This is a genomic window from Streptomyces sp. NBC_00344 (assembly GCF_036088315.1).
Lineage (GTDB): Bacteria > Actinomycetota > Actinomycetes > Streptomycetales > Streptomycetaceae > Streptomyces.
In genome coordinates this window covers 1,369,655-1,600,340 of record NZ_CP107996.1, presented here as the reverse complement: position 1 = coordinate 1,600,340, position 230,686 = coordinate 1,369,655, and the positions used below count along the sequence as shown (strand labels likewise).

The window sequence follows — 230,686 nt, the reverse complement described above, 5'->3', positions numbered from 1 at the left end:
GCAACGAGCTCGTCCGGGCGGGGGCGGGCCAGCTCGGCCTGGTGAACCCCGACACGCCGCACACCGGTTACGCGGGGGTGCCCGAAGGGTGGACCTATCGCACGCTCTATCCGGCAGCCGATCTCATCGCCGGGATCGCGGCCGACATCAGCACCCTCAGCGGTCCCGTCGGATTCACCTCGCCGGTCGTGGACGACCCCGGCGCGGCTCAGTTGGTCGTCGGGGTGCACGAGGCGGCCGAGCAGGGAAACGCGCTCGCCGCGGACACCATGCTGAGGCTCGCCGTGGCCCGGTTGCTGCGCTCCCACGGCGGCACCATCCCCGAACGCCCCGCGCGCACGGCCGGAGCGCGGAACGCCGCACGCGCGCGGGCGGTCCTGGAGGAGGAGATGGCGCGGCCGCCTTCCCTCGAGAAACTCGCCGCCGACCTCGGCACCAGCCCGTTCGCCCTGCTGCGGGCCTTCAAGGACACCTACGGCATGCCACCGCACACCTGGCTCACCGACGCACGGGTGCGCCGGGCCCGCCGGCTGCTGGACGCGGGCGCGGCGCCGGCGGAAACAGCGGTCGCTGTCGGCTTCACCGACCAGCCTCATCTGAACCGGCACTTCGCCAGGATTGTGGGGGTTCCCCCCGGTGCGTACCGTCGTGGGCGCGCAAGAACGTACAAGACCTGACCAGCTCGCGATCCGTAACGTCCAGGTGTGGCAATAGAACGGACAATCATCGAGGAGACCGGCACAGCCCCGGATCCCAAGCCGGACGCGGCCGTCATCAGGGACGCACTGGGTGTCGGTATCGCCGTCGGGCTCTCCGGTTTCGCCTTCGGCGTGACCGCGGCGGGCTCCGGCCTCACCGTGCTGCAGACCTGTGTGATGAGCCTGCTGGTCTTCACCGGAGCTTCGCAGTTCGCGCTGGTCGGAGCGCTGGCCGCGGGCGGCAGCCCCTTCACTGCGGCCGCCGGAGCCTTCTTCGTCGGCATACGCAACACCTTCTACGGGCTGCGGCTCTCCCAGCTGCTCGCCCTGCCACGCGCCCTGCGCCCTTTCGCGGCGCACTGGGTGATCGACGAAACCACCGCCGTCACCCTGGCGCAGCCCACCCGAAGGGCCGCCCGCATCGGGTTCACCGTCACCGGCCTGACCCTCTATGTGCTGTGGAATCTCACCACGCTGCTGGGCGCACTGGGCGCACACCAGCTCGGTGACCCCGATGCCTGGGGTCTCGACGCGGCAGGTCCTGCGGTCTTTCTCGCGCTGCTCGCCCCCATGCTGCGCACGGTGACGGAGCGTGCGGCTGCCGGGCTCGCCGTCGTCCTGGGGCTCGGGCTGCTGCCGGTTCTGCCGGTGGGCGTGCCCGTGCTGATCGCCGCACTCGCGGCGCCCGCGGTGCTGTTCCTCAAGGGCCGCACCACCTTCCGCACCGCCCCCGCAGACAAGGAGCAGGACCGATGAACATCTGGATCGCCGTCGCGGTGACCGCGGCCGGCTGCTACCTCGTCAAACTGCTCGGTCTGCTGGTTCCGGCCGGCGTGCTGGAGCGCCCGGTGGTCGGACGGCTCTCCGCCCTGCTGCCGGTCGCCGTGCTGGCTGCTCTCACCGCCCAGCAGACCTTCGGCGACGGGCAGCAGCTCGTTCTGGACGCCCGTGGTGCGGGGCTGGCCGCTGCCGCGCTGGCGCTGCTGCTGCGCGCTCCCTTTCTCGTCGTCGTCGGAGCTGCCGTGCTCGTCACCGCCGGGGTGCGCGCCCTGGGCTGAGCCCGGCCGAGGGTGTCAGCCGCCGATGTCCCGGCCGTGGGCCCGTAGCGTCGTGAGTGCCTGGATCGTCACCATCGGCCGCGCCTCGAGCTGCGTCCCCGGCGCCCAGGGCCGCCAGTTGACCGGCCAGCCGCCGTCCTGTTGCTGCTCGGCCAGGAGGAAGTCCAGCGACCGGTTCATCTCGTCGTCCGTGAACCAGGAGCGGGCCAGCGAATCGGGTACCCGCGCGTAGTCGTGGGGGAAGTGCTGCTCACCCGGTGCGTAGCCGGGTGCGACCGGGTACGCACCGCGGTCCTGGGGGTCCAGGACGGCCAGCCGCTGGTCGCGCACCTGCCGGCCGAGCCGGGCGGCGGCGGCTTCGGCCCTCGAGCGGTCCGGGACACCGTCCAGAAAGGCCACCGCCGCCTGGATCTCGTACGGATGGGAGTTCTCCAGCGCGTCGATCGCCGCCCAGCAGAAGTCGGTCGCCCTGAAGAGCCAGGCGTGCCACACCTCGTTGCGGTGCAGCAGTCCCACCACCGGCCCGGTCGCCAGCAGCTCACTCGGCGGATCGTCGACGACCGGGATGAAGGGTGCCGACGGATAGCCGCGCTGCGAGGGGTGGACGGCGGGCAGTGCACCGTCGGCGGTGGACACATCCGTGAGATAGCGGCAGATCAGCTCCACCCGCGCACCACCGCAGCGGCCGATCGAATCGAGGACCCGCAGGGCGTGCGCCGTGTGCAGTGGCTGGCTGACGGGGCCGCGCAGATCGGGTTCCAGCGCGTGACCGTACCCTCCGTCCTCGTTGCGGTAGGCGGTCAGCGCCGCCTCGACGGGACCCGCCCCGCCGCCGAGGAAGCAGTGAGCGAACCGCCGCTGCTCGAGCACCCGGGCCGTCAGCCAGATGAAGTGCTCGGCACGTGCGAGAGGAGATGCTCCGGATCCGGCCATGTACCGACCGTAGAGCGGAAAGCGCTCTCGGGGAGGGAGCCGGACCCGGGTGCACTCCCAGGGGCGGGATACTGAGGGCATGCGGTTGACGATTTTCTGGGAGCGGATGGCGGAGCACTTCGGTGAGGGGTATGCCGATTCGTTCGCCCGTGACCATGTGATGGCGGAGCTCGGCGGACGCACGGTGCACGAAGCACTCGCCGCCGGATGGGAGACCAAGGACGTCTGGCGGGGAGTCTGCTCGGCGGTCGGGATTCCCGAGAGCAAGCGCTGAGCGCAGGGCGGCCGGAGAGGCTCCGGGCGGGTAGGCGACACTGGCCCGGTGGCACCGACTGATGAGACCGCCGAGAACCAGATCCCGGACGCGACCGCCGAGGACCGGACGACCGCGGGACGGACTCCTCCGCCGCCCACGCCGCCTCCCGCCGGAACGTCCACGGCGGCGCCGATGCGGATGCCCGGCTGGCTGCCGCGGGCGATGGTGCTCGCGCTGGCCCTCATCGCCTGTTTCCAGCTGGGCAGTTGGGCCTTCTACCAGCTCATAGGGCTGCTCACCAACATCCTCATCGCGTTCTTCCTGGCGCTCGCGGTCGAACCGGCCGTCGACCGGATGGCAGCGCGCGGCGTACGACGGGGTCTTGCCACCTTCCTGGTCTTTCTCGGGGTGATGGTCGCGGGAGCCGGATTCGTCTTCCTCCTGGGATCGATGCTGGCCGGACAGATCGTGGACATGGTCGAGGAGTTCCCCAAGTACCTCGACTCGGTGATCAACTGGACCAACCACACCTTCCACACCGAACTGTCGAGGGTGCAGGTCCAGGACAGCCTGCTGCACTCCGACTGGCTGCAGAAGTACGTCCAGAACAGTGCGAGCGGTGTGCTCGACGTGTCGACCACGGTCCTGGGCGGTCTCTTCCGGCTGCTGACGATATTCCTGTTCGCCTTCTACTTCGCGGCCGACGGACCCAGACTGCGGCGCGCGCTCTGCTCGGTGCTGCCGCCGGCGAAACAGGCCGAAGTGCTGCGCGCCTGGGAGATCGCGGTCGCCAAGACCGGCGGCTATCTGTACTCGCGTGGCCTGATGGCGCTCATCTCCGGCATCGCTCACTACATCCTGCTGGCCGCCCTGGACGTGCCGTACGCCCCTGCCCTCGCGGTGTGGGTCGGCCTGATCTCGCAATTCATCCCGACCATCGGCACCTACCTGGCGGGCGCCCTGCCGATGCTGCTGGCCTTCACGGTCAACCCCTGGTACGCGCTGTGGGTGCTGGTCTTCGTGGTGATCTACCAGCAGTTCGAGAACTACGTGCTGCAGCCCAAACTCACGTCGAAGGCCGTCGACATCCACCCCGCGGTCGCGTTCGGTTCGGTCATCGCGGGCACCGCGCTGCTCGGCGCGGTCGGTGCGCTGATCGCCATCCCGGCGGTCGCGACCCTGCAGGCGTTCCTGGGTGCCTATGTGAAGCGGTACGCGGTGACGGACGACCCCCGCGTGCACGGCGGACGCCGGCCCAGGGGCGGCGCCTCGGCCCTGGCGCGGTTCCGCAGTTCACTTCTCGAGAGGCGTCCGCCGCCGGGGAGCGACGGCTGAACCCTCCTCGTGGTGCGCTTGACACCAAAATCGAACATGCATTCTCATTGAAGGAAGGGCCCAGCGCAGGACGAGTTGCCCATGGGCCGGGGGACGCCGGGACCCATTGTCAGTGGCAGGGGATAGCGTCACTGACGTGAAGCGATCGACTCAAGCAAATCGGGTGGAACCCATGGCAGGTAACGACCGCGAGAAGGCGCTGGACGCCGCGCTCGCACAGATTGAACGGCAATTCGGCAAGGGCGCGGTGATGCGTCTCGGCGAGCGGCCGAACGAGCCCATCGAGGTCATCCCCACCGGGTCGACCGCACTCGACGTCGCACTCGGCGTCGGCGGGCTGCCGCGCGGCCGCGTCGTCGAGGTGTACGGACCGGAGTCCTCCGGAAAGACGACACTGACGCTGCACGCGGTGGCCAATGCGCAGCGGCTCGGAGGCCAGGTGGCCTTCATCGACGCCGAGCACGCTCTGGACCCCGAGTACGCCAAGAAGCTCGGTGTGGACATCGACAACCTCATCCTGTCCCAGCCGGACAACGGTGAGCAGGCGCTCGAAATCGTGGACATGCTGATCCGCTCGGGCGCCCTCGACCTCATCGTCATCGACTCCGTCGCGGCCCTGGTGCCCCGTGCGGAGATCGAGGGGGAGATGGGCGACTCGCACGTCGGTCTGCAGGCCCGGCTGATGAGCCAGGCGCTGCGAAAGATCACCAGCGCACTGAACCAGTCCAAGACCACCGCGATCTTCATCAACCAGCTCCGCGAGAAGATCGGCGTGATGTTCGGTTCCCCGGAGACCACGACGGGCGGCCGTGCACTGAAGTTCTACGCCTCGGTGCGGCTCGACATCCGCCGGATCGAAACCCTCAAGGACGGCACCGACGCGGTGGGCAACCGCACCCGGGTGAAGGTCGTCAAGAACAAGGTCGCGCCGCCCTTCAAGCAGGCCGAGTTCGACATCCTCTACGGCCAGGGCATCAGTCGTGAGGGTGGACTGATCGACATGGGCGTGGAGAACGGCTTCGTCCGCAAGGCGGGCGCCTGGTACACGTACGAGGGCGACCAGCTCGGCCAGGGCAAGGAGAACGCCCGCAACTTCCTGAAGGACAATCCCGATCTCGCCAACGAGATCGAGAAGAAGATCCTGGAGAAGCTGGGCGTCGGCGTCAGGCCCGAGGAACTCACGGCGGTGCCGGGTGCGGATGCCGGAGGCACTGCCGTGTCCGATGAGGCCGCGAAGACGGTTCCTGCGCCGGCCGGCGGCAAGGCCAAGACGGCCAAGACCGCTGCGGCCAAGAGCTGACCCATGGTCCGGAGAACCGAGTGGCCGGGGGCCACGGACTCCGAGGCCGGTGATGAGGGGGGGCCTGGACAGCCGGAACGGCGGCAGTCCAGGCCACGGCAGCAGAAGCCTCAGGATCCGGCGGAGCAGGCACGGGCGATCTGTCTGCGCCTGCTCACCGGGACCGCGCGCACCCGCAAGCAGCTCGCGGATGCGCTCAGCAAGCGCGAAATTCCCGACGAGGTCTCCGACGAGGTGCTCTCCCGCTTCGAGGAGGTCGGTCTCATCGACGATGCGGCCTTCGCTGACGCCTGGGTGGAATCCCGGCACCATGGGCGGGGGCTCGCCCGGCGGGCCCTGGCACGCGAGCTCCGTACCAAAGGGGTGGACTCCGAGCTGATCGAAGAGGCCGTCGGGAGGCTCGACTCCGAGCAGGAGGAGGAGACCGCCCGCGAGCTCGTGGCGCGCCGCCTGCGTTCCACCCGCGGAATGGACCGTGACAAACGGCTGCGCAGACTCGCGGGCATGCTGGCCCGCAAGGGATATCCGGAGGGTATGGCCCTGCGAGTGGTTCGGCGCGCTCTTGAGGAGGAGGGCGAGGACCTGGAGGACGACGGCCTGGGGGGCGGTCCGGAACACGGAGAGTTCTAGGGCGGGCCGGACCGTCCTGCCCGGGAACTGCTCGCGTACCTGGTCCGGCGATCATCGGCATGTTCCCGCCGTGCCCCTCGATGGGCTCGCCCGGCTGGCATGTCACCGGTCAGCGAGGCCTTTGCACGGTCGGTAAAGGCCGGAAGGCGATTCCACCCGGATGGCGGTGGCCGTCACCCGCCTGCCACGTCGGCCCGGTGCCAGCTCAGCGTTCCACCGGGAGCCCCGCGGCACGCCAGGCCTGGAATCCGCCGACAAGGTCCGTTGCCCGATGCAGACCCAACTGCTTCAGGGACGCTGCCGCGAGCGAGGAGGCGTACCCCTCGTTGCAGATCACCACCACCGGCAGATCGTGACCGGTGGCCTCCATCGCCCGGTGACTGCCCTGCGGATCGAGCCGCCACTCCAGTTCGTTGCGCTCCACGACCAGCGCTCCTGGAATCAGACCGTCCCGCTCCCGCAGTTCCGCATATCTGATGTCCACCAGCAGCGCCCCGTCCGAGGCGGCGGCGTGGGCCTCCTCCGGCCCGACCCGCTCGAGCCCGGCTCTGACCCGTTCCAGCAAGGCGTCGATCGACACCCGTTCGCGCTGTCGAGTCCGCTCGCTCATTCCCACTCCCCGGGAAGCTCGATCTGCTCGAGACGCAGCAGAGGGCCGCTGCGGCTGTACCGGCGCATCAGCGGCAGCGGCGGATAGTAGGTGTGCACCGAGACCGCGTGTTCATCGGCGGACTCGTTGAGGACCTGGTGCACATGATGAGCACCGAACGACCGGCTGTCGCCGGGTGCCATACGGCGGCTGCGGTCGATCCCGTCGGCCAGTTCCAGGGTCTTCCAGCCCTCGGTGGGCAGCCGCGCCGCGAGCGAGTCCTCCTTCAGAGTGCCGCTCGCCGTGGCGAAGGCACCCCGGGAGCCGCCGTGGTCGTGCCAGCCGGTGCCGGTCCCGGGCGGCCAGGCGATCAGCCAGGCCTCGCTGCCGCCGGGGCCTTCGAGCCGGAGCCAGGTGCGGCCCCCGGGGTCGAGGGGGAGCGAGGCGACGAGTTCGGAATCTGCTGCGATCCGGCGCACGAAGTCGAGCAGTTCGGTCGCGGTGGGCGCCGAAGGCCGTACGGGGGCAGCGGTGGGCAGGGATGCGGAGAGAGACACGGTGACCGTCCGGGATGGTTCGCGAAGGCGTGCGGCGAGGCGGGCGCGGCGCAGGCACGCAGGGAAGGGGCGAATCAGCAGGACGGGCGACACATGCAGCCCGCATAGCGGACGAGGTCCATATGGACCCTCCGCCACAGGCGCACATCGGTGTCGGTCACGCTTCGCAGTACACCATCTGAGCCCTTGAGGGTCAATTGATGTCCGCGGTGCGCTCCTCCCTTACCGCGGTGGCGGCGCCGCCCCGTGCGGCATCGGCCGCTTCGTACAGCTCGGCGGGGCGCACGCCGGCGAACGCCGACACCAGATGTCCGTCCGGACGCACCAGCAGCACGGTGTGTGCGGAGGCACCCGGATAGGCCTCGGCCACCAGGAGCTCGGCCCGGACGGGCAGAGCGGTCACCGCGGCCGCGAGCCGTGGCATGACCCCCGCGGTCAGCCAGTGCCTGCGGTCCCACACCCCCGTGCCGGGGGCGACCAGGAGCACCAGCAGCCGGCCCGCTCCCAGCCGGTCCCGCAACCGCACCGACGTGCCGTCCGGTGCGGTCGCCCTGACATCCGCGACCGGCTCGCCGACAGCTGTCCCCACCGGCGTCGGGGAGTGTGCGTGCCGGGGTGCGAGGGGCGAGTGCGCATATGTGGGGGGAGCGCCGAGTGCTCCGCGCCCCAGGTGACCGTCGGCGAGCAGGACATCGTGCCCGCGCGTGCCACCGGGCAGGTACGACCGCAGCCCACTACCGCCGCGCAGCACCGGCAGCGACTGGTCGGCGGCACGCAGCCGTGCGGCGACAGCCGTGCGGCGCTCCGCCTGATAACTGTCGAGCAGTAGTTCCGAGGCTCCGTGGTGCCACGCCTGCGCAAGCTTCCAGGCCAGATTCTCCGCGTCCCGCAGCCCCTCGTCGACCCCCTGAGTCCCCAGCGCACCCAGCAGGTGGGCGGCGTCCCCCGCGAGGAAGGCCCGGCCGACCCGCCAGCGCCGGGCAAGCCGGTGGTGCAGGGTGTACACCCCGGTGTCGATCAGTTCGTACGGAGGTGTGCGGCCGCACCATCCGGCCAGCGCGGCGCGTACCCGTGCCACCAGCGCCTCGGGCGTGACCAGCTCGGCGCGCGGCGGCAGCAGCCAGTCGATCCGCCAGATGTCGTCGGGCAGCGGACGGGCCGTCACCTCCTCGCCGCCGGAACGCCATGGCGGCATCCGGTGCAGAAGTGCCTCACCCGGCCAGGGCAGTTCGGCGCGCAGCGCGGCCACCGCATGCCGCTCCACCGCTGTGCGGCCGGGGAAGCGCACATCGAGCAGTTTGCGCACGGTGGACCTGGCCCCGTCGCAGCCGACCAGATGACTGCCGCGCCACCAGGTCGACTCCGGCCCGGCCGTGTGCACGGTGATTCCGGTGCTGTCCTGCTCAATCGTGTCGATACGGCTGTGGGCGGCCAGCGTCACCAGGTCATGCGCGGCCGCCGCGGCACGCAGTCCGCGGGTCAGCGCGTGCTGCGGCAGATGCAACGGGGACGGCTCAGCAGCCACGAGCGCATGATCGCCGTCCAGCCCACTGCGGGGGGCGACGTTGTCGAAATCGACATGCTGTACCCGCTGACCTCGCCGGATCACCCGCCAGGCCGCCCAGCGCGCGGCTTCGTTCGAGGACGGGACGCAGCCGAGCCGCTCGATGAAGGCGGTCGTGTCCGGGCGCAGGACGACCGTCCGGGCCGGACGCGGGTCGTCGTGGCCGGCGCCCTCGTCGAGCACCACGGACGGAACGTCCTGAGCGGCGAGCGCCAGCGCCAGTGCGAGCCCGACAGGGCCCGCACCGACGACGATCACCGGGTCCACGGTGCGACTCCTCGAACCCGTACGGAGAAGCTGCTGATGGCAGGTTGCGCCCGGTGCACGATCACAGAACGTATGCAACCGACTGGGGGTGCCCCCGTCAAGCGAGGGGGGTACGCCGCGCGGCGCGGGAAGCGGCTGTTCCTCCGGTGCCGTGGGACGGGAGGTGCTAGAGGGGATCGATCTGGAGTTCCTGCTGTCCCGGCGGGAGGACGGCGACACCCGTCTTGGCGCGCCTGCCGCGCTTCTCGATCCAGGTGGCGAGGGCGGACAGAGCCAGGCACATCGCGATGTAGATGGTGCCGATCACCGCAATCGTCGAGACATAGGGGTACAGCCCATTGACCGGGGTGTTGGAGGCGATGAGACGCGCGGAGTTGAGCAGCTCCGGATACAGGATGATGAAACCGAGCGAGGTGTCCTTGAGCGTCACCACCAGCTGACTGATGATGGTCGGCAGCATCGCGCGCACGGCCTGCGGCAACAGCACGCTTGCCATGACCTGCGTCTTGCTCATACCCAGGGCGTACGCCGCCTCCCGCTGCCCGGCGGGTACGGAGTTGATACCGGCCCGGAGCACCTCTGCCTGGACACAGCCGTTGTAGATGGACAGACCCAGAGCCAGTGCCCACATCGAGTAGTCGGTGAGGAAGCCGATCCAGAGCGCGTAGATCGTGATCAGTAGCGGGATGGACCGGAACAGTTCGATGAAGACGGTTGTCAGCCAGCGGACCGGACGGTGATCGGAAAGCCGCCCGACGACCAGGATCACACCGAGTACCAGTGAGCCCACCGCGGCGAGACCGAATGCCTTCAGCGTGGCGACGACCCCGTCGGCGATGTTCTGCCGAATACCGCTGTAGTTGAAGATGTCCCACATGCCGAAGGCGAGATCGCCCTTGTCCGACAGGCGTACAACGCTGACGACGAGCAGCGCGATGATGGCCGCGCTGCCCAGCACGGCATAGATCCGGTTGCGCACGACAGCCCTGGGGCCCGGTGCGTCAAAGAGCACGCTGGCACTCATCGGGCTACCTCCATGCGGCGCTCGATCAGACGGAAGATGCCGCTGATGGCGAAAGTGATGACCAGGTAGCCGATGGCGACCCAGAGGAAGATGGGAACGATCGCGTAGCCCAGATCGCTCATCGACTTCTGCCAGCCGAAGAGCTCGACGACGCTGAATGCGCCGGCGATTGCCGAGTTCTTGGTGAGCGCGATGAAGATGCTGCTCAGCGGCGGGATGACGATGCGGGTCGCCTGCGGCAGAACGATCGTCCGCAGTGTCTGCGAGAAGGTCATTCCCAGCGAGCGGGCCGCCTCGGCCTGACCGATCGGGACCGTGCTGATACCGGACCTGACGGCCTCGCAGACGAAGGACGAGGTGTAGAAACCGAGGGCGAGTGAGCCGAGAACGTAGGGACTCATCCCCGGGAAGAGGATCTCCGGGACGACAAAGGTGGCTATCAGGAACAGCAGCGTCAGCGGCGTGTTGCGGAGCAGGGTGACCCAGGCCGTTCCGAAGAACCGGAGCGGAGGAACGGGGGAGACCCGGAAGCCGGCCATCACCACGCCGAGGACGAGGGCGATGACCGCGCTGACGGCGGTGATCGACAGGGTTCCTATGAAGCCGTCGCGGAACGCCGAAAAGTGGTCGAGCAGTACGTTCATGAGGTCTCCGCGTCGGCGGGCAGCTGCTTAAAGACGGGGGCCGCAGCGCCCCGTACCTGAGATACGGGGCGCTCCAGCATCGGTGAAGCGGTGGATCAGTAGGGCTCGATGGCCGGCGGTGCGACGTACGAGGAGCCGGACAGACCCAGGGTCGCCTCGTAGATCTTCTTGTACGTGCCATCCTCGACGTGCTTCTCGATCGAGTTGTTGATGAAGTCGCGGAGCGTCTTGTCGTCCTTGTTCAGGCCGACGCCGTAGGGCTCCTCGGTGAACGGCTTGCCGATCACCTTCAGCTTCTTCGGGTTCTGCGCCGCGTAGCCCTTGAGGATCGCGTCATCGGTGGTGACCGCGTCCACCTGCTTGGTCAGCAACTCCTGCACGCAGTCGGAGTACTTGGCCAGCTCAGTGGTCTTCGCGCCGTACTCCGGCTTCTTGATCTCGGCGAGCGGGGTGGAACCCTTGATCGAGCAGACCTTCTTGCCCTTCAGGCTGTCAGGCCCAGTGATGCTCTTCTCGTCCTTGCGGACCAGCAGATCGGCGCCGGCCTTGTAGTAAGGACCAGCGAACCCGACAAGCTTCTTGCGCTCATCGTTGATGGTGTAGGTGCCGACGAGGTAATCGACCTGGCCCTTGGAGATGGCGGTCTCGCGGATGCCGGAGTCCACCGTCTTCCACTCGATCTGGTCCTTGGTGAAGCCCAGGTCGGCCGCGACCATCCGGGCGATCTCGATGTCGAAGCCCGAACGTTCCTTGGTCGACTGGTCCTCGAAACCGAGGTAGGGCTGGTCGGCCTTGGCGCCGATGACAAGCTTGCCGCGCTTCTTGGCCTTCTTGAACGTCGGGGAAGCGTTCAGGGTCACGTTCTTCGCGACGGTGTAGGTCGGCAGCTTGGGCGCGTTCGCACCACCGGGTGCCGGCGGTTTGTCGCCGGCCGAGCCCGACTTGCCGCCGCAGGCGGTTCCGGTCAGCGCGAGCACGGCAATCGCCGCTGCGGCGGCGGGCTTACGGAACTTCATCGTGAACATCCTCTGTGTCGGCAGACGTTGAACGTCGGTTTGGTCAGTGGTGCAGGATCTTCGACAGGAAGTCCTTGGCCCGGTCGCTGCGCGGGTTGCTGAAGAACTGGTCGGGCGTGGCCTGTTCCACGATCCTCCCGTCGGCCATGAAGACGACCCGGTTGGCCGCGGAGCGGGCGAAGCCCATCTCGTGAGTGACGACCACCATCGTCATTCCGTCACGTGCCAGCTGCTGCATGACCTCGAGGACCTCATTGATCATCTCGGGGTCGAGCGCCGAAGTGGGCTCGTCGAACAGCATGACCTTGGGGTCCATGGCCAGCGCCCTCGCGATGGCGACGCGTTGCTGCTGGCCACCTGAGAGCTGCGCGGGGTACTTGTCCGCCTGTGAACCGACGCCCACCCGGTCGAGCAGCGATCGCGCCTTGTTCTCGGCGGCCTTCTTGTCGGTCTTTCGCACCTTTATCTGGCCCAGCATGACGTTCTGCAGAACCGTCTTGTGCGCGAAGAGGTTGAACGACTGGAAGACCATGCCGACGTCCGCGCGCAGCCGGGCGAGGTCCTTGCCCTCCTGGGGCAGGGGCTTGCCGTCGATCGTGATCGCACCGGAGTCGACTGTCTCCAGGCGGTTGATGGTGCGGCACAGTGTGGACTTCCCGGACCCGGAAGGTCCGATGACGACCACGACCTCGCCTCGGGCGATGGTCAGATCGATGTCCTGGAGCACATGCAGTGCGCCGAAGTGCTTGTTGACGTGGTTCAGCACGACCAGATCGTGCGCTGCCTGCGCAGAGCCATCGGCGGGCTTGGTCATGGGCACTTTGCTCATCGGCTGTTCGCTCCGTCCTCCTCGGCTGCTAGGGCAGTCGTGGTTCGAAGGACAGTAGTGAGCTGTAACGACCAGCGTCATTACATCTGAGCGGAACTTGAGCATCACGAATCGGTTGCACGCCGGTAGTCTCCGGATACTCCGCGTGAACATGGTCATGATCGGAGTACCGGGTGCATAACGGAAACCCGGTGACAGCATGAAGGCCCTTGACTGGTGCGGCAGCCATCGGCGTGGATGCCCTGGTACCTGTGAATGCCGGTACAGCTGGAACGTGGACCGCACAACGGGAGGGGGCACATGCGACTGCTGCTCGTCGAGGACGACAACCATGTGGCCGCTGCGCTGTCCGCCGTACTGGCCAGACACGGCTTCAGGGTCGTGCACGCCCGTAGCGGCGAGGAGGCACTGCGCGCCCTGCTGCCCGACGACGAGGAGCCCTTCGGGGTCATCCTGCTGGATCTCGGGCTGCCCGACCAGGACGGTTACGAGGTCTGCGGCAAGATCCGCAAGCGCACCGTCACGCCGGTGATCATGGTGACTGCCCGGGCCGATGTGCGCTCACGGATCCACGGGCTGAACCTCGGCGCAGACGACTACGTAGTCAAGCCCTACGACACCGGGGAGCTGCTGGCCCGTATCCATGCCGTCAGCCGCCGCACGTCGACGGGTGAGGACACCGGGTCGGTACCTGCCGTCGCGCTGAGCCTCGGTCCGGTCGAGATACAGCTGCCCACCCGGAGGGTCAGCATCGAAGGCGAGGAGATCCAGCTCACTCGCAAGGAGTTCGACCTGCTCGCGCTGCTCGCCCAGCGCCCGGGTGTCGTCTTCCGCAGGGAGCAGATCATCAGCGAGGTCTGGCAGACCAGCTGGGAGGGGACCGGACGCACTCTCGAGGTGCATGTGGCTTCCCTGCGTTCCAAGCTGCACATGCCCGCGCTGATCGAGACCGTGCGGGGCGTGGGCTACCGGCTCGTCGCGCCTGCCGCGGCCTGAGGCGCGTCACCTTCCGATGCGTGCCAGGCTGCTACCGCTGCTCATTGTCCTCATGGCCGGAGTGCTGCTCGCGCTCGGATTCCCGCTCGCTCTGAGTGTGGCCGAGGCACAGCAGCAGAAGGTGATCGTCGACCGGCTGGACGACACCGCGCGGATTGCCGCCGAGGCGCAGTTCGTCACCGAGATCCCGGCCAGCGAGGGCGAGCGGCACGACACGCTGCAGCACGAACTCGCCCGCTACGAGACGGTTTACGGCATCCGGGCCGGTGTCTTCTACCGTGACGGCCAAGCCATGGCCGCCGCTCCGCGGTTCTGGTCGGTGCCGTCCGCGGGTGAGGGGCTGCAGGCATTCCAGGAGGCGCTCGCCGGACGGCGCAGCCGGGATCCCTCGCAGGTCTGGCCATGGGGAAGGGGCCGCCTGATCGTCGCGTCGCCGGTGGTCAGGAACGGCGACGTCATCGCGGTGGTGGTGACCGACTCGCCCACCGGAGAGATGCGTTCGCGGATCGTCCGGGGCTGGCTGCTGATCGCCGCCGGGGAGACGGCGGCCATGCTGCTGGCGCTGGGAGCAGCCATCCGGCTCACCGGATGGGTGCTGCTGCCGGTGCGGACGCTGGACGCGGCCACGCACGACATCGCGACCGGGCGGATGAAGTCACGGGTCGCGCCCGGCGGTGGTCCGCCCGAACTCCGCCGTCTGGCCCGCGCGTTCAACGAGATGGCGGACAACGTCGAGGACGTTCTGGAACAGCAGAGGGCCTTTGTCGCCGATGCCTCCCACCAGTTGCGCAACCCGTTGGCGGCGCTGCTGCTGAGGATCGAACTGCTCGCCTTCGAGCTCCCCGAGGGCAACGAGGAGATCGCTTCGGTGCGGACAGAGGGCAAGCGCCTCGCCGAGGTGCTCGACGATCTCCTGGACCTGGCACTGGCCGAACACACCGACGCCGAACTGCGTCTCATGGACATCGCCGAACTGGCTGCGGAGCGGGTCGCGGCCTGGCGCCCGCTCGCCGACGGCAAGGGGGTCCGGCTGACCGAGGAGGGCTCCGCCGCTGCCACCGCCTGGGTGGACCCCGTCGCGCTCTCCAGCGCACTCGACGCGGTGATCGACAACGCGCTGAAGTTCACCCCGGAAGGGGAGCGGGTCGTCGTCACGGTCTCCTCGCACGACGCCGCGTCCAAGATCAGCGTGGCCGACGGGGGCCCCGGCCTGAACCAGGACGAGCTTGCCCGGATCGGCGACCGCTTCTGGCGCAGCAGCAGGCATCAGAACGTCAAGGGCTCGGGCCTGGGCCTCTCCATCTCGAGGGCGCTGCTCACCACGGGTGGGGGCTCGATGACGTACGAACAGAACGAACCGCACGGGCTGCGGGTGACGGTCAGCGTGCCGCGTACGGCACCGCATGCCCGGGCAGCCCCGGACCGGGGCGCCAGCTAGGGTTTGGCCGACCGGTAGTAGCGCCGGGCGCCGTCGTGCAGCTTCAACGGGTCCGTGTAGATCGCTGTGCGTACGTCCACCAGTTGCGCCGCGTGCACCTGGCGGCCGATCCGGTCACGGCTGCCTATCACGCTGCGGGTGAAGGCCTCGGTCAGCTCCGGGTCCTCGCGGTCGGTGGTGACCAGCACGTTGGCCACCGCGACGGTCGGGACGGCGCCGCTGTTGCGTGCATCGAGGTAGGCGTCTCCCGGGATGACGGCGGAGCGGTAGTAGCGGGTGGTCCCGCCGCCCGAGTGCAGCCTGGACACCATGTCGTCCAGCGGAACGAGCCGGACCGGATGGCGTGAGGCCAGATTGCGCACCGCGTCCGTCGGGAGTCCGCCGGACCAGAAGAACGCGTCGATCTTCCCGGCGTCCAGCAGCGCGGGGCCGGTGTCGATCCCGGCCGGCACCGGGGTGATGTCCTTCTGCGGATCCAGCCCGGCGGCCCGCAGCACCCGCTCCGCGATCAGGCGCACCCCCGATCCCGGCTGGCCCACGGCCACCCGCTTGTGCCGCAGATCGCGCGCACGCCGCACGGCGGACCCGTCGTCCACGACGAGCTGTACGTAGTCGTCGTACAGCCGCGCGCAACCGCGCAGCCGGTCCGCTCCGGCCTTGCCGTCGGCGATGTACTTGGCGATGGCGTCGGCGGTGGCGATGGTGAAGTCGGCCTTGCCCGTCGCCACCCTCGCGAGGTTCTGCTGTGAACCCTCGCTCGGTTGCAGGGCGATCTTCACGCCGGGCAGATCACGCGCCAGCGTCGGCTGCAGCAGTTTTCCGTAGAGCTGGTAGACGCCGGTCCTGACCCCCGTGCTGAAGGTGACGGAGCCGCGGGGGGAGGACGGTCCGATGGGCAGCAGCCACCACATCAACAGTCCGAGGACCACCAGTGCTGCCGCCGAGCCCTGGAGGGCGCGGCGGCGGCTGATGCGGGACAAGGCCGGGAACATGCGCGTGATCCTGCCAGTTCATTCCCCCCGAGGGCCAGGGGGTCCCGGTGCCCGTACCCTGGGATGCGATATGAGCGCCAAGACTTACGAAGTGAAGACGTACGGCTGCCAGATGAATGTGCACGACAGCGAGCGGCTGTCGGGCCTTCTGGAGGGTGCCGGGTACGTCCGCGCACCCGAGGGTGCCGACGGGGATGCCGATGTGGTCGTCTTCAACACCTGCGCGGTGCGGGAGAACGCCGACAACAAGCTGTACGGCAACCTCGGCAGGCTCGCGCCGATGAAGACCAAACGGCCCGGGATGCAGATCGCGGTCGGTGGCTGCCTGGCTCAGAAGGACCGTGACACCATCGTCCAGCGGGCGCCCTGGGTGGATGTGGTCTTCGGGACCCACAACATCGGCAAGCTCCCGGTGCTTCTGGAGCGGGCCCGCGTCCAGGAAGAGGCGCAGGTCGAGATCGCGGAGTCCCTCGAGGCGTTCCCCTCGACCCTGCCGACGCGGCGCGAGAGCGCGTACGCCGCGTGGGTGTCGATCTCCGTCGGGTGCAACAACACCTGCACCTTCTGCATCGTCCCCGCGCTGCGTGGCAAGGAGAAGGACCGCCGTCCCGGCGACATTCTCGCCGAGATCGAGGCACTGGTCGCCGAGGGCGTTTCCGAGGTCACTCTGCTCGGCCAGAACGTCAACGCCTACGGCTCGGACATCGGCGACCGCGAAGCGTTCTCCAAGCTGCTGCGGGCCTGTGGGTCGATCGAGGGCCTGGAGCGGGTCCGCTTCACATCGCCGCATCCACGGGACTTCACCGACGACGTGATACTGGCGATGGCCGAGACCCCGAATGTGATGCCGCAACTGCACATGCCGATGCAGTCGGGCTCGGACACGATCCTCAAGGCCATGCGGCGTTCGTACCGGCAGGAGCGTTTCCTCGGGATCATCGAGAAGGTGCGTGCCGCGATTCCGCACGCCGCCATCTCCACCGACATCATCGTGGGCTTCCCCGGCGAGACCGAGGAGGATTTCCAGCAGACGATGCACGCGGTCCGCGAGGCGCGTTTCGCGCAGGCCTTCACCTTCCAGTACTCCAAGCGGCCGGGCACTCCTGCCGCGACCATGGAGGGCCAGGTCCCCAAGGAGGTCGTGCAGGAGCGCTACATGCGCCTCTCGGCCCTCCAGGAGGAGATTTCCTGGGCGGAGAACAAGACCCAGGTCGGCCGCACCGTGGAGGTCATGGTCGCGGAGGGCGAGGGCCGCAAGGACGGTGCCACGCACCGACTCTCCGGGCGGGCGCCCGACAGCCGCCTCGTCCACTTCACCAAACCGGAGGCCGCGGTGCGGCCCGGAGACGTGGTGACCGTCGACATCACCTACGCCGCCCCGCACCACCTGCTCGCGGAGGGCCCGACCACTGCCGTACGGCGCACCCGCGCCGGAGACGCCTGGGAGAAGCGCAACGCAGCCCCGGCGGCCGGTCCCGCCGGTGTGATGCTCGGGCTGCCGACGATCGGCGCCCCGGCGCCGCAGCCCGCCGCGGCCGGGGGGAGTGGCTGCGACCAGCGGTGACGGGGCGCGACGGGCGGGGCTAGGCTGCGGATCATGCTCGTAGCCGCCGCCGTCTGCCCCTGCCCGCCGCTGCTCGTGCCCGAGGTCGCCGCCGGCGCGGCACCCGAGCTCGATGCCGCCAGGGACGCCTGCCTCGATGCTCTGGGAGTGCTGGCCGCTGCCAGGCCCGACCGTCTGATCGTTGTCGGCCCGGCCGACGCCGCGGGCCGGGGCCCGCATCCGCACGGAGCCGTCGGCTCCTTCCGCGGATTCGGGGTCGATCTCCAGGTGCGTCTGGGTGCGGCGGCCGCCGGCTCCTCACCGGACCGGGAGCTGCCGGCCGCACTGGCCGTGGGCGCCTGGCTGCTCGACCGCGCGGACTGGGCGGACTCACCGGTCGAGGCGCTCGGCGTCGGCGAACCCCTGGAACCGGAGCGCTGCCTGCAGGTTGGCCGGGACCTCGCTGTCCGCGGCGAGCGGGTCGCCCTGCTGGTGATGGGCGACGGGAGCGCCTGCCGCACCCTCAAGGCACCCGGTTACCTGGACGAACGTGCTGCCGCGTTCGACGCCACCGCCGCCCGAGCGCTGGCATCGGCGGACTTCGCCGCGCTCCGGGCGCTGGACCCCCGGCTTGCCTCCGAGCTGAAGGCCGTGGGCCGTGCGCCCTGGCAGATCCTTGCCGGAGCGGCCGATGGCGCCGCGCTGAGCGGCCGGCTGTTGTACGAGGACGCTCCCTACGGCGTCGGTTACTTCGTCGCCGTCTGGTCCTGACGGCGCTCCCGAGGTCCTGGGAGTACCGGCCGAGAGGTCCTGGCAGGACGGGTCCGGTGGCCACACACCTCCTGGTCCGCACAGCACATCCCCGCGGCGGCGTCCACGGGCACACGGACGGGCACCCATGAGGCGTGCTGCTCCATGGGCGCCCGGTGTCCGCGGTCAGGCGGCAGGCGGTGTGGTGTCGCCGTCCCCGCCGCCGTCGTCCTTGTGCGAGAGCCGGTCCAGGGCGTCCTTGGCCTTGCCGGTGCCCGACTCGATCCTGTCGCTGTATTTGCCGTTGGTTCTGGAGTCGACCGTGCGAGCGGCCTTGTCCAGCCCCTGCCCGATCTTCTCCCCGTGCTGCAGCGCCAGGTCGGAGACCTTGTCCTTGGCAGGCGCGAGTCTGGCTTTCAGGTTGTCCATGAGTCCCATGACGGACCTGCTTCCCTGTGGAGGGCGGTCTACTGACGCGCGCCCTCACCGGCTTCGTTGTCGACGGCCGCTGCGGCCGACTGCTGTCGCGGGATGTCCATGCCGTCGGCGTCCCCGTCCTCGGCGGCCTGAGCCGTCTCCGGCCCGGCTGCGCCGTCCGCAGCCGAGTCCGCCGTCTCCACGGTGGCCTCTGTCTCCGCAGTGGCCTCCGTCTCCGCGGCCGCGGCCGCAGCCTTGGACTTGCGGCGAAATACTGCAAAAACACCCATATTCACTCCATAACATACTCGTGCGAGCGATGAAATTCCGTGACGTCCGACCGGAACCTCGGAACAGAAAACGAACGCGGGACGGCGCGCGTCACGTAACTCGTTCGGGGACGGGCCCTGGGGTTTGCGAGACTGGGGCTGTGAGAAGTGCAGCTCCCGCAGCGCGGGTCATCGCCGTCGTCGGGCCCACCGCGGCGGGAAAGTCGGATCTGGGTGTCGCCATCGCCCGGCATTTCGGTGGCGAGGTCGTCAACGCCGACTCCATGCAGCTCTACCGAGGGATGGATATCGGCACCGCCAAATTGACCATCGACGAGCGCGGTGGTGTCCCGCACCACCTCCTCGACATCTGGGACATCACCCAGGCGGCCAGCGTCGCCGAGTACCAGAGGCTCGCACGGGCCGAGATCGACCGGCTGCTCGCCCTGGGCCGTACACCGGTGCTGGTCGGAGGGTCGGGGCTGTACGTGCGCGGAGCCATTGACGCGCTCGAATTCCCCGGCACCGACCCGGAAGTGAGGGCTCGGCTCGAGGGCGAACTGGTGCGTCTCGGCCCCGCAGCACTGCACCAGAGGCTTGCCGGCGCGGACCCGGAAGCCGCTGTGGCCATCCTGCCCAGCAACGGCCGCCGCATCGTCCGGGCCCTCGAGGTGATCGAGATCACCGGCAAGCCCTTCACCGCCAATCTCCCCGGGCCCGATCCGGTCTACGACACGGTGCAGATCGGTGTCGACGTGGCCCGCCCCGAGCTGGACGACCGCATCGCCGGCCGAGTCGACCGGATGTGGCAGGCCGGACTGGTCGAGGAGGTGCGCACGCTGCAGGCCCAGGGGCTGCGTGAGGGGCGCACCGCTTCGCGCGCTCTCGGGTATCAGCAGGTCCTCGGCGCGCTGGCCGGCGAATGCACCGACGAGGAGGCGCGCGCCGAGACCGTACGTGCCACCAAGCGCTTCGCCCGCCGTCAGGACTCGTGGTTCCGGCGTGATCCACGGGTGCACTGGCTGAGCGGGGCCGCTGTCGACCGGGCGGAACTTCCGCAGCGGGCGCTGGCGTTGGTCGAACGAGCGGTCACAGCCTGATCACGTGATGGCATCGGGACGCTCCGCCCGTCATTTGCGGGCCTGCGAGCGTGCCATCATCGAGCTTCGATCGACAGTGGAGTCCGAGTTGGGAGGGCGCGTGGCGATGGAGGCCGGCCCTCGTGACACAGAACAGGGAACCCCGGGAGAAGCGGCTCGGCTGAGCCCCGACGGGCCCGATGCGCAGGACACTCCCGAGGTGGCTCCCGAGGTCGAGGTCGAGTTGCGGCCGCAGCGCCGGCTGCGGATCTGGCAGCTTGCCCCGATCGTGGTGCTGGCCGCTGTCGGATCCCTGATGTTCGCGTTCCCGCTCGCCTTCGAGTTCGGCGACGGCGGACCCGTGGTCGCCATGCTGGGGCTGCTGATCAGCTGTTGCGCCGCCGGCTGGGGGATGATGGCCGCCCGCCGGGTGGGGTACACCTGGCCGGGCCTGCCGGCCAGAGGATCCGGGGAACGCCCGGACTGGCGGGTGCTCGGGCTCTACGCGGTGGCCTGCTGTGTGATCGTGGCGCTCGCTGTCGGTCGCGTGGCCCGGCTGCGCTGATCGCCCCCACCGCCCGCTGCCGCCCTGCTCGCCGCCGCGACCTCGTACGATGGCGGTGTGAGTACTTCGCAGACCGCCTTCCTCAAGGGCCACGGGACCGAGAACGACTTCGTGATCATTCCCGACCTGGACAACCTCATCGGGCTGTCCGCATCGGCCGTTGCCGTCCTGTGCGACCGCAGGGCCGGTATCGGTGGCGACGGGCTGCTCCATGTCGTGCGCTCAGCGGCGCACCCGGAGGCGCGCGAGATGGCCGCGGAGGCCGAGTGGTTCATGGACTACCGCAACGGCGACGGCTCGGTGGCCGAGATGTGCGGCAACGGTGTGCGCGTCTTCGCCCACTACCTCCAGCAGGCCGGTCTGGTCGCCGGCGGAGATCTGGCGGTGGCCACCCGCGGAGGGGTGAAGAAGGTCCACCTGGCCAAGAACGGAGACATCACGGTCTCGATGGGCCGTGCCGCAGTCCCCGAAGAGGGAGTGACCGTCACGGTCGAGGGGCGCAGCTGGCCCGCGCGCAATGTGAACATGGGCAATCCGCACGCCGTCGCCTTTGTCGACGATCTGGCGCATGCCGGAACACTGCACTCCACACCGCCCTTCACCCCGGCATCCGTCTACCCGGACGGCGTCAATATCGAGTTCGTGGTGGAGCGCGGCGAGCGCCATGTGGCGATGCGCGTCCATGAGCGCGGCTCGGGCGAGACGCGCTCATGCGGAACGGGCGCCTGCGCCGTGGCGGTGGCAGCGGCTCGCAGGGACGGCGTGGATCCCGCGGTCACGGGTGTCCCTGCCACCTACACGGTGGACCTCCCCGGCGGCCGACTGGTGATCACTGAGAGGCCCGACGGCGAGATCGAGATGACCGGTCCCGCGGTCATCGTCGCCGAGGGCACGCTGAACTCCTCCTTTCAGGAAACGGTCCTCACTTAGACTTCGCTCGAATGGGTGATCCGTTTCACTCTGAGCGGGAGCGGGGCGGCACCGCATGGTGGGCTCGGTAGCATCAAGCACCGGCCCGGAGTGCTCACCCGCAGCCAGCCCATCGCCGGTCGACACTGCCGGAGGTGCCCATGAGTGCAGAGGCCGCCAGTCCCGAGGGTGTGTCTCCCGGGCCCCGCCCGGTGGACAACCCGGGCCGCCGGCGAGGCCGCGCGCGCATCGACCTCCGCAGAATCGGCCGGGCCGCGCTGTTCGGGCCGCCTTCGCGAAGTGGGCTCCCCGACGCCATCGGCCATGTCGCGGAGGCACACCGGGCCCATCATCCCGATGCCGACCTCACCGTGCTGCGCAGGGCGTATGTGCTCGCGGAGTCCTCGCACCGCGGTCAGATGCGCAAGAGCGGCGAGCCGTACATCACGCATCCACTGGCCGTGACCCTGATCCTCGCCGAACTCGGCGCCGAGACCACCACTTTGACCGCGTCGCTGCTGCACGACACGGTCGAGGACACCGAGGTGACGCTCGATCAGGTACGGCGGGAATTCGGTGACGAGGTCTGTTACCTCGTCGATGGCGTGACCAAGCTGGAGAAGGTCGACTACGGCGCTGCCGCCGAGCCCGAGACCTTCCGGAAGATGCTGGTCGCCACCGGGGACGACGTCCGGGTCATGTCGATCAAACTGGCCGACCGGCTGCACAACATGCGGACCCTCGGTGTGATGCGCCCCGAGAAGCAGGCGCGCATCGCCAAGGTCACCCGGGACGTTCTGATCCCGCTGGCGGAGCGGCTGGGTGTGCAGGCGCTCAAGACCGAGCTGGAAGATCTGGTCTTCGCGATCCTGCACCCCGACGAGTACGAACGCACCCGGGCCCTCATCGCCGCCGAGGCGTCGGGTGGTGACCCGCTCGCGGCCATCGGTGACGGCTTCAGAAAGGTGCTGCGAGAGGCAGGCATCCAGGCCGAAGTCCTCATCCGGCCAAGGCACTTCGTCTCCGTGCACCGGGTCGGCATCAAACGCGGAGAGCTGCGGCCCACCGATTTCGGACGGCTGCTGGTCCTCGTCGGCGAGGACGCCGACTGCTACGCGGTCCTCGGTGAGCTGCACACCTGTTTCACCCCGGTGATCTCCGAGTTCAAGGATTTCATCGCTGCCCCCAAGTTCAACCTCTACCAGTCGCTGCACACGGCCGTGGCCGGGCCCGACGGCGCGGTGTCCGAAGTTCTCATCCGTACGCACCGGATGCACAAGGTCGCCGAGGCGGGTGTCATCGCGCTCGGCAATCCCTACGCATCGGCAGAAGGGGCGCAGCCCGCCGAGGCCGCCGCCGACACCGCGGTCGGCGAACGTGTCGATCCCACCCGCCCCGGCTGGCTCTCCCGGCTCCTCGCCTGGCAGGAGTCCGCTCCCGACCCCGACACCTTCTGGAGCACCTTGCGCGCGGACCTGGCGCAGGACCGGGAGATCACCGTGTTCCGCGCGGACGGCGGCACCCTGGGACTTCCGGCCGGGGCCAGCTGCGTGGACGCGGCGTACGCACAGCACGGCGACGAGGCACACCGATGTATCGGCGCCCGGGTCAACGGCCGCCTGGTCACGCTCAGTACGGCCCTCAGCGACGGCGACATCGTGCAATTACTTCTCGCTCAGGATGCCGCGTCCGGGCCGTCACCCGACTGGCTCGACCATGCGCTGACGCCCACCGCGAGGATCGCTATCTCCGGCTGGCTTGCCGAGCACCCGGAGGATCCGGTGGCACAGGAGGCGGCCCCCCGGCCGAGCTCAGCCGCGACAGGCGCCGCCGCACGAAGGGCTGCCGCGGGTGTCGTGGCGGGCCTGCCGGACGCCACGGTGCGGCTGGCCGGTTGCTGCACACCGGTGCCGCCCGACGCCATCACCGGCTTCGCGGTACGCGGCGGCGCCGTCACCGTGCATCGCGAAGGATGTGCGGCCGTGGTCCGGATGCGGGGTTCGGGACGGGCGCCCGTCCAGGTGAACTGGGGCGAGACCGGTGACTGCAGGGTCACACTGGTCGCCGAGGCATTCGGCAGGCCCCAGCTCTTCGCCGACCTCACCGAGGTCATCGCCACCGCGGGTGCGGCGGTGGTGTCCGCCACGGTCGAACCCCCGAGCGAACAACGGGTCAGACACACGTACACCCTGCAGATCGCCGATGCCGCAGAACTTCCCGCGCTGATGCGGACCATGCGCGATGTGCCGGGCGTGTACGACGTGAGTCGCGCCCAGCAACCGGCCACCGCCTGACCACCCGTTCGGGTGGCATGGCGCGCCCATCCCCGGGGCGCAGGAGATGTACTGGTAGCCGTTGCGCATGCTGTTCATCTCCCGGTGCTTCCGGGCCGCCATGGCGGCGGCCGCGTCGGCGGCTCTGACCGCCGCTGCGCTGCCCGCGCCGGTACCGCTCGGTATCGGCGATCCGCTTTTCCCGCACCTCGGCAACCCCGGGTACGACGTTCTCGCGTACGACATCGCCCTCACCTATCGCGGCAGCAACAGCACACCGCTCCCCGCGGTCACCACCATCGACGCGGTGGCGACGGAGCCGCTTCAGCGCATCAATCTCGACTTCACCCGGGGCACCGTGCACTCCGTCGATGTGAACGGCGCGCGCGCACATTTCGCCACCACGGACGAGGACCTGGTGGTCAGACCGGCCCGCCCGGTGAACAGGGGCAGCCGTCTGCGGATCACCGTGCGGCACACCAGCGATCCCCGTGGCGCGGCGGACGGTGGCTGGGTGCGCACCACCGACGGTCTTGTCATGGCCAACCAGGCGGACGCCGCCCACCGGGTCTTCCCCTGCAACGATCACCCCGCGGACAAGGCCTGGTTCACCTTCAGAGTGACTGCCCCACGGCGGCTGACGGTGGTGGCCAACGGTCTGCCGGTCGTCCGTAGGGTGCACGCGGGCAGAACCACGTGGATCTACCGGACGCTCGCCCCCATGGCCACCGAACTGGCCCAGGTGTCGATCGGACGCTCCGCCGTGACCCACCGTGCGGGCCCGCACGGGCTGCGTGTGCGGGACGTCGTACCGGCGAACGACCGCCGCAGACTGGAACCCTGGCTGAAGAAGACACCGGAACAGCTCGCCTGGCTGGAGTCGCGGATCGGGCGCTATCCGTTCGAGCGGTACGGAGTCCTCATCGCGGACACGGGCACCGGTTTCGAACTGGAAACCCAGACGCTGTCGCTCTTCGAGCGCCGGCTGTTCACCGACCCTCGCTTCCCGGAGTGGTATGTCGACTCGGTCATGGTGCATGAACTCGCTCACCAGTGGTTCGGCGACAGTGTCTCGCCGCGGCGCTGGTCCGACCTCTGGCTCAACGAGGGACACGCCAGCTGGTACGAGGCGCTGTACTCCGACACGCACGACGGGAGGTCACTGGAGCGGCGGATGCGGGACGCCTACCGGCACTCCGACGGCTGGCGCGCCCACGACGGCCCCCCGGCCGCGCCCAGGCGGCCCGAGCCGGGCGACAAGATCAGCATCTTCCGGCCGATCGTCTATGACGGCAGCGCACTGGTGCTGTATGCGCTGCGCCGGGAGATCGGCGCCGCTGCCTTCCACAGACTGGAGCACAGCTGGGTGAGTGCATACCGGTACAGGTCAGCGACGAGCGCCGACTTCTCCGCCCTCGCCTCACGGATCGCCGGACGCGATCTGTCCGCCTTCTTCCGCGGCTGGCTGTACGGGAAGCGGACCCCTCCGATGCCGGGTCACCCGCGCTGGCGCAGCACCCCGCCGAAAGCCGGGTGACGTGGCGACCGCACCGTGCCACTATCAACGGGTCGCAGCCGCTGCCGGGCTCCGTGGATGACCGCTCGGGAATGATCGGGGGCCGTCACGCGTTGTGACACTCGAACGGAACTAACCATCGGCTCGACGTAAGGATCCAATGACCTCCTCTTCTTCCCCTTCCCAGGACGCGCTCGAGCAGGACGTCCGCGAGCCGGACGCCATCGAACCGGACACCCAGAGCTTCAACGAGAGCCTTCGGGCCGATGCCCTGATGGAAGAGGACGTCGCCTGGAGCCACAAGATCGACGGCGAGCGCGACGGCGATCAGTACGACCGCTCGGAGCGTGCCGCCCTGCGACGCGTGGCCGGCCTCTCCACCGAGCTCGAGGACGTCACCGAGGTCGAGTACCGGCAGCTGCGGCTGGAACGTGTGGTGCTCGTAGGTGTCTGGACATCGGGGACCGCTCAGGACGCGGAAAACTCGCTCGCCGAGCTGGCGGCCCTTGCCGAGACGGCGGGGGCACTCGTGCTCGACGGCGTGGTACAGCGCCGCGACAAGCCCGACCCGGCCACATATATCGGCTCGGGCAAGGCGCACGAGTTGCGGGACATCGTCCTCGAGTCCGGCGCGGACACCGTGGTGTGCGACGGTGAGCTCAGCCCCGGCCAGCTGATCCATCTGGAGGACGTCGTCAAGGTCAAGGTGGTGGACCGTACCGCCCTGATTCTCGACATCTTCGCCCAGCACGCCAAGTCCCGTGAGGGCAAGGCGCAGGTCGCACTCGCACAGATGCAGTACATGCTGCCGCGCCTGCGCGGCTGGGGTCAGTCGCTCTCCCGTCAGATGGGTGGCGGTGGCTCCGGATCCGCGGGCGGTGGAATGGCCACCCGTGGTCCCGGTGAGACCAAGATCGAGACGGACCGGCGCCGGATCCGCGAGAAGATGGCGAAGATGCGCCGGGAGATCGCGGAGATGAAGACCGGCCGCGACATCAAGCGGCAGGAGCGCAAGCGCCACAAGGTGCCCTCGGTAGCCATCGCCGGATACACCAATGCCGGCAAGTCCTCGCTGCTCAACCGGCTCACCGGTGCGGGTGTGCTGGTGGAGAACTCCCTGTTCGCCACCCTGGACCCGACCGTACGCAGGGCGGAAACCCCGAGCGGCAGGCTCTACACCCTCGCCGACACCGTGGGGTTCGTCCGGCATCTGCCGCACCACCTCGTGGAGGCGTTCCGGTCCACCATGGAGGAAGTCGGGGAGTCCGACCTCATCCTCCATGTGGTGGACGGCTCGCACCCGGCGCCGGAGGAGCAGCTCGCTGCGGTGCGTGAGGTGATCCGGGAGGTCGGCGCGACCGATGTGCCGGAGATCGTGGTGATCAACAAGGCCGATGCGGCCGATCCCCTGGTGCTGCAGCGGCTGTTGCGCATCGAGCGGAACGCTATCGCGGTCTCGGCCCGTTCGGGCCGTGGCATCCCGCAGCTGCTCGCCATGATCGATGCGGAACTGCCGCGGCCCCAGGTGGAGGTCGAGGTCCTGGTGCCGTACACGCACGGTCAGTTGGTGGCACGAGCGCATGCCGACGGCGAGGTGATCTCCGAGGAGCACACCCCGGAGGGCACCCTGCTCAAGGCCCGGGTGCACGAGGAGCTCGCGGCTGATCTTGAGCCGTATGTTCCGGTGACTCGCTGACAGACCCGCGGCATTCCGAAGGCCGGCCCCCTCGCCATGAGGGGACCGGCCTTCGGCGTGCGGCCGCTGCCGTCTGTCAGCGACCGGCGAACCTGTCGCTCATCGCCGTGTAAAGCTGCTGGGCGCCCTGACCGAGCCGGGGTCCCGCGAGCCAGCCCGAAGTGGCGGGACCGATCGAGGTGTTGGAGACCAGCTCCGACTTTCCGTCCTTGCCCGCGATGAACCAGCCGCCTCCGGAGGAGCCACCGGTCATCGTGCAGCCGATGCGCCACATCGGCGGCGTGCCGGGGCTCATCGACAGCCGGCCCGGGCGGTCGACACACTTGTTCATCAACTGACCGTTGAACGGGGGCGCTGCGGGGTAGCCCCAGGCGCCCATCGCGCTGATGTCCTTGGCGTCGGGAGCGTTGAAGTCGACCGTCAGCGCATTGCCGACCGTCTCCTCGAGGGACTTCCCCCCGCTCTGCGGCTTCACATGCAACAGGGCGTAGTCGTAGGGGGAGGCGTCACCTCCGGTGTGCCCGCCGCCCGCGATCCACGCGTTGGAGGTCATGGCCCAGTCGGCCCAGTACGAACCGTAGGGTGCGACCTCCTGCGGCTGGGCATTGCTCAGCTGTACGGGGGTCTTGCCCTGGTCGTTGTACGACGGGACGAAGGTGATGTTCCGGTACCAGCCGCCCTTGGCCCCCGCGTGGACGCAGTGGCCCGCGGTCCACACCAGATTGGACCTTCCCGGGGCCTTCGGGTCCTTGACGACCGTGCCCGAGCAGACCATGGAACCCTCGGGAGAGTCGAAGAAGACCTTGCCGACGGGTGCTGCGTACTCGTGGTAAGGGTGCTTCTCCTCCTGGGCCTGTACGGGCGCGGGCTCCGGGTCGGTGACGTTCTGGTCGCCCGTCGCGTCACCGTAGGCCATCGTCCGTTGCGGATCCTTGGCCTTCTGCATCCGGTCGGGCTTCCACAGCCCCTTGATCACCGGGTTGACGAAGTCCTTGGCCTCACGCAGCCACTTGTCCTTGTCCCAGTTCTTCCACTCGCCGTCCTTCCACTTGTCCGGGTCGACGCCGTGCTTCCTGAGTGTGTCGGCCAGGCCGCCGGCGTCACCGGCCGTGCCGGCCGGGGCGGAAGCCGCCGGCTTGTCCGCCGTCTGGCCGGCTGCCTGGTCCTTGTCGCCGTTACAAGCGGTCGCCGTCAGCGCGAGGGCTGCGGCAATACCGGTGGCGGTCAGTATCGGGCGAATGGATCGCATGGAGCTGTTCCCCCTGAGAACGCGTGATCGCTGCTGCGGACGGAGTTCGTGCCATCTGCCGGGCCGTCCCTACCGGCCCGCGTACTTCTTGCTGACGGAGTCGTAGACACCCTTGGCTTCCTTGCCGAGGCGCGGACCTGCCAGCCAGCCTGCCGTCACCGGGCCGATCGAAGTGTTGGACACCAGCGCGGGCTTTCCGTCCGCACCGTTGGAGATCCACCCGCCGCCGGACGAACCGCCCGTCATGGTGCAGCCGATGCGGTACATCGTCGGGTCGTTCGCGGTGACCGAAAGCCGGCCGGGACGGTCCGCACACTGGAAGAGCTTCTGACCGTCGAACGGGGGGGCCGCCGGGTAACCGGTTGCCGTGATGCCTGGGATCTTCGGCACGGCCGGGGCGTTGAAATTCACCGGCAGGGCGCCGCCGACCGTCTCTTCCAGGGACCTGGTGCTGCCCTTCTCCGGTGTCACGTGCAGCACGGCGAAGTCGTACGGAGCACCCTGGCCTCCGGTGGGCCCGCCGCCGGCGATCCACTGCTCGGAGGTCTGCGCCCAGTCCGCCCAGTAGACGCCGTACGGAGCGACCTCCTCCTTCTTGGCGTTCCGCAACTGAGCGACGGACTTGCCGCTGTTGTTGTACGAGGGGACGAAGGCGATGTTGCGGTACCAGCCGCCCTTCTTCCCCGCGTGTACGCAATGGCCCGCCGTCCACACCATGTTGGACTTGCCGGGATGCGCCGGGTCCTCGACGACGGTTGCCGAGCAGACCATCGAACCTTCCGGGCTGTCGAAGAAGAGCTTTCCCGCCTCGGGGAGAGTGTTGTGGTACGGAGCCTTCACGCCCTGGGCGGTCACCGGCGCCGGGGTCGGGTCGGTGACTCCCTTGTCGCCCGAGATGTCGTTGTCAACGGGCTTCTGCGGGGTCTTGTCCGCGTCCCGCATCCGGTCCGGGTCCCAGAACCCGGCGATGATCGGGTTGATGAAGTCCTTGGCCTCACGCAGCCATGTGTCCCTGTCCCAGTTCTTCCACTCGCCGTTCTTCCACTTGTCCAGATCGACGCCGTGCTGCTTCAACCTGTCCTTGACGTCGTCCGGGATGGTGATCTTCCCATCGGGTACCGAGGAAGTGCTGCTGCTCGGCTTGCCGTTGGCGTCGTCATCGCCGGGGCCACAGGCGGTCGCGGTGAGTGTGAGTACGGCCGTGAGGCCAACTGCGGCTATGGAAGGGCGCGTTCGCCGAGCACGCCTCCCGCGGTGTGCTGTGAAGGCTGGATGCAGCGGTCGCATGTAGTGATCCCCCTGGGACTTCGGAACAACGGACGTTCGGCACTGCGGAACCAGTGACCCGGTCGTGAAGTGCGGGCCCCACTATGCCGGTGCCGATGGGGACGGCATGCGGCAGGGCCGTGGTTCCGCCGCCGCAAAGGATCTTCCGGTGTGCCCGTGATCCCACGGCGTCGGCGTCGTTGTGACATACGGGGGGCTTCTGGGCTGTGTTCAGCCTCGGCGGCGAGGACGCACAACAGAAACGTGACGGCCGGGCCGTGACGAACAAAATGTGACTGCGGGAGGAACAAGAGCAGTGGCTGTGACCGAATCCGCACCGGCGGCGCCGACGACCGTGCACGAGGGCATCCTGCGTCGGCAGTCGATGCGTGAATCGGCTGCCCGTACCTACGCACGGTCACTGCCGATCGTCCCGGTCCGGGCCCGTGGCCTGACGATCGAGGGCGCGGACGGGCGGCGCTATCTCGACTGCCTCTCCGGCGCTGGAACGCTCGCCCTCGGACACAACCACCCCGTGGTGCTCGAAGCGATCAAGAAAGTCATCGACTCCGGCGCCCCGTTGCACGTCCTGGATCTTGCCACCCCGGTGAAGGACGCGTTCACCACCGAACTGTTCGCGACGCTGCCCCCTCGCTTCGCCGACCAGGCGCGGGTCCAGTTCTGCGGACCCGCTGGTACGGACGCGGTCGAGGCAGCCCTCAAACTCGTCAGGACCGCCACCGGACGCAGCGGGATCCTCGCCTTCACCGGTGCCTATCACGGCATGACTGCCGGTGCACTCGCCGTCTCCGGTGGCGCCCCCGACGTCAGGGTGACCCGGCTTCCGTATCCGCAGGAGTACCGCAGTCCGTTCGGCGTCGGAGGAGAGCGGGGGGTGGATCTTGCCGCCCGGTGGACCGAGAACCTGCTCGATGACCCCAAGGGCGGAGTGGTCCCGCCGGCCGGGATGATTCTTGAACCGGTACAGGGCGAGGGCGGGGTGATCCCGGGCCCCGACAGCTGGATGCGGAGAATGCGGGAGATCACCGCCGACCGCTCGATCCCGCTCATCGCCGACGAAGTGCAGACCGGCGTCGGCCGCACCGGGGCCTTCTGGGCGGTCGAGCACAGCGGGATCGTCCCCGATGTGATGGTGCTGTCCAAAGCGATCGGCGGCTCCCTCCCGCTGGCCGTCATCGTCTACCGGTCGGAACTGGACGCCTGGGAGCCGGGTGCTCACGCGGGCACCTTCCGCGGCAACCAGCTCGCCATGGCGGCGGGCGCCGCCACCCTCGCGTTCGTCCGCGAGAACCGGCTCGCCGAGCGTGCGGCCGTTCTGGGTGCCCGCATCATCGGAAGACTCCAGGGCCTGGCCGCAGAGCATCCCTCCATCGGCGACGTGCGCGGCAGGGGCTTGATGATCGGTGTGGAGCTCGTCGACCCCGAAGCGGCGGCTCCCGACGCTGCCGGCCCTTCGCCGGCCGACCCCGCCCTTGCGTCTGCCGTCCAGCGTGAGTGCCTGGCCCGCGGACTCATCGTCGAAATCGGCGGCCGCCACTCCAGTGTTGTCCGTCTGCTGCCCCCGCTCACTCTCACCGATGAACAGACGGAGGCCGTTCTCGACCGGCTGGCCGATGCCCTGGTCGCCGCGGAACGCTTCCGCAACCGCCGTCACGAGACCCCCTCCTCGCACTGACCCGGCCCCCCTTACAAGGAAGCACTCCGTGAACTCCACCCCCGCACCCGACGCGCCCGAGGCCGAAGGCCGTCCCACCGCTCACGGCCCGCTCACGGTCGACGTGGGGGCCGTGCCGCGCCAGAACAGGGGGGACCGTACTCCGGAGCAGCCCCTCCCGCCGGACCTGCTGGACGACCCCGATGCGACCGCCGCAGCCGAGACCGCTGCCGTGGAGAACCTGTTGCGGTGCTGGACAAGGGAGAACGACCTCGCCAGGCCGGCCGGCCAGGTGCTGCGTATCCCTCTGGACGCCAGCGGTACCGCTTTGCTGGCACCCGTCCACTACTGGTCACCCACCGGCTGGCACCGCTTCGGCAGGCCGACGCTCGAAGGAGGATCAGTGAGCGCGCCACCGGCGGACGCAGTCACCGTCGCGGCGCTGCTCGGCCGTGAGGCGGGTCAGCGGGAGAACGCCGACCTGGTCGGCAGAGTCGCCGACTCGGTGCGCCGCACCGCCGTCTTCATCAGAGAACGCCGCGTGGACCCGAAGCCGGCCGAGGAGGCTGACCTCTTCCTGACCGCTGAGCAGTCACTCCTTCTCGGTCATCCCCTGCACCCCACGCCGAAGAGCCGTGAAGGCCTCTCCGACGCCGAGAGCCGAATGTATTCGCCGGAATTGCGCGGCTCCTTCCCCCTGCGCTGGTGCGCCGTTGACCGGTCCGTGCTGGCACAGGATTCCGCCTGGACCGAGCGCGGTCGTGCGCTGCCCGCCGACCGGCTCATGGCACGCCTCGCCGGCAACCCCGCGCATCCCGAGGGCACTGCACTGCTGCCACTGCACCCCTGGCAGGCCAACGACCTGATGCATCGCTCCACGGTGGCCTCTCTTCTTGATGCGGGCCTTCTGCACGATCTCGGCCTTCACGGTGAGCCCTGGCATCCCACCTCCTCCGTCCGCACGGTGCACCGCCCGGGCACCGAAGCGATGCTCAAGCTCTCGCTGGGCGTGCGCATCACCAATTCCTGCCGGGAGAACCTGCGTAAGGAACTCCACCGGGGGGTGGAGGTCCACCGTCTGCTGAGGGCGGGGCTGAGCGAGCAATGGCAGGCGGCCCATCCCGGCTTCGACATCGTTCGTGATCCGGCGTGGCTGGCGGTGGACACCCCGGACGGCGAGCCGGTTCCCGGCTTCGATGTCGTCGTGCGTCACAACCCCTTCGGATGGGGGGAAGACGCTGTGTGTATCGCGGCTCTGACCTCAGCCCGTCCCCGGCCGGGCGGGGACGGCATGCGGTCGCGGCTTGCCGACATCGTGACCGCCCTCTCGGCTCGCACCGGACGGCCTCATGGCGCCGTTGCCGCCGAGTGGTTCCTGCGCTATCTCGATCACGTGGTGCGCCCCGTTCTCTGGCTCGACGGCACCGCAGGCATCGCGCTCGAAGCCCATCAACAGAACACCCTCGTGATCCTCGATCCCGATGGCTGGCCGGTCGGCGGTCGCTATCGCGACAATCAGGGCTACTACTTCCGGGAGTCCTACCGCGACCAGTTGGAAAGGCGCCTCCCGGGCATCGGTGCGACCAGCGACACCTTCGTCACGGACGCCGTGACCGATGAGCGCTTCGCCTACTACCTCGCCATCAACAACGTCCTCGGGCTTATTGGCGCCTTCGGCTCCCAGCACCTTGCCGACGAACAGCTTCTGATCGCTGCCTTCCGACAGTTCCTCATGAAGGCGACCGACCTCGGCTCACCGCTGCCCACTCAGCTTCTGGAAGCACCCTCGCTCCGCGCCAAAGCCAATCTGCTCACCAGACTGCACGGCCTGGATGAGCTTGTCGGTCCCGTCGACACCCAGTCTGTCTATGTCACCCTCACCAACCCCCTTTACCGCATGGGGACATGAGCCGATCCATACCCGAGAAGAGGAACGTCGTCGTGCCCTCTATAGATGCCAGCCGCGACACCGGGGCCACGCCTGCCGACCCGCCGGGCCCAGGAGGCGAAGACACACTCGATCTGCGGCTGCCCGAAGAACTGCTGTCCTTGTTGCGTCCGGATAGTCCGATCGCCGAGTTCGGAAGCAACCCCGGCAGCGGTGGGGACCTGCTCGGCGCCCCCGGCACCTGGGAGCCCGCCACCACTCCCGAGGGCGAATTCTGCCTCGTCACCGTGGAGATCGAGCGCGACCTCACTTTGATCAGCCGGTGGATGAACGACCCGGCGGTGGCCGCCTTCTGGGAACTACAGGGCCGGGAGTCGGTCACCGCCGAACATCTGCGCACCCAACTCGACGGCGACGGGCGCAGCGTCCCCTGTCTGGGGGTACTCAACGGTGTGCCGGTGAGTTACTGGGAGATCTATCGCGCGGACCTCGACCCGCTCGCCCGTCACTACCCGGCGCGGCCCCATGACACCGGGCTCCATCTACTCATCGGGGGCGTCGGCGATCGCGGGCGAGGTATCGGCACCATGCTTCTTCGTGCCGTTTCCGACCTCGTGCTGGAGAACCGGCCCCAGTGCGCGCGGGTCATCGCCGAACCGGACCTGCGCAACACCCCCTCCGTGTCTGCTTTCCTCAGCGCAGGCTTCCGCTTCTCCGCTGAAATCGACCTTCCGGAGAAGCGCTCCGCCCTCATGGTCCGCGACAGGGCACTTCGCCATCTGCTGTAAGTGATCACCCGTAGGTCTCCTTGCGACTGTCCGTGAACGACCATCTGCCTTTGATACACCGCTCGTCCCGCATCGGTTCCACCCCGAGGAGTCACTTTGCCGAAACCGCCCGTCACTCCCGACTCCGAATCCGGACCAGCGCTTCTTTCGCCTCCTGAGCTGAATCCTGAGGTCTGGGACCGAGCAGCACGGCGTCTCCTTGCCAAGATGGTCGGCGAGTTCGCGTACGAGGAAATCGTCGAACCCGTTGCCCAGGCCGGCGGCGGCTACCTGCTCACTCTCGACGACGATCTGCCGCTCACCTTCCGGGCCCGGCGCGGCGCGTACGACCACTGGCACGTGGACGAGGACACCATCGAGCTCGAAGGGCAGCCATTCAGCGACCCGCTCCGCTTCCTTGTCCGCGCCCGGCGACTGCTCGCACTCGACGGCGCCACCCTCGGCCACCTGGTCAGAGAACTCACCACCACCCTCGCGGCAGACGCCCGCATCGACCACACGGCGCTTTCCGCCGCCGACCTCGCCGACCTCGACTATGCGCGGCTCGAGGGCCACCAGACCGGGCATCCCTGGTTGGTACTCAACAAGGGACGCATCGGCTTCTCCGCAGGTGACGCCGCCCGCTGGACGCCCGAGTCCCGCAACCCCGCGCGCCTTCCGTGGATCGCGGTGAGCAACAGGCTGGCCAGCTACCGTGGAGTGACCGGACTCGGCACGCCCGACAGGCTCTACCGGCGTGAGCTCGAGGCCTCCACCCGAGAGTCGTTCGCCGCCATCCTGACCGCCCGCGGTCTGGATCCGAGCAGCTACCTGTATCTGCCCGTGCACCCGTGGCAGTGGGACGAAGTGATCCTGCCCCTCTTCGCCCCGGCCATCGCGCACAGCGAGATCGTGCCCTTGCACGCCGACGACGATCCGCGGCTGCCCCAGCAGTCGATCCGTACCTTCCTCAACCGGGACCGGCCCGACAGGCACACCGTCAAGCTGCCGCTGTCGATCCTCAACACACTCGTCTGGCGCGGTCTGCCGACCGAGCGCACCCTGGCCGCGCCCGCGGTCACCACCTGGGTCCAGGAGCTGCGTGACAACGACGAGTTCCTCCGCGACGAATGCGGGGTCATTCTCCTCGGTGAGGTCGCGTCGGTCTCGGTCGAGCATCCCCTCTACGACCACCTCCCCGAGGTCCCCTATCAGTACCGGGAACTTCTCGGCGCGATCTGGCGCGAGCCGCTGGACGGCAGGCTCGCCCCTGGTGAGGGGGCGCGCACTCTGGCCTCGCTCCTGCACACCGACCTGCGAGGGCGCTCTTTCACCGCGGAACTGGTCAGCCGTTCCGGGATGGACCCCACCGCATGGCTGCGCCGGCTGTTCGCGGCCCTGCTGCCCCCGCTGCTGCGCTTCCTCTATCGCTACGGCACGGTTTTCTCGCCGCACGGGGAGAACGCCATCGTCGTCTTCGACGACCACGACGTGCCCGTACGGCTCGCGATCAAGGACTTCGTCGACGACGTCAATGTCAGTGCGGGGTTCCTGCCTGAGCACGAATCCATGCCGGACGAGGTACGAGAGGTCCTGCTGACCGAGGAACCCGCCTTTCTCACCCAGTTCATCCATTCCGGTCTCTTCGTTGGCGTCTTCCGCTTCCTGGCGCCGCTCTGCGAAGATCAGCTGGGGGTTCCTGAGGCCGATTTCTGGTTACTTGTCCGTAATGAGATCCTGCGCCATCACGCCCGCTTCCCTGAGCTCAAGGAGCGCTACGAGATGTTCGACCTGCTCACACCCCGGATCGAACGGCTCTGTCTGAACCGTAACCGCCTCCACCTCGACGGCTACCGGGACCGCCCGAACCGTCCGCACGCCGCGGTGCACGGCTCTGTGGGCAACCCTCTGCACCAGGTGTGATCCCGGTTGAACGGACTCCGGCAGCCGGACGGAACAGCCGGCGGGCAGCTCAGCAGGGAGCCGGTCGGCCGGAGAGTCACGGCCACCGGAACCCAGCTACGCGAATCGATGTCAGTGGTCCGCCGTAGGGTGGTCTCGCTATGACGAAGCCCTCCCTCCCCGAGCTCCTGCACGCTGCTGTCACCGCCGTGGGCGGTACGGAGCGGTCCGGCCAGGTCACCATGGCCAACGCTGTCGCCGATGCGGTGGACGACAACGCGCATCTGCTGGTCCAGGCCGGCACCGGCACCGGCAAGTCCCTCGGCTATCTCGTGCCCGCCCTGGCGCATGGCGAGCGTGTTGTCGTCGCCACCGCGACCCTCGCGCTTCAGCGTCAGCTGGTGGAGCGCGACCTCCCGCGTACGGTCGAGGCCCTGAGGCCGCTGCTGCGCAGGCGGCCGCAGTTCGCGATGCTCAAGGGGCGGTCCAACTACCTCTGTCTCCACCGCCTCCACGAGGGCGTGCCGCAGGAGGAGGAAGACGGGCTTTTCGATCAGTTCGAAGCCGCTGCGCCCACCAGCAGACTCGGCCAGGACCTGCTGCGCATGCGGGACTGGGCCGATGAGACGGAGACGGGCGACCGCGACGACCTCACCCCCGGTGTCTCCGACCGGGCCTGGGGGCAGATCTCTGTCTCCTCCCGTGAATGCCTGGGGGCGAGCAAGTGCGCGTACGGCGCCGAGTGCTTCGCGGAAGCTGCTCGTGAGCGGGCCAAACTCGCGGATGTGGTTGTCACCAATCACGCCCTTCTCGCGATCGACGCGATCGAAGGCGCGCCGGTGTTGCCTCAGCACGAGGTGCTGATCGTGGACGAGGCGCATGAGCTGGTCTCCCGGGTCACCGGGGTGGCCACGGGCGAGCTCACCCCCGGTCAGGTGACCCGGGCCGTGCGCCGTGCCGCGAAGCTCGTCAACGAAAAGGCGGCGGACGCCCTGCAGACCGCTGCCGAGACGTTCGAGCGGGTGATGGAGCTTGCCCTGCCGGGCCGCCTCGAAAAGATCCCGGAGGATCTCGGGTATGCCCTGATGGCCCTGCGCGACGCGTCCCGCACGGTGATCTCGGCGCTTGGCTCCACTCGCGACAAATCCGTTCAGGATGAGGACGTCGTGCGCAAGCAGGCCCTGGCGTCCGTGGAGTCCATCCATGATGTCGCCGAGCGGATCACGCTGGATTCCGAGTACGACGTCATCTGGTACGAACGCCATGACCGCTTCGGTGCGTCGCTGCGAGTGGCCCCGCTTTCCGTGTCAGGGCTGCTCCGCGAGAAGCTCTTCGCAGACCGCTCGGTGGTTCTCACCTCGGCCACCTTGAAGATCGGCGGCGATTTCAACGGGGTGGGAGCCTCCCTCGGGCTCGCACCCGAAGGGACCGAAGGAGAGGACCTTCCGCCGTGGAAGGGGCTCGATGTCGGCTCGCCCTTCGACTACGCCAAGCAAGGCATTCTGTATGTCGCCAAGCATCTCGCCCCACCCGGTCGTGAGGGCTCCCGTGACGACATGCTGGATGAGCTCGCCGAGCTGGTCGAAGCGTCCGGCGGGCGCACCCTGGGGCTGTTCTCGTCCATGCGGGCGGCCCAGGCCGCTGCCGAGGAACTGCGTGGCAGGCTCGACAAGCCGGTCCTCCTCCAGGGCGAGGAGACCCTTGGTGAGCTGATCAAGAACTTCGCGGCGGACCCGGAGACCTGTCTCTTCGGCACGCTCTCGCTGTGGCAGGGGGTTGATGTCCCGGGGCCGAGCTGTCAGCTGGTGGTGATGGACCGTATCCCGTTCCCCCGCCCCGATGACCCGCTGATGAGCGCACGGCAGAAGGCGGTCGAGGAGCACGGAGGCAACGGGTTCATGGCCGTCGCTGCCACCCATGCTGCTCTGCTGATGGCTCAGGGGGCCGGTCGGCTGGTGCGTGCGATGGGTGACCGGGGAGTCGTCGCGGTGCTCGACCCCAGGCTTGCCACAGCTCGCTACGGCAGTTATCTGCGTTCGTCGATGCCGGACTTCTGGTTCACCACGGACCGCAATCAGGTACGGCGTTCACTCGCGGCTATCGACGGTGCGGCGAAGGCGGACGGGAAGTAGCGTTGTGCCGTTTTGGCGCAACAGGGCCCCGGAACCGGCGCAGTAGGTTCCGGGGCCCGGCTCATGGGCCGACGGAGTGGTCACACCCGTCGAAGCACGGCCACCACCTTGCCGAGGATGGTCGCTTCGTCGCCCGGAATCGGCTGGTACGCGGAGTTGTGGGGGAGCAGCCACACATGCCCGTCCTCGCGCTTGAAGCGCTTGACGGTGGCTTCGCCCTCCAGCATGGCTGCCACGATGTCGCCGTTCTCCGCGACGGGCTGACGGCGGACGGTGACCCAGTCGCCATCACAGATGGCGGCCTCGATCATCGAGTCGCCGACCACCTTGAGGACGAAGAGCTCACCGTCTCCCACCAACTGGCGGGGGAGGGGGAAGACATCCTCGACGGACTCCTCGGCCAGGATGGGGCCACCCGCAGCGATCCGGCCGACGAGCGGCACGTAGGAAGCGGCCGGCTTGCCCGTGGTGTCGGTGGTCTGCGTGCTCGGCTGGTCGGAGCCTCGGACCTCGTACGCCCGCGGACGGTGCGGGTCCCGGCGAAGGAACCCCTTGCGCTCCAGCGCCATCAGCTGATGGGCGACGGACGACGTGCTCGACAGCCCCACCGCCTGACCGATCTCCCGCATCGACGGCGGGTATCCGCGACGCTGCACGGAGTCCCTGATCACCTCGATGACCCGTCGCTGTCGATCCGTCAGTCCAGAACTGTCCGCCCGGATTCCAGGAGGTCGGCCGGGCAGCGAGCGAGCAGGTCGGGAGGGCACCGAGCCCTCGGGATCCGTGGTGTCGTTCATCGCATGCACCGGCTCGAGTCGGTTCTGGGAGCGGTCCTGGGCAGTGATGATGGCATCGTCTGCGGTCGTGGTCACGTCGGCCCCTCTCGAGAAGTTCTCTCCCTGGTTGGACAACGGTAGTGGCTTTCGAAAGGTTGCGCCAAACACACGTTCGAGTGAAAAACTGCAAAATGCTTCACCTGAGCGCATGGTCGGGTGTAGGAGCGGAGCTCGGACGTGTATGGCAATTCGGTCGATTACGGTACCGGGCTTCATTGCCGCGTCGCGTCCCGGGTGTGGCCGGTGCGGAGAGTCGCGGGTGTTTTTCACTCTGTCACTGCGGGGCCCGGAATTCCGGTGGCGACGCGCCTGCCGTACGCTCGGCCCGGTCCGCCGGGGGTGGCGACGGCGCGACACGCGCTCCGGTGAAAATGGAGCCAAACCCCAGATCTAGTGGTTGGATTGCATCAACCACCCAGAAGTAGTGGTCCCTGGTCCTTCAAGGCCTCGGCCATCGCCTATGCTTGGGACTGCTTCGAGGGGCCCTTTCCGGGCCTTGCCGAGGCTATTCAGTCGTGCTGCGAAGGAGGCTCGGAAACATGCACTGCCCCTTCTGCAGGCACCCTGACAGCCGTGTGGTCGACAGCCGCACCACCGACGACGGCACGTCGATCCGCCGGCGCCGTCAGTGCCCCGACTGCTCCCGTCGATTCACGACGGTGGAGACCGCCGCGCTGATGGTGATCAAGCGGAGTGGGGTCACCGAACCATTCAGCCGTACGAAGGTCATCTCCGGTGTGCGTAAGGCATGCCAGGGGCGGCCGGTCACCGAGGACGCCCTCGCCAAGCTCGGCCAACGGGTCGAGGAGGCGCTGCGTGCCACCGGGAGTGCCGAGCTGACCACCCACGACGTGGGGCTGGCCATGCTCGGCCCGCTGCAGGAGCTCGACCTCGTCGCGTACCTGCGTTTCGCGTCCGTCTACCGGGCTTTCGACTCGCTCGAGGATTTCGAGGCAGCCATCGCGGAGCTCCGCGAGGGGCAGCCGCCCGCGGCGGAATGTGAGTGCGGAGGGGCCCCTGCGGTCCCCGTGCCCACCGCTGCTACCGACTGATCCCTGCGGGGTCGGCGGTCATGGACCTGCCTGTGGCGCTCCCCGTGCCGCAGGCGTCAGACACACACCGTGCCACGGGAAGAACTGGGCACTTTTGGGCGTTCTAGCCCGCATATGGGAGGCGGCATGACAGAGACGGCAAGCGGTCCGGCACGAGGTTCCCGAGCCAAGGGATCCAAGGCGGCCGCCAATCGGCAGGGGCTGCGCGTCGAGCGCATCCACACCACTCCCGGCGTGCATCCGTACGACGAGGTCGCCTGGGAACGCCGTGATGTCGTCATGACCAACTGGCGCGACGGCTCGGTCAACTTCGAGCAGCGCGGCGTCGAGTTCCCCGACTTCTGGTCGGTGAACGCGGTCAACATCGTCACCAGTAAGTACTTCCGCGGCGCAGTCGGCGCGGACAACCGCGAGAACAGCCTCAAGCAGCTCATCGACCGTGTGGTGAGGACTTACCGCAAGGCGGGCGAGGAGAACGGGTACTTCGGGTCCCCGGCGGACGCCGAGCTCTTCGACCACGAGCTGACCTATGCCCTGCTGCACCAGGTGTTCAGCTTCAACTCGCCGGTCTGGTTCAACGTAGGCACGACGCAGCCGCAGCAGGTCAGCGCCTGTTTCATCCTCGCCGTCGATGACTCCATGGAGTCCATCCTCGACTGGTACAAGGAAGAGGGGATGATCTTCAAGGGCGGCTCCGGTGCCGGTCTGAACCTCTCCCGCATCCGCTCCTCCAAGGAGCTGCTCTCCTCCGGAGGAAACGCCTCCGGCCCGGTTTCCTTCATGCGCGGCGCCGACGCTTCCGCAGGCACCATCAAGTCCGGCGGTGCCACACGCCGTGCGGCCAAGATGGTCGTCCTGGACGTCGACCACCCTGACGTAGAGGCCTTCATCGAGACCAAGGTGAAGGAGGAGGAGAAGATCCGGGCACTGCGGGACGCTGGCTTCGACATGGATCTGGGCGGGGACGACATCACGTCCGTCCAGTACCAGAATGCCAACAACTCCGTACGGGTGAACGACGAGTTCATGAACGCCGTGGAGTCCGGATCCAGGTTCGGTCTGCGCTCACGCATGTCGGGCGAGGTCATCGAGGAGGTCGACGCCAAGGCGCTCTTCCGCAAGATGGCAGAGGCCGCGCATGTCTGTGCGGACCCCGGGATCCAGTACGACGACATCATCAACCGGTGGCACACATCGCCGGAGTCGGGCCGGATCACGGCGTCCAATCCCTGCAGCGAGTACATGCACCTGGACAACTCGTCGTGCAATCTCGCCTCGCTCAACCTGATGAAGTTCCTGCGTGACGACGACAAGGGCAACCAGTCCTTCGACGCCGAACGTTTCGCCAAGGTCGTCGAGCTGGTCATCACGGCGATGGACATCTCCATCTGCTTCGCGGACTTCCCCACCGAGAAGATCGGCGAGACCACCCGTGCCTTCCGCCAGCTCGGCATCGGCTACGCCAACCTCGGCGCTCTGCTCATGGCGACCGGCCACGCGTACGACAGCGCCGGGGGACGCGCGCTGGCGGGTTCCATCACCTCACTGATGACCGGCACCTCCTACAAGCGGTCTGCGGAGCTGGCGGCGATCGTCGGTCCCTACGACGGCTACGCACGAAACGCGGACGCACACAAGCGCGTCATGAAGCAGCACTCCGACGCGAACGCGGTCGCCACCCGCACCGACGATCTGGACAGCCCCGTCTGGGCCGCGGCCACTGAGGCATGGCAGGACGTTCTGCGCCTCGGCGAGAAGCACGGTTTCCGTAACGCGCAGGCCTCGGTGCTCGCACCGACTGGCACCATCGGCCTGATGATGGACTGCGACACCACGGGCGTCGAGCCGGACCTGGCCCTGGTCAAGTTCAAGAAGCTCGTCGGCGGTGGCTCGATGCAGATCGTGAACAACACGGTCCCCAAGGCCCTGAAGCGTCTGGGCTACCAGCCCGAGCAGGTGGAAGCGATCGTCGCCCACATCGCCGATCACGGCAATGTCGTCGACGCCCCCGGGCTCAAGCAGGAGCACTACGAGGTCTTCGACTGCGCCATGGGCGAGCGTTCCATCGCGCCGATGGGCCACGTCCGGATGATGGCGGCGGCGCAGCCGTTCCTCTCCGGCGCCATCTCCAAGACGGTCAACATGCCCGCGTCCAGCACGGTCGAGGACGTCGAGGAGATCTACCTGCAGGGCTGGAAGCTCGGCACCAAGGCGCTCGCCGTCTATGTCGAGAACTCCAAGGTAGGCCAGCCGCTCTCGGCCAAGACGAAGGATGTCGTCGAGGAGCCGAAGACCGAGAAGGTCATCGAGTACCGGCCGGTCCGCAAGCGTCTTCCGAAGGGCCGTCCCGGCATCACCACCTCCTTCACGGTGGGCGGCGCCGAGGGCTACATGACCGCCAACTCTTACCCGGACGACGGTCTCGGTGAGGTCTTCCTGAAGATGTCCAAGCAGGGTTCCACCCTGGCGGGCATGATGGACGCCTTCTCGATCGCCGTCTCGGTCGGCATGCAGTACGGCGTTCCGCTGGAGACATACGTTTCGAAGTTCACCAACATGCGCTTCGAGCCGGCCGGTATGACGGACGACCCCGATGTGCGAATGGCGCAGTCGATCGTCGACTACATCTTCCGCCGCCTGGCGCTGGACTTCCTGCCGTTCGAGACGCGCTCGGCGCTCGGTATCCATTCGGCCAAGGAGCGTCAGCGTCACCTGGACACCGGTTCGTACGAGCCGGGTGACGACGAGATGGACGTGGAGGGCCTGTCGCAGTCCGCTCCGCGGCAGGTGGAGCCCCCGAAGCCGGTCGCCTCGAAGTCCGAGCCCGTGACCGCGGCTCCGGCGCCCAAGGAGGCGCACAACTCCACCGAACTGATGGAGATCACGCTCGGTCTGAACGCCGACGCACCGCTCTGCTTCTCCTGCGGCACGAAGATGCGCCGTGCGGGCAGCTGCTACCTCTGTGAAGGGTGCGGTTCGACCAGCGGCTGCAGCTGATTTCGGTCGGTTGCTGGAGATGAACTAGCTGGTCGGGAGCGGTGGAGCCGTATTGCGGGCTCCACCGCTCCTGCGCTTGCCGGGCCGGAGTGAGGCGCTGCTCCGATTCGCGGCGTTGCCCCCGAGCCGCGGGGTGCCGACGATGAATCCGCCCGTCCGACAGATACCACTCCGGGCTGTAGCGAAGCGCTGCTGTCCGGCCGAAACGCCAATTCCAGAGACGTCTGTGACGTACGGGGCTTCCAGTGTTCCGGCTCACGTGATCATGGGCAGAGTGAGGGCGTCTCTCGACGGGGCATAGACCTGCTGCGCGACGTACTCGAGACACTGAACCCTTCCGCCTCCGAGGTGAGCAACCACGCCGACGCGAGTGCCTGGAGGCCTGGAAGTGCTCGCGCCCGCGCTCCGCACCCGTAAGAGGGCCGCAGTACACGGCGTTGACTGTGAGGGGCGCTCATAGCGGGGGGCCTTGGTCCGTTGACGCGCGGGACGGCTGCCGCCGCGCACTGAGCCGCTGGGAGCGGACCGTTCCCGGCCGGTGCCGGGCGTTCGGAAACCGGTTGGTTCGCGACGCCGGGGTGACGATCATTGGTTTCCATGACATGGAGCGGCGAACAGCTGGATATGGACGCGTACTTGACTCGGATCGGTCATCAGGGGGAGACCGACGCGGCAGTCGGCACACTGCGGGCACTGCACCGGGCACATGTCGCCGCTATCCCGTTCGAGAATCTGGATGTGGCGCTCGGCCGGCCGGTGTCTCTGGATACGAAGAGCATCCAGGACAAACTGGTCGCGCGGCGGCGTGGCGGTTACTGCTACGAGCAGAACTCCCTGCTGGCGGCAGCCCTGGAGCGCCTGGGGTTCGAGGTCACCGCGCGCGGGGCGCGAAACCGTACGCGGGGAGCGACGATCACTCCGGTGACACACGCCTTGCTCGTCGTCGCCATCGGCGGGGAGCAGTGGCTCGTGGACGCGGGGTTCGGCGCGCAGGGCGTACTGGAGCCCATACCGCTGCGCGACGGAGCGGTGGTGGTTCAGGACGGCTGGACCTTCGGGATCGCCCTCGAGGACGACGGGATCCATGTGCTGCGGGCGCTGCGCCCCGAGGGATGGTCGGATCTCTACGCGTTTGCGCCCCAGGTCCTGTATCCGGGCGACTTCGAGGTCATGAACCACTACAGCTCTACGCATCCGCAGTCGAAATTCGTAGGGCAGGTGGTGGCGCAGTGCCGAAGATCCGGAGTTCGCCTGATGCTTGTACGGGATGAGCTGACGTCGGTTTGTGCCGATGGGACGGTGGAGCGACGGAGGATTGCCTCCGACGACCTCGGGCGGGTGCTCGCCGGGGAGTTCGGGATCGATGTGGCTGCTGCCGACGCGAGACGGCTGGCCGCGCTGAGCCAGTAGACAGACCTGGGGCGGGGCCCTCGTCCTCGGGGAGCCGGCCGGGGCGCTGACAGTTTTTGCGGCGACCTTGACCGGATTCTTGGCCACATGACCGTAATTGAGCTGGCCGGAGGGCTTCTGCCGAACTGGCCGCGATGCACTTCGTCCGAGCATGACCGGCGTCACTCTCCTGGCCGTACGATGGCGCGGTGCTGGTCAAGTGGACTCGCTGCACGGTGACGGACCTTCGGGGGTTCGAGCAGGGGCAGCGGAGGTGGGCGGGGTTGCTGGGTGAACCGGGCTTCCGGGGACAGGGGGGTGGCTGGAGCCGCGGTCGGCAGGGTGTGGCCCACATCTTTACCTTCTGGGAAAGCCGTCCTTTCTATGACTCGTTCATGGCGCGTTCGTACGACCGTCTCGCTTCCGCGCAATCAGGGACCCGCAAGAATGTGCAGGTCAAGCTCTTCGACCACCGCTTCGACGTGAAAACCGGATTCGAGCCGCGCTTCGCGGACGCCGATGTGGTCCGCGTCGCGCACTGCCGAGTGCACGCGGACCGGGCAGAGCACTTCGCGCTGATGCAGGAGAAGGTCTGGAACCCAGCGATGGCGGGGTCCCCGGGGATGCTGCGCGGGCTGTTCGGCCAGGCCCCCGGTGACGAGTTCCTGGTGCTCTCGATGTGGCAGTCGGCGGCCGAGCGCGGAAAGTACCGGCCCGAGCGGGTGGAGCGGCTCTCGTTGCGTGCCCAGATCGACGCCGATGTCATGGCGCTGGCAGGGGACGTCGTCCAGCTGGAACCCTCCTGGACCGTGTGATGTACAGCCTGCTTGTGGTGTGCCTGGAGCAGTCGGCTCGAATTCGATCTAGGGTCTTGGCATGGCGCGACCACAACGCATCGTCCTCGTCCGGCACGGCGAGTCGGAGGGCAATGCCGATGACACGGTGTACGAACGCGAGCCCGATCACGCTCTGAAGCTCACGGAGACGGGTTGGGACCAGGCGAAGGAGACCGGGGCCCGGTTGCGCAAGCTGTTCGGGCAGGAGGCGGTGAGCACGTATGTCTCGCCCTACCGCCGCACCCACGAGACGTTCAGAGCCTTCGGTCTCGACTCTGATCAGGTGCGGATCAGGGAGGAGCCGCGGCTGCGGGAGCAGGACTGGGGAAACTGGCAGGATCGTGACGATGTGCGACTGCAGAAGTCGTATCGCGATGCGTACGGTCATTTCTTCTACCGCTTCGCGCAGGGGGAGTCCGGCGCGGATGTCTACGACCGGGTGGGAGCTTTCCTGGAAAGCCTGCACCGCAGCTTCGAGGATCCTGATCACCCGCCGAACGTCCTGCTCGTGACGCACGGGCTGACCATGCGGCTCTTCTGTATGCGCTGGTTCCACTGGTCGGTGGCGGAATTCGAGGCGCTCGCCAACCCGGGCAACGACGAGACCCGGACGCTTCTGCTGGCCGAGGACGGCAGATACACCCTCGACCGGCCCTTCGAGCACTGGCGGCTCCCGGAGTCGTACGGCGCCACCGGTTAGAGTTGGACCGCGATGACCGCCGACTCCGCATTCCACCCCGTTCCCGGGTCTGTCCCCGATTCATTCGGGCGCGCCCGGGCCAGCCTGCGCGGGCTCTCCGTGGGAGACGCCCTGGGTTCCCAGTTCTTCGTCCCCGACAACTACCCACTCCTCGCCCGGCGTGAACTGCCGGCCGGTATCTGGCAGTGGACGGATGACACCGAGATGGCCTGCTCCGTGTTGGCCGTGCTGGTTTCGCACGGCCGTGTCGACCAGGACGCCCTGGCTGCCTCATTCGCCGAGCGGCACGATTTCGACCGCGGTTACGGCCCTGCGGTCAACCGGATGCTGCGATTGATCAGGGAGGGCGGCGACTGGCGCGAGCTGGCCAGTGCGCTCTTCAACGGTCAGGGATCGTGGGGCAACGGAGCGGCCATGCGGATCGCACCGCTCGGCGCGTGGTACGCGCACGATCCGGAGCAGGCGACGCATCAGGCCGAGATCTCGGCGTACACCACACACCAGCACCGTGAAGCGGTGGTGGGGAGCATGGCCGTCGCTGCTGCGGCTGCCCTGGCGGCGGCCCCGACAGGGCCGCCGACTCCGACAGGGCTGCTGGACGGCGTGATCGCGCTCGTTCCGCGCAGTGCCGTCGGGGCGGGGCTGCGCCGGGCGAGGGACATGCTCGACTACGACGACGCCGCCACGGTCGCTGCGGTGCTGGGCTGCGGGCGCAGAACGAGCGCGCACGACACCGTGCCGTTCGCGCTGTGGTCGGCGGCCCGTGGCCTCGGTGACTTCGAGCAGGCTTTCTGGACGACGGCCCAGGTGGGCGGTGACGTCGACACGACCTGCGCGATCGTCGGAGGCGTGGTGGCAGCAGGCGGCCGCGCCGCAGTGCCCGCCGGATGGCTGGAGCGGACCGAAGAGCTTCCGGAGTGGGCCCCGTCGCGTCCGTCGTAGGACGGTGGACGCGACGGGGCTCTGACTCAGGCGCCGGGGACTGCGGCCCCGGCTTTGCCGCTGAGTGCCTCGAGGTCACTCCTGCGGACCTGGATGACAAAAACGGCGGTGACTACTGCGAGCGCGACCAGGGCGACCGCGGCGATGAAAGAAACGCCGATGCCATGTGCGAGCACCGCGTCGCTCCAGGGAGCGGGCAGTGTGTGTGTTCTGGCGAAGGCAGCCTTCTGCTGCGGTGTTCCGTCGGCCAGGAACTTCGCGGCCTGCTTCGTCCCCTCATTGCGGCTGGCGGTACCGAAGACGGTCGTGAGGATGGAGAGTCCCAGGGCCCCTCCGACCTGCTGGGTGGTGTTGAGCAGGCCGGATGCCGCACCGGACTCTCTGTCGGCGACACCGGAAACGGCGGTGAGCGTCAGGGTGACGAAGTTGAGACCCATACCGAAGCCGAAGAGCACCATGGGGCCGAGAAGACCGCCCAGATATGAGCTGTCGGGGTCGATCAGGGTGAGCCAGCTCATGCCGATTGCGGTGAAGACAGTGCCGGTGACCATGAACGGCTTCGGACCGAGCCTCGGCAGGAGCTGAGTGGAGAGCCCGGCACCGGTGATGATGGCGACGGTCACGGGCAGGAAGGCCAAGCCCGCCTTGATCGGGCTGTAGTGAAGCACGTTCTGCACGAACAGCACGATGAAGAAGAACATCCCGAACATCGCGGCGGCCAGGCTGAGCATCATGACGTAGGTGCCCGAACGATTGCGGTCGGCGAACATCCGCAAAGGGGTGATGGGCTGAGCCGATCGGCGCTCCACAGCGACGAACACGATGAGGAGCACTACAGCGGCACCGAAGGAGCACAGCGTGACGTCGTCGCTCCAGCCGTCCTTCGCGGCGCGGATGAATCCGTACACGAGAGCAGCCATGCCGGCGGTCGACGCTACCGCGCCTGTGACGTCGAACCGGCCCGGGTGGCGTTCCGACTCGTTGATGTAGCGCGGGGCGAGGAATGCGATGAAGAGCCCGATGGGGACGTTGACGAAGAGTACCCACCGCCAGTCGAGCCAGTCGGTGAGCATGCCTCCCGCGAGGAGTCCGAGCGCCCCACCGCCTGCAGAGACGCCGGCGAACACCCCGAATGCCCGGTTGCGCTCAGGGCCTTCGGGAAACGTGGTGGCGACCAGTGCGAGCGAGGTGGGCGACGCGATGGCGCCACCGACACCCTGCAAAGCGCGCGCGGCGAGCAGTTGCCACGGCTCCTGGGCGAAACCGCCGAGCAGGGAGGCGAGGGTGAAGAGCAGAATGCCCGTGATGAACATCCGGCGGCGGCCCAGCAAATCCCCGGCCCGGCCACCGAGCAGCAGCATCCCGCCGAAGGTGAGCGCGTAGGCGTTGATCACCCAGGTGAGATCGCTGGTGGAGAAACCGAGCGCGGTCTGGATGTGAGGCAGAGCGATGTTCACGATGGTGGCGTCGAGCACCACCATGAGCTGACAGGCGGCTATGACGGTGAGTGCGATGCCCGGGTGTGCCGGCCGTGGGCCGGAGTCCGGAACGGATACGTCGTGCAGCGACGTATCTATTTGATCAGAAGACACGAAACTTCCCCCTGGGGCGAGTTGGTGCACTGAGTCGTCCCCCGGTGGTGACATTAGCGACCACGACTTAGAGAACGCAACCGTTCACTAGTATTGGTTCGAGAGCCGGTGTGGGAGGGGAAGGTCGACCCTGGTCCGCTTTTCGGCGACACTGGGGGTGTTGATCAAGTGATTGCGTACGAGCCGGTACTGACGGAGTGGAGCCGATGGTTACTTCGCGCCGGACTGCGGACTCCGGAGTGCAGCGTGTCTCGCTGCGGCGCCGGGGGCCGGTGCTGGAGCGGGCGATCCTGAATGCTGCTCTGGAGCAGTTGAGTACGGTCGGCTGGAGTGGTCTCACCATGGAGGGGGTCGCCGCCGAGGCTCAGACGGGGAAGGCCGCCGTCTACCGGCGCTGGCCCTCGAAGGAGGAGCTGGTCGCCGACGCGCTGAGGGCCGGTCTGCCGGATCTGGATGAGGACACCGACTACGGAAGTGTCCGCGATGACCTCTTCCAGCTATGTCGGCGGATACGGGACGCGATGTTCTCCAAGCCTGGGTTTGCACTTCGCTCAGTTCTTCACGAATGCGACAACACGGCAGCCGAGCGCTTCCATGAATTGATTCTGCAGCATGTGGCCGAGCCGTCCGCTCGTCGTTTCAAGGGCGTAGTGCTGCGTGGGATTGAGAGGGGCGATGTCCGCCCGGATGCTGTGAGCACGCTGATCTGCGATGTGATCCCAGGGTTGATGATGTATCGGTCCAAGGTGTGCGGAAGTGAATTTCCGGATGATGATCTTGCCCGGATGGTCGACGATGTGATGGTGCCGCTGCTGCGCCCGCACCCTGGATGACACCGGGTGGGGCACCGGGGGTGTCGCGTGCGGTGTCCGGCGGCGTAGGCTTGCTGGCGCCATGCCGTACGAACCACCCACGCACACCGTCGAGCGCTCGCTGCGCGCCACCACGGGCGCCAAGATCATCGCAGGTGTCGACGAGGTCGGACGCGGGGCCTGGGCCGGCCCCGTCACCGTCTGCGCCGCCGTCACCGGACTTCGCCGCCCGCCGACGGGACTCACCGACTCCAAACTCATCAGCCCCAAGCGTCGCACTGACCTGGCGGGGCGGCTGGAGTCATGGGTCACCGCCTATGCACTGGGGCATGCCTCCCCGGAGGAGATCGATGACCTCGGGATGACGGCGGCACTGAGGCTCTCCGCCATACGCGCACTCGAGGCGCTTCCGGCCCGCCCGGACGCGGTGATCCTCGATGGCAAGCACGACTACCTCGGTCTGCCCTGGCGGGTCCGTACGGTGATCAAGGGCGACCAGTCCTGCATCGCCGTAGCGGCGGCCTCCGTGATTGCCAAGGTGCGCAGGGACGCGATGATGGCCGAGCTTGCGGCTCAGTCCGATGTCTGTGACGGCTTCGCCTTCGAAGCCAACGCGGGGTACCCCTCACCCGTGCACAAGGCCGCGCTGGCGGAGCGGGGGCCCACCCCGCACCACCGGCTCTCCTGGTCCTATCTCGACGGGCTGCCTCAGTGGCGGCACCTGAAGAAGACCCGTCTCTCCGCGGAAGCTGTCGCACTTGAAGACGGGGGCCAACTCGGCTTCGAATTCTGAATTTTCGGTGGATCAGCGGAGAACTCTTCTGCTCGAATCGTACTGACGTGCCCACCCGGTGGTGCTTTGCGCGCCGTCGTTTGATAGACAACCATCCATGCCTCTCATCCCCGAGGAGCCTCAGATTCACGAGAGTGCCCAGGGTCCCCGCGTCGCTCCGGCCGCCGGCCGCGCTACGCCGAACCCCCGTCCCGTACCCGGTCCGCGCCCCGCGGCCGTGCCTCGCCCCGCCCGCCCGGGGCCCCGTCCCGCTGCCAGGCCGACGCTTCCGGCGCCGCCTGCGCAGCGGACATCCTCTGCCCAGCAGCCGGAGACCCGATCGGAAAAGCGACCGGACACCTCCAGCGTGGCCACTTCGGACACCACGTCCGCGCCGCAGATCCAGTTGATCCCAGCACCGGTCGACGGAGCACTCGACGCCGCCGACGAGGCGGTCGATCTGCTGCTCGACACCGGGCGCGCACCGGGCGACGTCCTGGTGCTCACCACTGGAGAACAGCACCCGTGGGCTTCGCACGAGCTGTCCTTCGGCGAAGACGCCTACTGGGCCCAGCATGACGCCCAGGAGGATGTCTTCTACGCAGCTGCCGCGGCCGCCGGTCGGGCTTCGGCCCGTCCCGTCGTGATCGTGGCACTCAACGGTGGTACCGATGATTCCGTGGCCCGGGCGCTGCCCGAGGCCAGGGAGCGAGCGGGAACGCTGCTGATCGTCTGCGGTGATCCGCAGCGCGTCAACTCCGTGCTCGGTGCAGGCGTCTGAGCCGAACGTCCGAATGCCCGGCCGTCCCCAGTAGGGGGCGGGCCGGGCAAAGGTCGTATTTGCCTCCTGCGGAGGCCCGTCAGCGAGCGGCGACCCGGCTCAGAGTGGCCGCAGCCCCCGCACGCAACGGTGTTGATTCGGATTCGCCTCCGGTGTCGGCGATGGCGACAGGACGGGACAGGGAGTTGGGCCGCCTGCCACCACGGCCTTCGCCCAGCACCTGCCAGCCTCCGTGAGTGAGTGTGATGTAGGCGCCGCAGCGCAACCCATGCAGTGTGCACGCGTCACGCAGCCCCCACATCCATGCTCCGTCCTCCTCCGTCCAGCGTTCGTCACCGTCACGGCAGTAGAGCAGCACGGCAGTGCGAACGGGAGTGCGGCGTCGGAGATCGTGCGGGATGACCCTACGCAGATGCGCGAGCAGTGCGTTGCGGAAATCCCACCCGTCTGCAGGAGTGGAGCGCCGGGCGAACGAGGCACTGGCAGTGAGCCGTTCCTCATGATCGAGTACGGCGACGACGGCGGTCGATGGGGCGGGGTGATGCCTGGAGTGGAGGCCGCCGACAACCTCACGGGGGTTGCGCAGCAGAGGTATTCCTGCGGCTGCCCATTCGGAGGGTTCGAGGAGCCTGCCGAGGCGGTTGGCGGTGTCGGCGGACATGGACGTGGATGAGGCGGTCAGGGCGGCGGACGGAGCGAATCCGAAGGTCACGGTCCTCCCTTCGCATACGCGCCCATGGTGCGGGCAGGGTCGGGTGAGGCGCACCGGGGCACAGCCCATTGGAACCACAGGCGAGCCGTGCGGGGAGCAGCTCCAATTCTTGCTGTCGTACGGTCAGGCGGCAACGAGCAATTGCTGCGGCTGTCTGAATTCTTTGGGTATGGCGCACATATCCCTGCCCAAACGGCCCTCGGATGACGCCAATTGTCACCCCTGAACTGCTAGGACCAGGGGAAACACTCCCTTCGCTCCGGACCGGCGGAGAAGCCGCGCCGTCACGGCGAGCGTCCAGCCGCTTTCCGAGAGATCGTCGACGAGCAGCACGGGACCATCTGCTGCGCTGAGTGCGGCGGCCAGATCAGCAGGCACGGTGAACGCGGCATGCAGAGCGCGCACCCGCTGGGCGCTGTTGCTCGGCGGGATCCGCTCGTGAACGGCTCCGGCGTATTCGACCCGGCCGAGCATCTGCATCCGGCCGATCTCCGCGATGTGCCTGCCTAGCGATTCGACGAGTTGGGGCCGACTCTGCGAGGCGACGGTTACCACACCGACCGGTCGTGGCGGGGCGTCCTCGTCGCCCGAGGCCCAGCCACCCGGGCCCTTGGCCCAGTCGGCCAGCACGGTCACCACGGCGTCGGCCACCGCACTCGGCACCGGGCCGTCAGGTGCCTGCGGCGCGAGCATCGGGCGCAGCCTATTGCCCCATCCGATGTCCGAGAGCCTGCCCAACGCGCGCCCCGGAAAGGCTCTCTCCCCCTGCGCGATTCGGCCTTTGAGCTCGACACCGACCGCTGCCAGCCCCGTCGGCCACATCTTCCGGGGCTCCACCTCCACCCCGGGCCGCCCCAATTCACCACGCGCCCGCTCCAGCGCCGTCTCGGACACATCAGCGGTGAACCTGCCGCCTGCGCAGTTGTCGCAGCGCCCGCAGGGTGCTGCTTCCTCGTCGTCCAACTGACGTCGGAGGAACTCCATGCGGCAACCGTTCGTCGTCGCGTAGTCACGCATGGCCTGTTGCTCAGAGGCTCGCTGTTTGGCCACCCAGGCATAGCGCTCGGCGTCGTAGACCCAGGGCTCCCCCGTAGTCGTCCAGCCGCCTTTCACCCGGTTCACCGCACCGTCGACATCAAGGACCTTCAGCATGGTTTCCAACCGTGTGCGCCGGAGGTCCACAAGGGGCTCGATGGCCGGAAGCGAAAGTGGCCGTCCTGCCTGGGCGAGTACTTCGAGGGTCCGGCGCACTTGATGCTCGGGTGGGAAGGCGACCGAGGCGAAGTACTTCCAGATCGCCTCGTCCTCCTTCCCGGGCAGCAGCAGGACCTCCGCGTGCTCCACCCCGCGGCCGGCCCGGCCCACCTGCTGGTAGTAAGCGATGGGGGAGGAGGGCGAGCCCATATGGACCACGAACCCGAGATCGGGCTTGTCGAACCCCATGCCCAGCGCCGATGTGGCGACCAGGGCCTTGACGCGATTGGCGAGCAGGTCGTCCTCCGCCTGCTGGCGATCCGCGTTCTCGGTCTTGCCGGTGTACGAGGAGACCGTGTGCCCGCGCTGGCGCAGATAGGCGGCTACTTCCTCGGCCGCGGCGACCGTCAGGGTGTAGATGATGCCGGAGCCCGGCAGCTCACCGATGTGGTCGGCGAGCCAGGCCAGGCGGTGTGCCGCGTCGGGGAGTTGAACAACACCCAGACTCAGGCTCTCGCGGTCCAGGGGCCCTCGCAGTACGAGGGCATCGGTTCCGGCGCCGGTACCGAGCTGCTCCGCGACGTCGGCGGTGACGCGGGCGTTGGCGGTGGCCGTGGTGGCAAGTACCGGTACACCGGGCGGAAGATCGGCGAGCATGGTGCGGAGCCGGCGGTAGTCGGGGCGGAAGTCATGGCCCCAGTCGGAGATGCAGTGGGCCTCATCGACCACCAGCAGCCCGGTGGCGGCGGAGAGTTTTGGCAGCACCTCGTCACGGAAGTCCGGGTTGTTGAGCCGCTCGGGGCTGACCAGCAGCACATCTACCTCACCCGCGGCGACTTCGGCCTGAACCGTTTCCCACTCCTCCGTATTGGAGGAATTGATGGTCCGCGCGCGGATACCGGCCTGCGCCGCGGCTTCCACCTGGTTACGCATCAACGCCAGCAATGGCGAGACGATCACAGTGGGCCCGCTGCCCTGTGCCCGGAGCAGGGAGGTGGCCACGAAGTAGACAGCGGACTTGCCCCAGCCGGTCCGCTGCACGACCAGGGCCCGCCGCTTCTCGGCGACGAGGGCCTCGATGGCTGTCCACTGGTCCTCCCGGAGCGTGGCGGCCCCGGTGGGGTCGCCGACGAGACGGGCCAGGACGGCATCGGCCGATGCTCTGAGGTCGGAACGGTCTGAGTTGGTCATGCCTCCATGCAACCCGATCGCACCGACAATGCGCGAATGAGGGACGTGACCTGTGGATAAAGTTATCCACAGGGGTCGCGGGTTCAATGCGATCAGGGGATCTTCGAGCCATGAGCAAGCATCACGAACCCTTCGGTCCAGAATCCACCCAGCAACAGGTCACGCTGCGCGGCCCTGCCGAACTTGCCGACTCCCTGCCCTACTTGCTGGGATTTCATCCCACCAATTCGGTGGTGATGGTGGCGCTGCACGGCAACCGGGGCCGCTTCGGCGGTCGGCTCAGGGTCGGCATCCCGGAGTCGTCGCACGAATGGCAGCCGGTAGCTGAGCAGCTGGCCGAGGGGCTGATCAGCGGAAGCGAACGTCGCCAGGCCCGGCCCGATGGGGTCATCATCTTCCTCTGCCAGGATCCGAAACCGGGAGAGACATCCGCGGACGTCATGGAACGGCTTCGCCCTTTCGCCCAGCAGCTGCGCAAGGCATGCGGCTCCCTCGATGTCCCCGTTCCTGAAGCGCTGTGCATCTCGGACGGCAGGTTCTGGTCCTACTGCTGCCCGGATGCGCGCTGCTGCCCGCCCGAGGGGAGCCCGCTGACCCTGCCGGGCACTTCGGTGATGGCTGCAGCAGCCGCCTACGCGGGGATCCAGGTGCGCGGATCGCTGGAAGAGATGGAAGCGAGACTTGCCCCCTGGCAGCCGCCGCGCACTGTGTCCCAGGAGCGGGCTCTGGACGATGCCGCGGCAGTCCTGGTGCCGAGAATCCTGGCCGGAGCCGACCGCGACGAGGTCGCCGCCGAGACGCTGAACGCCGCACGGCGCATGGTCCGCCGCATCGAGCGCACACCCCAGGCGGCGGGCTGGCAGAAGTCCGACGCGGTGGACGACGACCTCATGACCGACGACGAGGCCGCCGTGATCCTCCTCGGACTCCAGGACCGCACGACGCGTGACCGGGCAGCAGAATGGATGGAAGGCCCGGCTGCCGGCTCCGTTCTGCGCCTCTGGCGTGCACTGTCGAGGCGATGCGTCGGCTCATATGCCGAATACGCGGCGGCGCCGCTCACCCTCGCGGGGTGGGTCGCCTGGTCGACCGGCGACGAGCCGGGTGCCCGGGTCGCACTGGCACGGGCGCTGAGCCTTGACCCGCAGTACACCTTCGCCCGCTTGCTCCATCAGGCCTGCAACGAAGGACTCGACCCCGAGGTGTTGCGGCATTGTCTGCGGAAGGAACGCAGCAGCCGGGTCGCACCTCGGAAACAGTCCGGAGAGCGGACGGTGAAGGCTCCGAAATCTCCGGGCACCCGCCGCGACGCACCGACCGGCACCGCCCGTCCGGGTACATCCGCGAGCGAAGGCCGCACCGGCCGGCGCAATGGCAAAAGGGACACGCGAAGCGGGCGGTGAGAGCGCAGCGCGGGTGTGGCCCCGACACCCCTACGCCCGGCACCCGGGGGCAGCTGTGTCCGGGCGGTGGTCCGTAGAAGAGCCAGGATCGGGCGCGCAGCCTCCATGCCAGAAACCGGAAAGGAGAGCGCGCGCCGGGCCCCGGGCGTCGTCGGAGTGAGCGCGGCTCCCTACGCGCCAGCGGACCGGGCAGTCGCGGAGTCCATGCCACACGTGCTCCGGCAGTGCGTCGCCTGGCCTCCGGAGCCGAGCGGTCCCGGCCGTCCGGCTCGCATATACACCGGATCGCCTACACACGGGAACCGTTCGCGACCGGGGGACGGAGCCGTTCACGAGAACGGTCGAGGTAGCCGTGAGCGGTCACCCGCCGGACGCCCAGGGATGTGAGGCACCCATGCACGAGAGACGGGTGAAAGAAAGAGCATCGGAGGTAACGAGTGACGTGTTTATCGTCAGAGAGACGACTATGATCGCGGCATGTCGCCTTACGACCCGTCGGCTTTCCCGCCCTTTGCTGTCACCGTCGACTTGGTCGTGCTCACCGTGCGGGGGCATGCCTTGTGCGCGCTGGTCGTGCGACGCGGCGAAACCCCGTTTCAGGGCAGTTGGGCCCTGCCCGGTGGCTTCGTCAAGGCGGACGAGGATCTCGGAGCCGCTGCGGCGCGTGAGCTGGCCGAGGAGACGGGCCTCTGCGCTCAGGATCCCACCGCCCCTGCCCCGGTGCCGGGCAATGGCGCTCACCTGGAACAGCTCGGCACCTACGGCGACCCCGAACGCGACCCTCGGATGAGGGTCGTCAGCGTGGCCCATCTGGCGCTGGCACCGGATCTTCCCGCGCCGAGGGCGGGAGGTGACGCCAAGAGTGCGCGTTGGACGCCCGTGGAGGCCCTTCTCGGTGTGGAGAGCGGGACGGCGAGGGCAGGAGAATTCGCCGCACCTCTCGCCTTCGACCACGCGCGGATCCTCTCCGATGGGGTGGAACGGGCACGATCCAAGATCGAGTACTCCTCGCTTGCCACTGCCTTCTGCCCGCAGGAGTTCACGGTCGGAGAGCTCCGTCGGGTCTATGAAGCGGTGTGGGGTGTCGTGCTGGATCCCCGTAATTTCCATCGCAAGGTGACTGGCACGCCGGGCTTCCTCGTTCCGTCGGGCGGCACCACGACCCGGCAGGGAGGTCGTCCCGCTCAGCTGTTCCGGGCCGGGGGGGCCACGCTGCTGAACCCCCCGATGCTCCGCCCCGAGGTCTGAAGTTCTGCGATCCTGCGCAAAAAGTCGTAAATGTCGCGATATCTTGCTGCGGTAGCCGCCTCTGCCGTCAGGCGGTCCCGCTACCGCGAGAGAAGCGATGCTCCAGGCCATCGGACTCACCAGTACCCCCCGCCGGGATTGCCCGCCCATTGTGGACAATCTGACCTTCGAGGCCGCCCCTGGCACTGTCACCGCGCTTCTCGGCGCGCCGGGATCGGGAAAGACCACAGTCCTTCGGCTGATGCTCGAACTCGAGCAGGGCCGGGGTACCACCTACTTCCGTGGTCTTGAGCTGCACCGCATCACACGCCCGGCAGGCGAGGTGGGAACTCTGCTGGGCGATGTCCCCGGCCACCCCCAGCGGACGGTCCGCGGCCAGCTCCGTATGCTCTGTGCGGCCTCCGGAGTGCCCGCCGCCCGCGCGGACGAGCTGATGGATTTCGTGGGCCTGGGTGGCCTGTCCGGTCACCGGCTCGGCACGCTCTCCCTCGGTATGGACCGCAGGCTGGGCCTTGCCGCCGCACTTCTGGCCGAGCCGCACGCGCTGCTTCTCGACGACGCCGCAGAAGGGCTCTCGCCGGGCGACAGCGGCTGGCTGTTCGGACTGCTGCGCACTCACGCGGCTCGCGGTGGCACGGTCCTCTACACAACCAGCGACCCCAAGTCGGCCGCCAGGAATGCCGACCATGTCGTCACGATCGACGACGGGCGTCTTGTCGCGGACCAGCAGGTCGCCGACTTCGCCCGTACCCGCCTCCGCCCGCGCGTCGCGGTGCGCACGCCGCACACGGTGCGTCTCGCCGGGCTTCTGGGCCGCGAGGCCCGTGCCGGTCACCGATCCGTGGAAATCGTCGCCGAAAGCGGCAGCCGGCTCTCGGTCTACGGCAGCAGCTGTGCCGAGGTCGGCGAGACCGCCTTCCGGCACGGGATTCTTATTCATCAGCTCGCCGACGAGACCGGTGACATGGGGCCCTCCGGCACCGGACCCGAGCCCGGCTCCGGAAGCAGCAGCTCGGAACCCGCGCGGCACCGAGCCGGCGATGCCGATGACGAGCCCATGACTTCTGAGGGTGGGGCCCCGGTGCCCCTGATCGGGACCGCCGCTCAGTACGCGGAAGTGCCGCCGGTGATCGTCCGGCGCGCCGCCCAGGGGCCCCTGAGGCCTTTGCGATACGAGCTGCGCAGAGGTTTCGGCGTCAGACTCCCGCTCCTGATCCTGGTCAGCGTTCTCATTGTCTCGGCGGCCACGGCAGCTCTGCTCGCCCGGGCAGGCCAGACTCCGCTGCCCCACCTGTTGGCGGCCTGGCCGCGTGTTCTTCCGCTGCCACCCGCGGCGGTCGGGGCAGGCCTGCTGGGCGCACTGGCCTTCGGTGACGAATACCGCTATCCCGCCCTGGCCGCGAGACAAGGGATCGTTCCCCGGCGTATGGGCCTCCTCGTCGCCAAACTCACGGTGTCGGCCGGGACTGCCCTCTTGCTCGCGCTGTTGACCGCGGCTGCTGACAGCGGAGCGCTCCGTCTGCTCTACGGGGGTGACTTGGCAGAAATCCCAGAGAACTGGCCCTTTCTGAGCGTCAGTTGGGCGGGGCTCACAGTGGGCTGCGCATGGGCCGGGCTGCTGGGGGCCGGCGTCTTCAGAAGCACGACCGCGGGCCTGGCCTCCGTGCTCGCGGTGCCGGTTGCCGTTGTTCCCCTGGTACAAACCCTCTTCGCGGGCCCGGCGGCTCGTTCACTCACAGGCTTCCCCCTCCGGTTGCGCGAAGTGGCCTGGGTGGAGTGGCCGGATCGCGCCGACCGCTGGCTGATGGCTTTTCTGCGGCTGTTCGCTCAGCCCGTCGGGGCGGCGCTCGCTCTGTCGCTGACGGCTCTGCTCTGCGCATATCTGTTCACTGGCCTTCGCAGCAGGGCGCGTTGGTGAGCATCTTGGACGCTATCGGTACCGGGCTGTACGCAACTCCTCACAGAATGCCCGCATCTTTCCGATAAGGCGTCAATTACAGGGAGATCGGTGATCACCCTTTCGTGTGCTTTTCACCAAAGACCTCAAGAGGGGCCCTTAGCAGGCCGACAAAGGATGCGTGACTACCCTTGCGCACTCCATGATGAACCCCGTCCGGACAACCGAGTCAGGCCTCTCGGGGCCGGGCGAACGCGAACGCTTTTCGTATGCCGAGGCCCCCGGCGCCGATCGCGTCGGGCCCCCTTCCTGGGGCGGGGGCGATGCCGAGTTGGGCCGGGCCGTCGGCCGGCGGCCCTCAGGTAGCCGCGGCCGCGGATTGCACGGTCAACTCGTCCAGCAGCTGGGGCAGATGATCGTCTCCGGCGATCTCGGCGCCGACCGCCCGCTCGTTCCCGAGGAGATCGGTCAGCGCTTCGAGGTGTCGCGCACTGTGGTGCGCGAGTCGCTGCGCGTTCTTGAGGCCAAGGGGCTGGTGAGCGCCCGCCCCAATGTCGGTACCCGGGTCCGGCCCGTCAGTGACTGGAACCTGCTCGACCCCGACATCATCGAATGGCGGGCTTTCGGGCCGCAGCGGGACGATCAGCGCCGTGAGCTGAGCGAGCTGCGCTGGACGATCGAACCGCTCGCCGCTCGTCTCGCCGCCGGGCATGGTCGCGAGGACATGCAGCAGCGCCTGGCCGACATGGTCGAGATCATGAGCCATGCGCTCGCGCAGGGCGACTCGATCACCTTCTCCCGGGCGGACGCCGAGTTTCATGCCCTTCTGATCCAGCTCGCGGGCAACCGCATGCTGGAACACCTCTCGGGCATTGTCTCCGGGGCACTCCAGGTCTCCGGCGGACCCGTCACCGGATGTGACTGCCCGACCGAGATCTCGCTCGTGCATCACGCCCGGATCACGGACGCGCTCGCCGCGAACGACCCCCAGGCGGCTGAGGCGGCCATGCGTCAACTGCTCACCGTCCATCCCGAGGTGGAGCGCGTCGTTCCCGCGCCGCGTGAGCACTGAGTGCGCACCACGGCCGGGGCGTGATCCTGCACTCTGTGTCGCCGGGTCCCACGGGGGTCCGGCGACACGATTGTGGGTAGATGTCCTATATGACGGCATGGGTCGTGAATGAGGTGTGACTCGGGCCACGCAGATTGGGCGTAACACTCCTCGAAGCAGCGCGATGACCTAAGAGGTGGTAGCCGAAGAGGGAATGCAGTCGTCGTTGGTGGCGCTGTACCGCTCCGAGGTTCAGCCCGCGCCGTCGGTACATCCCCAGCCGGCGGTCGTCGGTTCCAGGCCCGTCAAGGGCGGAGCCGGAAGCCGTTTCCATCGTTTCGAGAGGTTGTTCGTGTCGGCCAGCACATCCCGTACTCTCCCGCCGGAGATCGCCGAGTCCGAGTCTGTCATGGCGCTCATCGAGCGGGGAAAGGCTGATGGGCAGATCGCAGGCGACGACGTGCGCCGGGCCTTCGAGGCCGACCAGATTCCGGCCACCCAGTGGAAGAACGTTCTGCGCAGCCTCAACCAGATCCTCGAGGAAGAGGGTGTGACTCTGATGGTCAGTGCCGCGGAGTCGCCCAAGCGCACCCGCAAGAGCGTCGCCGCCAAGAGCCCGGTGAAGCGCACCGCCACCAGGACTGTCGCGGCCAAGACGACCACGACGAAGACCGTGGCGGCTACGGCGGCACCGGCTGCCGAGAGCGTGGACGTCGTGGCTGAAGAATCAGAGCCCGCCAAGAAGGCCGCTGCGAAGAAGACGGCCGCCAAGAAGAGCGCCGCGAAGAAGACGGTCGCCAAGAAGAGCGCCGCGAAGAAGACCGCCTCCAAGAAGGACGCCGACGAGGTACTCGACGGTGACGAGGCGGAGGAGACTCCCGCAGCCAAGGCCGGCGAGGAGGAAGAAGAGGGCGGCGAGGCCAAGGGCTTCGTTCTCTCCGACGACGACGAGGACGACGCCCCGGCGCAGCAGGTTGCTGTTGCAGGTGCGACCGCGGACCCGGTCAAGGACTACCTGAAGCAGATCGGCAAGGTTCCGCTCCTCAACGCGGAGCAGGAGGTGGAGCTCGCCAAGCGGATCGAGGCAGGGCTCTTCGCCGAGGACAAGCTGGCCAACTCCGACAAGCTCGCGCCGAAGCTCAAGCGTGAACTGGAGATCATCGCCGAGGACGGCCGCCGGGCCAAGAACCACCTGCTCGAGGCCAACCTCCGTCTTGTCGTCTCGCTCGCCAAGCGTTACACCGGCCGCGGAATGCTCTTCCTCGACCTGATCCAGGAGGGCAACCTCGGTCTGATCCGTGCGGTCGAGAAGTTCGACTACACCAAGGGCTACAAGTTCTCCACGTACGCCACCTGGTGGATCCGTCAGGCGATCACGCGCGCCATGGCCGACCAGGCCCGCACCATTCGTATCCCGGTGCACATGGTCGAGGTCATCAACAAGCTCGCTCGAGTCCAGCGTCAGATGCTCCAGGACCTGGGTCGTGAGCCCACCCCGGAGGAGCTGGCCAAGGAGCTCGACATGACCCCCGAGAAGGTCATCGAGGTCCAGAAGTACGGCCGTGAGCCGATCTCCCTCCACACCCCCCTCGGTGAGGACGGCGACAGCGAGTTCGGTGACCTCATCGAGGACTCCGAGGCTGTCGTCCCGGCGGATGCGGTCAGTTTCACGCTCCTCCAGGAACAGCTGCACTCGGTGCTGGACACGCTGTCCGAGCGTGAGGCGGGCGTGGTCTCCATGCGCTTCGGGCTCACCGATGGCCAGCCGAAGACGCTCGACGAGATCGGCAAGGTCTACGGCGTGACGCGTGAGCGGATCCGTCAGATCGAGTCGAAGACCATGTCGAAGCTGCGCCACCCGTCGCGGTCGCAGGTTCTGCGCGACTACCTCGACTAGACCTTCACCGCACGGTACGGCATGGCACAGCGGGCCCAGGCCCTCCTTCGGGAGGGCCTGGGCCCGCTGTGCACCATCTGTCTGGTGCCTGCGGGCACGGTCGGCCGCAGCCTGATTCACTCTGGGTGAAGAAGTTCCACCGGAGAGTCAGGGGAAGGTATGCGTCGTCCTACCGTCCGAGCGCTGGCAGGAGTCCTGATGCTGTCCGCCGCGGCAGCCGTCGCGGCACCGGCTCTGTCCGTACCCGCAGCTGCCGACAGTGCGGTGGTCGGCGGCCGCGCGGTATCCGTGTCCGCGAGCCCGTGGATGGTGGCGCTCTCCAGCCGGGAGCGGTTCGGGAACCGCAGGGCCGGTCAGTTCTGCGGAGGTGTGGCGGTGGCGCCACGCAAAGTGGTGACAGCGGCCCATTGTCTGACCCGTGAGGTTCTCGGGGGGCCGCTCGACCAGGTTCATGACTTGAAGGCCATCGCCGGTCGTAGCGATCTGCGGGCACCCGGTGGCCGGGAGATTTCGGTGGACGCCGAATGGATCAACCCGGGATACGAGCGATACGCCGAAGGTGGGGACCTGGCGGTACTGACGCTGTCGCGGCCGCTACCCGGCTCGGACGTGATCCGGATGGCGGGCGCCGAGGACCCGGCCGAGCGGCCCGGTACGGCAGCCGAGGTCTATGGATGGGGTGACACGACCGGCGGCGGAGATTACCCCACGCTACTGCACGTCACCTGGGTGTCAGTGCTTCCCGATGCCCGGTGCGCGGACGCCTACCCAGGGTCGGTGACTGAGAAATACGAGGCGTCGACGATGCTCTGCGCGGGGGATCCTGGCGGTGGTCACGACGCCTGCCAAGGAGACAGCGGCGGTCCGCTGGTAGCCGGCGGAAGGCTCATCGGGCTGGTCTCCTGGGGGGCCGGGTGTGGCCGGGCCCAGAGCCCAGGGGTGTACACCCGGGTGTCGGCGATGGTTCACGCCGTGAATACGCACGGTTGAGCACCGTTCCGGTCCGGGTATGAGAACGGACGGCCTCTCCTGGGGATCCAGGCGAGGCCGCCCGTCGACCGACTTCAATCCGGTCCTTGGCTCGTCGTGGGTTCGAGGTATCAGCGATCCTCTTCTTGGGAATGGTCCTGGACGGCCGTCAGGCGGTCCGTCTCATCCTGTATGTCCGCGGCGATCTTCTTGAGTTCTGGCTCGAACTTACGACCATGGTGGGCGCAGAAGAGCAGTTCGCCGCCGCTGGTGAGTACGACGCGCAGGTATGCCTGGGCGCCGCATCGGTCGCAGCGGTCAGCGGCCGTCAGCGGGCTCGCGGGGGTCAGAACAGTAGTCACGTCGCCTCTTCTCTAGCTCGACGAGCTGTCGTACCAGGGTCAACATCCAACCAGGCCGAAAACGTTCCCGCTCTCGGCTTTTCCTCGAAACTTTTTGTCAAGGTGGCCGTCTGCTGCCGGTTGGCGGCGAATGAGCCGTATTGCGATGGCTTTACGGTTTCGCGTTGCTTGTCTTCTTTGGCCCTCCCGGCTGGCTGCCGGTTGTTGATGAGGACGTGCCCGGAGCCTAAATGGTTCATGCCTCGAAGGGAACGTGATGTGTGCTTCACTCCAAGGTGGTATCGAACAAGTGTACGGTGCTGGTTTGGGGCGTGAATCTTCTAGGGTGGCGTAACAACGGCTCTACCAGGGCTCTGTACGCTCTGACAGGCGACCGATGCCCGGCCTATACCCACTGGGGCCAAAAGTAAATTCAGCGAGGAGCGAACCGCGTGACCGCCGATATGTCCGTGCCGTCCACTGCGCTGTTGAGCGGAGCGGACCGTGATGGCTCCAACTACACCGCGCGGCACCTGCTCGTACTCGAAGGGCTCGAAGCGGTCCGGAAGCGGCCCGGCATGTACATCGGGTCCACCGACAGCCGCGGACTGATGCACTGTCTCTGGGAGATCATCGACAATTCGGTCGACGAGGCCCTCGGCGGCTACTGCGATCACATCGATGTCATTCTTCACGATGACGGCTCCGTAGAGGTTCGGGACAACGGCCGGGGCATCCCGGTCGACGTCGAGCCCAAGACCGGGCTGTCCGGTATCGAGGTCGTCATGACCAAGCTGCACGCGGGCGGAAAGTTCGGTGGCGGCTCGTATGCGGCATCCGGCGGTCTGCACGGTGTCGGCGCTTCCGTGGTCAACGCTCTGTCCTCGCGGCTTGACGTGGAAGTGGACCGCAACAGCGCCACCCACTCCATCAGCTTCCGCCGGGGTGTTCCCGGCATGTTCAGCGAGAGTGGCTCCGACAGCCCCTTCGACCCGGCCAACGGGCTGCTCAAGGGCAAGCGGGTGCCGAAGACCAGAACTGGCACCCGGGTGCGTTACTGGGCCGACCGGCAGATCTTCCTGAAGGATGCGAAGCTCTCCCTGGAGCACCTGCACCAGCGGGCCCGCCAGACGGCGTTCCTGGTGCCGGGGCTGACGCTCGTGGTGCGCGACGAGCGCGGTCTCGACGGCGCCGGGAAGTCGGAGGAGACCTTCCGGTTCGACGGCGGCATCAGCGAGTTCTGTGAGTATCTGGCGCAGGACAAAGCGGTCTGCGACGTACAGCGGCTCACCGGTCAGGGCACCTTCAAGGAGACCGTTCCGGTTCTCGACGACCGCGGCCACATGACCCCCACCGAGGTCACTCGTGACCTCGCCGTCGACATCGCGCTGCGCTGGGGTACCGGCTACGACACCACGGTCAAGTCCTTCGTCAACATCATCGCGACGCCCAAGGGCGGCACCCATGTATCCGGGTTCGAGCGCTCGCTCACCAGGACCGTCAACGAGGTGCTCCGCTCCGCCAAGCTGCTGCGGGTCGCCGAGGACGACGTCGTCAAGGACGACGCCCTGGAGGGGCTGACCGCGGTGGTGACCGTGCGCCTGGCGGAGCCCCAGTTCGAGGGACAGACCAAGGAGGTTCTGGGCACATCCGCGGCCAATCGGATCGTCGCGAATGTCGTGGCCAAGGAACTCAAGGCCTTCCTGACCTCCACGCGGCGGGACGGAAAGGCGCAGGCGCGCGCGGTCCTGGAGAAGGCCGTGGCCGCCGCACGTACCCGGATCGCCGCCCGCCAGCACAAGGACGCGCAGCGTCGCAAGACCGCGCTGGAGTCCTCCTCGCTGCCGGCCAAACTCGCGGACTGCCGCAGTGACGACGTGGAGCGCAGCGAGCTCTTCATCGTTGAGGGAGACTCCGCGCTCGGTACGGCGAAGCTCGCCCGGAACTCCGAATTCCAGGCGCTGCTGCCCATCCGGGGCAAGATCCTCAACGTCCAGAAGGCCTCGGTCTCGGACATGCTGAAGAACGCCGAGTGCGGTGCCATCATCCAGGTCATAGGGGCGGGGTCCGGGCGGACCTTCGACATCGACGCGGCGCGGTACGGCAAGATCGTGCTGCTGGTCGACGCCGACGTCGACGGCGCTCACATCCGCATTCTGCTGCTGACGCTCTTCCAGCGTTATATGCGGCCGATGGTGGAGGCGGGCCGGGTCTTCGCCGCGGTACCGCCGCTGCACCGCATCGAGCTTGTCCAGCCCAAGAAGGGCCAGGACAAGTACGTCTACACGTACTCGGACAACGAGCTGCGGCAGAAGCTGCTGGAATTCCAGCGGAAGAACGTCCGCTTCAAGGACTCGATCCAGCGCTACAAGGGGCTGGGCGAGATGGATGCCGACCAGCTGGCCGAGACGACCATGGATCCCCGGTTCCGCACGCTGCGCCGGATCAACATCGGTGACCTGGAGTCGTCGGAGCAGGTCTTCGATCTGCTGATGGGCAACGAGGTCGCGCCGCGCAAGGAATTCATCACCAGCTCAGCCGCGACCATGGACCGCTCTCGTATCGACGCCTGAGCGGCTGCCGTCCGGTCCACCCGTGGGTGGAGCCGAAGCTCCACCCACGGTCCACCTCTGCTCCGATCTGCTGGTCAGGGCCTTTCCGTAGCGTCGAAGGCGTACCCCTTCCCCGCTCATCGGAGGCCCGCATGACAGCGTCCACGTTCACCGATGCCCTGCTGATTGCCGCGGCCGTCGCCCTCGTGCTGGTGCGGCAGTTCCGGACGCAGCAGATCGACCATGGCGGGCGCTGGTGGCTGATCCCCGCGGTGCTGGTTTTCTTCGGACTGCGCCGGCCCGGCCTCCTCGACACCCACCACGGCACCGAGTCGGTCGCGCTGATAGCGGTGGAGCTGCTGACAGGACTGGTAATGGGCGCCGCCTGGGCCTGGACGACCAAGATGTGGACGGAGCCCGACGGGACGGTCTGGGCCCGGGGCACAAAGGCCACCGCCGCGGTCTGGGTGCTGGGGCTGGGGGTACGCCTCGGAGTTGTGGGCGCCGCCGCGCTGGCCGGAGTGCACCTCGGCACCGGGGCGCTGCTGCTCGCGCTGGCGGCCTCCCTGCTCGTACGGTCCGGGGTGCTGGTGTGGCGGGCCGGCCGGATAGCGCCGTCGTACGGTGTTTCTGGAGCCGGAACGCCGGTACCGGCTTGGAAGGACCGCGTATGACCGTCAGTGCCTGGACGAGATGGCCCTCTCGTGAAGCGCTCTCCCGGGCTGGTCTGACAAAGACCCGGCGTGACTTCGCCCGGGCCCTTCGGTTCGTCTTCATCTCAGCGCTGCTCTGGAGCACTGTCGCCCGGGATGATGTTCAGGGCTGGGGCGTGGCGGGGGCCGTGGCGGGCGTGGTGGTCTGTGCCTTCGTCGCCTGGCTTTTCTTCCGGACAAGTCTGGATCACCGGCTGTGGTCCTCCGTGGGTCTGCTCACGGTACTGATGGCCGCCGCCCTTGCAGCGCAGCAGACGGGATTCTCCGTTCCGGCCACCGTTCTCTGGTGCGGTTGCGCCGTCAGCGCCATCGAGCGGCTTCCCCTTGCGGCAGCACTGCCCTGCACCATCACCGCGCTCGGCGCCTACGCACTGCTGAACAACGACCGACTGATCACCACGGCGATCACCACGGCGGGGCTGGCCCTGGGGGGCTATGTGCTCCGACTGGACGCCGAGGCGCGGGGGACGGCCCAGCGGCTGATCGAGCAGGAACGGGCTGCGCTGGCCGCCGAGGCCGAGTCCGCCGCACTGGCCGAGCGTTCCCGTATCGCCCGGGAGATCCACGACGTGCTCGCTCACAGCCTCTCCGCGCAACTCGTGCACCTGGAGGCCGCACGGCTGCTCATCGAGCGGGACGCGGGGTCTGAGCAGGTCCTGGAGCGAGTGGTGGCGGCGCGGGGGATGGCGCGCGAAGGGCTGGCCGAGACCCGCCAGGCACTCTCGGCCCTGCGCGGTGAGATGACACCCGTGGAGGAGTTTCTGCAGGAGGTGGTCCCGGGGGCCGGACTTGCGGTGACCGGCGAGCACAGACCTCTGCGGGCTGAGGCGTCCCAGGCTGTGCGGCGGGTGGCACAGGAAGCGATGACAAATGTGCGCAAGCACGCGCCCGGCGCCGACGTCCGCGTGAGGCTTGAGTATCTGGCCGAAGAAGTCGTCCTGGAGATAAGGGATTCGGGTGCTCGGGCCCCGGTGAGCGAGCTGGCTGTCAGTGGCTCGGGTTACGGTCTGCTGGGAATGCAGGAGCGGGCTGAACTCCTTGGCGGAACGCTGGAGGCCGGACCGGACGAGGAGGGCTTCCTGGTGAGACTGAGGGTGCCGGCATGACAGCACGGGTAGTGGTGGCCGACGACCAGTCCGTTGTGCGCGAGGGAATTGTGATGCTGCTGGGGCTGCTGCCGGGCATCGAGGTCGTCGGTGCGGCAAGGGACGGGCTGGAGGCGATCGCTCTGGTCGCCGAGCACGCCCCCGATGTGGTCCTCATGGACCTTCGGATGCCTCGCTGTGACGGTGTCGAGGCGACCCGTCGCATCCGGGCCGAGTATCCGTCCACCCAGGTCGTGGTGCTCACGACGTTCTCGGATGACCAGTCGCTCTTTCCCGCGCTGCGCGCAGGGGCCCGTGGCTATCTCACCAAGGACGCGGGCGGTGACGAGATCGTCCGTGCCATCGAGGACGTGCTGGCGGGGCAGGCGGGGCTGTCGCCCAGCGTGCAGCGGATGCTTGTCGAGCGGGTCACTGCTCCGCCGTCCGCAAGGGAGATGGTGGAACTCCCCGACGGCCTCACTTCGCGCGAGGCCGAGATTCTGGCACTGATCGCCGAAGGCCTTTCCAACCCGGAGATCGCCCGATCCCTGCACATCTCCACGGCCACAGTGAAGACGCACATCAACAACCTGTTCGCCAAGACAGGTGTTCGCGACCGTGTGCAGGCCATGCGTTACGCCTATCGGGAGGGCCTCGCCCTGCCACCGGGTACATCCGTCACCTAATGGGGTGAAGGCGGGGCGATATGGGCTATCGAGCTCCCGAAAATACCCATCCTTGGGCACGCGACCGCAGCGGTTGCGCACAGGGAGAGGGTGTTCGGTGGAGAAGGACGAAGGGCTCGACGCCGCTGAGGTGCGGCTGGACGACCCCTGGTACGACGCGTTGGCCTCCGGCTGGGGCGAGTTGGACGGGACGGGCTCTCCTGCGGTCGTGCCGGCGCAGGCGGCCCCTGAGCTCAGCCGCAGCGCGGCCGACATCTATCTGGAAGTACAGAGCAGCGCCGCGTTCCAGGAAGTACGCAGCCGTTACCGGCGGTTCGTCGTCCCCGCGGTGTCCGCCTTCTTCGCCTGGTACGTGGCGTATGTCGTTCTGGCCACAACAGCACCGGGGTTCATGGCCCGCCCGGTAACCGGTGCGGTGAACGTGGCCATGGTCGCGGGCCTTGGACAGTTCCTTTCCACCTTTGTTCTGACCTGGGCATACGCCCGTCATGCCCGGCTGCGCCGGGACAGGGCGGCGCTCGATCTCCGGTGGGACACGCAGGAATTGACGCGGGGGATCAACCGTTGAGCGGCGAGACGATCACGACACAGCACCAGACCCTGGCGCTGCTGCTCTTCAGCGCGTTCATCGCGACCACACTCGCCATCACCACCTGGGTGAGCCGTAACCGGCATGGTTCCGCGGAGGAGTTCTATGTGGGCGGGCGGCTTTTCTCACCCATGGAGAACGGGTTCGCCATCGCGGGGGACTACATGTCCGCCGCCTCCTTCCTCGGTATCTCCGGACTGATCGCTCTCTTCGGCTACGACGGCATGCTCTACTCGGTCGGCTTCCTCGTCGCCTGGCTGGTGGTCCTGCTCCTGGTCGCCGAACTGGTGCGCAATTGCGGCCGGTTCACCCTCGCCGACGTGGTCGCGGCCCGGATGAGTGAACGCCCGGTACGCATCGCGGTGGGGTCCTCGTCGGTCACTGTGTCCGTGCTCTATCTGGTGGCACAGATGGTCGGCGCCGGCAGTCTGGTGTCCCTGCTGCTCGGAGGGGACAGCGGGGCGGCCCAGGCCTGGACGGTAATCGGTGTCGGAGCCCTGATGGTCGTCTATGTGACGCTTGGCGGAATGCGGGCCACCACCTGGATCCAGATCATCAAGACCGTGCTGCTGATGGCCGGCTCGATCCTGCTCACCGTGCTTGTCCTGGTGCGTTTCCACGGCAACTTCAACGCGCTGCTCGACTCCGCGGCGAACCACAGTGGTCACGGAAAGAGCTTCCTGGCACCGGGTCTCAAATATGGAGCGGACTGGACCTCCCGCTTCGACTTCATCAGTCTCGGACTGGCGCTGGTGCTCGGCACCGCCGGCCTGCCGCACATCCTGTCGCGCTTCTACACCGTGCCCACCGCGCGCGCCGCCCGTCGCTCCGTCGTCTGGTCCATCGGGCTCATCGGCGGCTTCTACCTGATGACGATCGTGCTCGGGTTCGGTGCTGCGGCGCTGGTCGGAACCGCCGAGGTACGAGCATCCAACCCGGCGGGCAACACTGCCGTCCCGCTACTGGCCCTCGAGGTCGGCGGGGGAGCGGGCTCGACCGGTGGCACGGTGCTCTTCGCCGTGGTCGCCGCTGTCGCCTTCGCCACCATCCTCGCCGTCGTCGCCGGGATCACCCTGGCCTCGTCCGCGTCCGTGGCGCACGACCTCTATGCGTCACTCAAACGCCGCCATGCCAGGCAGTACAGCGAAGTAGCGGTGGCCAGGGTCGCGGCAGCGGGTATCGGTGCGATGGCCATCGCCCTCGGGCTTCTGGCGAAGGATCTGAACGTCGCCTTCCTGGTCGGCCTGGCTTTCGCCGTCGCCGCATCGGCCAATCTCCCCGTGCTGCTCTACTCACTGTTCTGGCGGAACTTCACCACCCGGGGAGCCGTCTGGGCGGTGTACGGGGGGCTGATCCCCGCCGTGGCGCTGGTGGTGCTCTCGCCCATCGTGTCGGGCAGCCCGGCATCCCTGTTCCCGGACGTGGACTTCCAGTTCTTCCCGCTGGAGAATCCGGGCCTGGTCTCCATTCCGCTCGGTTTCCTGGCGGGCTGGCTCGGGACGGTCACATCGGCCGAGCCGCCGGACGCGGCCAGGCACGCCGAGACGGAGGTGCGGTCACTTACCGGCGCCGGCGCCGTCTGATCCGGGCACGGCCCAGGCATAGCGGTGCTCGGGCCGTCCGGTGTCCCCGTATTTCAGCGTCAGCCTCAACCGTCCCGTCTGCTCCAGCTGACGCAGATATCGCTGTGCGGTGGACCGGCTCAGGCCGGTCCTGGAGGCCACCTCATGGGCCGACAGCGGCTGGAGTGCACCACTGAGCACGTCGCGGATCAGCTCCGACGTCGGCACGGAGTGACCGCTGGGCAGCCCCGACGAGGAGGCGGGCCCCGTGGTGCGCAGCGCGCTGAACATCCGGTCGACCTGTTCCTGGCCGGCGCTCTGACCGCTGCCTCCCACCCGGCTGACCGTGCGGCGGAGTGCGGCATAACTGTCGAGACGGGAGCGCAGCACGGAGAAAGTGAACGGTTTGACCAGGTAATGCAGGGCGCCATGGCGCATGGCGGCCTGGACGGTCGCCACATCACCTGCCGCGGTCACCATGATCACATCGGTGTGGTGGCCGAACTGCCGCATACGGCGGACCAGCGAAAGACCCGTCTCGTCCGGCAGATAGTGGTCGAGCAGAACCAGATCGATGTGCTCGCGCTCGAGCGCCGCCATCGCCTGCGAGGCGTTGTGCGCACGGGCGGCGACCCGGAAACCGGGAACCCTCGACACATACGCAGCGTTGATCTCAGCGACACGGAAGTCGTCATCGACCACCAGTACATCAATCATCGGGCTGCTCTCTGTTGAAGCGGTGTTGCAACGAGGTAGTTGTAGCGCGCGCAAAACGAGCACAACAGTGTCTTGCAGGCACAAGACTGCCTTGCGCCCACAAGGCTGCCGCTGTGGCATCTGCCACATCTACGGTCCCGGTCCATGAGCACAGACAACAGCCCTGCCATTGAGTTGCGGGGCGCCACCAAGGTGTTCCGCACCCCGTCAGGGGTGCCGCACACCGCCGTAAGAGAGCTGAACCTCACCGTCGGCCGGGGTGAATTCGTTGCCGTCGTCGGCCCCACCGGCTGTGGCAAATCGACCACGCTGACGCTGGTCAGCGGCCTCGAGGAGCCTACCGACGGCGAGGTGCTGGTGGCTGGTGAGCCGGTCCGGGGCATCGGCGACAAGGTCGGATTCGTCTTTCAGCAGGATGCCGTCTTCCCCTGGCGGACCGTGCTGTCCAACGTCATGGCGGGACCGCTGTTCCGCGGCGTGCCGAAGGGCGAGGCCAGGGAGAAGGCGCGCGAGTGGCTGGCCCGGGTCGGCCTGTCGTCCTTCGAGGACCGTTACCCGCACCAGCTCTCGGGCGGCCAGCGCAAGCGCGTGGCGCTCGCGGCGACCCTCGTCAACGATCCCGAGATCCTGCTGATGGACGAGCCGTTCTCGGCGCTCGACGTCCAGACCAGGGCCCTGATGTCCGACGAACTGCTGGAACTGTGGGCGGGCACCGGATCTTCGGTGGTCTTCGTCACCCACGACCTGGAGGAGTCCATCGCGCTCGCCGACAAGGTCGTCGTGATGACCGCCGGCCCGGCGACCGTCAAGCAGGTCTTCGAGATCGATCTGCCGAGGCCGCGGAAGGTCGAAACCGTCCGTCTGGAGCCGAGGTTCATCGAGATCTACCGGGAGATCTGGTCCTCGCTGGGCGAAGAAGTCCGCATCACACGTGAGCGAGGTGCCGTCGATGCCGCCTGAGACCGAGCCGGTGGAGAAGACCGCCGCCGCAGAACCGTCCGTCCAGGACACGGCAGGGGCCGCAGGCACCGGCGGGTCCGTCCCGATCGCCGCCGGAAAGCAGACCCGCACCCAGGAGCGCCGGCGCGCGGCCCGCAACCGCCGCTTCCTCGTGTACGCGACCCGAGCCGTGCTGCTGATCGCGGGCATCGGCCTGTGGGAGGTGCTGGCCAGAGCCGGGGTCATCGACACCTTCAACTTCTCGATGCCGTCGAAGATCTGGGACCAGATCCAGGAGTGGGCCGTGCACGGCACCGCCCAGGGTTCTCTCTGGGAACAGATCTACTACACGATGTACGAGGCGCTGGTCGGCTGGATCGTCGGTGTGATCGCCGGTGTGGTCCTCGGCATCACCCTCGGCCGGATCCGCTTCCTCTCCGACGTGCTCGGCCCGTACATCAAGGTGCTCAACGCCATTCCGCGCATCGTGCTGGCCCCGATCTTCCTGATCTGGTTCGGGCTCGGCACCACATCGAAGATCGCTTCGGCCGTTGTCCTCGTCTTCTTTCCGGTCTTCTTCAACGCCTTCCAGGGCGCCAAGGAGGTCGACCGGAACCTCGTCGCCAACGCCAGGATCCTGGGCGCGAGCAACCGCCGGGTGACCTTCCAGGTGGTCATTCCCTCCGCCACATCATGGATCTTCACCAGCCTGCATGTGAGCTTCGGCTTCGCGCTGATCGGTGCGATTGTCGGTGAGTACATCGGTGCGACCAAGGGCCTCGGGCTGCTGGTCTCCGCATCCCAGAGCACCTTCAACGCCTCCGGCGTCTACGCCGCGATGGTCATTCTCGCCGTTGTCGCGCTGCTGACCGAGGGACTGCTCACCTTCGCGGAACGCCGCCTGTTCAAGTGGCGGCCGATCGAGGCCGGCGCCGAGCGCTGAGGCCGGACAACTCCCCGCGGGGCCTCGCGATACCGAGTATCCGCACCCCCGTGCCCCGCTGGGCTTCGGATCTTTTGGCAGAACCGGCCGGACATCCGGCCCGTTCCGTATAAATCACAGGGACGTGATGAACATGCGCAGCATCTTCAAGGTGTCGGCGGCCGCAGTGTCGGGTGTGCTGGCGCTCACCGCGCTCACCGGCTGTGGCGGTAACTCCGCGGACGAGGGGAAGAACAGCAACAAGGTCAAGATCATGGTGGGCGGCCTCGACAAGGTCATCTACATGCCCGCGATGCTCACCCAGCGCCTGGGTTACTTCAAGGACCAGGGGCTCGATGTCTCGCTGCTGACCGAGCCCGCGGGTGTCCAGGCCGAGACCGCGCTCGTCTCCGGGGACGTCCAGGGCGCCGTCGGCTTCTACGACCACACTCTCGATCTTCAGGTCAAGGGCAAGCACGTGGAGTCCGTGGTGCAGTTCTCGCACGCGCCCGGCGAGGTCGAGATGGTCTCCAACAAGGCCGCCGGGGACATCAGCAGCCCCAAGGACTTCAAGGGCAAGAAGCTCGGCGTCACCGGCCTCGGTTCGTCCACCGACTTCCTCACCAAATATCTGGCGGTCCACAACGGAGTGAAGACCAGCGAGTTCACACCGGTCGCGGTGGGGGCGGGTCAGACCTTCGTCGCCGCGCTGAAGCAGGGCTCGATCCAGGGCGGGATGACGACCGACCCGACGGTCGCGAACATCGTGGACCAGAAGCTCGGCAAGGTCCTGCTCGACATGCGTACGCCCGCAGGATCACAGGCCGCGCTCGGTGGCCCCTACCCCTCGTCGAGCCTGTACATGAACGCCGACTGGGTCGACGGCCACAAGGCGACGGTGCAGAAGCTGGCCAACGCCTTCGTGAAGACCCTGAAGTGGATGTCGTCGCACTCGCCGGAGGAGATCGCGGCGAAGATGCCGGCCGACTACGCGCAGGGAGGCAAGACGCTCTACGCGCAGTCCATCAAGTCGACGCTGCCGATGTTCACCACGGACGGTGTGATGCCCGCGAACGGTCCCGAGACGGTCGAGAAGGTACTCAAAGCCTTCAATCCGAACCTCAAGAACGCCACGGTGGACCTCAGCAAGACGTACACAACTGAGTTCGCGAAGAAGGCCCACTGAACCGCCGGTCAGGCTCCCGGGGGCGCTGCGCAGCGCCCCCGGGCGGGGTCATCGCGCGCTGTCCGCCGACGCGAGTCCCGGTTCGGCGAGCGCTTCCGGGAGTACGACGGTGAATTCGGCTCCCCCCGCCGCGCTCTGCCCGGCCCGGGCGCTGCCGCCCTGCCGTTCGGCAAGTCTGCGGACCAGGGCCAGTCCCAGGCCGCGCTTGCCGTGCGCGGGCGGCTTCTTGGTCGACCAGCCCTCCGTGAAGACCAGCTCGCGCTGCCCCTCGGGAATGCCCGTCCCGCTGTCGCGGACCTGCAGTACGGCGCTGTGGCCCTCGCCGTGCAGTTCGACCTCCACATGCGCGCCGGGAGACGCGGACACGGCGTCCAGGGCGTTGTCCACCAGGTTGCCGACGATCGTCACCAGACCCTGCGGGTCCACCAGCCGGTCGGCCAGCAGGGTGTCGGGGGTGAGCCGCAGCGACACCCCGCGCTCCGCCGCGACCGCCGCCTTGCCCACGAGCAGGGCGGCCAGCAGCGGATCGTGGATCTTCTCGGTGACCCGTTCGGCCGTGGTGCGGTGGACACCCACCACCTCGGTGACGAAGTCGGCGGCCTCCTCGTGCATCTCCAGTTCGAGAAGGCCGAGGAGGGTGTGCATCCGGTTCGCGTGCTCGTGGTCCTGGGCGCGCAGCGCGTCTATCAGTCCACGTGTGGAGTCGAGCTCGCGGCCGAGCCGCTCGAGTTCCGTCCTGTCGCGGAGAGTGGCCACGGCGCCACCGTCGTCGGTCGGCATGCGGTTGGTGATCAGAACCCGCTGACCGCGGACGGTCAGCAGGTCGTCGCCCGTCACCCGCCCCGCCAGTACGTCGGCGATACGTCCCTCACCGAGCGCGTCGGCGAGGGGGAGTCCGATGGCCTCCGATCCGAGATTCAGCAGCCGCTGCGCCTCGTCGTTCATGAGCCGGATCTTGTTTTCGCTGTCGAGGGCCACCACACCCTCCCGGATCCCGTGCAGCATCGCCTCGCGCTCGGCGAGCAGCGCCGAGATGTCGGAGAACGCAAGGTCGTGCGTCTGTCGTTGGAGGCGGCGGGAGATCAGGTACGCGGCCAGCGCACCCGCGGCGAGCGCCCCGCCGGCGTAGGCGAGCAGACCGGGAACCATGCCCAGCAGCTGGGTGCGCACGCTGTCGTACGTGATGCCGACCGAGACCGCGCCGACGATCCGCCCGTGGTCGTCACGGAGCGGGACCTTGCCGCGGGCCGAGCGGCCCAGGGTCCCCGTGTCGATCCCCATCACCTCATGGCCGGACAGCGGGGCGCTGGCGCTGGTGGAGACGGGCCGGCCGACCTCCGAGGGGGTGGGATGCGACCAGCGCACCCCACGGCGGTCGCAGATCACGATGTACTCGGCCCCGGTCGCCTTCTGGATCCGCTCGGCGTAGGCCTGTACAGGGCCGTTCACCGTCGGCGGAGTACGGAGAAGTTCCCCGGCGATCCGCGGTGAGGCAGTAGTCTCGGCGATCGCGAGCGCACGCCGCATGGCCTCGTCGTCGAGCTGGGCGCTGAGCGGGCGCAGAAAGAGGCCGGTGGCCAGTACGGCGACCCCGCCGGCTATGGCCAGTTGCATCAGCAGTACCTGGGAGAAGACGCGCCGGGGCAACCCGATGCGTAGTCTCCTGGGCTGTCCGGTGTTCATGTGGACGAACGGTAGAGGGCTGGAACGATAACCGGAAGTTTCCACGACTACGCAAACCGCTTGCGGTTCTTGCGCTAATCTTGCGTGCATGACGCGACGACTTGCACAGGTGGCCCGGAAAGTCGGGGTCAGTGAGGCCACGGTCAGCCGGGTGCTCAACGGCCGGCCCGGAGTCTCCGAGGCCACCCGACAGGCGGTTCTCTCCGCACTCGACGTTCTGGGATACGAACGCCCGACCCAGCTGCGGGGCGAACGTGCCCGGCTGGTCGGTCTTGTGCTCCCCGAACTCCAGAACCCGATCTTCCCGGCCTTCGCCGAAGTGGTCGGCGGGGCACTGGCCCAGCAGGGGCTCACCCCTGTGCTCTGCACCCAGACCAAGGGCGGGGTGTCGGAGTCCGACTACGTGGAGCTGCTGCTCGAGCAGCAGGTGTCGGGAGTCGTGTTCGCCGGCGGTCTCTATCACCAGCTGGACGCTCCGCACGACCACTACAAGGTGCTCGCCGACCGCAAGATCCCGGTGGTGCTGATCAACGCGGCCATCGCCCACCTCGGTTTTCCGGGTGTTTCCTGTGACGACGCGGTGGCGCTCGACCAGGCCTGGCGGCATCTGGCCTCGCTCGGACACGAGCGGATCGGCCTGGTGCTGGGGCCCAATGATCACGTCCCGTCGATGCGCAAGCTCGACGCTGCGCGCGCGATCGCCGCCGAGCTCGGTGCCGAGCTGCCGGACGAGCGGGTCGTGCGGGCGATGTTCTCCCTCGAAGGCGGTCAGGCCGCCGCGAGCCGGCTGCTGGACGAAGGGGTCACCGGAGTCATCTGCGCCAGTGACCCGCTCGCCCTCGGAGCGGTGCGTGCGGCCCGTCGCCGGGGCCTTTCGGTGCCAGGTGACATCTCGATCGTCGGCTATGACGATTCGGCCTTCATGAACTGCACGGAGCCGCCGCTGACCACCGTCCGGCAGCCCATCGAGGCGATGGGCCGAGCTGCCGTGGAACTGCTGTCCGTGCAGATCGGAGGGGCTGCGGTGCCCTCCGACGAGTTGCTCTTCGAACCCGAACTCGTGGTGCGCGGCTCGACCGCGCAGGTGTCGCGCAACAGGAGCCGATAGCTGTCAAAAATTTGCGGAATCTGCGCGACATCTTGCGGAGAGCTGTTGTCGGTGGTTGAGTTTGCGCCGCCACACAGCGACGCAGCTGTGGGCTTCCCGCGCTCTTGCCCACAAGGGGACCACCGATGAGAAGCACCTGGTTCCGCCCGACCCACCGCCGCACCACGGCGGCGGCCCTCGTCTCCGCTCTCGCTCTGACCGCTCTGGCCGCCTGCGGCACCAGCAGCAGCGACGACAGCAAGGGCTCAGGTGGCGGCAGCTCAGATCCGTCCGCTCCACTCGACCCGAAGACCAAGGTCACGCTGACCATGGACTGCATGCCGCCGGCCGCGAAGGCCGCCGAGCTGCGCGAGTGGAAGGAGGACGTCAAGGAGTTCAACAAGAAGTACCCGAACGTCACGATCCAGGGCAGGTCGACGCCCGGCCAGTGCGAGGAGCCCACGCGCTTCACGGCGGCCCTCAAGGGCAGGTCCCAGCCCGATGTCTTCTACACCTACTTCACCGACCTGCAGCAGGTGCTGGACAACAACGGCGCCGAGGACATCTCGGCGTATGTGAACGAGAAGACGGTCCCTGCGCTCGGCAGCATCGACCCGAACGTGACGAACGTCCTGAAGAAGGACGGAAAGCTCTACGGGCTGCCCACCAGCAACTACACCATGGGTCTCATGATCAACCGCAAGCTCTTCAAGCAGGCGGGGCTCGACCCGAACCAGCCGCCGACGACCTGGGAGGACGTGCGCAAGGACGCCAAGGCGATCGCCGGTCTCGGCAAGGGGATCTCGGGCTACGGCGACTACAGCGCGACCAACCAGGGCGGCTGGCACTTCACCGCCGAGATGTACGGCCTGGGCGGCGATGTCGTCACTCCGGACGGCAAGAAGGCGGCGTTCAACGACGCCATCGGCAAGAAGGTCCTGTCGAACCTCAAGTCCATGCGCTGGGACGACGACAGCATGGGCAAGACCCAGCTGCTCAAGTGGGGTGATCTGCAGAAGCAGATTTCCACCGACAAACTCGGCATGTTCCTCGCGGCGCCCGATGATCTGACCTACATGGTCCAGCAACTGGGCGCCAAGTTCGAGGACTACGGCATGGGCCCGATCCCGGGCGGCCGGGCGACGCTCTTCGGCGGCAACGACTACATGATCAAGAAGGGCAGCTCCCCGGACAAGATCAAGGCCGCCATCGCCTGGGACAACTACAAGAACCTCACACCCGGCAAGGGGCAGTTCGACTGGGCGCGCCAGAAGACCGACGCGCTGCCCGTCGGTCTGCCGCAGCCGAACTTCTGGACCGGTGGCATCAAGGCGACGGACCTGCAGGCCCGCACCGACAGCGCCACCATGCCGGTCGAGAACTTCAAGCCCTTCATGGGCAACCCGATCAAGGGCAAGGCCGAGCCGGCCAAGGCCCAGGAGATCTACAAGGTCCTCGACAACGCGATGTCGGGCGTCCTGACCAACAAGAACGCGAACGTCGACAAACTGCTCTCCACCGCTGAGCAGCAGGTCAACCAGGTCCTGGCGAACCAGTAACAGACCGATGGGGGCCGGGACTTCCGTGTCCCGGCCCGCACCCGCCCGAGACCCGGCGCCAAGGAGAGAGACCATGTCGGCCCCCACCCTGTCCACGAGCGACAAGCCGGTGCAGCCGCCGCACCACGGCCCGCCGCCGGAAGCGCGGCGCGAGGCGTTCGTCCGCAGCGTGCGGCGCAACCTCTCGGCGCACAGTTTCCTGATCGGCGCCGTGCTCTGCTTCGCCTTCTTCTCGTGGTACCCGATGGTCAGGGAGTTCCTCCTGGCCTTCCAGAAGACCGAAGGGGGAAAGACCACCTGGGTCGGCCTGGACAACCTGGACTACGTGTTCCACGACCCGGCCTTCTGGCAGGCATGGCGCAACACGCTGCTCTTCACCGCCCTGGCGTTGCTGCTCGGCTTTCTCGTCCCGTTCGTCATCGCGATCGTGATCAACGAATTCCGGCATGCGCAGGGGTACTTGCGCCTGTTGGTGTATCTGCCCGTGATGCTTCCGCCGGTCGCTTCGGTGCTGCTCTTCAAGTACTTCTACGACCCGGGCTACGGGCTCTTCAACGGCGTCCTGCACTTTCTGCATCTGCCCGAACAGCAGTGGCTGCAGTCCACCAGTACCGCGATGCTCTCCGTGGTGATCGCCGCCACCTGGATGAACATGGGCGGTGCGACCCTGATCTATCTGGCCGCGCTGCAGGGCATACCGGGAGAGCTGTACGAAGCGGCCGAGCTGGACGGAGCCGGGCTCCTGCGCAAGATCTGGCATGTGACGATCCCGCAGACCCGGCTGATCCTCTCGCTGCTCCTGCTGATGCAGATCATCGCGACGATGCAGGTGTTCACGGAGCCCTTCCTGCTGACCAACGGCGCGGGCCCCGAGGGGTCCACGACGACGGTCGTCTATCTCATCTACCAATACGCCTTCAATTTCAACAACTACGGTGGCGCCGCCGCACTCGGTCTGGTCCTGCTCGTGCTGCTCGCCGGTTTCTCGGCGGCGTACGTCCGACTCAGCCGCGACAGCGAGAGCTAGGAGTACGACGATGGCAGAGCGCACTCTGATCTCACCGGCACAGTTGGGCCGCCCTCGCGGCAAGGCTGTCTACTGGGGTGTCCTCACCCTGGTGGTGCTGCTGTTCACGCTGGTCTTCCTGGGTCCCCTGTACTGGATGGTGACCGGAGGTCTGAAGACGGCCCAGGAGTTCGCCGAGTCCCCGCCCACCACGGTTCCCAGAAGCTTCCATCCGGAGAACTACTCCCATGCGTGGAACGTGATGCAGCTGTCCAAGCTGCTTCTCAACACGCTCTACTACGCCTTCGGGGCGCTGGCTTTCCAGTTGGTCCTCGATGTCGCCGCGGCGTATTCGCTGTCCAAACTGAGGCCGGTATTCGGCAAGGTCATCCTCGGCATGATGCTGGCCACGCTCATGATCCCGGCGACGGTGCTCGTCGTTCCGCAGTACCTCACCGTGCTCGACCTGCCGGTCTTCCAGCGCAATCTGCTCAACTCGCCCTGGGTGATCTGGCTTCCCTCGGTCACCAATGCGTTCAACATCTTTCTGCTGAAGCGCTTCTTCGACTCCATCCCGCGTGAACTCCTGGACGCCGCTTCCATCGACGGGGCGTCGCCCCTGCGGACCCTGCGTTCGGTGGTGCTGCCGATCTCCCGGCCCATTCTGGGCGTTGTCTCGATCTTCGCGATCGTCGGCGTCTGGAAGGACTTTCTCTGGCCGATGCTCACGCTGCCCGACCCGAATAAGCAGACCCTCAACGTCGGAATCTACTCCCTGGCCCAGGGCGTGCCGGAGAACTGGCTCGTCGCGGCACTCGCCATGGCCTCGGCACCGACACTGATCATCTTCCTGATCTTCCAGCGCAACATCATGAGCGGCCTGACCGCGGGCAGCCTGAAGGGCTGACCACCGCCTTCGGACCACATCCCCTCTGAGCACTCCGCCGCCGGTCCTCCTTGTGGCGCCCCGCTGTCCGGGGCCGGCGGCGGAGTCCCACCTGCCCGAAAGGACCGTCACGTGGCAGACAACCTCCCGTCCGAGGCCACTGGTGACTGGTGGCGATCAGCCGCCATCTACGAGGTGTACGTGCGCAGTTTCGCCGACGGGGACGGTGACGGCACCGGAGATCTGGCAGGAGTGCGCAGCAGACTGCCCTACCTCGCCGAACTCGGCGTCGACGCACTCTGGTTCACCCCGTGGTATCTCTCGCCGCTCGCCGACGGCGGGTACGACGTCGCCGACTACCGGGTCATCGACCCCGCCTTCGGCACTCTCGGCGAGGCCGAGAAACTCATCGCCGAGGCGCGTGAGCTGGGCATCCGTACCATCGTCGACATCGTGCCCAACCATGTGTCGGACCAGCACGCATGGTTCAGGGCAGCGCTCGCGGCCGGCCCGGGGAGCCCGGAGCGCGAACTCTTCCACTTCAGACCGGGCCGTGGTGAGAACGGTGAACTCGCCCCCAACGACTGGCCGTCCCAGTTCGCGGGGTCCACCTGGACCCGTGTAGAGGACGGCGAGTGGTACCTCCATCTCTTCGCACCCGAGCAGCCCGACCTCAACTGGGCCCATCCGGTGGTGCGCAGGGAGCACGAGGATGTTCTGCGCTTCTGGTTCGAACGCGGCGTGGCAGGGGTGCGGATCGACTCGGCGGCGCTGCTCACCAAGGCGGACGGGCTGCCCGATTTCGTCGAGGGCCGTGACCCGCATCCCTATATCGACCAGGACGAGATCCACGACGTGTACCGCTCCTGGCGCGCTGTGGCGGACGAATACGGCGGCGCCTTCGTCGGCGAGGTCTGGCTGCCGGACTCCGAGCGCTTCGCCCGCTATCTGCGGCCCGACGAGCTGCACACCGCCTTCAACTTCAACTTCCTCTCGTGTCCGTGGGATGCCACCCGGCTGCGCCAGGCCGTCGAGGAGACACTCGCGGAGCACGCGCCGGTGGGGGCTCCGGCCACCTGGGTCCTGTGCAACCACGATGTGACGCGCACCGTCACTCGCTACGGCCGCGAGGACACCGGGTTCGATTTCGCGGCCAAGACCTTCGGCACCCCCACCGACCTGGAGCTCGGCACCCGCAGAGCCCGCGCTGCAGCGCTGCTCTCCCTCGCCCTGCCGGGATCCGTCTACCTGTACCAGGGGGAGGAGCTGGGGCTCCCGGAGGTCGAGATTCCGCTCGACCGTATCCAGGACCCGATGCACTTCCGCTCCGGCGGCAGGGATCCGGGCCGGGACGGCTGCCGGGTGCCGCTGCCCTGGACCGCCGAGGTGCCCGCCGCCGAGCCCTGGCTGCCGCAGCCCGAGGACTGGGCGGCTTACGCGGCCGACATCCAGGAAGTCGATCCGTCGTCGATGCTGTCGCTGTACCGCACGGCCCTGGACCTGCGCAGGCATGAGGCCGGCTTCACCGGTTCCGCGCTCAGCTGGCTTCCGGTGGCGAGCGGTGTCCTGGCCTTCGCCCGGTCCGAGGGCCTGATCTGTGTGGTGAACCTGGCCGCGGAGCCCGCCGAGCTCCCCGCCCACTCGCTCACCCTGCTGACCAGCGGTCCGCTGGACGTCGACGGTCGCCTCCCGCAGGACACGGCGGCCTGGCTGCGGGCCTGACCCCGCCGCCGGGCCACCGACCCGCTTCCCCCACCTCTGGAGGCCCCACCCACACACCGAAGCTCACCGGAGGGCGTGCGTGACCGCGACGGCGGTCCCGCCGTCCCGCTGTCCGCAGCGCATCCCCCCACCCGCAGGGAGGTTGCAGGACCTCTGCCGGATCACCCTGAAACTCCCGCCGGCCGGTCGGCACGCGACCAGACCTTCACGGTGCTGGGCAGCGTCAACGGGGTCGCCTGCACCGCTGGTCGGATCGAAGAGCTACCGCTTCGATCGGGCAACCGGCAACCGGCAACCGGCAACCGGCAACTCGGCCGACATCACTCTGCCCGCGGGGACGGACGTCCGCCTGCTGGGGGTCACCGGTACGGCCGACACGGGCCGGCCGCCGTGCGGCTCGGCGAGTTCGAGGCGTACGCGTCCTGATCGCGCCTCACTGACCGCCCTCGCCCGCGCGACGGCCCGGCCTCCCGCGGGCGGGGGCCTCCAGGGACCGGAACTGCCGTTCCACACCCCCGTCCGCGCCACCGCGTTCACGGCAGGGGCTGCGGCGGGCGCGGACCTCTGTACTGGCCGCTGGGGCGCATCCGGAGCGGACGCTCCGCGTACTCCTCGAGAGCGTGCGCGATCCAGCCCGCCGTTCTGGACACGGCGAACAGCGTCTCACCCGCCTCGGCGGGCATCCCCGAAGTGACCGACAGCACGGCGAGTGCCAGATCGACGTTGGCGTGCAGTTCGGTGTGACGGGCCGTGGTCGCCACCACATCGCGGGCCGCGTCCAGGGCGGGTCCGGCCTGCGGTACGTCCGCCAGCATCGCGAACAGGGAAGTGGCCCGCGGATCCTCCCCCCGGTACAGCCGGTGTCCGAGCCCGGGAACCCGGCGACCGGTCCGCAGATGGTCCGCGACGACCGGCGCGGCGCTGCCGCGGTCCAGGACGTCGGCCAGCATCCGGTGGGCGAGACCGCTCGCCGCTCCGTGCAGGGGCCCCTCGAGGGCGCCGAGTCCGGCGGAGACGACAGCGTACGGATGCGCACGGGCCGACGCGGCCACCCGGGCAGCCAGCGTCGAGGCCGCCAGGTCGTGGTCGATGAGCAGCACAAGGGCCGCGTCCAGCACCCGAAGTGACGCCGGGTCGGAGTCCCGACCGGTGAGGCGGGGCCAGAGCCGGTGGGCGAGCGGGGCGCCGTCCTGGTCAGGTACGGCCGTCGGCAACGCCCCCACCAGGGTGGGGATGAGGCTGCGCGCGGTGCCGAGAACAGCCTCCGGTGCCAGGTCGAAGCGCAGCGGGTCGACGGCCGACGCGGCGACGGCCGCGGCCCGCAGCCGGTCCATCGCGGTGCTGTGCGCGGGCAGAGCCCCCGCGGCCCGGCGCCCCGCGTCCAGCGCCACCTCCGGTGCCGTGAACACGGTCCCCGGCCGCAGCGTCCCGGTCCACAGCCACTCGACCACCTCCTCATACCCGTAGCCACGGGCAAGGGCGGTGGCGTCCACCCCGCGGAAGTAGTAGCGGTCGGTGTCGATCAGGGTGATGGCGGTGCGGAAGGCGAACTCGGCACCGGTGGGCTGCTGCTCCCTCCTGGCACCGCGCCGGGCGAGCGCTTCGACCTCGGCCGGATCGAACGTACTGCCCCGGCCACCTGGCGCCCGGCGGCTGCCGAGCTGACCGCGGCTGACGTATGCGTACACCGTCTCCGGCTTCACGCCGAGCAGGTCCGCCGCCTCTCTGGTGGTCAGCCGGCGACCCGCCGCCTCCATTGATCGATCCCCCGGCTGATCCGTCATGGGGTCACCGTATCAATATTGATTCAATCAACATTGACAGGATTGCAGTCAAGGATGGACAGTCAAATCAATGAATACGATTACGTCCCGGAAGGAAGACATGTCCACCATCACCGCTCCGCGAGGACTTGCGGGCGTCGTCGTCACGGACACCGAACTGGGTGACGTCCGAGGCCTTGAGGGCTTCTACCACTACCGCCAGTACTCAGCGATCGACCTCGCGCAGTCCCGGACCTTCGAGGACGTCTGGCACCTGATGATCTACGGGGAGCTGCCGGATGCCATCCAGCGGGCGTCCTTCACCGCGCGCACCACCGCCCTGCGCGGTCTGCCGTCCGATGTGAGCGAGGCGCTGCCGCTGATCGCCCGTGCGGGTTCGGGGCCGCTGGCGGGTCTGCGCACCGCGCTCTCCCTGCTCGGCGCGTCGGCCGGCTTCCGTCCGGTGTACGACATCGGTGCCGACAGGCGCGCCGACGACACCCTCGCCGCTTGTGCGACCGTCCCGACCCTGCTCACCGCACTGCACCGGATCGGACGTGGACTCGCTCCGGTCGAGCCCCGGGACGATCTGCCCCATGCGGCCAACTACCTCTACATGCTGACCGGTTCGGAGCCGGACCCGGCGCAGGTCCGCGCCGTCGAGCAGTATCTGATCTCCACCGTGGACCACGGATTCAATGCCTCGACCTTCACCGCACGGGTCGTCGCCTCCACCGGCGCCGATGTGGCCGCCTGCCTGGTGGGTGCGGTCGGAGCGCTGTCCGGGCCGTTGCACGGCGGAGCGCCCAGCCGGGCGCTGGACACCCTGGACGCCATCGGCACGCCGGACCGCATCGGCCCCTGGATCCGGGACAGGGTGCTCGCCGGGGAACGGATCATGGGATTCGGGCATCCCGTCTACCGCACCGAGGATCCGCGTTCCCGGATGCTGCGCGGCATCGCCCAGCGGTTCGGAGGCCCGCTGGCCGACTTCGCCGTACAGGTCGAGGAACAGGTGGAGGCGATACTCGCCGAACTGAAACCCGGCCGCGAACTGCACACGAACGTGGAGTTCTACGCCGGCGTCGTCATGGAGCTGTGCGGACTGCCGCGCGAGATGTTCACCCCTACGTTCTGCGTCGCACGGGCCGTCGGCTGGAGTGCCAACATCCTGGAGCAGGCGGCCGACTCAAAGATCATCAGGCCGGCCGCGCGTTATGTGGGGCCGCCCCCGCCGCAGCCGGTGCCCGGCATCGGCCCGAGCTGACCGGGAGCCCCGGCCGCCTCCTATGATCGGGCGCATGCCCCCCGTGCCGAGGAAACCCGTGCCCGTCGTCGTCCTCGCCGGATTCCTCGGTTCCGGTAAGACCACCCTGCTGAACCATCTGCTGCGGCAGAGCCGGGGCACCCGTATCGGCGTGGTGGTCAATGACTTCGGCTCCATCGAGATCGATGCGATGACGGTGGCCGGGCAGGTCGATTCGATGGTGTCCCTCGGCAACGGATGTCTGTGCTGCGCCGTCGACACCAGTGAACTGGACGACTACCTGGGCCGGCTGTCCCGTCCTGATCTGCGCATCGATGTCATCGTCATCGAGGCGAGTGGTCTCGCCGAGCCGCAGGAACTCATCCGGATGATTCTGGCGAGCGAGAATCCGCACATCGTCTACGGGGGTCTCGTCCAGGTCGTCGACGCGGCGGAATTCGAGGCGACTCGCGCCCGCCACCCGCAGATCGACCGCCATCTGGCCATGGCCGACCTGGTGGTGCTCAACAAGGCCGACCGGGCCGGTGACGGAGCGCGCGGCCGGATTCAGGCGGTGATCGCGGAGAGCGCCGGGGGAGTCCCGGTGGTCAGCGCGGTCCATGGTCAGGTGGACCCGGAACTGCTGATCGACCGCAAGCCCGCGGGTGAACGCATCGGACAGCTGTCCTTCGACGATGTGCGAGCAGCGGACGAAGCCGAAGGGGACGGGCACCGAACCGGTCACGGTCGGCATCTGCACGCCGACTACCAGAGCGTCGGTTTCGTCTCTCCGGAACCGATGAACCCCCGCCGGTTCATGGAGTTCCTCGATGACAGGCCCGACGGCCTGTACCGGATCAAGGGGTTCGTGCACTTCGCGGTCGAGGGCCATCGGGAGAAATACGCCCTGCACGCAGTGGGGAACTTCCTGCGCTTCCAGCCGGCCGACCGGTCCCACGACGGTAAGCCGCTCACCCAGCTCGTCCTCATCGGCTCCGGTATCGACTCCGATGCGCTGCGCAAACGGCTCGACGACTGCCTGGAGCCCAGACCGGAAGCCCCGCCCGAGTCGCTGTGGGGTGTCCTGCGGTATGTGGCGGGCCTCTCCGATGAGGATCCCGTCTGAGGCGCGATCCGGAAACCGGCTGGGAGCTGTCGCGGAACCGAGACCGCCGGCCCGGTCCGGATGCTTCGGGGGGCGCGGGCGCCCGGCCCCCGGGCCCGGGCGGTGCGCCGGACTGCGGCGGGAGCCGTGACGCCGTGGCGGCGCGCACCCGGCCCGGTGGCCTGCCGGGCCGCCCGGAGCCGAGCCGGCCCGGAATCCCTTCCCGGGGCCGGCTCGGACTGTGACTCAGCTGCCGCCGCGTCCACACCGGTGGGCCGGCCCGGTCGAGGCGATGCGCAGTGACGCCTCCGCCAGTACGTGACGGCCCGTCAGTTCATCCCTCCCGCAACCGCGTGATCCCACGACCGGGATCCGCCGTGCCGGCAGGGTGTCAGACCCAGCCGGGCCCGGCGAGCGCGGCGACCGGTGACGTCAGCGGGATGCCCGAGCCGTCCCGTCGCGGGTCGGGCTCAGGCAGCTGGGCCGGGGTGCCGTTGACCGCGGCGGCCCGAGCCGGTGTCTCGCCCGCCCAGGCCAGCACCAGCAGGTCCTCGCCCTTCAGGAAGCGCTGGCAGCGGACCCCGCCGGTCGCTCTTCCCTTGCGCGGATACTGGTCGAACGGTGTCAGCTTCGCGGTCCGCACCGAGTCGTCCAGCGTGCCGTGCGACCCGGCGACCGTGAAGACCATGGCGTCCGCCGCCGGGTCCACCGCGGAGAACGAGATCACCTTGGCGCCGGCCGCCAGTTTGATGCCGGTCATCCCGCCGGCCGGCCGGCCCTGCGGGCGTACCTGTCCCGCGGGATAGCGCAGCAGCTGAGCGTCGTCCGTGATGAAGACCAGATCCTCGTCGCCGGTCCGCAGCTCTGCCGCGCCGACGATCCGGTCACCGTCCCTGAGGCCGATGACCTCCAACTCGTCCTTGTTCGCCGGGTAGTCGGGCACCACTCGCTTGACGATGCCCTGTTCGGTGCCGATGGCAAGTCCGGGCGATGACTCGTCGAGCGTGGTGAGACAGACCACCGACTCGTCGTCCGCGAGGGAGATGAACTCGGAGATCTGCGCCCCGCCCGCCAGATTCGGCGCGGCAGCCGTGTCCGGGAGCTGAGGAAGATCGATCACCGCGAGCCGCAGCAGCCGCCCGCCCGATGTGACCACGCCGATGTCACCGCGTGCCGTCGCCGGGACGGCGGAGATCACCACATCGTGCTTGGTGCGCTTCTGGCCTTCGGTGCTCAGCGGGTCCCCGCCGGCCGTACGGGCGAGCAGCCCTGTCGACGACATCAGTACCCGGCACGGGTCGTCCGCGACCTCCAGCGATGCCGCCGCGACCGGCTGTCCCGCCGACTCCAGGAGGACCGTGCGCCGGTCGGTGGAGAACTTCTTCGCCACCGCCGCGAGTTCGGCGGAGACCAGCTTGCGCAGCTCCGCGTCCGATTCCAGGATCTTCGTCAGCTCTTCGATCTCGCTGTTGAGCCGGTCGCGCTCGCTCTCCAGCTCGATCTTGTCGAACTTGGTGAGCCGGCGCAGCGGGGTGTCCAGGATGTACTGGGTCTGCGTCTCGCTGAGCGAGAAGTGCGAGATCAGCCGCTCCTTGGCCTGCGCCGAGTTGTCGCTGGAACGGATGAGCCGGATGACCTCGTCGATGTCGAGCAGTGCCACCAGCAGGCCGAGTACCAGATGCAGCCGGTCCTGGCGCTTGGTCCTGCGGAACTCGCTCCGACGCCTGACAACCGAGAAACGGTGGTCGAGATAGACCTCGAGGAGCTCCTTGAGCCCGAGGGTCAGCGGCTGCCCGTCAACCAGTGCGACGTTGTTGATGCCGAAGGATTCCTCCATCGGGGTGAGCTTGTAGAGCTGTTCGAGCACCGCCTCCGGCACGAAGCCGTTCTTGATCTCGATGACCAGGCGCAGTCCGTGCGAGCGGTCGGTGAGGTCCTTCAGGTCGGCGATGCCCTGCAGCTTCTTCGAACCCACCAGATCCTTGATCTTGGCGCGGACCTTCTCGGGACCGACCGCGAAGGGCAGTTCGGTGACGACGATTCCCTTGCGCCGCGGGGTGACGTCCTCGATGGTGGCCGTGGCGCGGATCTTGAAGGTGCCGCGGCCCTTCTCGTAGGCGTCCTTGATCCCGTCGAGGCCGACGATCCGGCCGCCGGTCGGCAGATCGGGCCCGGGCACGAAACGCATCAGCGTGTCGAGATCCGCGCCCGGGTGCTTGATCAGGTGCCGGGCGGCGGCGATGACCTCACCCAGGTTGTGCGGCGGCATATTCGTCGCCATCCCGACCGCGATCCCGGACGAGCCGTTGACCAGCAGGTTCGGGTAGGCGGCGGGGAGCACCACGGGCTCCCGCTCCTGGCCGTCGTAGTTCGGCTCGAAATCGACGGTGTTCTCGTCGATCGACTCCGTCATCAGCGAGGTCGCGTCGGCCATCCGGCACTCGGTGTACCGCATGGCGGCGGGCGGGTCGTCATTGCCGAGAGAGCCGAAGTTGCCGTGTCCGTCGACCAGCGGGAGCCGCATCGAGAAGGGCTGCGACAGCCGCACCAGGGCGTCGTAGATCGAGGCGTCGCCATGGGGGTGGAGCTTGCCCATGACCTCGCCGACGACCCGGGCGCACTTCACATAGCTGCGGTCGGGGCGCAGCCCCATCTCGTTCATCTGGAAAAGGATGCGCCGGTGTACGGGCTTCATACCGTCACGGGCGTCCGGCAGGGCCCGTGAGTAGATCACCGAGTACGCGTACTCGAGGAAGGAGCCCTGCATTTCATCGACCACGTCGATGTCGAGGATCTTCTCCTCGAAGTCCTCCGGCGGCGGGGTCTTCGTGCTGCGGCGGGCCATCGCTGCTGCGGCTCCTTCACGTGCCTGGTCTGGTAGTGACGCCGCCCATTGTGGACTGTCCCACTGACAACCCCGACCGCGACCCGGGAACTTCGCCAGGTATGAGTGCGCTTGCATACAGTGGCAGCACTGCATTCAACGCGGTCAACACACGCGATCGAAGGGACGTACATGCCCATGGGTCACACGGCCACAGCCGAGGCCGGTTCCGGCGGCCTGACAGCGACAGAGCACCGGCTGGCCAACGGCCTGCGGGTGGTGCTCTCCGAGGATCACCTGACCCCGGTCGCCGCGGTCTGCCTCTGGTACGACGTCGGTTCACGCCATGAGGTCAAGGGGCGTACCGGACTTGCTCACCTTTTCGAGCACCTGATGTTCCAGGGATCGGGCCAGGTCAAGGGCAACGGCCACTTCGAGCTGGTGCAGGGGGCAGGCGGCTCGCTCAACGGCACCACCAGTTTCGAGCGCACCAACTACTTCGAGACGATGCCCGCCCACCAGCTGGAGCTCGCGCTCTGGCTGGAGGCGGACCGGATGGGCTCACTGCTCGCCGCACTCGACGACGAGTCCATGGAGAACCAGCGGGACGTCGTCAAGAACGAGCGCCGCCAGCGCTACGACAATGTGCCCTACGGCACAGCGTTCGAGCGGCTGACCGCCCTCTCCTATCCGGAGGGCCATCCCTACCACCACACGCCGATCGGTTCGATGGCCGATCTGGACGCGGCGACGCTGGAGGACGCCCGCGCCTTCTTCCGTACGTACTACGCGCCCAACAACGCGGTCCTCTCGGTGGTCGGGGACATCGACCCGGAGCAGACGCTCGCCTGGGTCGAGAAGTACTTCGGCACCATTCCCTCGCACGACGGAAAGCAGCCGCCGAGGGACGGGTCGCTTCCCGGGGTCATCGGCTCCGAGCTGCGCGAAGAGATCCATGAGGAAGTACCGTCGCGCGCGCTGATGGCCGCCTACCGGCTTCCGCAGGACGGCACCCGTGACTGTGACGCCGCCGACATCGCGCTGACGATCCTGGGCGGCGGCGAGTCCTCGCTCCTGCACAACCGCCTGGTGCGCAGGGACCGTACGGCCGTCGCCGCGGGCTTCGGCCTGCTTCGGCTGGCCGGGGCGCCCTCACTCGGCTGGCTGGACGTCAAGACCTCGGGCGGCGTCGAGGTACCGCAGATCGAGGCCGCCGTCGACGAGGAGCTGGCCCGGTTCGCCGCCGACGGCCCGACGGCCGAGGAGATGGAACGCGCACAGGCACAGCTGGAGCGCGAATGGCTGGACCGCCTCGGTACGGTCGCCGGCCGCGCCGACGAACTGTGCAGGTTCGCCGTGCTGTTCGGCGACCCGCAGCTCGCACTGACCGCCGTCCAGCGGGTGCTGGACATCAGTGCGGCAGAGGTGCAGGAGGTCGCGAAGGCGCGGCTGCGTCCCGACAACAGAGCCGTGCTGGTGTACGAGCCCGTCACCGCCGATGAACCCGAAGAGATCAGCGCGACCGACGAGACCGACGAGGCGGACAAGTGACCGACGCCCCAGCCGTGAGCATGACCTTCCAGCCACAGCCCCAGCCGGGAGAGGCTACTCCGTGGGCCTTCCCGGCCCCGGAGCGCTCCACCCTGCCCAACGGGCTGACCGTGTTGCGCTGCGACCGCCCCGGACAGCAGATCGTGGCCGTGGAGATCATCCTCGGCTTTTCGCTGGACGTTGAGCCCGACGGACTCGACGGTGTCGCAACGATCATGGCGCGTGCCTTCTCGGAAGGCACCGACAAGCACACGGCCGAGGAGTTCGCCGCCGAGCTGGAGCGCTGCGGCGCCACCCTCGACGCATACGCCGACCATCCGGGGGTCAGGGTCTCCCTCGAGGTCCCGGTCTCCCGGCTGCCCAAGGCGCTCGGTCTGCTCGCCGCAGCGCTGCGCGCGCCGGCGTTCGCCGAGAGCGAGGTCGAGCGGCTGGTGGGCAACCGGCTCGACGAGATCCCGCACGAGCAGGCCAACCCGTCCCGCCGGGCGGCCAAAGAGCTCTCCAAGCAGCTCTTCCCGGCCGCATCGCGGATGTCGCGCCCCCGCCAGGGGACGGAGGAGTCGGTGGCGCGTATCGACGCGGCCGCCGTGCGCGCCTTCTACGAGGCGCACATCCGCCCCGCGGCGGCAACGGCCGTGGTGGTCGGCGACCTCAGGGGAACCGACCTGGACGCCGTGCTCGCCGAGACCATCGGCGACTGGCAGGGCGGCAAGGCAACGCCCGGGCCGGTACCGCCGATCGTCGCGGACGACACCGGCCGGGTGATCATCGTGGACCGGCCCGGCGCGGTACAGACCCAGTTGCTGATCGGCCGGATCGGCGCCGACCGGCACGACCGCGTCTGGCCGGCCCAGGTGCTTGGCACCTACTGCCTGGGCGGCACCCTCACATCACGTCTTGACCGGGTGCTGCGGGAGGAGAAGGGCTACACGTACGGTGTGCGCGCCTTCGGGCAGGTGCTCCGCTCGGCGCAGGACGGGACCGGCGCGGCCATGCTGGCCATCAGTGGTTCGGTGGACACAGAGTCGACGGGCCCGGCCCTCGGCGACCTGTGGAAGGTGCTGCGAACGCTGGCCGCGGAGGGGCTGACCGACGCCGAGCGCGATGTCGCCGTACAGAATCTGGTGGGTGTGGCCCCGCTGAAGTACGAGACGGCCGCGGCGGTCGCCGGCACCCTTGCCGACCAGGTCGAGCAGCAGCTCCCGGACGACTTCCAGGCGCACCTGTACGCCCGGCTCGCCGAAACGGGCACGGTCGAGGCGACCGCGGCGGTCGTCAACGCCTTCCCCGCAGACCGTCTGGTGACGGTGCTCGTCGGTGACGCCGGACAGATCAGGGAAGCCGTCGAGGGGCTCGGGATCGGCGAGGTGAAGGTCGTCGCGGGCTGAGAGATCCGCCGGCGGCGGACGTGAGCGCGACGCGGCGTCCGCACCGATGTGATCGCAACGGGTGTGACGAGCGGGGCTCCGGAGGCCAACAGGCAACCGGAGCCCCGCAATGTGTCCGATTGGTGCCGAACTTCCGTGTCTGTCCTGTGGCATGTGCGACAAAGACGCAGGTTTTTTAGGCGCAGCCGGAACCGACCGCTTACGGTCGCTTTCGCTGTTCGTCACATGCCCAGGCCGCAACCGCGGCGCCGGACAGCGATCGCCGAGTCCCCGTCAGGCGCGAGCCTGGGGAGCCGGGGACCCATGCAGTCCCTGGGGTGAATCGGGCCTCTCCGTGCGGAGCGGGCCCGTAGGAGACCTTCCTGCTCCGAACCCGTCAGCTAACCCGGTAGGCGAGAGGGAAGGAAAGGATCAGCCCCTTCATGGCGTTCACCCGCCCTACCGGTAAGCACCGCGCCCCGAAACGTCCGATCAGCAGGACCGCGACCGCCGCGGGTGTGGCGACCCTCGCCACGGCGGGCGTCATCGGCACTCTCGCCTCTCCGGCCATGGCCGACGAGGCCACGGTGTCCACCGCGCAGGACAGCCGCCTCGTCCGGACCATTCTCGTCGGAGACACCGTCGCCGACAGGATCGAGGCCCAGGCCACCGCTCAGCAGCACGAGGCCGATGCGGCCGCCGCCAGGGCGAAGGCCGAGGCGAAGGCGAAGGCGGCTGCCAGGGCGAAGGCCGAGGCGAGGGAAAAGGCCGAGGCGAAGGCCAAGAAGGAGCGCGAGGCCAAGCGACGTGCGGCCCGCGACGCGGCCCGCAAACGGCTGAACGCCTTTGTGGCCCCGGTAGCCGACTCCTACGTCTCGACCGGCTACAAGACCGGCGGAAGCCTCTGGTCCTCCGGCAGCCATACCGGCATCGACTTCCACGCGGCGAGCGGCACCCCGGTCCACGCCGTCGGCGCGGGCACCGTGGTCGAAGCCGGCTGGGGCGGCGCGTACGGCAACAACATCGTCATCAAGATGAACGACGGCAGCTACACGCAGTACGGGCATCTCTCGTCCATCGGTGTCTCGGTCGGCCAGTCCGTCACATCCGGCGGGCAGATCGGCCTCTCCGGCGCCACCGGCAACGCCACGGGTCCGCACCTCCACTTCGAGGCCAGGACGACCCCCGACTACGGCTCCGACATCGACCCGGTCGCATATCTGCGCTCGCACGGCGTCAACGTCTGACCGAGGTCCCCGCACCACCTGCGTTCCCGTAAGGCCCCGGCGCTCCGCGCCGGGGCCTTACGGGCGTCACGGCAGGCTGTCCGGTGGCCAAAAGATATCCATGGTTTACCGGACGCCGTCGGAAATTAACATGCTCTGTCATAGAGTCACCGAACAGGCGTCGGTCGACCGCGTTCCGCGGGGATGAAGGCGGAGGTTCGGGCATGCGTATTCCCGCGCATTCGGTGTGCACGGCAATTCGCGACGACATTATCGCGGGCGTCCTGGAACGGGGCGGCCGGCTGACCGAGGAGCCGCTCGCACGTCGCTACGGAGTCTCCCGCGTCCCGGTGCGCGAGGCGCTGCGGACCCTGGAGTCCGAGGGTTTCGTCGTCACCCGGCGCCACGCCGGAGCCTGTGTCGCGGAGCCGACCGAGCGGGAGGCCGCCGACCTGCTGGAGATGCGGATGCTCCTGGAGCCCATGGGGGCCGCCCGGGCGGCCCAGCGGCGTACCGAGGCCCATCTCAAGGTGCTGCGGGGCCTGGTGAGGCTCGGGCAGGAGCGAGTGCGCCGCGGCCAGGGCGAGGATCTGCGCTCACTCGGCAGCTGGTTCCACGAGACACTCGTGCAGGCGTCCGGAAGTGCGGCGCTGACCACACTGCTCACCCAGCTCCGGCAGAAGATCGCCTGGATGTACACCGTCGAGCAGCCCGTGCACCCCGGCGAGTCGTGGGCGGAGCACGGCGCCATCGTGGACGCGGTGGCACGCGGCGACGCCGAGCGTGCCCGCGTCCTGACCGCGCAGCACGCCGATCGGGCCGCGGCGGCGCACCGGCTGCGGAAGCAGGCACCCGTGAGGACTTCGCAACACGTTGTAAACATTGCGAGCGGGCTGAATTAACAGGCGTGCCGTATACAAAGGAAACGCATTCGTTGTGTATTTCGCGCGGGTTTTTCGCCGCTGCCCTTGTATTCGCCGCTGCCCTTTTATGTGACTTCCCGCTCCGGGGGACGGGAAAAGCAGAGCCGCAGCCCCGGATCGATCCGGGGCTGCGGCTCTGGTGTGCCGAATGCGGCGCGGGCCGCGTCAGACGGTCTCGGGGAGTTCGTCGAGACCGTCGGCGACCAGCTTCGCCAGCCGGTCGAGGGCGGCGTCGGCTCCGTCGGCATCGGATGCGAGGACGATCTCCTCGCCGCCTTCCGCGCCCAGGCCGAGGACCGCGAGCATCGACGCGGCGTTGACCGGATTGCTGTCGGCCTTCGCGATCGTCACCGGGACGCCGGAAGCCGTGGTGGCACGGACGAAGATGGAGGCGGGGCGGGCGTGCAGACCCTCGGCCCAACCGACCTTTACGCGGCGCTCAGCCATGGTGTTGCCCTTCAAGTTCTCTGACGGTTGTCTAGACCATTGTTGCATGGGGTGCGGAGTGCTCGGGTCCTGCGGGATCCCGCGCCGCGCCACCCCTCGTACCGTAGTGACCCGTAGGCTTTCCCCATGCAGCCCCCGCTGGAGCAGAACCCGCACCAGGAGTATCCGGCCCACTGGGAAGCCGACGTGGTGCTGCGCGACGGGGGCACGGCGCGGATCAGGCCGATCACCACCGACGACGCCGAGCGGCTGGTCAGCTTCTACGAGCAGGTCTCGCCCGAGTCGAAGTATTACCGTTTCTTCGCTCCCTATCCCAGGTTGTCCGCCAAGGACGTCCACCGCTTCACCCATCACGACTACGTCGACCGGGTGGGACTCGCGGCGACCATCGGCGACGAGTTCATCGCGACCGTCCGCTACGACCGGATCGGCGAGGGCGAGGCCGAGGTGGCCTTCCTCGTCCAGGACGCACACCAGGGACGGGGTGTGGCCTCCACACTTCTCGAGCACATCGCGGCGGTGGCCCGTGAGCGCGAGGTCGGCCGGTTCATCGCCGAGGTGCTGCCCGCCAACAACAAGATGATCAAGGTGTTCACGGACGCCGGGTACGAGCAGAAACGCAGCTTCGAGGACGGCTCCGTCCACCTCACCCTCGACCTCGAACCCACCGCGGCATCCCTCGCGGTGCAGCGTGCCCGGGAGCAGCGTGCCGAGGCCCGGTCCGTGCAACGGCTGCTGGCCCCCAGGGCGGTGGCGGTGGTCGGCGCGGGCCGGGCGCCCGGAGGGGTGGGCCGCACGGTGCTGCGCAACCTCCTCGCCTCCGGCTTCACCGGGCGCAGCTATGCCGTGAACCGCGCCTTTCCCGATGACCTCACCGAGGTGGAAGGGGTCCCCGCCCACCGCTCGGTCGCCGGGATCGATGACACCGTCGACCTGGTGGTCGTCGCCGTACCCGCCGAGGACGTCCCGGCAGCGGTGGCCGACTGCGGGGAGAGCGGCGTTCAGGGCCTGGTCGTGCTGGCCGCCGGTTACGCCGAGAGCGGCCCCGACGGGCTGCGCCGCCAGCGTGAACTGCTCCGCCAGGCGCGGTCGTACGGAATGCGCATCATCGGCCCGAACGCCTTCGGTCTCATCAACACATCCGAAGCTGTCCGGCTGAACGCCTCACTGGCACCCGAGTCGCCCGTCCGCGGGCGGATCGGGCTCTTCACCCAGTCCGGCGCGATCGGCATCGCGCTGCTCTCCGGGCTGCACCGGCGAGGTGCCGGGCTCTCGTCCTTCATCTCGTCGGGCAACCGCGCCGACCTCTCGGGCAACGACTTCCTGCAGTACTGGCACGACGACCCCGACACCGATGTGGCGCTGCTGTACCTGGAGTCGATCGGCAACCCCAGAAAGTTCACCCGGCTCGCCAGGCGTACGGCGGCGGTGAAACCGGTCGTGGTGGTCAAGGGCGCCCGGCACAGCGGCAGCGCACCGCCGGGGCACGCCGTTCCGGTCACCCGGATTCCGGACGCCACGGTCTCCGCGCTGCTCCGGCAGGCGGGCGTCATCAGGGTGGACACGGTCACCGAGCTCGTCGACGCGGGCCTGCTGCTCGCCGGCCAGCCGCTTCCCGCCGGCCCGCGCGTCGCGATCATCGGCAACTCCGAGTCGCTGGGACTGCTGTCGTACGACGCCTGCCTCACCGAACGCCTCCGTCCGCTGCCGCCGGTCGATCTGACCACCGGTGCGACCCCGGAGGACTTCCGCGACGCGCTTGCCGGGGCGCTCGCGGACAACGCCTGCGACGCGGTGCTGGTCACGGCGATTCCCTGGGTGGGCGACAACGGCGTGACGGAATCGGGCGATGGTGAAGTACTCGCCGCCGCGCTGCGGGAGGCGGCCGCGCACGCCCCCACCGCCAAACCGGTGGCCGTGGTCCACCTGGAGATCGGCGGCCTGGCCGAAGCGCTGGCCGCCGCCACCAGCACGGCGCCCGGATCCCAGCAGCAGCCCGCGCCCAGCGCCGGGCAGGCGCGGGAGGCCGGAGCACCGGAACATGCCGCTGCCCCCGCCGGTGGCGCCGGCGCCCCGGACGCCACAGGCCCGCGCCGGATTCCCGCCTATCCTGCCGCGGAGCGCGCCGTCCGGGCACTTGCGCAGGCCGTCAGGTACGCCCAGTGGCGCCGTCAGGCGGCCGACCCCGGGCGGGTCCCCGAGTACGACGACATCGACGAGGCGGGTGCCGCCGCCCGGATCGTTGCCCTGCTGGACACAGCCCATGTCGACGTCGCCCGGGGTCTGGCCCTCTCGCCCGACGACGCATGTGACCTTCTCGGCCTCTACGGCATCGAGGTCCTGCCCGTCCGGCCCGCGCCGGACGCCGACTCCGCTGTCGCGGCGGCGGACGCCCTCGGCTACCCGGTCGCGCTCAAGGCCACCGCACCCCATCTCCGCCATCGCCCCGACCTCGGCGGTGTCCGCCTCGACATCGTGTCCGAGGCAGGACTGCGCCGCGCCTACACCGAGCTCACGGGTGCTCTCGGTACGCCCGCCGAAGTCCGGCCGGTCGTCCAGGCGATGGTCCCCAGGGGAGTGGACACCGTTGTGCGGTCCGCGATCGACACCGCCGTGGGCGCCGTTCTCTCCTTCGGTCTGGCCGGCGCCCCGTCCGAACTGCTCGGCGACACCGCCCACCGGCTGGTCCCGGCCACCGACCGGGACGCCGCCGAACTGATCAGGACCATCCGGACAGCCCCGCTGCTCTTCGGGTGGCGCGGATCGGCGCCCGTGGACACCGCTGCCCTCGAGGAGCTCCTGCTGAGGGTGTCCCGGCTGGTCGACGACCACCCCGAAGTGGTCTCGGTCTCCCTCGAACCCGTCGTCGTAGGGGCCGGCGGCCTGTCCGTCCTCGGCGCTTCCGTCCGGCTGGCGCCACCGCATGCCCGTGACGACATCGGTCCGCGCCGCCTCCCCAGCTACTGAGGACCGTCACGGGAGGGCCGGAGCCCCGGGCCGGGGTCGTAAGATGGAGCCCATGGCAAAGACCGGTACGACGACCCAGGGGCTGCGCGCGGCGATCGAGCGCAGCGGCTATTACCCGGCCCTCGTGGCCGAGGCGGTGGAGGCCGCTGTCGGCAGTGAGCCGGTTGCTTCGTATCTGGTGCACCAGGAGACCACGTTCGATTCCAACGAGGTGCGCCGTCATGTCACGGTCCTCGTTCTCACGGGCAACCGGTTCATCGTCAGCCACACCGACGAACAGGCCGCCGACGGCGGCTCACCGACGCCGTTCGCCACCACGTCCACCGAGTCGGTGAAGCTCGACCGGATCTCCTCCGTGGTGCTCAGCCGTGTGGTGGCCAATCCGGAGAAGTACGTTCCCGGCACCCTGCCCCGTGAGGTCGTACTGACCATCGGCTGGGGCGCGGTCGCCCGGCTCGACCTGGAGCCTGCGGCCTGCGGTGACCCCAACTGCGAGGCGGACCACGGATACACCGGAAGCTCCACCGCCGACGATCTGAGCCTGCGGGTGAGCGAAGCGGGCGACGGACCTGACACCGTCCGCCAGACGCTCGCCTTCTCCCAGGCGCTCTCCGAGGCGACCGCGGCGGCCGGCCGCTGATGGCCCAGCCCGTCTGGCACGACCCGGACCCACTCGCCCTCTCCACCGCCCCCGTCCCGGAGTACGGGTCGGGGTCGCTCGCGGATCTGCTGCCGACGCTCGCCGCCGGCCAGGGCGTCCCCGGGCTCACCGCGGCGATTCCTGAGATCACCCCGGCCGACCGGAACTGTGTCTTCCTGATCGACGGTCTCGGCTGGGAACAGATCCGCGACCATCCGGACGAGGCCCCCTATCTGCACTCGCTGCTCGGGACGTCCCGTGGTGGCACGGGACGTCCGCTCACCGCGGGGTTCCCCGCCACCACCGCGACCTCTCTCGCCTCGGTCGGCACCGGTCTGCCTCCCGGGACACACGGGCTGACCGGATACACGACCCGCAACCCGGACACCGGCGCGCTGATGAACCAGCTGCGCTGGAAGCCCTGGACCGACCCGCACGTCTGGCAGCCGTACCCCACGGTCTTCCAGCTGGCCGACGCGGCGGGTGTGCACACCGCTCAGGTCTCGTCGCCGGACTTCCAGCACACCCCGCTCACCAAGGTCGCGCTCAGCGGCGGCAGGTTTCTCGGCCGCCTCACGGGTGAGGAGCGGATGGACCTGGCCGCCGCTCAACTCGGCGCGGCCGACCGCTCGTTGATCTACACGTACTACAGCGAGGTCGACGGCAAGGCGCACCGCTTCGGGATGGACTCGGATGCCTGGCGCGGCCAGTTGATGTATGCCGACCGGCTGGCCCAGCGCCTTGCCGAACAGCTTCCGCCCCGGTCGGCGCTCTATGTCACCGCGGATCACGGCATGATCGACATCCCGTTCGACGAGGAGTCCCGCATCGACTTCGACGAGGACTGGGAACTGGGCGCGGGCGTCGCCCTGCTGGGCGGCGAAGGCCGGGCCCGGCATGTGTATGCCGTGCCCGGAGCCGCTGCCGACGTCCTGACCGTCTGGCGCGAGGTGCTGGGTGAGCAGTTCTGGGTGGCCGGCCGCGACGAAGCCATCGCGGCAGGCTGGTTCGGGCCCTCCGTCGACGAACGGGTGCACGGCCGGATCGGCGATGTGGTCGCGGCCGCCCACGCCGATGTGGTGATCACCGCGTCCCGGCGAGAGCCGCACGAGTCGGTCATGGTCGGGATGCACGGCTCGATGACCCCCGCGGAACAGCTCGTCCCGCTGCTCGAAGTACGCTCCTGACACCGCGCCTCCCCCGCACAGAACCGAAAGGCTCCCACTCTCCTATGTCCGAGCTCGTGTTCTTCTCCGGAACCATGGACTGCGGGAAGAGCACGCTGGCACTGCAGATCGGCCACAATCGTGCCGCTCGCGGCCTCCAGGGTGTGATCTTCACGCGTGACGACCGGGCGGGCGAGGGCAAGCTCTCGTCCCGGCTGGGCCTGGTCACCGACGCGGTCGAGGCCGATGAGGGCATGGATCTGTACACCTATCTGGTCGACCACATCACCCGTGGCGGCCGGGCCGACTACGTGATCGTGGACGAGGCGCAGTTCCTCGCCCCCGTCCAGATCGACCAGCTGGCCCGGGTCACCGACGACCTCGGACTGGATGTCTTCGCGTTCGGGATCACCACCGACTTCAGGACCAAGCTGTTCCCCGGCTCGCAGCGGCTGATCGAACTGGCCGACCGGATCGAGGCCCTGCAGGTGGAAGCACTCTGCTGGTGCGGTGCGCGGGCGACCCACAATGCCCGCACGGTGGGCGGCGAGATGGTCGTCGAAGGCGCCCAGGTCGTGGTGGGGGACGTCAACCAGCAGGCGGACGAGGTCGGTTACGAGGTGCTGTGCCGGCGCCACCACCAGCGCAGAGTGACCGCCGAGGTGGCCAGGGCGGGAGCGCTGTCGCCCGATGTGCTGCCGGTCTCCGCGCCCTGACCGGCAGCACATCCGGCGTTCTCAGCCGTTGTCCTCCAGCTCGCCCTCGGTCTCGAGGAACACCCGGCGGAGCTCTTCGATCGCGGCCGGATCGGGCTCGGCCCACATCCCCCGGGACTCTGCCTCCAGCAGCCGTTCCGCGATGCCGTGCAGTGCCCAGGGGTTGGCCTCCTGGAGGAACGCGCGATTCTCCGGGTCCATCACATAGGTCTCGGTGAGCTTGTCGTACATCCAGTCGGCCACCACTCCGGTCGTGGCGTCGTACCCGAAGAGATAGTCGACGGTGGCGGCGAGTTCGAAGGCACCCTTGTAGCCGTGCCGGCGCATGGCGGCGATCCAGCGGGGGTTGACCACCCGGGCCCGGAACACCCGGGAGGTCTCTTCGACCAGAGTGCGGGTGCGGACCGACTCCGGCCGGGTGGAGTCACCGATGTACGCCTCGGGGGCCGAGCCCTTCAGGGCCCGGACCGTGGCCACCATGCCGCCGTGGTACTGGAAGTAGTCGTCCGAGTCGGCGATGTCGTGCTCACGGGTGTCGGTGTTCTTCGCGGCGACCGCGATGCGCTGGTACGCGGTCTCCATCTCGGCACGTGCGGGGCGGCCGTCCAGCTCTCGCCCGTAGGCGTAACCGCCCCACACCGTGTAGACCTCGGCGAGGTCGGCGTCGGTGCGCCAGTCGCGGCTGTCGATGAGCTGGAGCAGCCCGGCGCCGTAGGTCCCGGGGCGCGAGCCGAAGATCCTGGTGGTGGCCCGGCGTTCGTCGCCGTGCTGCGCCAGGTCGGCCTGCGCGTGGGCGCGGATGTAGTTGAGCTCGTCCGGCTCGTCGAGGGACGCGGCCAGGCGCACCGCGTCGTCCAGCAGACCGATGGTGTGCGGGAAGGCGTCACGGAAGAAACCGCTGATGCGCAGGGTGACGTCGATACGGGGACGGCCCAGTTCGGCGAGCGGAATGGTCTCCAGACCGGTGACCCGTCGCGAGGCGTCGTCCCAGACCGGCCGGATACCGAGAAGGGCGAGGGCCTCCGACACGTCGTCGCCCGACGTGCGCATCGCGCTGGTGCCCCACAGCGAGAGGCCGACAGAGGTCGGCCATTCTCCGTTGTCGGTGCGGTAGCGCTCCAGCAGGGAGTCGGCGAGGAGTACACCGGTCTCCCACGCCAGCCGCGAGGGCACGGCCTTCGGGTCGACCGAGTAGAAGTTCCTTCCGGTCGGCAGCACGTTGACCAGTCCGCGCAGCGGTGAACCGGAGGGACCCGCCGGTACGAAGCCGCCGTTCAACGCGTGGACGGCATGGCTGAGTTCATCGGTGGTGGCGGAGAGCCGGGGCACCACCTGCCGGGCGGCGAAGTCGAGGATGTCGGCAACCTGCTGGGAATGCCCCGATGCGATGCCGCCCACAGTGGCCGGGTCCCAGCCCGCGTCCTCCATCGCCTGGACGAGCGCGCGGGCCTGCTCCTCCACCTCGTCCGCCGTGGTGCGGGTGGCGGCGGACTCGTCGAGACCCAGTGCCTCGCGCAGACCCGGCAGTGATGTCGTGCCACCCCAGATCTGCCGGGCGCGCAGGATGGCGAGGACGAGGTTGACCCGGTCGCCGCCGGCCGGAGGATTGCCCAGTACATGCAGGCCGTCGCGGATCTGTGCGTCCTTGATCTCACAGAGCCAGCCGTCGAGATGCATGATGAACTCGTCGAAGCCGTCGTCGTCCGGGCGGTCATCGAGGCCGAGGTCGTGGTCGAGTTTCGCGGCCTGGATGAGCGTCCAGATCTGGGCCCTGACAGCCGGCAGTTTGGCCGGGTCCATCGAGGCGATGGCGGCGTGTTCGTCGAGGAGCTGCTCCAGGCGGGCGATGTCCCCGTACGACTCGGCGCGGGCCATCGGCGGTACCAGATGGTCCACGAGCGTGGCGTGCACCCGCCGTTTGGCCTGGGTGCCCTCGCCCGGGTCGTTGACCAGGAACGGGTAGACGAGAGGGAGATCACCCAGCGCGGCGTCCGGGCCGCAGGCCGCGGAGAGGCCGGCGTTCTTGCCGGGCAGCCACTCCAGATTGCCGTGCTTGCCGAGGTGGACCATCGCGTCCGCGCCGAAGCCACCGTCCTCGCGGGCTGCCTGGATCCAGCGGTAGGCCGCCAGGTAGTGGTGGGAAGGCGGCAGATCGGGGTCGTGATAGATGGCGATCGGGTTCTCTCCGAAGCCGCGCGGCGGCTGGATGAGGATCAGCAGATTGCCGCGCCGCAGCGCCGCGAGCACGATGTCCCCCTCGGGGTTGGCGCTGCGGTCCACGAACATCTCGCCGGGGGGCGGGCCCCAGTGCCGCTCGACCGTGTCCCGCAGCTCCTTGGGGAGTTGGGCGTACCAGCGCCGGTAGTCGGCCGCCGGGATACGGACCGGGTTGCGGGCCAGCTGTTCCTCGGTGAGCCACTCCTGGTCGTGGCCGCCCGCATCGATCAGGGCGCGGATCAGCTCGTCGCCGTCGCCGGACTCGAGCCCCGGGACCGGCTGGTCACCGAAGTCGTAGCCGTCGGCACGCAGCCTGCGCAACAGGGCCACCGCGCTGGCGGGGGTGTCGAGGCCGACCGCGTTGCCGATCCGGGAGTGCTTGGTCGGATAGGCGGAGAGGACCAGCGCCAGACGCTTCGCGGGGTTCGGGATATGGCGCAGCCGCGCGTGGCGTACGGCGGTTCCGGCAACCCGCGCCGCCCGCTCGGGGTCGGCCACGTACGCGGGCAGACCGTCCTCGTCGATCTCCTTGAACGAGAACGGGACGGTGATCAGCCGACCGTCGAACTCGGGGACGGCGATCTGGCTGGCCGCGTCCAGCGGCGAGACACCCTCGTCGTTCTCCTCCCAGGCGCTGCGTGAACCGGTCAGACACAGCGCCTGCAGGATCGGCACGTCGAGCGCGGCGAGAGCACCCGCGTCCCAGGCCTCCTCGTCGCCGCCGGCCGACGCGGTCGCGGGCTTGGTGCCGCCTGCCGCGAGGACCGTGGTGACGATCGCGTCCACACCGCCGAGCGCATCGAGCAGTTCGGGTTCGGGGGCGCGCAGCGAGGCGACATAGAGCGGGAGCGCCCTGCCTCCGGCATCCTCGACGGCGCCGCACAGCGCGTCGATGAACGCGGTGTTGCCGCTCATGTGGTGGGCCCGGTAGTAGAGCACGGCCACCAGGGGGCCCGTGGCACCCCCACGGGCGGTGCGCTCCAGCGGCCCCCAGGTGGGGGCGGGGGCGGGCGGGTCGAAGCCGTGGCCGGTGAGGAGCGCGGTGTCGGAGAGGAAACGGGCCAGCTGTTCCAGGTTGGCCGGGCCGCCGTGCGCGAGATAGGCGTGCGCCTCGGCCGCGATACCGACGGGAACAGTGGAAGCTTCCATCAGCTGTGCGTCGGGGGCCTGTTCGCCGGTGAGAACCACCACCGGCCGGTCACCCGCCAGCAGCAGGTCGATGCCCTCCTGCCAGGCGCGCAGACCGCCGAGCAGGCGCACCACGACAAGGTCCGCACCATCCAGCAGGGCGGGCAGTTCGCTCAGATCGAGCCGGGCGGGGTTGGCGAACCGGTACGGCACAGGGCCGCCCGCGGCACGGGCGCTGAGCAGGTCGGTGTCGGAGGTCGACAGCAGCAGGAGCATGCGGCGTCTGGCCTTCCTCGGGGTCCGCGCCCCGGGCAGTGAGAGGACGGCGGGAGTTCCTGGCTCATCCGGCTCGCACCGGACTCACAGTGGCGGGACCACGCCGGATTCTCACCGGGCTTCCTCCCCTGACGCCGTCTTCGGCGTTGACGGGCCGGGTGACCCGTCGAGACGATAGTAAGGGCCGGAGCCCTGACGTGGGGCAGTCGCCCGGTGTGATGGTCGGTATGCTCGCCGCCATGCCACCGGCCAGCTCGTCCGCCACGACCGGCGACGACTCCTCGATACGGGACAGCGGCGACGCCTGCCCCGGCGCACTGCGCCTGCACCCGGCCGATGACGGAGCTCTGGCCCGGATCCGGATTCCGGCGGGAGTTCTGACCGCGGACCAGGCACTCGCACTGGCGGACGCGGCAGAGCGGCTGGGCGACGGACGCCTGGACATCACCTCCCGCGGCAACATCCAACTCCGCGGGCTCGGTGCGGACCGCGGTGCGGAACTGGCCGGTCTCCTGACAGACACAGGTCTGCTGCCCGCGCCCCGGCACGAACGCATCCGCAACATCGTTGCCTCACCGCTCTCGGGACTCGACGCCGCACACCCGGGGGACGGAACGGACCGAACGGACGTACTGCCGTGGGTAATCTCACTCGACCGTTTTCTGTGTGACGACGCCACGGCCCCCGCGCTGTCCGGTCGCTTTCTCTTCGCCTTCGACGACGGACACCAGGACGTGGCGGCGCTCGGCGCCGACGTGACGGTATGGGCCGGGCCGGACGGGCAGGCACTGATACGTCTCGGAGACGGCCCGGAGGCAATCCGCGTCGCGGCGCGTGACGCGGCCAGGGCCGCGCTGCTCGCTGCGGAGATCTTCGTCGAAGCCGCCGAACGGAGCGGGACGCGAGCCTGGCGGATCCGTGAACTCACCGGCTCCCAGCTCCTTTTCGCCACGTCGACGACGGAATTCGCCCGGCGCCTCGAAGCCGATGGCATCACTGCCGAGCTACTGGCGACTGCGCCTTCGGGCCCCGCTTCGGCGCCGCAGCCCGGCATCGTCGCAGGGCTGGACGGCCGCAGCGCACTGTCCGTTGCGGCGCCGCTCGGACGGCTGACATCCGGACAATGGCGGCTGCTGGCCGGTGCTGCCACCCGCCACGGCAGCGGTGAGCTGCGCGTGACACCCTGGCGGGGCCTGGTCATCCCCGCTCTGCCGAGCGCCGAGGCGCCCGGGTCGCTGTCCGGACTCGCCGAAGCCGGCCTGATCACCACGACCGCGTCCCCCTGGTGGGGGGTGGGTGCCTGCACCGGGCTGTCCGGCTGTGCCAAGTCCCTGACCGATGTACGGACCGACGCAGCCGGCGCCGCCGCCGCGGGACACGGCGGGCTGCCCGTCCACTGGTCCGGCTGCGCGCGCCGCTGCGGTCACCCGCCGGGGGACCGGGTGGATGTGGTGGCCACACCCGACGGCTACGACGTCTCGGCGCCCGGTTCGTCCGGAGCGCGGGGCGTGCCCGTAACGGAAATCGCCGACACGATCGCGGCGGCCCGCACACCGTCCGTGCCTCAAGCCAAGCCGTAGAGAGTTGCCGTAGAGAGATGAGCGAGAACACCGTGTTCGAGTACGAGAAGGACGGGGCGGCCATCTACCGCCGGTCCTTTGCCACGATCCGCGCCGAGGCGGACCTCGCGGGGCTGCCCGCCGATGTCGCCCAGGTCACCGTGCGGATGATCCATGCCTGCGGCATGGTCGACCTGGTGCGCGACGTCTCGTACACCCCTGCCGTGGTGGCGAACGCCCGCGCGGCTCTGCGTGCCGGCGCACCCATCCTCTGCGATGTCGCCATGGTCGCGAGCGGTGTCACCCGCAAGCGGCTTCCGGCGGACAACGACGTGGTGTGCACGCTGTCCGACCCGTCGGTCGCGGACCTCGCGGCCCGGATGGGCACGACCCGCAGTGCCGCGGCCCTCGAGCTGTGGCGCGACCGCATGGAGGGAGCCGTGATCGCCGTCGGCAACGCACCCACCGCGCTCTTCCGGCTCCTCGAGATGATCGAGGAAGGCGCCCCCCGGCCTGCCGCGGTCATCGGTGTCCCGGTCGGTTTCATCGGCGCCGCCGAATCGAAGGACGCACTTGCCGCGCATCCTTCGGGTCTTGACCATCTGGTGGTCCGCGGACGGCGCGGCGGCAGTGCCATCGCCGCCGCGGCGATCAACGCGATTGCGAGCGAAGAAGAGTGAGCACCCAGAACGCGCGGCGCCCGGAACAGCCGGGGCGTCTGTACGGCGTCGGGCTCGGCCCCGGTGACCCCTCGCTGATGACGCTGCGGGCCGTGCAGGTCATCGCCGCGGCCGATGTGATCGCCTATCACAGTGCCCGGCACGGCCGGTCGATCGCCCGCTCCATCGCCGCGGAGCATCTGAGACCCGACCACATCGAGGAGGCGCTGGTCTACCCGGTCACCACCGAGGCCACCGACCACCCGGGCGGCTACCGGGGCGCGCTCGACGAGTTCTACGAGCAGGCATCCGCCCGTCTCGCCGCACATCTGTCGGCCGGGCGCACCGTCGCCGTGCTCGCCGAAGGCGATCCGCTCTTCTACGGCTCGTACCAGCACATGCACAAGCGCCTCGCCCACCGGTTCCCGACCGAAGTGATCCCGGGAGTCACCTCGGTGAGCGCAGCGGCCGCCCGGCTCGGCGAGCCACTGGTGGAGGCCGAAGAGGTACTGACGATCCTTCCGGGCACCCTGCCGGAGGAGGAGCTGACGGCGCGGCTCGCGGCGACCGACTCGGCTGTCGTCATGAAGCTGGGCCGGACCTTCCCTTCGGTGCGGCGGGCGCTGGAACGCTCCGGCCGGCTCGACGAGGCCCGCTACGTGGAGCGCGCCACCATGGCGGGGGAGCGCACCGGCCGGCTGGCCGACGTGGCCGCGGATTCGGTGCCCTACTTCTCGGTCGCGGTACTGCCGAGCCGGATCGACGCGGTCCCCGCGACGAGTGAGCTCGGCGAGGTCGTGGTCGTGGGCACCGGGCCCGCGGGTCCGCTGTGGCTGACACCCGAGACCCGGGGGGCGCTGTCGGCCGCCGACGACCTGGTGGGGTACACCACGTATCTGGACCGGGTGCCGCTGCGGCCGGGCCAGCTCCGGCACGGATCCGACAACAAGGTGGAGTCGGAACGCGCCGAGTTCGCCCTTGACCTGGCCAGGCGGGGCCGCCGGGTGGCCGTGGTGTCCGGCGGGGACCCAGGAGTGTTCGCCATGGCCACCGCGGTCCTCGAGGTCGCGTCGCAGGACGCCTACCGGGGCGTGCCGGTACGGGTACTGCCCGGGGTGACCGCCGCCAACGCGGCCGCCGCCAAGGCGGGCGCCCCGCTCGGCCACGACTACGCCACCATCTCGCTCTCCGACCGGCTGAAGCCCTGGGAGGTCATCGCGGAACGGCTGCGCGCCGCGGCCTCGGCCGACCTGGTCCTCGCCCTCTACAACCCCGGCTCACGCAGCCGTACCTGGCAGGTGGGCCGGGCACGCGACCTGCTGCTCGAACTGCGCGCACCGGACACCCCGGTGGTGCTGGGCCGCGACATCGGCGGCCCCGACGAGTCCGTGCGCATCGTCCGGCTGGCCGATCTCGACCCCGACGAGGTCGATATGCGCACCCTCCTCATCGTGGGTTCCTCGCAGACCAGGACCGTCCGGCGGGCGGACGGCGAGCAGATCGTCTGGACGCCTCGCCGTTATCCGGAGAAGTGAAGGACCCAGGCGGCCGCCTCCTGTGCGGTGGCTGCCACCGGGACATCCAGGGGCACAGGGGGGCGGCGTACCAGCACGACCGGGATGCCGGCCTCCCGCGCCGCCCGGAGTTTGGGAGCGGTGGCCGCGCCCCCGCTGTCCTTCGTCACCAGCACATCGATGCGATGGCGGGCCAGCAGCTCACGCTCCCCGTCCAGGGTGAACGGGCCGCGGTCGAGCAGCAGCTCGGTCTGCCGCGGCCGCGGCAGACCGGGTGCGTCCACCGACCTCACCAGGAACCAGAGCCCGTCGAGTCGTGTGAAAGCGGCGAGCCCCATGCGCCCTGTGGTGAGGAACACCCGGCTGCCCAGCACGGGCAGCGCCTCAGCGGCATCCTCCAGCGAGCCCACCGGATGCCAGTCGTCGCCCGCGGCGGCAGTCCAGGAGGGCCGGCGCAGGGCCAGCAGAGGAACATGGGTGGTGGCGGCGGCTGCCGCCGCGTTGAAACTGATCGTCCCGGCGAAAGGATGAGTGGCGTCGATGAACGCGTCCACCCGGCGTTCGCGAAGCCAGCCCGCCAGGCCCTCGGCCCCGCCGAAGCCCCCGACGCGTACCTCGCCGGGCGGCATTCTCGGACTCGCCACTCGCCCGGCGAGCGAGCTGGTGACCCGTACCGGGCTGTCGTGCAGGATCTCCGCCAGGCGGCGGGCCTCGGTCGTACCACCGAGGATCAGTACATGCATCGAGGACGGTCCATCCATGAGTGAGGCGCGCGGTGACTGACGAGGCGGGCAGGACGGCGTCCGGAGGACGCAGCGCCCAACTCAAGCACACAGGTCTGCGGTCGGGATGGACGACCGGTGCCTGTGCGACCGCGGCAGCCACTGCCGCGTACACGGCCCTGCTGACCGGTGACTTTCCCGACCCGGTGACCATCACCCTGCCCAGAGGCCAGACCCCCGCGTTCGCGCTGGCGGCGGAGGAGCTGGCCGCGGACAGGGCCATGGCGGGCATCGTCAAGGACGCGGGTGACGATCCGGACGTCACCCACGGCGCACTGGTCCGTGCCACCGTGCGGACGCTGCCGGCCGGCGCCGGAGTGGTCTTCAGAGCCGGGCCGGGGGTGGGCACGGTCACCCGGCCGGGACTCCCGCTCGACGTCGGCGAACCCGCGATCAACCCGGTGCCTCGCACGCTGATGCGGGAGCACACCGCCGCGGTCGCGGCGCGTCACGGAGGCAGTGGCGACGTCGAGATCACCGTCTCCATCGACCACGGTGAAGAGATCGCCCGCTCCACCTGGAATCCCCGGCTGGGTATCCTCGGGGGCCTCTCGGTCCTCGGCACGACGGGTGTCGTCGTCCCCTACTCCTGCTCCGCCTGGATCGACTCGATCCGCCGTGGCGTCGACGTGGCCCGTGCGGCAGGCCGTACCCATGTCGCGGGCTGTACCGGATCGACCTCGGAGAAGACGGTCTTCGCCGAGTACGGGCTGCCGCTGGACGCCCTCCTGGACATGGGGGACTTCGCGGGAGCCGTACTGAAATACGTCCGCAGGCACCCTGTGGACCGTCTCACCATCTGCGGCGGCTTCGCAAAACTCTCCAAACTGGCCGCCGGGCATCTGGATCTGCATTCGGCGCGCTCGCAGGTCGACAAGGACTTCCTCGCCGTGCTGGCCCGCCGCGGCGGCGCGGACGACAGGCTGGCGTCCGAAGTGGCCACCGCCAACACGGGGCTCGCCGCACTTCAGTTGTGTGCGGCAGCGGGGGTGCCGCTGGGCGACCTGGTGGCGGTGACCGCCCGCGATCAGGCGCTCGGCGTGCTGCGGGGGGCGCCCGTCGCGGTGGACGTCATCTGCATCGACCGAGCGGGCCAGGTGGTCGGGAGGGCGGCGCCGCGTTAGCGCCGTGGCAGGCACCGCGCGCTCCGCCGCGCAGACGTTGCCGCCCGGCACCGGCGCCGAGCCGCTCCACCGCTGGAGCCCCCGCCTGCACCCTTGTTCAGCAGCTGTGCCGCTCGCGCTCGACCGAGTACAGATGGCTGTCCCTGAACTGGGCCGCTCCCAGCGTCCGTCCCACCATGATCACCGCGGTGCGGACCACACCGGCCGCCTTCACCTGACCGGCGATGTCGGCGAGCGTGCCGCGCAGCACCAGCTCGTCCGGACGCGAGGCCATCGCGACGACCGCCGCCGGACAGTCAGCCCCATAGTGCGGCAGCAGCTCCGCCACCACCCGGTCCACGTACCTGGCCGCGAGATGCAGCACGAGCAGCGCCCCGCTGCGCCCCAGGGTGGCCAGATCCTCGCCCTCGGGCATCGGCGTCGCACTGTGCGCGATCCGCGTGAGAATGACCGTCTGCCCCACCGTGGGCACGGTCAGCTCCCGCTTCAGCGCGGCCGCGGCCGCGGCGAAAGCGGGCACGCCGGGCACCACCTCGTAGGGCACTCCGGCCGCGTCCAGTCTGCGCATCTGCTCGGCCACGGCGCTGAAGACGGAAGGATCTCCGGAGTGCAGCCGGGCCACATCGTGCCCCTCACGGTGTGCGCGTACGGACTCCGCCGTGATCTCGTCGAGATTCAGCTGGGCGGTGTCCACCAGGCGGGCGTCCGGCGGACATTCGGCCAGCAGTTCACGCGGCACCAGGCTCCCCGCGTAGAGGCAGACCCGGCAGGACGCGAGCGTGCGGGCGCCGCGCACCGTGATCAGGTCGGCGGCGCCGGGACCGGCACCGATGAAATACACCGTCATCGTTGTTCTCCTGCGTGAGGGGCTCTCTTGGTGACCGACCACTGGGTGACCGGCATGGCCTGACGCCAGCCGGTGAAGCCGCCCACCGGGACCGCGTGCGAGATCCCGATCCGTACCAGTTCGCCGCCGTGGCTGCGGTACCGGTCGGCCAGCAGGGCCTCGGACTCCAGCGTCACGGTGTTGGCGACCAGCCGCCCGCCGATGGGCAGTGCGTCCCAGCAGGTGTCGAGCAGACCGGGAACGGTGAGACCGCCGCCGATGAACACCGCGTCTGGCGTGGGCAGTCCGGTCAGCGCGCCAGGTGCACCGCCGGTCACCACGCGCAGTGCGGGAACGCCGAGCGACTGCGCGTTCCGGGCGATGCGCTCGGCCCGTACGGCGTCGCGCTCGACCGTGACGGCACGACAGGAGCGGTGCGTACGCATCCACTCGACCCCGATGGACCCGGAGCCTCCGCCGATGTCCCAGAGCAACTCGCCCGGGGCGGGCGCGAGTACGGCGAGGGTGGCAGCCCTGACATGCCGTTTGGTGAGCTGACCATCGTGCTCGTACGCATCGTCGGGCAAGCCGGGAGCGGCACCGAGACGCGGCGAACCGCCGGCGCGGCGGCATTCGATCGCGACGACGTTCAGCGGATCGCCCGGCTGCTGCGACCAGGTGTCCGCGATGCCGTCGACGCGCCGCTCGTCCGGGGACCCGAGCTGTTCGAGTACGGTGAGCCGGCTCGGCCCGAACCCGTTCTTCCGCAGCAGCGCGGCCACTTCGGCGGGCGTGCCGGGGCCGGCGCTGAGCACCAGCAGCCGGCGCCCGCCGTGCAGTTCGGCGGCGAGACCGCTGATCGGGCGGCCGACGAGCGTGACCACTTCGGTGTCCTCCACCGGCCACCCCAGACGGGCGCAGGCGAAGGAGACGGACGAAGGGTGCGGCAGGATCCGCAGTTCCTCCGCGGGCAGCACCTCCGACAGCGCCCTGCCGATGCCGTAGAACATCGGGTCGCCGCTCGCCAGTACACAGACCCGGCGGCCCCGGTGGGCCGCGAGCAGGCCGGGGACCGCGGGCCGCAGCGGGCTGGGCCAGGCCGTGCGCGCGCCCGGGCACTCATCGGGGAGGAGCGCCAGCTGTCGGGGGCCGCCGATCAGAACCTCCGCCTCTCGCAGCACGGCCCGTGACCGTTCCGTGAGCCCGTGCCAGCCGTCGGCACCGATCCCGACGACGGTCACTGCTGGTGCGGGGCGCGCGGAGTTCACTCGATACCTCAGGGTCGGAGGGGACGGAGCGGAACTCTACTGGCCGGTTGGGAGCGGCCGGCCCGCGGGTGCGGTCCTGCGCCGCACCCGCACCGGTCAGCGCGTCGAACGGACGATCGTGAAGACCGCGCCCTCCGGATCCGCGACCGTGGCGAGCCGGCCGGTCTCACCCTCGTGCGGTTGCTGGAGCACCTGGCCACCCAGCTCGGCCACCCGGCGCGCGGCTTCGTCGGTGTCCGCCACCTCGAAGTACGTCATCCAGTGCGGACCCCTGTCGCGTGGCAGCGCCTGACCCACACCGTGCAGCGAGGCGACTGCCCGGCCGTTCAGGGAGAGGGTCAGATAGTCGAAGTCGGCCGATACGACAGCTTCTGTCCCGTAGTTGAAGACCGCCTGGTAGAACTTGCCGACGGATACCGTCTCCCGTGTCACCAGCTCGTTCCACACCGGTGTTCCCGGGGCGCCCGCCGTCGCGGCGCCGGCATGGGCGGCCGCCTGCCAGATACCGAAGACCGCACCCGACGGATCGGACCCTATGGCGAGTCGGCCGGCCTCGCCGGCGTCCAGCGGGCCCACCCCCACCGTGCCTCCGCAGTGCCTGATGGTCTCCGCGGTGGCGTCGGCGTCATCGGTCGCCAGATAGGTCGTCCAGGCGATCGGCAGATGCTGGTCGGGCGGCATCTGCCCCAGGCCGGCGACCTCCTTGCCATCGAGCAGCGCCCTCACATACGGGCCCAGTTCGCCGGGGCCCGGCCGGAAGTCCCAGTTGAACAGTGCTCCGTAGAAGTCCTGGGTGGCCGATAGCCCGTGCACTATCAGGCTGACCCAGCAAGGGGTTCCGGGCACGTGCCGAGAGACTGCCTCGGTCATCTTCGCTCTCTCCTCGGACCATGGGTGGTGGCCTTGCGGGGGCGGTATGCCGTCCCCCGCCCAGATGGTTCCACCACCTGCCGCGCGACGCGCCACGGCCGCGCCGTATTTTGCACGTTCCAGCAGGAGGATGGCTGATTTGGTATTCCTCAGCCGTTTCCCGTCGTTACGCACGGGCGTTGTACGCGGGCGTGTACGTACGATCGGCGCTCTGGGTGAGGATGGTCCGTATGACACCCATCATCTCCGCCGCCGGACTCGCGAGGGAGTCCGAAGGCCCCAGGCCTCCGGTGCTCCTCGACGTCCGGTGGCAGCTCGGCGGTCCGAGTCTCCGGTCCGCCTACGCCGCGGCGCACATCCCCGGCGCCGTCTTCGTCGACCTGGATGCGGAGCTGGCAGGTCCCCCCGGCGCGGGCGGCCGTCATCCGCTGCCCGATCCGGTGGCCTTCGGCGCGGTGATGCGCCGGGCAGGCGTCCGCGCGGACACCCCGGTCGTGGTGTACGACGGCGGGCAGGGCTGGGCTGCGGCACGCGCCTGGTGGCTGCTTCGCTGGACTGGCCATCCGCAGGTCCGGGTACTGGACGGTGGTCTCGCGGCCTGGTCGGGGCCGCTCTCGGCGGAGATCCCGGAACCTGCGCCGGGCGACTTCGTGCCGGTCCCGGGATCGGTGCCGCTGCTCGACGCGGACGGTGCGGCGGAGCTGGCCGGCAAGGGGGTGCTGCTCGACGCGCGTGCGGCGGAGCGTTACCGCGGCGACGTGGAACCGATCGACCGGGTCGGTGGACACATCCCGGGCGCGGTCTCGGCGCCCACCACAGCGAACACCGGCGAGGACGGCCGCTTCCTGGCCCCCGGCCGGCTCACGGCGCGCTTCGCGGGGCTCGGGGCCGCGCAGGGCGCTGAGGTCGGGGTCTACTGCGGCTCGGGCGTCTCCGGGGCACACCAGGTCCTCGCCCTGGAGATCGCCGGCATCCCGGCGGCTCTGTACGCGGGCTCCTGGTCGGAGTGGTCGTCCGACCCGTCCCGTCCGGTGGCCACCGGCCCCGACCCGCGGTAGGTCCGCCGAGGCGCGAGACACGACACGTGGGCCGCACGCGATGCGTGCGGCCCACGTGTCCGGTGCCTGCTCCCGTCCACGGCGGATGCTCAGGGGGAACAGCCCTCAGTCCTGCTTCTTGCGCCGGGTTCCGAAGACGATCTCGTCCCAACTGGGCACGGCCGCCCGGCGTCCGGGGCGGACTCCGTCGGCCTCGGCCTGCCGGTCGGTCGTCCCGGTGAGCCGGTCGCGGTGCCCGGCCACGGCGCGCGGCATCAGGACATCCGCGTAGGCCGAACCGGCGCCCGCGGATGCCGCCGGCGGCTCCTCCACCTCCGGCTCCTGCGCGGGCTCGGCCGGCGGAAGCTCCGGCGCGGGCCGCTCGGGGACGATCATGTCGCCCCGGAAGCTCGGTACCGCCTCCAGCAGGCTGGTCAGCGAGTCCCGCTCACCGCTGCTTTCTTCCGGCTCGGGGGGAGAGGGCGCCAGCGGGCGTTCCATCTGCCGGTCCAGAGCACGGTCGAGCGGCCGGTCGCGGGGCAGCCTGGCGATCCGGGGCACGAACGGGAAGCTCGGCTCGGGCGCCACCAGCGAGTCGTCGGACTCCCCGATCAGCGACCGCGCCTCGTCGTCCATGGCCTGCACCAGGCGGCGCGGCGGATCGTAGGTCCAGCTCGCCGAGTGCGTCTCGGTGGCCACCCGGTAGACCAGCAGGACTTCCCAGGTGCCGTCGTCGCGGCGCCAGGAGTCCCAGAGCACGGTTTCCCGTTCGGCTCCACGCAGCAGCAGCCGCTCCTGCACGGCTTCGCCGAGCTGAGGTCCGGTCCCGGTGTTCTCGCCTGCCCGCCGCACGGGCGTCTTGCGTGCCCGCTCGGCCATGAAAGCGCGCTCAGCGAGTACCGGGCCCTCGAAGCGTCGGACGCGGTCGACCGGAATCCCGGCCATCTGGGCGACCTCTTCCGCGGAGGCGCCTGCTCGTATACGTGCCTGAATGTCGCGGGGACGGAGGTGGCTCTCCACCTCGATCTCGATCTGGCCGAGGCGGGCGCGGTCATTACGGACCGCCGCACGCAGCCGTTCGTCGATCGGAAGCGTGTACTCCGTACTGTCCGCAGCTTTGAGCACCAGTCGTGTGCCGTCATTCGAGACGGCCACGACACGCAGTTCGGGCATGGGAACCTCCCGGGTGGTGCCTGCCGACGTCACGTGCGTCGCTGCTTCCGCTAGTCGAGTGTGGCCTGCCCGGGTGCGGCACGCCACAACCTTGCCGAGTTGCCCGGCGTGTCGGGCCTCGGCCCTGGATCGCCGTTATGGCACGGTTACCTGTTTGCGACACAGGGCGACCATTCGGTCACTCTGCGCAGCAGGCGCCCGTGCGGTGCCACGGCGCCGCCGGTTCGAGTGCCGCCTTCGGCCCCCTCCCGTTGATCCGGACACCCCTGAGGGAGGCCGGGCCCAGGGCTCGCCACAGTACTCCATTCGGACCAAGTGGGTGGACGGCTCGCCGTCGAAGTTCTGGCGGGTCAAGGGAGTTGGAAGCCGGTACGTGCGCACCGAGTATGCCCTCGGGTGTCATCCTTCACACAATCGCCCGAAATGGAACTATCTACTTCGCTCATATGTCCCTTTCTGGTGCAGGGTGCTAGGACACGGACAAACAGAGGTTGGGGATGGAGCAGAAGCCGGCCGATGAGGAAACCAGCAAGCCGAGGAGGAAGCAGCTCGATCTGAGCGTGCCGCAGGTCGCGGGCAGCGCGTTCGCCGCCGTCATGGCGGCGGTACTGGCATCGAAGCTCGGCGTCTACGGAACGATCATCGGCGCGGGCCTGGTGAGCGTGATCGCCACCTGCGGCGGCACGGTGTTCCAGCATCTCTTCCGGCGCACCGGGGAGCAGATCCGCGAGGTCAGGGTCCAGGTGAAGCCGAAGGTCCTCAAGGTCCCGGTGCACAGTGCCCCGGGGGCGCGGGACCCCGGAGCGGTGCCCGCCGCGGTCGCCGGACCGTGGCCGGAGGATGCGAGGAACGGCGCCGCCCCGGCGCTCCCGGACGACGGGTACACCGCGCCCACCGTGCACGGCACCCGGGTGCGCGGCTGGAAGCGTTCCTCGATCGCGGCTGTCGTGGCCTTCCTCGTGGCCATGACCGGAATCACCGGCTTCGAGCTGCTCTCCGGGCACGACCTCGACGGCGGCATCGGGACGACGGTGGGCTCCGTGGTCCACGGCGGCGGCGCGGGAAGACCGGCGCCGTCCACCACTCCCACGGGCACCACGCACCGTGAGAGGGACGGAAACCGCGGTCAGGACGACGGCGGGAGCCGCAGCCCTGAGCCCACGCCGAGCGGCAGTGCCGGGAACAGCCGGCAGCCGGAACCCGATCCGGGCAAGAGCGGTTCGACGACCGGGCGGGACCCCAGCCCCGCACCGTCGTCACCGGGCGCGGTCACGCCGTCGCCGACGCCCTCGCAGTCCGCGACGGGTGACGGCTCCGACGCCACCGGCACGAGCACCCCCGCGGGCTGACGGGCAGCGGCGGTCGGACCGGCCCCGGCCGGGTTCCGGCCGGGGTCAGTCGCCCAGGACCCGGCGGAGGTAGCCGTTGGTGAAGAGCCGGTCCGGATCCAGCCGGTCGCGCACCGCCGTGAACTCCCCGAACCGCGGATACACGCCGGCCAGGTATGCGGCGTCGCGTGTGTGCACCTTGCCCCAGTGCGGCCGCCCGCCGTGCGCGGTCATGATCCGTTCCACTGCCGTGAAGTAGGCCTGATGCGGAGTGCCCCGGTACAGATGCACCGCGATGTACGCGCTCTCCCGGCCCGACGCCGTGGAGAGCGCGATGTCGTCCGCGGGAGCGGTGCGCACCTCGACCGGGAAGCTGACCCGCAGGGGCGAGCGGTCGACCATCGCCTTCACCTCGCGCAGCGCGCCCATGGCCGCCTCGCGCGGAAGGGCGTACTCCATCTCGACGAAGCGCACCCGGCGCGGACTCGTGAAGACCTTGTACGGGATGTCCGTGTACGTCCGGGCGGAGAGCGCGCGGCTGGAGACCCTGGCGATCGAGGGGATCGCCGCGGGGACCGCCCTGCCCAGTGAGCAGGCCACCTGGAACACGCCGTTGGACAGGAGTTCGTCCTCGACCCAGCCGGACAGCCTTCCCGGTGGAGCGGCGGGGCCCGCGCTGCGGTTGTTGCGCTTGGTGTTGCAGTTGCCGGTGTGCGGGAACCAGTAGAACTCGAAGTGCTCGTTCTCCGTGACGAGCTGGTCGAACTCGCCGGTCACCCGGTCGAACGGCATCGGCTCCTCGCGGGCAGCCAGCAGAAAGCCCGGCTCCACGGCGAAGGTGATCGCGGTGATCACGCCCAGGGCGCCCAGGCCGACCCGGGCGGCGGCGAAGACGTCCGGGTTCTCGGTCTCCGAGCACGTCAGTACAGTTCCGTCGGCCGTCACCAGTTCGACCGCACGGATCTGCGCGGATATCGAGGCCGATTCGCGCCCGGTGCCGTGGGTGCCGGTACTGGTGGCCCCCGCCACCGTCTGATCCATGATGTCGCCCATGTTGGTGAGGGAGAGCCCCTCACGGGCCAGGGCCAGATTCAGCCGCTTCAGCGGGGTGCCCGATTCGACGGTGACCGTACCGGCCGCGCGGTCGATCAGCCGGATGCCGGTGAGCAGCTCCGGCCTGATCAGTACCCCGTCGGTCGCAGCTGTCGCAGTGAAGGAGTGACCGGTGCCGACGGCCTTCACCTTCAGGCCGTCTTCGGCCGCCTTCTTCACGGCGGCGGCGAGTTCCTCGACCGACGCGGGGGTCACTTCCCGCACCGGCCGGGCGGTGACGTTCCCCGCCCAGTTGCGCCAGGTGCCCGACGTCCTCGATGTCCCGGTCATCCGCCCGCTCCCCTCGTACCCACGGCGCCGGCCGGTGCGGCCTGCGGTCCCGGGCCACACCATCACGTCGCGGGGCGCTGCGCCATGGCCGGAGGGGCAGATTCCCGGCCGGCTGGACGGGGATCCTGTTCAGCACCGCCGCTGGACCCACCGGTGGGCCGGACACGGCTCCGGGGCCCCGGAGCGGGGGGTCCGCGGGCCCGCCGCACACGAGTGGCAGGATCGGGGACATGTCCGATCAGCGTGATCCAGAACCCTACGACGCCCTTCTGCTGCTCTCCTTCGGCGGGCCGGAGGGCCCGGACGACGTGATCCCGTTCCTGGAGAACGTGACCCGCGGCCGCGGTATCCCGAGGGAGCGTCTCGAGGAGGTGGGGCAGCACTACTTCCTCTTCGGCGGCGTGAGCCCCATCAACGGCCAGAACCGCGCACTCCTCGACGTCCTGCGCAAGGACTTCGCGGAGCACGGCCTGGACCTGCCGGTGTACTGGGGGAACCGCAACTGGACGCCGTATCTCACCGACACGCTGCGCGGGATGATCGCCGACGGGCGCCGACGGATCGCGGTGCTGACGACCAGCGCGTACGCCTCCTATTCCGGCTGCCGGCAGTACCGCGAGGACCTGGCGGAAGCACTGGCGACCCTGGAGGCCGAAGGTCTCGAACTTCCCCGTGTCGACAAGCTGCGGCACTACTTCAACCACCCGGGATTCGTGGGGCCCACGGCGGACGGCGTACTGACCTCGCTCGCCGGACTCGACGAGGCCGTTCGGGACGGGGCGCACCTGGCGTTCACCACGCACTCCATCCCCACCGCGGCGGCCGACAGCTCGGGGCCCGCGGGCGGGGCCTACGTCGCCCAGCACCTGGACGTGGCGCGGCTGATCGTCGAGCGGGTCCGTGAACAGACCGGTGTCGAGCATCCCTGGCAGCTCGTCTACCAGTCGCGCAGCGGATCCCCGCACACCCCGTGGCTGGAGCCGGACATCTGCGACCACCTGGCGGAGCTGCGTGCCTCGGGGGCACCCGCCGTCGTGATGGTGCCCATCGGGTTCGTCTCCGATCACATGGAAGTGCTCTACGACCTGGACACCGAGGCCCTCGACAGAGCCGCGGAACTGGGACTGCCCGCCGCCCGGTCCGCCACGGTCGGCGCCGACCCGCGCTTCGCTGCCGGGGTGCGCGAACTCCTCCTGGAGCGGGCGGCGGCGGAACGAGGGCGCCCGGTGGAACGCTGCGCGCTGGGTGCGCTGGGTCCCTCGCACGATCTCTGCCCGGTCGGCTGCTGCCCGGCCCGTGGCCCCAAGCCCGCTGCCGCGGGCACCGACAGCCCCTACGCGTAAGGGAGAACCGTGACCGAGCCACTCCACACCGAACTGCTCGAACTCGCGCAGGAGGCCGCCCGTCGCGCCGGCGCCCTGCTGCGGGACGGGCGCCCGGCCGATCTGGGGGTGGCCGCGACCAAGTCCAGCCCCATCGATGTGGTCACCGAGATGGACATCGCAGCCGAGAAGCTGATCACCGGCTATCTGGCCGGCCTCCGGCCCGACGACGGCTTCCTCGGTGAGGAAGGCGCGAGCTCGGAGGGGAACAGCGGCGTCCGCTGGATCATCGACCCGCTCGACGGCACCGTCAACTACCTGTACGGGCTCCCCACCTGGTCCGTGTCGATCGCGGCCGAGCAGGACGGCGAGACGGTGGCGGGCGTGGTGGCGGTCCCGATGCGCGGCGAAACTTTTTACGCGGTGCGCGGCGGCGGCGCCCGCCTCGGCGACCTGCGGCTGGGATGCAGGCCGTCGCCGCCGCTCGACCAGGCGCTGGTCTCGACGGGCTTCAACTACGTCACATCGGTACGCGCCCACCAGGCGGCCGTCGCGCAGCGGCTGATCCCGCAGCTGCGGGACATCCGCCGGGGCGGGTCGGCGGCGGTCGACCTCTGTGATGTGGCCGCGGGCCGGCTCGACGGGTACTACGAACGGGGGCTCCACCCGTGGGACCGGGCGGCCGGGGATCTGATCGCCCGGGAGGCCGGAGCGCTCACCGGCGGCCGGCCGGGGGAGCGGCCGACGGACGATCTGACGGTGGCAGCGTCACCCGGGGTGTTCGGGCCGCTTCAGCAACTGCTGGAGCAGTACGGGGCATGGCACGACTGATGTCCTGAGTGAGTGGCCCCGGCGGCACGGACCGCGCCGGGGGAGCCCATGCGAAGGCTCCGGCACCACGGGTGCCGGAGCCTTCGCATGCGTCGGTCCGGATCAGACGCTCGCGGTGCGGACCTCGACGCCGTGCACAGCCGCGAGGCGGTGCAGATCGTCCAACTCGCCCTGCTCGACGTCCGCGAGGAAGTCGTCGCCGGTTTCGCGAGCACGCGTCAGGTCGGTCTCTGTGGCCTTTATCCGCTGCAGCAGACCTGCGGTGAATGCGTCCATGGTGCGCCCCCTCGTCGTGGGTCGGTGGCACGGGGGTGTGCCGAGGGTGATGAATCGATCACGCAATCCAGTGGCGGCGGAGCGGGCTGTGGCGCGCCACATACGGGGCGTGATCGGCGGGTGTGCAGTCGTCCTCCCCAGGCTCGCTCCCGGAGAAACCTCAACAGGCCCAGGAATCAAGGAATTCCCCTCCGCCCGGTGCCCGGCACTGCCTTACAGCCGGTTTATGGCCGTACGGGGCAGGATGGACGCACACACTCAGTGCCGACACCTGCCCTGGACACGGGCTCAGAGGAAGGACAGCGACGTGCGCGTACTCGTCGTCGAGGACGAGCAACTGCTCGCCGATGCGGTGGCCACCGGACTTCGCCGGGAGGCCATGGCCGTCGACGTCGTGTACGACGGCGCCGCCGCTCTGGAGCGGATCGGGGTCAACGACTACGACGTCGTGGTCCTGGACCGCGACCTGCCGGTCATCCACGGTGATGACGTCTGCCGCAAGATCGTCGAACTGGGCATGCCGACCCGCATCCTGATGCTCACGGCGTCGGGAGACGTGAGCGACCGGGTGGAGGGCCTCGAGCTCGGCGCGGACGACTATCTGCCCAAGCCCTTCGCCTTCAGCGAGCTGACCGCACGGGTGCGGGCCCTCGGCCGCCGTACGACCGTAGCCCTGCCGCCGGTGCTCGAGCGGGCCGGTATCAAGTTGGACCCGAACCGCCGGGAGATCTTCCGGGACGGCAAGGAGATCCAGCTCGCCCCCAAGGAGTTCGCGGTGCTCGAGGTGCTGATGCGCAGCGAGGGCGCGGTGGTCTCCGCGGAGCAGCTTCTGGAGAAGGCCTGGGACGAGAACACCGATCCCTTCACGAACGTCGTGCGGGTGACGGTCATGACCCTGCGCCGCAAGCTCGGCGAGCCCCCGGTCATCGTGACCGTGCCGGGCTCCGGATACCGGATCTGACCGCCGATGGCCACGACCCCCGCGCCGCCGACGGCACCGCCCAAACCGACCTGGGACCCCAAGGAAGCAGAAACGGTCTTTCCGTGGCTGCGTCCGACGATCCGGATACGTCTCACCCTGCTGTACGGCGGAATGTTCCTGATTGCCGGGATCCTGCTGCTCACGATCATCTACATGCTGGCGGCGCAGGCGCTGCACAACGGCAGTACGCCGGCCTTCCAAGTGGCCGGCACCAATGTGCAGATCTCGAGCGGCACCTGTCCGAGTCTCGGCAGGGCGCAGAACAACGACCAGCTGAACGACGTGCTCAAGGCCTGCATGGGTAACCAGCGCCAGCACGCGCTGGACAATCTGCTCACCCGCTCGCTGTACGCCCTCGTCGGCCTCAGCATCATCGCCTTCGCTTTCGGCTACGCCATGGCGGGCCGGGTGCTGTCGCCGCTGGGCCGGATGACCCGTACCGCCCGCCGGGTGGCAGGCACGGACCTGGCGCGGCGGATCGAGCTCGACGGGCCCGACGACGAACTGAAGGAGCTCGCCGACACCTTCGACGAGATGCTGGACCGCCTGGAGCGGGCGTTCACCGCGCAGCAGCGGTTCGTCGCGAACGCGTCGCACGAGCTGCGCACGCCGCTCGCGATCAACCGCACGCTCCTGGAGGTCCACCTCTCCGACCCGGCGGCGCCCGTGGAGCTCCAGCAGCTCGGCCGTACGCTGCTGGCCACCAACGAGCGGAGCGAGCAGCTGGTGGAGGGCCTGCTGCTGCTTGCCCGCAGCGACAACCAGATCGTCGAGCGCAAACCGGTCGACCTGGCAGAGGTGGCGACCCGGGCGATCGACCAGACACACGCCGAGGCGGAGGCGAAGGGCGTCGAGATCCGTGGCCGGCAGTCGCAGGCCGTCGTCCAGGGCAACGGTGTCCTGCTGGAGCGCATCGCCCTGAACCTTGTGCAGAACGCCGTCCGGTACAACCTCCAGGACGAGGGTTGGGTCGAGGTGAGGACCGAGCTCCAGCCGGGCCAGGCCCTTCTGGTGGTATCGAACACGGGTCCCGTGGTTCCCGCTTACGAGATCGACAATCTTTTCGAGCCGTTCCGGCGCCTGCGGACCGAGCGGACCGGCAGCGACAAGGGTGTGGGCCTCGGACTTTCCATCGCCCGCTCCGTCGCGCGGGCCCACGGCGGCCGCATCAACGCGGAGCCCCGCGAGGGTGGTGGGCTGGTGATGCGCGTCACGTTGCCGATCTGAGGCCGGGCCCGGTCCACTCCGGATGTTCGCTTTGCGCGGAATTTCCGGAGGCTGCTCCCGGAAAACATATGTGCGATCGGTCACAGGGCCGCAATTCGGGCCCCCTACTCTCCGTGATGCCCAAATCCCCGAAAAACCGGGAAAACCTGGGGTTTCCGGGGGGTCGAATGACGGGAAGTACACGGGGTGGCGCCGGTAGGGCGCGACCGGCAGACCGTGTACGGTCCCGTTCGCCATCCAAATCGATCTCTCCCAGGGGATCCGGTTGGGTGTCGATTGAGTAACAGACCTTGATGTGAGGCAAAATCTCCGCCTCAGGTCGGGCACAAGTCCGGCCTCTCACGCGTTACGTGCGCTGGAGACACCGCAAATACCCAGAGGGGGAGAGCGCGACATGGCTACGGATTACGACACTCCACGCAAGACCGACGACGACAGCGACCAGGACAGTCTCGAGGAGCTCAAGGCTCGCCGGAACGACAAGTCCACGGCCGCGGTGGACGTCGACGAGTTCGAGCAGGCCGAGGGCCTGGAACTGCCCGGCGCCGACCTGTCCAACGAAGAGCTCTCGGTCCGGGTTCTTCCCCGGCAGGCCGACGAGTTCACCTGCATGAGCTGCTTCCTGGTGCACCACCGCAGCCAGCTCGCGCGGGAGAAGAACGGCCAGCCCATCTGCCGCGACTGCGACTGAGGCAGAGAGTCCGTGGCAGGCTCGACACCGCACGGGAAGCGACGCTTCAGGCGGAAGGGTTCCCCGGAGGCCCCACAGGGCGGCACAGGCTCGACAGAAGGCCCCCAGGCGCCTTCCGGGCCGCTCGCCCCCAGGCCACCGGGGGCGAACGACCACGGGGTGAACGCGCCGGTCGCCGGGGCACGTGACGACGAGCGGGGCCTTGCGGCTCCGCTCGACGAAGCGGTGCCGTTCGACGAAGCGGCGCGAGAAGCAGTTGCGCGGGGCGTGCAGACCGGACCCACGACCAGGGGCCGCAGTCTGGACGCCCTCAAGCACGGCATACACCACGGCATACACAAAAGCGGCGAGGGCGCGAAAGCAGGACTCGCGTACACCGCCGACCGCATCATCGCCATCGCGCCCCGGATCCCGGTACGCGATCTGCAGACCCTGCGCAGACACTTCCCCGGCCTCGGCCCGGAACAGATCGCAGACAAACTGGTCGCCGGCGCGGCCAACGCGACCTCCACCGTCGGCGCGGGAATCGGAGCGGCCGCGATGCTGCCGGTACCGCTTGCCATGCCGGCCGAGATCGCCGCCGAGATCACCGGCGTCGCCGCGATCGAGCTGAAGCTCATCGCCGAGCTGCACGAGGTCTACGGCATGCGCCCGCCGGGCAACCTCAAGGACCGCACCATGGCGTATCTGAACGCCTGGTCCGGCGAGCGCGGATTCGACATCACCAAGCCGAAATCGGTCAACGCCGTGCTCGGCGGCCAGATGAAGCGCGAAATGCGCCAGCAGATCATGAAGCGCACGATCCGCGATCTTCCGAACCTGATGCCGTTCATGGTCGGCGCCGCTGTCGGAGCCGTGATGAACAGGCGCGACACCAGGAGACTCGCGGACAAGGTCCGCAAGGACATGCGCAAGCGCCAGATCCCCTGGGACGCTCTCCCGGAGCTGCCCCGGCTCGAACAGCCGCCGGAGCTGGACCGTTAGTGCCCGCGCCCCGGCGGGCCGGACTTCCCGACGCGGCCCGGTCGCCGGTCAGGCCGCAGGCGCGGCCGACAGAGCAGCCTTGAGCCGCTCGGGGTCCCGTGTCGAAAGATAGGCGTACGGCGTCGGGTCCTCGGGGTCGCTGATCTCCACCCGGAGAGCCGTCGTCACATAGCTGCGCAGCAGCATGAAGGCCCGCGGATCAGCCTTGTACGAACGCCAGGCGATGGTCTCGTCGGCGTCCAGCACGGTGGCCTCGCCGAGCGCCGTCAGCGGGATCCTCGCGTCGCCCGCGACCAGGGAGTCCGCGACGACCCGGATGCGCACCGAACCGTACGAACTCACCACGACCCCCGCCACCGCCGCGCCCCCGACCAGCCCGCCGAGCATCGGCAGGGTGCCGAGCGGCAGCAGGATCAGCGCGCCCGCGATCCCGACAAGGAGGGCGATCAACCACCATGAACGGGGCGCGGTGAGACGTTCTTCGTAAGGCTGCATGAAGCCAAGCTTGGCACGGTGCGTCCGGCATCTGTCCGCGCGGGTAATGTTCGCGCCTGTGACACGAACATCTGCAGCGCTGACGCCCCCGGCCGACGCCATAGCGCCGGTGCGCCACCCCGATGCCCCGGCCCCGGGCGAGCTTCTCGGAGCGCACTACGCGCACTGTTTCGGCTGCGGCGACGGACAGCCCCACGGACTGCACCTCCAGGCCAGGGCCGGTGAGGGCGTGCAGGTGACCGCCGAGTTCACCGTGCAGCCCGCCCATCAGGGGGCACCCGGCCTCGCTCACGGCGGTGTGCTGGCATCGGCGCTCGACGAGACGCTCGGATCGCTGAACTGGCTGCTGCGGGTGATCGCGGTGACCGGCCGGCTGGAGACCGACTACGTCAGGCCCGTCCCGGTGGGCAGCCTGCTTCATCTGGAGGCCGAGGTCACGGCGGTGCGCGGCCGTAAGATCTACTCGAGTGCCACCGGTCGGATCGGCGGCCCGGAAGGGATCGTCGCCGTCCGCGCCGACGCCCTCTTCATCGAGGTCAAGGTCGACCACTTCACCGAGAACGGGCGCCCGGAGGAGATCCGTGCGGCGATGGCCGATCCCGACCAGATCAAGCGCGCCCGCGCCTTCGAGGTGAACCCATGAGCCGTAACCCCGTCGATGTACTGATCCACCGGGTCGACCCCGAGGTGCCGGTACCCGCATACGGGCATCCCGGCGACGCCGGAGTGGATCTGGTGACCACCGAGTCCGCGGAACTGGCCCCCGGCGAGCGCGCCGTGCTTCCCACCGGAGTGTCTGTGGCACTCCCCGACGGGTACGCGGCTTTCGTGCATCCGCGTTCCGGTCTTGCCGCACGCTGCGGTGTAGCCCTGGTGAATGCCCCGGGGACGGTGGATGCCGGGTACCGTGGGGAGATCAAGGTAATCGTGGTCAATCTCGATCCGCGCGAGAGCGTGCGGTTCGAGCGCTTCGACCGGATTGCCCAGCTGGTCGTCCAGCAGGTCGAGAAGGTGCGCTTCCACGAGGTGGCGGAACTTCCCGGCTCGGCCCGGGGCGGCGGGGGCTTCGGGTCCACCGGCGGCCATGCCGCTGTGGACGGCACAGCGGGTGGGAATCGATACGCTTCGGTCGTATCCGACCGGGAAGGACAGTGACGTGTTCGGACGTCGCAAGAACAGCGGTTCTGCCGAGGACGCGGCGGACGAGGCCGAGCAGGTCGGCGGAGTCGGCAGCGATCAGGCACAGGTGAGCGAGGCACGCAGGTCGAACCTGCCGCCCGCGCCCCGGCCCGATGGTCCCTGGGACAGCTCCGAGGTGGGTGCGGCAGGCGAGGGCCGGGTGGATCTCGGCGGCCTTTTCGTGCCCGGGGTCGAGGGGATGGAGCTCCGGGTCGAGGTCGCCGGCGACGCGATCGTGGCGGCCACGGTCGTTCTGCGCGACAGCGCCGTCCAGCTCCAGGCCTTCGCCGCACCCAAGAAGGAAGGCATCTGGGGTGAAGTGCGCGAGGAGATCGCCTCGGGCATCACCCAGCAGGGCGGCATCATCGACGAGGTCGAAGGTCCGCTCGGCTGGGAGCTGCGGGCCCAGGTGCCCGTTCAGCTCCCGGACGGAACCAACGGTGTGCAGCTGGTGCGCTTCGTCGGGGTGGACGGGCCGCGCTGGTTCCTGCGCGGTGTGATCTCCGGGCAGGGCGCCGTACAGCCCGAGGCCGCAGGGCTCCTCGAGCAGATTTTCCGGGACACCGTGGTCGTTCGTGGTGACGGGCCGATGGCCCCCCGCGATCCGATCGTCCTCAAGTTGCCCGACGACGCGCAGATGATGCCCGACGGCGTTCAGCAGGAGGACCAGGAGAGCTCCCGCTTCTCCGGTGGCATGGGTCAGCTCCAGCGCGGACCCGAGATCACCGAGGTGCGCTGAGGCTCGCTCCGCAAGGCTGCGAGAAGCAAAGGGCCGGTGGCCCGCATCCCCGAGAAGGGGATGCGGGCCACCGGCCTTTCCTGGAGCCCAACATCGCACTGAAACAGCCGGGCAATAACTGACGCTCAGTCAGTTGACCTACGGGTCGCGGTGGTTGCATGTCCGGACCCCCGCGAGCCGTTCCGGCTGCCGTGCGTACGGTGCTGATCGCCTGGGGTGCGAGAAGGCCGGGGGAAGAGCGCTGCGCGTACGGTGTCGCGTTGCCGATGAGGCCGGCGGGTGTGCCGGGCACGCGGCGACGGAACAGCCGGGCGGGATGGAAGCCCTGCGCGGATCGGACGTGGCCGTGCACCACCGACGTACGGAGCGAGGCGGCCGCGGCGCTGGTGGCGACGCCCGGCCGCTGGGCCCTCGCCGGCCGGGCGCTGGAGCTGAGTGACGGGCACCGCGCCGACCACAGCCGGGATGCGTCAGAAATCCGTCAAGATGATCACTGGTCTCCCACTCCGTCCGTAATGTCGCGATCAGTGGCCGTAAGGTCGACGTATGGCACGCGGCAAGCTTCGGATCTTCCTCGGTGCGGCGCCCGGCGTCGGCAAGACCTACGCCATGCTGTCCGAGGCCCATCGCCGGGTGGAGCGGGGAACCGACTGTGTCGTCGCCTTCGCCGAGCACCATGACAGGCCGCGCACGGAAGTGATGCTGCACGGCCTCGAGCAGATCCGGCGCCGCGAGATCTCGTACCGGGGCAGCGTCTTCACCGAGATGGACGTGGACGCCGTGCTGACGCGCGCACCCGCCGTCGCCCTGGTCGACGAGCTCGCCCACACCAATGTTCCGGGTTCGGGCAACGCCAAGCGATGGCAGGATGTCGAAGCCCTGCTCAAGGCAGGTATCGACGTCGTCACCACCGTAAACATCCAGCACCTGGAGTCGCTCGGCGACGTCGTGGAGTCGATAACCGGTGTGCGGCAGGGGGAGACCGTCCCCGATGAAGTGGTACGCCGCGCCGACCAGCTCGAACTCGTCGACATGTCGCCCCAGTCGCTGCGACGGCGGATGGCGCACGGCAACATCTACCAGCCCGACCGCGTCGACGCCGCGCTGTCCAACTACTTCCGGCCAGGCAACCTCACCGCCCTGCGCGAGCTCGCCCTGCTGTGGGTCGCCGACCGGGTCGACGAATACCTCCAGCAGTACCGGGGCGAACACAACATCCGCTCCACCTGGCAGGCACGCGAACGCATCGTCGTGGGACTGACGGGCGGCCCCGAGGGCCGGACGCTGATCCGCCGGGCCGCCCGCATGGCGGCCAAGGGGTCGGGCAGCGAGATCCTGGCCGTGTACATCGCCCGCAGCGATGGTCTGACATCGGCGTCTCCCAAGGAACTCGCGATTCAGCGGACGCTGGTCGAGGATCTGGGCGGGTCCTTCCACCACGTCATAGGCGAGGACATACCGTCCGCGCTGCAGGAGTTCGCGCGGGGCGTCAACGCCACCCAGATCGTCCTCGGCTCCAGCCGCCGCAAGACGTGGCAGTACGTCTTCGGGCCCGGTGTGGGGCAGACCGTCGCGCGCGACTCGGGGCCGGATCTGGACGTCCACATCGTCACCCACGGGGAGGTGGCCAAGGGGCGCGGGCTCCCGGTCGCCAGGGGTGCGCGCCTGGGCCGCGGCAGGATCATCTGGGGCTGGCTGGCCGGTGTGATCGGCCCGGGTCTCCTCACCGTGCTGCTGACCAACATCGACGCCGACCTCGGTCTGGCCAACGACATGCTGCTGTTCCTGTGCCTGACCGTGGCGGCGGCGCTGCTGGGCGGTCTGCTGCCGGCCCTCGCTTCCGCCGCCTTCGGCTCACTGCTGCTGAACTACTACTTCGCTCCGCCACTGCATCTGCTGACCATCTCCGACTCCAAGAACATCGTCGCCATCCTGGTCTTCGTCTCGGTGGCGGTCGCGGTGGCCTCGGTGGTGGACCAGGCCGCGCGCCGCACCCATCAGGCGGCCAGACTCCGTGCCGAATCCGAGATCCTTTCCTTTCTGGCGGGGAGCGTGCTCCGGGGCGAGACCACACTGGCGGCACTACTCGAGCGGGTGAGGGAGACCTTCGCGATGGAGTCCGTGGCACTCCTCGAACGCAAGAGCGATGTGGATCCCTGGACCTGTGCGGGAAGCGTGGGGCCCAGACCGCTCACCCGGCCTGAGGACGCCGACGTGGACATGCCGATCGGAGACCACATGGCGATGGCGCTCTCCGGGAGGGTGCTGCCCGCCGAGGACCGCCGGGTGCTGGGCGCGTTCGCCGCCCAGGCCGCCGTCGTACTGGACCGGCAGCGGCTCGTCGGCGAGGCGGAGAAGGCCCGCAGGCTCGCCGAGGGCAACCGCATCCGTACGGCGCTGCTGGCCGCGGTCAGCCACGATCTGCGCACGCCGCTCGCCGCTATCAAGGCCGCCGTCAGCTCGCTGCGCTCGGACGACGTCTCCTGGTCCGACGAGGACGAGGCGGAACTGCTCGCGGGCATCGAGGAGGGCGCCGACCGGCTCGACCATCTGGTCGGGAACCTCCTGGACGTGTCCCGGCTGCAGACCGGCACCGTCACCCCGCTGATCCGCGAGATCGACCTCGACGAGGTGGTGCCCATGGCGCTCGGCGGGGTCCCCGACGCCAGCACCGAACTCGACATCCCCGAGACGCTTCCCATGGTGGCCGTTGACCCCGGCCTGCTGGAGCGGGCCGTCGCCAACATCGTCGAGAACGCCGTCAAGTACAACCCGGGACCGGTACCCGTCACCGTCGCGGCCAGCGCGCTCGGAGACCGGGTGGAACTGCGCGTCGTCGACCGGGGACCCGGTGTTCCCGACGAGGCGAAGGAGCAGATCTTCGAGCCGTTCCAGCGCCTCGGCGACGCTCCGCGCGGAGCGGGCGTGGGCCTCGGTCTCGCGGTCGCCCGTGGTTTCACCGAGGCGATGGGCGGCACGCTGGGTGCCGAGGACACCCCCGGCGGAGGAATGACCATGGTCCTCACCCTCAGGGCGGCCACGGGGCAGCCCCCCGCGGACACCGCACCATCAGCAGAAAGGCAGCTATCCCTATGACCCGGGTGCTCGTGGTCGAGGACGATCCGCAGATCGTGCGTGCCCTTGTGATCAATCTGAAGGCGCGCAAGTACGAGGTGGACTCGGCGCCGGACGGCGCCACCGCGCTGCAGCGCGCCGCGGCCCGCCACCCCGACGTGGTCCTCCTCGACCTCGGGCTGCCCGACATGGACGGGGTGGAGGTCATCAAAGGCCTGCGGGGCTGGACCCGGGTACCCATCCTGGTGCTGTCGGCCCGGCACACGTCGGACGAGAAGGTCGAGGCCCTGGACGCGGGCGCGGACGACTACGTCACCAAACCGTTCGGTATGGACGAGCTCCTCGCCCGGCTGCGCGCTGCGGTCCGCAGAGCCGAGCCGGTGGGCTCAGGGCCCGGCTCGGGAGAGGACGCGGTGTCCCTCGTTGAGGCCGCAGGCTTCACCATCGACCTCGCGGCCAAGAAGGTCCACCGGGACGGCCGGGACGTACGGCTGACCCCCACCGAATGGCACCTGCTGGAAGTGCTCGTACGGAACACCGGCCGGCTGGTCGGCCAGAGACAGCTCCTCCAGGAGGTCTGGGGCCCTTCCTACGGCACCGAGACCAACTATCTCCGGGTCTACATGGCCCAGCTGCGCCGAAAGCTGGAGACGGACCCCTCGCACCCCAGGCACTTCGTCACCGAGCCGGGCATGGGATACCGCTTCGAGCGCTGAGCCTGCGGGTGCTGCACCATGGTGCGCAGACCCGGTGGTGCGCAGCCCCTGCGCGTAGTCGCCCCGCGGGTGCGGGTCTTCCGGGCGGCGCGGCTGACCCCTCCGATGGCTGCCCCCGACCCGGACCCCGTCCGGCCCGGCTTCCCGTGCGGCACCCCGGTCGCAGCCGCACCGCTGGGCAGTGCAGCCGTGCTCGTCCTGCATTGATTCACCAACCCCGATGCCCGGTACGCTTGCAGCATGAGTGCTAAGCCGTCCGGCCGCTTCCGTCGGATGATCGACCGGCTTTCGACCTCGCAGGAGGAAATGCACTCCGCGGAACTGCAGGAGGACACGCAGGCCACGGGGTGCAGCAGAATCTCCGACTGCGACGACCGCCAGATCGTCAAGGTGACTGGTACCTTGCGCACGGTCACCCTGCGCCCCAGGGCCGGTGTACCCGCTCTGGAGGCCGAGCTGTTCGACGGCACGGCCCCGCTGGACGTGGTGTGGCTGGGACGGCGCTCGATCATGGGCATCGAACCTGGCCGCAAGGTGATCGCCACCGGCCGGATCTCGATGAGCCACGGCCGGCGGGTGCTGTTCAATCCCAAGTACGAACTGCGACCGCTCGGACAGGAGTAGCCGGTGACGTCACTCGACAAGCCGACCACAACCGACCAGGACACCGATGCCAGAGCCGTCACGGAGGCGGCTCTCTTCGAGGCCTTCGGCGGAGTGCGGGGCATGGTGGAGACCGTGCTCCCCGGCCTGCTGTTCGTGACGATATTCACGATCAACAAGGACCTGCGCTCCGCCGCGATCGCGGCGGTGGCCGTGTCGCTGGTCCTCCTCGTCGTGCGGCTGGCCCGCCGGGACACCGTCAAGCACGCCTTCAGCGGCATCTTCGGTGTCGCGTTCGGTGTGGCCTTCGCGATGATGACCGGCAATGCCAAGGATTTCTACCTGCCCGGCATGCTCTACACACTGGGCCTGGCAGCCGCGTACCTCGTCACCGCCCTCGCGGGATTCCCGTTGATCGGAGTGATCCTCGGGCCGGTGTTCAAGGAGAATCTCTCCTGGCGCACCCGCAACCCCGGCCGGAAGAAGGCGTACACCAAGGCCAGTTGGGCCTGGGGGCTGATTCTCCTCGCCAAGTGCGCGATTCTCTTCCCGCTCTACTGGTGGGCCGACACCACCCAGTTCGGCTGGGTGCTGATCGCTCTGAAGATCCCGCCGTTCCTGCTTGCGGTCTATCTGACCTGGGTCTTCCTGGCCAAGGCGCCGCCGCCGATCGACGTGTTCGCGGAGATGGAGGCGCAGGAGCAGGCCGAGAAGGACGAGAAGGAGGCCCGCAGGGTCGCCGAGGCGCAGCGGGGCGAGGCGTAACACCCACGGTGAGCTGAACCACGACGCGTGGGGCCCGGGAACCATCGGTTCCCGGGCCCCACGCGTACGTCCGGTCAGCCGGTGGTGTTCTGCTCGCGCCGCACCGAGAGCAGATCCTCCAGCTGCTCCTCGCGCGCCTGCGCTGCCACGAACAGCAACTCGTCGCCCGCCTCGAGCGTCTCCTCGATGCTTGGTGTCAGCACCCGGGTTCCCCGGATGATGGTGACCAGCGACGTGTCCTCCGGCCAGTCCACTTCGCCGACCTGGGTGCCCGCCAGCGCCGACTCGGGCGGCAGTGTCAGCTCGACGAGGTTCGCGTCGCCGTGGCTGAAGCGCAGCAGCCGCACGAGATCGCCGACGCTCACCGCTTCCTCGACCAGCGCCGACATCAGCCGCGGGGTGGAGACCGCGACATCGACGCCCCACGACTCGTTGAAGAGCCATTCGTTCTTCGGGTTGTTGACCCGGGCCACCACCCGCGGCACCCCGTACTCCGTCTTCGCGAGCAGTGAGACGACGAGATTGACCTTGTCGTCGCCGGTCGCCGCGATCACCACGTTGCACCGCTGCAGCGCCGCCTCGTCGAGCGAGGTGATCTCACAGGCGTCGGCGAGCAGCCACTCGGCGAGCGGCACCCGCTCCACCGAGATGGCGGTGGGCGCCTTGTCGATCAGCAGGACCTCGTGCCCGTTCTCCAGGAGCTCGCCCGCGATGGAACGTCCCACCGCACCGGCCCCGGCAATAGCCACACGCATCAGTGACCGCCCTCCTCGGGACCTCGTGCGAAGGCCGCTTCGACCTTCTCGACCTCGCTGGTATGCATCATCACGTGCACCAGGTCACCCTCCTGGAGGACCGTCTGGGACGTCGGCAGTGTCGCCTCACCCAGACGCGTGAGAAACGCGACGCGTACTCCCGTCTCCTCCTGGAGCTGGCTGATCTTGCGGCCGATCCAGGCGGCAGAGGTGTGCACCTCGGCGAGTTGCACGCCACCGCTCGGGTCCCGCCACAGCGGTTCGGCGCCGGACGGCAGCAGCCGCCGCAGCATCTGGTCGGCGGTCCACCGGACCGTGGCGACGGTCGGGATGCCCAGTCGCTGGTAGACCTCGGCCCGGCGGGGGTCGTAGATCCTCGCGGCGACGTTCTCGATCCCGAACATCTCGCGGGCGACCCGCGCGGCGATGATGTTGGAGTTGTCACCGCTGCTCACCGCGGCGAACGCACCGGCCTCCTCGATCCCTGCCTCCCGGAGAGTGTCCTGATCGAAACCCACTCCGGTGACACGGCGGCCGCCGAACCCGGCGCCCAGACGGCGGAAGGCCGTGGGGTCCTGGTCGACGACGGCGACCGTATGCCCCTGCTGTTCCAGGGTCTGCGCGAGAGCGGCTCCCACTCGCCCGCAGCCCATGATGACGATGTGCACGACCGTCCTTCCACCCGTCCGTAAATGTTCGGTCATAAATGTTCGGAGGGAAAAAGCTCCCGCCGGGGAATAAAGGGTCTCAGACGTGCGGCCAAGCTACACACGCACGGTGCCGGTGGGGACCCCTGTGCGCCCGGAGTCGCTGATTCCGAGAAGCTGAGGGGGGTGGTGGGTGGGCACCCCGGATACCGAACGCTTACGATCCTCACCGTGTCCAAACTGACCGACGTGCCCAAACGCATCCTGATCGGCCGGGCGCTGCGCAGCGACAAGCTGGGAGAGACCCTTCTCCCCAAGCGCATCGCGCTTCCCGTCTTCGCCTCCGACCCGCTGTCCTCGGTGGCGTACGCCCCGGGAGAAGTGCTGCTCGTCCTCTCCATCGCGGGTGTGTCGGCCTACCACTTCAGCCCATGGATCGCCGTCGCCGTCGTGGTGCTGATGTTCACGGTGGTGGCCTCCTACCGGCAGAACGTGCACGCCTACCCGAGCGGCGGCGGTGACTACGAGGTCGCCACCACCAACCTCGGGCCGAAGGCCGGGCTCACCGTCGCCAGCGCCCTGCTCGTGGACTACGTGCTGACCGTCGCGGTCTCGATCGCCTCCGGCGTCGAGAACCTCGGTTCGGCCGTCCCCTTCTTCGTCGAGCACAAGGTGTTCTGCGCGGTGGGCATGATCGTGCTGCTGACGCTGATGAACCTGCGCGGTATGAAGGAGTCGGGGAAGCTCTTCGCCATCCCGACCTACATCTTCGTCGCCGGCGTGTTCATCATGATCATTTGGGGTGCCTTCCGGGGGCTGGTGCTCGGCGACACCATGAAGGCCCCGACCGCCGATCTCACCATCCACGCCGAACGGAGCGGTCTCTCCAGCTTCGCGCTGGTCTTCCTGCTGCTGCGGGCCTTCTCTTCCGGCTGTGCGGCGCTCACCGGCGTGGAGGCGATCAGCAACGGCGTACCCGCCTTCCGCAAGCCGAAGAGCAAGAACGCGGCGACCACGCTGGCCATGATGGGCCTGCTGGCGGTCACCATGTTCTGCGGCATCATCGGTCTGGCCATGGCCACCGATGTGAAGATGGCCGAGAACCCGGCCACCGACCTGCTCAGGCACGGTGTCGGCGTGGGCTCGGGCTTCACCCAGGACCCGGTCATCTCGCAGGTGGCCGCCGCGGTCTTCGGCGACGGGACCTTCTTCTTCGTGGTTCTGGCCGGCGCGACCGCGCTGGTCCTCTTCCTGGCCGCCAACACCGCGTACAACGGCTTCCCGCTGCTCGGCTCGATCCTCGCGCAGGACCGCTACCTGCCCCGCCAGCTGCACACCCGTGGTGACCGCCTCGCCTTCTCCAACGGCATCGTGCTGCTGGCCGGCGCGGCCATCCTGCTCGTCGTGATCTACGGCGCCGACTCCACCCGGCTGATCCAGCTCTACATCGTCGGCGTGTTCGTCTCCTTCACCCTCAGCCAGACCGGCATGGTGCGGCACTGGAACCGCCATCTGGCGACGGAACAGGACCAGGCCAAGCGCCGCCACATGGTCCGCTCCCGTGCCATCAACACCTTCGGCGCCTTCTTCACCGGCCTGGTGCTCGTCGTCGTCCTCCTCACCAAGTTCACCCACGGAGCCTGGGTCGCCCTGCTCGGCATGGTGATCTTCTACGTGACGATGAGCGCGATCCGCAGGCACTACGACCGGGTCTCCGAGGAGATCGCGGCGCCCGACGCGCCGTCCGACGACAGCCTGCGCCCCTCCCGCGTGCACTCGATCGTCCTGGTCTCCAAGGTCCACAAGCCGACGCTGCGGGCGCTCGCCTACGCCAAACTGATGCGCTCCGACCATATGGAGGCGCTGTCGATCGGAGTCGACCCGGCGGAGACCAAGGCGCTCAGGGACGACTGGGAGCGACGCGGCATCAACGTGCCGCTGAAGATCCTGGACTCGCCGTACCGGGAGATCACCCGCCCGATCATCGAGTACGTGAAGGGGCTGCGCCGCGAGAGCCCACGCGACGTCGTCTCCATCTACATCCCCGAGTACGTCGTCGGCCACTGGTACGAGCACATCCTGCACAACCAGTCCGCCCTGCGTCTCAAGGGCAGGCTGCTGTTCACGCCCGGGGTGATGGTGACGTCGGTCCCCTATCAGCTGGAGTCCTCGGAGCTCGCCAAGAAGCGGGCGAAGAAGAGGGCCGACTGGAGCGCGCCCGGATCGGTGCGACGCGGTCCGGTGAGCCGGCCGAAGGAGCCTTCGGGCTCGTCGGGAACCAAGGGCAAGAGCTGACCGGCAGCACTCTGGTGAGCAGCCGGGCAACACCCACGTAGACTGGTGGGTCGTTGTCCGGCTGTTCCCTTTTTTGATCTTCTGGAGTCCCCCCGCCATGCAGACAGAACCCACGTCATCGCTGGTCGGGGAGGAGTACGAGGTCGAGGTCGGCCCCGTCGCACACGGCGGCCACTGCATCGCGCGCACCTCCGACGGGCGCGTCCTCTTCGTACGGCACACCCTGCCGGGCGAGAAGGTCCTCGTGCGCGTGACCGACGGCGACGAGAGCTCGCGCTTCCTGCGGGCGGACGCCATCGAGATCATCGAGGCGTCCAAGGACCGGGTCGAAGCCCCCTGCCCGTACGCCGGCCCGGGGAAGTGCGGCGGCTGCGACTGGCAGCACGCCAAGCCGGGAGCCCAGCGCAGGCTCAAGGGCGAGGTGGTCGCCGAGCAGCTGCAGCGCCTCGCCGGTCTCACCCCCGAGGAGGCCGGCTGGGACGGCACGGTCATGCCGGCCGAGGGCGACAAGCTCCCCAAGGGCGAGGTGCCCGCCTGGCGCACCCGCGTCCAGTACGCCATCGACGAGGACGGCCGGGCCGGTCTGCGCAAGCACCGCTCGCACGACGTCGAGCCGGTCGACCACTGCATGATCGCGGCGCCCGGTGTCTCGGAACTCGGCGTCGAGAAGCGGGACTGGAGCGGCATGGCCTCGGTGGAAGCCATCACCGCCACCGGTTCCCACGACCGCCAGGTCATCCTCACCCCGAAGCCCGGCGCCCGGCTGCCGCTGGTCGAGCTCGACAAGCCGGTCTCGGTCCTGCGCGTCGACGAGCACGACGGCGGCATCCACCGTGTCCACGGCCGCGGCTTCGTCCGCGAGCGCGCCGACGACCGGACCTACCGCGTCGGCTCCGGTGGCTTCTGGCAGGTCCACCCGCAGGCCGCCAACACCCTTGTCCGCGCGGTCATGCAGGGCCTCCTGCCCCGCAAGAACGACATGGCCCTCGACCTCTACTGCGGCGTCGGCCTGTTCGCCGGGGCCATCGGCCAGCGGATCGGCGAGAAGGGCGCGGTCCTCGGCATCGAGTCCGGCAAGCGCGCCGTCGAGGACGCCCGCCACAACCTCCAGGACCTCGACCGGGTCCGTATCGAGCACGGCAAGGTCGAACAGATCCTGCCCCGCACCGGCATCACCGAGTGCGACCTGATCGTCCTCGACCCGCCCCGCGCCGGCGCGGGCAAGCAGACGGTGAAGCACCTCTCGGCCCTGGGCGCCCGCCGCATCGCCTACGTCGCCTGCGACCCGGCGGCCCTCGCCCGCGACCTGGCGTACTTCCGCGAGGGCGGCTACAAGGTGCGGACACTGCGCGCGTTCGACCTGTTTCCGATGACGCATCACGTGGAGTGCGTGGCGATTCTGGAGCCGGTGAAGAAGGACGACTGAGCTGGGGTTTTGTGGTCCGGGTGGGTTGCTCGACCTGTTTCCCTCCGCCTACCACGTGAAGCATGGCGCACGCTTCCGCTGCCTGCCTGACCTGCGACTTCGTATAACGGGGTGTAGGTTGACTCGACTTCTGCGGGCCGGTTAGGAAACGTCTTGACGCTCGTTCGACGCTGGTTCTGACGGAGCGTTATGCGGTCGTCCCGGGTCAGGCAGCGCGGCTCAATCGGCGTGTCGGGCAGCAGCGTGCTTCCTACGGTGCACATCGGCGGCGGGCCGCTCAAGTGCGGGCGGGATCGTGCACGCCAGCTGTGCCGGCCTGGCGGGTGCGATGATGTTGGGTATCGAAGCCCATGGCCGGAACCGCCATAGACCCCTTCACCCTGTTCGAGTCAGGTGTCCTGGGAGCCGAGGGAGGCCCGCCTACTCCGTGCCGTCACTGCACACGACGGGCCGGCCGTCTTGGTCCCAGAGGACGCCCTCTGAGCCGAACGCACCGCGCATAGTTGCTCGACCAACACCGCGCCCTGGGCCGGCGTCCCCTCGACCTTCACCACGCCCTGCGGCGCAGCCTGCTTTAGGCCCTGCTGCTCCGCCTCGCCCACATCCCGAACGCCACCATTGCCCTTATTGCGGCACGACGGAAGAAGTCCTAAGGCGAGGAGGAGACCCAGACCACCAGCTGACAGGTGGAGCAGCTAAGAACTGATCATCGTTAAAGTCCCAGGCGGGCACCTTCCTGGGGGCTTCGGCTGTCTCGACACAGACCGGCGCCCATGTACCGCCGCCACCTGGTGCACGCCCACCCCAACCCGAAGGCCCTGGGAACCACATGGTTCCTGGGCCGTTGACCATGGCGATCACGCCTACTTCATGAGCTGGGTCTGGCTCGGTGAGGGCGGCGTCTACGTCGACATCTTCCTGCCCGACGGCTCCGCCGCCCTGACGGGCCTCAAGACCGGATGGATCAACGTGCCAGGAGACGCGAAGCCCTGGCAATTCCGTGTTCCCCGGTCTGATCCCCGCCGCGTGGTGGACCCGGCCCCGGAAGGGGGCCTCATGGTAGACCTTCCGCTCCCGGAGTTCAGCGGTGAGGGGGCTGCCAGCCGGGCGGCGATCAGCCGGGTGGGACCGGCGGCCGAGGGGGCGATGGACCTGGCCTTCAGCCGCGAGGAGCACCAGCTCGGCACGCTCGCCGGCGTACCGGTCCGAGGACGGTGGATCCGCGGTGACGTCCTCGGCGAGGCGCGTCACGAGGTACTGCTCGGAGTTCTGGGCGAGCGGGTAGAGGTGAACCGCCGTGCTCAACGCGAGCGGCTGGCCATCCTGACGGGCGATCGGCTCGATACGTTCCTCGACGGCCGCCTGCTCACAGCCGTACGCCCGGTCGACGGCCCCCGACCGAGCTGGGACCGGATCAGCGCGGGGCTGCTGGAGCAGTCCTGGGGCCCGTATTTCGCACGTCGGCAGGCAGGCCAGCCCAGGAGTTTGATCTTGGCGACTGGCCTGCTGCCCGTGGCGCATCGCTGCGCTGCAGCGGTGAATGCACCCTCCCTGCTCCTACACCGACGAACTCGACGACATCCCACAGGCCGACACCTTGGAACGGTGGGACGTGGCCATCCCCCACGAGGAGGCCCAAGTCGGGGCGATGACCGTCTACAGGTTGCACCTCGACCGGGAGTACACGCGGTCCGGGCCATGGAAGAGCAGTCCGAAGACTGTACGAGACCGCCCAGGCCCTGCTGGATGCGAGCACAGAGAGCTTCACCGAGGACGTCGGCGGGTGGCTGCCGTACGTCGGCTCCGCCCTGCTCGTCATGGACAGGGTGACTCCTGACGAGTAGTGGCGTGGTCACGGTCTCGGTGCCATCCTCGCCACGGAGGCGATCCACCGCCACGTGGCCGGCTGCCGGGGTGACGCGGGCGAACCCTGATCCGGGCCGTGGTGAAGGTGCAACGGTTCCGCGGGACGGACGCCTCACGTCACTCTTCGTCGGCCGTGCCGGTGTCCCGCTCAGCGACCGGAGGCGGCGTCGGCGGAGCCTGCGTCGGCTCGGGCCGACTGCCGACGGGCCGGTACCCCCTCTTCCCGTTGGGATCCAACTGTGGTCGTGTCTCGGTCACTTGCCGTGTCTCCCTCTTCGGCCCCGGGAGGTACCTCGACGAAGTCGAGGAACTCCACATCATTCATCCGAATATATATCCCGCCGGAACGCGGCAGTGGATGTTCGAACAGTCCGGCGCCGGACATGGCCCATGTGGTCTGCAGGTACAGGTCTGCGGCTTCCGGGTAGCCAGAGGTATAGGATCTTTCCCCGTAATACCCGCCCACCCAGAGACCGCTCTTCATGCGAGCGCGTACCAGACAGTGGCTCCGACGCTGGAAGACCTTGTCCCATGCTGTGGGGATCGGGTCGTAGGTGGACCGGCTTCCTCGTGAGCCCAGCCATGAGGTGAGCCAGGCGGCAGCGGCCGGCATCACGATCAACAGGGTTGTCGCCGTCAGCGCGGCGATGCGAAGGTTGTCGGCCGCGCCGGTCCAGCCCCGGCGACGGTCGTAGACGAGGTGCACCAACCACGGGCCGGCGAGCAGGACGTAAAGGGTGTCGAGAGCGATACCCGCGGTCACAGCTCGGAGTATGCGCTCTCCGAGGTCTCTGTGACCCGGGACCGGACCGCGGGCTCGTTCGCGGACGAACTGATAGGTCACGCCGGGGAGTACCAGAAGAAGAACGATCACGACCTGGGTGACCGTGGTGGGTGCGTGCGGCATCGTCGTATGCCCTTCCGAACAGCGGGTGCAGGATCTTCGCGACCCGATGGCCTGATGACCCCTGATCCCGCGAAGACTTGTGGGTACCGCAGACATACTGGCGTGGCGAGTGCTCACTGCCGGGGAGGCCGGGACGACTAATGCGGGACCATCTGCTTCGAATGCGCACCACATGGGTCGACGGCCTTGCAGCGCGGGTCTGCCACAAACTCAGACCTGAGACCTGCCGTTCCGACATGTTCCCCTCGTGGGTCGCGGATGATCAACTGACGCTTGCCACCGTGTTGACCCGGATCGCAACGGAGGACATCGGGTGCAGCTCTCCGCAGACCATCGGCGATCAGCTCCGATCGACCGGCCTCGTCCTCCCAGAGGTTCCCGGATCGATGGTGGCCTGCGACCTGGTCATGCCTGTCCTGCACACGGTTCGCAGAGATGGTGTGCCGTGGGAACGGTGGTGGGACGTGGGCGGACTCCATGCCTTGCTGATCGAGTTGTGGGCGGGACGACGGCTGTCGAAATACTCACCGGAGAAGGTCCGCGACGTACTCACGGCGGTCTGGTGCCATGAGGACGACCGGCTTGTCGACACCGTTCTGGAAAACGCTGAGGATCCCTTCGCCTTCCTGCCCCCGGATCTCCTGCACGAGTCCGCCACCGGAACGGCGAAGGTGTGCGCGCAGTTCCTCGTCACCAGAGGCTTGATGAAGATCACCCTCCCTGATCCTTTTCTGAGCACGAGGCCGGGGCTGGCTGACAGGCCGGACCTCACGGAGGTCGTGAAGCGCTGGCACCACCGGGTCGATCTGGAAGACACCGTGCATCGCGTCAGGGACCTCTCACCAGAACTCTTGACGGGTTTACGCAGGGACCTCGACGCGTGGGATGCACAGATGGGGCAGCTATTTTCTCTCCTCACGGCACATGAGCTCAAGCTGATCGTGCCCATGACGGAGGATGAACGGTACGGAGAGGAGTGCCTTCGGGCGGGCTGGGGCATGCATCGAGCCGAACTGAGTCCAGATGACGCTTTGTTGTGGCAACCGGATTCCGTCGCCCGGAACTCCTCGGTGCCCGACTGGATGTCCGAGGAAATCATTACGTGCGGAACCCGCTTCCTCCACAGACAGGCAGGTCCTCACCCCGTCTGGCTGGCCACAGTGGAGACGGACACGCACATCGCGGCCGTGCGGGAGTTGATGGAGCCGCCAACACGGTATGGCATCGGAGTCGAGGACTACGGTGACGGTCTGAGGCTGTGGTTCGAGTTCCCCACGCTTCCGGCCGACCCCGACCCTCCGTTCCGGGCTCCGTACACCTACTCCCTCTCCTGGGTGGAGCACGCTTGGGAACTACTGCATCTTGCGACCGTTGGTTATGCCCGCCTCAGCATCATCCGGCTTGTCGGCGACGGTGAGCTCAGGGCCGTGGGCAGCATCCGGCTCGGTCTGCCGGAAGAGGTGTGCGCCCAAGCCAAGGATGCCGCGATCGCAGCGCTCCGTCGGCTGATCGGGGACGAGGCGCAGACGATAAGGCAGAGGATCGCTTTTGAGGGGCACGATCAGGCCGCAGAGGTCGCCTTCCGGACCTGTGAAACCGCGAAGGGCGAGGACATTCATGACGAGCTCGTCCTGGAGTCCGACGCCGCCGAGTACGAATCCTTCATGGCATCCGCACGTCACCTCGCCTGGGTACGTTCTCGGCATGCCGCCGGCCTGCTAGACGGGAACAGCCCGCCGGAGGGAGACGCGGAGCTGCAGGCCGCTGCCGAGGGCAGGCAGCGCACTCTTGAACTCCTCCGGGCGGCGACGGGGCGAAGAGTCGGCAAGGCGCGGTCGACTGGACGCGCAGACATGCCCTCTGTGGACGAACAAACGGCGTTCGTCCACCTCATCAACCGGCACGGAACCCTTCAGCTCGCCGTGTGCCGGACCCGTGCGGGCCACCCGCACTTCGATCTGGTGTCGTGTGAGGAATTCCCCCTGGGGCCTTTCGCGGGCGCGGTCGATCAATGGGCGCGGCAAGCACCGGATCACCCTCGACGTGTGTGGCACGACTACCTGGAGCAGTTGGTCGCCGAGTGCGGTGGGCTGGCACGAGCCATCATCGAGACGGCCGCCCCCCGTGAGTTCCGTCGGCTGGTGCTCAGCCCCACGGCTCCGATGGAGCTATTGCCCCTCCACGCAGCTCCGCTCGACAGCGCCCGCACCTCTACTTTGGTCGATGCTTTCGAGCAGGTGGTCTATGCCCCTACAGCTCGACTCGTGTCCGCCATCGAGAGATCCCAGCGGCAAGCAGCCGTGATCGAGGTGCTGGTGGTGGCACACGGCGGTGGTCACCTCCCTGGCCTCGAGCTGATCGGCGGGCCCTTGTGCGAAGCCCACGTGATCGCAGGTCTTCACGACAGTGTGGAGGTTCTCACGCAGGAGGATGCGACCCCGGCCCGCGCTCTGCACATGATGCCCATGGCCCGGATCGTCCACGTGGCGGCACACGGCCTAACACACCCGAATCGCTGGGCTGCAGGACTCGCTCTGCACGGCGGCTCACTTGGGATGGCCACGCTCACTTCCAGCGGGGTCCTCGCGGACGGATTCTTCTCCAGCGTCGACCTGGTCATCCTGAACGCTTGCAGAACGGGCACGCACGAAAGCACCGGCCGTACCGTGCAAACCTTGCGTAGCATCGAGTCCGCGTTTCTCGCCCGCGGCGCGAAAGCCGTCATCTCTACCCTGTGGGACATCACTGACCTGCAAGGCGTAGTGTTCTCCGCTGTGCTCCACGCACACCTTGGCGTCGGCGCGGACTCCAACACCGCTTACGCCGATACCATCCGCTACCTACGTGGACACCGGTGGCGAGCGTCCTCCGAGGCGGGTGCGGTGTGCGTCGCCGAATCAGCCATCGACGCGATGCTCCCGGACTGGCGGAGCCACCTTGATCAACAGGTCGCCGAGAACCCGCTGTTCTGGGCTGCATTCAAGATCACCGGAGTTGTCTGAGCCACACGCTCATCACCGCTCCCTTTCGGCATGCTGTCAAGGTCGTCCGCCGGCCCAGTCGGATCTGAGTGAGGTCGGCCTCTACCTCTTCCCCGTCAGTGAGGGCCCCAGGAACGGACTGGGCGTGCCGTGCCAGAAGACGTCCACACTGTCCCGGGCCCGTGTGGCTGCGACGAACAGCAGGGAGCGGGCTCGTTGCATCTCATGGCGGAAGCGCACTGGATCACTGGTGCGCAACAGGTTGACCGCATCCCGCGGAACCAAACCGTCCGTGACGCCGCCGATGATCATTCGCTGGTACTCCAGCCCCTTGAACCGGAACATCGTGCCGATGTGCACTCCGCCGTCGCCGTGGGGCCCGTCGGCCCGGATCTCAACCGGACGAATGCCTTGCAGCCCGAGTGTGTAGCCGACCTCGGCAGCCATCTGGTTTGTCGGCACACAGATCGCGATCTGTTCGTGCGGGATGCTCAACTCCGGGTTGTCGTCCCATTCCTTGATGAGCGCAGCGATACCTTCACGCTCCTGGGCCCAGTCCGCGAATGAGTGCCCCGCCGGCTGCTTTCCGCTGAGCACGGACCGGTAACCGGCCAGTGTCTCCTGGCTGCCATCGAGGTCGTCGTATGCCGTCTCACCCAGAACGTCGAGAGCGGAGCGCAGGATCTGGCGCGTGGTGCGGTAGCTCAGGCTCAGCTTGGACGACCGCCCGCGAATATTGATCCCAAGGCTTCCCAGCGTCACTTGGTTCTTGTAAATGCGCTGGTGGGTGTCGCCGACGAGGAACAGGTCGTTGGCCTCACGCGGCGCCATCGCGCGAAGCATCTTCCAATGGGCGGGGCGCAGGTCCTGCGCCTCGTCCACGATGATGTGCCGGTAGCGATAGCGCAGCCAGCCAGCTGACCCGTCCTGGAGATGGACATTGGCGAGGCCTCCTGCCTCCTCCCGCTGACGTGCGATCGAGAGGATGCGGTGCTCACGTCCCATTTCCAGCCGAGCGGCACGCTCGGCGACCTGGTCCCAGGTCTGACGTCCGAGACGGTCCAGTCGCTGGGTGAAGCGCTCGGCGAGCTGCCAGATCTCGGCACGCTCACCGCGGGTGACGCTTCGGCCGCGCCCGGCACGGCGGGCACGGAAGTAGTCGGCGCGGGTGGCGACGGCCTGACCCAGGATCACCTGAGTCCATTCATCGTGCAGGAACTCGGGGTCCCAGGTGTCCTCGCCCAACTCGTCCAGCAGGGCGCGCCACTCACGTACGGCCTGACTATCGTCCATCGCCTGCTTGCCGCTGCCGGGTTCGGCCTCGCGTACCGTGCGCAGTGCCAGTTGGTCGACATGGCTCACATCCACCCTGGCCACGAGCTCCTCGCCGCCCAACTCCAGCAGGCGAGAGCGCAGATCCGCGGCGAGGTTCTTGTTGTACGTGGTCAGGAGGACCGGCTTGTCACGACCGGGCGGCAGCTGCCGAACGAGATGGCGCACCCGGTGCAGGGCGACGATAGTCTTGCCCGTGCCGGGGCCACCCCCGACCCGTGCCGGTCCCGAGTAGCGTCGCTCGACGAGTTTGGTCTGCGTGGGGTGAAGGAAGGCCTTCCAGCGGCCGAAGTCGCCACCCTCCAGCGCTTCCCGGAGGTCTTCGTCAGAGGTGGTCACCACCGTGGCCGGGCGTTGGGCCGCGGCCTTGAAGTCCGCCGGGTCGACCGGCTCGGCCGCGGCGACGGGCGTCGTGACCTGGTCGAGTACCTCGTCGAACGACCTGCCGTCGAAGAGTGCGAGCAGCACCTCGCCCGTGAGCTGAGGGGCGTACTCGATCAGTCCGAGCAGCTGGTCCTCGGTGGTGAGAGTCCGGATCACCGGCAGTAACGGTTCCGCGACGCCGAGGTCCGACAGCTCGGTGTCGGACCAGTCCGCGAAGAGCTCCGGCGGTTTGGCCGGTTCGGGTGCGACGACAGGGGCCGAGGGCGGGGCGGGAAGGCGTCGCAGGACGCTGTCTTCGACCACCTCGAGATCGACGTACTCGATGCCGCCGGTGACATGGTTGACGCCGGCGGACAGCCGATCGTAGACGTCCTTGCGGTGCTTGACGGAGACGATCAGCCAGTCGTCGTCGGCGAGCCTGATCAACAGGGCGCGGTAGTCGTCGCTGACGCGCGCCGACCACAGCCTGGTGTCACCTTTGAGATGCTGGAGCTTGAGGCCGGTGGTGTGCGGGTTCGTCTTGAACTTGTGTTGGAAGTCGAAGAAGGCGCCCTTGACCGTGCGGGGGAGCTTGAGGATCTCCTTGTCGGCCTTGTCGAGCAAGCGCAGTGTCACGCCCGAGGTGTTCATCGTCCGTGCTCCCCGTTGTCGGTGCTGTCGTCGTTCCGGTTCCGGCCGGTCACCCGGGCGATCAGCTCGTCGGCATCCCAGTCCGCGGCCGGGCGGGCGTCCCAGCCGGCTGCCGTGAACGCCCGGTCCCGGTCGACGGACTCGTAGTCGGGCTCCGGAACCTGTTCCGTCCCGCTGGTTCGGGGGGCCAGGACCACCCCGATTCGTACGGAGGGCCAAGCCAGCTCCGCCTGCCAGCCCCGCTCATCGAGCTCGTAGCCGTCCCGAGGGGCATGAACGCCCGCGTCGGCGAGTGCCCGGGCGAGGTCGACGAGGCCGGTCTCCTCCTCATCGAGATATTTCAGCACCTGGTCCCACGCCGGATCCTTTCCGGCCGCTGGCACCACAGGCGAGCGAGCCAGCGTAGCGGCCTGGTCACCGTCGCGGACGGCACCGACCTCCACCGCGGCCGTCGTCGGGGTGAGGGCCGGTGGGGCCTCCGCGGCCGGAGTTTTGACCGTGGTGGAGAGCAGCCATCCCTCGCCGCCGGTCACGGTGAGTACCTCGGCGGTGAAGCCGTCGAGGAGGCTGCTGGCGAGCTGCACGCTGTCACCGCCGCCGTGATCCAGGAACTGCAGCACGTTGCTCCAGTACAGCCAGCCCCGCCAGCGGCGTCGATGAGCCTGCATGTCGGCCAGTGCCGCCGCGCTGTCGTCCACTACCGCGAGCCCCGACCACACCGGTGGGGTGCGCCTGCCGTCCGCGACCAGGACCAGCCGGCAGCCGGAGGCATCCTGTCCGTGGATCAACCGGATCGGCCCTGCAGATCCCGAGACCGTCGCACCGCGAAGCGCCTGTTGGATGCCCGCTCCGACACCATCGGCCCCGAGGACAGTGGCACGGACGCCCTCCGTCCCGAACAGCCCGGCGGCAGCGGCTTCGGCCCTGTGCTGCCAGCGCGATGCGTCGGGTGAGCGCAGATAGGCGAGCAGGAGTCGGGCAGGATTCACCCACACCGCGTCGGACAGCTCGCCGGGCAGTCCGTTGCCCACCCGGCTGTAGTAGTCGCGCGCCTGGTTCCGCGCGTCTGTCCCGTACGGTTCCCAGACCGGATCAACCGGGCTGCCCCCCGTATAACCGGTGTCACGCACGCGCTCGCGCCACTCCTTGACGTCGTCGTACGTCAACTGGAACACCCGCGTGCCTTCGCCGCGTAGATCGGTCCGCTTGGCGGCGTCGTCGGCCAGGCGGTTGTGCTCGGGCGTCGCGTGGTACGAGAAGCCGTCGAGGTACACAGCAACGCGTGGGCCCGGCGCATCGAGGCGTTCGAGGAGTATGTCGGGCCGGGTGCCGTCCAGGGCGCGCTGCTGCGAGACACGCCAGCTCACCGTCGAACCGTCGGTCGCCGTCAGCCGCAGGTCCAGGGCGTAGGTTCCGGCCGAGGTGGTGTAGGCATCGGCCGCTGCCTGGGAGTCGGAGAGCTTGGCCCAGTCCTGGAGCGTGTCGATGAACATGATCTCAAGGTCGCTCTCCGCCTGTCGCTCCAGCGGAATGTGACGTGTCGTCTCCACGGGTGAGGTCCGCCAGCATTCCCCGTCCCCGCCCAGCAGATCGTCCAGCATCTGGCGTACCTCGTTGCGGCTGACCTTGTCGTAGTCGGAGGCCGGGACCCGCCGCAGCAAGCACTGGTGGCAGCCGTCGAGCCCCTTCTCGCGGCAGGCGCAGCTCTCGATGACCTCACGTGCCTTGAGAAGCACGTCCCGGAAGCCAGCCGCGGACGCGAGCCGGTGCAGATAGCCGGTGCCTCCGGGGAGCCGGTCGTAGATGACGAGGAATCGTCGCGGCCAGTCCGAGCCGTCGGCCCCCGCGTGGTCGGGCATCGTCGCCTCGGCGATGTCGATGTGGTCCGGGTCGCCGCCGTACTGCGCGGCGATTCCCGTGAACAACGCGGCGGTGAACGACGCCAACCGCTCCTTGGCCCGCGCCACGGAGGCGGGCAGCAGGACGCGCACCGCCTCGGTGCCCAACTCGTGTGCGAGGAGCAGCGGTACGTCCTGGCCGTTGCTCGGCTGACCTCCGTCACCGGCCGCGGATGCACCCTTGACCCGGCGACGCGGACACCACAGCAGGTGGTGGGCGGCTGCTGCGGTGCTCGTCGCTCCCGACGCAGTGAGTGCGTGCTGAGGGACGTCCACCACGGGGTGTCCCTCAGCCGTCGCTCCTCCGCAACTGGTGCAGACGTAGAAGGGATTGAGTCGGACGTCCGCGCCGGCGAACGGTACGGTGCTGCTCCCCTCCTCGCGGTCGAGTCCCAGATTGAACGTCCGGATCTTCGCCTGGCGGGTGAAGTCCACTCCGAACACGGCGGTTTCGTGCCGCCAGGAACCGGGGGCGATGCGTTCGGGGTCGATGTCGACCGTCGTCAGCACGGCGTAGCGGCGCCGGTCCCGCTCGTCGCGATCGTCCCGCACCCGGGCATCGTCGCGCTTGTCACGGGAGATGACCCGCCTCGGCTGGAGCACGTACTGCACGCATCCCGCGTCGGCGATTTCCCGCCCGCCGCAACGGGGGCACGGACTTGTGTCGTTCTTCGCGTTCTGGTGCGTGCGGGCGTATCCGCATGATGGACAGAGGCGCCATACCGACCAGGCCCGGCGGTCGGGGGTACCGACGTCGAGTGCGCGGACGACGTGACGGTAGCCGTTCACGTAGAAGCTGTTGCCGGGGGCGAGCTCCGTCAGCGCCAGTTTGCGGGAGCGTTCGTAGTCGCGGGTCTCGCTGCGGTACACCTTGCCGGGCGCCTCCCCATCGGGCTTCCCCGCCCGCGCACCCTCTTCGTCGTCCGGTGTCTCCGTCCAGTACAGCGTCGCTTCCAGCTGGGTCGTGGTGTCGGTGAGGCTGTAGTTCGGGAGCAGGCCCAGCTCCACCAGGGTGCCGTGGGCGCTCGACTGGCTCAGTTCACGGAGCAGGTCCCCCGCGCCGCGCCGCTCGGCGAGCAGCTCCCGGCGCTCGCGGTCCTGCACGGTGTCCGTCTTGACCAGGAGTCCGGCAGCCTCGTCGATCGCCGCGATCCTTCGGCGGAGCTCCTCGCGCCGCCCCGTCCAGTCCTCCTCGGCTTCCTGGAACGCCCTGACGATTCCCTCGGTGGCGTACGCCTTCAGCTCTCCGGCCGCATGTTCGGAGACTTCGGCATCGGCGGAGACGTCCGGTCCGCTGCCGTTCGGGAACAGACCGAGAAACTCCTCGACCAGCGCGGCGCCGTGGGTCTGCGCCGCGTCCGCCAGGTCCTGGCACCAGCCTGTGGTGCCGAACAGGGCCGAGGACAACCGGGGCACGGGAGCGAGCCGCTCGCCGTCGGAGGTGAACAGCGCGCCACGGGCCGCGAGGTCCAGCAGCCGAGCGGTGTACTGCCGGCGCAGGATCTCGACGGCGGACAGGTAGCAGCCCGGGGGCAGGATCGTCCCGGCGATCATCTCGCGCGGCTCGTCCAGGTAGTAGAGATCGCGGGCCTTGCGCCCGCCGAAGGCGACCACGAGCGCGTTACCGGTCCGTCGGCCGGCCCGGCCGGCCCGCTGCACGTAGTTGGCTGGTCCGGCGGGCAGGGAGCCCAGCAGGACAGCCGACAGATCGCCGATGTCGATGCCGAGTTCGAGCGTCGGCGTGCACGACAGCACGTTGGGGTCGGTGTAGTGGGTGCCGGCCTTGAACCCGCGCTCGACGCGTTCCCGCTCCGGCCTGCTGAGCATGCCGGTGTGCTCAGCCGTGACCACCCGGAACGTGCCACCGGTCAGGTAGAGCCGACGGTAATAGTCGCCGGTGTAGTCACGCTCGCGCACGGCCGAACCGAACCCGGAGACGCTGGATCCGCTCCCCGGCATGCCGGGTTGCGGGGCCTTCAGCATCCCCTTGCACCTATAGCGCGGACAGGGGTGTCCGTACCAGCGCGTGCGGCGTTCGGGCGCCATGACCTGCTGCCAACCGCAGTCCTCGCAGCCGACGAACGCCTTGTTGACGACGGAGTCGTCGAGCAACTGCGCTTGGATGTGCCCGGGTTGCAGACCGTAGATCCGGGTCTGCCGGTCACTCGTTGTCCGTGCCGCGAGGACTCTTTCGTCGGCGAGGGCGGGAAGCAGCCTGCGTAGACACTCGGTCGCCCCGGCCGTATCCAGCCCCAGGCACCGGCGCGTCCAGTCCTGGTACCAGCCGAGCCGCCCGGTGACGGCGTCGAACTCGGACCGATCCTTCTGACCGTCCAACAGGAAACGTGGCGGAGCCACACCGTTGGGGAAGGCGGGCATGCCATCGGGCCTGCGGCCGGAGATCAGATACCGGTTCGTACCCGCTTCCTTCATCCAGGTGTGGAGCCAGCGGTGGTGCACCGCACCACGCAGCCTGAGTCGCTCCAGGAGCCCGCGAACGTAGGCGAGGTACCGTTCAGGTGTGGGGAGCCCTCCTGTGACCAGGAGCTGCCCTGGCAGGGACAGGTGGATGTCCCGGGCGACGTCCGTGACCCGGCTCGGCTGGTCCACGACGACCTCGGCCGCGGCGGTCCGTGTCAGCTCCAGGGTGCGCCCCATTCTGCTGCGCAACCCGAACTCCATCACGGTGGCGAAAGCGAGGCGCTCGCCGATCAGTTTCCATGTGCGGGCATCGCCGGTGCCGCGTCCCGACAGGAGCCGGTCGACCCCTGGTTCGTCGTGCAGATCGGGCGGCACGACGGCGGCCAGCGCCTCCGGGTCGTCCACGGACTCCAGCACATGGCCGATGAGGTCGTTGAGCGCTGTCGGCGCCCCCGACTCGTCCAGATTGTGGGCGAGAAGGGATCGCAGGGAGAACTTGTACGAGGCATTGGCGACATAGCCGGCCCGGTGTGCCGCGTCTTGGGTGGAGTCGTTGAAGAGCAGCGTCTTGCGTTCTTCGGGAACGAGCGCGATGTCACCGCCGGTGAACAGCTGCGTGACCGTCGCCGACGCCAGCGCCGCCTGTGCCGTACCGAGGAAGCGGATGCTGTTGTCGGTGTGGCAGGCGGGGCAGCGGTCGTCCTTAGCAGCCCGGTCGGCGGTTTTCTTGTCGAGCAGCGCCAGCGTAAACCAGGCATCGATCAGCTCGTCGGAGTCCGCGGCGGCCGGCAGCCGGTACGTTCCCTGCCCGCCGTCCAGTACCACCACCGACAGGGGGTCGACGCCACCGTCCGAGGGGCGGGCGCCGGTCAAGGCGTCGAGCACCTGCTGCCGCTCCCGCCGCGTGGCCGAGATGAAGTAGCGGATGCGCCGCTTGTCCCGGCCCACGGCTGCCCGCCAGATCCGGTCCTGCGCCATGACGAGCCGCTGGGGGTCGGCCTCGGGGGACAGGGACGCCCATCCGGAGCGCCCGCAGTTGCGGCAGTAGACCGCCGGCAGGTGCACCTCGGCCGGGCGGACAGCTGTGTCCGTGCCGGGAAGAGGCTGCGGTCGGCGCGCCGATGACCGGCCGCCGGAGACCCCGTCAGGCTCCTCGTCGGCGAGCGGAGCGGTGTTTAGGGCAGCCCGGCGCGCGGCGGTGCGATCGTCCTCGTACCAACGGAACTCAGGAGAAGGGCCCACGCCGCGTAGGACGCGGGTCACGGGCCTGACCCACAGGTGCGCTTCGATGTGCAGGAGGGGGAGGGGTCTGCGCTCGTCGGAGTCCGGGTCGCGTGCCGCCGACAGCAGGGCGACGAACCGGGAGAGGGCCTGTAGCACGAGTTGCGGGTTCTCCCGCGCGGTACGGCCCCAGGCGTATCCGAACCGGGCCAGCCGGTCCCGCAGACCCCACTCATCCAGAGGTTCTCCGCCTAGGAGGGACAGCACACCCAGAGTGAAATCGTGCCGCTTGAGCAGGCGCCCGAGACGGAAAGGGTCTAGGCCGGATCGGCCCAGCATCCTGGCGGCCAGGCGGTCCAGGTCCAGCAGATCGGGCTGGGCTTCCACACCGGGACCGCCGGAGAAGGTGATGACCTCCTGGGGCGTGGGAGGCTCCGGCAGCTCGTAGTCGACGGCGCCCGTGAACTCCTCCGCGGACATCCGCTCCTCACCGATGACGGCGTCGGCGGAGAATTGCATCGCAAAGACTCGTGAGGCGACATCAAGAATGCCGCCGGATTCCTTGTCCGCCGTGCCTTCTCCGAGGGTCGCCGACGTCGCCACCGGGCAGATCGAACCGAGCGGTCGCCCCGGTCGCGAAGCCCCGGTCGAGGCGGCCAGACGGCGCAGCAGCATCGCCACGTCTGTGCCCTGGGCACCGTCGTAGGTGTGGAACTCGTCGAGTACGACGTAGGTGAGGTCGGCGTTCTCCCACAACGGGCGGTCCTCGCCGCGCTGGAGGAGCAGGTCGAGCATCTTGTAGTTAGTGATCAGCACGTCGGGCGGCGTGAGGCGCATTTCCTCACGTCGCGTCATGACCCGGCGGAAGTCGGTGTCCGGCCGGTCGCCGATGTAGAGGCCGGCGGTCACCTGCGCCAGTTCGGGCCGGCTCAGGTACTCGGCGATGCGCCCCGCCTGGTCGGTGGCGAGTGCGTTCATCGGGTAGAGCAGAACGGCCTTGATGCCGCGGTTGCCCTGGGCCTGCTGCCGTCGGCAGTGGTCGAGAATGGGGATGAGGAAGGACTCGGTCTTGCCGGAGCCTGTTCCAGTCGTCACCAGCGTCGGCTGTGCGGGACCACGCAGGGTGGACAGCCGACTCCATGCCTTGGCCTGGTGCCGGTGGGGGGTGAAGCCGGGGAAGCCGCCCGTCCACTCCAGGTCCCGCTGCCAGCCGTCGTCGGCGCGGTGGAACGGGGTTCTGATCCGGAGGTAGGGGCCCCGGAAGATGCCTGTCTCGGGGTGGTCGAGGAAGCGTTCCAGCGCCCGCCGGGTGTCCTCGTCGGCGAGGGCGTACGTCGTCGTGAGGTACTGCGTCAGACTGCCGCGCAACTGGGCGGCGGCCATGGTGGGCTTCACGACGGTCCCCTTTGTCTTGCCTTTGCCCTGGTGATCAGGACCACCGTATATGCGCTGTGATGCGACATCGCCGCAGCAGGTGGAGTCCGGGCCTCGGCTACCAGGCGGACAGTTCGTCCATGAATTCCTGGAACGAGCGGTTCTTTCCGTCCGGCTTCATGAGTGTGCCGTCCTCCTCGAAGGCGTTCTCCATGATCTTCGGTGCGTGTGACACCAGATATGAAGTCTTCCACCCGTGCTCCGTGAGTCTTCGCTTGGGGTCATCCACTTTGGTGAGATCGCAACCTCGGTATTTGTTGTGCAGGGTCCATCCGGAGTCGAATTTCGAGAACGCTCGGGGGAACTGCATGAGCCATGCCTCGGTCTCAAAGGCAGCCAAGGCGAGAGCGGAGGGGCAGGGGAACGTGTTGCTGAGCTCGGAAGCGATGCGTTCCCGGACTTTGGTATATCGCGCGTCGTCCACGGCGTCCAGATCGACGTGGACCACGATTCCGGTCAGCTCCGAACCGACAGCAGCCGTATCTGCCAGTCGGCGAATCTCATCCACGCGCGGTCTCAAGTGTTTGTCGGCTTCGGTGAGTACGACCTTCTTCCTAATATTCGCAATTCTCGTTTTGGGGTGCACAGATTGGATGAGGTGGCGGAGTACCTGCCTGTCGTAATCGCTCTCACCCGCTACAACTATGACCGGACGATTGCCCTTTCCCTTGCTCGGCCTTGCTTTGGAGCTCACAGGCCGCCCCCCAGGGTGTTGGCGAACCACAGTTCGCCGATGGGCATACCTTCGGATGCTTCGATGCGTTCACGCACCTCATCCGTAGTGAGGGCGGGAATGACTGATGCGCCGTCCCGGCCGCGTTCACAGACGACGAACTCGTCCGGTTCTAGCTCATCGACGAAGGCGGGTGAGTGGGTGGTGACCAGGAACTGTCCCCGTCGGCTTGCCTCGCGCAACCTCCCGGCGAGGAGTTCCAGAGCGTGCGGGTGGATCCCGTGGTCAATCTCCTCGATGCAGGTCAACAGAGGAGGGTTCGGATCGTGGAAGATAGCCAGGAGGCAAATAAGACGCACGGTGCCGAAGGAGGCGTCCTGTAGGCGGGTGCGTCCTCGCAGGCTCTCCTCTTCCAGCTCTACCGAGAGGTAGCCAGCCATCCCCGGGACGTCCACCAAATGAATGTCGTGGATCTGGGGAACAACCGTCCTGACGTCGTCCAGCAATGCCTCCCAGATGACCCTGCGACCGTCCTTTTCCTTGTCCTTGAGGTCACGCAAGGTCTTGAGGAAATCAGCCAGGTTGGAGGCGTCGTCCTTCAGATGGCGCCCTTCATCAGTGATCGCAGAGGGCTCCCGCGCGGCGCGCACATTCGGGTCGAAGACCCGGATCTGCTTGAGGTGCCGTGCTACCTCGTTCATGCTCGTGGCCGGGGGGCTGTCCGAGGGAAGCGGCGCTGCCTTATGAAGCGCCGACGCCATGCGCCCGACAGCGGGGTGAGGCGCATCGGTCTCGCTCTCCAGCGGACCGGCGACTGTCATGCGGTCGCCGGACAGCTCGACGGCGGTCACAGCGCTTTCCACCGAGTGCTGTGTGAACAGCTCTCGCCGGTACATCGTGAACCGCTGGCGGGAGGCGTCCGGCAGCCGGCGCCGAGAGACGCTCAGCGCATAGCGGTCAGGGCTCTTCGATGACGCGAAGTCCGACCAGATGCCCTCAAGGCTGACCGAGATACGCGATACCGGCTTACGGCCTCCGCGGAAGGCCAGGACGTCGAAACCACCTCGATCATCGACCGCGGCCTCGATCCCCTGTCGACCGATGTCTCCCAAGAACTTCAAGGCATGCAGGACGTTCGACTTGCCTGCAGCGTTGGGCCCCACCATCACTGTCAGCGGACCCAGGGGCAGTTTCACGTCCGTCAGGGTGCGGAAGTTCCGGACCGTCAGTCCGAGTATGCGGTGGTTCACGCGCCTCGTGCCCAATCAGGGAGCAGCCGGGCACAGCTCGGCCGGTTCGACAGGAGTCAGCCACGGCGGATGCACCGTCATACGCGTGTGTGACGCGAAAGGTTCGGCTGCCGAGCACCACGAACAGTACCTCCCTGATCACAGAGCTACCAGGTTCTTGCGCGTTCCAGCCACCCGGGCCGAAAAGGCGTCATTCCGTGAAATGGCGAGGGGGCAGACCCTGAAGAGAAGAGGGAAATAGGGCACGGGCAGAGCCAAGGGGGAGCCGTCATGTCCGGACCGCTGTACGTTCCCGTCCTGCCGGCGTCGCCGCACGCAACCGCGGCATACCAGCAGTTGAGTCCGGCCGTTCAGGGAGCGGTGGTGCCGCTCTGGAATCTTCCGCCACGTCATGGGGCGGCCCTCGACGTACTCGTCGCACACACGCGGCGGGAGGCGCATGCTGTGAGCCGGGTGCAGCATCATCATCCGGCCTGGATCGACACCCCGTTCGCCGGAGAGCTCCAACTGAGGGCCTTCATGTCGGTGCTGGCCGACCTCTGTGAGTTGAGCGCACTGCGTCCGATCACCGGGCCCGGCCGCCCCGAGTTCCAGCAGGCCGCCGCGCTGGAGGTAGCGCGGCGCTGTGGGAGTGGCGTCGGTATACGTGTCGCACTCCCGGGGGAGTGGGACGACCACGCCGCCCATGCTGTTCGCGCGCTGCTCGACCGCCTGGATCCCGCCGACGAGGCGGATCTGCTCCTCGACCTGGGTGCGGTGCTGGGCGATCGTCCCGCTGCCGGAAAGGAGGCACTGCGCGCGCTCGACGCTCTGATGCCCCTGACACCCTGGCGGACCGCCGCCTTTCTGGGCGGTGGGTTCCCGTCCGTGACCGCGCAGATGCTGGAGGAGGGACTGCGCGCCGAACCTCGCACGGACTGGCGCGCCTGGCGTGAGCTGACCGCCGCCGCTCGCGGCTACATCCCGTGGCTCAGCTTCGGCGACTACGGTATCCAGCCCGCCCGGGCTATCGCACGCGAACCGTCGGCGGGCGGGGGCGGCCCCGCCTGGGGCGTGCTTCGTTACACCACCGCCGAGTCGTTCGTCCTTGCCAAAGTACTGGCACGGGGCGAGGATCGGACCGCCGTCAACCGGGACGCGGCCCGGTAGCTGCTTGAACTGCCGGACTTCCGGGGCACGGTGGCCGGTGCGGGGGAGAGCTGGCTGCGGGACTGCGCGCGCGGGCACGGTCCGGCGGGCACCGGCAATGCCTCCGTCTGGCTCCGTGTCGGCAACATCCAGCACATGACCTACGTCGTGCGGACCTTGCGGGCGTGACCGCGCACCTCTGCCGCTGTTCGCCTGCCCGATGCGTCAGGTGAACAGCGGCTCCAGCACTGACTCGCCGGCCAGGATCCGCCACGCCGGGACCCGGATCGTCCGGGTCACCGGCCCGGTCTTCGCCCCGGCGCCGCCGGACGGCAGGCCGGTGAGCAGGTCGCCGCGCGCGTGCGTCAGCCGCAGGTGCCGGGCTGGATCCTGGTCGTTGCGGGGACCGGGATCGATCAGCACCGCGGTGTTCGTGCCGTCCGCCGTGAACAGCAGATCCACCGTGTGTCCGCCGACGAGCGCGGCGCGCTCAAGATCGGTGATCCCGCGTACCCCCAGGTACTCCTGGAGCCGGTCGGCGAGCTCTTCGCGGACGCCGGAGACCGTTTCCGGCCTGACAGCGCTGTCCTGGTCGGCGTACGCGTCCGTGCGCAGCACCGCCGACCGCTCCGCGAGCAACGCGGGCAACCCCGCCTGTTCCTGCCAGAACGCGTGACTGCCGACGGTGATCAGCTGGGACTTCGCCCGGGTGACGGCCACGTTCCACAGGTTGGCCTGGCTCGCCACCCAATGCGTCGTACGAGGTGGGGTATTGCTGGTCGCCACCGGGCTCAGGACCATGACGTCGCGCTGCCCGCCCTGGAAGGCGTGCACGGTGCCCACCCTGACCCGCTCGCCGTCCGCCCAGACGCGGGCGAGCGCCTCCTTCTGGGCCCGGAACGGTGTGACCACACCGACCGTCGCGTCCTTCGGTAGCCGTAGCAGCAGCTCGTCCACCGTCTCCCGCACCCGCCCCGCCTCCGCCGCGTTGCGCCATGACTGACCGCTGCCACCCCGCGCCGACTCGCCGTGCGGCACGTCCACCCAGCCAAGCACCGGCGCCGGATCGGCCTTGCCGAACGGATCAGAAGCCGGAACCTGCCTGCGGACGTCGGTGAGAACCTGCAACTGCCCTGCGTAGCAGTATCCGTTGACGATGTCCGCGATCGCCGGATGGCAGCGGTAGTGCTCGTCGAGCAGCAGCGCCGACTCGCCGTGCTGCGCAGCCGCGTGGTACGACGCGTACACGTGGTAGGCGAGCCGGTGGTCCTCCAGCTGTGCCGCGCTGAGACCGGCCCGTTCCCGCGCCTGCCGTTCCTGCTGTGCCGTGATGCCGGGGATGTGTCCGAGCTGCATGGGATCACCGATGATCAGTGCCCGCTCGGCCCGGAACAGCAGGGGAAGGACCGCCGGGATCGAGCACTGGCTCGCCTCGTCGATCACTACCAAGTCGAAAAGCTTCGGAGCGAGTTCCAGCTGGCGCACCGAATGCGTGCTGATGGCCCACGCCTTGAGGTGCGCCATCAGGTTGCGCTGGCTCTTCTGGAAGCCCGACCGTCGGCGCAGCGCCTGGAGCCGCTGGCCCATGAGCGAGCGTCCTCGGGTCATGGCCTCCGCCGCCACCGCCCGGGCCAGTTCACCCGACACTTCCGACAGTCCGGCGGCCGTCTCCAGCCGGGCCCGCTTCAGCCCCTCCTCGTCCTGGCCGAGGACCCGCGGCACGAGTTCTCGCACTGCACGCTCCACCGCCACGGCCTCTGCAAGGGCGAGCAGGAGCTCGGGCGGCACCGGCCGAGCCGAGGCCCAAGGCGGCCACGGGTCGGCCGGAGCCGTACCGGACGCGGCGACCAACGCCGAGAGAGCCCGCCCTCGGCGCCATCGCCCGAAGGCGAACCATCGGGCGGCGGCGGCCCTCCGGGCCTGCTCCTCCCAACGGGAGAGCGCGTCGGTCTCACTGCCGGACCAGACCCCTTCCACCAGTTCGACAGCCAGCTGAAGATCGTCGGCCTGCCGGGCACGCTGCCGCAGCAGCTCCACCAGGTGCGTCTCCTCGCCCACCAGCCGCGCCGCTTCTGCCCGATGGGTGGCCGATCGCGCATGCCGGTTGCGCAAGTCACCGGCCACGGTCGCCGCCCCGCGCCCGGGGGTCTCGATGGGCAGGCTGAGCAGCCCTTCCAGTTTCGCGGCCTCGCGCTCCAACGCCGCCGCGTTACCCGTCCGCATGAGCAGCCCGGGCGAGATCGCGTCACAGCGCTCGGCCACCACGTCCACGGCGTCGTTGTTCGTGGACGCGACCAGCACGGTCTGACCGGCGGCGACGGCGGTCGCGACCACGGCCGTCACGACCTCGCTCTTGCCGGTACCAGGCGGCCCGGTCGCGACGGTCAGAGGGCGTGTCATCGCCGACCGGATCACCAACTCCTGGCTCTCGTTGCACGGCCCCGGGGCGACGATGCAGGGAGCTTCGCGGCTCATGTCTGCTCCATTACCGCCCGTCAGGAGCGCGTCCAGCGAGGTGCCGGAATTCTGCGCAGTACGGGTCGACATCTGGAGCAGGTTGTCCATGAGGGCCTCGGTCGCGATCCGTTCCACACCCGAGGGCGCGAGGAGAACCGCAGCGTTGTGGGCGCCGGGCCGCAGCGAGTCCATCACGGACCGCTCGCTGAGCGCCGACAGGTCAAGCGGCTCCAGTTCCGGAATGCTGAGTTCCGTCAGGAGTTCCCGCACGGCCCGCACCATCTGCGTGCCGTTGCCCTCCTGCCACGTCGGCTGCCAGCGGGCGAGGAGCTCGGCGGCTTCGTCGTCGTCCAGCAGGTCCGTGATCAGCTTGGTGTGAAGCGAGGGGACCCCGTTCGGGCGGAGCTTGTCACGGCCGTCCTCGTCGGGGGCGAGCTCCATCGACTGGATCAGCAACGGCGCGATCTGCACCGCAGCCCGGCGTCGGCCGTCCCCACCGCGCTCGGGGAGGGTGATCGCCGGATACCCGTACCAGTACTCCTGGAGCCCGGCACCATCGGCCGACCTCGCTCCTGTGCTCTTCGGCCTCGGTAGTTGGGAAGGAGCGGGAAGGGAGGGGCCGAGCCCGGACTGGATCGTCTCGGAGCCCTGCCCCAGCAGGAAGTACGCGGATCCTCGCCCGCTGTCCCGGTCGGGAAGCATGCCCGACGCGGCCTGCGCGCTCAGGCAGTGCACGTAGTAACGCAGCAGCCGTTGCCGGTCGACGCCGTCCCGGGCGTCGAGCCCGGCCAGTTCCCGTGCCTTGAGCAGCGCGGGGGAGGAGTTCTGGTCGGCTCGGGCGCTACCGCCGCCGGGCAGGGCGGGAAGGTTCACCGACCGTGCCACGGAGCGTGCGAGGGGAAGCGTATTCGTCGCCCGGATCGTGGACTTGGTCGGCCGCTGTTCCTGCGGCACGCCGGCACGCACCATCTGCGCGGTCAGGTACTCGAAGAGGTCGTCCGGCGTGATCCAGCCGCTGTCCTTGATGCGCCCCGAGCGCAGACCCTCCACGATCTCACCGGTGAACCGGGAGGTGCCGAGCGAGGACCCGGCCGGGGCCATCGCCGAAGCGGCCTGGAGGGCGTCGGATGCGGTGATGAAGTACACGCCGGTCGGATGCAACAGAGTGCTGGGCGCGGGCCGGGCATCCGAGTCGGCCGCACCCTTGGAGGTCCACCCCTGTACGACCGAGCCGCTGGAGCAGCAGTCCAGCAGCACCACCTTCGAGGACGCCCGGCAGGATTGGAGCATCCGCTCCAGGAACTCGGCGGGCACCGCAGTTCCCGGCAGGTCGTCCGGATCGGCGTCGCGGGTGAGGAAGTACAACTGGCCGTCCGCCTCGCAGAACTCCCCGTGGCCACTGAAGTAGAGCAGCGCGGTCTCGATGGGCTGCCGTTCCTCCAGGAACGTCTCGATCGCGTGCAGCATCTCGGCGCGGGTCGGCTCGGCAACCATCGCGCAGTCGTTGTACATACCGATTTCGGTGCTCTCCAGCACCGCCCGCATGTAGTGCAGGTCGGCCTTGACAGGCGGCAGATCGTGGTAGCCGTCGCTGTCGTACGTGGATACGCCGATGAGCATGGCGTACCGGTCGTTGTCACTCACTCCGGAGCCGGTCCGTCCCCCTGGCGGTCCTGCGAGCTTTCGGAGAGAAACCGCTCGATCCGCTCGTCGTCGGCCCGTGCCTCCTTGCCGGAGATACGCAACGTCGCCCCGTCGGGCCGGGTGACGACGATGGTCCGCTGCGGCACGCGGGCCAGCCAGATCTGAACGGCTGCGGCGACCATGGAACCGCCGCCGAACACCAGCCCGATCAGGTCGGTGACGGGTCCGCCCTTGAGGCTGCCGTCGGTGGCCGGGGCCTGCGGCCAGGGGACATCGACGGAGGCATGCGGATCGATGTCGACGATCGCGGCGAGCAACTCGCGCGCTTCGCGCCGGGCGCGCAGTGGGTCCTCGTCAACGATGGAGACGCGGTAGCCCGCCGGCCCCGCGTGGATGGTGCTCACGTTCGATGTCCCCCTTGGCTCCCCGTGCGGCGGACACACGGACCGGCAAGGCTATCGGGAGCGTGGTGCGAAGCCCCCGTGAGTATCCGAAACCGGCTGGTCAATGGCGGGAAACGCACAGCTCGGCCCATACGGTCTTGCCGGGCGCGTCGGTGCGCGGCAAGACCGCCCAACGGCTCGCGAGCCCGGCCACGACGAGCAGCCCACGCCCCGACTCCGCGTCACCGGGCGGCACGTCGCGGGACAGCAGGGGTACGCGCTCGGTGCGGGTGTCGGTGACCTCGACGCGGAGGATGTCGGCGCTCTCGGTCAAACGGAGGTGGAAGTCCCGGCCGGCGACATGGCCGTGGCGCACGGCGTTGCCGGTGAGCTCGGCGGCGATCAGCGTCAAGGTCTCGTTCGCGGCGGACGCGTAGGGGTGGCCCCAGGTGTCCAGCCGGTGGGAGACCAGCCGCCGGGCGAGGCGGGCCCCACGTGATGAGGAGGTGAAGCGCATCGAGAACTCGTGGGTTCCAACTGGCGCTGGTGCGGGCGAAGTTTCGCTGTGCATGGGGTACACGCTTCCGCCGCCGATCTACGGTTGAAAGAGACGGTGCGCTTACGGCCGGTGGCTGTACGCGACCGGTCTGCGCTTGTAGGCGGTACGGAGCGTGACGGTCGACGCCGAGCGGCGTTGGCGGGTGGAGGTGATGCCGGGCATGAGCGAACTGACGCGGTCGGCTGACGAGGATCCCAGGGCAGAGCCGGACTCGGGGGCGGGATCAGCGATCCTGCGGGTCTTCGGCCGCCAGCTCAAATGCTTCCGGCTGCGCGCGGGTCTGGAGCGGCGCGAGTTCGGAGACCGGTTGGGCTACTCGGTCTCGACGATCGCCGCGTACGAACAGGGTCGCCGGGTGCCGCCTCCGGAGGCCATCGACCAGGCGGACGAGCTGCTGGATGCGGGCGGTGTCCTGAAGGAGATGAAGGAGGAGGTTGCGCGGACGCAGTTCCCGGCCTTCTTCAGGGATGCGGCGAGGCTGGAGGGGGAGGCGGTCGAGCTGCACGTCTACGACACGCATGTGGTCAACGGGCTGTTGCAGACGGAAGATTACGCCAGGGCAGTCTTCCGCTTGTGGAGGCCGCTGTTGGAGCAAGAGCTGATCGATGAGCGGATCACGGCCCGCATGGCCAGGCAGGCGATATTTGCTCGGCGACCGCGTCCCCACCTGAGCTTTGTCATCGAGGAGGCCGTCCTCCGTCGACGCATTGGCGGCGACCGGGTCTGGCGAGGTCAACTGGAGCAGATCATCCTCATGGGGCAGGAGCGGAACGTTGACATTCAGGTCATGCCGCTGTGTCTAGGCGACCACGCCGGGCTGGGAGGCCCCTTCACCTTGATGGAAACGAAGGAGGGGCGGAGGATCGCCTACACGGAGGTACAAAGCGACAGCCGCCTGCACACTGAACGGAACAGGGTTCGGGAGTTGGAGGCCACGTACGGAACAGTCCGTGCGCAGGCGAAGACTCCGCAGGAGTCGCTGGCCTTGGTCGAGGAACTGCTGGGAGAGAGATGAACGAGGAGCGGTCGAGGCGCGCGATTGGTGCGCTCGTCTGGTTCAAGAGCAGCTACAGCGCAGGTGACGGCGGTCAATGCGTTGAAGTGGCCCTGGAGTGGGGCAAGTCAAGCTTCAGTGGTGAGGAGGGCGGTGAGTGCTTCGAGACGGCGGCCTGTCCGCATGGTGTGCACGTGCGTGACTCGAAGGACACGGCCCGCCCCAGCCTGACAATCAGCCCTACCGCCTGGACCTCATTTGTCAGCTCTGCGCACCAGTAGGACGTGCCTAGACCAACAAGGGGGTCTGTCCACGGCACTCAAGTGTCGCGGACAGACCCCTCCCTAGGCGCTACGCCAAGCGATCACTATTCCGGTGGCTCATGCTTCAACCGCTTCGCGGCTCGGAGGGACCAGCGGCCTGCAGCGATCTCCGCATCCAGCCGCGCCTGGAAGTGCGCGTGCGCGGCCCGCATCTCGGCTACGCGGTCGGCCTTGTAGAAGGGTGCCGTGTAGCCGACGGGGGGCGGGTTGGCGGCCGGGTCTTCCAGGTGGGCGAGCAGGTCGAGATAGTCCTGCTTGGTCTGGCCGTAGCCGAACGTGTTGAAGTCGCTGGCGATCTTGCGGCCTTTGGAATCGAAGTAGCTTGCCGCCTCGTAGTCGTACAGCTGCGGGTAGCGGGACTTGAAGATCGTGGCGAGCTGGTCGGCGGTGATGCCTAGCCAGACGGCGACTAGGGCGTCCAGCTCAACCAGCGCCGCCCGGCGCTCATGCTCCGTCCGGAGCGGGGTGGTGTACTCCCAGGTTGGCTTGAGGCCGGTGGCTAGGGGTTTGAGATGGGGCCAGTCCGGGTTGGCCCAGCCTTCGTAGCCCGACCACTGGCGGTTGAACAACTCTGCCCAGAGTGGGGCGTAGTGGGAAGTCAGGGCGTTCAGACGGAGTGTACGGAGGAGGAGAGCGGAGGCCAGGGGGTGCCCGGGCTCAGGTGCGGGCATCTGATTCGCTTCGCTGACCTGTAGGTGCGAACGGCTCGTGATGCGCAGGAGGTAGTCGAGAGGCAACGCTGCCCAGAACCCTGCGTTGAGAGCAGTCAGACGATTGCTCTCCAAGGCCATGGAATGCACCGTGTGGACGTGGGCAGGGCCAGGTGGGAAGAGGGCTGCCAATAGGCTGCGATAGGTGTTGAAGGGAATCATGGTTCGCCACGCCAGCCGGAAATAGGAAGTAAAGGGTGCTCCGTTCCAGGAGTTTTGAGCGGAAGTGTAAGATGTCCGATCTGTGGCTCGCACGTAGTTGGTCACTGGTACGTACGCCTCCGGCAATGCCGTAGGCGACACAGGTTCCCAGTCTCTGTGATTGTGGCAGGGAGTCCTTGGCTGCTTTGTGAAAGGATGGGCGACTGAGATGTGAGGCCCTTGCAGGATGACATCCTCTTGCTCGGGAACAGCTTGGTTACCCCATCGGATCAGACCGTCTTTCTTGGCCCCGGCTTCGTGGTATCCGCTTGTGATCATCGGCTGATAGCTGGCGAGAGTAGTGTCGTGAGCGGCAAGCGCCTCGATAGCCGTCTGCTCGCCACGCAGGAGGGGATAGAGCAGGGGTGCATCTGTTGCCGGTCCCGATGAGCCCGTCAAGGTCTGCCAGATGGTGAGTAGCGCGGTGTCGACATGCACTACGCGTTCTAGATGCGGCCGCACGTCCCAGATGTCGCCGTATCTGATGCCAGGCGCTTCGCCCTGGCCGCCATGAACCAGAGATTCGGGCAGGACTTCGGCGGCGCGTAGCTCGCTGACGTGCAGGAAATCTGGCTCGCGTGGAACGCTGTAGATATGCGTTCCGAATTCCTGAGTCCGTCCGAGGTCATCAAACGCCCAGTTGGCCGAGTTGACGAAATGTCCATGCACCCGTAGATGGCGGTATGCGGCTGCCCGGAGCGCGCCTTCGCGAGCTCCACCGAAGTGCGTGTCCGGGTGGATGAGCCCTGCGCTCCCGTCATGAGCCATATGCCGCCAGACTTGCGCCATGAAGGCGCGATAGAGATCTCCTTGGGTTCCTACGAGTAGCTGATATGCGCCGGGGCTGCCCAGCACGGCGACGGTTCCTTCGTGCGCTGCCAACTCGTTTAGGAGATAGGCAGGGCTTCCATCAGCGGTCTCCAGTACCTCCTGCCTGCGCAGGCGCCATTCCGCTGCGCTTGGCCGTTCCTCCAGTACAAACCACGGCTCCAGCTCAGCCAGAACCAAGTCTTCCTGCCACCGCGGCCTCACCCAAGGCGGATTCCCCACCTGAAGATCGAATCCACCCCGCCCCCCAAACACCTGAGCGAACTCCAACTCCCAGTGGAAGAACCCCTGCCGCTCCGCGACATCACTCGCGACACCCACCCAGGGGAACCGCCCTTCCAGCCAGTACGACCGGTCCATGCCCATCCAGTCGGGCAGATCGTCCTCGTACCGCTCCAGCGCGTCCAGCGAGTCGAACGACGCGACCAGCGACTCTGCCGGCACATCGTGCGTGCCGAGCAGTGCCTCCGCGAAGTCCAGCCAGTCGCTCAGGTCCGCGAGCGGGATTACTTCGCGGCGCTGCCCGGCGAACGCCTGCTCACCCTTGCGGGCACCCTTGCGGCGCTTGTCGATATCGCCGCGCTTGATCTCCTTCACCGTGACGTTGCCGAGGAGGTCGACCTCCTCGTACGTACGGATCACCTCACCGGCCGTACCGCCGACACTCGTCGCACCTGAGGCCCCGCCCCCCGCCTCGGCGGCGTCCTCCGCCCGCGCGTACCTTCCGTCCGCCCCATCGAGGAGCCCCACCTCCTGCACCGGCCAGAACCACAGCGCGCACCAGGCATCCATGACCTTCTTCAGCCGCCAGTACGGGGTGTCCACCGCGAGCAGGTCCGCCAGCACCTTCTCTCGCGGCACGGCGTCCTTCGGCGACCGCAGCCACCCGTCCTCCGCGCCCCACACATCCACGCGCCGGGAGATCTCCCGCTCGGAGATCGTCAACCGCTGCACCACCAGGTCCCACAGGTACTCGGCCCGGCGCGCCAGGCCCTGAAGGCGGGCGGTCTGCTTCGGGGTCGGGGACTTGGTGATCGCCTTGCGCCACGCGCCCAGCGCCTTCGCGGCCTCGGGTGCCAGCGCCTTCGCCTCCTTCTCGGCGGCGACCGCGCCCCACTCCTTTGCCGGAAGTAGGAAGTGGTGGACCGCCCCCTCGGGCAGCGGCGTGCCCGACAGCGCGTCCGCCAGCGGGTGGCGCTCCGGCGTCGTGCCCAGCCAGCCGCCCTTCCTCAGACGCTCCGCCGCGTACACCTCGCGCCGGCCGCCGATCAGGGAGTTGCCCCGGCGCAGGTGCAGGCCGAACCACGGGGCCTCCATGCCCGGGTGCATCGTGTTGAGCCACAACGAGACCTCGGCCAGCTCGACCGCCGTCTCGTTGAGGTCGACGCCGAACGAGTTGTGCAGGGCGATGTACGCTTTGGCCTTCTGGAACTCGACCGCGTACTGCTCCGTGTCGATGTACTGGCCCCGTTCCTGCTGCCGCCGGCGCAGGTACTCGGCCGCGACCTGGTTGATCGCCTCGTTGAGGAACGCGCCGGAGCCGAGGGCCGGTTCGCAGATCTTCCAGTCCAGCAGCTCTCGCGCCTCGGTGGTCGTGCCGTCCTGGTCCAGGCGGTGCTGGAGGGCCAGCTGGACGGTGACCTTCGTCAGGGATTCCGGGGTGTAGTACGAGGCCGAGGTCTGCCGGTCGCGGCCCGAGAGCCGGTAGACGAACGAGCCCGGGGCGTAGCGCACCCGCAGTTCCTCGCCCGTGTCCTTGTCCTGCCGTTTGACGAAGACCGCGTCCCGGTATTCGTCCGTCTTCGACTTCGGGACGAGCCAGGAGCCGTCCTTCGGGTCGCCGCCCTTGGCGACCTCGTAGAGCTCCTCGCCCGCGATGAAGCCGCTGTACGACATCAGGCCCTCGTACACCGCGCCCAACTGGTTGATGCCCAGCTGGGCGTACGAGATGAAGCCGCCGCGTTCGCCCTTCTTGCCCTTGGTGAGCATGAGCTTGTGCAGGACCTCGTACAGCGTGGCATTGCGCAGCCGGGTGTCCAGGTAGCGGACGTCCTCTCCCCGGGCGAGGGCTTCGTCCGAGTCGTGGCGGGGATCGGGGATGGAGTCCGAGCCGATCAGCCGGATCGACTCGCGTTCGAAGAGCTTGGAGTGCAGAGGCTCGAAGCGCAGGCCGAGGTCCTCGCTGGCCTTCGCGTCGACGGCCTCGGCCGCCTCCCCGTGCGTGCGGCGCGACCGGTAGCCGTCCTGAACCTTGCGGAACAGCAGGTCCAGGGACTCGTACAGATAGAAGCCCTTGCGGGACTTCTCGTCGATGAGGTCCCGCTCGGCCACGAGCTCGCCCAGCCGTCCGAGGCCGTAGCCCAGCTGGTACTCGGGGTAGTCGGACGGCAGGATGCCGAGCTCCGGGCGGGCCTCGGCGTACAGCAGGAACAGGATGCGGTAGAGGTAGCGCAGCGATTCGCGCGTCAGCTGCTTTCCGAGTTCGGGGAGTTCGCCGATGTCCTGCGGGCGCACCCCCTGCTCGTACAGGCGCTCCAGCACCTCGTTGGCGATCAGTTCGACGCTCACCCGCAAGCCGTCGCGGAGCTCGCTGGAGACGCCCACCGCGTGCTTGGTGGACTTGCCGACGAGTTCGGCGAGGGGGTTCTCGCCGCCCTCCTCCGGGGTACGCAGCGAGTCCGCACCGAACAGCGCCGCGACCGTGTCGAGTTCGCCGCCCGCCCTGGTGTCATTGCGCTGCAGTGCGGTATCGAGGGAGACCGCAAGATAGCGGCCCTCGCCCCACACCACGCGGTCGGCGAGGACGATGACGCCGCCGACGAGCAGCAGGACGTAACGCGGCGCGTCCTCGCAGGCGAACAGGAACGACGCCAGCTTCGACCCGGTGGCCAGGGCGTCGGTGCCGCCCAGGGGCACCGGTTTCAGGAGCCGGCCCGGGCCGTCGGGGTCCAGGGCGGCATCGGGTTCGGCGGCCCAGCCGCAGTCCACCGCGACGAGGCCCGTCTCGGCGTGGGCGACCGGGATCTCGTAGGTCTGCCGGGCGCGTTCCACGGTGAGGGTTCGCGGCTTGGCGTCGTAGCCGAGGGCGCGGAGCACGTCGGCGTTGAGGTCCCGTACGCGCTCCCGCCAGGCCGGGGCGCCGTACGTCGCCGAATCGTCCTCGGTGTCGGGAGAGGCGGTGGCGCCGTCGGTGTCCTCCGGGAGCGCGAAGGAGGACCGCGCCCTGAAGTAGTCCCGGCGCAGCGCCCGCAACCCCGCACGCGGGGTGACAGGGAGTGCCACACCCTTCGGCTCCCGCACCGTGCCCAGTTCGGCTGTGGGTGTCTCCTCGTCCGAGGTGCCGGCCGGTGCCGGGGTCGACGCGACCCTGTCCGTCGGTGGCTTGGCTGCCTCCTCCCGCTCCTTCCACGTCTGGAGCAGGCCCGACTTGAGGTCCTTGGGCAGTACCTCGGCGAGGTAGTGGGCGGAGAAATAGTCGCCGCGGTTGACCAGGGAGTCGTACGTCATGACAGGGCTCTTCTCACAGGGCGGCGGGCGCGGCGGACAGGGACGCGGCCGGGGCGTCGGGGTCGGGGAGCAGGACCGCGAGCACCCGCAGCATCGGGCGCTGTCCGGTGGTCAGCAGGTCGTCGGCGAGATCGACCAGGCGCTTCCTGGTGTGCTCGCCGGAGAGCGTGGGCTGCTCCCACTCGCCGAGGCGTTCCTTGTGCTGTGCGATCGACTCGCGCAGCGGCAGGTCCCAGGCGTCGCGATGCTCCTCCATGAAGGATTCGGCCGCGGTCAGTACGTCCGGAATGGCGGCGCTCAGCGGGGCGGGGTCGCGGTAGCGGAGCTTGTTCGCCATGGTGGAGCCGACTCCTGAGCGGCGCAGCAGGGACACCATGTCCGCGTCCACGGCCCCACGCCTGGTCACGCCCATCCACTTCACGACGGTGGGTCGGCCGAGGCTGTTCGAGTACACGCCCTGCACGAGGAACGTGGGCTCCGTGACACCGGCGGTGATCATCGGGGCCTCCTGGCGGCCGAGCCTGACGAGGACCTTGTCGGTCAGCCACTCGACCACCGGGTGAAGGTCGGTGAGTAGCGAGATCTCCGGCCAGCTCGACGTGGAGTCCGCCTCGCGGGCCCTCTGGAGCGAGTGCTGGGCGAGCCGCCGGTTGAAGGTGACGAGCAGGCGTTCGCGCAGGCCCTGCTCACGCAGGTAGTCCACGGGAAGCGCCTTGAGCCGGTGGAGCAGGTCGGCGGGAGGGCGGAAGGACAGTAGCCCCGACTGGTCGTCGCGGTCGAGGTCCAGCCGCTCGCGGGCGTCGGGGTACACCTCTCGTAGCGCCTCGTCCAGGAAGTGGGCGGTGGACTCGAAGAGGCGGGGGAGTACGGCGCGGCTTGGGCCGGCGCCGCTCGCGGGCGCTTCCGAGACGCCTGTCGTGGCATCGTCGGCGTCTTCCGCCGGATGCTCTCCGACCGAGCCGAAGAAGTCCGCGAGGAAGTCGTCCATCCCTGTCGCATCCGCGTCGGCTCCGGACTGCCGGGCGTCCAGGGACTCGTCCACGCTCTTGCCGCGCAGCAGGTCCTGAATCAGTGACTTCTCCTCGACCTCCGCCCGGTAGAGCCCGCTGACGGCCTCGGCGGTGCCGAGCGCGCGGTATGCCTGGTCCTCGCGCTCCAGCAGGCGCTCGGAGACGAGCGTGTCGTCCTTGGCGCCTTCGACCTCGCTGGTGAGGATCAGCGCCCGGAACTGCGGCTGATGGGCCTGCCCGTAGCGGTCGATGCGGCCGTTGCGCTGCTCGATGCGGATTAGCGACCAGGGGACGTCGTAGTGGACGAGCTGGTGGCACTGGCGGTGCAGGTTGACGCCCTCCGAGGCCACATCGCCGGTCAGAAGGATGCGTACCGGAGCGCCGGCGAGCCCGAACTTCTCCACGACGTCCATCTGCTGTTCGTCGGAGAGGCCGCCGTGCATTACCTGGGTGCAGCCCTGCGCTGTACGCCCCCGGAAGCCGAGGGCGGCGGGCAGGACGGTGCCGAGCCATTCCAGGGTCTGGACGCGTTCGGAGAAGATGACGACGCGGGTATCGGAGGAGGGGCCGACACCGATGGCCTTCAGCTGCCGCACCAGTGCGCCGAACTTCGCGGAATCCGCCTCGCTCATGTCCGCAGCCAGTTCCGCGAGGCGGTGAAGGGCGGACAGCTCGGCCGCGGTGCCCCGCGGGTCGTCCTTCTTCTCCAGCGTCTTGACCCGTGCGGCGACCGTGGCCTTGAACGCCGAGTGTGAGGACAGGAACGACTTCAGGAGCGTGTACGGGAAGAGCGGGACCGAGCTCACGGAGCTGCCGCCGTCATACGGCAGCCAGACTGCGGCCAGCTCCTCGAAGATCTTCTCTTCGGCGGGGGTGGCCGGGCAGTGCACCGCTTCGGACGGGCCGCGGTCGGCCCACTGGCCCTTCATCTGCTCGCGGACCTCGGTGCTGACCTTCGTACGCCGGATGAAGAGGTGCTCGATGTCCTCGGCCCGGTAGTTCTCCGGGTCGCGGATCGCTGCCGGGTCCAGCAGACTGATGAGCTCGGCGAACGACCTGGCGTCGCCGTTGTGCGGAGTGGCGGAGGCGAGGATTAGGGCGTCGGTGCGCGGGGCCAGGGTCTGGGCGAGTTGATTGCGGAGCGAGCCTCGGTTGATGAGGTTGTGCGACTCGTCGATGACGACCGCGTCCCAGCGGATCTGCTCCAGGTGGTGCCGGTACTGGTCGGTGTTCTTCAGGGTGTCGATGGAGACGATCACGCGCTTGAAGAAGGTGAACGGATTGCGCCCGGCCGGGATCTCTCGCTGGATCCGCTCGATGCCCACCGAGTCCAGCCGCACCAGCGGAATCGAAAACCTAGTCCACATCTCGTGCTGGAACTGCTCCAGTACGTGCTGCGGGGTGACGACAAGGATTCGCTCACCGCGGCCACGGCGGATCAGCTCGGCGAGCGTGAGGCCGATCTCCAGGGTCTTACCCAGGCCCACCACGTCCGCGATGAGGAGGCGGGGGCGGAGATTCGCGCCGGAGAGGGCGAGTTCGGCGGGTCGGCGCTGATAGGGGAGCGCATCCATGAGGAACGAGTCCGCGAGGGCGAGCCGACGTTCCGACTGCGGCAGCGCCGTACGGCGCAGGACGGCCTCCAGGAAGAGACGGGAGCGGCGGTAGTTCGGGGAGTCGTCCGCGATCAGCCGGGTCTCCCGGGGGTCGATCAACTCGATGGCGTCCAGCCGAGTGAAAAAGACGGCTTCCTGGTCGCGGACGAAGTCGGACGCGCCGACCACCTCGACGCGGGCCCCGTCGTCCTTGGTCTGCACGCAGCTCTTGACCAGCCACACCTCGTCACGTACGAGAACCTGAGCACCCGCAGGGAACTGCTCATGTCCCAACTTGTCCGAAACGTCGCCGTGCTGCTCGGAGCTGGACTGGACGACGGTCACCCGTGGCCTCCTGTGGCGTTTCGTGGCGGATGGGGCAGGTCCTCCAGTATCGCGGGTCCGTGCCCGTCAGAAGGCCGCGGATGCCGCATAGACCTCGCGGAGCCGCTGGGCGGTGATCCGGGCCTGGGCTGAGTGGCGGGGTCGCCCGGCGCGACCCTTGGTCGTGGGGCCAGGTTCCGGGCGGGTGGTCGGCGCCGCTCGGCCCGTGTCCGCGGCCGACGCCGTGGGAGGGGTCTGGGCCTGACCTGTGGCGCCAGGGGTCGCGGGCTGCGACTCGGGACGGTTGACGAGTGTGGGCGTCTGCTCTGGGCCGGTGGACGGCAGCACACGAGTCGTCGCGGTACCAGGATCGGCCGTCGTGGGTGCGGCAGAGGCCGTTGCGGCGGTGAGCGCGGAAGGGGAGACGGGGACGGTCGGTGCCTTGATCGTAGGAAGCAGGCTGTCCATCAGCTGTGTGGGTGCGGCAGTGTGGCTCGTCAGCCGACGTCGCGCCTGGGCGACCTTGAAGCCCTGCGCCTCGATCAGGGCGCGGCTCTGTTGCACCACGTCGTCGAGTGCGGGTCGGTCCTGGGCCTGGTGCGCCAGCATGGCCGTCAGCAGGGGCACGAGCTCGTCCGGTACACCCGACAGGTCGGGAGCTTTCGCCGGGTCGGTGACCTGGTGGAACAGGACATGGATGTTGCCCGCCTGGTAGGGGAGGTGGCCGGAGGCGGCGAACAGAAGCACGGCGCCGAGGGCATACACGTCGACGGCCGGCGTCAGCGGCTTCTCACCGTTGGCCTGTTCCGGCGGCATGCAGGACGGGGTGCCGACGACGGTGTTGGGTGCGGTGAGGGACACGCTCGATTCGGCGAAGACCGCGAGGCCGAAGTCGATGATCTTCGGACCATTGGGACCGAGCAGTACGTTCGCGGGCTTGAGGTCGCGGTGCAGCAGACCCTGCTTGTGCACGGTCGCGAGTGCCTCGGCAAGAGTTGCCCCGAGCGACGCCGTGAGCAAGGAGGGGAGCGGTCCGTGGCTCGCCACGTGTCGGCTCAGGTCGAGCCCCTCGATGTACTCGGTGGCCAGCCACGGTCGGTCCGCTTCCGGATCGGCGTCCAGGAGCGCGGCGATCCGGGCGCCCCAGATGGTCTTGAGGATCTCCACTTCCTGGGCGAAGCGCTGCCGCGTCTCGGAATCTACGACGGACGGCTTGATCACCTTGACTGCGGCGGGCTCGCCGCCCGGGGACTCTCCCAGGTACACCTGCCCCATCCCGCCTTGCCCGATACGACCGAGCAGCTCGTAGCCGCCCAGCTCGGTGGGGTCGTGTGGGCTGAGAGGTGCGATGTGCACGAGCTGCCTTTCCATTCGGACGCGAGGATGGAGCCTCCGCGACGACCGGCCGGGACGGGCGCGAGAGTGTCAACGCCACGGCAGGTGTCACAGGGAAGTATGTGACCACGGCGACGCCGCCACGTTATCCATTCTGAGTGCGGTTCCATACCGTCTCGCAGCGGCGGTACGAATCGCCCCACGAGCCGCCAGCGTCATCAAGCCTGCCAAACCGCTGCCGTTGTGTGTGCGGCGGCGAGGCTCCGACGACAAAGGTCTCGAAAGCTTGACTGCGCCCGGCTGGTTTCGGCAGGTGTTCTGACCCCCTTCCCTTTTGCCGCGACGGTCTCCTCCCCGTAGATCATGGCTGGTGATGCGGGGCCGGGTCAGCTGCACCCAAGAAATACGGCATCGCTGCGAGGCGACGTGGAATACGCCGTACGGTTGCGGGTGAGTGGTGAGAATCTAGGCGGCCGGCGGTCTGGTTCAGGGCACTGGAAACGAGGGGAGTGGGCATCAATGGGGCCGTGCTCAACAGGTCCCCATCAGTTCCTGAGCCAACCCGCCGGAAGATGACTTCGCATCAGTGTCATAGTCGTCTGCCACTCTGCTCATCATGACGCGGACAGAATTCGTGAACCTCTCGTTCTTCTGGGGCTGGTGGACGTTCTTCGAGGCCGTATGGATCTCTTTGCTGTGGCGGACGCGCACTCGTGTGCTCGGTGGCGTGGTGTACCGGATGCCCGGTGTGCGACGCATGCGGCGCAGCGTCTGCGAAAAGCGCGTCGAGGTGCTGCTGGCCCAGTTGGAGCGCAGAGAGATCCCGCCCGAAGCGCGACCGGACCGCGAGGAACTCGTTGACCGGTGGCACCGCATCTCCATCGGGCGATGCGTCTCCGTGTTCCTCCAGGCGGTACCCGTGCTGGTCGTGGTGCTGGCCTTCTGGTGGGCGACATCGCTCGCCCGGACCGCAGTCACGCCTTTCTGGATGTTCGCCGTCATCGCCGGTTTCGGTGCCGTCTCCATCACGCTCATGGATGTTCGGGCGGCTCTGCAACTCCCTGCGCACCCAGGCACGGTACACAGCTCGTACGATGCCGCCTGCCGCCCGAGAGCGAGTGGGGGCGAGCACGGAGCATCTGATCGCCAAACTCGGCGACGGCAACCAGCGTTACCTGTTCTGCGAGGGGGCGGAGCGTGATATCGCGGTTCGTGACTTGTCTTGGCTCGTTTCCGACGCACTACGCCGCAGCTGCCGTCCGCGTACACAGCGCGACGGTCTGCTGATTGCCGATGTCGCAATCCTGGCGGAAGTGCCGGAGCCAGACGCTGTGAGCGTCGTCGAGCCGCTCAGGAACCGCCTTCTTGCGGGGGCGGGCAGGATGGCGTTGGCGGTGGGGCTTCTCACCGGGGCGGCCCTCTTCCCGGGCGGGGGTGCCGTTTCGGATCTCCTGGCGGCCGCAGGTCTGGCAAGCGTTGCCCTGATCTGCCCGCCGCTCCGCGAGGCTCTGCACCGAGCCAGAGACCTACTCGTCAGCAGTTCGATAAATGACAACAGGCTAACTGAGACGACGGACGAAGACCTGGGCCCTGAGCGCTCCTCGTCGGCTACCCCCGCCCCCACCGCGCCGACCACTCGGCCGTCGCCGCAGGAACACGGGTCAGCCGGCCGATAGCGCCCCGCCTTGTCACCTCGCGTGAGCCACCCCGTGATCGAATTCTCCACGGATGCCATGGCGGCAAGCCCCGCAACTCCCAGCTGCATGCACTGCCGTCGACCATGCGGGCGAGCCAGTGACCATGCGACGGGCAGGGCGGCAATATCGGCCAAGAGCCGCGCTGGCCGCTGGGCTAACGGCTGTCATCGGATTGCTGACCATGGAGCAGTTGGAGGCGTTCCTGCCTGCCGCCGACGTCACGTTGTAGGCCGACGTGCTCGATGCCATCGACGAGATCGTTGCGCCCGGTGGCACGGCCTGCAACAGCGACGACGACTTCGAGCTGCGGGCCGACCATCGACGGCGCTGACGCGAGTCGGCTCGGTAGGCCACGGTCGGTCGGGTTGCACTCCGGGTTCACTGCGACGGCACGCTGGCGAGGCGGACGGTATGGCTGGATGTGCAACCATCGATGCGCGTCGGCTCCCGTGCGAGTGCCGCGAGCTCCCCGACCCCTGCATATGCGCCACCAGGGATCACGCCTCGCCGTAGCCCCCGCGTTGCTACAGGCTTCGCCCTGACGCTCATCTGACGCTCCACGCGTCCAATGACTGATAGGCGAGCCGGTAAACTCGCGCTGACCTGCGGTTTTGTTGGTTCGTCTCGAGGCCACGTGTTTCCGATGACGCATCACGTGGAGTGCGTGGCGATCTTGGCGCCTGCGGTAAAGGCCATCTGACCTGCGGTTTTTCTGGGTCCTGCCGTTTCCGGGTGGGTCGGGTCAACCTGTTTTCGTGGGTGCAACAGGTGGGGCGATCCGGGGGGCCTGCGCTTTTTGGGGTGAGGGGTAGTCGAAGGGCGTCGGGGTGACTGTCTTGCGAACGTTCTACGCTCAAATGACGCTGGCTTCGATGGTCCGCCGGGCTATGGACATTGGTGAGACCGAGGCCTGCAAGTCCACGGCTGTCCTGGTCGTCGGCGTTGAGCCGAAGTCGCTCCTCTGGGTCGACGACGAGATCAGCGACCTCGACCGCGCATGGATGGCGACACAGGACCGGGGACAGACCCTGCCCCGCCGCGTCGATTTCGCAATCGCCGTCTCTTTCCCTGCCTGGACGAGGAATGCACCGCCGGTCGGCCCGCCGTGCGATCTCGCACCAGGTCGACCACCAAGGCATCGGCGGGCAGTATCCCTCGTAGGGGGCTCCGGACGACGAGTTCGCCTCGTTCCGGCCGGTCCTGCGGAGACCGTAGGCTCTGGGCATGGCGGGTATGCAGCGGGACGGGGCCGTACGAGGGCCGGGGCGCCCGCGCGAGGAGCGGGTCACAGGAGCCGTCCTGACCGCGGTCGTGGACCTGGTCACCGAGCAGGGGATCGGGGCGGTCACGATGGACGCCGTCGCGTCGCGCGCCGGGGTGAGCAAACCGGCCATGTATCGGCGGTGGCCCACCAAGCAGGAGCTGATCATCGCCGCTGCCGAGAGCCGTCTCGGCGTCCTGTCGGTGCCTGATCTGGGCGACTTCCGCGCCGAGCTCCGCTTCGTCCTCACCGCTCGCCTGGAGGCGTATCGGCTGCCTGGGTCGGACCGGCTGATCGCGGGCCTGATCGGAGCGGCGGCCGAGACAGGCGCGGCACGGGGCCAGTACGCGGAGTACACCGAGCGGATCACGAGTGAGACGAGGCGCATCCTCGAGCGGGGGATGGCCCGCGGTGACGTGGACCCGGACACCGATGTCCGGGCCGCAGCCACTCTGGTGGCCGCTCCTCTGATCTTCCGGCTGATCGGCGAGCAGGAGATGCCCGACGCCCGCTTCGTGGAGACGCTGGTCGAGCTCGTGGCCCGAGCTGTGGGCCCGACCGGCTGACGCCTGGCATCCACGGCTTTCCCGCGCCCCATTTCTCGTGGTGCCAAGCCCTTGCCTCGCCGCACCCTGATAACGATACTTCCGGTAACGATTTTCCCAGCCGTTTCGGAGGACCCATGGACAGCGCCGTCACCACCCCCGCCCCCGCGCTCGACAAGCCGCTGATGCACTACGGCAAGCGCACGCTCGACCGCATCGCGCCGGACGCGTCCCAGCCCGACTACCAGCTCGTGGACATCCGCCCGCTCACCCCGCACGTCGGCGCCGAGATCGAGGGCGTCGACCTCTCGCTCCCGATCGGCGAGGACGTCGCGGAGGAGATCAGGCAGGCCCTTCTGGAGTGGAAGGTGCTCTTCTTCCGCGGCCAGCACGGCTTCGACCCGCAGTCCCAGCTTGCGTTCTCCGCGCTGTGGGGCGAGCCGGAGGCAAACCCGTTCTTCCCCAAGGGAGACACGGTCGGAGTCTCCCGGCTGGCCAAGGACGCCATGGCCATGGGCACCGAGAACATCTGGCACAGCGACCACTCGTTCATGGCCGCGCCGGCCCTCGGCTCCGTGCTGCGGGCTGTCGAGGTTCCGTCCGCCGGCGGCGACACCATGTGGGCGGACATGGCGGCCGCCTACGACAACCTCACCGACTCCATGAAGGAGCGCATCGACGCCCTCACCGCGGTGCACGACTGGGTGCCCAGTTGGGGCTCGCTGATGACCGAGGCCCAGCTCGCCGCGCATCGCGAGAACCTGCCGGCCGTCGAGCACCCCGTGGTCGTCCGCCACCCACGTACCGGCCGCAAGCTTCTCTACGTCAACGAGCCCTTCACCACTCGGATCGTCGGCCTGTCGGACCCGGAGAGCCGTGAATTGCTCGACGAGCTCGTCCTCCAGGCGCGCATCCCCGAGTACCAGGTGCGCTTTCGCTGGCAGCCGGGCTCGGTCGCGATCTGGGACAACATCGCCACCCAGCACTACGCGATCAACGACTACTTCCCGCAGCGCCGTGTCATGGAGCGCATCGCGATCGTCGGCGTCCCGCTCTCCTGAATGACCTCCCGGCCCTTCCTCCCCACCCTGCCCAGTCTCCGCGGAGCCCTTGTGACCGACACCGATGTCGCACCCGCTGTGCCCGCCGGCCCCCCGAAGGCGCCGAGCGGAACGAGGCGCCGAGCGTGGACCGTCACCGCGCTGCTCGTCGTCCTCATGATGATCAATTTCGCCGACAAGTCCGTACTCGGTCTGGCCGCGGATGAGATCCGACAGGACCTCGGCCTGTCCGCATCGGCCTTCGGCCTCGCCAGCAGCGCCTTCTTCCTGCTGTTCTCGATATCCGGTGCCACCGTCGGGCTCCTCGCCGACCGCGTACGGCCGAAATGGCTGCTGCTGATCATGGCCGTTCTGTGGTCCGTCTCCCAGGCACCACTGGCCGTCGGAGGAGGGCTCGCGGTGCTCATCACCTCACGTGTTCTCCTCGGCGCCGCAGAGGGGCCCGCCTTCCCGGTCGCCCAGCAGACGACCCTTTCCTGGTTCCCCAACCACCGGCGCAACCTGCCAGGGGCGCTGATCGTCCTGGGGATTACGCTGGGGGTCCTGGTCGCCGCTCCCGTGCTGACGTGGTTGATCAACCATCACGGCTGGCGCTCGGCCGTCGCCGCGGTGGCGCTGGTCGGCGTGGTGTGGACGCTGCTGTGGATACGCTTCGGGGAAGAGGGGCCGTACGCGACCACGTCGGACAAGGACTCCCCGGCCGAGGCGGCCTCCGGCAACGGGCCAGGGACGGGCAAGGGGACTGGGGCCGTGCGCCAGGCACAGCCCAAGATGCCGTACCGCCGAATTCTTGCGACCCGTACCTGGATCGGCGTCACGATCGCCTACTTCAGCACCTACTGGGTGATCGCCTTCGCCCTGGTGTGGCTCCCCTCCTACCTCCGTGATGGTCTTGGCTACTCATCGGCCGTGTCCACACAGCTGCTGATGCTGTTCTGGGGCCTGAGTGGAATCCTCGTGCTCGGACAGGCGGGCCTGACCGGATGGATGCTTCGCCGCGGAATCGCGAGCCGGTGGGCCCGCGGTTGGGTCGGCGGTGTCCTTCTGCTCATCTCCGGTGTTTCCTGTCTGGCCCTGCCCGTGGCCCCGGCCGGTGCCGTGACCGTCGTGCTGCTGGTCGGTGCGTTCGCCCTCGCCGGGGCGATGGGCAGCATCGCCGCCACCACCATCATGGAGCTGGCTCCTGCCGATCGTCGCGGCGGCGCCCTGGGCATCATGAACGCCGTGGTGACCACCGCCGGTCTGATCGCCCCGACGCTGATCGGCAGCCTCGTGGACAGCCATGGAGCGGGGGGCTACCAGTACGCGGTCCTGGTCACCGGTGCCTTGCTCCTGGTGGGCGGAACCGCCGCCGTCACGCTGATCAACCCCGATCGCGACGCCCGCCTGCTCTCCGTGTGACGACACGTACGGGCCTGCTCCTTGGCACAAAGCACGGGGCAGGCCCCGCCCTTCCCACTCCCACCTTCCGTAAGGGACGACGTTGAACACCAGCGCCCTCGACATCTCTTTCCTCGACCGCACCGTGGCCGACGTACGCGGCACCGCCGAGTCCTGGTCCACCACCCCGCTCGCCGAACGCATCGTCCTCCTGGAGCGGCTGCAGCCGCGTGTCATCGCACGTGCGGCCGCGATGGCCGCTGCGGGCTCTCGGGCGAAGGGGTACGAACCAAACTCCCCCTGGGCGGCGGAAGACTGGACGGGTGGCCCGTGGGCTCTGGCTCAGAACACCGCGGCGCTTCTTCACGTCCTTCGACGGATCGCTGCGGGCAGGGATCCGCTGGGCCCCAAGGCTGTGCTCGAGGAGAACGGCCGCACCCACGTGGACGTCTTCCCCGCGACCGGCTGGGACACCCTGCTGCTCAACGGATTCACGGCCCAGGTGTGGATGCGCCCAGGCGTCACGGCGGAGCAGGCGCGGGCGCGCGCCGCGGGCGAGTACCGGGGCGGGCAGGGAGACCCGGCGCTGGCCCTGGTGCTGGGGGCCGGCAACGTCGCCGCCATCACCGCGCTCGACATCCTGCACAAGCTCTACGCCGAGGGCCAGGTCGTCATCGCCAAGATGAACCCGGTCAACGCCTATCTGCGCCCCCACTTCGAGTACGTCTTCGCCGAGTTCGTCGAGCGGGGCTGGGTGCGCTTCGTCGACGGCGGCGCGGCGGAGGGCGCCTATCTCACCCGCCACGAAGGCGTCGACGCCATTCACGTCACCGGCAGCGACCGCACCCACGACGCCATCGTCTGGGGCACCGACGAGGACGCCGAGCGACGCCGCCGTGACGACCTCCCGCTGATCGCCAAGCCCTTCAGCAGCGAACTGGGCGGCGTCAGTCCCTGCATCGTGGCGCCGGGCCCCTGGAGCGACGCCGACTTCCGCTTCCAGGCCGAACACATCGTCACCAGCAAGATGAACAACTCCGGCCATAACTGCATCGCCAGCCAGATCCTGGTCCTGCCTCGCGCCTGGGACGGCACCGAGCGGCTTCTCGGCGAGATCCGACGGGTACTGCGCGATCTACCCCCGCGCACCGACTACTACCCCGGCGCCGCAGGCCGCCTCGCCGCGGTACGCGAGGCACACCCGCAGGCGGAGACGCACGGCGACGACTGCCGACTACTCGTCCCCGACATCACCGACCACCACGACGACGTCCTCATCACCGGCGAGGTCTTCGGCAGCGCCCTGGGCGTCGTACGCCTGCCAGGCGCGACCCCGGCCGAATTCCTGCGCCAAGCGGTCGGCTTCGCCAACGACACCCTGCCCGGCACCCTCGGCGCAACCCTGATCGTCCACCCGAGGACCGAGAAGGCCCACGGTGAGGCCGTGCGCGCCGCCGTCGCCGATCTGCGCTACGGCACGCTGGGCGTCAACTGCTGGTCGGGCGTCGGCTTTTTGCTCGGTTTCACTCCGTGGGGCGCCTTCCCCGGCCACACACGCCAGGACATCGGCAGCGGCATCGGCTTCGTCCACAACGCGTTCATGCTCGAAGACGTCGAGAAGACCGTGCTGCGCGCCCCGTTCACACCGGCCCCGCGTGGACTGGTCACGGGCGACCCGTCGATGTCCCCGCGCCCCCCGTATTTCGTTACCCACCGCACGGCGCTGACCACGGTGGAGCGCCTCACCCGCTTCACGGCGGCGCCGAGCCTGGCGAAACTGCCCGCACTCTTCGCCGCCGCGCTGCGGGGCTGACGCCTGGCTCTCGGCCGGCGTATCCGCCGCGTCCGCACGCACGCGCACGCCGAAGTACCTGTACGGAGACCTGATGCTCAATCTTGCCGGCCTGCTGGAAACCAGCGCCCGTACCGTGCCCGACCGCACGGCGGTCGTGCTGCGAGCGCCCGCAGCAGGCGGCGCAACGGCTCGATGTGCGCGCCGCATCTCTCGGCCAGTGCGCTCACCGGAAGCGGACCGCCAGCCTCGTCCAACATCGTCGGCATGTTCAGCTTGGCCACGACGTAGACGGCCTGGGAGACCTGAATCCTCCCATCATCTGCATCATGACGTCTGTCGGCTTGGGCGGGGCCATCTGCGCTCTCCTCTTAAGTCCGTCGGTGACGACGGATTGGTCGAACAGTCGATGGCCGACGGCGATCCTTCCCCCAAACCAGGCAGCAATCGCGCGCGAGGTCGTCGGCCACGCCAGGGGTGGTAGTGACGAGTTCAAGCGACAAACCACCCTTGATGGCAGGCGCTCCTGCAAATTTTCACGTAGCCACCAGCGGCCACAAGGAGATTGGGGTTGGAATTATTCAGCTCTTGCAAGGACCTAATCGCGCAGACCGGTAACGGGCCTCGGAGGACGCCGGACCGAGACGTCGAAGCTTGATGTGGTCGACTTCGGACGCAACCCGCTGGCCCGGCAGTTCGGCCGGTACGGCACGCTCAACGTCCGTTACGGCAAGGTGAAGAAGGGGCAGCCGCCGCGGCGGCGGAACGTGCTGTCGGTGATGGACTGGGCCGTCGAGGCGGTCGCCGATCATGTCGAGAACGTCCGGCCGCGCTTCGGATTCCCCGACCACCCGGCTGTGTGGATCACCGAACGCGGGGGCCGTCCAGCCCGGCTCGATCAACGACCGGTTCGAGGCATACGGCGATGCCCTAAAGCTCCCAAAAGATCTAACTCCCCACTCAATCCGACCTTCTTACGTCACGCATCTGACCGAGGACGGAGTCGACCGCCGGTTCATCCAACTTCTCTTGAGCCGCTGGAAGCGCGTCCACGACGTTCAGCACGAGCCTGTGGTGGGCGGAGATCTGTGTGGTGACGGTCTACCACCGTCCATCACGCGGTTTCCCCGGAGGTCCGATGCTGGTGCAGAGGGTGTTGATGCCCGCCTCGTCGCTTGAGTCGTGGACAGTCCTTGGCGATGGAGGCGGCACGGTCGAGCCGATCGAGCGCTACTTGGCCTACCTGACCGGCATCGAGCGGTCGCTGGACACGGTCAAGGCGTACGCCCACGATCTGAAGGACTGGTTTGTCTTCTTCGGCCAGCCGCTGGCACAACCCCGAGGGGCGCCTGGTGACGCTGGTCCTGATGCGGTGCGGACCGCGGGTCGGCGACACCTGCAATGCCGCCTTCGACTGCATCGTCCGGGGCGGGGACGGCGCCACCTACCTGCGCTACGTCAACCGGAAGATGAAACGCGAGGCCCTGGTCACGATCGACGAGGAGGTCGAGGGCGAGATCACCGCCCAGCAGCGGCGGGTGCTGGAACACTGGCCCGACGGCAGCCGGTGGCTGTTCCCGGCCCCGCGGATCAACCCCGACGGCACCCAGCCCCGCTGACCACGCACTCCCACCCGTGCTGCCCCGGAGACGATGCCCGTCGCTTCCGCAGCAATTCCGGGCTTCAGGAGAAGACGATCGGGTGGATGAGACGCTGCGCGGCGTGTTTACAGGGAGAACAGTTCTTCCTGATAGTTCTCGACCATGTCGCACCGCGGATAGAAGAGACCAGGCAGCATGAACGTCCTGGGCCGCTTGGCCGGGTTGCCGACGAATCAGTGGACGACGTCGTCCGGGGTGAACATCCGGGTGGGGCCGAAGCGCCCAGGGTCAGGCCCGGACACACGGCCTGTCAGTCGGCGGCGAGACGGTCCTGGAAGGAGTCCGCGCAGCGGCTTCTCCAACGACCCCAGGGCGGCCAGTCCCGGCTCCGGACGGTTGACTTTCCCCGCATCCAGGTGTGGTGATGCAGCCGCCTCCGGGCCAGGCCCCCGTTCGGTCAGGGCGGCCGAGCGCCGTGGCCTGACAGGAGCCGCCGCTCCTACTTGGTGGTGTGGGTGGGGTAGACCTGGACGTCGGTGTAGGCGCCCTTGATCTGGCCGGCGGCGGCGGGCCAATTCAGGCTGACGGTGTGGGTCTCGTTCGGGGGCGTGACCAGGATGTTGGTCGGGGTGGAGAGGCTGTTGCCGGTGGTGTCGATGGTGTAGGCGAGGTCGAAGATCGCGGCGTCGCCGGGCTTGAGGATGGTGATGCGCGGCTGGGCCGGGCCGCGCTCGATGGGGTTCGATGTGTGGTCGGCGTCCTTGATGTCGACGCCGGCGAAGCCGGTGGCCGAGCAGGTGGCCGAACCCCGGTTGATCATGGTGATGTTGATCCGGCCGGAGGTCTTGTCGGGCGCGGCGTTGGTGGCGTCGATGGCCAGGTCCTCGGTCTTGCAGAACGCGACCTTGTTGCTGGTCGTCGCGGCGCCGTTCGTGCTGCCGGGACGGGTGCCCGCCTGGGTGCCCTGGCCGCCGGAGTCCGGCTTCGTGTTGTCGGCGGTCGAGTCGCCGGAGTTCGAGCCGCCCCCCGGCTTCGAGCCACCGTCCGAGGACGAAGAAGACCCGGCCGAGGACGGGGTGGAGTCGCCCTTGGCGGAGGAGTCCTTGCCGGAGCCGTCACCGCTGCAGGCGGTGAGGGAGAGGGTGGCGGCGAGGCTGATGGCGGCGAGAGCGGCGATGCGGGTGTGCTTCATGGTGTTCCCCCGTGAGTAGTGCGGTCCGTGCGGTCAGAAGTATTTGTATCTCGCACCGAGTTACAGGCGGTTCTTCGCGACGTCTTCGTTCTGTCACAGGTGTATCGGCCCAACTGGCCACCCGGGGAACGTCGCAGAACCCGCTGCCTTCCCGAACGCGACTGCTCGTGGTCACGCATGTCGTCGCGTGCGCGGCTGGACGGGGCTGCGCAGTTGCCGACCGGGGCGGTCGCTGTCGAGTTCCAGGCGCGTGTCGCAGCCCGTCGATGACGATGCTGAGCATGCGCTCGGTGCGTTCCCGCCTGTCGGGACCGCTGCCGGTCTTCGACAGGAACGGCATCAGCAGGAGGACCTCGTCGGCATCGGCACAGGGTCTCAGCTGTCTGGCGCCTTGAAGGCGGTGAGTAGCTGGTCCAGTGCCGCGGCGACCGGCGGGTAGAAGTGACTGCCCAGATCGGCGCGGGTGGTGGCCTCCATGGCCGGGGGCGCCCCGTGTTTGCTGCTGCCGTACGTGGCGAGCTGCCGGAACCGGAGGCGCAGTGCGTCCATGGGTTCGTGTTCGTTGAGCAGGCGTGGGTGGCTTCGACCAGTTCTTCGATGTCAGTCCGGTAGACGGCGAGGAGCAACGCCTCGCGGCTGGGGAAGTGCAGGTAGATGGTCCTCTGGCCTACGCCGGCTGCTTTCGCGATCGACTGGAGGGCCGTGTCGGGGGCGCCGGCGGGGCGTCCATATCTTCCTCGGTCGGTGATCTGTCAGGCGAAGGGCACCTGGACAGCCCGAGCTGCACTCTTCTCGAACGGGTGCTGCCACAGGCCCTCTGAGGCCAGCCGGGGCAGCACGCCCTCACCGAACCAGTACGCCTCCTCCAGGTGCGGATAGCCGGAGAGGATGAACTCGTCGATGCCGAGGGCCGCGTACTCCTTGATTCGCTCGGCGACCTCTGCGTGGCTGCCGACGAGGGCGGTGCCCGCGCCGCCGCGCACCAGGCCGATCCCTGCCCAGAGGTTGGGGTGGATCTCCAGGCCGTGCCGGTCCCCACCGCTGTGCAGTGCGAGCATCCGCTGCTGTCCTTCGGACTCGCTGCGGGCAAGTCCTGCTTGCACGGATGCCACAGTCTTCTGGTCGAAGCCCTCCAGGAGCCGGCCGGCCTCGGCCCACGCCTGCTCGGACGTGTCCCTGGTGATGACGTGCAGCCGGATGCCGAACCGTACCGAGCGCTGCTGTCTCGCGGCGAGCTCCCGGATCCGGGTGATCTTCTCGGCTACCTGTGTGGGAGGTTCGCCCCAGGTGAGGTACACGTCGACGTGCTGGGCCGCTATCTCGCCGGCGATCGGCGAGGAGCCGCCGAAGTAGACCTCGGGGACTGGATCCGGCGTGCGTGCCAGCCTCGCGCCCTCGACGCTGAGGTGCTCGCCTGGCAGGTCGACCGTTTTGCCTTCCCACAGGGCCCGGACGATCCCCAGGAACTCTCCGGTGCGGCGGTAGCGGGCGTTCTTGTCGAGGAAGTCGCCGTAGGCGCGCTGTTCGTGGCTCTCGCCGCCGGTGACCACGTTGAGCAGGAGCCTGCCTCCCGTCTGCCGCTGGAAGGTGGAGGCCATCTGGGCGGCGAGCGTGGGGGAGACGAAGCCGGGGCGGAAGGCGACCAGGAACTTCAGCCGCTCGGTGTGCTGGGCCACCATCGCCGTGGCCAGCCACGCGTCCTCGCACCAGGCGCCGGTGGGGGTGAGTGCGCCCACGAAGCCCAGGTCTTCGGCGGCGCGGGCGATCTGGCTCAGGTAGGCCACCGTCGGGGGCCGGTCCCGTCCGCTGGCGGTGGCCGGCGTTCCGTGACCGCCGCCGACGACATGGCGGCTGTCGCCGTTGGTGGGCAGAAACCAGTGGAAGGTGAGGGACACGTGGTGTCTCCGTTCAGGAGGTTCCGGGTGTCTGACAGGTCCTGGGAGCCGGTCTGTCAGAGCAGGCCGTGGCGGGGCGGCCGGGTGTTGTTGAGTACGTGGCGTCCGATGTGCTGGATCTTCCAGCGGACCGGATCGTGGAGCGTATGGGTGCGGGCGTCGCGCCAGTACCGGTGCAGGTTGAGGGAGTTGAGGGCGGAGCGGGTCCCGGCCACCTCGAAGAGGGCGCCCGCCACCTCCACGGCGGTCTGCGCGGCCAGTACCTTGGCGGCTGCCACGGCGATCGACGCCTCGGCCGCCGAATCGTCGGTGAGGTCGACTCGGGCGGTGTCCACGGTCCGCGCCGCGTCACCCAGCAGTGCCTTTGCAGCCCTGACCTGGACGGAGAGTTCGCCGAACCGCTGGATCAGCAGCGGATCCTCGGCGGCCGATCCAACGCCGCTCTCGAACCAGGGGCGGCTCTTGGTCCGTACGAACTGGGCCGCCTCTGCGAGGGCGGCTCCGGCGATACCGGTGTCGATCGCCGCGTGCAGCAACTGCGCGACCGCGCCGTGGAGTTGCGGGCCTTCGAAGGTGAGGTGGTGCGGTAGGACGCGGTCGGCCGGAACCCGTACGCCCTCCAGGCGCACGGTGCCGCTCGCGGTCGTGCGCTGGCCCAGGCCGTCCCAGTCGTCGACGACGGTGAGGCCCGGGGCGTCCCGGGGCACGTAGGCCACCTGCAGGGTCTCGTCGTCCGTGCGGGCCAGGACGGGGATCCAGTGGGCGAAGAGGGCGCCGGTGGAGTAGTGCTTGACTCCGGTCAGGTCGTACGAGCCGTCGGGCCGCCGTTCCAGGCGGGTGCGGATGTCCTGGACGTGCTTGGTGCCCGCCTCCGACTGGGCGTTGCCCAGGCGTGCCCCGGAGAGCAGTTCGGCGAAGAAGAACTTCTGCTGTTCGTCGGTTCCCTGGCGTCGGATCACGTTGACGTAGGCGAAGTGGCTCTGCGGGATCTGGGCGAGGCTGGCGTCGGCGGCGGCCAGCAGCCGGAAGATCTCGGCGAGGGTCTCCGCGGAGACGTCGGCCCCGCCGTGTTCGGCGGGGACGGTGACGGCGAGCAGCCCGGACGCGGAGAGCCGGTCCAGCTCCGCACGCGGCAGGCGGCGTCCAACGTCCCGCGCGGAGGCGTCGGCGCGGAACTCCTCAGCCAGCGAGGCGGCGACCGTGAGGGCCTCCGCGTCGTTGGCGATGACGTGTGCGGTCATGGCTCAGCCCGCCACGGCCAGCAGTGGCGCACGGCCGAGGGCCGTCACGAACTGGTCGAGGACCTGGGACAGCGCCTCGCTCGCGGCCGGAGCTACAGTCAGGGAACCGTCCTCGTGGGCGGTGAGGTCCTTGTCGAGGGTGAACCAGCCCTGGACGATGTGAGCGGCGCCCATGGAGCTGAGCACCGGGCGCAGGGCGTAGTCGATGGCCAGGACGTGTGCCGTGGTACCGCCGGTGGCCAGGGGGAGCACGGTCTTTCCCGCGAGGGCGTACTGCGGAAGCAGGTCGAGGAGGGCCTTGAGGACGCCGGAGTATGCCGCCTTGTAGACGGGGGTGCCGATGACGACCCCGTCGGCGCGGGCGAAGAGCTCGGTGGCCTCGATGATCGCGGGGTGGCGGAAGTCGGCGCCGAGCAGCGCTTCGGCGGGGATGGTGCGGACGTCGAGCGGGATCACCTCGTGGCCCTGGGCGGCGACGCGCGCATCCAGGTGGCGCAGCAGTCTTCCCGTGCGGGAGGAGGCAGAGGGGCTGCCGGAGACGGACAGGACGGTGGCCATGGGTGCCCTTTCGGATGGTGGGGGCGCCTTCCACGGCGGAAGGCGGCCCCGGAGCGCGGTCAGGAGTACCAGGTCGGTTCGGGCAGCTCACCGCTCAGGACCCAGCGTCCGACCTCGCGGCGCTTGTAGGAGACCGGGTCGTGGAGGGTGTGGGTGCGCACGTTGCGCCAGAACCGGTCCAGGCCCTCGGCGCTGGCGGTGGAGCGGGCCCCGGTGACCTCGAAGATGCGGCTGGAGACTTCCAGGGCGACATCGGTGGCTCGGGCCTTGACCGCGGCCACCCGTACCTCGAATTCGCCACGTGCCTGCTCGGTGACCGCGTCGGGGTCCTCGTGCAGTCGCTGCCCCTCGGCGGCGACGGCGTCGGCCAAAGCCTCGACCGCCCACAGCTTCGCGGTGAGGTCGCCGTAGACGTCGATGACGTACGGCTCGTCGGCGGCGCGCTCATGGCCTCCGTGCAGCCAGGGGCGGGTCTTCTCGCGTGTGTAGGTGGCGGCCGTCTGCAGCGCGCCGGCCGCGATGCCGAGGTAGAAGTTGACGAAGACCAGCTGGATGGTGGGGACGTTGAGGGTGTTGTAGATGCGCGGCTGGAACTTCTTGTCGACGTATCCGGCCGCGGAGGACCACGGGGTGCGGACGCCGTCGAGGGTGACGCCGCCGCTCTCGGTGAGCCGCTGGCCGATATTGTCCCAGTCGTCGTGGAAGGTCAGGCCGTCGCTGTCGGAGGGCACGATTGCGAAGACGTGCTGGTCGGTGCCCTCGAAGACGCCTTCCAGAACGGTGACGTCCGAGATCCTGCTGCCGGTGGAGAAGGTCTTTCGACCGGTGAGGACCAGGTCGTCGCCGTCCTCGGTCACGAGGACGTCCGCGTCGCGCGGATTGACGGCTCCGCCGAAGAACCAGCGGTGCCTGGCGGCCTCGGCCTCCACGTGCTCCCACTGTTCGCGGGTGCCCACCAGGCGGGCGGCCCAGTTCCACAGGTAGTGGTAGCCGAGGAGCTGGCCGATGGAACCGTCGGCCTTGGAGACCTCGCGGACCACCCGGTAGGCGGTCGTCCAGTCCTGACCCGCGCCACCGTGCGCGACGGGGCCGAGCAGGGTCACCAGGCCGGATTCCTTGAGGAGTTGGACCTCGGCGTGCGGGGTGGCACCCGCGTGGTCGCGGGCGGCGGCGTCGGTGGCGAGGACGGTTGCGACCTCGGTGGCGCGGGCGATCCATTCCTCGGCGGACTGCGGAGCGGTACGGGTCTGCCAGTCGACGGGCGTGACAGTGCTCATGGTGAGTGACCTCTTTCGCGGCGTGCGGTGCGGAAGGCGGGAAGTACGCAGGGCGCGCGGTGATCTCAGGCGGGGACGGGCGCGGACCCGGCTTCGCCGTCGGGAAGCTGGGACTCCAGTTCACGGACCAGGGGCAGGACCCGCCGGCCGAAGTACTCGACCTCCTCGTGGTAGTGCAGGAAGCCCAGGAGGAGCATGTCGACGCCGAGCTTCTTGTACGCGACGATCCGCTCGGCGATCTGCTCCGGCGTCCCGATGAGCCCGGTACGGAAGCCGTCGTTGTACTGCACCAGGTCCTCGAAGGAGGAGTCCTGCCACATGCCCTTGCCGTCCGCGGCGGACCGGCCGGCCTGCTTGACGGCCGCGCCGAAGCCATCGACGGCCTCGGTGTCTGCCCGGGCGACGATCTCGCGCAGCGTCTCGCGCGCCTCGGCCTCCGTGTCACGGGCGATGAGGAAGCCGTTGAGGCCGAACTTCGGTGCGCTGCGGCCCGCTTCGGCGGCGGACTTGCGTACGTCGTCGAGCTGCTCGGTGACCCCGGCGAAGTCCTTGCCGTTGGAGAAGTACCAGTCGGATACACGGCCGGCCATGGCGCGCGCGGCCGTGGAGTTGCCGCCCTGGAAGATCTCCGGATGGGGGCGCTCGGGTGAGTTCAGCGGCTTGGGCTTGAGGGTGAAGTCGCGCAGCCGGTAGAAGTCGCCGGCGAGTTCGGTGTGGTCCTCGGTCCAGAGCTGACGGAGCGCGCGGATGAACTCCTCCGAGCGGCGGTATCGCTCGTCCTGCTCCAGCCAGGGCTCGCCCAGGGCGGTGAACTCGCCCTTGAACCAGCCGCTGACGACATTGACGGCGAATCGCCCTCTGGAGAGGTGGTCCGCGGTGGCACCGAACTTGGCGAGGACGCCCGGATGCCACAGGCCGGGGTGTACGGCGGCGATGAGCTTCAACCGCTCGGTGGCCAGCAGCAGGACGAGGCTGAAGCTGGTGGACTCGTGCTGGTACTCGGCTCCGTAGCTGGCCATGTAGCGGACCTGGCTGAGGGCATAGTCGAAGCCGTTGTTCTCGGCGAGGACGGCGAGTTCCCGGTTGTAGTCGTAACCCCAGTCGGTGCGCTGTTCGATATTGCTGGTGACCAGGCCGCCGCTGACATTGGGAACCCAATAGGCGAATTTGAGGGGCGCGGGCATGCAGAACTCCTGTCGCGGAATGCTCGGAATTTCAGGCACGCCGAATTCGGCAGGCTTGTGCGGGAGCCGGATTCAGACGGTGTGAGGACAGCGCGGCACGCGTGTTTGTACGACGGGTGCGGGCACTGGGGGAGGGCGGCGGATCAGCGAGTCAGGCCGCAGGAACGACAGGAGGCGCTGGAGACGCGAGCGAGGTCGACATGGCGTCGCCGCGTGAGGTCCAGTCGCTTGTTCATGAACTCGATGCTGGCAGCAGTCCATGAGAACCGTCAAGGGGAACCCGACCGGTTTCGTATCGTGGACCATTGGATTTCACGAACCTGTGACAGGGGAAACCTTGCACTGATCAGAAAACCAAAAGCATTCTTCTTGTATGCGGACCGAACAATTGGAATACATCTCCGCGGTGACACGGCTCGGTTCTCTCCGTCGGGCGGCGGAGGAGCTGCGCATGTCGCAGCCCGCGTTGAGCGAGACGGTCAGAAATCTGGAACGGGAGCTGGGCGTCGACCTCCTGGAGCGCAAGCGGTCCGGATCGACGATGAGCGCACAGGGGCAGGAGCTGCTGCCGCACATCGCGAGCGTGCTGGAAGCGCTGGACCGGCTCCGGGCCGCAGCCGGCGAGCAGCACCGGATCAGCCGCATGGTGCGGGTCGGCACGGTGAACGCGGCAACCGTGCCGCTGCTCGTGCCGGTGGTACGGGACTTCCGCGCGACGCATCCGGTCACACAGGTCGAGGTGGTCGGTGTACAGCAGACAGAGATCCAACGAGCCCTCTCCGAGGGCGGCTTCGACCTCGGACTGGTCAACCACCTGGACGGCGACGACGTACCCGCTGGCCTCGAGACATCCCGGCTCCTGCGCGGCCGGCCGGTGGCCTGCATGCACCCCGGCAGCCCCCTCGCCTCCCGTACGGCGATCACCGTGGAAGAGCTCCTCAGCGAACCTCTGGTCGCGATGCGCTCCGGTTACGTCATGCACCGGTTCGTGCACCGGCTCCTGGCAGGCCGGGACCCGGTCTTCTCGTACTCCACCGACGGCGCCGAGATGGGCAAGCTGATGGTGGCCGAAGGACTCGGTGTCACGGTCCTGCCGGACTTCAGCGTGATCGGCGATCCGCTGGAGAGGCTCGGCAGGATCACCCACCGACCGCTCGCGGACGACTCGACCCACGTACTGCTGATGCTGCAACGCCGGAAGGGCGACGCGGTCCCGCAGGCGGCGCAGGACCTGCACCAGGGATTCGTGCGCAGGGCCAGAGAGTTGAACGGGGTATCAGATCTCGTCGCTCCGACAGCATGCTCGGCCGGGGCCTGACAACTTTCGGGGCAGGTTCCGGACGCCAAGCGGCGGGGGTTGTGGTGCTCGTGGCCGCGGCGGATTCAACGCACGCACGTTAGCGCGGGGCAGCTCACTGCTCAGATCTTGATCACGGTGGCGCGTGCGCCGCAGAGTGTGGCGATGTCCTCCGGGTCGGAGGTGAGGACGGTGATGGGGCCGGGTGCGGCGAGGGCGGTGGCGCTGAGCATGGCATCGATGGCGTACTTGTGCCCGTGCAGCTCGGCATCGGCGAGCAGTGTGCCTGCGTGGCGGGCGATCTGCTCGGTGACCGGTTCGACCACGAGGCGGGACAGTGTCCATTCCAGAGCCGGGCGGTTCATCCGGGGTGTACCGCCTCGACGAGGGTGGCCGCGGACGTGATCACCCGCAGGTCGTCGGCTCGGGCGAGGGCCAGCCACGCGGTGACTGTGCGGTCACGCAATACGGCCTTGGCCAGCCCTTCGCTGTCCAGCACGAGGGTGCCGCCCGGCGCGGGGGCGGGGAAGCGGGTCACGCGGTGTTTGCCCCGCCCTGCACCTGTGCCTGATGGAGCTGAACGCGCAGAGCCTGGATCTCCTCATCGGTGATGGCGCCATGTTCGGCCTCGGCGACGGTGATGAGTTCGTTGAGGTTGTCGCGTTCGATCTGGCGGGCAACGGCGGCGGCGACGTAGAGCCCTTGCCGTGCACCCCAGGCGCCGCCCGAACGTGCAGGTCAGCCGGCCTTCGCCGCAGGCACCAAGATCGTCACGCACGGTCGCGCGTGACGAATCGCGTGCGACCGCGATCAGGCCGTCACGGCATCCGGTACTCCTGCTCCGGCCGCCCCGTCGTCCCGTAGCGCAGGCTCATCCGCAGGAGGCCCGAGGAGACGAGCGAGGCGAGGTAGCGCTGTGCGGTGGCGCGTGAGACGCCGATCAGTTCGCCGACCTGTCCTGCGGACAGCGGCGTCGGGGAGGTCCGGACGGCCGTCAGCACCGCGTCACCGGTCACGGTACGGGCCGTGGGCCGGCGAGCGGGGCGGCGGGCGGCGGTCTCCCGCAGTGCGCCGTACGCGTCCTCGACGGTGCTCTGGTCCACGGACTCCGCGTCCGTCAGCTGCCGGAACCGGGCGTAGCCCCGCAACTTCTCCGCCAGCAGCCCCGGTGGGAACGGTTTGATCAGATAGGCCAGTGCGCCCGCCGACAGCGCGCGGCGCACCACCGGGCCCTCGGCCGCCGCGCTGAGGACGAAGGTGTCGCAGTCCAGACGGTGCAGCAGGTCGATGCCGCAACCGTCGGGGAGATAGATGTCGACGAGGGCCAGGTCGATGGTCGTGCCGGCGGCCGTGGTGGCGGCGATGGCCTCAAGTGCCGTCGCCGCTGTGTGTGTTGTACCGGCCACCGTGAAGCCAGGGACGCCTTCCACCATCGAGGCGTGGATACCGGCGACGCGGAAGTCGTCGTCGACCACGAGGACGGAGAGCGGCGGCCGGGCGGGTGCGGGTACGCGGTCCGTCACTGGTCCGCCTCCATGACGTCGTGGAGCCGGGCCACGAACACCGCGCCGCCGGAGACCGGTTCGGTGGCCCGGTCGATGTCCGCACGGGCGCCCGGGCCGGCCTTCCGGGTTCCGTCAGGGAGTCCGGGGGAGGGCGGCGGCCCGCCGGGTTCCGCGAGGTACACATCGCCGCCCCCGGTGCGGGCGATCTGTCGGGCCAGGGCGAGGCCGATGCCGCGTCCGCCCACGACCGAGGCGTGGTTCTTCGTCGACACGCCTTCGGTGAACACGTCGTCCGCCGGTACGGCCGGGACACCGTCGCCGGTGTCGGCGACGGTGATGAGCAGGGTGGTGTCCTCCGTCATGAGTTCCACTTCGACGGACTTCACGGCGCGCAGTCCGTGCTGGGCGGCTTCGATCGCGTTGTCGACGAGGTTGCCGAACACGGTGGTGACGTCCACGGGCGCTGCGAGGGCGCCTTCGACCCAGGTGGCACCCCCGATGACCAGGGTGACCCCGCTCTCCCGCGCCTGCGCGGCCTTCGCCGACAGGAAGGCGCGCAGATAGGAGTCACGGACCGCGTCGATACCCGGCAGCGCCTCGCCGAGCCGGCCCGTGCCGAGGATCGTGTCGATGTAGTCGGTGGTTTCGTTGAGATGCCCGCCGCGGGCCAGCGCGGAGACGACGTGCAGCCGGTTGGCGAACTCGTGGCGCTGCGCGCGCAGCGCCGAACTCATCGCCTGCACCGCGTCGAGCTGGCGAGTCAGGGACTCCACATCGGTACGGTCCTTGACGGTCAGCAGCGTGCCGAGATCGCGGCCGTCCCGGAGCACCTTTCGGGACGAGATCACCAGCACCCGCTCGCCGACGGCCGCCATGACCGGGCCCTGTGCGGGGCTGCGCAACGCCTCGGCCACCCGGGGTGTCAGCCCCAGTTCCCCGAGGTCCCGGCCGGGGACGGCGCCGGGCACGAGCAGCCGGCGCGCCTCGTCGTTGACGACCGTGACCTTGCCCTCGGTGTCCACGGCGAGGACACCCTCGCCGATGCCGTGCAGGACCGCTTCCTGTTCCTGTACGAGTCCGGCCAGTTCCTCAGGTTCGAGCCCGAGGGTCAGGCGCTTCCACCGTCCGGCCAGCATCGCGGACGCGGCGACGCCGAGCAGCAGGGCGACCACGAGCCAGCCGAGGCCACCGAGCAGAACGCGGAGGAACTGGGCCTGCACTGCGGATGCGGCGAGCCCGGCGTTGGCCTCGCCGACGACCTCGGTGGTCGAGCCTGGTGCGTACACGGGGACCTTCGCGACGACCTCGTCACCGAGGTGAGCGTGATGCCGCGCCAGCACTTCGCGTCCGGCGAGCGCGCCGGAAGGGTCGGTGCTCACCTTCCTGCCCAGCTGCGAGGGTTCCGGGTGGGCCAGCCTGATGCCCCGGTCGTCCGTGACGACGACGAACAGCGACCCGGTCCTGACCCGCGCGGCCTCGGCCACGGTCTGCACCGTGCCTTCCGCGAGCGTCGCGCGCGCGGCGTGTGCCGCGCCGCTTCCCGGGCGGTTGTTGGCCGCGGAGAACTCGGCGGTGGTGCGCCGGACGGATGGCTCGGAGGCGACCGTCCGGGCCACCGCGAGCGCCCGCAGCTGGTACTCGCGGTCGAGCCGGTGCTCATTGGAGTACGCGAAGGCGGCGAACACACTGGCGAGGGTGACCGCGACCACCGCGCACTGCAGCAGCAGCACCTGGGTTCGCAGCCGTACCCGCTCGGACCACCGTCTGCCGGCTAGCCGCCGGCCGGTGCCCCGCCGCCCGGTCCGCCACGGCGCGGACGGCTTGCCCGGGGACGACTGGTCCCGGGAAGACGGCACCCGTCCCGGCGGTTCGACGATTCTCACCCGCCGACGGTAACCCCGGCGCGGACCGTGCACAGAATGCGCAGAACGCACAGATCAGGGGTTTCACGGGTTATGTGCACAACCTGGAGGCGCCCGGCGCCCGGCCGATACGTTCCCGCCGGAACACAACGAGCCGCACGCCAGGAGTTCTTCAATGACGACAGCACTCACCGCACCCTGCCCGGGTACGGCCCCCGACGGCCGATCGGGAGGCCGGCTGTGACGGGCCACACGTGGACGCTGCTGATCATATTGGCCGCGGCCATCGCCGCGCTGATCACACTGATCAACTCCCGGCTCAGGTTCCACCCCTTCATTGCCCTGATGGCCGTCTCGGTCGGGGTCGCCCTGGCGGCGGGACAGCCGGTCGAGAAGATCGCCGAATCCCTGGAAACGGGTGCCGGCGGCATCCTCGGCGACGTCGGCGTCACCCTCGCGTTCGGCGCCATGCTGGGACGGCTGCTGTCGGCGTCGGGTGCCACGGACAGGATCGCCCGGCTGATCGTCGACCGCGCGAGCACCCGCTCCCTGCCGTGGTACGTGGCGGGCGCGGCCTTCGTCATCGGCATTCCGATGTTCTTCGAGATCGGCCTCATCGTCCTGCTCCCGCTGATCTTCAGCGTGGCGCAGCGTCTGGAACGTACTCACAAGATCAACGGATCCCCGTACGTGTATCTGGCGGCGCCCGCGATCGGCGCCCTGGCCACCCTGCACGGCATGGTGGCCCCGCACCCCGGTCCGCTGGTCGCAGTGGAGGGCCTGCACGCGAATCTCGGCATGAGCATCGCCGTGGGCCTGGTCTGCGCGATACCCACGATCATCATCGCCGGCCCGGTGTACGGCCGATGGATCGCCCCACGCCTCGACGTGCGCCCCGACCCCGAGCTGATCGCCCGGTTCACCGGGAACGGCAGCCCCTCGAACGGCATCGCGTCGGACGGCGACCCCTCGATCGCCAGCCCCTCGGACGGTGCCCCGCAGATATCCGGGGAGCATGATTCCCTGAGGACTTCGGCCGAGACCGATGCGCCGCAGGGGCCCCGGGAGAACACGGTCCGCACCGGCTGGGCCCTGGCCGCCGTGCTCGTTCCCGTGGTCCTGATGCTGCTGCGCACCATCGCGGAACTCGTGTACGACGAGTCCAGCCAGGTGCGGCACGTACTGGCCTTCACCGGTGAGCCGGTGATCGCCATGTTCGCCGGTTTCCTCTTCGCGCTGTTCGCCCTCGGATACCGCAGCGGCCTGTCGCCGGATGCGATCCGCTCCTCGCTCACGGACAGCCTGAAGGCCGTTGCGGGCATCCTGCTGATCATCGCCGGCGGCGGGGCGTTCAACCAGGTCCTCGAGGACTCCGGGATCGGGCAGGCCGTCGAGTCCGCGGCATCCGGCATGCACATCAATGTGATCGTGCTGGGCTGGCTGCTGGCCCTGCTCCTGTCCTTCTCCACCGGCTCCGCCACGGTGGGCATCGTCGCCGCGACGGGCATCCTCGCCGCTCTCGCGCAGGGCGGCGGCAGCTTGCACACCTCGCTGCTCGTGGTGGCCATCGGCGCCGGCTCGGTCGGCCTCAACTACGTGAACCACGCCGGGTTCTGGCTGGTCAAGGAGTCCTTCGGGATGACGCTCGGGCAGGCCACGAAGTCGCACACCGCCATCCAGACCATCGTGAGCGTCTGCGGACTGCTGATGGCGCTGCTTCTGTCGACGCTCGCCTGACCCGGGAGGCGGGCCGACCGCCGCGCGGGGGATCGCGGACCTGAGGAGTCCCGCCCCGGAGAGCGAGCGGGCAGTCGCGTGGGGAGCAGCCGCATGGGAGCTCTCAGCCGGGCGCCCGACGCGAGCTCGGCCGGACCGACCGTGTGCGAGGCGGTATCGAGGTACGGACCGGCACCGACGGCGTCACCGCCAATGCTCCGGGCCATGAACGGCCGGACCCCTGGCTGGGCTTGGTCGACGTCAAGGGCAAGGGGGGCCGCGATTCTGCTCGATCTCACAGTCCTGGTCCCGCGCATGTGTGGCGGGTGTTACAGCCCGTGATCAGCCGAGGTCACATCAGCGTAATGGGCGTTTCGTACCGTCGGGGCACGCTTCGGTCGACAGAGAGGCTCTTCGGTGCCCCCACAGGATTCGCCGGCGGTTGTCTCCCGGGTGCGGACGGTCTGTTCGTACTGTGGCGTGGGCTGCGGCATGGTGCTCGACATCGCCTCGGTCCCGGACGGCCGCCGGAAGGTCGTCAAGGCGTCGGGCGACCCGGCGCACCCGGCGAACTCCGGGCGGCTGTGCACCAAGGGCGCGACGACGGCCGACATGCTCGCCGCTCCCGGACGGCTGACCACCGCACTGATGCGTCCCGAGCGCGGGGCCGAGACCGTACCGGCAGCCATGGACGAGGCGATCACGAGCACGGCACGACGGCTGCGGGCGATCATCGACGAGCACGGGGCGGACGCGGTCGCCTTCTACGTGTCCGGGCAGCTGGGTCTGGAGGCGCAGTACCTGGCCAACAAGCTGGCCAAGGGCTTTGTGCGGACCAACCAGATCGAGTCCAACTCCCGTCTGTGCATGGCGAGTGCGGGCAGCGGCTACAAGCTCTCCCTGGGTGCCGACGGCCCGCCGGGTTCCTACCAGGACTTCGAGAAGGCGGACGTCTTCTTCGTCATCGGCTCCAACATGGCCGACTGCCACCCGATCCTGTTCCTGCGGTTGATGGAACGGGTCAAGGCAGGCGCCAGGCTGATCGTCGTCGATCCGCGGCGCAACGCCACCGCCGACAAGGCCGACCTCTTCCTCGGGATCAACCCCGGAACGGACCTGGCACTCCTCAACGGCCTGTTGCACCTCCTTCACGAGAACGGGCACACGGACGCCGCGTTCATCGCGGAGCGCACCGAGGGCTGGGAGGCGATGCCGGAATTCCTTGCCGATTACCCGCCCGAGACCGTCGCCAGGATCACCGGTATCCCGGAGGCGGACATCCGCCGGGCGGCGCAGTGGATCGGCGAAGCAGGGGAGTGGATGAGCTGCTGGACCATGGGGCTCAACCAGTCCACGCACGGTACGTGGAACACCAACGCCCTGATCAATCTGCACCTGGCCACCGGAGCGATCTGCCGGCCGGGCAGCGGCCCGTTCTCGCTCACCGGCCAGCCCAACGCCATGGGCGGCCGCGAGATGGGCTACATGGGCCCCGGTCTGCCCGGCCAGCGGTCCGTGCTGGTCGATGAGGACCGTGCCTTCGTCGAAGGGCTCTGGGGCCTCGAGCCGGGCACCCTGCGCAAGGAAGGGTCCGGCAAGGGCACCGTCGAGATGTTCCGGCGGATGGCAGAGGGCGAGATCAGAGCCTGCTGGATCATCTGCACCAACCCGGTCGCCTCGGTCGCCAACCGCCGGACCGTCATCGAAGCGCTGGAAACGGCCGAGTTCGTCATCACCCAGGACGTGTTCGCCGACACCGAGACCAACGCCTACGCCGACGTCGTGCTGCCGGGCGCACTGTGGAGCGAGAGCGAGGGCGTACTGATCAACAGCGAACGCAACCTCACCCTCGCCCGGCCGGCCGTGGACCCGCCCGGTGAGGCGCTCGCGGACTGGCGGATCATCGCGCGGATCGCCTGCGAGATGGGATACGCCGATGCCTTCACCTACGGCAGTTCCGAGGAGATCTTCGAGGAGATCAAGGGCGCCGCGAATCCGCGGACCGGCTACGACCTGCGGGGCGTGACGTACGAGCGGCTGCGCACCACGTCCGTGCAGTGGCCCGCTCCGTCGGTCGAAGGCCCCGATCGCAACCCGATCCGCTACCTCGCCGAGGACGGCGGTCCGGTGTTCCCGACACCGAGCGGCCGGGCCGTCTTCTTCGCCCGCCCGCACCTTCCAGGCGCGGAGATGCCGGATGACGACTACCCGTTCGTCCTCAACACCGGCCGTGTACAGCATCAATGGCACACCCTCACCAAGACCGGGAAGGTCGCCAGACTCAACAAGCTCAATCCGGCCCCGTTCGTCGAACTTCACCCCGGGGACGCGGGACGGCTCGGGATCGCGGAGGGCGACTCCGTCGAGATCGCGTCCCGGCGCGGCCGGGCGGTGCTGCCGGCCGTGGTGACGGACCGGGTGCGGCCGGGGTGCTGCTTCGCGCCGTTCCACTGGAACGACCTGTTCGGCGAGTATCTGAGCGTCAACGCGGTGACCAGCGACGCCGTTGACCCGATCTCCTTCCAGCCCGGCTTCAAGATGTGTGCGGTGACGCTGAAGAAGGTCGCTACCGCAGTCATCGTCTCCCCGGCACCCGCCCTCGCTGCCGAGCCGGTCGCGGTCGTGCCGGCCGCGGCTCCGTCCGGCGCCGTAGCCGTCTTCGGGCTGGAGAACACGCCGCCACCCGTGCTCGCGGAGCACGAACGCCAGTACCTGGTCGGATTCCTCGCCGGGCTGCAGCCGGGCACACCAGGTGTCCCCGTGCTGCCCGCCGGTGCGCCGTTCAGCGCGGAGCACGCGCGGTGGGTGAACGGTGTCCTCGCCGGTATGTACTCGCGCGCCCCGCAGGCCGCAGAGGAATCGACGGCGCAGGCCCCTCTCCTGAGCCGTGACGTGCTCGTGCTGTGGGCTTCGCGGACCGGCAACGCCGAGGAGTTCGCCAGGGCCGCCGCCGACCGGCTCACCGCGACCGGACACCGGGCCCGGCTCGTCGGCATGGACGAAGCGGACCCGCGTGCCCTCCCGCCTGCGGCAGACCTCCTGTTGATCACCAGCACCTTCGGAGACGGCGACGCGCCCGACAACGGGTCCGGCTTCTGGGAGGCCCTGACCGCCACCGACATCCCGCCGTTCCGTGGCAGGCGGTATGCGGTCCTGGCGCTCGGTGACTCGTCGTACGCCGACTTCTGCGGGCACGGCCGGCGCCTTGACAAGCGTCTGGACGAGCTGGGGGCCATACGTCTGGCGCCCCGTACCGACTGCGAACCCGACTACGAGCCCTCCGCCAGGACATGGCTGGACCAGGTCCTCACCGGCCTCGCCGCACAGCCGTCGCCGGGGGCGGCGGACCCACCGCCGGCCGCCTGGCCCGCCGCCTCCGGCGCCACGCCCCCGCGCAGCGCCAGGCCGGCACCTACCGCCGCCCGGCTGGTCGGCAACAGACTCCTCAGCCTCCCCGGTGCGGGCAAGGAGGTCCGCCGGTTCACCTTCGACACCCGGGTCGCCGGCACCCCACTCGTCTACGAGGCCGGTGATGCCCTCGGCGTGCATCCCGTCAACAGCACCGATCTGGTGACCGAATGGCTGGCCGTCAGCGGACTTGACGCCGACGCCGCTGTCGACGTCGCCGGTCTCGGAGAGATCCGGCTGGCCGACGCGCTGCACAGGCATCTGGACATCACCGGACTCACCCCGGCGCTGCTGGGATTCATCACCGAGCGCACCGGCGACCGGACGCTGAAGAAGTTGCTGCGACCCGACAACAAGGGCGAACTCGCCCGCTGGTCCTGGGGCCGGCAAGCCGTCGACGTCCTCGCCGAGCACCCCGTCCGTGCCACACCGCAGGAGTGGGCCGGCATTCTCAAACGGCTGCAGCCCCGCCTGTATTCGATATCGTCCAGCCCGCTCACCGACCCCCACCTGGTGTCTTTGACCGTGTCCGTCGTCCGGTACGAGAACCCGCACGGCCGACCCCGCAACGGGGTGTGCTCGCCGTTCCTCGCAGATGCCGCCCCCGGCGCCCCGGTGTCGGTCACCGTGCAGCGCGCCCCGCACTTCCGGCCGCCGGCCCACCCCGACACCCCGATGGTGATGGTCGGCCCCGGGACCGGAGTCGCTCCGTTCACCGGCTTCCTGGAAGAGCGCCGCGCACACCGCCACCGCGGCCCCAACTGGCTCTTCTTCGGCGAACAGCACCGTGCCACGGACTTCTACTACGAGGACGAGCTGACGGCCTTCCTCGACGACGGCACCCTCACCCGCCTGGACACCGCTTTCTCACGCGATCAGCGGGCCAAGGTCTATGTGCAGGACCGGATGCGCGAGCACGGCGCCAAGCTGTGGTCCTGGCTCCAGGACGGCGCCCACTTCTACGTCTGCGGCGACGCCGCGCGGATGGCCAAGGACGTCGATCACGCGCTGCGCGACATCGTCGTCGCTCACGGCGGTCTCGATCACGACGGGGCTGCCCTGTACGTCAAGCAACTCGCCGCCGGCAAACGGTACGTCCGAGACGTCTACTGATCGGCGCGGGTGACACACCGCACGAACGGACCGGCCCTCCGTCAGTCGGCGGACGGGGTGCGGATGGCGGCGATGTCGAACTGGAGCCGGACTTTCTCACTCACCATGGCACCACCCTCGGCCAGCCGGGCGTTGTACGTCAGCCCCCAGTCGGAACGGTTGATGGTGGTGGTGCCGTCGAAGCCGACCCGTTCGTAACCGAACGGGTCGGTGACGTAGCCGATGTAGGTGAGTTCCAGGACGACGGGGCGGGTGGTGTCCCGGATGGTGAGATCACCGGTCATGCGGAAGACGTCGTGGTCGGCGAGTTGCACGGCGGTGCTGCTGAACGTCATCCGCGGGTATTTCGCGGCGTTCAGGAAGTCGCGGCCGACCAGGTGGCCGTCACGCTGTTCCACTCCCGTATCGACGCTGGCGGTGGACAGGGCGATCTTGGCATGGGAACGGGCAGGGTTGTGGCCGTCGAAGTAGAGGCGGCTCTCGTACTCGGCGAAAGCGCCGCGCACCGTCGTCACCATGGCGTGCCGCACGGAGAAGCCGATCCTGCTGTGCGCCGGGTCGATGATCCATTCTCCGGTGAGCGCCGCCATGGCGGGATCCGGCAGAGCCGCGCCACGGGGATCCGCACCGTGGGGAGCGGCACCCTGGGGAGCCGCCGGAGCGGCGTATGCGGCCGCGCGTCGGGGGGAGGGGCTGCGGCTGAAAAGGTTCATGGAGCTAGCTATTCCGGTACGAGTGGTGCCCGCAAGGTGTGGTCGGGAAACCCACCCTCCCCAGAGTGGATCTTCACAGTTTGTAGGCGCACTCAGCACGGCGAAGGCCCTCGCGGATACCGGCCGCTCACCGAGAGGCATGTCCCGTGTCCGCACCGGGACACGGCAGGGCAGAAAAACCGCTGTCGGGGATCCGGCTCGTCTCCCTACACTCGGATCGCTCGGTGCACACGGCATCGCAGCGCGTTGCGAACAGCGGAGGGGAGCCCGGCCATGCGTCACCGCACCGCCGTCGTCGCTCCCCGGTCACGCTATGACGTGATCCTGCTGTCCACGTCCACCCGGTGCCGGCTGCGCGGCCGCCACCGGAATTCCGTGCCGAACCTCTGAGCCCACAGGCCCGGTGGCGGCGACCGCCGAGTCGCCCGCCGAGCTCCGCCCCGATGTGTGGACATGCCCCGCGGCGACCACGCAGCTACTGGGGCGGGCCGTTCAGCACGCGCATCGCGCTGCCCTCCCTCCCGAACACCCCGAAAGGCCACGGGCCGTGCGTACCGACCTTCGACAGCGATCCACCAGTCCGCTCGACCGCGTCCGGAATCTGGGCATCCTCGCTCACGTCGACGCGGGCAAGACCACCGTCACCGAACGGATCCTCTACCTCACCGGCGCCACCCACAAGCGCGGTGAGGTCCACGACGGCACGACCGTCACCGACTTCGACCCGCAGGAGCGCGATCGTGGCATCACCATCTTCGCCGCTGCGGTGAGCTGTGTCTGGGACGGCCACCGGATCAACCTGATCGACACCCCCGGTCACGTCGACTTCACCGACGAGGTGGAGCGTTCGCTGCGGGTGCTGGACGGAGCCGTCGCGGTGTTCGACGCCGTCGCGGGCGTCGAAGCACAGAGCGAGACGGTCTGGCGGCAGGCAGACCGGCATGCGGTGCCCCGGATCGCGTTCGTCAACAAGCTGGACCGCGCCGGGGCGGACCTCGATGCGGCCGTCCGGTCGATCAGGGAACGGCTCGGGGCTGTACCGCTGGTCGTCCAGCTGCCCATCGGGCAGGAGAACGAGTTCACCGGAGTGGTGGACCTGCTGCGTATGCGCGCCCTGATCTGGAGAGCCGGTCATGACACCTATGAGGAAGGCCCGGTGCCGGACGACCTGCGTGCGGAGGCCGAACACCGACGGCGCCTGCTCGAGGAGACGGTGGCCGGACTCCACCCGATCGCACTGGAGGAGTTCTGCACGCGTTCGGCTCTTTCCGCGCGGACGCTCGCCGGAGTGCTGCGCGACCTGACCCACAGCGGTGAGGGTCTTGTGGTGCTGTGCGGAGCGGCGTACCGCGACTGCGGGATCGAGCCGCTGCTGGAGGCGGTCGTGGCCTACCTGCCATCGCCGGATGACGTTCCGCCGCTGCGCGGCACTCATGAAGGGGAGGAGTGGGAGCGGACCGCCGACCCGGCTGCGCCGTTCGCGGGGCTGGTGTTCAAGGTCAACTCGACCGCCACCGGCCGGCTGACGTATCTGCGCGTCTACGCGGGAACGATCCGGAAGGGAGACGCCGTGCTGGACGTGGGCGCTCGCCGGCCGGAACGGATCGGCCGGATCCTCCGGGTACAGGCAGACCGGCATGCGGAGATGGACCGGGCGGTCGCCGGGGACATCGTCGCCGTGGCCGGGCTGAAGGCCGCGGGTTCGGGTGCCACCCTGTGTGCGCCGTCCGCGCCGGTCCTCCTCGAACCGCCCGCTTCGGCGGACCCGGTCGTCTCGGTCGCGGTCGAGGCGCGCAGGCGGCTCGACACCGGACGGCTGGCGGCAGCGCTGGCGCGGCTGGCCGAGGAGGATCCGTCACTCGCGGTTCTGACCGATGCCGAGACCGGCCAGACGGTGCTGTCGGGCATGGGCGAACTGCATCTGGAGGTCGCGGTGGAGAAGATCCGGCGGGCCCACGGCCTGGATCTCGGCGTCGGCCGACCCCAGGTGGCATACCGGGAGACCGTCGCCCGCGGCGTGTCGGGTTTCGTCCACCGGCATGTCAAACAGGCCGGTGGGGCAGGGCAGTTCGCGCATGTCGTCCTTGACGTGGCGACGCTGGAGTGCGCCGCGGGCAGTGCGGCGGATGACAGCGCAGGCGCGGGAGGCTTCGTGTTCCGGTCGACGGTCACCGGTGGGCGGGTTCCGCAGGAGTACGTCCGCGCGGTGGAGGCCGGCTGCCGGGATGCGCTGGCCGAGGGTCCCCTCGGCGGTCATCCGGTGACGGGTCTGCGAGTGACCCTGACCGACGGGGCGACCCACTCCAGGGACTCGTCGGAGATGGCGTTCCGGACAGCGGGCAGACTCGGGCTCAGGGAGGCGCTGGGTGCTTGCACGATGAGGCTGCTGGAACCGGTGGTCGAGGCCACGGTCACGGTGCCCGACGACTTCGTCGGCGCGGTGCTCGGTGATCTGGCCGCCAGGCGCGGCCGGGTCACCCGACAGGCCGCGCGATCCGGTACGGCGGTGGTCACCGCGACCGTGCCGCTGGCCGAGCTCTTCGGCTACGCGTCCCGGCTGCGCGGCCGCACCCAGGGCCGGGGCGTCTTCACGACCCGGGCCACCGGCTATGCCCCGGCGCCGGCCCCGGTGGCCGACGGAACACCGCGGTAGTGCCGAGGACGGTCCCGCCAGCCGGGCGGGACCGTCCTCGGCAACTCGCTGGTGCGCGGGGCCCCGGCCCCACGGTGCCTCCGGCCGGCGTCAGCCGGCTGCTCCCGTCGCGTCCTGACGCGCGGGGCAGCCGCCCTGTCCGGGCGCACCGGACCCTCCCGCCGCATCGAGTGCCAGCCACACCCGGTCGCGGGTCAGCGGAACCTCCGTGAACCGCAGCCCGGTCGCGTCCCGCAGGGCGTTCGCGAAGGCCGGGGCGACGGGGTTGAAGGGACTCTCGCTCATCGACTTCGCGCCGAGCGGCCCGATCGCGTCCGCGGTCTCCATGAAGTGGACCTCGGTGCGCGGGACGTCCGCGTACTGCGGCAGCCGGTAGCTGCGGAAGGCGGTGGTCCCGACCTTTCCCCGGGCGTCGATGCGTACGTTCTCGAACAGGGTCGCGCCCAGCGCCTGGGCCACCCCGCCCTCCACCTGGCCCCGGCACTGCATAGGGTTCATCACCTTGCCCGCGTCGGCCGCGTGCACGCTGCGCAGTATGCGCATCTCGCCGGTTCCCGGATCGACCGCCAGGCGGAACCACTGGGCGTTGAAGGCCACCGAGCGCGGCGTACCGCCGAAGTGGCCGTCGGCCGCGAACGAGACACCGAAGGTCCCGGCCGCGTCGTACAACTCCTTGAGCGGGAGACGGCCACCCGGATATGTCACCGCTTCCTCTTCGAGCCGGCAGTCGGCGCGCGGAGTGCCCAGATGGGCGGCGGCGAAGTCCAGGAGCATGTCGGCGAGGGCCCGGGAGGCGCGCAGGGTGGCCTTGCCCGCCACCACGGTGCCGGTGGACGCGAAGGCCCCCGTGTCGTGTCGTACGACGTCGGTGTCGGACTGCCGGATGGTGATCCGGTCGACGGTCGTGGCGAGTTCGCCCGCCGCGATCTGCCGGTGCACGGTGGTCGTGCCGTTCCCGAACTCGGCGGTGCCGACGGCCAGATCGAAGTTGCCGTCCGGCAGCAGCGCGGCGCGGGCGTCCGCGATGTGCCCGCCGGGCGGTCCGGTGGCGATCATCGCGAGGGCCGTTCCCTCGCCCACCAGCCAGCCGTCCGGGGCGGCTTCGGCCGGCTCGGCCTGCGCCCGGCGCACGATGCCCAGGCACTGGTCGAGTCCGTAGCTGGCGATGTGGAGGTCCTCCTCCTCACCACCGGGGGTGATCATGGGCTCGCCGGGACCGATGATGTTCCTTGCCTTGAACTCCAGTGGGTCCAGGCCGAGTCGGCGGGCCAGCTCGTCGAGTGCCGACTCCATCGCGAACATCACCTGGCCCAGCCCGTAGCCGCGGAAGGCGCCGGCCGGGACGGCATGGGTGTAGACGGAGAAGGCGTCCACCTTCTTGTGGGGGGCGCGGTAGACGGCCAGTGACTCACCGACGCTGTGGAACATCACCGCGGGACCGTGGTTGCCGTACGCACCTGTGTTGGAGACCACCCGCAGCTGGAGGGCGGTGAGTGTGCCGTCCCGGCGTGCCCCCGCCTTGACCCGGATCGTGAACGGGTGCCGGGTGGTCGCCCCGTAGAACTGCTCGGCGCGGGTGTATTCGAGCTTCACCGGTCGGCGCAGCCGCAGCACGGCGAGGGCCACGATGTCCTCGACGAGCATCTCCTGCTTACCGCCGAAGCCGCCACCCACCCGGCCCGCGACGACCCGCACCCGTTCCGGTGGGAGGTCGTACAACGCGCACAGGGCCCGCCGGGTCAGGAACGGGGTCTGCGAACTGGTGCGTACGGTGAGCCGGTCGTCCTCGTCGAACCAGGCCACGGCGCCGTGCGTCTCCAGGCTCGCATGCTGCACCCGCTGCGTGCGGAACGTCTCCTCGTACACCGCGTCGGCCTCGGCGAACCCGACTTCGACGTCGCCGATCTCACCGTGTGCCTCACCGACGACGTTGTTCTGCGGACGCGAGATCCGCGCCGTCCCGGCGTCCTTGTCGTGTACGACGGGTGCCCCGGGCCGCATCGCCTCCTCGGGGTCGAGCACCGCGGGCAACACGGCGTAGGTCACCTCGATCCGGCGGCAGCCCTCCTCCGCCGCCGCTTCACTGTCGGCGACGACCGCTGCTACCCGCTGCCCGGTGAACCGGACCGTGTCGTCGAGAACACGGGTGTCGTCGGGATCCTCCCCGGGGTGCTCGTGGCGGGCGGTGGAGAAATGCCGCTCCGGCGCGTCGTGATGGGTCAGGACGGTGTGCACGCCCGGCACGCGCAGCGCCGCGGAGGCGTCGATGGAGAGGATGCGGGCGTGGGCGTGCGGGGAGCGCAGCAACTTCATGTGCAGCAGGCCGGGCACATCGATGTCGAAGGTGTAGCGGGCGGTGCCCGTGACGACCTGGGGTCCGGCCGGGGCGGGCAGATTGCGCCCCACCGCCTCGCCCGCGGACGGGGCCTCCGCATGGCAGACACCGCGGACGGCGTCCTCGATGGCCCGGTAGCCGGTGCAGCGGCACAGGTTGCCCTTGAACGCCCTTGGCAGATCGGTGAGCTGGTCCTCGTCGAGGGCGGCGGTCGTCATCAGGAACCCGGCGGTGCAGAAGCCGCACTGGAAGCCCTGCGCGTCAAGGAACTTCCGCTGCACCGGGTGGAGTTCACCGTCCTCGGTGGCCAGGCCCTCCACCGTGGTGACGGAACGGCCCCGGGCGCGGAGGGCGGGGTAGAGACAGCTGTGCACCGGCTCGCCGTCCACATGGACCGTGCAGGCCCCGCAGTCGCCGGCGTCGCAGCCCTTCTTCACGCCGAACCAGCCACGTTCACGCAGATAGGTCCGCAGACACTGCCCGGCACGCGGCTCTTCGGCGAACGCCCGCCCGTTCACGTCCATCTCAAACGTCATCGCGCCTCCCGCTGCAGTTCCCGGCGGATCTCCTCCGCCAGCCGGAACGTCATGTGCTGCCGCCATTCGGGCAGCCCGTGGATGTCGTCGAACCATTCGCCGTCCGCGACGGCGGCGCCGATCGCCGCACGCAGTCCGCGGGCGGTCGGCGGCAGCGGGAACCACAGCCGGACCGGCCGCACGGTCGAGGCGGTGACCGTGACGGCCATCGACCGGTCCAGCGGGTCGAGCGTCCCGATGACCAGGACACCCGAGCGCCCGAGTCCGTACAGCGACGCCTGCCGGAACGCCGTACGACAGCCCAGCGCACGGGCTGGCAGGGTCACCGAGCGCAGCAGCTCGCCATCGGCGAGATCGTTGCGGCCGGCGCCTTTGACGAAGCCGGCGGTACGGATCCTGCGCATCGCTCCGGTCTGGGAGCGCAGCAGGCACTCTCCCTCGAGCGCGGCGGTGAGCGAGATCATCGGGCCGGCCGGCAGGGCGTTGCAGAGGTTGCCGCCCACCGTGGCCATGTTCCAGATCTTGAACGAGGCCAGGAACGCCCGGCAGCACTGCTCGAACAGCGGAGCGGCCGGGACCTGAAGCTGCTTCGCGAACCGGGACAGCTGGGCGATGGTGCACGTCGCGGCGATCTCCAGCGAGCCGTCCGCGTCCAGCCGAACGGGAGTCCAGCCCGTACGGCTCAGGTCGACGAGGCGCCGCAGACGCGGCTGTGGCTCGGAGAACAGGTACGTGCCGCCGCCCAGCCAGGCATCGCCGGGCCGCCAGGGCGCGGGATGCCGCGCGTCCCGTATCTCCACCACGGTGTTGAGGTCCATGGCGCTCAGTGAAGCAACAGGACCGCGGCCGGGACGACTGGTTCACCACACGGAAACTCGGCCCTTTCCGGCACCGGACCTGGATGATCGACCAAGAGGCATACCGTTCTCCAGCCCTGGCATTTACGATGCGATTACTCGCACTCACCTGGTGAATGTGAGATGCCGGATGTGAGCCCGTCGTCCGGCTGTCGCACAAGGAGCCGGAACGCATGCACGTCGAACACCTCCTGAGAGACGATTCCTTGGGCCTGCGGCTCCTCTGGGGCGAGGACGCCCTGCTGCGGCGGGAGATCAGTGGAGTCACCGCCACCGACCTGGAGGATCCCGGCCGTTTCGTGCGCCCCGGTGAGGTAGTGCTCAGCGGCCTGGTGTGGTGGACCCCGCAGCGCGGGAAGGGCAGGGCCGAACGCTTTGTCTCAGCCCTGCGTGCGGCGGGCGCCGCCGCACTGATGGCGGGGGAGGAGACCCACGGACGAGTGCCCGACGAACTCGTCCAGGCGTGCCGCCGTCACGGCCTTCCGGTGGCGGCGGTACCCACCCACGTCATGTTCCGGACCATCACCGACACGGTCTATCTCCAGCAGTGGGGTGAGCTGAGCCGTCATCGTGCCCTGCCCGAGGCCGTACACGCCCGGCTGGCCCGGCTGCTGGTGCAGGACGCCGACCCGGCCACCCTCCTGGAGGGTGCCTTCGCCCACCTCGGCAGGCCTGCCGCCTATCTCCTCACCCCCTCCGGCCGCACCGTCGCCGCCACGGAGGACGCCACCGCCATCACGGCCCGGGAAGCCGCCCGCCTTCTGGGCAGCGGGACCGGAATCACGGTGCGGGCGGAGGCCGGCACCGCGTCCGCGTACGAACGCTGGTATCTGTATCTGCCCGATCCTGGTCACGCGCCGCCGCGCATGCTGCACGAGATCGCCGCGTTCATGGCCCGCTGCCAGGAGTCGCTGATCCGGAGCCGTGCCACCGGGCACCGGGCCGCGGACGAACTCGCTGCGCTTCTCGACGGCGCCGGAACGGACACGCCCGATGTGGAGGCCGCACTGCGGTCGTGCGGGCTACCGGCGTCGGGTCCCTATCGGGTGCTGTGCGCCGACGCGGGACCGGGGAGGGCGGGGCAGGCGGCGGGGGCGCTGGCTGAGGCGGTGGCTCACGTGATGCCGGAGCGTGCCGCTACGGGATGTCTCCCGGACGGCACCGCCTTCGCGGTTCTGGCCGAGGCGCGGACGGTGGAGCCCGCTCCCGGAGACGCGGACGCGGTGAGCAGCGCGCTGAGCGAGGTGTGGCTGCGGCTTGCCGCGTGTGAGCCGTCGGTCTCCCTGCACGGCGGGATCAGCGAACCCGCTGCCCGGGCGCGGGACATGAAGGGAGCGCTGGCGCAGGCCCGTTACGCGCTCGCTTCGGCACGAACGACCACGCCCGGCGCCTCCTCGCTGTCCGGCGCAGCCGCGCTCACCGGCCTGGCGGCGCTGCTGAGCGGTATACCCCAGGAGGTCCGCACCGCGTACAGCCGCACCGTCCTCGGGCCTCTGCTCGACGGCGCGAACACCTCGGCGGCCCTTCTGCTGGAGACCCTGGAGACCTTCCTGGCCCGCGACGGATCGTGGGCGCGCACCGCTGAGGCGCTGCATCTGCATGTCAACACCGTCCACTACCGCATAGGACGCATCGAGCTGTTCACCGGTCGCGATCTGTCCAGGCTCGACAACCGCCTCGATCTGCGGGCCGCGCTGCTGTGCCGGGCCCTTCCGGGCTTCGAGTGACCGGCGTGCCCGCCCGGATCAGGGCGGGCACTCGTGCACGGAACGTCCGTCCATGCCTGGTGAGTCACGGCTGGCGCCGATCACCCGACCGTCGGTGTGGGGGCCGGCGTCGCCGTCGGCAGGCCCGCGGGCGGGGTGAGGGCGACGACCGGGGCTCCGGGCTGGGGCGGGGGCGGGGTGATCTGGCTGGGGGGCAGCGTCGGCGGGGTGGTCTCCTGGAAGAGCACCGAGTCGAAGTTCACCAGACCGGTCTTCTCCAGGACGGTGATGTGATCGAGGACGGTGTCGTTGGCCTGGTCGGCCAGAGCGCGGACCAGGCTGTTCTTGGTGGTGGCCCGGATATTGGCGATGGCCGGGAAGATCTGGCCGTGCGTGGTGCGCAGGATGTTGGCGAGGTCGGTGTCGAACTGCTTTCCCTGGTCCGACGAGAGCGTCGCCACGAACCCCTGCTGTTGCGGGGACGCCTGGTTGGGCAGGGTGATCCCCAGGGCGGGAGCGACTTTGCGGCAGGTGGCGTCGAGTCCGGCGTGCCCGGCCACCAGATGCTGGCCCGCGGTCCTGGCTGCTGCGGTCGTGCCCTTGCGCAGGGCCATCTCGCCTGCGGGGAACTCCCACAGCCCTGCCGCGCGCACCTTGACGACGAAGTCGCGGTCGGCTTCGGTCAGCGGGCCGTAGCGGGTGCTGGCGATGACCCGGGACGGGGCACTGGACGTCTTCTGCACCCCGACTATGGCGGGATAGGCGAGCGCGGCCAGGGTGAATACCAGGCCACCGCTCACCAAGGCGGTGCCCGCCATGTTCCCGGGTATGCGCACGGTTCCTCCTGGCCTCAGCGGTACGGACGCCCGGGAGTACGGATGTACTACGACTTCTGATCATCGAACCGGGATAATTCTTCTGCACCGACGTGTGTTGTCGGTCACAGTCGGCGCTCCGATGCCGTCGGGCAGAGCGCGACGCGCCGGCGGCCAGGATGCCACGGGGTGGGGAACCGGGGGAGCCGTATGCGCTTCGTCGTGCCGGCGGAGGGTCCGGCTCCGGCGTGAACTGCGCCTGCGATGGCCGGAGTCGGCGACCGCCGATGACGGGCCTTGTCTGATGGAAAGTCATCGAGGGGTACCGCACAGCCCATTCGCCTCCCGGAGGGACCGGTGACGGGTTCGGATCGGCGCGTCCTCCAGGGCCGGGAAGCCGGGCCGGGCCGGCGGCCGGATCGGCCCGGGAGGCGTGTTGCGGCACCCGGCCTCTGTGTGCCGGCCGGACCCCCTCACCGGTGCGGGCGCCGGTATGGCCAGCCGGCCGGTACGCGTTCGCCTGGTGGCCGGCGGGGCGGACGGTCAACGCGCCTTTGCGCAAAGGGAATAGAGAAAGGCCTGAAATCCCGTGTCATACAGAATCGCTCCGCCGTGCGGCCGGGGGCGGGCGTCGGCTCGCAGCGCCGAACGAAGAAAGCGGATCTTGTAAAGCGATCGGGGGCCGGTGGGTGATTCGGCTCGCCCGCAGTGAACGGAAACCCATGGGCGGGACGCAAAAGCGGGAGCGGTCGGCCGGGACAATTCAAAGGCGTCAAGATCGTCCATCCCCTGCGAATGCCCCGATGCGCGGAATTGCTTCGAACGGTACGGAGGGCAGGAGTCACCCGGGTGTGCGGGACGGTCGTGGCCGCTTCGCCCTCCTCGCCGCCGGTCCGCACATCCGATGCACCGAGGGGGCGTAGCCGCCCATATCGCCCAGCATTGGTATCTCCCGTATGGGCGTTTTGTGCATGTTTTCCCTGAAGTCCATATGCGCCGTATTGCTCCAACTTGTGGTTGTATATACGGCGTTGCAGTCGATGGTTGCGTGTCGGGCAGGTGATGTGCGTCACGGTGGTCGCTGGCTCTCTCGTCCCGTCCCCTCGCGCATTCCCCTCGCAGGGAGAGCGAGTTGAGGCCTTCTGACGGCCTATCGATAACCGGCCGGATAGCCGCCCTGGCCGCCATGAGCATTGCGCTGTGAATTCTGGCCTTGTTTTGCGACGTGCTTCCCGTTTACCTTCAGGTCGATCCGGACGGACCGCCGAATCCTGCCGCTGTCCGGAAAAACCCAACCCACTCACATGCGGCAGGAGCGGGGGACCCAGGTAAGCCGCCGATCCGAAAACCGGACCGGCTCGGGGTGAAGTCGCATTACATGCGACGGGGCATCTCCAGCCCGAACCCGACAGCTCACCTCGCAGGCGCCGGAGAGGAATTCAACATGCCCAACACGGGTAAGCACCGTCGTCCCAGGACCAGCTCGATGGCCCGGCGTCTCGTCGCCGTAGGCACCGGAAGTGCCGCACTGGCCATCCCGCTGGTGGCAGCCACCTCCGCCAGCGCGGCACCTGCCGCCGCCCCCGCGAAGCACAGCCCGGCGACCTACACCGTTGTGGCGGGTGACTCGCTGGCGAAGATCGCGAGGGCGCACTCCATCAGCGGTGGCTGGAAGAAGCTGTACCACGACAACCGTCAGGCCATCGGCGACAACCCGTCGCTGGTCCACCCCGGCCTCAAGCTGACACTCGGCGGCAAGGGCACCGCTTCGCAGACGTCGGCCAAGACCACGAAGTCCGCCACGACCGCCACCCCGGCCTCCGCGAAGACGTACTCCAACGATCTGGACGGCTGGATCAAGGAGTCGCTGGACGTCATGGCCAAGCACGGTATCCCCGGCAGCTACGACGGCATCCACCGGAACATCATGCGCGAGTCGTCCGGCAACCCCATGGCGATCAACAACACGGACTCCAACGCCGCGGCTGGAACACCGTCCAAGGGGCTGCTGCAGGTCATCGACCCGACATTCCAGGCCTACCACGTGGCCGGCACCTCGATGAACAGCTACGACCCCGTCGCCAACATCACGGCCGCGTGCAACTACGCCGCCGCGACGTACGGCTCGATCGACAACGTGAACGGCCCCTACTGACCGGCCCTCACCCACCCGGCGCCCGTCCCGGCCGCGGCACTTCCAGCCGTGGCCGGGGCGGGCGCGCGTGCGAAGCCGGCGCGTACCGGTTCCGGTGCGGGATCGGTGCCGGACGCGGTGACGCTATGCGCCGGGGCCCGCGAGGAAGTCCAGCGGGATGCCCGCGCCCAGCTCGCCCGGCGCGGGGCCCGGCGCCGCGGTCATCGCCCCCACGCGGTCGCTCAGCCCGGTGAGCATCCGGGAGAGCGTGGCGCACTGCTCGCCCGACAGATCCGCGAAGATCTCTGTGATCACGGCTCGGCGGGTGGCCATCGCCACATCGTTGGTGTGCTCGCCCGCCGCAGTGATGTGCACCAGCCGTGCCCGGCGGTCCTTCGGATCGTCGCGACGCTCCACGAGCCCGTCGCGCTCGAGGCCGTCCACCAGCTCGGTGATCGTGCGCGGTGCGACATCGAACTCGGTGGCCAGTGTGCTCTGTCTCCTCGGCCCTTCGGCCAGAGCGCCGAGCACGCGCTTGCGGGGGACGGAAACACCGTGCTGTTTCAGCCGTTCGTCCAGCACCCGGCGGATCCGGGTGACGCACGTCAGCATCTGGTCGGCCAGCTCGGACTCGTCCACGGTGACCACCTCCGACAAAACAATACGCCCGCATGATGAGGGCCCTCACTGAGTGCCGGTGGAGGCGCGCCCGCCGCACCGCCGCCGCGCTTCACGCGGGGCCGTGCCGACCGGGCCGGGGGCGGCTCACCCGGAGGTGGCGGGGGGCTTCTCACTCGGAGAAGCCCCCCCCCACCTCCCGCTCTACCGCGGGCAGGCCGGCGGTACGGCGGGCGGCACTCAGGCGTCGATGATGACCGGGATGATCAGCGGATTACGACGATGCGTCCTGAACGCCCAGGAGGCCACTGCCCGGCTGATGAGCTGCTCCAGCTGGTGCACGTCTCCGACGCCCTCCTTTGCCGCGGTGGCAAGGGTCTTCTCGATCACCGGGATCACCGGGTCGAAGGTGGCGCTGTCGTGGACGAAGCCACGGGCCAGGAAGTCGGGCGGCTCGGCGAGAGCGCCCGTGTCGGCATTGACGATCGCCACCACCGTGACGACCCCCTCCTCCGCGAGGGTGAGGCGGTCCTTCAGTGACGCCTCGGTGGCGCCGCCGACCGTCATGCCATCCACGTAGACGTTGCCCGCGGGCACCTTGCCTGTGATGGACGCCCGCCCGTTGACGAGGTCGACGACGACGCCGTCCTCGGCGATGACGACCCGCTTGGGGTCGACGCCGGTGCGGATGGCGAGATCGCCGTTGGCGCGCAGATGGCGCCATTCGCCGTGTACCGGCATGACGTGCCGGGGCTTGACGATGTTGTAGCAGTACACGAGCTCACCGGCACTGGCATGCCCCGAGACGTGCACCTTGGCGTTGCCCTTGTGCACGACGTTGGCCCCCCACCGGGTCAGCCCGTTGATGACCCGGTAGATGGCGTTCTCGTTACCCGGGATCAGCGAACTGGCGAGCAGAACGGTGTCGCCCTTGCCGATCCGGATCATATGGTCCCGGTTGGCCATCCGGGACAGCGCGGCCATCGGCTCGCCCTGAGAGCCGGTGCAGACCAGAGCGATCTTGTGGTCCGGCAGCTTCTCCAGCTCCTTGAGGCCGACGACCAGCCCGGACGGAACCTTCAGATAGCCGAGGTCACGGGCGATGCCCATGTTGCGGACCATCGACCTCCCCACGAAAGCGACCTTGCGTCCGTGCAGGTGAGCGGCGTCGAGTACCTGCTGGATACGGTGCACATGACTGGCGAAGCTGGAGACGATGACCCGGCGCGGTGCGGTGCGCAGGACCTGCTCGATCGCGGGGTTCAGCTCACTTTCGGAGGTGGTGAAACCGGGTACCTCGGCGTTGGTGGAGTCGGTCAGGAAGACGTCGACGCCCTCTTCGCCGAGCCGGGCGAAGGCCCGCAGGTCGGTGATGCGCTCGTCCAGCGGGAACTGGTCCATCTTGAAGTCCCCGGTGTGCAGCACCATTCCGGCGCTGGTACGGATGGCGACCGCGAGACCGTCCGGGATGGAGTGGTTGACCGCGACGAACTCGCAGTCGAAGGGCCCGAAGCTCCGCCGGTCGCCCTCACGCACGCGCACCGTCCGGGGCCTGATGCCGTGCTCCTTGAGCTTGGCCTCGAGGAAGGCGAGCGTCAGCTTCGAACCGACGACGGGGATGTCGGCACGTTCACGCAGCAGATACGGCACACCGCCGATGTGGTCCTCGTGGCCATGGGTGAGGACGATGCCCACGACGTCGTCCAGCCGGTCCCTGATGGCGGTGAAATCCGGCAGGATGACATCCACCCCCGGCTGGTTCTCCTCGGGGAAAAGTACCCCGCAGTCGACGATCAGCAGCTTCCCTGCGTGCTCGAAGACGGTCATGTTGCGGCCGATCTCACCCAGGCCGCCGAGGGCGACGATGCGCAGCCCTCCGTCAGGCAGAGGTGGGGCGGCTTTCAGTTCTGGATGCGGATGGCTCATGATCCGACGTTACCCGCAGACCGGCCGGAGGGCTGCCACCGAGGTGTCGGCTCGGTGACAGACCTCCGTCCGGACCACCTGTTGTCACCAGCGGTGATGCCCGCGTCACCCGGGGTCACGTACTGGCGGGGGCGGCGAGATCATGGGGGCGAACTCGCCGCCGGTGGCGCGGCGGATTCCTGCGGCCGTCGGTGCTGGAGCCGTCGTCGCGCGCCCGTCAGGGATTACGGGACAGCCCTTGGCTTCCGTAGACCTCCAGTTCGTAGATCCGGGCCGCCGCGTCGGTGTTCTGGGCCGGGGTGATCACGCTCAGGCGGACATAACGGGCTGTGGCGGTCACCTGGTGGGTGGTGGAGTCGGCGGTGTTGCCGCGGACCTCGGCGGCCGTGGTCCAGTCGGTGCCGTTGGCCGATGTGCTGATGTCGAAGTCCTTGGTGTCCCAGGCCGCGTCCTCGCCACCGGCGCCGGCATGCCGGACGGTGACGGAGGACAGTGCGTGGGAGGCGCCCAGGTCCACCTGGAGGGTCTTCGTGCCGGAGGCCAGTGAGCACCACTTATCGGTGTTGCCGCCCCCGTAACTGCCGTTGACCGCTTTGTCGGGTGTTTCCGCACTGCCGCAGGCGGCGGAGCCGGTGGCGGTACGGCCCACCGCGAGATCACTCTGGCTGCCGCCGTACACCTCGAGCTCGTAGATCCTGGCTGCCGTGGTGCCCGACACGTTGCCGGGGGAGGAGATGGCAAGCCTGACGTAGCGGGCCTGCCGGGGCGAGACCGCGTTGTAGGTGCGGCTGGAACGTGATCCGGAGACGGTGGCGGCCGTCGACCAGTTGGTGCCGTCGGTGCTCGTCTGGATCTGGAACGCACCGGTGTTCCAGCCGGTGTTCTCACCACCGAGCCCCGCGTGCTTCACCACGAACGACGAGACGGTCTGCGCCGATCCCAGATCGACCTGGAGCGTGGGATCCGCCGCCAGGGAACACCATTTGCTGTTGTTCCTCAGCGAGCCGTCCACGGCCTTGTCCCCGGACTCCGCCGTCGCGCAGGGCGCCGAGTTCGTGACGGCTCTGCCCTTGGCGAGGTCGGTGCCGAGCTCCGGAGCGGCCGGCACCGCGTTGGCGCCGTCCTGGAAGGAGGGCGGCACGTCGGATGCGCCGGTGCCCCAGGTCGTACTGGGTGCCGAGCCCATCGTGTAGTCGAGCGTGGCGCCGCCCGCGACATCGGGATACCGCAGGTAGTTGTGGCTGGTGGCGCTGCCGCCGACCTTCAGCCCCTGCACGTAGCCGCCACTGCCCGACGAGTTGATGGTGATGTTCCCGCCGGGCCGCTGGAGCAGCACGGAGGGGAACTGGGGCCCGTTCGCGGCGAGTGTGTCCGCACCCGGCGTCGCCGGGTACATGCCGAGTGCCGCCCACACGTACCAGGCCGATGTCGCCCCCAGATCGTCGTTGCCCGGCAGGCCGCCGGCGCCGGTGGTGAAGGACTCCGTCATCACCTTGCGTACGGCATCGGACGCACCCGCCGGGTCCCGGGCGTAGTTGTACGCCCACGGCACCCCGTGCTCCGGCTCGTTGCCAATGTAGTAGTACGGGAGACTCTGCCCCGCGTTGACCTGGGTGAAGTGATGGTCGAGCCGCTGTACGGCAGTCTGCCGGCCGCCCATCGAGTTGATCAGGTCGGTGAAGTCGTACGGCACCATCCAGGTGTACTGCGCCGCGTTGCCCTCGGTGAAGTTGTTCTGGCTCGCCGGGTCCAGCGGCCAGCTCCAGCTGCCGTCGGAGCTGCGCGGCTGCACATATCCGGATTCGGAGCCGTAGGTGTTGCGCCACCACTGGGCGCGAGTCATGTGAGTGCCGTAACTGCCGGTGTTGCCCAGTGCCTTGGCGAACTGGGCCACCGCGAAGTCCGATGCGGAGTACTCCAGCGAGTCCGACGGGGCTCCCGGAAGGTAGTGGAGGCTGGTGTACGTCGACTGGTTCCCGCGGATGGGGGAGCCCTGCGCGGTGCCGCCGCTGGATGCCTTCTCCATCAGTGACAGAGCCGATGAGGTGTCGAAGTCCCTCACTCCGAAGGCGTACATGCTGCTGATGATGATCGGCCCCGGATCGCCGGTCATGACGAAGTCCTCGTTGGTCTGCTGCGACCACTTGGGCAGCAGTCCGCCCTGCTGGCCGTCGAGAACCATCGACTTCGCGATGTCGGCGGCTTCGGACGGGGCGATCAGAGCGATCAGGGCGGCCCAGGAACGGTAGATGTCCCACCCGGAGTAGTTCTGGTAGACGGGATGTGCGGAGTTGTGCACCGCGCCGTCGAAGCCCCGGTAGTCGCCGTTGACGTCACTGGAGATGTTCGGGCTCTGGAAGACGTGGTAGAGCGATGTGTAGAACTTCCGCAGTTCGGCGGTGGCGCCGCCGGTGACCTGGGCGCGGTTGAGTATGCCGTTCCAGGAGGTGTCGGCGGCGGTGCGGACCGCCCCGAAGTCCCAGCCGTTGTTCTCCGATGTGACGTTCGCCTTGGCGCCGTTGACGCTCACGTAGCTCAGGCCGATCTTGAACTGCACGGTCGCGGAACCGGTCGTGTCGAAGGTGAGATAGGCGCCGGTGTTGGTGCCGCTCGCACTGGTCGAGTCGGAGTTGACGGTGCCGCCCGACCATGTGCCGTGGCCGGTCGGTGTCCGGTCGAAGCGCAGATCGAAGTAGATCTGGTAGGTCTTCGACGAGCCGCAGAAGCCGCCCGCCGTGACACTGCCCGTGACCTCGGAACCGCTGATGTTCACCGAACCCGATCGATTGCCGGTCGCGCTGCGTCCGGTGTTGATCAGCAGCCGGGACGAGGCGGACGACGGATATGTCAGCCGGCCCATACCGGTGCGGGTGGTGGCCGTCAGTTCGACGTCGGTGGAGTACTTGTCGAGGCGGTTGCGGTAGTAGCCGGGCGAAGCGGACTCGCTGGACTTGGTGTACCCCGACGCGTAGCTGGTCCAGTTGCTGCCGGGGGAGGAGCCGAGAGCGCCGGTGACCGGCATCAGCGGGAGGTCCTCGTTGTTCTGGCAGCCTGCGCCGTCGAAGTGGGTGAGGCTGAAGTCCTCGATGGACTTGTCCGAGTAGCGGTAGCCGGACGGCGAGGCCGTCGGGGTGTCAGGGCTGAACTGCACCCCGCCGAAGGGCACTACGGCCCCCGGATAGGTGCTTCCGCCCGCGCCGCCGCCCACCGGGTTGGGCGCGTTGCTGTCATCGGTACCGACGAACGGATCGGCGTACTGGGTCAACGGCAGCGTCCCGGCGTGGGCCGGTGCGGCGGTGAGGCCGCCGACGCCGAGGACGGTCAGGAGGAGGGCGCCTAACGCGCCGGCGGTTCGGGATCTGAGCACTGCTGGGAGCACGGAGGACCACACCTTCTCGCGGTGGCCGTCCGTTGTGAATGCCGTACGGCGCGGCCTGGGGGCGGGGGCTGCTCTGAGCGCATGTGAACGTTACCAAGCAAAATGGAAGTGTTGATGTGTACCTGACTGCCTGTCAAGAGTGCCGTCATTTCCCGGACCGCCCTGCCGGGTTCGGTCCGAAGGGAGGGGCCGGAGACCCATGGTGTGGGGTGCGGCGCTGTCACCAGCGATGGACTGTGCCGGAACCATTGGGATCGTTCACAGCGATCCGCCGTTGCACATCGGCGCGAGCCGACGAAGCGGGGTCCGGACGGCGGCTCCGGTCGAATGCCGTGCAGGGGCGGCCTGTTGGCCGGGGGTGCGGCCGGCTGCCCGGCCGGCCTGCCATCATCGACGCATCGTCACCGGGCTACGGGTACCGCGACAGTGGCGACGCATCGGCCGACCGGCGGATGCCGGGAGGATGGCTGATTGAGGATGTCCGTGAAGCGCCCGACGATGAAGGACGTGGCCCGTGCGGCAGGGGTCAGCCCCATGACGGTCTCGCGCGTCGTCTCCGGCGAGCCCGGGGTGTCGCCCGGTACTGCGGCAAGGGTCGGGCAGGCGGTGCGGCAACTGGGGTACCAGCGCAATGACACCGCACGCCATCTGCGGCAGAAGAATCTCGGCACCGCCACGATCGCTGTCGTGGTCGACGATCTCGCAAACCCCTTCTACGCGCTCATGGTGCGCTCCATCGAGGACGAGGCGCACCGGCGCGGTCATGTCGTCCTCGTCGGCAGTACCAACGACGAACCACGACGCGAACGTGAGGTCATCGCCGCGTTCACGGCCCGCCGGGTGGACGGCCTGATCATCGTCCCGACCATCGGCAGCCACACCTTCCTCAAGCAGCCCATGGAGGGCGGTACCCGTGTCGTGTGTGTCGACCGTCCGGCCAGGGGCCTCACCGTCGATACGGTGACCGTCGACAACCGGGCCGGAGCCGAGCGCGCCGTCACTCACCTGCTCGGCCACGGGCACACCCGTATCGCCTACCTCGGCGACCGGTTCGACATCTGGACCCAGGCCGAGCGGTACGCCGGCTATCTCGACGCCCTTGCCGCCCGCGGTATCCCCGAGGACCCCGCCCTCGTCCGGCACGAACTGCGCTCCCACCGGAAGGCGCACGCTGCCCTGGCCGGACTGCGGGCCCTCCCCGATCCGCCCACCGCCCTGTTCACCAGTAACGACATCATCACCATGGGCGTGCTCGACGGTCTCGACCACCCTGCCCCGGTCGCCATCGTGGGCTTCGACGACCTGCCGCTCGCGGAGCGGCTCAATCCCCCGCTGACCGTGGTCAGCCAGGACCCCGTGGCCATCGGCGGGACCGCGGCCAATCTGCTCTTCTCCCGTATAGCGGGTGACATCTCCGCCCCGCGCTCCGTGGTGCTGCTGACCCGCTTCATCGTGCGTGGCTCCGGCGAGTCCAGGGCGCGGCCGGCCGGCGGCTGAGGGCGGGCCGGGCGGTCCGAACCATTGACATGGGCACGTCTCAGCGATGTTATGTGGTTGTTTTCGTTCGACCCCGTTGAAATGTGCGCCATTCAACCCACCCGGAGCCGCACATGTCCCACGAACGACACACCGGCAGGCAGCGCTTGGCTGCCTGCGCCGCCTCCTTCACCCTCCTCGTCGGTGGGGTCACCACCGGGGCGGGAGCCCTGGCGCTGGCCGCCACCGCTGCCGTCACCGCCGACATCGCCACGGCGCCGTCCGCGGAGGCCGCTGACAACGGCCTTGCCCTGACCCCGCAGATGGGCTTCAACAACTGGAACTCCACCGGTTGCGGTTCGCAGTTCAACGAGGCGATGGTCAAGGGCATCGCCGACCTCTTCGTCTCGCAGGGACTCAAAGCGGCCGGTTACACCTACGTCAACCTCGACGACTGCTGGGCGCTGCCGAACCGCGACGCGTCCGGCAACCTGGTCGCGGACCCCGTACGGTTTCCCGACGGCATCAAGGCAGTCGCCGACTATGTGCACTCCAAGGGGCTGAAGTTCGGCCTCTACTCCAGCGCCGGCACCAAGACGTGCAACAGTGCCGGATTCCCCGGCGGTCTCGGGCACGAGAAGCAGGACGCCGCGCTGTGGGCGTCCTGGGGGGTCGACTACCTGAAGTACGACAACTGCAACAACACCGGTGTGGACGCACAGCAGCGCTACAAAGCCATGGGCGACGCGCTGAAGGCCACCGGCCGGCCGATCCTCTACAGCATCTGCGAGTGGGGCTCCAACCAGCCCTGGAACTGGGCGCCGCCGATCGGCAACTCCTGGCGCACCACAGGCGACATCAGTGACTCCTGGTCGAGCATGATCAATATCGCCCATCAGAACCAGTCGCTCGCGTCCTACGCCAAACCTGGTGCGTGGAACGACCCGGACATGCTGGAGGTCGGCAACGGCGGCATGACGGACGCCGAGTACCGCACCCACTTCAGCCTCTGGTCGGAGATGGCGTCGCCACTGCTCATCGGCAGCGACATCCGCAGCGCGAGCGCCGCCACCCTGGCGATACTGAAGAACACCGACGTGATCGCGGTCGACCAGGATTCGCTGGGCAAGCAGGGCACCGTGGTCTCGTCCTCCGGCGGCCACGTGGTCATGTCCAAGCCACTCGCCAACGGTGACCGCGCGGTCACCCTCACCAACGAGGGCGGATCTGCGGCGACCGTCGGCACCACGGCCGCTGCGGCCGGCCTGCCGTCCGGCTCCGCGTACCGGCTCTCCAATCTCTGGTCCAAGGCCGTCTCGACGACAAGCGGATCGATCAGCGCCACGGTGCCCCCGCACGGCACCGTGATGTACCGGGTCTCCGTCGGCAGCGGCGACAGCACCGGTACCGCCCACCCGCTGGTCGGCGCCTCCTCGCACCGCTGCCTGGATGTCGTGGGCGGCGCGACGACCCCGGGCACCGGTATCGAGATCTGGGACTGCAACGGCGCCGCCGACCAGCGGACGACCTTCACCGCCGCCGGTGAGCTCCGCCTCTACGGCGGCTCGCAGTGCCTGGACGCCTATGACAACCAGACCGCCTCGGGTACCAAGGTGGAACTCTGGACCTGTAACGGCGGGGCCAACCAGAAATGGAAGCTCAACCCCGACGGGACCGTCACCGGCACCCAGTCCGGACTCTGCCTCGATGTCACCGGCGGCGACAAGCCCGCGGGGAATGTCAACGGCACCGCGCTGGAGCTCTGGACCTGCAACGGTGGCGCCAACCAGCAGTGGAGCCTCGGGTAGAACCATCGGGGCCGGATGACCGGCCGTCCCACCGACGGCGCCGCTGAGGACCTGTTTCCGCGGCGCCGCCGGCGGCCGGGAGCCGAGCGGCGCACCGGCCGGCCGGACACTCCCGCACCGCCGGGATGAGCCCGGTGGCACGCGCGTCGCCGATGACCTTGCGGAAGTACGCGCCCGGGTCCAGCCCGGTGATCCGGCGGATCGGCTCCCCGATCAGGAAGCCGAAGACATGGGCGTGATACTCGTACGCGCTTCCCGGCGGCCACAGTGGCTGCTGCGCCTCGATCGCGCGGACCACCGGTGTCCACCTCACGAACCGCGAGAATACGTCCGCGACCGCTCCGAACCCTTCGTCGGCCCATCCGCCGTGCTCCACCGGGTCTTCCCTCCCATGACGAGTTGCCCGCACCGGGGCACTCCGGATCGGTTCGACCGGGGCACGGGATGCGGCCGGTGGCACCCCTCCAGCGAATTGACGCGAGTCCGGCTGCAGTGGGGCTCAGTCCGGCCTGGGCCATCATGTGTTGCGGTCCGGTGAACCCGTCACCGTAGGGGAATGCCTGCCCGCGGGCCGGACTTCTCATTGCCGAACCGCCAGGGCTGCCCCGGCAGCCCGTGTTCCGAACCGGATTGAGGGAGCTCATGCCCAAGGCGTATGTATTCACCCGCAACGGAGGGCCGGAGACCGAGGCCCTTGTCGAGCGGGAGGTGCCGGCCCCCGGGCCGGGAGAACTGCTCGTCGCTGTGCGGGCGGCAGGCGTGAATCCGGTCGACTGGAAGCTGCGCTCCGGATTCCGCAGGCCCGGTGAGGGCCCTCCGGTGTTTCCCGCCGTCTTCGGCAGCGAGGTGGCCGGGACCGTCGAGCGGGTCGGACCCGGCGTCGAGGGGTTCGAGGTGGGGCAGGCCGTCTTCGGCACTCCGCGGACCGGCGGTTACACCGAATACACGGTGCTGTCCGCGGAGGTCACCGCGCTCAAGCCGGACGGCCTGTCCTTCGCCGAGGCGGCCGTTCTGCCGGTAGCGGCGGCCACCGCGTACGACGGACTGCAGCAGCTCGGTCCGGCAGGCGGCTCCACCTTGCTGATCACCGGCGCGGGCGGCGGGGTCGGCGTTGCCGCCGTGCAGATCGCCCGCCACATGGGTGTACGGGTCGTCGGCACCGCCGCTGCGGACAAGAAGGCCTTCGTGGAGTCGCTGGGTGCGGTGCATGTGCCCTCAGGCCCCGGTGTCGCGGAACGGGTAAGGGCAGCGGCCCCCGACGGTGTCGACGCGGTCTTCGACCTGGTCGGCGGCGACACGCTGAAGGAGGTGGCCGAGCTGGTCACCGATCGGACGCGGCTGATCAGCGCGGGTGGCAAGCCGCTGGCCGTCGAGCTCGGCGGAGCAGCGGTCGTCAGGGCCCGTAACGCGGCCGTCTTCGACGAAGTGGCCCGTCTGGCAGTCGGCGGGGCACTGCGGACGTTCGTCACCGGGTCCTATCCGCTGGACAGGGCTGCGGAGGCGCTGCGCGCCGTGGAGAGCGGCCACACCCAGGGCAAGATCGTGATCGAGATGGGCTGATTCACCCCGTTCGGAACAGCTCTCACGTGCCCCGAGGTGCGCGTGACAGACCAGCCGTGACGGCCGGCACCCGTCCCGCGACGGGGTGTGGACCCTGCCGGTGCAGGGGGACCTCAGGATCGGTCCGGGCTCGGTGACCACCGAGGGTGCGGTGGCCGGCTCCGACCGTGTGAACACCTGCCGCGACCGGCCCGGCATGACGGGGCCCCGTGCGGATCGCGTCTGCACGGGGCCCCCAACGGCGCGGCGATCCGGGCGGGTTCAGGCCGCCCGGCGGCCACGCCCGCGTGCGGAGCGGACGATGTCCGCATAGCGGTGTCCGCTGCCCTTGATGGTGCGGCGCTGCGTCGGGTAGTCGACGTGTACGAGGCCGAAGCGCTTGTCGTAGCCGTACGCCCACTCGAAGTTGTCGAGCAGGGACCAGGCGAAGTATCCCGCCAGTGGAACGCCGCGCCGGGCGGCGCGGCTGCACGCGGCGAGATGCTCGTCGAGGTACTGGGTGCGCTCCGGGTCGTCGACGCAGTTGTCCGGGCGGACCACGTCCGGGTAGGCGGAGCCGTTCTCCGTGACGTAGATCTTCTCCGGGCCGTAGTCCTCGGTCAGCCGCAGCAGGATGTTCTCCAGGCCGTCGGCGTTGACCTCCCAGTCCATCGCGGTGTGACGGGCGCCCGGCAGATAGACCTGCTTGGCGTGCGGCAGCGGACCCTTCGGGTCGTCGGCGACGACATTGCGGAAGTAGTAGTTCACGCCCAGCCAGTCGAGCGGCGCGGCGATGGTGTCGAGGTCGCCCGCCCGGATCGGCAGGTCGACGCCGTACAGATCGACCATGTCCTGCGGATAGCCGCGGCCATGGATCGGGTCGAGCCACCAGCGGTTGGTGTGTCCGTCGGCGCGGACAGCCGCGGCCACGTCCTCCTCACGCTCGGTGGCCGGCTCGCAGGTGGTGATGTTGTTGACGACGCCGACCCTGGCACCCGGCACCGCGGCACGGATCGCCTGGGTGGCCAGGCCGTGGCCCAGATGCAAGTGGTACGACGTGCGGACGGCGGCGGTGATGTCCGTGAGGCCGGGCGCCATCGTGCCCTCGAGGTGGCCGATCCACGACGAGCAGAGCGGCTCGTTGAGCGTCGTCCAGTCCTTCACCCGGTCGCCGAGCCGCTCCGCGACCACCGCCGCATAGGTGGCGAAGTGCTCGGCGGTGTCCCGTGAGGGCCAGCCGCCGCGGTCCTGAAGAACCTGCGGCAGGTCCCAGTGGTACAGAGTCGGAAAGGGAGTGATGCCCGCTTCGAGGAGGCCGTCCACCAGCTCGTCGTAGAAGGCGAGCCCCTTGTCGTTGACCGGGCCGTCGCCGCCCGGAACGACGCGCGGCCAGGCCACGGAGAAGCGGTAGGCATCCACGCCGAGCTGCTTCATCAGCCCGATGTCCTCACGCCAGCGGTGGTAGTGATCGCAGGCCACATCGCCGTTGTCGTTGTTGTCGATCTTCCCCGGGAGGTGGGAGAACGTGTCCCAGATGGAGGGAGAACGGCCGTCCTCGGCTACGGCTCCCTCGATCTGGTAGGCGGCGGTGGCCACACCCCAGGTGAAGTCGGCGGGAAGGGAGTTGAAGTCGTTCACGGACGGACTGCCTTTCTGCTGTGCTGTTCGGTACCGCCGGAGACTGCGGTCACTTGACAGCGCCGGCGGTGAGACCGGCGACGAGGTAACGCTGGAGGAGGAGGAAGCCGGCGACCACGGGGATGCTGACCACGAGGGACGCGGCCATGATCTGGTTCCAGTACACGTCGTTCTGTGTCGAGTAGCCCTGGAGACCCACGGCGAGCGTTCTCGTGTTGTCGTTCGTCATGACCGAGGCGAAGAGCACTTCGCCCCACGCGGTCATGAACGCGTACAGGGTGACGGCGACGATGCCGGGGATCGCGGCGGGCACGACGACCCTGAACAGCGCGCCCAGCGGCCCGCAGCCGTCCACCATCGCCGCCTCGTCGAGATCCTTCGGGATGGAGTCGAAGTAGCCGATCAGCATCCAGATCGAGAACGGCAGCGAGAAGGTCAGGTAGGTGAGGATCAGGCCGCCGCGCGAGCCGTAGAGGTCGATGCCCGTGGAGTTCCCGATGTTGACGAAGATCAGGAACAGCGGGAGCAGGAAGAGGATGCCGGGGAACATCTGCGTGGAGAGCACGGTGACCGTGAAGACCCGCTTGCCGCGGAACCGGTAGCGGCTCACCGAGTACGCCGCGAAGATCGCGACGACCACCGAGCAGATGCTCGCGGTGCCCGCCACGATCAGCGAGTTCACGAAGTACCGGGCGAGTGGGATCGTGCTCCAGATGTCGACGTAGGGGCGGATGCTGAAACCGTTCGGGATCCAGGAGAACTTGCCCGAGACGTCGGACAGCGGCTTCAGCGAGCTGCTGAGCATCACGTAGACCGGCACCAGGGTGAAGACCGTGATCAGCGTGAGTACCACGCGCCGGGTCCAGACAAAGGACTGCGGGGGCGCGGTGGGCGACCGGTGGACGGTGGCCCCGGGCGACCGGGGGGCGTGGGTGGAGCTAGCCATCGGAAGTTTTCCTTCCGCGCGAGGTGAAGATCAGGTAGACGGTCGTCACCACGAGCAGGAACAGCAGGAGCAGTACGGACATGGCCGACCCGCTGCCGAAGTTCCAGGTGTCGAACGAGGACTGGTAGATGTGGATGGAGATCAGGTCCGCGGATTCCGGCGCCGACTTCCCGAACAGCACGTACGGCGTGTTGAAGTCGTTGAACGTCCACAGGAAGAGAACGAGGACCAGGACCTGGTTGACCGGGCGGAGCGAGGGCATGGTGATCTTGCGGATCTGCTGCCACAGTCCCGCGCCGTCGATCGACGCCGCCTCGTACAGCTCGCGCGGGATGTTCTGCAGCGCGGCCATGACCATGAGGAAGGCGAACGGCCAGGACTTCCAGATGGCCACGATGACCAGCGCGTAGAAACTGTTGTCGCCGATGAGCCAGAACGACGGCTTGTCGGTGATGTGCAGCTGGTCGTGGAGCACATGGTTCACCAGGCCGTTGTCCCGCTGGAACATGAACGCCCAGGTGATGATGGCGGCATAGGCCGGCAGGGCGTACGGGACGAGGAAGATCGTCCGAAGGAGGCCCCGGCCGCGGAAGTTCTCCTGCATGAGCACCGCGGTACCGGTGCCGACCAGCCAGGAGAGGCCGACGGCCAGCAGCGTGAAGCCGAGGGTGACGTAGAAGGAGTGCAGCAGGGCCTTGCCGATCGGGGCGTCGAAGTCCACCGCGACCCGGTAGTTGTGCAGCCCCGTCCAGGGGGCGTTGCTCCAGTTCCGGATGAAGAACTGGGTGAGCCCGCGGAAGCTCATCACCATACCGATGATCATCGGCAGGATGTGGATCAGCAGTTCCAGCACCAGCGCGGGCAGGAGAAGCAGGTAGGGCAGGCCGCCGCGGCGGATCCGGTCGGGAATGCGCGGGAAACGTCCCCGCGCACCCCCGGACTTCAGAACATCGTCGCCGGCCGCCTGCGGTACCTGTGAGGTGGTATCGGTGGCGGTCATGGGTCAGTGCCTCACTGCGTCATCTGCTGCTGGGCCTTGGTGAGCTTGGCCTTCACGGATTCGGTCGTGATGGCCTTGCCCGCTGCGGCGTCCGCCCACAGCTCCTTGATGGCGGTGCCGACGGTCGTCTCGAACTGCGACTCCGACGCGACCTGGGGCAGCGGCGCGGCGCTGTTGCTGAGGGTGTCCTTGAGGACCTTCACACCGGGGGCGTTGAAGGCGGGGTCCGACTGGGCGGCCGTGACCGGGGGGACCGAGCCGTAGGCCTTGTTGAGGAGCTTCTGCTCATCGGTACTGGTCATGAACTTCACGAACTGCAGAGCGCCCTTGGTGTTCTTGGTGTTCTTGAAGACGGCCATATTGATGCCCGCGACCATGGAGTTGACGTTCTTGCCCTTGCCGGGGGTGCCGGACTGGACCGGGACCGGTGCCGCGCCCCAGTCCTCGGGCTTCATGCCCTGGGAGGCGAAGGTGGAGGCGGCAGCCTGCCACAGCACCATGGCGGTCTTGCCCTTGGAGAAGTCACTGAGCGACTGGTTCTGGGCGTACTCGGCGTTGCCGGGCGCGATGATCTTGTCCTTGCCCATGAAGTCGACGTACTGCTTCACGGCGGCGACGGCCCCGGGAGAGGTGAACGTCGGCTTGCCCGAGGCGTCGAAGAAGTCGGCTCCGTGCTGCTGGCCCAGGACGAAGGCCTGGTGGATGTTGTTGGAGAGGTTGCCGCCCTCGGCGCCGAGCCCCCACTTGCCGCTGGTGCCGTTCTTCGAGATCTTCTTGCCGTCGGCGACCAGTTCGTCCCAGGTGGCCGGGGCCTGCGCTATGCCCGCGTCGGCGAACATCTTCTTGTTGTAGTAGAGCGCGTAGGACAGCGAGTACAGCGGGACGGCGGACGGGTCCTTGCCCTCCGCGCCGGCCGAGCCGACAGCGGCGTCGACGAACCGGTCGCGGCCGCCGATGGCGTCGAAGTTCTTGGCGTTCCACGGCAGCAGGGCTCCGGTGGCCTGGAGCGACGCGGACCAGGTGTTGCCGATGTTGAGGACGTCGGGGCCCTGACCGGACGTGGTCGCGGCCAGGATGCGCTTGAGCAGATCCGACCACGGCACGACCTCGAGCTTGACCTTGATACCGGTCTGCTTCTCGAACTTCTTCAGCTCGGGTGTGAGGATCTTCTTGTCCGCCGGGATGCTCGGTCCCTGGTTGGACGCCCAGTAGGTGAGCGTCTTGGGGGACTCATTGCTGCCCCCTGCTTCGCTGCCCCCGCCGCACGCCGTGGCACCGGCGAGAGTGGAGACGGTGATGGCGACTGCTGCTGCGGCTCTGATTCTGCGCATGTTCGTTGGCCCCTTCCCGGGGAGGGCTGCGTTCACTGTACGAACGGCCTTCACGACTTAATCTAGGTCGTGAGTTAAGTAGTGAGAGAAGGTCGCGTCAAGGTCTTTGGCGGGGGTATGTTGCATCGGAGGAAGGAGTCACATGGCTGAACAGAGCAGACGAACCGTGCGTGACCTGCGGCGGGGCAACCGGGCGGAGGTTTTGCAACGTTTGTATTTCGAAGGCCCGCTCAGCCGCCAGGAGCTCGGCACCACCACCGGCCTGAGTTCGGGATCAATCAGCAACGTCGTTGCGGAACTTGCGGCGGAAGGTCTCCTCGAGGAGGCCGGAATCGTCGATTCCGAGGGCGGCAGGCCACGCACCCTTCTCCGTGTGGCCCCCACCAGCGGCTACCTCATCGGCATCGACGTCGGTGAGACCCGGGTGCAGGTCGAGCTCTTCGATCTGGCTCTGACCGAACTCGCCCGGGCCGACCGGCCCCTGATCCACCACGGCTATGACGTCGACTGGATCGTCGCCCACATCCGGGACGCCGTTGCCGACGTACTGCGGGACTCGTCCATCGAGACGGACGAGCTCGTCGGGGTGGGTGTCGGCGTGCCCGGAATCATCGACCGCGGTTCGCCCGACGGAGTCGTGGTGCACGGCCAGACGGTCGGCTGGGACGCCGTACCGCTGGAGGCCATGCTCCGCGAGTCCGCCGAACTCCCCTCCGATGTGCCGTTCTTCATCGACAACGGCGCGAAGACACTCGGACAGGCGGAGATGTGGTTCGGCGGCGGACGCGGCGCCGGCGATGCCGCCGTGGTGCTGTTCGGCTCCGGCGTCAGCGCGTGCATCGTGGTCGACGGCGAGCTCTACGGCGGCGCGCAGAGCCGGGCCGTCGAATGGGGTCACACCACCGTGCGGGTCGGCGGCCGGCGTTGCCGCTGCGGATCGCCCGGCTGCCTCGAGGCGTATGTCGGCGCGGAGGCCATCCGTGAACGCTGGCTGGAGACCGGTGGCCCGCCGGCCTCGTCGCCCGACGAGGAGACGGCCCTCGCCGCGCTCCTTGAGGCCGCTGTGCCTGCCGGAGACGGAAGGCCGGCCGATGCCGGCGCTGCCCGGCTTCTCGACGAGACCGCCGAGTACCTGGGCGCCGGAATCGCCGATCTGGTCAATCTCTTCCGGCCCGAACGCGTTCTGGTCGGCGGTTGGGCGGGCTTGCTGCTGGGTCCCGCACTGCTGCCCGCCGTGCGCCGCTACGCGAAGAAGTACGCGATGCGGCATCCGGCCGAGCGAGTGACCATCGACCTGGGCCAGCTGGGCGCCGACGCGGTCACCCGGGGCGCGGCCACGCTGCCGCTGGCCGACTTCTTCGCCCGCGGTGGCAGACGCCGCCGGCAGGAGGACCCTGATGCCGGCACGGCCGACGCAGCGGCGAGGTCCGGCGGGCAGAGCTGGCGGCCGGTTGTGATCGAGCGGCGGCCCGTCTGACGTCACGTCCGCGAGAGCCGGCCCTGCCGTCGGGGGCGGATCTCGCGGGCCCGCGGCGCAGCGGTGGTGTTACGGGATGGGTCCTGCGGTGCCGTTGGGCCCCACGGGTGCTCATCGCCGGCCGGCTGGGGTCCGGGTCCCGGTTTCCGGGAAGGTGTCCGGCCGGCGCCGTGGGCGGGTCACGATGGGGTGTTCATCCTCCCGGACAGGGCAATCGGGAACTATGAATACCCGTTCAGTGTCACTTCGCGGAAGAAGCCGCGTGCGGCGTACGGCGAACGGCCCGGCCGTCGAGGCCGGCGCCCGTGCCGGGTTCGCCGCCCGCGGACTGATCTACGTCCTGGTCGGCGTCCTGGCGCTGCGCATCGCCTTCTCCGACGGAGGAGGACAGCAGGCGGACCGCGGCGGCGCCATCGCCGAGATCGCTCACAAGCCGTTCGGAAACGTCCTGTTGTGGCTGCTCGGGGCAGCTCTTGCCGGGATGGCGCTCTGGCGTCTCTCGGAGGCCCTGTTCGGACAGGCGGGACCGGACGGCGACAAGGCGAGCAAGCGGGCCATGGCCGCCGGGCGCTTCGTCTTCTACGGTTTTGTCTCCTTCTCCGTGCTGTCCTACGCGGCGGGGGACAAGAGCAGCGGCAGCGGTTCGAGCGACAAGCGCTCCAGTGATGTGACGGCCGAGGTGCTGCACTGGCCGGCCGGTCAGTGGATCGTCGGCCTCGCGGGGGCCGGAGTGCTGGGCGCCGGGCTGTGGATCGCCGCCCGCGCTCTGATGCGCAAATACCACAAGCATCTGAAGATGACCGAGATGTCGCGACGGGTACGCAGGACCGTCGACTTCTTCGGGGTGGTCGGCGGCGCGTCGCGGGGCATCGTCTTCGCGACGGCCGGCGGCTTCGCCATCGCCGCAGCGGCGCAGCGCAAGCCGGGCAAGGCGAAGGGCATGGACGACACCTTGCGGTCCTTCACCGAAACCCCCGCGGGGCCGTGGCTCCTGGCGCTGATCGCGCTCGGCCTGGCGGCGTTCGGTGTCTTCTCCTGGGCGAGCGCCCGCTGGCGCAAGGTCTGAAGGGCGGGGCCGCTGGGGCGGGGCCGTCCGGGCAGTGCCCGTGTCAGAGCAGTTTGGCCACCGTCAGCAGGAGCGCGGAGTCCTCGAGGGCCTCCAGGCGATGACGGCTGTCCGGCACGATGATGAGATCGCCCTTCCGGCCCTCCCAGGCCAAGTCCCCCGCCGTGAGCCGCACCCTTCCGTGCAGGACGTGCACGGTCGCCTCACCCGGATTCTCGTGCTCGGCGAGTTCGGCGCCGCGAGTCATACCGATGACCGTCTGGCGCAGCACCTTCTCATGACCGCCGTAGACGGTGTCGGCGGTGTGGCCGCCCCCGGCGGCAGCCGCCAGCTCCATCTGCTGGCGGCCCAGGGCTTCGAGTGAGAGTCGTTGCATGGCACCAGTCTTGCGCACCCGCCCCCGAACGGCGGGGAAGGACCGCACGAGTCCTGACCGCGCCGCCGGGGGAGCCGGACAGACCCCCGGAGCCCTATCGCGCCGAGGCCGGTCCAGCCGTGTGCCGGGTCCGATGACCGGTGCCCGACCTGCGGACGAGCAGGCTGATGACCGAGGAGTTGACCAGCGCCGCCACCGCGAGCAGCGCGAAGAAACCGGCACCATCGATGCCCGGTATCAGGAAGAGCAGGCTCGTCGGCGCGGTGAAGATGACGGGCCACACCCCCGAGAAGGAGGCGTCCTGATGCGCCACGAACGCGGTGTCCACCCACACCCAGATCAACAGGCCCGCGGCAATCGCGAGATAGGCGCGTGACACCCAGTCGCCCGCCACGGTCCGGCAGACCTGCCGTACGAGGTTCCTGGCCTTCATGAGTCCTCCACCTTGTAGGTCGTCGGTGACGCAGTAGTCGTTCTTCCCTCCTCTCCAGGCTGCACCGGGCGCGCGGGGAACGCGTGAGTACGGCTACTCATGCGAGTACTCGGTACGGGCATGAGCAGCGGGCCTGGCGACTGGTCCCGCAGTGATTCCCACGGGCGGCGACCGGTGCCGAATGGTCCGAGCGCGAGCTGGGCAGGTACAGGTGTGCGGTGCCGGGAGGACCCGGCGGCGCGGGACCGGAGGGGGCGCATCACGTCATGCAGCAGAATGCCTGGCAGTTCTCCGACGACCGTGGCCAGCTGTCGACGGCGGACCGGCCGCCGTCGAAGGTGATCGCCTACATCCAGGCCGGGGCCACTCTGTGGGACCACCGCATACTGCCGGGCGCGGTTTTCGGCTCGTCGCACGACGGCGCGATACCCGATCCGGCGAAGGCGGGCACGCTGCCCCTGGACAGGACCGGCTATCTGGGAGCGGGTGGTCAGCTGGATCTGGAGGCGCTGCTGCGGTCCGGGCCGGAGCTCGTGGTAGCCGTCAGCTACGGCGGAGGCCAGGTCTACGGACTTGATCCCGAGACCGCCAAACACCTCGAGGAACACGTCCCCGTGGTGGTCATCGACGTCGGGCGGACCCGTAGTCCGGGCGTCATCGCAGCCCGGTTCGAGGCCCTGGCCGTCTCACTCGGCGCCGCGGAGGACCAGGAGGGGGCGCACCTCCTCACGGTGGCACAGCGGACACTGGCCGCCGCGACGGAGACGGAGTTCCGGCCGCGGCTTCTGGCCCTGTCGCCCGCGGGCCCCGAACAGGTGCATCTGGCACGTCCCGATGCCTGGCCCCAGCTGCGCGAACTGTCGGAGCGTGGCGTCAACACGGTGCAGCCGCCCGGGGATGCGGGGGCCAACTGGGCCACTGTCGGCTGGGCCGGGGCAGCGGAGCTGCGGCCCGATGTGGTGCTGGTCGATGTCCGGTGCAATGCGACGTCTCTCGGCGAGCTTCGTGACGATCCGGCCTGGCAGGCCGTCGGGGGCCGTGCGGAAGTGGTGACGTGGAACCCGGAAGCCCCCTGCACCGCCCGAGCCCACGCGCGGTTCCTCACCGCCGTCGCGGGCGCGATCCGCGGCGCGCCCGGCCGGTGACCCTCCTCACAACGGGAGCTGATCAAGGACTCGACCGTGTCGGTGTTGGGCCGAACGGGTGAGTGGCGTCAGAATTGGCTGATGCAGATAGAGAGCCCAACCGAGGTGGTCCGGTGAGCAGGTACGACAGGTACGACGTCACCGACGAACAGTGGGAGGGGCTCGCCCAGGTCGTTCCGTTGCGTGGTCGCAACGAGTGGCCCTCGAGAGTCGACCACGAGACGATTCCCAACGACACGGCGAACGAGCAGCGCCGGTTCGTCGTCCTGCGGGTACAGGTCTTCGCGGACGCCCGCGAAGTCGCCGAGTACCTGATCGCCCAGATCCCGGTGCTGCTGGACCTGACCGGGGCCGAGAGCGAAGTGGCCAAGCGGATCCTGGACTTCAGCAGCGGTGTGGTCTTCGGTCTCGGCAGCGGGATGCACCGGGTCGACAAGAACGTCTTTCTGCTCGCCCCGGTGGGCACCGAGGTCGAGGGGATCGCGGAGGCGGTCGTCCCCCGATCGTAGGAAGGTCCGGAAGGCGGAACGGTTCATCACACCGGCGCCCGCATACGGTCCGACCATGGACGTAACCCACGCACGCCCGGCCGTCACCGAGCTGCGGCTCTCCGCCTTCAAGTCGCACCGCGGCGCCGCCTTTCCGCTCGCCCCGCTCACGCTCTTCGCAGGGGCGAGCGGGAGCGGCAAGTCGAGTGTGCTCCAGGTGTACGAAGCGCTGGCGCGGCTCGGCGCGGGCGACGAGCTCGGCGAGGTCTTCGACGATCCGGCCGGCTGCATTCCGGAACGTGCCGCGGCGGATGCCCAGGGCAGGCGGGGATTCAGGATCGGCTGCACCGTGGACGGACCGGCCGGCCCGGTGCAACTGGACCTCGCCGTCCAGGCGGATCCCGAGCTGCGGATCGTCGGCGAACGGCTGACCGCGGACGGGAAGCTGCTGCTGTCCACCGCGCTGCGCGACCCCGAGCGCTCCACGGTGCAGGCCGCCTGGCACACCGCGGGGGCGGTTCCGGTCACCCGCGCCCCGCTGCCGGACGACCGGCTCGGCACCTCTCTGCTGCCGCTGAGGGTGGCCGGAAAGACCGAGGGACAGGTGCGGGTGCTGGCAGCCGCCGAGCAGGTGGTGGTGGCCCTGCGGTCGGTGTTCTCCTGCGATCCCCAGCCGCAGCGGATGCGCGGTCCTGTGGCGTTGGGGGAGGGGCGGCTGCGGCCCGGCTGCGACAATCTCGCCGAGGTGCTGTACCGGACCCAGTCCGAGTGCGCGATCCGGCACAAGCAGCTGGTTGCGGCGGCTCGAGCGGGTTGCGCGGGCCCCGTGGAGGCGCTCCGGGCCGAGGAGTTGCTGAACGGGACGGTGCGGGCGGTGCTCGGCAGGGGCGACCGGGCGGTCACGCCCGTCGGGCTGCTGGGGGAGGGTGAACTGAGATATCTGGCCCTCGCGCTGGTGCTGCTGACCGGGCCCGGCGTGCTGGCGATGGACCAGGCCGGCGAGGTGCCTCCGGCCATGCAGTCGCTGACCGTCCTGGCGGACGGCTTCGACCGCTCTCTCGACGCGCGGCAGACACGCGAACTGGTCTCC

At 68.9% G+C, this 230,686-nt stretch carries 177 protein-coding genes, 4 pseudogenes and 3 riboswitches (2 of these 184 cut by a window edge); of the genes and pseudogenes, 107 read left to right on the top strand and 74 right to left on the bottom strand.

The window, feature by feature from the left end:
- The 3 genes in view from OHS16_RS07095 to OHS16_RS07085 are tightly spaced (at most 27 nt apart) and all read left to right on the top strand, a layout consistent with a single transcriptional unit that may run on beyond the window.
- Nucleotides 1-677 carry the 3' portion of an AraC family transcriptional regulator gene (locus OHS16_RS07095; RefSeq protein WP_328536325.1) on the top strand. It extends 163 nt beyond the left edge of the window, so the window shows 677 of its 840 coding nt (coding positions 164-840); its start codon lies off the left edge, out of view; it ends in the stop codon at nucleotides 675-677.
- 27 nt (nucleotides 678-704) lie between these two features.
- The gene (locus OHS16_RS07090) at nucleotides 705-1,454 is read left to right on the top strand and encodes an AzlC family ABC transporter permease (RefSeq protein WP_328536324.1); all 750 of its coding nucleotides are present in this window, start codon (nucleotides 705-707) and stop codon (nucleotides 1,452-1,454) included.
- Nucleotides 1,451-1,756, top strand: a complete 306-nt coding sequence (locus OHS16_RS07085; protein ID WP_328536323.1) for an AzlD domain-containing protein — start codon at nucleotides 1,451-1,453, stop codon at nucleotides 1,754-1,756. The genes OHS16_RS07090 and OHS16_RS07085 overlap by 4 nt, the downstream gene beginning before the upstream one ends.
- A 15-nt stretch (nucleotides 1,757-1,771) precedes the next feature.
- Here the strand turns inward: OHS16_RS07085 and OHS16_RS07080 are convergent, their stop codons facing one another.
- Entirely contained in the window at nucleotides 1,772-2,689 is a 918-nt protein-coding gene (locus tag OHS16_RS07080; protein WP_328536322.1) for a hypothetical protein, read from the bottom strand.
- A 79-nt stretch (nucleotides 2,690-2,768) separates the two neighbouring features.
- Between OHS16_RS07080 and OHS16_RS07075 the strand changes: the two genes are divergently transcribed.
- From OHS16_RS07075 to recX, 4 genes are all read left to right on the top strand, one after another.
- Complete coding sequence (locus tag OHS16_RS07075) at nucleotides 2,769-2,963, top strand: DUF3046 domain-containing protein (protein WP_328536321.1); 195 nt, start codon at nucleotides 2,769-2,771, stop codon at nucleotides 2,961-2,963.
- Nucleotides 2,964-3,143: 180 nt separating this feature from the next.
- Complete coding sequence (locus tag OHS16_RS07070; protein WP_328540744.1) at nucleotides 3,144-4,280, top strand: AI-2E family transporter; 1,137 nt, start codon at nucleotides 3,144-3,146, stop codon at nucleotides 4,278-4,280.
- A 172-nt stretch (nucleotides 4,281-4,452) separates the two neighbouring features.
- Complete coding sequence (recA, locus tag OHS16_RS07065) at nucleotides 4,453-5,580, top strand: recombinase RecA (protein ID WP_328536320.1); 1,128 nt, start codon at nucleotides 4,453-4,455, stop codon at nucleotides 5,578-5,580.
- Between the two features lie 3 nt (nucleotides 5,581-5,583).
- Entirely contained in the window at nucleotides 5,584-6,210 is a 627-nt protein-coding gene (gene recX / locus OHS16_RS07060) for a recombination regulator RecX (protein WP_328536319.1), read from the top strand.
- 205 nt (nucleotides 6,211-6,415) lie between these two features.
- On the opposite strand, the gene OHS16_RS07055 is transcribed toward recX, so the two are convergent.
- From OHS16_RS07055 to OHS16_RS07020, 8 genes are all read right to left on the bottom strand, one after another.
- Entirely contained in the window at nucleotides 6,416-6,820 is a 405-nt protein-coding gene (locus tag OHS16_RS07055) for a rhodanese-like domain-containing protein (protein WP_328536318.1), read from the bottom strand.
- Complete coding sequence (locus OHS16_RS07050; RefSeq protein WP_328536317.1) at nucleotides 6,817-7,356, bottom strand: cysteine dioxygenase; 540 nt, start codon at nucleotides 7,354-7,356, stop codon at nucleotides 6,817-6,819. Before OHS16_RS07050 ends, OHS16_RS07055 begins: the two co-directional genes overlap by 4 nt.
- A 74-nt stretch (nucleotides 7,357-7,430) precedes the next feature.
- The gene (locus tag OHS16_RS07045; RefSeq protein ID WP_317852217.1) at nucleotides 7,431-7,502 is read right to left on the bottom strand and encodes a putative leader peptide; all 72 of its coding nucleotides are present in this window, start codon (nucleotides 7,500-7,502) and stop codon (nucleotides 7,431-7,433) included.
- Between the two features lie 47 nt (nucleotides 7,503-7,549).
- Nucleotides 7,550-9,187, bottom strand: coding sequence for an FAD-dependent monooxygenase (locus OHS16_RS07040; RefSeq protein ID WP_328536316.1), 1,638 nt, complete (start codon nucleotides 9,185-9,187; stop codon nucleotides 7,550-7,552).
- Between the two features lie 166 nt (nucleotides 9,188-9,353).
- On the bottom strand, nucleotides 9,354-10,211 hold the full coding sequence (locus tag OHS16_RS07035; protein WP_328536315.1) for an amino acid ABC transporter permease: 858 nt from the start codon (nucleotides 10,209-10,211) through the stop codon (nucleotides 9,354-9,356).
- A complete protein-coding gene (locus tag OHS16_RS07030; protein ID WP_328536314.1) occupies nucleotides 10,208-10,855 on the bottom strand; it encodes an amino acid ABC transporter permease in 648 nt (215 codons plus the stop codon). Before OHS16_RS07030 ends, OHS16_RS07035 begins: the two co-directional genes overlap by 4 nt.
- A gap of 95 nt (nucleotides 10,856-10,950) precedes the next feature.
- Complete coding sequence (locus OHS16_RS07025) at nucleotides 10,951-11,871, bottom strand: glutamate ABC transporter substrate-binding protein (protein WP_328536313.1); 921 nt, start codon at nucleotides 11,869-11,871, stop codon at nucleotides 10,951-10,953.
- Between the two features lie 43 nt (nucleotides 11,872-11,914).
- Entirely contained in the window at nucleotides 11,915-12,700 is a 786-nt protein-coding gene (locus OHS16_RS07020) for an amino acid ABC transporter ATP-binding protein (protein WP_328536312.1), read from the bottom strand.
- Between the two features lie 300 nt (nucleotides 12,701-13,000).
- Between OHS16_RS07020 and OHS16_RS07015 the strand changes: the two genes are divergently transcribed.
- On the top strand, nucleotides 13,001-13,696 hold the full coding sequence (locus tag OHS16_RS07015) for a response regulator transcription factor (RefSeq protein WP_328536311.1): 696 nt from the start codon (nucleotides 13,001-13,003) through the stop codon (nucleotides 13,694-13,696).
- Nucleotides 13,697-13,712: 16 nt separating this feature from the next.
- Entirely contained in the window at nucleotides 13,713-15,134 is a 1,422-nt protein-coding gene (locus OHS16_RS07010; protein WP_328536310.1) for a sensor histidine kinase, read from the top strand.
- Here the strand turns inward: OHS16_RS07010 and OHS16_RS07005 are convergent.
- On the bottom strand, nucleotides 15,131-16,126 hold the full coding sequence (locus OHS16_RS07005; RefSeq protein WP_328536309.1) for a TAXI family TRAP transporter solute-binding subunit: 996 nt from the start codon (nucleotides 16,124-16,126) through the stop codon (nucleotides 15,131-15,133). The genes OHS16_RS07010 and OHS16_RS07005 overlap by 4 nt on opposite strands.
- A gap of 70 nt (nucleotides 16,127-16,196) precedes the next feature.
- Here OHS16_RS07005 and miaB point away from each other — a divergent pair, with 70 nt between their 5' ends.
- The gene (gene miaB / locus OHS16_RS07000; protein ID WP_328536308.1) at nucleotides 16,197-17,690 is read left to right on the top strand and encodes a tRNA (N6-isopentenyl adenosine(37)-C2)-methylthiotransferase MiaB; all 1,494 of its coding nucleotides are present in this window, start codon (nucleotides 16,197-16,199) and stop codon (nucleotides 17,688-17,690) included.
- Nucleotides 17,691-17,723: 33 nt separating this feature from the next.
- Nucleotides 17,724-18,440, top strand: coding sequence for a class III extradiol dioxygenase subunit B-like domain-containing protein (locus OHS16_RS06995; RefSeq protein ID WP_328536307.1), 717 nt, complete (start codon nucleotides 17,724-17,726; stop codon nucleotides 18,438-18,440).
- Nucleotides 18,441-18,605: 165 nt separating this feature from the next.
- On the opposite strand, the gene OHS16_RS06990 is transcribed toward OHS16_RS06995, so the two are convergent.
- Both OHS16_RS06990 and OHS16_RS06985 read right to left on the bottom strand, forming a co-directional pair.
- Nucleotides 18,606-18,857, bottom strand: a complete 252-nt coding sequence (locus OHS16_RS06990; protein ID WP_328536306.1) for an antitoxin — start codon at nucleotides 18,855-18,857, stop codon at nucleotides 18,606-18,608.
- Nucleotides 18,858-18,886: 29 nt separating this feature from the next.
- Nucleotides 18,887-19,126 (bottom strand): hypothetical protein, encoded by a 240-nt coding sequence (locus OHS16_RS06985; RefSeq protein WP_328536305.1) that lies wholly within the window; start codon nucleotides 19,124-19,126, stop codon nucleotides 18,887-18,889.
- A 140-nt stretch (nucleotides 19,127-19,266) separates the two neighbouring features.
- Between OHS16_RS06985 and miaA the strand changes: the two genes are divergently transcribed.
- The 6 genes from miaA to hflX all read left to right on the top strand — a co-directional run bounded on the left by miaA (nucleotide 19,267) and on the right by hflX (nucleotide 27,143).
- Nucleotides 19,267-20,205, top strand: a complete 939-nt coding sequence (gene miaA, locus OHS16_RS06980; RefSeq protein ID WP_328536304.1) for a tRNA (adenosine(37)-N6)-dimethylallyltransferase MiaA — start codon at nucleotides 19,267-19,269, stop codon at nucleotides 20,203-20,205.
- A 106-nt stretch (nucleotides 20,206-20,311) separates the two neighbouring features.
- Nucleotides 20,312-20,749 carry a hypothetical protein gene (locus tag OHS16_RS06975; RefSeq protein ID WP_328540743.1) on the top strand — a complete coding sequence of 146 codons (438 nt, stop codon included), beginning with the start codon at nucleotides 20,312-20,314 and terminating at the stop codon, nucleotides 20,747-20,749.
- A gap of 57 nt (nucleotides 20,750-20,806) precedes the next feature.
- A complete protein-coding gene (gene dapF, locus OHS16_RS06970; protein ID WP_328536303.1) occupies nucleotides 20,807-21,679 on the top strand; it encodes a diaminopimelate epimerase in 873 nt (290 codons plus the stop codon).
- A gap of 140 nt (nucleotides 21,680-21,819) precedes the next feature.
- Entirely contained in the window at nucleotides 21,820-23,952 is a 2,133-nt protein-coding gene (locus tag OHS16_RS06965; protein ID WP_328536302.1) for a RelA/SpoT family protein, read from the top strand.
- Nucleotides 23,953-24,019: 67 nt separating this feature from the next.
- Entirely contained in the window at nucleotides 24,020-25,468 is a 1,449-nt protein-coding gene (locus OHS16_RS06960) for a M1 family metallopeptidase (protein WP_328536301.1), read from the top strand.
- Between the two features lie 139 nt (nucleotides 25,469-25,607).
- On the top strand, nucleotides 25,608-27,143 hold the full coding sequence (gene hflX, locus OHS16_RS06955) for a GTPase HflX (RefSeq protein WP_328536300.1): 1,536 nt from the start codon (nucleotides 25,608-25,610) through the stop codon (nucleotides 27,141-27,143).
- 76 nt (nucleotides 27,144-27,219) lie between these two features.
- Here hflX and OHS16_RS06950 read toward each other — a convergent pair whose 3' ends face one another.
- The gene (locus OHS16_RS06950; RefSeq protein WP_328536299.1) at nucleotides 27,220-28,392 is read right to left on the bottom strand and encodes a trypsin-like serine peptidase; all 1,173 of its coding nucleotides are present in this window, start codon (nucleotides 28,390-28,392) and stop codon (nucleotides 27,220-27,222) included.
- Nucleotides 28,393-28,461: 69 nt separating this feature from the next.
- The gene (locus OHS16_RS06945; protein WP_328536298.1) at nucleotides 28,462-29,679 is read right to left on the bottom strand and encodes a trypsin-like serine peptidase; all 1,218 of its coding nucleotides are present in this window, start codon (nucleotides 29,677-29,679) and stop codon (nucleotides 28,462-28,464) included.
- Between the two features lie 295 nt (nucleotides 29,680-29,974).
- Here OHS16_RS06945 and OHS16_RS06940 point away from each other — a divergent pair, with 295 nt between their 5' ends.
- The 5 genes from OHS16_RS06940 (at nucleotide 29,975) to OHS16_RS06920 (ending at nucleotide 38,022) form a co-directional block, all read left to right on the top strand.
- Nucleotides 29,975-31,354 (top strand): diaminobutyrate--2-oxoglutarate transaminase family protein, encoded by a 1,380-nt coding sequence (locus tag OHS16_RS06940; protein WP_328536297.1) that lies wholly within the window; start codon nucleotides 29,975-29,977, stop codon nucleotides 31,352-31,354.
- 28 nt (nucleotides 31,355-31,382) lie between these two features.
- The gene (locus OHS16_RS06935; RefSeq protein ID WP_328536296.1) at nucleotides 31,383-33,242 is read left to right on the top strand and encodes an IucA/IucC family protein; all 1,860 of its coding nucleotides are present in this window, start codon (nucleotides 31,383-31,385) and stop codon (nucleotides 33,240-33,242) included.
- Nucleotides 33,239-34,009 carry a GNAT family N-acetyltransferase gene (locus OHS16_RS06930; protein ID WP_443042570.1) on the top strand — a complete coding sequence of 257 codons (771 nt, stop codon included), beginning with the start codon at nucleotides 33,239-33,241 and terminating at the stop codon, nucleotides 34,007-34,009. The genes OHS16_RS06935 and OHS16_RS06930 overlap by 4 nt, the downstream gene beginning before the upstream one ends.
- 207 nt (nucleotides 34,010-34,216) lie before the next feature.
- Nucleotides 34,217-35,911: an IucA/IucC family protein gene (locus tag OHS16_RS06925; RefSeq protein ID WP_328536295.1), complete on the top strand. Its 1,695-nt coding sequence runs from the start codon at nucleotides 34,217-34,219 to the stop codon at nucleotides 35,909-35,911.
- Between the two features lie 140 nt (nucleotides 35,912-36,051).
- Nucleotides 36,052-38,022: an ATP-dependent DNA helicase gene (locus OHS16_RS06920; RefSeq protein WP_328536294.1), complete on the top strand. Its 1,971-nt coding sequence runs from the start codon at nucleotides 36,052-36,054 to the stop codon at nucleotides 38,020-38,022.
- A gap of 80 nt (nucleotides 38,023-38,102) precedes the next feature.
- Here the strand turns inward: OHS16_RS06920 and lexA are convergent, their stop codons facing one another.
- Nucleotides 38,103-38,894, bottom strand: a complete 792-nt coding sequence (lexA, locus tag OHS16_RS06915) for a transcriptional repressor LexA (protein ID WP_328536293.1) — start codon at nucleotides 38,892-38,894, stop codon at nucleotides 38,103-38,105.
- Between the two features lie 503 nt (nucleotides 38,895-39,397).
- Here lexA and nrdR point away from each other — a divergent pair.
- From nrdR to OHS16_RS06885, 6 genes are all read left to right on the top strand, one after another.
- Nucleotides 39,398-39,910 (top strand): transcriptional regulator NrdR, encoded by a 513-nt coding sequence (gene nrdR / locus OHS16_RS06910; protein ID WP_328536292.1) that lies wholly within the window; start codon nucleotides 39,398-39,400, stop codon nucleotides 39,908-39,910.
- A gap of 126 nt (nucleotides 39,911-40,036) precedes the next feature.
- Entirely contained in the window at nucleotides 40,037-42,907 is a 2,871-nt protein-coding gene (locus tag OHS16_RS06905; RefSeq protein ID WP_328536291.1) for a vitamin B12-dependent ribonucleotide reductase, read from the top strand.
- A 597-nt stretch (nucleotides 42,908-43,504) separates the two neighbouring features.
- Nucleotides 43,505-44,317 carry an arylamine N-acetyltransferase family protein gene (locus OHS16_RS06900; protein ID WP_328536290.1) on the top strand — a complete coding sequence of 271 codons (813 nt, stop codon included), beginning with the start codon at nucleotides 43,505-43,507 and terminating at the stop codon, nucleotides 44,315-44,317.
- Between the two features lie 188 nt (nucleotides 44,318-44,505).
- Nucleotides 44,506-45,111 (top strand): YdbC family protein, encoded by a 606-nt coding sequence (locus OHS16_RS06895; protein WP_328536289.1) that lies wholly within the window; start codon nucleotides 44,506-44,508, stop codon nucleotides 45,109-45,111.
- A gap of 61 nt (nucleotides 45,112-45,172) precedes the next feature.
- The gene (locus OHS16_RS06890) at nucleotides 45,173-45,832 is read left to right on the top strand and encodes a histidine phosphatase family protein (RefSeq protein ID WP_328536288.1); all 660 of its coding nucleotides are present in this window, start codon (nucleotides 45,173-45,175) and stop codon (nucleotides 45,830-45,832) included.
- 12 nt (nucleotides 45,833-45,844) lie between these two features.
- Complete coding sequence (locus OHS16_RS06885) at nucleotides 45,845-46,774, top strand: ADP-ribosylglycohydrolase family protein (RefSeq protein WP_328536287.1); 930 nt, start codon at nucleotides 45,845-45,847, stop codon at nucleotides 46,772-46,774.
- Between the two features lie 26 nt (nucleotides 46,775-46,800).
- On the opposite strand, the gene OHS16_RS06880 is transcribed toward OHS16_RS06885, so the two are convergent.
- Nucleotides 46,801-48,351 (bottom strand): MFS transporter, encoded by a 1,551-nt coding sequence (locus tag OHS16_RS06880; RefSeq protein WP_443042751.1) that lies wholly within the window; start codon nucleotides 48,349-48,351, stop codon nucleotides 46,801-46,803.
- Between the two features lie 221 nt (nucleotides 48,352-48,572).
- Here OHS16_RS06880 and OHS16_RS06875 point away from each other — a divergent pair, with 221 nt between their 5' ends.
- The 3 genes from OHS16_RS06875 (at nucleotide 48,573) to OHS16_RS06865 (ending at nucleotide 50,731) form a co-directional block, all read left to right on the top strand.
- Nucleotides 48,573-49,199, top strand: a complete 627-nt coding sequence (locus tag OHS16_RS06875) for a TetR/AcrR family transcriptional regulator (protein ID WP_328536286.1) — start codon at nucleotides 48,573-48,575, stop codon at nucleotides 49,197-49,199.
- A 61-nt stretch (nucleotides 49,200-49,260) separates the two neighbouring features.
- Nucleotides 49,261-49,971 (top strand): ribonuclease HII, encoded by a 711-nt coding sequence (locus OHS16_RS06870; RefSeq protein ID WP_328536285.1) that lies wholly within the window; start codon nucleotides 49,261-49,263, stop codon nucleotides 49,969-49,971.
- A gap of 97 nt (nucleotides 49,972-50,068) precedes the next feature.
- Nucleotides 50,069-50,731 (top strand): hypothetical protein, encoded by a 663-nt coding sequence (locus OHS16_RS06865; RefSeq protein ID WP_328536284.1) that lies wholly within the window; start codon nucleotides 50,069-50,071, stop codon nucleotides 50,729-50,731.
- Nucleotides 50,732-50,810: 79 nt separating this feature from the next.
- On the opposite strand, the gene OHS16_RS06860 is transcribed toward OHS16_RS06865, so the two are convergent.
- Nucleotides 50,811-51,443, bottom strand: a complete 633-nt coding sequence (locus OHS16_RS06860; RefSeq protein WP_328536283.1) for a hypothetical protein — start codon at nucleotides 51,441-51,443, stop codon at nucleotides 50,811-50,813.
- A gap of 216 nt (nucleotides 51,444-51,659) precedes the next feature.
- Complete coding sequence (locus OHS16_RS06855) at nucleotides 51,660-53,828, bottom strand: RecQ family ATP-dependent DNA helicase (RefSeq protein WP_328536282.1); 2,169 nt, start codon at nucleotides 53,826-53,828, stop codon at nucleotides 51,660-51,662.
- 110 nt (nucleotides 53,829-53,938) lie between these two features.
- Between OHS16_RS06855 and OHS16_RS06850 the strand changes: the two genes are divergently transcribed.
- From OHS16_RS06850 to OHS16_RS06825, 6 genes are all read left to right on the top strand, one after another.
- Nucleotides 53,939-55,231 (top strand): DUF4192 domain-containing protein, encoded by a 1,293-nt coding sequence (locus OHS16_RS06850; protein WP_328536281.1) that lies wholly within the window; start codon nucleotides 53,939-53,941, stop codon nucleotides 55,229-55,231.
- A 477-nt stretch (nucleotides 55,232-55,708) separates the two neighbouring features.
- Nucleotides 55,709-56,479 (top strand): NUDIX hydrolase, encoded by a 771-nt coding sequence (locus tag OHS16_RS06845; RefSeq protein ID WP_328536280.1) that lies wholly within the window; start codon nucleotides 55,709-55,711, stop codon nucleotides 56,477-56,479.
- 97 nt (nucleotides 56,480-56,576) lie between these two features.
- Entirely contained in the window at nucleotides 56,577-58,397 is a 1,821-nt protein-coding gene (locus OHS16_RS06840) for an ATP-binding cassette domain-containing protein (RefSeq protein ID WP_328536279.1), read from the top strand.
- A gap of 184 nt (nucleotides 58,398-58,581) precedes the next feature.
- A complete protein-coding gene (locus OHS16_RS06835; RefSeq protein WP_443042750.1) occupies nucleotides 58,582-59,448 on the top strand; it encodes a FadR/GntR family transcriptional regulator in 867 nt (288 codons plus the stop codon).
- A gap of 331 nt (nucleotides 59,449-59,779) precedes the next feature.
- Nucleotides 59,780-61,324, top strand: a complete 1,545-nt coding sequence (locus OHS16_RS06830; RefSeq protein ID WP_328536277.1) for an RNA polymerase sigma factor — start codon at nucleotides 59,780-59,782, stop codon at nucleotides 61,322-61,324.
- Nucleotides 61,325-61,483: 159 nt separating this feature from the next.
- Complete coding sequence (locus tag OHS16_RS06825; RefSeq protein ID WP_328536276.1) at nucleotides 61,484-62,314, top strand: S1 family peptidase; 831 nt, start codon at nucleotides 61,484-61,486, stop codon at nucleotides 62,312-62,314.
- 110 nt (nucleotides 62,315-62,424) lie between these two features.
- Here the strand turns inward: OHS16_RS06825 and OHS16_RS06820 are convergent, their stop codons facing one another.
- Nucleotides 62,425-62,655 (bottom strand): DUF7455 domain-containing protein, encoded by a 231-nt coding sequence (locus OHS16_RS06820; protein ID WP_328536275.1) that lies wholly within the window; start codon nucleotides 62,653-62,655, stop codon nucleotides 62,425-62,427.
- 431 nt (nucleotides 62,656-63,086) lie between these two features.
- Here OHS16_RS06820 and OHS16_RS06815 point away from each other — a divergent pair, with 431 nt between their 5' ends.
- The 6 genes from OHS16_RS06815 to OHS16_RS06790 all read left to right on the top strand — a co-directional run bounded on the left by OHS16_RS06815 (nucleotide 63,087) and on the right by OHS16_RS06790 (nucleotide 69,842).
- A complete protein-coding gene (locus OHS16_RS06815; protein WP_328536274.1) occupies nucleotides 63,087-65,207 on the top strand; it encodes a DNA gyrase/topoisomerase IV subunit B in 2,121 nt (706 codons plus the stop codon).
- Between the two features lie 131 nt (nucleotides 65,208-65,338).
- Nucleotides 65,339-65,860, top strand: a complete 522-nt coding sequence (locus OHS16_RS06810) for a DUF1453 domain-containing protein (RefSeq protein ID WP_328536273.1) — start codon at nucleotides 65,339-65,341, stop codon at nucleotides 65,858-65,860.
- Nucleotides 65,857-67,005 carry a sensor histidine kinase gene (locus OHS16_RS06805; RefSeq protein WP_328536272.1) on the top strand — a complete coding sequence of 383 codons (1,149 nt, stop codon included), beginning with the start codon at nucleotides 65,857-65,859 and terminating at the stop codon, nucleotides 67,003-67,005. The genes OHS16_RS06810 and OHS16_RS06805 overlap by 4 nt, the downstream gene beginning before the upstream one ends.
- The gene (locus tag OHS16_RS06800) at nucleotides 67,002-67,670 is read left to right on the top strand and encodes a response regulator transcription factor (protein ID WP_328536271.1); all 669 of its coding nucleotides are present in this window, start codon (nucleotides 67,002-67,004) and stop codon (nucleotides 67,668-67,670) included. The genes OHS16_RS06805 and OHS16_RS06800 overlap by 4 nt, the downstream gene beginning before the upstream one ends.
- Nucleotides 67,671-67,767: 97 nt before the next feature.
- The gene (locus OHS16_RS06795) at nucleotides 67,768-68,238 is read left to right on the top strand and encodes a DUF485 domain-containing protein (protein WP_328536270.1); all 471 of its coding nucleotides are present in this window, start codon (nucleotides 67,768-67,770) and stop codon (nucleotides 68,236-68,238) included.
- 11 nt (nucleotides 68,239-68,249) lie between these two features.
- Entirely contained in the window at nucleotides 68,250-69,842 is a 1,593-nt protein-coding gene (locus OHS16_RS06790; protein WP_328540740.1) for a solute symporter family protein, read from the top strand.
- Here OHS16_RS06790 and OHS16_RS06785 read toward each other — a convergent pair.
- On the bottom strand, nucleotides 69,816-70,538 hold the full coding sequence (locus OHS16_RS06785) for a response regulator (protein ID WP_328536269.1): 723 nt from the start codon (nucleotides 70,536-70,538) through the stop codon (nucleotides 69,816-69,818). The genes OHS16_RS06790 and OHS16_RS06785 overlap by 27 nt on opposite strands.
- A gap of 144 nt (nucleotides 70,539-70,682) precedes the next feature.
- Between OHS16_RS06785 and OHS16_RS06780 the strand changes: the two genes are divergently transcribed.
- The 3 genes from OHS16_RS06780 to OHS16_RS06770 all read left to right on the top strand — a co-directional run bounded on the left by OHS16_RS06780 (nucleotide 70,683) and on the right by OHS16_RS06770 (nucleotide 73,585).
- Complete coding sequence (locus tag OHS16_RS06780; protein WP_328536268.1) at nucleotides 70,683-71,498, top strand: ABC transporter ATP-binding protein; 816 nt, start codon at nucleotides 70,683-70,685, stop codon at nucleotides 71,496-71,498.
- Nucleotides 71,488-72,420: an ABC transporter permease gene (locus OHS16_RS06775; RefSeq protein ID WP_328536267.1), complete on the top strand. Its 933-nt coding sequence runs from the start codon at nucleotides 71,488-71,490 to the stop codon at nucleotides 72,418-72,420. The genes OHS16_RS06780 and OHS16_RS06775 overlap by 11 nt, the downstream gene beginning before the upstream one ends.
- Nucleotides 72,421-72,553: 133 nt before the next feature.
- Nucleotides 72,554-73,585 (top strand): ABC transporter substrate-binding protein, encoded by a 1,032-nt coding sequence (locus OHS16_RS06770; protein WP_328536266.1) that lies wholly within the window; start codon nucleotides 72,554-72,556, stop codon nucleotides 73,583-73,585.
- Between the two features lie 48 nt (nucleotides 73,586-73,633).
- On the opposite strand, the gene OHS16_RS06765 is transcribed toward OHS16_RS06770, so the two are convergent.
- A complete protein-coding gene (locus tag OHS16_RS06765) occupies nucleotides 73,634-75,268 on the bottom strand; it encodes a sensor histidine kinase (protein WP_328536265.1) in 1,635 nt (544 codons plus the stop codon).
- 88 nt (nucleotides 75,269-75,356) lie between these two features.
- On the opposite strand from OHS16_RS06765, the gene OHS16_RS06760 reads away from it, so the two are divergent.
- The 5 genes from OHS16_RS06760 to OHS16_RS06740 all read left to right on the top strand — a co-directional run bounded on the left by OHS16_RS06760 (nucleotide 75,357) and on the right by OHS16_RS06740 (nucleotide 81,528).
- Nucleotides 75,357-76,376 (top strand): LacI family DNA-binding transcriptional regulator, encoded by a 1,020-nt coding sequence (locus OHS16_RS06760; RefSeq protein ID WP_328536264.1) that lies wholly within the window; start codon nucleotides 75,357-75,359, stop codon nucleotides 76,374-76,376.
- 125 nt (nucleotides 76,377-76,501) lie between these two features.
- Entirely contained in the window at nucleotides 76,502-77,914 is a 1,413-nt protein-coding gene (locus OHS16_RS06755) for an extracellular solute-binding protein (RefSeq protein ID WP_328536263.1), read from the top strand.
- Between the two features lie 73 nt (nucleotides 77,915-77,987).
- On the top strand, nucleotides 77,988-78,941 hold the full coding sequence (locus OHS16_RS06750) for a carbohydrate ABC transporter permease (protein WP_328536262.1): 954 nt from the start codon (nucleotides 77,988-77,990) through the stop codon (nucleotides 78,939-78,941).
- A 10-nt stretch (nucleotides 78,942-78,951) separates the two neighbouring features.
- Nucleotides 78,952-79,827: a carbohydrate ABC transporter permease gene (locus OHS16_RS06745; protein ID WP_328536261.1), complete on the top strand. Its 876-nt coding sequence runs from the start codon at nucleotides 78,952-78,954 to the stop codon at nucleotides 79,825-79,827.
- A gap of 111 nt (nucleotides 79,828-79,938) precedes the next feature.
- Nucleotides 79,939-81,528, top strand: coding sequence for a glycoside hydrolase family 13 protein (locus OHS16_RS06740; RefSeq protein ID WP_328536260.1), 1,590 nt, complete (start codon nucleotides 79,939-79,941; stop codon nucleotides 81,526-81,528).
- Nucleotides 81,529-82,061: 533 nt separating this feature from the next.
- On the opposite strand, the gene OHS16_RS06735 is transcribed toward OHS16_RS06740, so the two are convergent.
- On the bottom strand, nucleotides 82,062-83,312 hold the full coding sequence (locus OHS16_RS06735) for a citrate synthase (protein ID WP_328536259.1): 1,251 nt from the start codon (nucleotides 83,310-83,312) through the stop codon (nucleotides 82,062-82,064).
- Nucleotides 83,313-83,412: 100 nt separating this feature from the next.
- Here OHS16_RS06735 and OHS16_RS06730 point away from each other — a divergent pair, with 100 nt between their 5' ends.
- Together OHS16_RS06730 and OHS16_RS06725 are read left to right on the top strand one after the other, a co-directional pair.
- A complete protein-coding gene (locus OHS16_RS06730; protein WP_328536258.1) occupies nucleotides 83,413-84,558 on the top strand; it encodes a citrate synthase/methylcitrate synthase in 1,146 nt (381 codons plus the stop codon).
- Nucleotides 84,559-84,592: 34 nt separating this feature from the next.
- A complete protein-coding gene (locus OHS16_RS06725; RefSeq protein ID WP_328536257.1) occupies nucleotides 84,593-85,663 on the top strand; it encodes a CobW family GTP-binding protein in 1,071 nt (356 codons plus the stop codon).
- Nucleotides 85,664-86,033: 370 nt separating this feature from the next.
- Here OHS16_RS06725 and OHS16_RS06720 read toward each other — a convergent pair whose 3' ends face one another.
- Entirely contained in the window at nucleotides 86,034-88,487 is a 2,454-nt protein-coding gene (locus OHS16_RS06720) for a DNA gyrase/topoisomerase IV subunit A (RefSeq protein WP_328536256.1), read from the bottom strand.
- A gap of 171 nt (nucleotides 88,488-88,658) precedes the next feature.
- Between OHS16_RS06720 and OHS16_RS06715 the strand changes: the two genes are divergently transcribed.
- The 4 genes from OHS16_RS06715 (at nucleotide 88,659) to OHS16_RS06700 (ending at nucleotide 93,512) form a co-directional block, all read left to right on the top strand.
- Entirely contained in the window at nucleotides 88,659-90,017 is a 1,359-nt protein-coding gene (locus OHS16_RS06715; protein ID WP_328536255.1) for a M16 family metallopeptidase, read from the top strand.
- A gap of 20 nt (nucleotides 90,018-90,037) precedes the next feature.
- On the top strand, nucleotides 90,038-91,405 hold the full coding sequence (locus OHS16_RS06710; protein WP_328540739.1) for a M16 family metallopeptidase: 1,368 nt from the start codon (nucleotides 90,038-90,040) through the stop codon (nucleotides 91,403-91,405).
- A gap of 250 nt (nucleotides 91,406-91,655) precedes the next feature.
- A riboswitch (cyclic di-AMP (ydaO/yuaA leader) is annotated at nucleotides 91,656-91,815 on the top strand.
- A gap of 12 nt (nucleotides 91,816-91,827) precedes the next feature.
- A complete protein-coding gene (locus tag OHS16_RS06705) occupies nucleotides 91,828-92,631 on the top strand; it encodes a M23 family metallopeptidase (protein ID WP_328536254.1) in 804 nt (267 codons plus the stop codon).
- A gap of 203 nt (nucleotides 92,632-92,834) precedes the next feature.
- Nucleotides 92,835-93,512 carry a GntR family transcriptional regulator gene (locus OHS16_RS06700; protein ID WP_328536253.1) on the top strand — a complete coding sequence of 226 codons (678 nt, stop codon included), beginning with the start codon at nucleotides 92,835-92,837 and terminating at the stop codon, nucleotides 93,510-93,512.
- 186 nt (nucleotides 93,513-93,698) lie between these two features.
- On the opposite strand, the gene OHS16_RS06695 is transcribed toward OHS16_RS06700, so the two are convergent.
- Nucleotides 93,699-93,980 carry an HPr family phosphocarrier protein gene (locus tag OHS16_RS06695; RefSeq protein ID WP_328536252.1) on the bottom strand — a complete coding sequence of 94 codons (282 nt, stop codon included), beginning with the start codon at nucleotides 93,978-93,980 and terminating at the stop codon, nucleotides 93,699-93,701.
- Between the two features lie 126 nt (nucleotides 93,981-94,106).
- On the opposite strand from OHS16_RS06695, the gene OHS16_RS06690 reads away from it, so the two are divergent.
- Genes OHS16_RS06690 through OHS16_RS06675 form a run of 4 tightly spaced genes read left to right on the top strand, consistent with a single transcriptional unit; the run spans nucleotide 94,107 to nucleotide 99,469 of the window.
- The gene (locus OHS16_RS06690; RefSeq protein ID WP_328536251.1) at nucleotides 94,107-96,947 is read left to right on the top strand and encodes a bifunctional acetate--CoA ligase family protein/GNAT family N-acetyltransferase; all 2,841 of its coding nucleotides are present in this window, start codon (nucleotides 94,107-94,109) and stop codon (nucleotides 96,945-96,947) included.
- A gap of 52 nt (nucleotides 96,948-96,999) precedes the next feature.
- A complete protein-coding gene (locus OHS16_RS06685; RefSeq protein ID WP_328536250.1) occupies nucleotides 97,000-97,587 on the top strand; it encodes a DUF5998 family protein in 588 nt (195 codons plus the stop codon).
- Nucleotides 97,587-98,774 carry an alkaline phosphatase family protein gene (locus OHS16_RS06680; protein ID WP_328536249.1) on the top strand — a complete coding sequence of 396 codons (1,188 nt, stop codon included), beginning with the start codon at nucleotides 97,587-97,589 and terminating at the stop codon, nucleotides 98,772-98,774. Before OHS16_RS06685 ends, OHS16_RS06680 begins: the two co-directional genes overlap by 1 nt.
- 44 nt (nucleotides 98,775-98,818) lie before the next feature.
- Complete coding sequence (locus tag OHS16_RS06675) at nucleotides 98,819-99,469, top strand: thymidine kinase (RefSeq protein WP_328536248.1); 651 nt, start codon at nucleotides 98,819-98,821, stop codon at nucleotides 99,467-99,469.
- Between the two features lie 21 nt (nucleotides 99,470-99,490).
- Here the strand turns inward: OHS16_RS06675 and cobN are convergent, their stop codons facing one another.
- The gene (cobN, locus tag OHS16_RS06670) at nucleotides 99,491-103,090 is read right to left on the bottom strand and encodes a cobaltochelatase subunit CobN (RefSeq protein WP_328536247.1); all 3,600 of its coding nucleotides are present in this window, start codon (nucleotides 103,088-103,090) and stop codon (nucleotides 99,491-99,493) included.
- A gap of 33 nt (nucleotides 103,091-103,123) precedes the next feature.
- Nucleotides 103,124-103,242: riboswitch (cobalamin riboswitch) on the bottom strand.
- Nucleotides 103,243-103,329: 87 nt separating this feature from the next.
- Here cobN and cobG point away from each other — a divergent pair.
- The 3 genes from cobG to OHS16_RS06655 are packed head-to-tail and all read left to right on the top strand — an operon-like array spanning nucleotide 103,330 to nucleotide 106,843.
- Complete coding sequence (gene cobG, locus OHS16_RS06665; protein ID WP_328536246.1) at nucleotides 103,330-104,670, top strand: precorrin-3B synthase; 1,341 nt, start codon at nucleotides 103,330-103,332, stop codon at nucleotides 104,668-104,670.
- A gap of 32 nt (nucleotides 104,671-104,702) precedes the next feature.
- Nucleotides 104,703-105,329: a precorrin-8X methylmutase gene (locus OHS16_RS06660; RefSeq protein WP_328540738.1), complete on the top strand. Its 627-nt coding sequence runs from the start codon at nucleotides 104,703-104,705 to the stop codon at nucleotides 105,327-105,329.
- The gene (locus OHS16_RS06655) at nucleotides 105,326-106,843 is read left to right on the top strand and encodes a precorrin-2 C(20)-methyltransferase (protein ID WP_328536245.1); all 1,518 of its coding nucleotides are present in this window, start codon (nucleotides 105,326-105,328) and stop codon (nucleotides 106,841-106,843) included. Before OHS16_RS06660 ends, OHS16_RS06655 begins: the two co-directional genes overlap by 4 nt.
- Here OHS16_RS06655 and OHS16_RS06650 read toward each other — a convergent pair.
- Nucleotides 106,828-107,565, bottom strand: coding sequence for a cobalt-precorrin-6A reductase (locus tag OHS16_RS06650; protein ID WP_328536244.1), 738 nt, complete (start codon nucleotides 107,563-107,565; stop codon nucleotides 106,828-106,830). The genes OHS16_RS06655 and OHS16_RS06650 overlap by 16 nt on opposite strands.
- A gap of 32 nt (nucleotides 107,566-107,597) precedes the next feature.
- Between OHS16_RS06650 and OHS16_RS06645 the strand changes: the two genes are divergently transcribed.
- A complete protein-coding gene (locus OHS16_RS06645) occupies nucleotides 107,598-108,728 on the top strand; it encodes a cobalt-precorrin-5B (C(1))-methyltransferase (RefSeq protein ID WP_328536243.1) in 1,131 nt (376 codons plus the stop codon).
- Between the two features lie 97 nt (nucleotides 108,729-108,825).
- On the opposite strand, the gene cobM is transcribed toward OHS16_RS06645, so the two are convergent.
- From cobM to OHS16_RS06630, 3 genes are all read right to left on the bottom strand, one after another.
- The gene (cobM, locus tag OHS16_RS06640; protein WP_328536242.1) at nucleotides 108,826-109,575 is read right to left on the bottom strand and encodes a precorrin-4 C(11)-methyltransferase; all 750 of its coding nucleotides are present in this window, start codon (nucleotides 109,573-109,575) and stop codon (nucleotides 108,826-108,828) included.
- Complete coding sequence (gene cbiE / locus OHS16_RS06635) at nucleotides 109,572-110,822, bottom strand: precorrin-6y C5,15-methyltransferase (decarboxylating) subunit CbiE (RefSeq protein ID WP_328536241.1); 1,251 nt, start codon at nucleotides 110,820-110,822, stop codon at nucleotides 109,572-109,574. Before cbiE ends, cobM begins: the two co-directional genes overlap by 4 nt.
- A gap of 96 nt (nucleotides 110,823-110,918) precedes the next feature.
- Entirely contained in the window at nucleotides 110,919-111,692 is a 774-nt protein-coding gene (locus tag OHS16_RS06630) for a VOC family protein (RefSeq protein WP_328536240.1), read from the bottom strand.
- A gap of 230 nt (nucleotides 111,693-111,922) precedes the next feature.
- On the opposite strand from OHS16_RS06630, the gene OHS16_RS06625 reads away from it, so the two are divergent.
- Nucleotides 111,923-112,750, top strand: a complete 828-nt coding sequence (locus tag OHS16_RS06625) for a sulfurtransferase (RefSeq protein WP_328536239.1) — start codon at nucleotides 111,923-111,925, stop codon at nucleotides 112,748-112,750.
- A 105-nt stretch (nucleotides 112,751-112,855) separates the two neighbouring features.
- Here the strand turns inward: OHS16_RS06625 and sepH are convergent, their stop codons facing one another.
- Complete coding sequence (gene sepH, locus OHS16_RS06620) at nucleotides 112,856-113,902, bottom strand: septation protein SepH (protein WP_328536238.1); 1,047 nt, start codon at nucleotides 113,900-113,902, stop codon at nucleotides 112,856-112,858.
- 497 nt (nucleotides 113,903-114,399) lie between these two features.
- Here sepH and OHS16_RS06615 point away from each other — a divergent pair, with 497 nt between their 5' ends.
- Entirely contained in the window at nucleotides 114,400-115,251 is an 852-nt protein-coding gene (locus OHS16_RS06615; RefSeq protein ID WP_328536237.1) for a hypothetical protein, read from the top strand.
- 45 nt (nucleotides 115,252-115,296) lie between these two features.
- Here OHS16_RS06615 and OHS16_RS06610 read toward each other — a convergent pair whose 3' ends face one another.
- Nucleotides 115,297-116,613 (bottom strand): D-arabinono-1,4-lactone oxidase, encoded by a 1,317-nt coding sequence (locus tag OHS16_RS06610; protein WP_328536236.1) that lies wholly within the window; start codon nucleotides 116,611-116,613, stop codon nucleotides 115,297-115,299.
- Between the two features lie 230 nt (nucleotides 116,614-116,843).
- Between OHS16_RS06610 and OHS16_RS06605 the strand changes: the two genes are divergently transcribed.
- Together OHS16_RS06605 and OHS16_RS06600 are read left to right on the top strand one after the other, a co-directional pair.
- The gene (locus OHS16_RS06605) at nucleotides 116,844-117,956 is read left to right on the top strand and encodes a ferrochelatase (RefSeq protein ID WP_328536235.1); all 1,113 of its coding nucleotides are present in this window, start codon (nucleotides 116,844-116,846) and stop codon (nucleotides 117,954-117,956) included.
- Between the two features lie 9 nt (nucleotides 117,957-117,965).
- Complete coding sequence (locus OHS16_RS06600; RefSeq protein ID WP_328536234.1) at nucleotides 117,966-118,766, top strand: inositol monophosphatase family protein; 801 nt, start codon at nucleotides 117,966-117,968, stop codon at nucleotides 118,764-118,766.
- A gap of 102 nt (nucleotides 118,767-118,868) precedes the next feature.
- On the opposite strand, the gene OHS16_RS06595 is transcribed toward OHS16_RS06600, so the two are convergent.
- Nucleotides 118,869-119,042, bottom strand: a complete 174-nt coding sequence (locus tag OHS16_RS06595) for a hypothetical protein (protein ID WP_328536233.1) — start codon at nucleotides 119,040-119,042, stop codon at nucleotides 118,869-118,871.
- 307 nt (nucleotides 119,043-119,349) lie between these two features.
- On the opposite strand from OHS16_RS06595, the gene OHS16_RS06590 reads away from it, so the two are divergent.
- The 4 genes from OHS16_RS06590 to OHS16_RS06575 all read left to right on the top strand — a co-directional run bounded on the left by OHS16_RS06590 (nucleotide 119,350) and on the right by OHS16_RS06575 (nucleotide 122,926).
- Complete coding sequence (locus OHS16_RS06590; protein ID WP_328536232.1) at nucleotides 119,350-120,003, top strand: response regulator transcription factor; 654 nt, start codon at nucleotides 119,350-119,352, stop codon at nucleotides 120,001-120,003.
- Nucleotides 120,004-120,009: 6 nt separating this feature from the next.
- Entirely contained in the window at nucleotides 120,010-121,251 is a 1,242-nt protein-coding gene (locus tag OHS16_RS06585; protein ID WP_328536231.1) for a sensor histidine kinase, read from the top strand.
- A gap of 394 nt (nucleotides 121,252-121,645) precedes the next feature.
- Entirely contained in the window at nucleotides 121,646-121,942 is a 297-nt protein-coding gene (locus tag OHS16_RS06580; protein ID WP_164260119.1) for a DUF4193 domain-containing protein, read from the top strand.
- Nucleotides 121,943-121,954: 12 nt separating this feature from the next.
- Complete coding sequence (locus OHS16_RS06575) at nucleotides 121,955-122,926, top strand: hypothetical protein (RefSeq protein ID WP_328536230.1); 972 nt, start codon at nucleotides 121,955-121,957, stop codon at nucleotides 122,924-122,926.
- A gap of 48 nt (nucleotides 122,927-122,974) precedes the next feature.
- Here OHS16_RS06575 and OHS16_RS06570 read toward each other — a convergent pair whose 3' ends face one another.
- Complete coding sequence (locus OHS16_RS06570) at nucleotides 122,975-123,421, bottom strand: DUF3093 domain-containing protein (RefSeq protein WP_328536229.1); 447 nt, start codon at nucleotides 123,419-123,421, stop codon at nucleotides 122,975-122,977.
- A 58-nt stretch (nucleotides 123,422-123,479) separates the two neighbouring features.
- Here OHS16_RS06570 and OHS16_RS06565 point away from each other — a divergent pair, with 58 nt between their 5' ends.
- The 8 genes from OHS16_RS06565 to OHS16_RS06530 all read left to right on the top strand — a co-directional run bounded on the left by OHS16_RS06565 (nucleotide 123,480) and on the right by OHS16_RS06530 (nucleotide 130,498).
- On the top strand, nucleotides 123,480-124,064 hold the full coding sequence (locus OHS16_RS06565) for a PaaI family thioesterase (protein WP_328536228.1): 585 nt from the start codon (nucleotides 123,480-123,482) through the stop codon (nucleotides 124,062-124,064).
- Nucleotides 124,061-124,576, top strand: coding sequence for a dUTP diphosphatase (gene dut, locus OHS16_RS06560; RefSeq protein WP_328536227.1), 516 nt, complete (start codon nucleotides 124,061-124,063; stop codon nucleotides 124,574-124,576). The genes OHS16_RS06565 and dut overlap by 4 nt, the downstream gene beginning before the upstream one ends.
- 1 nt (nucleotide 124,577) lies before the next feature.
- Nucleotides 124,578-125,339, top strand: coding sequence for a DUF3710 domain-containing protein (locus tag OHS16_RS06555; RefSeq protein ID WP_328536226.1), 762 nt, complete (start codon nucleotides 124,578-124,580; stop codon nucleotides 125,337-125,339).
- A gap of 546 nt (nucleotides 125,340-125,885) precedes the next feature.
- On the top strand, nucleotides 125,886-128,435 hold the full coding sequence (locus OHS16_RS06550) for an ATP-binding protein (protein WP_328536225.1): 2,550 nt from the start codon (nucleotides 125,886-125,888) through the stop codon (nucleotides 128,433-128,435).
- Nucleotides 128,432-129,130 carry a response regulator gene (locus tag OHS16_RS06545; protein WP_328536224.1) on the top strand — a complete coding sequence of 233 codons (699 nt, stop codon included), beginning with the start codon at nucleotides 128,432-128,434 and terminating at the stop codon, nucleotides 129,128-129,130. Before OHS16_RS06550 ends, OHS16_RS06545 begins: the two co-directional genes overlap by 4 nt.
- Before the next feature lie 18 nt (nucleotides 129,131-129,148).
- Nucleotides 129,149-129,337: a hypothetical protein gene (locus tag OHS16_RS06540; protein ID WP_328536223.1), complete on the top strand. Its 189-nt coding sequence runs from the start codon at nucleotides 129,149-129,151 to the stop codon at nucleotides 129,335-129,337.
- A 66-nt stretch (nucleotides 129,338-129,403) separates the two neighbouring features.
- Complete coding sequence (locus OHS16_RS06535; RefSeq protein WP_328540737.1) at nucleotides 129,404-129,754, top strand: OB-fold nucleic acid binding domain-containing protein; 351 nt, start codon at nucleotides 129,404-129,406, stop codon at nucleotides 129,752-129,754.
- 3 nt (nucleotides 129,755-129,757) lie between these two features.
- Nucleotides 129,758-130,498, top strand: a complete 741-nt coding sequence (locus tag OHS16_RS06530) for a DUF3159 domain-containing protein (RefSeq protein WP_328536222.1) — start codon at nucleotides 129,758-129,760, stop codon at nucleotides 130,496-130,498.
- A 74-nt stretch (nucleotides 130,499-130,572) separates the two neighbouring features.
- Here OHS16_RS06530 and OHS16_RS06525 read toward each other — a convergent pair whose 3' ends face one another.
- Nucleotides 130,573-131,253 (bottom strand): potassium channel family protein, encoded by a 681-nt coding sequence (locus OHS16_RS06525; protein ID WP_328536221.1) that lies wholly within the window; start codon nucleotides 131,251-131,253, stop codon nucleotides 130,573-130,575.
- Nucleotides 131,253-131,921, bottom strand: coding sequence for a potassium channel family protein (locus OHS16_RS06520; protein ID WP_328536220.1), 669 nt, complete (start codon nucleotides 131,919-131,921; stop codon nucleotides 131,253-131,255). Before OHS16_RS06520 ends, OHS16_RS06525 begins: the two co-directional genes overlap by 1 nt.
- Nucleotides 131,922-132,131: 210 nt before the next feature.
- Between OHS16_RS06520 and OHS16_RS06515 the strand changes: the two genes are divergently transcribed.
- Together OHS16_RS06515 and OHS16_RS06510 are read left to right on the top strand one after the other, a co-directional pair.
- On the top strand, nucleotides 132,132-134,195 hold the full coding sequence (locus OHS16_RS06515; protein ID WP_328536219.1) for an APC family permease: 2,064 nt from the start codon (nucleotides 132,132-132,134) through the stop codon (nucleotides 134,193-134,195).
- Nucleotides 134,196-134,292: 97 nt separating this feature from the next.
- The gene (locus tag OHS16_RS06510; RefSeq protein WP_328536218.1) at nucleotides 134,293-135,621 is read left to right on the top strand and encodes a class I SAM-dependent RNA methyltransferase; all 1,329 of its coding nucleotides are present in this window, start codon (nucleotides 134,293-134,295) and stop codon (nucleotides 135,619-135,621) included.
- Nucleotides 135,622-137,635: 2,014 nt separating this feature from the next.
- Here OHS16_RS06510 and OHS16_RS06505 read toward each other — a convergent pair.
- On the bottom strand, nucleotides 137,636-138,394 hold the full coding sequence (locus tag OHS16_RS06505) for a DUF6338 family protein (RefSeq protein ID WP_328536217.1): 759 nt from the start codon (nucleotides 138,392-138,394) through the stop codon (nucleotides 137,636-137,638).
- Nucleotides 138,395-138,555: 161 nt separating this feature from the next.
- Here OHS16_RS06505 and OHS16_RS06500 point away from each other — a divergent pair, with 161 nt between their 5' ends.
- Nucleotides 138,556-141,396: a CHAT domain-containing protein gene (locus OHS16_RS06500; protein ID WP_328536216.1), complete on the top strand. Its 2,841-nt coding sequence runs from the start codon at nucleotides 138,556-138,558 to the stop codon at nucleotides 141,394-141,396.
- Between the two features lie 81 nt (nucleotides 141,397-141,477).
- On the opposite strand, the gene OHS16_RS06495 is transcribed toward OHS16_RS06500, so the two are convergent.
- The 4 genes from OHS16_RS06495 to OHS16_RS06480 form a co-directional block, all read right to left on the bottom strand.
- Nucleotides 141,478-143,721 (bottom strand): UvrD-helicase domain-containing protein, encoded by a 2,244-nt coding sequence (locus OHS16_RS06495; protein WP_328536215.1) that lies wholly within the window; start codon nucleotides 143,719-143,721, stop codon nucleotides 141,478-141,480.
- Complete coding sequence (locus OHS16_RS06490) at nucleotides 143,718-150,656, bottom strand: DEAD/DEAH box helicase (RefSeq protein ID WP_328536214.1); 6,939 nt, start codon at nucleotides 150,654-150,656, stop codon at nucleotides 143,718-143,720. The genes OHS16_RS06495 and OHS16_RS06490 overlap by 4 nt, the downstream gene beginning before the upstream one ends.
- A 97-nt stretch (nucleotides 150,657-150,753) precedes the next feature.
- Nucleotides 150,754-151,389 (bottom strand): hypothetical protein, encoded by a 636-nt coding sequence (locus OHS16_RS06485; protein WP_328536213.1) that lies wholly within the window; start codon nucleotides 151,387-151,389, stop codon nucleotides 150,754-150,756.
- A complete protein-coding gene (locus tag OHS16_RS06480) occupies nucleotides 151,386-152,618 on the bottom strand; it encodes an AAA family ATPase (RefSeq protein ID WP_328536212.1) in 1,233 nt (410 codons plus the stop codon). Before OHS16_RS06480 ends, OHS16_RS06485 begins: the two co-directional genes overlap by 4 nt.
- A gap of 270 nt (nucleotides 152,619-152,888) precedes the next feature.
- Here OHS16_RS06480 and OHS16_RS06475 point away from each other — a divergent pair.
- Nucleotides 152,889-153,935 (top strand): annotated as a pseudogene (locus OHS16_RS06475) (beta family protein).
- A 36-nt stretch (nucleotides 153,936-153,971) separates the two neighbouring features.
- Here OHS16_RS06475 and OHS16_RS06470 read toward each other — a convergent pair.
- From OHS16_RS06470 to OHS16_RS06460, 3 genes are all read right to left on the bottom strand, one after another.
- Entirely contained in the window at nucleotides 153,972-157,847 is a 3,876-nt protein-coding gene (locus OHS16_RS06470) for a caspase, EACC1-associated type (protein ID WP_328536211.1), read from the bottom strand.
- Nucleotides 157,844-158,251 (bottom strand): effector-associated constant component EACC1, encoded by a 408-nt coding sequence (locus OHS16_RS06465; RefSeq protein WP_328536210.1) that lies wholly within the window; start codon nucleotides 158,249-158,251, stop codon nucleotides 157,844-157,846. The genes OHS16_RS06470 and OHS16_RS06465 overlap by 4 nt, the downstream gene beginning before the upstream one ends.
- 100 nt (nucleotides 158,252-158,351) lie before the next feature.
- Complete coding sequence (locus OHS16_RS06460) at nucleotides 158,352-158,801, bottom strand: ATP-binding protein (protein ID WP_328536209.1); 450 nt, start codon at nucleotides 158,799-158,801, stop codon at nucleotides 158,352-158,354.
- A gap of 148 nt (nucleotides 158,802-158,949) precedes the next feature.
- Here OHS16_RS06460 and OHS16_RS06455 point away from each other — a divergent pair, with 148 nt between their 5' ends.
- Complete coding sequence (locus OHS16_RS06455; protein ID WP_328536208.1) at nucleotides 158,950-159,804, top strand: helix-turn-helix domain-containing protein; 855 nt, start codon at nucleotides 158,950-158,952, stop codon at nucleotides 159,802-159,804.
- Nucleotides 159,801-160,064 (top strand): DUF397 domain-containing protein, encoded by a 264-nt coding sequence (locus OHS16_RS06450; protein ID WP_328536207.1) that lies wholly within the window; start codon nucleotides 159,801-159,803, stop codon nucleotides 160,062-160,064. The genes OHS16_RS06455 and OHS16_RS06450 overlap by 4 nt, the downstream gene beginning before the upstream one ends.
- An 86-nt stretch (nucleotides 160,065-160,150) precedes the next feature.
- Here the strand turns inward: OHS16_RS06450 and OHS16_RS06445 are convergent, their stop codons facing one another.
- The 3 genes from OHS16_RS06445 to OHS16_RS06435 all read right to left on the bottom strand — a co-directional run bounded on the left by OHS16_RS06445 (nucleotide 160,151) and on the right by OHS16_RS06435 (nucleotide 169,652).
- On the bottom strand, nucleotides 160,151-165,352 hold the full coding sequence (locus OHS16_RS06445; protein ID WP_328536206.1) for a class I SAM-dependent DNA methyltransferase: 5,202 nt from the start codon (nucleotides 165,350-165,352) through the stop codon (nucleotides 160,151-160,153).
- Nucleotides 165,353-165,365: 13 nt separating this feature from the next.
- Nucleotides 165,366-168,302: a DEAD/DEAH box helicase gene (locus OHS16_RS06440; RefSeq protein WP_328536205.1), complete on the bottom strand. Its 2,937-nt coding sequence runs from the start codon at nucleotides 168,300-168,302 to the stop codon at nucleotides 165,366-165,368.
- 66 nt (nucleotides 168,303-168,368) lie between these two features.
- A complete protein-coding gene (locus OHS16_RS06435; RefSeq protein WP_328536204.1) occupies nucleotides 168,369-169,652 on the bottom strand; it encodes a serine/threonine-protein kinase in 1,284 nt (427 codons plus the stop codon).
- A gap of 580 nt (nucleotides 169,653-170,232) precedes the next feature.
- Here OHS16_RS06435 and OHS16_RS06430 point away from each other — a divergent pair.
- From OHS16_RS06430 to OHS16_RS06410, 5 genes are all read left to right on the top strand, one after another.
- Nucleotides 170,233-170,817, top strand: a complete 585-nt coding sequence (locus OHS16_RS06430) for a hypothetical protein (protein ID WP_328536203.1) — start codon at nucleotides 170,233-170,235, stop codon at nucleotides 170,815-170,817.
- A gap of 1,720 nt (nucleotides 170,818-172,537) precedes the next feature.
- Complete coding sequence (locus OHS16_RS06425; RefSeq protein WP_328536202.1) at nucleotides 172,538-173,140, top strand: TetR/AcrR family transcriptional regulator; 603 nt, start codon at nucleotides 172,538-172,540, stop codon at nucleotides 173,138-173,140.
- 116 nt (nucleotides 173,141-173,256) lie between these two features.
- On the top strand, nucleotides 173,257-174,180 hold the full coding sequence (locus OHS16_RS06420) for a TauD/TfdA dioxygenase family protein (protein WP_328536201.1): 924 nt from the start codon (nucleotides 173,257-173,259) through the stop codon (nucleotides 174,178-174,180).
- A 51-nt stretch (nucleotides 174,181-174,231) separates the two neighbouring features.
- Nucleotides 174,232-175,581, top strand: coding sequence for an MFS transporter (locus OHS16_RS06415; protein WP_328536200.1), 1,350 nt, complete (start codon nucleotides 174,232-174,234; stop codon nucleotides 175,579-175,581).
- A gap of 82 nt (nucleotides 175,582-175,663) precedes the next feature.
- Nucleotides 175,664-177,373 (top strand): aldehyde dehydrogenase family protein, encoded by a 1,710-nt coding sequence (locus OHS16_RS06410; protein WP_328536199.1) that lies wholly within the window; start codon nucleotides 175,664-175,666, stop codon nucleotides 177,371-177,373.
- A gap of 77 nt (nucleotides 177,374-177,450) precedes the next feature.
- On the opposite strand, the gene OHS16_RS32085 is transcribed toward OHS16_RS06410, so the two are convergent.
- Nucleotides 177,451-177,663 carry a methyltransferase family protein gene (locus OHS16_RS32085; RefSeq protein ID WP_443042749.1) on the bottom strand — a complete coding sequence of 71 codons (213 nt, stop codon included), beginning with the start codon at nucleotides 177,661-177,663 and terminating at the stop codon, nucleotides 177,451-177,453.
- A gap of 996 nt (nucleotides 177,664-178,659) precedes the next feature.
- Here OHS16_RS32085 and OHS16_RS06400 point away from each other — a divergent pair.
- On the top strand, nucleotides 178,660-178,971 hold the full coding sequence (locus tag OHS16_RS06400; protein WP_328536197.1) for a hypothetical protein: 312 nt from the start codon (nucleotides 178,660-178,662) through the stop codon (nucleotides 178,969-178,971).
- 481 nt (nucleotides 178,972-179,452) lie between these two features.
- Here OHS16_RS06400 and OHS16_RS06395 read toward each other — a convergent pair whose 3' ends face one another.
- From OHS16_RS06395 to OHS16_RS32075, 9 genes and pseudogenes are all read right to left on the bottom strand, one after another.
- Nucleotides 179,453-180,145, bottom strand: a complete 693-nt coding sequence (locus OHS16_RS06395) for a DUF4232 domain-containing protein (RefSeq protein WP_328536196.1) — start codon at nucleotides 180,143-180,145, stop codon at nucleotides 179,453-179,455.
- Nucleotides 180,146-180,520: 375 nt separating this feature from the next.
- Nucleotides 180,521-180,694 (bottom strand): hypothetical protein, encoded by a 174-nt coding sequence (locus tag OHS16_RS06390; protein WP_328536195.1) that lies wholly within the window; start codon nucleotides 180,692-180,694, stop codon nucleotides 180,521-180,523.
- A 74-nt stretch (nucleotides 180,695-180,768) separates the two neighbouring features.
- Nucleotides 180,769-180,894, bottom strand: a pseudogene (locus OHS16_RS32080) (helix-turn-helix domain-containing protein); the annotation flags it as partial.
- A gap of 3 nt (nucleotides 180,895-180,897) precedes the next feature.
- Nucleotides 180,898-182,040 (bottom strand): LLM class flavin-dependent oxidoreductase, encoded by a 1,143-nt coding sequence (locus OHS16_RS06385; protein ID WP_328536194.1) that lies wholly within the window; start codon nucleotides 182,038-182,040, stop codon nucleotides 180,898-180,900.
- A 56-nt stretch (nucleotides 182,041-182,096) separates the two neighbouring features.
- Complete coding sequence (locus OHS16_RS06380; RefSeq protein WP_328536193.1) at nucleotides 182,097-183,281, bottom strand: SfnB family sulfur acquisition oxidoreductase; 1,185 nt, start codon at nucleotides 183,279-183,281, stop codon at nucleotides 182,097-182,099.
- 3 nt (nucleotides 183,282-183,284) lie between these two features.
- Nucleotides 183,285-183,839 (bottom strand): NADPH-dependent FMN reductase, encoded by a 555-nt coding sequence (gene ssuE, locus OHS16_RS06375; protein WP_328536192.1) that lies wholly within the window; start codon nucleotides 183,837-183,839, stop codon nucleotides 183,285-183,287.
- Between the two features lie 59 nt (nucleotides 183,840-183,898).
- Complete coding sequence (locus tag OHS16_RS06370) at nucleotides 183,899-185,116, bottom strand: acyl-CoA dehydrogenase family protein (protein WP_328536191.1); 1,218 nt, start codon at nucleotides 185,114-185,116, stop codon at nucleotides 183,899-183,901.
- Nucleotides 185,117-185,181: 65 nt separating this feature from the next.
- Nucleotides 185,182-186,300, bottom strand: a complete 1,119-nt coding sequence (sfnG, locus tag OHS16_RS06365) for a dimethylsulfone monooxygenase SfnG (RefSeq protein ID WP_328536190.1) — start codon at nucleotides 186,298-186,300, stop codon at nucleotides 185,182-185,184.
- A 143-nt stretch (nucleotides 186,301-186,443) separates the two neighbouring features.
- Nucleotides 186,444-186,536, bottom strand: a complete 93-nt coding sequence (locus OHS16_RS32075) for a putative leader peptide (protein WP_443042567.1) — start codon at nucleotides 186,534-186,536, stop codon at nucleotides 186,444-186,446.
- Nucleotides 186,537-186,673: 137 nt separating this feature from the next.
- Here OHS16_RS32075 and OHS16_RS06360 point away from each other — a divergent pair, with 137 nt between their 5' ends.
- Nucleotides 186,674-187,618 carry a LysR family transcriptional regulator gene (locus tag OHS16_RS06360; RefSeq protein WP_328536189.1) on the top strand — a complete coding sequence of 315 codons (945 nt, stop codon included), beginning with the start codon at nucleotides 186,674-186,676 and terminating at the stop codon, nucleotides 187,616-187,618.
- Nucleotides 187,619-187,719: 101 nt separating this feature from the next.
- Here the strand turns inward: OHS16_RS06360 and OHS16_RS06355 are convergent.
- From OHS16_RS06355 to OHS16_RS06340, 4 genes and pseudogenes are all read right to left on the bottom strand, one after another.
- Nucleotides 187,720-188,135: pseudogene (locus tag OHS16_RS06355) on the bottom strand (type II toxin-antitoxin system VapC family toxin).
- Nucleotides 188,132-188,293: pseudogene (locus OHS16_RS06350) on the bottom strand (CopG family transcriptional regulator); the annotation flags it as partial. The pseudogenes OHS16_RS06355 and OHS16_RS06350, both read right to left, overlap by 4 nt.
- 122 nt (nucleotides 188,294-188,415) lie before the next feature.
- Nucleotides 188,416-189,120 (bottom strand): response regulator transcription factor, encoded by a 705-nt coding sequence (locus tag OHS16_RS06345; protein WP_328536188.1) that lies wholly within the window; start codon nucleotides 189,118-189,120, stop codon nucleotides 188,416-188,418.
- On the bottom strand, nucleotides 189,117-190,985 hold the full coding sequence (locus OHS16_RS06340; RefSeq protein ID WP_328536187.1) for a sensor histidine kinase: 1,869 nt from the start codon (nucleotides 190,983-190,985) through the stop codon (nucleotides 189,117-189,119). Before OHS16_RS06340 ends, OHS16_RS06345 begins: the two co-directional genes overlap by 4 nt.
- A gap of 219 nt (nucleotides 190,986-191,204) precedes the next feature.
- Here OHS16_RS06340 and OHS16_RS06335 point away from each other — a divergent pair, with 219 nt between their 5' ends.
- Both OHS16_RS06335 and OHS16_RS06330 read left to right on the top strand, forming a co-directional pair.
- Nucleotides 191,205-192,701: a GntP family permease gene (locus OHS16_RS06335; RefSeq protein ID WP_328536186.1), complete on the top strand. Its 1,497-nt coding sequence runs from the start codon at nucleotides 191,205-191,207 to the stop codon at nucleotides 192,699-192,701.
- 471 nt (nucleotides 192,702-193,172) lie between these two features.
- Nucleotides 193,173-197,201, top strand: coding sequence for a molybdopterin-dependent oxidoreductase (locus OHS16_RS06330; protein WP_443042566.1), 4,029 nt, complete (start codon nucleotides 193,173-193,175; stop codon nucleotides 197,199-197,201).
- Between the two features lie 41 nt (nucleotides 197,202-197,242).
- Here OHS16_RS06330 and OHS16_RS06325 read toward each other — a convergent pair whose 3' ends face one another.
- Nucleotides 197,243-197,914 carry a YceI family protein gene (locus OHS16_RS06325; protein ID WP_328536185.1) on the bottom strand — a complete coding sequence of 224 codons (672 nt, stop codon included), beginning with the start codon at nucleotides 197,912-197,914 and terminating at the stop codon, nucleotides 197,243-197,245.
- A gap of 547 nt (nucleotides 197,915-198,461) precedes the next feature.
- Between OHS16_RS06325 and fusA the strand changes: the two genes are divergently transcribed.
- Nucleotides 198,462-200,567, top strand: coding sequence for an elongation factor G (fusA, locus tag OHS16_RS06320; protein WP_328536184.1), 2,106 nt, complete (start codon nucleotides 198,462-198,464; stop codon nucleotides 200,565-200,567).
- Between the two features lie 90 nt (nucleotides 200,568-200,657).
- Here the strand turns inward: fusA and OHS16_RS06315 are convergent, their stop codons facing one another.
- Together OHS16_RS06315 and OHS16_RS06310 are read right to left on the bottom strand one after the other, a co-directional pair.
- On the bottom strand, nucleotides 200,658-203,438 hold the full coding sequence (locus tag OHS16_RS06315) for a molybdopterin-dependent oxidoreductase (RefSeq protein ID WP_328536183.1): 2,781 nt from the start codon (nucleotides 203,436-203,438) through the stop codon (nucleotides 200,658-200,660).
- Nucleotides 203,435-204,256 carry an FAD binding domain-containing protein gene (locus tag OHS16_RS06310; RefSeq protein WP_328536182.1) on the bottom strand — a complete coding sequence of 274 codons (822 nt, stop codon included), beginning with the start codon at nucleotides 204,254-204,256 and terminating at the stop codon, nucleotides 203,435-203,437. The genes OHS16_RS06315 and OHS16_RS06310 overlap by 4 nt, the downstream gene beginning before the upstream one ends.
- A gap of 212 nt (nucleotides 204,257-204,468) precedes the next feature.
- On the opposite strand from OHS16_RS06310, the gene OHS16_RS06305 reads away from it, so the two are divergent.
- Nucleotides 204,469-206,022, top strand: a complete 1,554-nt coding sequence (locus OHS16_RS06305; protein WP_328536181.1) for a helix-turn-helix domain-containing protein — start codon at nucleotides 204,469-204,471, stop codon at nucleotides 206,020-206,022.
- A gap of 80 nt (nucleotides 206,023-206,102) precedes the next feature.
- Here the strand turns inward: OHS16_RS06305 and OHS16_RS06300 are convergent, their stop codons facing one another.
- Entirely contained in the window at nucleotides 206,103-206,837 is a 735-nt protein-coding gene (locus tag OHS16_RS06300; protein WP_443042565.1) for a DUF4142 domain-containing protein, read from the bottom strand.
- A gap of 1,257 nt (nucleotides 206,838-208,094) precedes the next feature.
- Nucleotides 208,095-208,258: riboswitch (cyclic di-AMP (ydaO/yuaA leader) on the top strand.
- Between the two features lie 2 nt (nucleotides 208,259-208,260).
- Between OHS16_RS06300 and OHS16_RS06295 the strand changes: the two genes are divergently transcribed.
- On the top strand, nucleotides 208,261-208,971 hold the full coding sequence (locus tag OHS16_RS06295) for a transglycosylase SLT domain-containing protein (RefSeq protein WP_328536180.1): 711 nt from the start codon (nucleotides 208,261-208,263) through the stop codon (nucleotides 208,969-208,971).
- A gap of 123 nt (nucleotides 208,972-209,094) precedes the next feature.
- Here the strand turns inward: OHS16_RS06295 and OHS16_RS06290 are convergent, their stop codons facing one another.
- The 3 genes from OHS16_RS06290 to OHS16_RS06280 all read right to left on the bottom strand — a co-directional run bounded on the left by OHS16_RS06290 (nucleotide 209,095) and on the right by OHS16_RS06280 (nucleotide 214,873).
- The gene (locus OHS16_RS06290) at nucleotides 209,095-209,589 is read right to left on the bottom strand and encodes a MarR family winged helix-turn-helix transcriptional regulator (RefSeq protein ID WP_328536179.1); all 495 of its coding nucleotides are present in this window, start codon (nucleotides 209,587-209,589) and stop codon (nucleotides 209,095-209,097) included.
- Nucleotides 209,590-209,808: 219 nt separating this feature from the next.
- On the bottom strand, nucleotides 209,809-211,494 hold the full coding sequence (locus OHS16_RS06285; RefSeq protein ID WP_328536178.1) for a ribonuclease J: 1,686 nt from the start codon (nucleotides 211,492-211,494) through the stop codon (nucleotides 209,809-209,811).
- Nucleotides 211,495-211,711: 217 nt separating this feature from the next.
- On the bottom strand, nucleotides 211,712-214,873 hold the full coding sequence (locus tag OHS16_RS06280; protein ID WP_328536177.1) for a GH92 family glycosyl hydrolase: 3,162 nt from the start codon (nucleotides 214,871-214,873) through the stop codon (nucleotides 211,712-211,714).
- 483 nt (nucleotides 214,874-215,356) lie between these two features.
- Here OHS16_RS06280 and OHS16_RS06275 point away from each other — a divergent pair, with 483 nt between their 5' ends.
- Together OHS16_RS06275 and OHS16_RS06270 are read left to right on the top strand one after the other, a co-directional pair.
- Complete coding sequence (locus tag OHS16_RS06275; protein ID WP_328536176.1) at nucleotides 215,357-216,370, top strand: LacI family DNA-binding transcriptional regulator; 1,014 nt, start codon at nucleotides 215,357-215,359, stop codon at nucleotides 216,368-216,370.
- Between the two features lie 113 nt (nucleotides 216,371-216,483).
- Nucleotides 216,484-218,157: a glycoside hydrolase family 27 protein gene (locus tag OHS16_RS06270; protein ID WP_328536175.1), complete on the top strand. Its 1,674-nt coding sequence runs from the start codon at nucleotides 216,484-216,486 to the stop codon at nucleotides 218,155-218,157.
- On the opposite strand, the gene OHS16_RS06265 is transcribed toward OHS16_RS06270, so the two are convergent.
- The gene (locus OHS16_RS06265) at nucleotides 218,090-218,455 is read right to left on the bottom strand and encodes a serine hydrolase (protein ID WP_443042748.1); all 366 of its coding nucleotides are present in this window, start codon (nucleotides 218,453-218,455) and stop codon (nucleotides 218,090-218,092) included. The genes OHS16_RS06270 and OHS16_RS06265 overlap by 68 nt on opposite strands.
- A 344-nt stretch (nucleotides 218,456-218,799) precedes the next feature.
- Between OHS16_RS06265 and OHS16_RS06260 the strand changes: the two genes are divergently transcribed.
- Complete coding sequence (locus OHS16_RS06260) at nucleotides 218,800-219,717, top strand: NADP-dependent oxidoreductase (RefSeq protein WP_328536173.1); 918 nt, start codon at nucleotides 218,800-218,802, stop codon at nucleotides 219,715-219,717.
- A 261-nt stretch (nucleotides 219,718-219,978) separates the two neighbouring features.
- Here OHS16_RS06260 and OHS16_RS06255 read toward each other — a convergent pair whose 3' ends face one another.
- Genes OHS16_RS06255 through OHS16_RS06240 form a run of 4 tightly spaced genes read right to left on the bottom strand, consistent with a single transcriptional unit; the run spans nucleotide 219,979 to nucleotide 224,611 of the window.
- The gene (locus OHS16_RS06255) at nucleotides 219,979-221,334 is read right to left on the bottom strand and encodes a GH1 family beta-glucosidase (RefSeq protein ID WP_328536172.1); all 1,356 of its coding nucleotides are present in this window, start codon (nucleotides 221,332-221,334) and stop codon (nucleotides 219,979-219,981) included.
- A gap of 49 nt (nucleotides 221,335-221,383) precedes the next feature.
- Nucleotides 221,384-222,280, bottom strand: coding sequence for a carbohydrate ABC transporter permease (locus tag OHS16_RS06250; RefSeq protein ID WP_328536171.1), 897 nt, complete (start codon nucleotides 222,278-222,280; stop codon nucleotides 221,384-221,386).
- On the bottom strand, nucleotides 222,273-223,280 hold the full coding sequence (locus tag OHS16_RS06245) for a carbohydrate ABC transporter permease (protein WP_328536170.1): 1,008 nt from the start codon (nucleotides 223,278-223,280) through the stop codon (nucleotides 222,273-222,275). Before OHS16_RS06245 ends, OHS16_RS06250 begins: the two co-directional genes overlap by 8 nt.
- Nucleotides 223,281-223,291: 11 nt before the next feature.
- Entirely contained in the window at nucleotides 223,292-224,611 is a 1,320-nt protein-coding gene (locus OHS16_RS06240; RefSeq protein ID WP_328536169.1) for an ABC transporter substrate-binding protein, read from the bottom strand.
- Between the two features lie 142 nt (nucleotides 224,612-224,753).
- On the opposite strand from OHS16_RS06240, the gene OHS16_RS06235 reads away from it, so the two are divergent.
- Both OHS16_RS06235 and OHS16_RS06230 read left to right on the top strand, forming a co-directional pair.
- Complete coding sequence (locus OHS16_RS06235; RefSeq protein WP_328536168.1) at nucleotides 224,754-226,088, top strand: ROK family transcriptional regulator; 1,335 nt, start codon at nucleotides 224,754-224,756, stop codon at nucleotides 226,086-226,088.
- Nucleotides 226,089-226,311: 223 nt separating this feature from the next.
- The gene (locus OHS16_RS06230) at nucleotides 226,312-227,154 is read left to right on the top strand and encodes a DUF1206 domain-containing protein (RefSeq protein ID WP_328536167.1); all 843 of its coding nucleotides are present in this window, start codon (nucleotides 226,312-226,314) and stop codon (nucleotides 227,152-227,154) included.
- A gap of 43 nt (nucleotides 227,155-227,197) precedes the next feature.
- Here the strand turns inward: OHS16_RS06230 and OHS16_RS06225 are convergent, their stop codons facing one another.
- Both OHS16_RS06225 and OHS16_RS06220 read right to left on the bottom strand, forming a co-directional pair.
- Nucleotides 227,198-227,530 (bottom strand): cupin domain-containing protein, encoded by a 333-nt coding sequence (locus OHS16_RS06225; protein ID WP_328536166.1) that lies wholly within the window; start codon nucleotides 227,528-227,530, stop codon nucleotides 227,198-227,200.
- A gap of 94 nt (nucleotides 227,531-227,624) precedes the next feature.
- On the bottom strand, nucleotides 227,625-227,963 hold the full coding sequence (locus tag OHS16_RS06220) for an SCO4225 family membrane protein (protein ID WP_328536165.1): 339 nt from the start codon (nucleotides 227,961-227,963) through the stop codon (nucleotides 227,625-227,627).
- A gap of 266 nt (nucleotides 227,964-228,229) precedes the next feature.
- Here OHS16_RS06220 and OHS16_RS06215 point away from each other — a divergent pair, with 266 nt between their 5' ends.
- From OHS16_RS06215 to OHS16_RS06205, 3 genes are all read left to right on the top strand, one after another.
- A complete protein-coding gene (locus OHS16_RS06215) occupies nucleotides 228,230-229,108 on the top strand; it encodes an ABC transporter substrate-binding protein (protein WP_328536164.1) in 879 nt (292 codons plus the stop codon).
- A gap of 113 nt (nucleotides 229,109-229,221) precedes the next feature.
- Nucleotides 229,222-229,617: a cell division protein SepF gene (locus tag OHS16_RS06210; protein ID WP_328536163.1), complete on the top strand. Its 396-nt coding sequence runs from the start codon at nucleotides 229,222-229,224 to the stop codon at nucleotides 229,615-229,617.
- Nucleotides 229,618-229,672: 55 nt separating this feature from the next.
- On the top strand, nucleotides 229,673-230,686 hold the 5' portion of the coding sequence (locus OHS16_RS06205; protein WP_328536162.1) for an AAA family ATPase. Its footprint extends 111 nt past the window's final position; 1,014 of the gene's 1,125 nt are visible here — the first part of the coding sequence; it begins with the start codon at nucleotides 229,673-229,675; its stop codon lies beyond the right edge, outside the window.

Excerpts from the sequence above, each read along its gene's own strand:
- OHS16_RS07085 (WP_328536323.1), top strand. The coding sequence starts at position 1,451 with ATGAACATCTGGATCGCCGTCGCGGTGACCGCGGCCGGCTGCTACCTC.
- OHS16_RS07080 (WP_328536322.1), bottom strand. The coding sequence starts at position 2,689 with ATGGCCGGATCCGGAGCATCTCCTCTCGCACGTGCCGAGCACTTCATC.
- OHS16_RS07075 (WP_328536321.1), top strand. The coding sequence starts at position 2,769 with ATGCGGTTGACGATTTTCTGGGAGCGGATGGCGGAGCACTTCGGTGAG.
- OHS16_RS07070 (WP_328540744.1), top strand. The coding sequence starts at position 3,144 with ATGCCCGGCTGGCTGCCGCGGGCGATGGTGCTCGCGCTGGCCCTCATC.
- recA (WP_328536320.1), top strand. The coding sequence starts at position 4,453 with ATGGCAGGTAACGACCGCGAGAAGGCGCTGGACGCCGCGCTCGCACAG.
- recX (WP_328536319.1), top strand. The coding sequence starts at position 5,584 with ATGGTCCGGAGAACCGAGTGGCCGGGGGCCACGGACTCCGAGGCCGGT.
- OHS16_RS07055 (WP_328536318.1), bottom strand. The coding sequence starts at position 6,820 with ATGAGCGAGCGGACTCGACAGCGCGAACGGGTGTCGATCGACGCCTTG.
- OHS16_RS07035 (WP_328536315.1), bottom strand. The coding sequence starts at position 10,211 with ATGAGTGCCAGCGTGCTCTTTGACGCACCGGGCCCCAGGGCTGTCGTG.
- OHS16_RS07030 (WP_328536314.1), bottom strand. The coding sequence starts at position 10,855 with ATGAACGTACTGCTCGACCACTTTTCGGCGTTCCGCGACGGCTTCATA.
- OHS16_RS07025 (WP_328536313.1), bottom strand. The coding sequence starts at position 11,871 with ATGAAGTTCCGTAAGCCCGCCGCCGCAGCGGCGATTGCCGTGCTCGCG.
- OHS16_RS07020 (WP_328536312.1), bottom strand. The coding sequence starts at position 12,700 with ATGAGCAAAGTGCCCATGACCAAGCCCGCCGATGGCTCTGCGCAGGCA.
- OHS16_RS07015 (WP_328536311.1), top strand. The coding sequence starts at position 13,001 with ATGCGACTGCTGCTCGTCGAGGACGACAACCATGTGGCCGCTGCGCTG.
- OHS16_RS07010 (WP_328536310.1), top strand. The coding sequence starts at position 13,713 with ATGCGTGCCAGGCTGCTACCGCTGCTCATTGTCCTCATGGCCGGAGTG.
- OHS16_RS07005 (WP_328536309.1), bottom strand. The coding sequence starts at position 16,126 with ATGTTCCCGGCCTTGTCCCGCATCAGCCGCCGCCGCGCCCTCCAGGGC.
- miaB (WP_328536308.1), top strand. The coding sequence starts at position 16,197 with ATGAGCGCCAAGACTTACGAAGTGAAGACGTACGGCTGCCAGATGAAT.
- OHS16_RS06995 (WP_328536307.1), top strand. The coding sequence starts at position 17,724 with ATGCTCGTAGCCGCCGCCGTCTGCCCCTGCCCGCCGCTGCTCGTGCCC.
- OHS16_RS06990 (WP_328536306.1), bottom strand. The coding sequence starts at position 18,857 with ATGGGACTCATGGACAACCTGAAAGCCAGACTCGCGCCTGCCAAGGAC.
- OHS16_RS06985 (WP_328536305.1), bottom strand. The coding sequence starts at position 19,126 with ATGGGTGTTTTTGCAGTATTTCGCCGCAAGTCCAAGGCTGCGGCCGCG.
- OHS16_RS06975 (WP_328540743.1), top strand. The coding sequence starts at position 20,312 with ATGGAGGCCGGCCCTCGTGACACAGAACAGGGAACCCCGGGAGAAGCG.
- OHS16_RS06965 (WP_328536302.1), top strand. The coding sequence starts at position 21,820 with ATGAGTGCAGAGGCCGCCAGTCCCGAGGGTGTGTCTCCCGGGCCCCGC.
- OHS16_RS06960 (WP_328536301.1), top strand. The coding sequence starts at position 24,020 with ATGCTGTTCATCTCCCGGTGCTTCCGGGCCGCCATGGCGGCGGCCGCG.
- hflX (WP_328536300.1), top strand. The coding sequence starts at position 25,608 with ATGACCTCCTCTTCTTCCCCTTCCCAGGACGCGCTCGAGCAGGACGTC.
- OHS16_RS06950 (WP_328536299.1), bottom strand. The coding sequence starts at position 28,392 with ATGCGATCCATTCGCCCGATACTGACCGCCACCGGTATTGCCGCAGCC.
- OHS16_RS06945 (WP_328536298.1), bottom strand. The coding sequence starts at position 29,679 with ATGCGACCGCTGCATCCAGCCTTCACAGCACACCGCGGGAGGCGTGCT.
- OHS16_RS06930 (WP_443042570.1), top strand. The coding sequence starts at position 33,239 with ATGAGCCGATCCATACCCGAGAAGAGGAACGTCGTCGTGCCCTCTATA.
- OHS16_RS06925 (WP_328536295.1), top strand. The coding sequence starts at position 34,217 with ATGGTCGGCGAGTTCGCGTACGAGGAAATCGTCGAACCCGTTGCCCAG.
- OHS16_RS06920 (WP_328536294.1), top strand. The coding sequence starts at position 36,052 with ATGACGAAGCCCTCCCTCCCCGAGCTCCTGCACGCTGCTGTCACCGCC.
- nrdR (WP_328536292.1), top strand. The coding sequence starts at position 39,398 with ATGCACTGCCCCTTCTGCAGGCACCCTGACAGCCGTGTGGTCGACAGC.
- OHS16_RS06905 (WP_328536291.1), top strand. The coding sequence starts at position 40,037 with ATGACAGAGACGGCAAGCGGTCCGGCACGAGGTTCCCGAGCCAAGGGA.
- OHS16_RS06900 (WP_328536290.1), top strand. The coding sequence starts at position 43,505 with ATGACATGGAGCGGCGAACAGCTGGATATGGACGCGTACTTGACTCGG.
- OHS16_RS06890 (WP_328536288.1), top strand. The coding sequence starts at position 45,173 with ATGGCGCGACCACAACGCATCGTCCTCGTCCGGCACGGCGAGTCGGAG.
- OHS16_RS06885 (WP_328536287.1), top strand. The coding sequence starts at position 45,845 with ATGACCGCCGACTCCGCATTCCACCCCGTTCCCGGGTCTGTCCCCGAT.
- OHS16_RS06875 (WP_328536286.1), top strand. The coding sequence starts at position 48,573 with ATGGTTACTTCGCGCCGGACTGCGGACTCCGGAGTGCAGCGTGTCTCG.
- OHS16_RS06870 (WP_328536285.1), top strand. The coding sequence starts at position 49,261 with ATGCCGTACGAACCACCCACGCACACCGTCGAGCGCTCGCTGCGCGCC.
- OHS16_RS06865 (WP_328536284.1), top strand. The coding sequence starts at position 50,069 with ATGCCTCTCATCCCCGAGGAGCCTCAGATTCACGAGAGTGCCCAGGGT.
- OHS16_RS06855 (WP_328536282.1), bottom strand. The coding sequence starts at position 53,828 with ATGACCAACTCAGACCGTTCCGACCTCAGAGCATCGGCCGATGCCGTC.
- OHS16_RS06850 (WP_328536281.1), top strand. The coding sequence starts at position 53,939 with ATGAGCAAGCATCACGAACCCTTCGGTCCAGAATCCACCCAGCAACAG.
- OHS16_RS06845 (WP_328536280.1), top strand. The coding sequence starts at position 55,709 with ATGTCGCCTTACGACCCGTCGGCTTTCCCGCCCTTTGCTGTCACCGTC.
- OHS16_RS06840 (WP_328536279.1), top strand. The coding sequence starts at position 56,577 with ATGCTCCAGGCCATCGGACTCACCAGTACCCCCCGCCGGGATTGCCCG.
- OHS16_RS06835 (WP_443042750.1), top strand. The coding sequence starts at position 58,582 with ATGAACCCCGTCCGGACAACCGAGTCAGGCCTCTCGGGGCCGGGCGAA.
- OHS16_RS06825 (WP_328536276.1), top strand. The coding sequence starts at position 61,484 with ATGCGTCGTCCTACCGTCCGAGCGCTGGCAGGAGTCCTGATGCTGTCC.
- OHS16_RS06810 (WP_328536273.1), top strand. The coding sequence starts at position 65,339 with ATGACAGCGTCCACGTTCACCGATGCCCTGCTGATTGCCGCGGCCGTC.
- OHS16_RS06805 (WP_328536272.1), top strand. The coding sequence starts at position 65,857 with ATGACCGTCAGTGCCTGGACGAGATGGCCCTCTCGTGAAGCGCTCTCC.
- OHS16_RS06800 (WP_328536271.1), top strand. The coding sequence starts at position 67,002 with ATGACAGCACGGGTAGTGGTGGCCGACGACCAGTCCGTTGTGCGCGAG.
- OHS16_RS06785 (WP_328536269.1), bottom strand. The coding sequence starts at position 70,538 with ATGATTGATGTACTGGTGGTCGATGACGACTTCCGTGTCGCTGAGATC.
- OHS16_RS06780 (WP_328536268.1), top strand. The coding sequence starts at position 70,683 with ATGAGCACAGACAACAGCCCTGCCATTGAGTTGCGGGGCGCCACCAAG.
- OHS16_RS06775 (WP_328536267.1), top strand. The coding sequence starts at position 71,488 with ATGCCGCCTGAGACCGAGCCGGTGGAGAAGACCGCCGCCGCAGAACCG.
- OHS16_RS06770 (WP_328536266.1), top strand. The coding sequence starts at position 72,554 with ATGCGCAGCATCTTCAAGGTGTCGGCGGCCGCAGTGTCGGGTGTGCTG.
- OHS16_RS06765 (WP_328536265.1), bottom strand. The coding sequence starts at position 75,268 with ATGAACACCGGACAGCCCAGGAGACTACGCATCGGGTTGCCCCGGCGC.
- OHS16_RS06760 (WP_328536264.1), top strand. The coding sequence starts at position 75,357 with ATGACGCGACGACTTGCACAGGTGGCCCGGAAAGTCGGGGTCAGTGAG.
- OHS16_RS06755 (WP_328536263.1), top strand. The coding sequence starts at position 76,502 with ATGAGAAGCACCTGGTTCCGCCCGACCCACCGCCGCACCACGGCGGCG.
- OHS16_RS06750 (WP_328536262.1), top strand. The coding sequence starts at position 77,988 with ATGTCGGCCCCCACCCTGTCCACGAGCGACAAGCCGGTGCAGCCGCCG.
- OHS16_RS06745 (WP_328536261.1), top strand. The coding sequence starts at position 78,952 with ATGGCAGAGCGCACTCTGATCTCACCGGCACAGTTGGGCCGCCCTCGC.
- OHS16_RS06735 (WP_328536259.1), bottom strand. The coding sequence starts at position 83,312 with ATGACGGATCAGCCGGGGGATCGATCAATGGAGGCGGCGGGTCGCCGG.
- OHS16_RS06730 (WP_328536258.1), top strand. The coding sequence starts at position 83,413 with ATGTCCACCATCACCGCTCCGCGAGGACTTGCGGGCGTCGTCGTCACG.
- OHS16_RS06725 (WP_328536257.1), top strand. The coding sequence starts at position 84,593 with ATGCCCCCCGTGCCGAGGAAACCCGTGCCCGTCGTCGTCCTCGCCGGA.
- OHS16_RS06720 (WP_328536256.1), bottom strand. The coding sequence starts at position 88,487 with ATGGCCCGCCGCAGCACGAAGACCCCGCCGCCGGAGGACTTCGAGGAG.
- OHS16_RS06715 (WP_328536255.1), top strand. The coding sequence starts at position 88,659 with ATGCCCATGGGTCACACGGCCACAGCCGAGGCCGGTTCCGGCGGCCTG.
- OHS16_RS06710 (WP_328540739.1), top strand. The coding sequence starts at position 90,038 with ATGACCTTCCAGCCACAGCCCCAGCCGGGAGAGGCTACTCCGTGGGCC.
- OHS16_RS06705 (WP_328536254.1), top strand. The coding sequence starts at position 91,828 with ATGGCGTTCACCCGCCCTACCGGTAAGCACCGCGCCCCGAAACGTCCG.
- OHS16_RS06700 (WP_328536253.1), top strand. The coding sequence starts at position 92,835 with ATGCGTATTCCCGCGCATTCGGTGTGCACGGCAATTCGCGACGACATT.
- OHS16_RS06695 (WP_328536252.1), bottom strand. The coding sequence starts at position 93,980 with ATGGCTGAGCGCCGCGTAAAGGTCGGTTGGGCCGAGGGTCTGCACGCC.
- OHS16_RS06690 (WP_328536251.1), top strand. The coding sequence starts at position 94,107 with ATGCAGCCCCCGCTGGAGCAGAACCCGCACCAGGAGTATCCGGCCCAC.
- OHS16_RS06685 (WP_328536250.1), top strand. The coding sequence starts at position 97,000 with ATGGCAAAGACCGGTACGACGACCCAGGGGCTGCGCGCGGCGATCGAG.
- OHS16_RS06680 (WP_328536249.1), top strand. The coding sequence starts at position 97,587 with ATGGCCCAGCCCGTCTGGCACGACCCGGACCCACTCGCCCTCTCCACC.
- OHS16_RS06675 (WP_328536248.1), top strand. The coding sequence starts at position 98,819 with ATGTCCGAGCTCGTGTTCTTCTCCGGAACCATGGACTGCGGGAAGAGC.
- cobN (WP_328536247.1), bottom strand. The coding sequence starts at position 103,090 with ATGCTCCTGCTGCTGTCGACCTCCGACACCGACCTGCTCAGCGCCCGT.
- cobG (WP_328536246.1), top strand. The coding sequence starts at position 103,330 with ATGCCACCGGCCAGCTCGTCCGCCACGACCGGCGACGACTCCTCGATA.
- OHS16_RS06650 (WP_328536244.1), bottom strand. The coding sequence starts at position 107,565 with ATGCATGTACTGATCCTCGGTGGTACGACCGAGGCCCGCCGCCTGGCG.
- cobM (WP_328536242.1), bottom strand. The coding sequence starts at position 109,575 with ATGACGGTGTATTTCATCGGTGCCGGTCCCGGCGCCGCCGACCTGATC.
- OHS16_RS06630 (WP_328536240.1), bottom strand. The coding sequence starts at position 111,692 with ATGACCGAGGCAGTCTCTCGGCACGTGCCCGGAACCCCTTGCTGGGTC.
- OHS16_RS06625 (WP_328536239.1), top strand. The coding sequence starts at position 111,923 with ATGACACCCATCATCTCCGCCGCCGGACTCGCGAGGGAGTCCGAAGGC.
- sepH (WP_328536238.1), bottom strand. The coding sequence starts at position 113,902 with ATGCCCGAACTGCGTGTCGTGGCCGTCTCGAATGACGGCACACGACTG.
- OHS16_RS06615 (WP_328536237.1), top strand. The coding sequence starts at position 114,400 with ATGGAGCAGAAGCCGGCCGATGAGGAAACCAGCAAGCCGAGGAGGAAG.
- OHS16_RS06610 (WP_328536236.1), bottom strand. The coding sequence starts at position 116,613 with ATGACCGGGACATCGAGGACGTCGGGCACCTGGCGCAACTGGGCGGGG.
- OHS16_RS06605 (WP_328536235.1), top strand. The coding sequence starts at position 116,844 with ATGTCCGATCAGCGTGATCCAGAACCCTACGACGCCCTTCTGCTGCTC.
- OHS16_RS06595 (WP_328536233.1), bottom strand. The coding sequence starts at position 119,042 with ATGGACGCATTCACCGCAGGTCTGCTGCAGCGGATAAAGGCCACAGAG.
- OHS16_RS06585 (WP_328536231.1), top strand. The coding sequence starts at position 120,010 with ATGGCCACGACCCCCGCGCCGCCGACGGCACCGCCCAAACCGACCTGG.
- OHS16_RS06580 (WP_164260119.1), top strand. The coding sequence starts at position 121,646 with ATGGCTACGGATTACGACACTCCACGCAAGACCGACGACGACAGCGAC.
- OHS16_RS06570 (WP_328536229.1), bottom strand. The coding sequence starts at position 123,421 with ATGCAGCCTTACGAAGAACGTCTCACCGCGCCCCGTTCATGGTGGTTG.
- dut (WP_328536227.1), top strand. The coding sequence starts at position 124,061 with ATGAGCCGTAACCCCGTCGATGTACTGATCCACCGGGTCGACCCCGAG.
- OHS16_RS06550 (WP_328536225.1), top strand. The coding sequence starts at position 125,886 with ATGGCACGCGGCAAGCTTCGGATCTTCCTCGGTGCGGCGCCCGGCGTC.
- OHS16_RS06545 (WP_328536224.1), top strand. The coding sequence starts at position 128,432 with ATGACCCGGGTGCTCGTGGTCGAGGACGATCCGCAGATCGTGCGTGCC.
- OHS16_RS06540 (WP_328536223.1), top strand. The coding sequence starts at position 129,149 with ATGGTGCGCAGACCCGGTGGTGCGCAGCCCCTGCGCGTAGTCGCCCCG.
- OHS16_RS06535 (WP_328540737.1), top strand. The coding sequence starts at position 129,404 with ATGATCGACCGGCTTTCGACCTCGCAGGAGGAAATGCACTCCGCGGAA.
- OHS16_RS06525 (WP_328536221.1), bottom strand. The coding sequence starts at position 131,253 with ATGCGTGTGGCTATTGCCGGGGCCGGTGCGGTGGGACGTTCCATCGCG.
- OHS16_RS06510 (WP_328536218.1), top strand. The coding sequence starts at position 134,293 with ATGCAGACAGAACCCACGTCATCGCTGGTCGGGGAGGAGTACGAGGTC.
- OHS16_RS06505 (WP_328536217.1), bottom strand. The coding sequence starts at position 138,394 with ATGCCGCACGCACCCACCACGGTCACCCAGGTCGTGATCGTTCTTCTT.
- OHS16_RS06500 (WP_328536216.1), top strand. The coding sequence starts at position 138,556 with ATGCGCACCACATGGGTCGACGGCCTTGCAGCGCGGGTCTGCCACAAA.
- OHS16_RS06495 (WP_328536215.1), bottom strand. The coding sequence starts at position 143,721 with ATGAACACCTCGGGCGTGACACTGCGCTTGCTCGACAAGGCCGACAAG.
- OHS16_RS06460 (WP_328536209.1), bottom strand. The coding sequence starts at position 158,801 with ATGCACAGCGAAACTTCGCCCGCACCAGCGCCAGTTGGAACCCACGAG.
- OHS16_RS06455 (WP_328536208.1), top strand. The coding sequence starts at position 158,950 with ATGAGCGAACTGACGCGGTCGGCTGACGAGGATCCCAGGGCAGAGCCG.
- OHS16_RS06450 (WP_328536207.1), top strand. The coding sequence starts at position 159,801 with ATGAACGAGGAGCGGTCGAGGCGCGCGATTGGTGCGCTCGTCTGGTTC.
- OHS16_RS06445 (WP_328536206.1), bottom strand. The coding sequence starts at position 165,352 with ATGACGTACGACTCCCTGGTCAACCGCGGCGACTATTTCTCCGCCCAC.
- OHS16_RS06435 (WP_328536204.1), bottom strand. The coding sequence starts at position 169,652 with ATGGAAAGGCAGCTCGTGCACATCGCACCTCTCAGCCCACACGACCCC.
- OHS16_RS06430 (WP_328536203.1), top strand. The coding sequence starts at position 170,233 with ATGACGCGGACAGAATTCGTGAACCTCTCGTTCTTCTGGGGCTGGTGG.
- OHS16_RS06425 (WP_328536202.1), top strand. The coding sequence starts at position 172,538 with ATGGCGGGTATGCAGCGGGACGGGGCCGTACGAGGGCCGGGGCGCCCG.
- OHS16_RS06420 (WP_328536201.1), top strand. The coding sequence starts at position 173,257 with ATGGACAGCGCCGTCACCACCCCCGCCCCCGCGCTCGACAAGCCGCTG.
- OHS16_RS06395 (WP_328536196.1), bottom strand. The coding sequence starts at position 180,145 with ATGAAGCACACCCGCATCGCCGCTCTCGCCGCCATCAGCCTCGCCGCC.
- OHS16_RS06390 (WP_328536195.1), bottom strand. The coding sequence starts at position 180,694 with ATGGACGCACTGCGCCTCCGGTTCCGGCAGCTCGCCACGTACGGCAGC.
- OHS16_RS06380 (WP_328536193.1), bottom strand. The coding sequence starts at position 183,281 with ATGACCGCACACGTCATCGCCAACGACGCGGAGGCCCTCACGGTCGCC.
- ssuE (WP_328536192.1), bottom strand. The coding sequence starts at position 183,839 with ATGGCCACCGTCCTGTCCGTCTCCGGCAGCCCCTCTGCCTCCTCCCGC.
- OHS16_RS06370 (WP_328536191.1), bottom strand. The coding sequence starts at position 185,116 with ATGAGCACTGTCACGCCCGTCGACTGGCAGACCCGTACCGCTCCGCAG.
- sfnG (WP_328536190.1), bottom strand. The coding sequence starts at position 186,300 with ATGCCCGCGCCCCTCAAATTCGCCTATTGGGTTCCCAATGTCAGCGGC.
- OHS16_RS32075 (WP_443042567.1), bottom strand. The coding sequence starts at position 186,536 with ATGAACAAGCGACTGGACCTCACGCGGCGACGCCATGTCGACCTCGCT.
- OHS16_RS06360 (WP_328536189.1), top strand. The coding sequence starts at position 186,674 with ATGCGGACCGAACAATTGGAATACATCTCCGCGGTGACACGGCTCGGT.
- OHS16_RS06330 (WP_443042566.1), top strand. The coding sequence starts at position 193,173 with ATGGTGCTCGACATCGCCTCGGTCCCGGACGGCCGCCGGAAGGTCGTC.
- OHS16_RS06325 (WP_328536185.1), bottom strand. The coding sequence starts at position 197,914 with ATGAACCTTTTCAGCCGCAGCCCCTCCCCCCGACGCGCGGCCGCATAC.
- OHS16_RS06315 (WP_328536183.1), bottom strand. The coding sequence starts at position 203,438 with ATGACGTTTGAGATGGACGTGAACGGGCGGGCGTTCGCCGAAGAGCCG.
- OHS16_RS06310 (WP_328536182.1), bottom strand. The coding sequence starts at position 204,256 with ATGGACCTCAACACCGTGGTGGAGATACGGGACGCGCGGCATCCCGCG.
- OHS16_RS06305 (WP_328536181.1), top strand. The coding sequence starts at position 204,469 with ATGCACGTCGAACACCTCCTGAGAGACGATTCCTTGGGCCTGCGGCTC.
- OHS16_RS06295 (WP_328536180.1), top strand. The coding sequence starts at position 208,261 with ATGCCCAACACGGGTAAGCACCGTCGTCCCAGGACCAGCTCGATGGCC.
- OHS16_RS06285 (WP_328536178.1), bottom strand. The coding sequence starts at position 211,494 with ATGAGCCATCCGCATCCAGAACTGAAAGCCGCCCCACCTCTGCCTGAC.
- OHS16_RS06270 (WP_328536175.1), top strand. The coding sequence starts at position 216,484 with ATGTCCCACGAACGACACACCGGCAGGCAGCGCTTGGCTGCCTGCGCC.
- OHS16_RS06260 (WP_328536173.1), top strand. The coding sequence starts at position 218,800 with ATGCCCAAGGCGTATGTATTCACCCGCAACGGAGGGCCGGAGACCGAG.
- OHS16_RS06250 (WP_328536171.1), bottom strand. The coding sequence starts at position 222,280 with ATGGCTAGCTCCACCCACGCCCCCCGGTCGCCCGGGGCCACCGTCCAC.
- OHS16_RS06245 (WP_328536170.1), bottom strand. The coding sequence starts at position 223,280 with ATGACCGCCACCGATACCACCTCACAGGTACCGCAGGCGGCCGGCGAC.
- OHS16_RS06240 (WP_328536169.1), bottom strand. The coding sequence starts at position 224,611 with ATGCGCAGAATCAGAGCCGCAGCAGCAGTCGCCATCACCGTCTCCACT.
- OHS16_RS06235 (WP_328536168.1), top strand. The coding sequence starts at position 224,754 with ATGGCTGAACAGAGCAGACGAACCGTGCGTGACCTGCGGCGGGGCAAC.
- OHS16_RS06230 (WP_328536167.1), top strand. The coding sequence starts at position 226,312 with ATGAATACCCGTTCAGTGTCACTTCGCGGAAGAAGCCGCGTGCGGCGT.
- OHS16_RS06225 (WP_328536166.1), bottom strand. The coding sequence starts at position 227,530 with ATGCAACGACTCTCACTCGAAGCCCTGGGCCGCCAGCAGATGGAGCTG.
- OHS16_RS06220 (WP_328536165.1), bottom strand. The coding sequence starts at position 227,963 with ATGAAGGCCAGGAACCTCGTACGGCAGGTCTGCCGGACCGTGGCGGGC.
- OHS16_RS06215 (WP_328536164.1), top strand. The coding sequence starts at position 228,230 with ATGCAGCAGAATGCCTGGCAGTTCTCCGACGACCGTGGCCAGCTGTCG.